The organism is Rhodococcus sp. 1163, from assembly GCF_002091985.1.
GTDB lineage: Bacteria > Actinomycetota > Actinomycetes > Mycobacteriales > Mycobacteriaceae > Rhodococcoides.
On record NZ_MKKX01000035.1, the window covers coordinates 57,672 to 237,637 of the forward strand.

The 179,966-nt window shown below is 62.6% G+C and carries 156 protein-coding genes, 3 tRNA genes and 2 pseudogenes (1 of these 161 only partly in view); 88 read left to right on the plus strand and 73 right to left on the minus strand.

Going from position 1 to position 179,966, the window contains the following annotated elements; all coding sequences use genetic code 11:
* The 4 genes from BJD99_RS16030 to BJD99_RS16045 all read left to right on the plus strand — a co-directional run.
* Positions 1-354, plus strand: partial view of a histidine phosphatase family protein gene (locus tag BJD99_RS16030; protein ID WP_084348168.1) — the 3' portion only. Its footprint begins 213 nt before the window's first position; only the last 354 of its 567 coding nucleotides appear in the window; its start codon lies beyond the left edge, outside the window; its stop codon occupies positions 352-354.
* Between the two features lie 92 nt (positions 355-446).
* Complete coding sequence (locus tag BJD99_RS16035) at positions 447-749, plus strand: PE family protein (protein WP_084348169.1); 303 nt, start codon at positions 447-449, stop codon at positions 747-749.
* A 72-nt stretch (positions 750-821) separates the two neighbouring features.
* Positions 822-2,087 (plus strand): PPE domain-containing protein, encoded by a 1,266-nt coding sequence (locus BJD99_RS16040; protein WP_256895796.1) that lies wholly within the window; start codon positions 822-824, stop codon positions 2,085-2,087.
* The gene (locus BJD99_RS16045) at positions 2,072-2,899 is read left to right on the plus strand and encodes an ESX secretion-associated protein EspG (RefSeq protein WP_256895797.1); all 828 of its coding nucleotides are present in this window, start codon (positions 2,072-2,074) and stop codon (positions 2,897-2,899) included. The genes BJD99_RS16040 and BJD99_RS16045 overlap by 16 nt, the downstream gene beginning before the upstream one ends.
* A 22-nt stretch (positions 2,900-2,921) precedes the next feature.
* Here the strand turns inward: BJD99_RS16045 and BJD99_RS16050 are convergent, their stop codons facing one another.
* Genes BJD99_RS16050 through BJD99_RS16060 form a run of 3 tightly spaced genes read right to left on the minus strand, consistent with a single transcriptional unit; the run spans position 2,922 to position 5,261 of the window.
* Positions 2,922-3,587, minus strand: coding sequence for a histidine phosphatase family protein (locus BJD99_RS16050; protein WP_084348170.1), 666 nt, complete (start codon positions 3,585-3,587; stop codon positions 2,922-2,924).
* A complete protein-coding gene (gene pheA / locus BJD99_RS16055) occupies positions 3,584-4,513 on the minus strand; it encodes a prephenate dehydratase (protein WP_084348171.1) in 930 nt (309 codons plus the stop codon). Before pheA ends, BJD99_RS16050 begins: the two co-directional genes overlap by 4 nt.
* A 31-nt stretch (positions 4,514-4,544) precedes the next feature.
* On the minus strand, positions 4,545-5,261 hold the full coding sequence (locus BJD99_RS16060) for a hypothetical protein (protein ID WP_084348172.1): 717 nt from the start codon (positions 5,259-5,261) through the stop codon (positions 4,545-4,547).
* Between the two features lie 106 nt (positions 5,262-5,367).
* Here BJD99_RS16060 and BJD99_RS16065 point away from each other — a divergent pair, with 106 nt between their 5' ends.
* From BJD99_RS16065 to BJD99_RS16080, 4 genes are all read left to right on the plus strand, one after another.
* Positions 5,368-6,135 carry a DUF2470 domain-containing protein gene (locus tag BJD99_RS16065; protein WP_084348173.1) on the plus strand — a complete coding sequence of 256 codons (768 nt, stop codon included), beginning with the start codon at positions 5,368-5,370 and terminating at the stop codon, positions 6,133-6,135.
* 31 nt (positions 6,136-6,166) lie between these two features.
* The gene (locus tag BJD99_RS16070) at positions 6,167-6,973 is read left to right on the plus strand and encodes a CPBP family intramembrane glutamic endopeptidase (protein ID WP_084348174.1); all 807 of its coding nucleotides are present in this window, start codon (positions 6,167-6,169) and stop codon (positions 6,971-6,973) included.
* A 166-nt stretch (positions 6,974-7,139) separates the two neighbouring features.
* On the plus strand, positions 7,140-8,330 hold the full coding sequence (locus tag BJD99_RS16075; protein WP_256895877.1) for an LCP family protein: 1,191 nt from the start codon (positions 7,140-7,142) through the stop codon (positions 8,328-8,330).
* A 163-nt stretch (positions 8,331-8,493) separates the two neighbouring features.
* Positions 8,494-9,048 (plus strand): ferritin, encoded by a 555-nt coding sequence (locus BJD99_RS16080; RefSeq protein WP_084348176.1) that lies wholly within the window; start codon positions 8,494-8,496, stop codon positions 9,046-9,048.
* Between the two features lie 88 nt (positions 9,049-9,136).
* Here BJD99_RS16080 and BJD99_RS16085 read toward each other — a convergent pair whose 3' ends face one another.
* From BJD99_RS16085 to BJD99_RS16105, 4 genes are all read right to left on the minus strand, one after another.
* Entirely contained in the window at positions 9,137-10,048 is a 912-nt protein-coding gene (locus tag BJD99_RS16085; protein WP_179142370.1) for a DUF5926 family protein, read from the minus strand.
* Positions 10,049-10,200: 152 nt separating this feature from the next.
* Complete coding sequence (locus BJD99_RS16095; protein ID WP_084348178.1) at positions 10,201-10,968, minus strand: glycerophosphodiester phosphodiesterase family protein; 768 nt, start codon at positions 10,966-10,968, stop codon at positions 10,201-10,203.
* Entirely contained in the window at positions 10,965-11,807 is an 843-nt protein-coding gene (locus BJD99_RS16100) for a DUF4328 domain-containing protein (protein WP_256895798.1), read from the minus strand. The genes BJD99_RS16095 and BJD99_RS16100 overlap by 4 nt, the downstream gene beginning before the upstream one ends.
* A gap of 179 nt (positions 11,808-11,986) precedes the next feature.
* Positions 11,987-12,331, minus strand: coding sequence for a rhodanese-like domain-containing protein (locus BJD99_RS16105; protein ID WP_256895799.1), 345 nt, complete (start codon positions 12,329-12,331; stop codon positions 11,987-11,989).
* A 187-nt stretch (positions 12,332-12,518) separates the two neighbouring features.
* Between BJD99_RS16105 and BJD99_RS16110 the strand changes: the two genes are divergently transcribed.
* A complete protein-coding gene (locus tag BJD99_RS16110; RefSeq protein ID WP_084348180.1) occupies positions 12,519-13,460 on the plus strand; it encodes an LLM class F420-dependent oxidoreductase in 942 nt (313 codons plus the stop codon).
* Here the strand turns inward: BJD99_RS16110 and BJD99_RS16115 are convergent.
* On the minus strand, positions 13,444-14,505 hold the full coding sequence (locus BJD99_RS16115; protein WP_256895878.1) for an acyltransferase: 1,062 nt from the start codon (positions 14,503-14,505) through the stop codon (positions 13,444-13,446). The two genes, BJD99_RS16110 and BJD99_RS16115, sit on opposite strands and share 17 nt — an antisense overlap.
* Before the next feature lie 330 nt (positions 14,506-14,835).
* On the opposite strand from BJD99_RS16115, the gene BJD99_RS16120 reads away from it, so the two are divergent.
* From BJD99_RS16120 to BJD99_RS16145, 6 genes are all read left to right on the plus strand, one after another.
* Entirely contained in the window at positions 14,836-15,459 is a 624-nt protein-coding gene (locus BJD99_RS16120) for a superoxide dismutase (protein WP_084348182.1), read from the plus strand.
* A 219-nt stretch (positions 15,460-15,678) separates the two neighbouring features.
* The gene (locus BJD99_RS16125) at positions 15,679-16,206 is read left to right on the plus strand and encodes a peptidase (protein WP_084348183.1); all 528 of its coding nucleotides are present in this window, start codon (positions 15,679-15,681) and stop codon (positions 16,204-16,206) included.
* 224 nt (positions 16,207-16,430) lie between these two features.
* Positions 16,431-17,141, plus strand: coding sequence for a TMEM165/GDT1 family protein (locus tag BJD99_RS16130; protein WP_084348307.1), 711 nt, complete (start codon positions 16,431-16,433; stop codon positions 17,139-17,141).
* Positions 17,142-17,262: 121 nt separating this feature from the next.
* The gene (locus tag BJD99_RS16135; RefSeq protein ID WP_256895801.1) at positions 17,263-18,423 is read left to right on the plus strand and encodes a sensor histidine kinase; all 1,161 of its coding nucleotides are present in this window, start codon (positions 17,263-17,265) and stop codon (positions 18,421-18,423) included.
* Positions 18,420-19,481 carry a hypothetical protein gene (locus BJD99_RS16140; RefSeq protein WP_084348185.1) on the plus strand — a complete coding sequence of 354 codons (1,062 nt, stop codon included), beginning with the start codon at positions 18,420-18,422 and terminating at the stop codon, positions 19,479-19,481. Before BJD99_RS16135 ends, BJD99_RS16140 begins: the two co-directional genes overlap by 4 nt.
* A 98-nt stretch (positions 19,482-19,579) precedes the next feature.
* Positions 19,580-20,347: an SDR family NAD(P)-dependent oxidoreductase gene (locus BJD99_RS16145; RefSeq protein ID WP_084348186.1), complete on the plus strand. Its 768-nt coding sequence runs from the start codon at positions 19,580-19,582 to the stop codon at positions 20,345-20,347.
* Between the two features lie 187 nt (positions 20,348-20,534).
* Here the strand turns inward: BJD99_RS16145 and BJD99_RS16150 are convergent, their stop codons facing one another.
* On the minus strand, positions 20,535-22,142 hold the full coding sequence (locus BJD99_RS16150; protein WP_256895802.1) for a TM0106 family RecB-like putative nuclease: 1,608 nt from the start codon (positions 22,140-22,142) through the stop codon (positions 20,535-20,537).
* 168 nt (positions 22,143-22,310) lie between these two features.
* On the opposite strand from BJD99_RS16150, the gene BJD99_RS16155 reads away from it, so the two are divergent.
* From BJD99_RS16155 to BJD99_RS16180, 6 genes are all read left to right on the plus strand, one after another.
* A complete protein-coding gene (locus tag BJD99_RS16155; protein ID WP_084348187.1) occupies positions 22,311-22,961 on the plus strand; it encodes a DUF6474 family protein in 651 nt (216 codons plus the stop codon).
* 21 nt (positions 22,962-22,982) lie between these two features.
* Entirely contained in the window at positions 22,983-23,501 is a 519-nt protein-coding gene (locus BJD99_RS16160; protein ID WP_084348188.1) for a hypothetical protein, read from the plus strand.
* 48 nt (positions 23,502-23,549) lie between these two features.
* On the plus strand, positions 23,550-24,224 hold the full coding sequence (locus BJD99_RS16165; RefSeq protein WP_084348189.1) for a YcnI family protein: 675 nt from the start codon (positions 23,550-23,552) through the stop codon (positions 24,222-24,224).
* Entirely contained in the window at positions 24,221-24,757 is a 537-nt protein-coding gene (locus BJD99_RS16170; protein ID WP_084348190.1) for a copper resistance CopC family protein, read from the plus strand. The genes BJD99_RS16165 and BJD99_RS16170 overlap by 4 nt, the downstream gene beginning before the upstream one ends.
* 5 nt (positions 24,758-24,762) lie before the next feature.
* Positions 24,763-25,689 carry a CopD family protein gene (locus tag BJD99_RS16175; RefSeq protein WP_256895805.1) on the plus strand — a complete coding sequence of 309 codons (927 nt, stop codon included), beginning with the start codon at positions 24,763-24,765 and terminating at the stop codon, positions 25,687-25,689.
* 278 nt (positions 25,690-25,967) lie between these two features.
* On the plus strand, positions 25,968-26,840 hold the full coding sequence (locus BJD99_RS16180) for a universal stress protein (protein WP_084348191.1): 873 nt from the start codon (positions 25,968-25,970) through the stop codon (positions 26,838-26,840).
* Here the strand turns inward: BJD99_RS16180 and BJD99_RS16185 are convergent, their stop codons facing one another.
* Complete coding sequence (locus tag BJD99_RS16185; protein ID WP_084348192.1) at positions 26,841-27,437, minus strand: hypothetical protein; 597 nt, start codon at positions 27,435-27,437, stop codon at positions 26,841-26,843. It lies immediately after the preceding gene.
* 28 nt (positions 27,438-27,465) lie between these two features.
* A complete protein-coding gene (locus BJD99_RS16190; protein WP_084348193.1) occupies positions 27,466-28,578 on the minus strand; it encodes a GGDEF domain-containing protein in 1,113 nt (370 codons plus the stop codon).
* A gap of 259 nt (positions 28,579-28,837) precedes the next feature.
* Between BJD99_RS16190 and BJD99_RS16195 the strand changes: the two genes are divergently transcribed.
* Entirely contained in the window at positions 28,838-29,320 is a 483-nt protein-coding gene (locus tag BJD99_RS16195; protein WP_084348194.1) for a MarR family winged helix-turn-helix transcriptional regulator, read from the plus strand.
* A gap of 58 nt (positions 29,321-29,378) precedes the next feature.
* The gene (locus BJD99_RS16200) at positions 29,379-31,295 is read left to right on the plus strand and encodes an MDR family MFS transporter (RefSeq protein WP_179142383.1); all 1,917 of its coding nucleotides are present in this window, start codon (positions 29,379-29,381) and stop codon (positions 31,293-31,295) included.
* Positions 31,296-31,351: 56 nt separating this feature from the next.
* Here the strand turns inward: BJD99_RS16200 and BJD99_RS16205 are convergent, their stop codons facing one another.
* Positions 31,352-32,905 (minus strand): succinic semialdehyde dehydrogenase, encoded by a 1,554-nt coding sequence (locus BJD99_RS16205; RefSeq protein WP_084348196.1) that lies wholly within the window; start codon positions 32,903-32,905, stop codon positions 31,352-31,354.
* 245 nt (positions 32,906-33,150) lie between these two features.
* On the opposite strand from BJD99_RS16205, the gene BJD99_RS16210 reads away from it, so the two are divergent.
* Together BJD99_RS16210 and BJD99_RS16215 are read left to right on the plus strand one after the other, a co-directional pair.
* A complete protein-coding gene (locus BJD99_RS16210; RefSeq protein WP_084348197.1) occupies positions 33,151-34,356 on the plus strand; it encodes a lipase family protein in 1,206 nt (401 codons plus the stop codon).
* A 57-nt stretch (positions 34,357-34,413) separates the two neighbouring features.
* Positions 34,414-35,163: a MerR family transcriptional regulator gene (locus BJD99_RS16215; RefSeq protein ID WP_084348312.1), complete on the plus strand. Its 750-nt coding sequence runs from the start codon at positions 34,414-34,416 to the stop codon at positions 35,161-35,163.
* A gap of 16 nt (positions 35,164-35,179) precedes the next feature.
* Here the strand turns inward: BJD99_RS16215 and BJD99_RS16220 are convergent, their stop codons facing one another.
* Genes BJD99_RS16220 through BJD99_RS21350 form a run of 3 tightly spaced genes read right to left on the minus strand, consistent with a single transcriptional unit; the run spans position 35,180 to position 37,545 of the window.
* Positions 35,180-35,545, minus strand: coding sequence for a hypothetical protein (locus tag BJD99_RS16220; RefSeq protein WP_084348314.1), 366 nt, complete (start codon positions 35,543-35,545; stop codon positions 35,180-35,182).
* Positions 35,542-36,753: a hypothetical protein gene (locus BJD99_RS16225; protein ID WP_084348198.1), complete on the minus strand. Its 1,212-nt coding sequence runs from the start codon at positions 36,751-36,753 to the stop codon at positions 35,542-35,544. The genes BJD99_RS16220 and BJD99_RS16225 overlap by 4 nt, the downstream gene beginning before the upstream one ends.
* Positions 36,754-36,771: 18 nt before the next feature.
* On the minus strand, positions 36,772-37,545 hold the full coding sequence (locus tag BJD99_RS21350) for a hypothetical protein (RefSeq protein ID WP_256895811.1): 774 nt from the start codon (positions 37,543-37,545) through the stop codon (positions 36,772-36,774).
* Between the two features lie 88 nt (positions 37,546-37,633).
* Between BJD99_RS21350 and BJD99_RS16240 the strand changes: the two genes are divergently transcribed.
* From BJD99_RS16240 to rraA, 3 genes are read left to right on the plus strand one after another with little or no spacing between them, the layout of a single operon-like run.
* Positions 37,634-38,083 carry a hypothetical protein gene (locus BJD99_RS16240; protein ID WP_084348317.1) on the plus strand — a complete coding sequence of 150 codons (450 nt, stop codon included), beginning with the start codon at positions 37,634-37,636 and terminating at the stop codon, positions 38,081-38,083.
* 11 nt (positions 38,084-38,094) lie between these two features.
* On the plus strand, positions 38,095-38,466 hold the full coding sequence (locus tag BJD99_RS16245; protein ID WP_084348199.1) for a DUF5313 family protein: 372 nt from the start codon (positions 38,095-38,097) through the stop codon (positions 38,464-38,466).
* Positions 38,467-38,476: 10 nt separating this feature from the next.
* Positions 38,477-38,953 (plus strand): ribonuclease E activity regulator RraA, encoded by a 477-nt coding sequence (rraA, locus tag BJD99_RS16250; protein WP_084348200.1) that lies wholly within the window; start codon positions 38,477-38,479, stop codon positions 38,951-38,953.
* A gap of 90 nt (positions 38,954-39,043) precedes the next feature.
* On the opposite strand, the gene BJD99_RS16255 is transcribed toward rraA, so the two are convergent.
* Complete coding sequence (locus tag BJD99_RS16255) at positions 39,044-39,751, minus strand: YoaK family protein (protein WP_143542196.1); 708 nt, start codon at positions 39,749-39,751, stop codon at positions 39,044-39,046.
* 175 nt (positions 39,752-39,926) lie between these two features.
* Here BJD99_RS16255 and BJD99_RS16260 point away from each other — a divergent pair, with 175 nt between their 5' ends.
* Complete coding sequence (locus tag BJD99_RS16260) at positions 39,927-40,487, plus strand: TetR/AcrR family transcriptional regulator (protein ID WP_143542197.1); 561 nt, start codon at positions 39,927-39,929, stop codon at positions 40,485-40,487.
* Positions 40,488-40,495: 8 nt separating this feature from the next.
* Here the strand turns inward: BJD99_RS16260 and BJD99_RS16265 are convergent, their stop codons facing one another.
* Complete coding sequence (locus BJD99_RS16265; protein ID WP_084348201.1) at positions 40,496-41,158, minus strand: GAP family protein; 663 nt, start codon at positions 41,156-41,158, stop codon at positions 40,496-40,498.
* A 115-nt stretch (positions 41,159-41,273) separates the two neighbouring features.
* Positions 41,274-42,188 carry an aminotransferase class IV gene (locus tag BJD99_RS16270; protein WP_179142371.1) on the minus strand — a complete coding sequence of 305 codons (915 nt, stop codon included), beginning with the start codon at positions 42,186-42,188 and terminating at the stop codon, positions 41,274-41,276.
* 133 nt (positions 42,189-42,321) lie between these two features.
* Here BJD99_RS16270 and BJD99_RS16275 point away from each other — a divergent pair, with 133 nt between their 5' ends.
* The 3 genes from BJD99_RS16275 to BJD99_RS16290 all read left to right on the plus strand — a co-directional run bounded on the left by BJD99_RS16275 (position 42,322) and on the right by BJD99_RS16290 (position 45,096).
* Complete coding sequence (locus BJD99_RS16275; RefSeq protein WP_084348202.1) at positions 42,322-42,519, plus strand: hypothetical protein; 198 nt, start codon at positions 42,322-42,324, stop codon at positions 42,517-42,519.
* A gap of 213 nt (positions 42,520-42,732) precedes the next feature.
* Complete coding sequence (locus tag BJD99_RS16280) at positions 42,733-44,334, plus strand: FMN-binding glutamate synthase family protein (protein WP_084348203.1); 1,602 nt, start codon at positions 42,733-42,735, stop codon at positions 44,332-44,334.
* 180 nt (positions 44,335-44,514) lie between these two features.
* Positions 44,515-45,096 carry a TetR/AcrR family transcriptional regulator gene (locus tag BJD99_RS16290; RefSeq protein WP_256895879.1) on the plus strand — a complete coding sequence of 194 codons (582 nt, stop codon included), beginning with the start codon at positions 44,515-44,517 and terminating at the stop codon, positions 45,094-45,096.
* Here the strand turns inward: BJD99_RS16290 and BJD99_RS16295 are convergent.
* Complete coding sequence (locus BJD99_RS16295) at positions 45,093-45,650, minus strand: XRE family transcriptional regulator (protein WP_084348206.1); 558 nt, start codon at positions 45,648-45,650, stop codon at positions 45,093-45,095. The genes BJD99_RS16290 and BJD99_RS16295 overlap by 4 nt on opposite strands.
* 68 nt (positions 45,651-45,718) lie before the next feature.
* Here BJD99_RS16295 and BJD99_RS16300 point away from each other — a divergent pair, with 68 nt between their 5' ends.
* The 3 genes from BJD99_RS16300 to BJD99_RS16310 all read left to right on the plus strand — a co-directional run bounded on the left by BJD99_RS16300 (position 45,719) and on the right by BJD99_RS16310 (position 48,963).
* Positions 45,719-46,393: an AzlC family ABC transporter permease gene (locus BJD99_RS16300; RefSeq protein ID WP_084348207.1), complete on the plus strand. Its 675-nt coding sequence runs from the start codon at positions 45,719-45,721 to the stop codon at positions 46,391-46,393.
* Entirely contained in the window at positions 46,390-46,701 is a 312-nt protein-coding gene (locus BJD99_RS16305; RefSeq protein WP_084348208.1) for an AzlD domain-containing protein, read from the plus strand. The genes BJD99_RS16300 and BJD99_RS16305 overlap by 4 nt, the downstream gene beginning before the upstream one ends.
* Before the next feature lie 141 nt (positions 46,702-46,842).
* A complete protein-coding gene (locus BJD99_RS16310; protein WP_373270553.1) occupies positions 46,843-48,963 on the plus strand; it encodes a heavy metal translocating P-type ATPase in 2,121 nt (706 codons plus the stop codon).
* A gap of 71 nt (positions 48,964-49,034) precedes the next feature.
* On the opposite strand, the gene BJD99_RS16315 is transcribed toward BJD99_RS16310, so the two are convergent.
* Positions 49,035-49,667 (minus strand): DUF305 domain-containing protein, encoded by a 633-nt coding sequence (locus tag BJD99_RS16315; RefSeq protein WP_084348209.1) that lies wholly within the window; start codon positions 49,665-49,667, stop codon positions 49,035-49,037.
* 87 nt (positions 49,668-49,754) lie between these two features.
* Positions 49,755-50,168, minus strand: a complete 414-nt coding sequence (locus BJD99_RS16320) for a DUF6153 family protein (protein WP_084348326.1) — start codon at positions 50,166-50,168, stop codon at positions 49,755-49,757.
* A 156-nt stretch (positions 50,169-50,324) separates the two neighbouring features.
* Between BJD99_RS16320 and BJD99_RS16325 the strand changes: the two genes are divergently transcribed.
* Complete coding sequence (locus BJD99_RS16325; protein ID WP_084348210.1) at positions 50,325-51,341, plus strand: DUF5914 domain-containing protein; 1,017 nt, start codon at positions 50,325-50,327, stop codon at positions 51,339-51,341.
* Positions 51,342-51,390: 49 nt separating this feature from the next.
* Here BJD99_RS16325 and BJD99_RS16330 read toward each other — a convergent pair whose 3' ends face one another.
* From BJD99_RS16330 to BJD99_RS21030, 5 genes are all read right to left on the minus strand, one after another.
* Positions 51,391-52,902 carry an NAD(P)/FAD-dependent oxidoreductase gene (locus BJD99_RS16330; RefSeq protein ID WP_084348211.1) on the minus strand — a complete coding sequence of 504 codons (1,512 nt, stop codon included), beginning with the start codon at positions 52,900-52,902 and terminating at the stop codon, positions 51,391-51,393.
* The gene (locus BJD99_RS16335; RefSeq protein WP_084348327.1) at positions 52,899-53,618 is read right to left on the minus strand and encodes a class I SAM-dependent methyltransferase; all 720 of its coding nucleotides are present in this window, start codon (positions 53,616-53,618) and stop codon (positions 52,899-52,901) included. Before BJD99_RS16335 ends, BJD99_RS16330 begins: the two co-directional genes overlap by 4 nt.
* Positions 53,619-53,659: 41 nt before the next feature.
* A complete protein-coding gene (locus BJD99_RS16340; RefSeq protein WP_084348329.1) occupies positions 53,660-53,893 on the minus strand; it encodes an RNA-binding S4 domain-containing protein in 234 nt (77 codons plus the stop codon).
* A gap of 189 nt (positions 53,894-54,082) precedes the next feature.
* Positions 54,083-56,284: a cation-translocating P-type ATPase gene (locus BJD99_RS16345; protein ID WP_084348331.1), complete on the minus strand. Its 2,202-nt coding sequence runs from the start codon at positions 56,282-56,284 to the stop codon at positions 54,083-54,085.
* Positions 56,285-56,313: 29 nt separating this feature from the next.
* A complete protein-coding gene (locus tag BJD99_RS21030; RefSeq protein ID WP_218775728.1) occupies positions 56,314-56,451 on the minus strand; it encodes a hypothetical protein in 138 nt (45 codons plus the stop codon).
* A gap of 214 nt (positions 56,452-56,665) precedes the next feature.
* Here BJD99_RS21030 and BJD99_RS16350 point away from each other — a divergent pair, with 214 nt between their 5' ends.
* Positions 56,666-58,357, plus strand: coding sequence for a cutinase family protein (locus tag BJD99_RS16350; protein WP_084348212.1), 1,692 nt, complete (start codon positions 56,666-56,668; stop codon positions 58,355-58,357).
* Between the two features lie 53 nt (positions 58,358-58,410).
* Here BJD99_RS16350 and BJD99_RS16355 read toward each other — a convergent pair whose 3' ends face one another.
* Positions 58,411-58,677 (minus strand): helix-turn-helix domain-containing protein, encoded by a 267-nt coding sequence (locus BJD99_RS16355; RefSeq protein WP_084348213.1) that lies wholly within the window; start codon positions 58,675-58,677, stop codon positions 58,411-58,413.
* A gap of 99 nt (positions 58,678-58,776) precedes the next feature.
* Here BJD99_RS16355 and map point away from each other — a divergent pair, with 99 nt between their 5' ends.
* Positions 58,777-59,547, plus strand: coding sequence for a type I methionyl aminopeptidase (gene map / locus BJD99_RS16360; RefSeq protein WP_084348332.1), 771 nt, complete (start codon positions 58,777-58,779; stop codon positions 59,545-59,547).
* A 121-nt stretch (positions 59,548-59,668) separates the two neighbouring features.
* Here map and BJD99_RS16365 read toward each other — a convergent pair whose 3' ends face one another.
* Positions 59,669-61,216: an aldehyde dehydrogenase family protein gene (locus BJD99_RS16365; protein WP_084348214.1), complete on the minus strand. Its 1,548-nt coding sequence runs from the start codon at positions 61,214-61,216 to the stop codon at positions 59,669-59,671.
* Positions 61,217-61,333: 117 nt separating this feature from the next.
* Between BJD99_RS16365 and lat the strand changes: the two genes are divergently transcribed.
* The 9 genes from lat (at position 61,334) to BJD99_RS16410 (ending at position 73,462) form a co-directional block, all read left to right on the plus strand.
* Positions 61,334-62,677 carry an L-lysine 6-transaminase gene (gene lat / locus BJD99_RS16370; protein WP_084348215.1) on the plus strand — a complete coding sequence of 448 codons (1,344 nt, stop codon included), beginning with the start codon at positions 61,334-61,336 and terminating at the stop codon, positions 62,675-62,677.
* A 191-nt stretch (positions 62,678-62,868) separates the two neighbouring features.
* Positions 62,869-64,719 carry an anthranilate synthase family protein gene (locus BJD99_RS16375; RefSeq protein ID WP_084348216.1) on the plus strand — a complete coding sequence of 617 codons (1,851 nt, stop codon included), beginning with the start codon at positions 62,869-62,871 and terminating at the stop codon, positions 64,717-64,719.
* A gap of 132 nt (positions 64,720-64,851) precedes the next feature.
* Positions 64,852-66,933, plus strand: coding sequence for a bifunctional diguanylate cyclase/phosphodiesterase (locus tag BJD99_RS16380; RefSeq protein ID WP_256895824.1), 2,082 nt, complete (start codon positions 64,852-64,854; stop codon positions 66,931-66,933).
* A gap of 23 nt (positions 66,934-66,956) precedes the next feature.
* Entirely contained in the window at positions 66,957-67,370 is a 414-nt protein-coding gene (locus tag BJD99_RS16385; RefSeq protein ID WP_084348335.1) for a TIGR03668 family PPOX class F420-dependent oxidoreductase, read from the plus strand.
* A gap of 197 nt (positions 67,371-67,567) precedes the next feature.
* Positions 67,568-70,807, plus strand: a complete 3,240-nt coding sequence (gene lysX / locus BJD99_RS16390; RefSeq protein WP_256895882.1) for a bifunctional lysylphosphatidylglycerol synthetase/lysine--tRNA ligase LysX — start codon at positions 67,568-67,570, stop codon at positions 70,805-70,807.
* 13 nt (positions 70,808-70,820) lie between these two features.
* Positions 70,821-71,690, plus strand: coding sequence for an alpha/beta fold hydrolase (locus BJD99_RS16395; RefSeq protein ID WP_084348218.1), 870 nt, complete (start codon positions 70,821-70,823; stop codon positions 71,688-71,690).
* Between the two features lie 98 nt (positions 71,691-71,788).
* A complete protein-coding gene (locus BJD99_RS16400) occupies positions 71,789-72,796 on the plus strand; it encodes a beta-ketoacyl-ACP synthase III (RefSeq protein ID WP_084348219.1) in 1,008 nt (335 codons plus the stop codon).
* 76 nt (positions 72,797-72,872) lie between these two features.
* Positions 72,873-73,277 (plus strand): PPOX class F420-dependent oxidoreductase, encoded by a 405-nt coding sequence (locus BJD99_RS16405; protein ID WP_084348220.1) that lies wholly within the window; start codon positions 72,873-72,875, stop codon positions 73,275-73,277.
* A gap of 2 nt (positions 73,278-73,279) precedes the next feature.
* Positions 73,280-73,462, plus strand: coding sequence for a hypothetical protein (locus BJD99_RS16410; protein ID WP_084348221.1), 183 nt, complete (start codon positions 73,280-73,282; stop codon positions 73,460-73,462).
* On the opposite strand, the gene BJD99_RS16415 is transcribed toward BJD99_RS16410, so the two are convergent.
* A complete protein-coding gene (locus BJD99_RS16415) occupies positions 73,446-74,708 on the minus strand; it encodes an MFS transporter (protein WP_084348222.1) in 1,263 nt (420 codons plus the stop codon). The genes BJD99_RS16410 and BJD99_RS16415 overlap by 17 nt on opposite strands.
* A gap of 83 nt (positions 74,709-74,791) precedes the next feature.
* Here BJD99_RS16415 and BJD99_RS16420 point away from each other — a divergent pair, with 83 nt between their 5' ends.
* The 3 genes from BJD99_RS16420 (at position 74,792) to BJD99_RS16430 (ending at position 77,911) form a co-directional block, all read left to right on the plus strand.
* Positions 74,792-75,694 carry a LysR family transcriptional regulator gene (locus BJD99_RS16420; RefSeq protein WP_256895828.1) on the plus strand — a complete coding sequence of 301 codons (903 nt, stop codon included), beginning with the start codon at positions 74,792-74,794 and terminating at the stop codon, positions 75,692-75,694.
* Positions 75,695-75,715: 21 nt separating this feature from the next.
* Positions 75,716-76,342 carry a histidine phosphatase family protein gene (locus BJD99_RS16425; RefSeq protein ID WP_084348223.1) on the plus strand — a complete coding sequence of 209 codons (627 nt, stop codon included), beginning with the start codon at positions 75,716-75,718 and terminating at the stop codon, positions 76,340-76,342.
* 87 nt (positions 76,343-76,429) lie between these two features.
* Complete coding sequence (locus BJD99_RS16430; RefSeq protein WP_084348224.1) at positions 76,430-77,911, plus strand: phage infection protein; 1,482 nt, start codon at positions 76,430-76,432, stop codon at positions 77,909-77,911.
* On the opposite strand, the gene BJD99_RS16435 is transcribed toward BJD99_RS16430, so the two are convergent.
* Positions 77,894-78,190, minus strand: a complete 297-nt coding sequence (locus BJD99_RS16435; protein WP_084348225.1) for a putative quinol monooxygenase — start codon at positions 78,188-78,190, stop codon at positions 77,894-77,896. The genes BJD99_RS16430 and BJD99_RS16435 overlap by 18 nt on opposite strands.
* A 121-nt stretch (positions 78,191-78,311) precedes the next feature.
* Here BJD99_RS16435 and BJD99_RS16440 point away from each other — a divergent pair, with 121 nt between their 5' ends.
* A complete protein-coding gene (locus tag BJD99_RS16440; RefSeq protein ID WP_084348226.1) occupies positions 78,312-79,850 on the plus strand; it encodes an MFS transporter in 1,539 nt (512 codons plus the stop codon).
* Here BJD99_RS16440 and BJD99_RS16445 read toward each other — a convergent pair.
* From BJD99_RS16445 to gltB, 3 genes are all read right to left on the minus strand, one after another.
* Positions 79,841-80,752, minus strand: a complete 912-nt coding sequence (locus BJD99_RS16445) for a cutinase family protein (protein ID WP_084348227.1) — start codon at positions 80,750-80,752, stop codon at positions 79,841-79,843. The genes BJD99_RS16440 and BJD99_RS16445 overlap by 10 nt on opposite strands.
* A 191-nt stretch (positions 80,753-80,943) precedes the next feature.
* Positions 80,944-82,395: a glutamate synthase subunit beta gene (locus tag BJD99_RS16450; RefSeq protein WP_084348228.1), complete on the minus strand. Its 1,452-nt coding sequence runs from the start codon at positions 82,393-82,395 to the stop codon at positions 80,944-80,946.
* Positions 82,388-86,977, minus strand: a complete 4,590-nt coding sequence (gene gltB, locus BJD99_RS16455) for a glutamate synthase large subunit (RefSeq protein WP_084348229.1) — start codon at positions 86,975-86,977, stop codon at positions 82,388-82,390. Before gltB ends, BJD99_RS16450 begins: the two co-directional genes overlap by 8 nt.
* A gap of 784 nt (positions 86,978-87,761) precedes the next feature.
* On the opposite strand from gltB, the gene betT reads away from it, so the two are divergent.
* From betT to BJD99_RS16470, 3 genes are read left to right on the plus strand one after another with little or no spacing between them, the layout of a single operon-like run.
* Positions 87,762-89,807 (plus strand): choline BCCT transporter BetT, encoded by a 2,046-nt coding sequence (gene betT / locus BJD99_RS16460; RefSeq protein ID WP_084348230.1) that lies wholly within the window; start codon positions 87,762-87,764, stop codon positions 89,805-89,807.
* A gap of 60 nt (positions 89,808-89,867) precedes the next feature.
* Positions 89,868-91,340 (plus strand): aldehyde dehydrogenase family protein, encoded by a 1,473-nt coding sequence (locus BJD99_RS16465; RefSeq protein WP_084348231.1) that lies wholly within the window; start codon positions 89,868-89,870, stop codon positions 91,338-91,340.
* A gap of 50 nt (positions 91,341-91,390) precedes the next feature.
* Positions 91,391-92,944, plus strand: a complete 1,554-nt coding sequence (locus BJD99_RS16470) for a GMC family oxidoreductase (RefSeq protein WP_084348232.1) — start codon at positions 91,391-91,393, stop codon at positions 92,942-92,944.
* A 124-nt stretch (positions 92,945-93,068) separates the two neighbouring features.
* Here BJD99_RS16470 and BJD99_RS16475 read toward each other — a convergent pair.
* Positions 93,069-93,151 (minus strand) — tRNA-Leu (locus BJD99_RS16475).
* A 219-nt stretch (positions 93,152-93,370) separates the two neighbouring features.
* Here BJD99_RS16475 and BJD99_RS16480 point away from each other — a divergent pair.
* The 7 genes from BJD99_RS16480 (at position 93,371) to pknB (ending at position 103,154) form a co-directional block, all read left to right on the plus strand.
* Positions 93,371-94,780 carry an FhaA domain-containing protein gene (locus tag BJD99_RS16480; RefSeq protein ID WP_084348337.1) on the plus strand — a complete coding sequence of 470 codons (1,410 nt, stop codon included), beginning with the start codon at positions 93,371-93,373 and terminating at the stop codon, positions 94,778-94,780.
* Between the two features lie 149 nt (positions 94,781-94,929).
* Positions 94,930-95,394, plus strand: a complete 465-nt coding sequence (locus BJD99_RS16485) for an FHA domain-containing protein (protein WP_084348233.1) — start codon at positions 94,930-94,932, stop codon at positions 95,392-95,394.
* The gene (locus BJD99_RS16490; protein WP_084348234.1) at positions 95,391-96,827 is read left to right on the plus strand and encodes a PP2C family serine/threonine-protein phosphatase; all 1,437 of its coding nucleotides are present in this window, start codon (positions 95,391-95,393) and stop codon (positions 96,825-96,827) included. The genes BJD99_RS16485 and BJD99_RS16490 overlap by 4 nt, the downstream gene beginning before the upstream one ends.
* Positions 96,827-98,284 carry an FtsW/RodA/SpoVE family cell cycle protein gene (locus BJD99_RS16495; protein WP_084348235.1) on the plus strand — a complete coding sequence of 486 codons (1,458 nt, stop codon included), beginning with the start codon at positions 96,827-96,829 and terminating at the stop codon, positions 98,282-98,284. Before BJD99_RS16490 ends, BJD99_RS16495 begins: the two co-directional genes overlap by 1 nt.
* On the plus strand, positions 98,281-99,768 hold the full coding sequence (locus BJD99_RS16500; protein WP_084348236.1) for a penicillin-binding protein 2: 1,488 nt from the start codon (positions 98,281-98,283) through the stop codon (positions 99,766-99,768). The genes BJD99_RS16495 and BJD99_RS16500 overlap by 4 nt, the downstream gene beginning before the upstream one ends.
* Positions 99,769-99,777: 9 nt before the next feature.
* Entirely contained in the window at positions 99,778-101,232 is a 1,455-nt protein-coding gene (locus BJD99_RS16505) for a protein kinase (RefSeq protein WP_084348237.1), read from the plus strand.
* Entirely contained in the window at positions 101,229-103,154 is a 1,926-nt protein-coding gene (pknB, locus tag BJD99_RS16510; RefSeq protein ID WP_084348238.1) for a Stk1 family PASTA domain-containing Ser/Thr kinase, read from the plus strand. Before BJD99_RS16505 ends, pknB begins: the two co-directional genes overlap by 4 nt.
* Positions 103,155-103,167: 13 nt before the next feature.
* Here the strand turns inward: pknB and BJD99_RS16515 are convergent, their stop codons facing one another.
* The 3 genes from BJD99_RS16515 to BJD99_RS16525 all read right to left on the minus strand — a co-directional run bounded on the left by BJD99_RS16515 (position 103,168) and on the right by BJD99_RS16525 (position 105,915).
* On the minus strand, positions 103,168-103,809 hold the full coding sequence (locus BJD99_RS16515) for an aminodeoxychorismate/anthranilate synthase component II (RefSeq protein WP_084348239.1): 642 nt from the start codon (positions 103,807-103,809) through the stop codon (positions 103,168-103,170).
* A 63-nt stretch (positions 103,810-103,872) separates the two neighbouring features.
* Positions 103,873-104,928 (minus strand): zinc-dependent alcohol dehydrogenase family protein, encoded by a 1,056-nt coding sequence (locus BJD99_RS16520; RefSeq protein ID WP_084348240.1) that lies wholly within the window; start codon positions 104,926-104,928, stop codon positions 103,873-103,875.
* A gap of 228 nt (positions 104,929-105,156) precedes the next feature.
* Complete coding sequence (locus tag BJD99_RS16525; RefSeq protein ID WP_084348241.1) at positions 105,157-105,915, minus strand: DUF881 domain-containing protein; 759 nt, start codon at positions 105,913-105,915, stop codon at positions 105,157-105,159.
* 250 nt (positions 105,916-106,165) lie between these two features.
* Here BJD99_RS16525 and crgA point away from each other — a divergent pair, with 250 nt between their 5' ends.
* Both crgA and BJD99_RS16535 read left to right on the plus strand, forming a co-directional pair.
* A complete protein-coding gene (gene crgA, locus BJD99_RS16530) occupies positions 106,166-106,429 on the plus strand; it encodes a cell division protein CrgA (RefSeq protein WP_084348242.1) in 264 nt (87 codons plus the stop codon).
* Positions 106,430-106,474: 45 nt separating this feature from the next.
* Positions 106,475-106,954 carry a PH domain-containing protein gene (locus tag BJD99_RS16535; RefSeq protein ID WP_179142376.1) on the plus strand — a complete coding sequence of 160 codons (480 nt, stop codon included), beginning with the start codon at positions 106,475-106,477 and terminating at the stop codon, positions 106,952-106,954.
* Positions 106,955-106,992: 38 nt separating this feature from the next.
* On the opposite strand, the gene BJD99_RS16540 is transcribed toward BJD99_RS16535, so the two are convergent.
* Both BJD99_RS16540 and BJD99_RS16545 read right to left on the minus strand, forming a co-directional pair.
* Positions 106,993-107,892, minus strand: a complete 900-nt coding sequence (locus BJD99_RS16540; RefSeq protein WP_084348244.1) for a rhomboid family intramembrane serine protease — start codon at positions 107,890-107,892, stop codon at positions 106,993-106,995.
* A 73-nt stretch (positions 107,893-107,965) separates the two neighbouring features.
* A complete protein-coding gene (locus tag BJD99_RS16545; protein ID WP_084348245.1) occupies positions 107,966-108,493 on the minus strand; it encodes a peptidylprolyl isomerase in 528 nt (175 codons plus the stop codon).
* A 97-nt stretch (positions 108,494-108,590) separates the two neighbouring features.
* On the opposite strand from BJD99_RS16545, the gene BJD99_RS16550 reads away from it, so the two are divergent.
* On the plus strand, positions 108,591-108,980 hold the full coding sequence (locus tag BJD99_RS16550) for a hypothetical protein (protein ID WP_084348246.1): 390 nt from the start codon (positions 108,591-108,593) through the stop codon (positions 108,978-108,980).
* A gap of 23 nt (positions 108,981-109,003) precedes the next feature.
* Here BJD99_RS16550 and BJD99_RS16555 read toward each other — a convergent pair whose 3' ends face one another.
* The 15 genes from BJD99_RS16555 to dnaA form a co-directional block, all read right to left on the minus strand.
* Positions 109,004-110,644, minus strand: coding sequence for an alpha/beta hydrolase (locus BJD99_RS16555; protein WP_084348247.1), 1,641 nt, complete (start codon positions 110,642-110,644; stop codon positions 109,004-109,006).
* Positions 110,645-110,771: 127 nt separating this feature from the next.
* Complete coding sequence (locus tag BJD99_RS16560) at positions 110,772-111,773, minus strand: diguanylate cyclase (RefSeq protein ID WP_256895843.1); 1,002 nt, start codon at positions 111,771-111,773, stop codon at positions 110,772-110,774.
* A gap of 296 nt (positions 111,774-112,069) precedes the next feature.
* Positions 112,070-112,142 (minus strand) — tRNA-Ala (locus BJD99_RS16565).
* A 94-nt stretch (positions 112,143-112,236) separates the two neighbouring features.
* Positions 112,237-112,356: a DLW-39 family protein gene (locus BJD99_RS21120; protein ID WP_218775725.1), complete on the minus strand. Its 120-nt coding sequence runs from the start codon at positions 112,354-112,356 to the stop codon at positions 112,237-112,239.
* 19 nt (positions 112,357-112,375) lie between these two features.
* Positions 112,376-112,449 (minus strand) — tRNA-Ile (locus BJD99_RS16570).
* 124 nt (positions 112,450-112,573) lie between these two features.
* Complete coding sequence (locus BJD99_RS16575) at positions 112,574-113,485, minus strand: DUF3566 domain-containing protein (protein WP_143542199.1); 912 nt, start codon at positions 113,483-113,485, stop codon at positions 112,574-112,576.
* A gap of 485 nt (positions 113,486-113,970) precedes the next feature.
* Positions 113,971-116,514 carry a DNA gyrase subunit A gene (gene gyrA, locus BJD99_RS16580; protein WP_084348249.1) on the minus strand — a complete coding sequence of 848 codons (2,544 nt, stop codon included), beginning with the start codon at positions 116,512-116,514 and terminating at the stop codon, positions 113,971-113,973.
* A gap of 69 nt (positions 116,515-116,583) precedes the next feature.
* Entirely contained in the window at positions 116,584-118,623 is a 2,040-nt protein-coding gene (gene gyrB, locus BJD99_RS16585; protein ID WP_084348250.1) for a DNA topoisomerase (ATP-hydrolyzing) subunit B, read from the minus strand.
* Positions 118,624-118,932: 309 nt separating this feature from the next.
* A complete protein-coding gene (locus BJD99_RS16590; protein ID WP_084348251.1) occupies positions 118,933-120,030 on the minus strand; it encodes a PDR/VanB family oxidoreductase in 1,098 nt (365 codons plus the stop codon).
* Positions 120,031-120,062: 32 nt separating this feature from the next.
* On the minus strand, positions 120,063-121,007 hold the full coding sequence (locus tag BJD99_RS16595; RefSeq protein ID WP_373270554.1) for a metal-dependent hydrolase: 945 nt from the start codon (positions 121,005-121,007) through the stop codon (positions 120,063-120,065).
* Positions 121,008-121,163: 156 nt separating this feature from the next.
* Complete coding sequence (locus BJD99_RS16600; RefSeq protein ID WP_084348340.1) at positions 121,164-121,718, minus strand: DUF721 family protein; 555 nt, start codon at positions 121,716-121,718, stop codon at positions 121,164-121,166.
* Positions 121,718-122,929 (minus strand): DNA replication/repair protein RecF, encoded by a 1,212-nt coding sequence (recF, locus tag BJD99_RS16605; RefSeq protein ID WP_084348253.1) that lies wholly within the window; start codon positions 122,927-122,929, stop codon positions 121,718-121,720. The genes BJD99_RS16600 and recF overlap by 1 nt, the downstream gene beginning before the upstream one ends.
* Before the next feature lie 2 nt (positions 122,930-122,931).
* On the minus strand, positions 122,932-123,852 hold the full coding sequence (gene gnd / locus BJD99_RS16610; protein ID WP_084348254.1) for a phosphogluconate dehydrogenase (NAD(+)-dependent, decarboxylating): 921 nt from the start codon (positions 123,850-123,852) through the stop codon (positions 122,932-122,934).
* A 76-nt stretch (positions 123,853-123,928) separates the two neighbouring features.
* Complete coding sequence (gene dnaN, locus BJD99_RS16615) at positions 123,929-125,113, minus strand: DNA polymerase III subunit beta (RefSeq protein WP_084348255.1); 1,185 nt, start codon at positions 125,111-125,113, stop codon at positions 123,929-123,931.
* Positions 125,114-125,751: 638 nt separating this feature from the next.
* Positions 125,752-127,284: a chromosomal replication initiator protein DnaA gene (dnaA, locus tag BJD99_RS16620; protein ID WP_084348341.1), complete on the minus strand. Its 1,533-nt coding sequence runs from the start codon at positions 127,282-127,284 to the stop codon at positions 125,752-125,754.
* Positions 127,285-127,943: 659 nt separating this feature from the next.
* Between dnaA and rpmH the strand changes: the two genes are divergently transcribed.
* From rpmH to BJD99_RS16670, 9 genes are all read left to right on the plus strand, one after another.
* Entirely contained in the window at positions 127,944-128,087 is a 144-nt protein-coding gene (rpmH, locus tag BJD99_RS16625) for a 50S ribosomal protein L34 (RefSeq protein ID WP_026347786.1), read from the plus strand.
* A gap of 31 nt (positions 128,088-128,118) precedes the next feature.
* Positions 128,119-128,499, plus strand: coding sequence for a ribonuclease P protein component (gene rnpA / locus BJD99_RS16630; RefSeq protein ID WP_084348256.1), 381 nt, complete (start codon positions 128,119-128,121; stop codon positions 128,497-128,499).
* Positions 128,496-128,819, plus strand: a complete 324-nt coding sequence (gene yidD / locus BJD99_RS16635) for a membrane protein insertion efficiency factor YidD (RefSeq protein WP_084348257.1) — start codon at positions 128,496-128,498, stop codon at positions 128,817-128,819. Before rnpA ends, yidD begins: the two co-directional genes overlap by 4 nt.
* 4 nt (positions 128,820-128,823) lie before the next feature.
* Positions 128,824-129,930, plus strand: a complete 1,107-nt coding sequence (gene yidC / locus BJD99_RS16640; protein WP_084348258.1) for a membrane protein insertase YidC — start codon at positions 128,824-128,826, stop codon at positions 129,928-129,930.
* Positions 129,931-129,959: 29 nt separating this feature from the next.
* Entirely contained in the window at positions 129,960-130,604 is a 645-nt protein-coding gene (locus BJD99_RS16645) for a R3H domain-containing nucleic acid-binding protein (protein ID WP_084348259.1), read from the plus strand.
* Between the two features lie 4,446 nt (positions 130,605-135,050).
* Positions 135,051-135,728: a 16S rRNA (guanine(527)-N(7))-methyltransferase RsmG gene (rsmG, locus tag BJD99_RS16655; protein ID WP_084348343.1), complete on the plus strand. Its 678-nt coding sequence runs from the start codon at positions 135,051-135,053 to the stop codon at positions 135,726-135,728.
* 64 nt (positions 135,729-135,792) lie between these two features.
* Positions 135,793-136,794: a ParA family protein gene (locus tag BJD99_RS16660; RefSeq protein ID WP_084348261.1), complete on the plus strand. Its 1,002-nt coding sequence runs from the start codon at positions 135,793-135,795 to the stop codon at positions 136,792-136,794.
* Between the two features lie 4 nt (positions 136,795-136,798).
* Positions 136,799-137,833, plus strand: a complete 1,035-nt coding sequence (locus BJD99_RS16665) for a ParB/RepB/Spo0J family partition protein (RefSeq protein ID WP_084348262.1) — start codon at positions 136,799-136,801, stop codon at positions 137,831-137,833.
* A gap of 221 nt (positions 137,834-138,054) precedes the next feature.
* On the plus strand, positions 138,055-138,741 hold the full coding sequence (locus tag BJD99_RS16670; protein WP_084348345.1) for a hypothetical protein: 687 nt from the start codon (positions 138,055-138,057) through the stop codon (positions 138,739-138,741).
* Positions 138,742-138,767: 26 nt separating this feature from the next.
* On the opposite strand, the gene BJD99_RS16675 is transcribed toward BJD99_RS16670, so the two are convergent.
* From BJD99_RS16675 to BJD99_RS16710, 8 genes are all read right to left on the minus strand, one after another.
* Positions 138,768-139,961: an N-acetylmuramoyl-L-alanine amidase gene (locus BJD99_RS16675; RefSeq protein ID WP_084348263.1), complete on the minus strand. Its 1,194-nt coding sequence runs from the start codon at positions 139,959-139,961 to the stop codon at positions 138,768-138,770.
* Positions 139,962-140,187: 226 nt separating this feature from the next.
* Positions 140,188-140,520, minus strand: coding sequence for a thioredoxin (trxA, locus tag BJD99_RS16680; protein WP_084348264.1), 333 nt, complete (start codon positions 140,518-140,520; stop codon positions 140,188-140,190).
* Between the two features lie 38 nt (positions 140,521-140,558).
* A complete protein-coding gene (gene trxB, locus BJD99_RS16685; protein WP_084348265.1) occupies positions 140,559-141,548 on the minus strand; it encodes a thioredoxin-disulfide reductase in 990 nt (329 codons plus the stop codon).
* 140 nt (positions 141,549-141,688) lie between these two features.
* Positions 141,689-142,411: a hypothetical protein gene (locus tag BJD99_RS16690; protein WP_084348266.1), complete on the minus strand. Its 723-nt coding sequence runs from the start codon at positions 142,409-142,411 to the stop codon at positions 141,689-141,691.
* 89 nt (positions 142,412-142,500) lie between these two features.
* A complete protein-coding gene (gene sigM, locus BJD99_RS16695; RefSeq protein ID WP_084348267.1) occupies positions 142,501-143,094 on the minus strand; it encodes an RNA polymerase sigma factor SigM in 594 nt (197 codons plus the stop codon).
* Between the two features lie 125 nt (positions 143,095-143,219).
* Positions 143,220-147,371: a lipid II flippase MurJ gene (locus tag BJD99_RS16700; RefSeq protein ID WP_084348269.1), complete on the minus strand. Its 4,152-nt coding sequence runs from the start codon at positions 147,369-147,371 to the stop codon at positions 143,220-143,222.
* Complete coding sequence (locus BJD99_RS16705) at positions 147,368-149,752, minus strand: DUF6049 family protein (RefSeq protein ID WP_084348347.1); 2,385 nt, start codon at positions 149,750-149,752, stop codon at positions 147,368-147,370. Before BJD99_RS16705 ends, BJD99_RS16700 begins: the two co-directional genes overlap by 4 nt.
* On the minus strand, positions 149,752-150,339 hold the full coding sequence (locus tag BJD99_RS16710) for an NUDIX hydrolase (RefSeq protein ID WP_143542201.1): 588 nt from the start codon (positions 150,337-150,339) through the stop codon (positions 149,752-149,754). Before BJD99_RS16710 ends, BJD99_RS16705 begins: the two co-directional genes overlap by 1 nt.
* 181 nt (positions 150,340-150,520) lie before the next feature.
* On the opposite strand from BJD99_RS16710, the gene BJD99_RS16715 reads away from it, so the two are divergent.
* Positions 150,521-151,933, plus strand: a complete 1,413-nt coding sequence (locus tag BJD99_RS16715; protein WP_256895884.1) for a CCA tRNA nucleotidyltransferase — start codon at positions 150,521-150,523, stop codon at positions 151,931-151,933.
* Here the strand turns inward: BJD99_RS16715 and BJD99_RS16720 are convergent.
* The 3 genes and pseudogenes from BJD99_RS16720 to BJD99_RS16730 form a co-directional block, all read right to left on the minus strand.
* Positions 151,926-153,425: a DUF4185 domain-containing protein gene (locus tag BJD99_RS16720; protein ID WP_084348273.1), complete on the minus strand. Its 1,500-nt coding sequence runs from the start codon at positions 153,423-153,425 to the stop codon at positions 151,926-151,928. The genes BJD99_RS16715 and BJD99_RS16720 overlap by 8 nt on opposite strands.
* Before the next feature lie 56 nt (positions 153,426-153,481).
* The gene (locus tag BJD99_RS16725; RefSeq protein WP_179142377.1) at positions 153,482-154,801 is read right to left on the minus strand and encodes an MFS transporter; all 1,320 of its coding nucleotides are present in this window, start codon (positions 154,799-154,801) and stop codon (positions 153,482-153,484) included.
* Positions 154,802-154,839: 38 nt separating this feature from the next.
* Positions 154,840-155,770, minus strand: a pseudogene (locus BJD99_RS16730) (NAD-dependent epimerase/dehydratase family protein).
* Positions 155,771-155,889: 119 nt separating this feature from the next.
* On the opposite strand from BJD99_RS16730, the gene BJD99_RS16735 reads away from it, so the two are divergent.
* Both BJD99_RS16735 and BJD99_RS16740 read left to right on the plus strand, forming a co-directional pair.
* Positions 155,890-156,576, plus strand: a complete 687-nt coding sequence (locus BJD99_RS16735) for a TetR/AcrR family transcriptional regulator (RefSeq protein ID WP_084348351.1) — start codon at positions 155,890-155,892, stop codon at positions 156,574-156,576.
* 63 nt (positions 156,577-156,639) lie between these two features.
* Positions 156,640-157,248, plus strand: a complete 609-nt coding sequence (locus BJD99_RS16740; protein ID WP_084348275.1) for a YqgE/AlgH family protein — start codon at positions 156,640-156,642, stop codon at positions 157,246-157,248.
* Positions 157,249-157,532: 284 nt separating this feature from the next.
* Here BJD99_RS16740 and BJD99_RS16745 read toward each other — a convergent pair whose 3' ends face one another.
* Positions 157,533-158,450 carry a VOC family protein gene (locus tag BJD99_RS16745; RefSeq protein ID WP_256895867.1) on the minus strand — a complete coding sequence of 306 codons (918 nt, stop codon included), beginning with the start codon at positions 158,448-158,450 and terminating at the stop codon, positions 157,533-157,535.
* Between the two features lie 329 nt (positions 158,451-158,779).
* On the opposite strand from BJD99_RS16745, the gene BJD99_RS21530 reads away from it, so the two are divergent.
* Positions 158,780-159,220, plus strand: coding sequence for a MarR family winged helix-turn-helix transcriptional regulator (locus tag BJD99_RS21530; protein ID WP_168708327.1), 441 nt, complete (start codon positions 158,780-158,782; stop codon positions 159,218-159,220).
* Positions 159,221-159,391: 171 nt separating this feature from the next.
* On the opposite strand, the gene BJD99_RS16755 is transcribed toward BJD99_RS21530, so the two are convergent.
* The 3 genes from BJD99_RS16755 to BJD99_RS16765 form a co-directional block, all read right to left on the minus strand.
* A complete protein-coding gene (locus tag BJD99_RS16755) occupies positions 159,392-160,333 on the minus strand; it encodes a GGDEF domain-containing protein (protein WP_256895868.1) in 942 nt (313 codons plus the stop codon).
* Between the two features lie 299 nt (positions 160,334-160,632).
* Positions 160,633-161,616: a DUF1648 domain-containing protein gene (locus tag BJD99_RS16760; protein ID WP_084348279.1), complete on the minus strand. Its 984-nt coding sequence runs from the start codon at positions 161,614-161,616 to the stop codon at positions 160,633-160,635.
* 7 nt (positions 161,617-161,623) lie between these two features.
* Complete coding sequence (locus BJD99_RS16765; RefSeq protein WP_084348354.1) at positions 161,624-162,028, minus strand: SdpI family protein; 405 nt, start codon at positions 162,026-162,028, stop codon at positions 161,624-161,626.
* Between the two features lie 69 nt (positions 162,029-162,097).
* On the opposite strand from BJD99_RS16765, the gene leuS reads away from it, so the two are divergent.
* Complete coding sequence (gene leuS, locus BJD99_RS16770; RefSeq protein ID WP_084348280.1) at positions 162,098-164,932, plus strand: leucine--tRNA ligase; 2,835 nt, start codon at positions 162,098-162,100, stop codon at positions 164,930-164,932.
* A gap of 103 nt (positions 164,933-165,035) precedes the next feature.
* Positions 165,036-165,407, plus strand: a complete 372-nt coding sequence (locus tag BJD99_RS16775; RefSeq protein WP_084348355.1) for a hypothetical protein — start codon at positions 165,036-165,038, stop codon at positions 165,405-165,407.
* A gap of 363 nt (positions 165,408-165,770) precedes the next feature.
* Here BJD99_RS16775 and BJD99_RS16780 read toward each other — a convergent pair whose 3' ends face one another.
* Positions 165,771-166,109 carry a cupin domain-containing protein gene (locus tag BJD99_RS16780; RefSeq protein WP_084348282.1) on the minus strand — a complete coding sequence of 113 codons (339 nt, stop codon included), beginning with the start codon at positions 166,107-166,109 and terminating at the stop codon, positions 165,771-165,773.
* A gap of 76 nt (positions 166,110-166,185) precedes the next feature.
* Between BJD99_RS16780 and BJD99_RS16785 the strand changes: the two genes are divergently transcribed.
* The 5 genes and pseudogenes from BJD99_RS16785 (at position 166,186) to BJD99_RS16805 (ending at position 171,072) form a co-directional block, all read left to right on the plus strand.
* Positions 166,186-166,953, plus strand: coding sequence for an AraC family transcriptional regulator (locus BJD99_RS16785; protein WP_084348357.1), 768 nt, complete (start codon positions 166,186-166,188; stop codon positions 166,951-166,953).
* Between the two features lie 199 nt (positions 166,954-167,152).
* Positions 167,153-168,181, plus strand: coding sequence for an iron-siderophore ABC transporter substrate-binding protein (locus tag BJD99_RS16790; protein ID WP_084348358.1), 1,029 nt, complete (start codon positions 167,153-167,155; stop codon positions 168,179-168,181).
* Positions 168,182-168,225: 44 nt separating this feature from the next.
* Positions 168,226-169,212: an iron ABC transporter permease gene (locus tag BJD99_RS16795; RefSeq protein WP_218775727.1), complete on the plus strand. Its 987-nt coding sequence runs from the start codon at positions 168,226-168,228 to the stop codon at positions 169,210-169,212.
* A gap of 26 nt (positions 169,213-169,238) precedes the next feature.
* Positions 169,239-170,251 (plus strand): annotated as a pseudogene (locus tag BJD99_RS16800) (FecCD family ABC transporter permease).
* Positions 170,248-171,072, plus strand: coding sequence for an ABC transporter ATP-binding protein (locus BJD99_RS16805; RefSeq protein WP_084348286.1), 825 nt, complete (start codon positions 170,248-170,250; stop codon positions 171,070-171,072). Before BJD99_RS16800 ends, BJD99_RS16805 begins: the two are co-directional and overlap by 4 nt.
* A gap of 22 nt (positions 171,073-171,094) precedes the next feature.
* Here BJD99_RS16805 and BJD99_RS16810 read toward each other — a convergent pair whose 3' ends face one another.
* Positions 171,095-174,298, minus strand: a complete 3,204-nt coding sequence (locus tag BJD99_RS16810) for a type I restriction endonuclease subunit R (RefSeq protein WP_084348288.1) — start codon at positions 174,296-174,298, stop codon at positions 171,095-171,097.
* Positions 174,299-174,480: 182 nt separating this feature from the next.
* Here BJD99_RS16810 and BJD99_RS16815 point away from each other — a divergent pair, with 182 nt between their 5' ends.
* The 4 genes from BJD99_RS16815 to BJD99_RS16830 all read left to right on the plus strand — a co-directional run bounded on the left by BJD99_RS16815 (position 174,481) and on the right by BJD99_RS16830 (position 177,440).
* A complete protein-coding gene (locus BJD99_RS16815) occupies positions 174,481-174,987 on the plus strand; it encodes a hypothetical protein (protein ID WP_084348289.1) in 507 nt (168 codons plus the stop codon).
* A 42-nt stretch (positions 174,988-175,029) separates the two neighbouring features.
* Positions 175,030-175,608 carry a DUF4352 domain-containing protein gene (locus tag BJD99_RS16820; RefSeq protein ID WP_256895874.1) on the plus strand — a complete coding sequence of 193 codons (579 nt, stop codon included), beginning with the start codon at positions 175,030-175,032 and terminating at the stop codon, positions 175,606-175,608.
* Positions 175,609-175,766: 158 nt separating this feature from the next.
* Positions 175,767-176,315, plus strand: coding sequence for a hypothetical protein (locus tag BJD99_RS16825; protein ID WP_143542202.1), 549 nt, complete (start codon positions 175,767-175,769; stop codon positions 176,313-176,315).
* A gap of 105 nt (positions 176,316-176,420) precedes the next feature.
* Positions 176,421-177,440 carry a Fic family protein gene (locus BJD99_RS16830; RefSeq protein ID WP_084348293.1) on the plus strand — a complete coding sequence of 340 codons (1,020 nt, stop codon included), beginning with the start codon at positions 176,421-176,423 and terminating at the stop codon, positions 177,438-177,440.
* Between the two features lie 690 nt (positions 177,441-178,130).
* On the opposite strand, the gene BJD99_RS21535 is transcribed toward BJD99_RS16830, so the two are convergent.
* Both BJD99_RS21535 and BJD99_RS16840 read right to left on the minus strand, forming a co-directional pair.
* Positions 178,131-178,352 (minus strand): DUF6508 domain-containing protein, encoded by a 222-nt coding sequence (locus BJD99_RS21535; RefSeq protein WP_373270555.1) that lies wholly within the window; start codon positions 178,350-178,352, stop codon positions 178,131-178,133.
* 99 nt (positions 178,353-178,451) lie between these two features.
* Positions 178,452-179,846: an IS1380 family transposase gene (locus tag BJD99_RS16840; RefSeq protein WP_084345178.1), complete on the minus strand. Its 1,395-nt coding sequence runs from the start codon at positions 179,844-179,846 to the stop codon at positions 178,452-178,454.
* Positions 179,847-179,966: the final 120 nt, after the last annotated feature.

Below are 179,966 nucleotides of genomic sequence, written 5' to 3' on the forward strand. Positions count from 1 at the left end.
GTCGCCGACCTCGCCGACCTCGATTTCGGCGAGTGGACCGGCCGAACGATGGATGACCTCGACGCGTCCGAGCTGCTGGGGTGGCTCACCGATACCTCCACCGTCCCACCGGGTGGTGAATCGATCGACGCACTGTTCGACCGCGTCGGGCAGTGGATGAGCAGGGTGGCGACCGAGCGGCGTCGGCTGCTGGCGGTCACGCATCCTGCTGTCGTTCGCGCCGTCGTCGTCAGAGCACTCGACGCGCCGTCGTCCTCGTTCTGGCGGGTGGACATCCCTCCTGCGACGGTGACGAATCTGAACTTCCGAGGTGGGCGATGGACCCTTCGCTCCGCGGCAGAAAAAATCACCTGAGCTTTTTTGCGCGGAGTGGAACCGATTACGCAGTGCCGTCGTCAAAGTTCTACGAGAGCGAAATTTTCGCTGCGTGACGAAGGAGTGGGGTTATGCCAGTAAATGTGCGCGTCGACCCGGTTGCCCTCGAGGCGGCCGCTGCCGAGTTGGACGGCTTGGCAGCTCGGCTCCAGACGAGTCTGACGGCCGTGGCGATGCCCATCGAGATCACACCCGCCGGCAGCGAGGAAGTCTCACTGCTCGCCAATCGCTACTTTCTTCGCGCTGCGGGTTCGTTCACTCCCGCAGCCACCGACGCGATCAGCGAACTGATCGAGGCCGCTGCTGCACTCCGAGTACAGGCGTCCGCGTACCGAGATGTCGACTTCGAACACGGTCGGGCACTGACCATCTGAAGACCTGACCATCTTTACGCACTGACTATCCACAAGCACTGACGGGGCTGGGTAAATGACGGGGGAGATGTTGTGACACTGGGAGTAACGGGGGTCGTGTGGCTACCACGCACCGCGACAGTCAATTCAGGGGCGTTGCTACTCGGAACCGGTCCGGCCCCGCTGGTCGGTGCCGCGGGCGCGTGGGGGTCGGTTGCGGCCGCCTATACCGACGCATCGATCACAGTGGGTCGGGTCATGTCTGTTCTCGCGGCCGGCTGGGAAGGTGAGGCGGCCAATGCGGCTCAGGCTCGCTTCGGCGGATTTTTGGCGTGGACGCAGGGTGTGGCAATGCGTGCCACCGAGATCAGCGGACACGCTCTCGCCGAGGCTGCGGCCTATACGACTGCGGTCGCTGCGATGCCGAATCCGGTCGCGATAGCTGCTGTGAAATCCGCCAAAGTTGCCGCGTACAGCTCTGGTGGCGCACTGAACGGCAGCGCCGAAGCGCTCGAAGTTGCAGACCACACACTCGACGTTCAGGCTGCGATCGTCATGGACGCCTACGAAGCTGCGACGACGCCGCTGGCCATGACGGTCTCGTTCGATCGGCCGCCCGAGATCGTCAACGACACGTCCGGTGGCACCTCCGGGCCCGACGGCAGTATCGCCAGGGGCACCTCCTACGAGGAAACGAAAGCCTTCGGGCTCAGCGCTCACACCTCACCCGCGCAAGCGGTCATCGCCGCAGCAACGGCAGCGGTTCAGAATCCTGCGTTGGTGGCTGCCGCGGGGCAGGTGGCCGGCTCTGCGGGTTCGATCGCCGGCTCCAGCGTCACCACGGTTGCTTCTGCGGCCACCAATGTCGGAGGATCCGCGGTATCGACGCTGATGAACTCACAGAACTCTTCACAGGGCTCGGCGGGATCACCGCTCGCGGGTGCAGGCAGAGCCGATGCTGGACCACCGGGTTCGGCGGCAACGCGAGCAATGGCCTTCGGGTCCACCGGTTCCACCGGGTCAGCGGGCACCGGCGGGGTCGGCTTCGGCCGGGTGTCGGGCGGTCTCGGAAGCGCCGCGTTCGGGGCTCCCAACGGACCGGGGGGTGCATCCTCGACGGCAGGCAGTGAGCGCGTTCTGGCAGGCGCCAACGGCTCGGGTGTGTTCGGGGCGGGTGCGAACGATGCTGCAGCCACGGCCCGTGGTGCCGGTGGGCCGGCGTCGGCAGCCGGGGCTCAGGGTGACGAAGACGAAGAGCATCGGACGCCTGGTTATCTGAAGCAATTCGAGCACTTCGGTGACGGCCGCACGGTTGCACCGTCGGTCATCGGCGCGGAACCGACATGGAACGATCGTTGATCGACTTGGGGACTCGACCTCTCGGCCACACCGTTCCTTCCGCCGAGCTCGACGCCGATCGGATGGACTACCTCGTCGAGGCCCTAGGAATCGTCGAGCTACCGGTAGTGCTGGACGTGTTCCCGCGGTTCGATGGGGCTGCCGAGCGAGCGGCAGCACTTCGGCGTGGGTACGACGGTCTCGATCACGACGGATTGTTGCCCGACGGGCGCGTCCATCCCGACCTCGAGATGTGGTTGCGTGTTCTGGATCGACCGCGGTGGTTCATCGCTGCGCGATTGATCAGCAGACCGTTCACCAGCGATTCTTCGATGACCCGGATCGCTTTGGCGTCCAACGAGAGCGGTTCGGTTCTCGCTGTGGCTTCGGGTGGGTGGCTCCGCCTACGCGCTTCGGTGGGGGATCCGGCGCAGGAACTGCTCGATGCACTCGGTGTGAGAAGGCCGTTCGAGTTTCACGGAATCGCCGCGGAGACGGATCTTCTGGCGGAGGCGCTCGACGGCGCACCGACCGATCGCGTCGCCACCTCGGCGAGACTCTCCCACATCGGAATCGAGGACTCGGCAGCTGCCGACGTCGCCGCAGCCATGAGCACGTGCTCGGCCCACGCCGAGATCACCTCGGTCACAGTCGGTTCCGGAGTCCGGACCGTCGGGAAAAATCCGGTCGCGTTCTTCGACACTCGGCGTGGCCGGATCGTGGCAACATCGTCGATGGCGGCAGATGGTCGACAGTGGACATCGTTGTCGCCTGGTTCGGATGGACGCGTGCGATCTGCGATCGAGGAGCTCATCGCGGGCGCGGGCGGCTGACGCGGGCGGCTGATCAGAGCGGTCAGCTGATCGGATCGTCGAGCGTGTGGCTGCCTTTACCTTGAAACGGCAGAACGAAGGTCCCCCAGCGGACACATGCCCAGCCGCCGCCGGCAAGTGGTGCGAGCTCGACGGTCCCGGTGTTGTCGAGGTGGTTGTCCGCGGCGAATGCTCCGTCCACGCCGCCCAAGACGCCACCGACCAGTCTGATGGCGGCACCGTGCCCGACCACCACCACATCGCGTGGATCATCCTCGAACAGGTATTGCTCGCGTAGTTGCTCGAGGACCGGCACGTAGCGGTCGAGAACGCTGCGACCAGTCTCGCCTCCCGGCACCTGTGCGTCGAGATCACCACGGTGCCATGCGCCGTAAACGGCGGTGAATCCGTCGTGCGCTTCCTTGTCGGTGCGATCTTCCCAATCGCCTGCGGAGGCTTCCTGCAGGCCATCACGCTCGAGCATCATCGAGGACGTCGCCAGCGCTATGTGTTCGGCGGTTTGCCGTGCGCGCAGAGCAATAGAGGACACGAGCACCGACGGCGGTTTCCCTGCTATGGACTGCCCGTATTTCCGCGCCTGCTCATGGCCGAAATCAGTGAGGGCGGCCCCGGGCGGCCGCGTGTCCAACCTTTTGGATACGTTGCCGAACGTCTGGCCATGTCGGACGAGGATCAGCCTGCCAGTCATCTATCCCCTTTTCCGGCGCGCAATCCCGCCAACCACTCGATCTCCTTGTCCAACGACGGGGGCGTCCGTCCTGTTCCCGTGGCGACAGGCCAAGATCCGAGGTATCGAAGTTCCATCTTGCGATGCAGCGCTCCGAGAGCTTCGGACACGGCTGGATCGTCGATGTGTCCGACGCAATCTACGTAGAACCGGTAGGTCCCGAATTCGGTTCGGGTGGGCCGTGATTCGATTCTGGTGAGATCGATGTCGCGGATCCCGAACTCGGACAGTGCACCGAGCAGAGCACCGGGCTGATTGTCCGGCATCAACACCACGGCGGTGCGATCCGCTCCGGTGGGGGCGAGCGCGGGCCGCGGAGCTCCGACGAGGACGAACCGAGTGCGCGCATTGGCGACGTCGGCGACACCGTTGGCCAATGCCGGAAGTCCGAGGCGTTCACCCGCAAGCGTCGTCGATACTGCGGCATCTGCAAGCCCTGCAGCGACGTCCTCGGCGGCGCCGGCGTTGGACGAGGCGAACTGCACCTCCACGCGGGGAAGGTTCACGTCGAGCCATTGCCGAATCTGGTTTGCAGCAATGGGATACGCGCGGATCGTTCGAACCTCGGCCAGCGTCATGCCGGGGGCACCGAGGATCGAGAAGGCTACCTCGATCTCGGTCTCGGCGAGAATCTGCAATCTCGTTCCGATGGCGAGGGCGTCCAGAGTCGGCGGAACCGAACCCTCGACCGAGCTCTCGATCGGCACGACGGCTGCCACCACATCGCCGTCGCGAACTGCCTGCAACGTCGCCGGAGGGCTCGACAGCGGGACTCGCTGGACGTCTCCGGTGAGCCCGAGTTCGTCGAGAACGCCGAGTGAAGTGAACTGACCGAGGGCCATCTCGGTGAATGTTCCCGATGGACCGAAATACGCGATTGCAGGCACGATCCGAGGTTACTGGGTCCGCTGAAACGCGTCAGACCGATCCGACACCAAGAAGGCCGGCGGCGAGAAGGACTGCGTGCGCGCCGACCGCGTCGTCCACTTCGATGCCGAGTAACACCGTTCGCACTGCTTCGGCCGCCTCCGGCCGTAGCGCGATCAGCGCACCGACGTCGGGTGCGGCCAGAGCTCGCAGGATGTCGTCGCCCCGAAGTGCAGCGACGGTGGCCGCGAGGATCGCGAGTACCTCTTCGCCCGATCGCGCGCGAGCGGAAAATCCGACTTCGGCGTGCGCGACCACCGCGAGGACGTCGGCGATCCGACGCGGAGATTCCCATGCTCCGAAACCAGGCGTGCGATGCGCGTCGACGATCGCTGTCACCGTCTCCATGACGTCGCCTTCGGTCAGATCAGGAAAAATCACCAGTGGCGAAGGCAGCCGCAGTGACGTGGCTTCCGCGAGCGTGTCCTCGCGCACGTTCACGTGGTACCTGACCACCTCGTATGACGCATGTCGATCCTTCCGAAGATCGTCCGGATCGATGTCGAGTTCGACGACGATCCGACCGAAGTTCTGCTCGGTTCGCACCGAAGCCAGGACCGAGGCGTCGATGACCGGGGGGCCGGTGGTGACGGCGTCGGGACAGCTGGAGGCTTCAGCGGCGGTGTGGCAACGCTGCTGCAGCAGCCCGGCGACGAGGGCCTGCGGATCGGGTCGGTGGGGCGCACCCAGGGTGAGTGGAATGGACACCGTTACACGGTAGACCGGGGAAATTCGCGCCTGACACTTGCGATCAAGGCAAGCGTCAACTAACTTAGGTTTGCCTCACCTACTAGGCACCGCATCGGAGGAACTCATGATCGGCGCAACCACCACCGGACCGTCTACCGCTGAACGAGTCCGCAGCGCCTGCGCGCGTGCGGAAGGTGCAAGGCTGGCGATCGAGGGAAGCGAACCTGTCGTCACCCTGCTTCATCACCTGCGACCGAACGGCGAAGTGATAGTTGCGGTGCCGGAGGATTCGGAAGTAGCTATCCTCGCGCGCCAACTTTCCGGCACCGGGGTACCCGCGGTCCTCGAGCTGACCGACCATGCACCGCTGGAGCTGCGCGAATCGGTCCGATCGCTGGTGTGGCTGCGCGGAGAGCTTCGACCCGTGCCCGCCTCACTCATGCGGCCGATGGCCGGCGCCGTAGCTGCCGAACATCCGCACCCGGCCTTGCTCGACATCGGCCACGGAACGATCCTTCTCCGACTGATCCTGTCGTCTTCGGTGGTTGCCGACGGCACCGGCGCCGAACCCGTCGCCGTCGAGGACCTCCTCGCCGCCGAGCCCGACCCCTTCTGGGAGATGGAGACGAGCTGGCTGCAGCACCTCGACGTCGACCATCCCGAGCTCATCGATCAGCTGGCCAGAAGACTGCCGCCATCGCTCCGTAGGGGTCGAATCCGGCCGCTGGGAATCGATCGATACGGGATCAGCCTGCGCATCGAAGGCGACCACGGCGACAACGACGTACGGTTGCCTTTCCCTCGGCCCGTCGACGACAGCATGGGGTTGAGCCGTGCTCTCCGCGTACTCGCCGGGTGCCCGTTTCTGAACGGACTGCGAGCTCGCGGCTGACAGCACCGGCCGACAGGGCACACTCGCTTATGTGATCGCCCTCAAAGGCTGGCTGTCGCCACCCACGCCTGACACCGGCCCACCACCGGACCCGACCGAGCGACGAGCAATCAAGATCGAGATTGCGATCGTTCTGCTGGTCACGTTCGGGCTCAGCGGACTGAGCAGCATCCTCTCGCTCGTCGAGGACGCACTGGTCGCGGGCAGCCTGTCGGAACAAACCGTCGCGTTGAACACCTCGAGTTCGAGCCTCGGGATCATCGATCTGCTCTACCAGCTTCTACGTATCCTCCGGCTCTGCGCCTGGGGCGCTCTCGGGATGTATCTGCTGTGGCGGGCGGGCCTGGGGCCTCGTCTCATCGGCCTTGCGAAACCGAGGTGGAAAAGCGACGCCGTACCCGGCCTGGGTCTGGCCGCGCTGATCGGTATCCCCGGACTGCTGCTCTACCTCGTCGCCAACGCCCTCGGCCTCAATCTCACTGTCGTGCCGAGCACGATCGACGATCACTGGTGGCGAATCCCAGCTCTCGTCGCGTACGCCTTCGCCAACTCTGCCGCCGAAGAAATCATCGTTGTCGCGTATCTGATCTCCCGGCTGCGACGCCTCGGATTCAGCGAGAATTCATCACTGCTCGCATCAGCGCTACTACGCGGGTCCTATCACCTCTACCAGGGTCTCGGCGGCGGCATCGGCAACCTGGCCATGGGACTCGTCTTCGGAAGGTACTGGCAGAAGACCAGCCGACTATGGCCACTACTGATCGCACATGCGCTCATCGACATCGTTGCTTTCGTCGGTTACACCGCCTTGCGTGACCATCTCTCGTGGCTGCCGTAGGTAGAGTCGATCCGTGAACGACGACCAGCGGAACAGAGGGAACCCTCGACAAGGTCCCCCTCCCGGCCAGCGGCCGCCTCCCGGCCAGCGGCCGCCTCCCGGTTATCGGCCACCACCCCCGAACCGACGCACCCCACCCCCACCGCCTCCCGAGGGAACTCAAGTCATCCGCCGCGACGGTCGTCCACAGCAGCAGGCCTGGTCCCAGGCGCCCGAGCCCGGCTCGGTGTCACGCCCACCGAATTCGACCCAGCATTACCCGCGCGAACCCGACTGGGCCCCTCGCCAAACCCCACAGCCCTATCGCGAGCAGGGGTACGGCGGGGAACCACCACGACGCAGGACCCCGCCTCCCCCGCAACGCTCACCCAGGCGTCCGGAGCCGGCAAAACCTCCGCGTGTGCGCAAGAAGCGACACTGGGGTCGACGGCTCGGCCTTGTCTTTCTCGTGTTGGCACTGCTTCTCGGCGGACTCGTCTACTTCGTCGACAGCTCACTGACGCGCGTGGACGCACTGAGCAGCTACGACGGCCGCGTCGCCGATACCCCGGGCACCAATTGGCTACTCGTCGGGTCCGACAGCCGCGCCGGCATGACGCCCGAGCAGGAAGCTGCGTTGGCGACGGGCGGTGAAGTAGGCCCGAGTCGCACCGACACGATCATTCTGATTCATATTCCCGAAGGCAGCGGCGCCACCACGATGGTCAGCCTGCCCCGTGACTCCTACGTCTCGGTGCCGGGCAATGGGCAGGACAAGCTCAACGCATCGTTCGCGTTAGGGGGTCCTCCGCTGCTGGTAGAGACCGTCGAGGGTGCCACCGGGGTACGCATCGACCACTACGCGGAAATCGGGTTCGGCGGTTTCGCCGGGATCGTCGACGCGCTCGGCGGTGTCGACGTCTGCCTCCAGTCCGCCATCGACGATCCACTGGCCGGCATCAGCTTGCCTGCAGGCTGCCAGGAGTTGGCCGGATCCGATGCTCTGGGCTTCGTGCGTTCACGTGCAACCGCTCTCGCCGACCTCGATCGAATGAACAATCAGCGTCAGTTCATGTCGGCGCTGCTCGCGAAGGCGACAAGTCCGGCTACCTATCTCAATCCGCTGCGCATCTGGCCCTTGATGAAGGACACCGCCTCCTCGCTCAGCGTGGACGAGGGCGACCACTTCTGGAATCTGGCATCGCTGGCGTGGGCCATGCGTGGCGACCTCGTCACGACGACAGTGCCCGTCGCCGGCTTCGAGGACTCCGACGTGGGCAACGTCCTACTGTGGGACAACGATCGCGCATCCCAATTCTTCGATGCACTGGCACAGGACCGCCAAATTCCACAGGATCTGCTCACCAGCGGTCCCTGACCACCGGAATCGATGTAGTACGCGCCGCCGACAAACCCTCGAAATATTTCGACAATTATGCAGTCGAGAATAAAGAGTTAGGTAAATCTAATGTAGGCAACCGTGGCCTCAATAAGGCTGAGCTTGCATGACAATGCCCTCTGACCAGCCTATTCTCTACGACATGAGCGCTGACATCAAAGACACCACACATTCGAAATTCCACGCGCTTCTGCGTGATCAGATCCGCAACGAATTCAACGCCTCGCACCAATACATTGCCACGGCAGTGTATTTCGACAATGCCGATCTCCCGCAGTTGGCCAAGCACTTTTACGCACAGGCCGTAGAAGAGCGCAACCACGCGATGATGATCGTCCAGTACTTCCTCGATCGCGACATCACCGTCGAGCTCACCGGCGTCGATCCGTCGAAGTCCGTCTTCACCGACGCACGCGAGCCCATCGCATTGGCCCTCGCGCAGGAGGAGACCGTCACCGAGCAGATCATCCAGCTCGCGAGCACGGCCCGCGAAGAGGGCGACTACGTGGGCGAGCAGTTCATGCAGTGGTTCCTCAAGGAGCAGGTCGAAGAGGTTGCGAGCATGACGACGCTGCTCAACATCGCTGACCGCGCAGGCCACAACCTGTTCGATCTGGAAGACTTCGTCGCCCGCGAGATGAGCAGTCCCGCAGGACCGGACACCAGCGCACCGCGATCTGCAGGCGGCTCCCTGTAGAAACCTTCGACGCGCTCTACCGAATGTGGAAGCTATGCCGGCGGCATAGCTTCCACATTCGGTTTCAGCGCAATGGTTCAGCGCAACGTCAGCGCAGAGTCACCTGACGGCCACGAAGCCCGTCGCGCGAGCGCAGCTGCTCGGACGTCAGAGGGCCGTCCACAGTAAGCGCCTCGTTCAACTTCTCACCGAATGTCACGGCCGGCGAAGACCACTCGGTCGGATGCATTTCGGGATCGAGATCGAACACCGGGACCAACAGGCCGTGCGCACGGAACGAACCGGCGTACCGCGAGCCTTCACCCAACGTGAGATCCCCTGCCGCATGCAGGCGAGCGAGCGCCAGCATCAAGTCGTCCTCGCTCTCCGGACGAACCCACCGCAGATGCGCCTTGGCTCCCGCATCGACCCACCACGCAGCGACGAGACCGTCACCTTCCAGACGCGCAGACGGCATGATCGCCTGGTTGGCGCGCTCCACCGTCGCAGCCACATCAGGCGCGGGCTCGAGCCCCTCCGGCAGCCACCAGTTGAAATCCTGGTACACGGTGATGTCCAGCTGCGCCGACGGGTCGAGGACCTCGGCCAATGCAGGGGTGTTGCCGTCCGGAATCGACGCATCCAGCGACTCGCCCGGTGCGGCCTGCCGTGCCCACTCCAGAGCGCTCGCCAAATCGGCCGCAATATTCGGCGAATGCGCCTGTACCTGCAAACCGACGAAGCCGTTCACCGCCGAATCCGATTCCCGGACCAACGCGGCAACCGCACCGGGGAGCACGGTCGCAATGGTGATCGTCCGACCGGACGCATCCACCGGCGTCACCGCCGTCGCCGACGGAACGAACTCACGCATCGCGACGAGATCGCACTCCGCAGCCACACCCTGGAACGGCCGAACCGGCGCCGCCTCCATATTTGCGCGCTCGGCTTCGCGTGCAGCTATCAGCGCTGCACGATTACTGCCCTGTTTCGGGCCACTGTTTCTTTTGCTCTTACCCACGCCCGAAACCTACACGCCGCACCACTCTCGAGGTCACTCCGCAGGCTCCGCTCCTGATCCATCGAGTCACTCCGCAGGCTCCGCTCCTGATCCATCGAGTCACTCCGCAGGCTCCGCTCCTGATCCATCGAGTCACTCCGCAGGCTCCGCTCCTAGCAGCCGTCGAGCCAAGCCCTCGTACGGCCCGGATTGTTCGTCGCAATCCAGCTGACACCCAGATCGCGGCACAGTTCGACGTCTGCCTTCTCCTCGACGGTCCAGCAGTATGTCGCACGGCCGGATGCTGCAGCTCGATCGACGATCCACGGGCGCTCGCGCAAGCTCCTGATCGACGGCCCGATAGCCGTGGCACCGACCGTCGTCGCTGCGCCGCCGCCGAGATAGTACGAGGACTCACCCAGCAGGACCGTGGGCAACAACGGCGCGAATCTGCGCACTCGCCAGACCGCGGTAGGGGCGAACGACATGATGACCGCCCGCGAGAAGTCCGCGGACGCCGGTTGTGCCAATCCGTAGCGATGCAACTCGGCGAGGACCTTGTTCTCGATGAGGCTGCCGTATCGCACTGGATGCTTCGTCTCGATGAACAGCTTGGTCGGCTTGCTAGTCCAGTCGAGGACCAGTTCGATCAGGTCGCTGAGAGTGAGCAGTTCTGCCGGCTCCGCGTCGTCGCCGTAGTCGAACGCTTTGAGTGCCTCGAGGTGTAGTTCGCTGACGCGGCCGGACCCGGTGGATGTTCGGTCGACGCGGCGATCGTGGACGCAGACGATGTGGCCGTCGCGAGTGAGCCTGACGTCGCATTCGAGGCCGTCGGCGCCTTCACGCAGGGCGAGGTCGTAGGCGGCCAGCGTGTGCTCTTTCTTCTCCGCCGACGCACCGCGATGCGCGACGACGAACGGGTCTCGACGGCTCGGACTCACCCGGCCGTCACTTTCTCATCACTTGCCGCAGCTTCGGATTCGGATGCGGATGCGGATGCGGATTCGGAGGAACTCACAGCAGGTTCCGAGCGGTCGACGGAGATGACCCAGCGGGTAGGGGCTGCGCGGTCGGTCCCGCGGAGCCCTTGGCCGTCGATCCCGCGGATGAGAAGGAGGGTCGAGAACGCCACGGCTGCAGCGACGACTGCCCCCACCGCGGACAGCAGCACTCCGTCGGCCTCGGCTTGCAGGGAGTCCCGAAACCGCCACAATGTCACGGTGAGTACGAGGACCCAATCGAGGACCCAGACTGCCCACCAGATTCGAACGAGCGTCAGAAGTTTCGTCCGTTCGATGCCGCCTCGAATGTCGACCAATTCGGTCAGGTAGACCCCCGGCATCGCCAGGGACAGAACGGGGACGAGCGATCCCAGATACATCGTCGTAGCTCTTCGGGGGTCGCGGCTGCCTGCGCGGGCGAAGTGTTCTCCACGACGCACCACCAGCCAGGACACAGCGGCCACGGCGGCCGAGACTCCGATGATGATCGAGGCGACTTCGGCGAACACCACCAGTGCGTCCGAGGCCATGAGGACTCTGGGGTTCACCAACCGTGTTCGGTTGTAGAGCAGGATTCCGTATCGAAACAGTTCGGCGACGCATGCCAGTGCCAACAGGGCCATCGTCAGCGTCAGCAATCCGGGCGCCGATTCGGCCCAGCGCTCGCGCCGGGAGGGATCGTCCGACTTCTTCGGCACCGGATTGTCGATCAGCCCCCACCGGGGAATCTGCTCGTACCGGGGGGTGGCGGAAGCCGGAGACGCGACGGGATTCTGCACGCGAGGGGATTTACTTCTCGGCGGGCGCGCTACCCAGCGAAAGTTTCGAACACCCTGGGCGGGGGCCTGCGTCGACACCGGGGAGAGCAGGACTCCGTGGCACCGAGGACACCACACCGCAGGTAGCGTCCCGACGGGCCAGCGAGTGGCACATCGCGCGCAGACCTGGAATGCGGACACTAGAGGATTCTCGCCTCGGCGCCATCGTCGCGTACGACTGGGCGACCCGCGGCGTGCCACGCGTCCATTCCGCCATCGACGTTGGTCGCCTCGTAGCCGATCCGCGCGAGGTATTGGACCACCTGCATGGAGCGTCCACCTACCTTGCAGACGACGTACAGTTCGGCGTCCTGATCGATCTCACCGAGCCGAGACGGGACTTCATTCATGGGAATGTGCAGCGCTCCCGGTGCGTGACCGTGTTGCCATTCATCGTCTTCGCGGACGTCGAGGAGCACGACCGAACCGGTCGTTTCCACTGGAAGTTCGGCGGCGGGCACAGAGGACAGATCCGAGGCTGACACTCCCCGATCTTGTCACGGGTCCGGCGAACACTGCCACCCCCGTGGATACTCACGGTCCTCAGCGCAGGTTATCCACAGTTTCCACAGGCTCATCCACAGAAAAAGACTCCGTGCCGGTTTTTATCCACAGGCGCCGACCCTCGGTCCGTATCCGTCACTATGCGCCCGAGCCTTCTAGCATTAGGGCATGGCCACACCGACAGTCGAACTCCGCGTCTTCACCGAGCCACAGCAAGGTGCGTCGTACGACGACCTTCTCCGTGTGGCGCAAGCTGCAGAGCGGGCAGGATTCGGTGCCTTCTTCCGCTCGGATCACTACTTGGCGATGAACTCCGACGGTCTTCCCGGACCGACGGATGCGTGGATCACGTTGGCGGGCATAGCTCGCGAAACGTCGACTATCAGGCTCGGGACACTGGTGACGTCGGCGACATTTCGCTACCCAGGTCCATTGGCGATCAGCGTCGCTCAAGTAGATGCCATGAGCGGCGGACGCGTCGACTTCGGTTTGGGTGCTGGGTGGTTCGAGGAGGAACACAAGGCATACGGCATTCCGTTTCCCTCACTAGGTGAGCGTTTCGACAAGCTCGAGGAGTCCCTGGCCGTCATCACCGGGTTGTGGGAAACGCCGTCGGGAGAGACGTTCTCGCACGACGGAAAGTACTACCCGATAGTCGATTCGCCTGCGCTACCGAAGCCGGTGCAGTCCCCCCGTCCGCCCATTCTCATCGGCGGCGGCGGCAAGAAGCGGACCCCCGCTCTTGCGGTGAAGTATGCCGACGAGTTCAACATTCCGTTCGCCTCCCTCGCGGACACGGACGCACAGTTCGGCCGGGTACGCGATGCAGCGTCGACCGCGGGTCGGGACCCGAGTTCGCTGATCTATTCCACCGCTCTCGTCCTGTGCTGCGGACGGACCGAAGAAGAGATCGCACGACGTGCAGGGGTCATCGGACGCGAGGTACCGGAGCTGCGAGAGAACGGCCTGGCTGGCAGCCCTGCCGAACTTGTCGACAAGATCGGTCGGTACAGCGAGCTCGGCGCCGAACGGGTGTATCTCCAGATGCTCGACCTGAGCGATATCGATCATCTGGAGCTGGTGGCGTCGGAGGTCATTCCGCAGCTTTGACCGCGGCTCCACTTTTACTGCCGCTGCGGAAGCGCATGTTCAGCCATCGCGCCGCAGGAACCTCGACCCACCGGTAGACCACTTCCGACACGACGGCCGTCACGCCCAAGAACACGAGGACTGCGCCGGTGGGTCCGGTCAGCGGGACAACGTTCTCGTACACGCGGTACAGGATCAGCGTGTGCACCAGATAGATGGCGTAACTGCGCGTGCTCGTCCACCGCACGAGCTCCCAATGTGCGATTCGGCCGTCGTAGCGCCCGAGGAGAAGGACCGTTCCTGCCACCACGACTATGGTCCAGAGGTATTGGTCCCCTGCCCAGTAAGCGTGAATATCGGTCGCCAATCGCACCACCTCGACCTGCGCGAAAACGGCCACGACGACCCATCTCCACCCGATGATCTTCGCCCACCCCAAATAGATGATCTGCCCGAGGAACAGCGTCGGCAGAGTGGCCGCAATCTTGGACAACATCGGTACCGACCATGGCTGCGGGATGTAGAGGTTGTAGATCAGAACCACCGCGCACAGCACGGCTCCGGCAATCGGAACGACGACCGGCCGCGCCCGCAGGACATCCCTGGCCAGGACGCAATAGAGGTAGAACAGCAACTGGACCGTCAGCGTCCAGGTGACGCCCAGCACCGCGACCTCGGGCTTCAGAAAGAACCCACCGAGAAGGAAGCTGAGCGCGGCTTCACTGTTGGTGATGCCGTCCTGGCCGCTGAACATTCCGTTGATTCCGAGCCGGACCAGAACGATCGCCGCAGCGACGGCCAACCACAACGCCGGGACCAGGCGCGCGAGCCTGCTGACCATGAAGTCCCGACGGGTTTGACGCATGGCCGACCGAGTGACCAGCAGACCAGTCAACATCATGAAGACTGCGACGCCCACGAAGGACAGGTGCTGGTTGAGCCCGGCCTCGTCGATTGCGACGCGAGTGACGACGTCGATGACCCACCAGCCCTCGCCGCGGTCGTCGATCAGATAGAACGAGATGTGGGAGTACAGCACCGCCAGAACGGCAAGGAACCGAAGCAGGTTTGCGCCGGTGAGTTCGACGCGCGGTGCACGTACCTGCTCGGCGGCAGTGAGGGTGTCGGCATGCTTGCTCGACCTACGCAAGGAGACCACGCGGGCAATCTTAGGTTCTCGTTCATCTGCCGGACGAATCGTAGCGCAAACCCGTGACCTCGCCGTGACCTGGAGGCACTGGCACACACACCGGAATTTATTCCGAAAAGGGGTCCAAGATTACAACGGTTGCACTAGGGGTACTAATGAGATTGGGTTGAAGCCTACGAATGATCCGAAGTAGGACGAGCGCGCCTGAACCACGGAAGGCGCGGCGTCGTTAGAGAAGGGAAACACGTGTCCGAGTACACACTGCCCGACCTTGATTTCGATTACTCCGCCCTCGAGCCCCACATCTCGGGCGAGATCAACGAATTGCACCACTCCAAGCACCACGCCGCATACGTCGCAGGCGCCAACACCGCGATGGAGAAGTTGGCCGCGGCTCGTGAAGCCGAAGACCACGGCTCCATCTTCTTGTTCGAGAAGAACCTCGCGTTCCACCTCGGTGGCCACGTCAACCACTCCATCTGGTGGAAGAACCTGTCCCCTAACGGTGGCGACAAGCCCGAGGGCGAACTGGCCGCAGCACTGGACGACAAGTTCGGTTCGTTCGACAAGTTCCGCGCACAGTTCACCGCGGCAGCCAACGGCCTGCAGGGCTCCGGTTGGGCCGTCCTGGGGTACGACTCCCTCGGGAAGAACCTGCTCACCTTCCAGCTGTACGACCAGCAGGCCAACGTCCCGCTGGGCATCATCCCGCTGCTGCAGGTCGATATGTGGGAGCACGCCTTCTACTTGCAGTACAAGAACGTCAAGGCCGACTACGTCAAGGCCTTCTGGAACGTCGTGAACTGGGCCGACGTCCAGGCACGCTTCGAGGCAGCTACGTCGAAGACTCCGGGGCTCATTTTCCCGTAGTTCTCGTCTGCACAGAATTTCCGCACGATTGGGCCATTCTTACCGCGGTAGCGGCAAGGGTGGCCCAGTCGTGTTTCCGGTATTCACCAAAAAATTGTTAGCACTCACACCGTCTTGTGTGCCAGTGCATTGCTGATCCATGCTTGCCCAACCCAACGTGGTGTACCTGAGCCTGCTCTGCCGAGTCGGGCGCCTGGAACGACCTTAGGGAGCTACGTCATGGACGATCGAGTACTCATCGGTGTATCCCCCTTCCATACCGGCGGAGAGCTCCGCGGTTTCGTCGTCTCGGGCCGGTGGCCGAACACGACGAAGGAATGGGCTCAGTTTCTCGTACTTGCCGTTCGTGTCGCGTCCATGCCCGGCCTACTCGGAACGTCCACGGTGTTCGGCGTCCGCGAAGAGCTTCCCGACGACCCCGAACCGGGAAGCATAGGTCTCGTCGTCGCCGAGGGACCGGTCATCGGCGAGATGGCCGTCACACCCGGCAGGTTTGCGCTGCACCAGCCGTCAGCGCTGTTCATGCTGCATCCGCCGGCGGAAACCACTCCGACGCTTCCCGAATGTGCTGGAGCCGCGTCGGGTTGCGTGCTTCTTCCCGGCCTCCCGCATCTCGGCCTCGAACATCGCGCGGCCTGGGTCGAAGCAGAGTCCGACGGGACCGTCACCTCGTTGGTCAGCAGGATCGGTCTCGACCCGATCAGCGATCCCGACACTGCAGTTTTGGCAATGCTTCTCGCCTCCTGACTACACCCGCACAGAAGTCTTCGGGCGCCCAAACTCAGTGCAGCAATGGACATTTGACGTTCACTCTCCTAACCTTGGCGCAGCGAAGGGGAGTAGCCCCCAATTACTGTGTCGACATACTGGCTTCACGCTCCGGTGGCGTGGCCCGGCACGGTGAACCGCCTCGGACAACCCGGCGGTGGGCGAGACCTTCGGTCATGCAACCGACCGAGGAGTCCTGCTACGTGCTATCCGCCCTGCTTCTCAGTTTTGTGGTGATATTCATCGCCGAGCTCGGTGACAAGTCCCAGCTCATGGCCATGACATTCGCGCTGCGCTACCGCTGGTACGTCGTCATCGGTGGAATCACCGTCGCCACTACCGTCGTCCATCTCCTCTCCGTAGCCGTCGGCCACTTCCTGGGCCTGTCCATCCCGACGAATCTCATCGCGGTGATCGGTGGCATCGCATTCGTGATCTTCGGACTCTGGACGTTGCGCGGCGACTCGTTGTCCGACGACGAAGGCCAGAAAGCCGGTCGCGTCACGCGTTCCGCATTCATGGCCATTGCGTCGGCATTCCTTCTTGCCGAATTAGGCGACAAGACCATGCTCGCGACGGTCACACTTGCCACGGACCACAATTGGATCGGCGTCTGGATCGGGTCGACCGTGGGCATGGTTGCCGCCGATGCGCTTGCAATCGTCCTCGGTGCCGTACTCGGCAAACACTTGCCCGAGAACGTCATTCGGATCGGCGCATCGGTGCTGTTCTTCGTCTTCGGGGTGTCCCTGATGCTCGACGGGTTGTTCCCCGGTACCGCTGCCGCATCGATCGGTGCAGTAACCGTCATCGCGATATCCGCAGCGGTCATTACCGGTGTGATTCTGACGCGTCGACGTCGGGCAAAGGCGTCGCTGACACCAGATCAAGTAACTGGCGTGCACGAGAGGTGAATCGCCCCATACACTCCCGAATGGAGGGTGTATGGAAAACACAGGTTCAGCAGGAGTGGAGCCGGCGGAACGACCCAAGGGGTCAGGAGTGGAGCCGGCGGAACGACCCAAGGGGTCAGGAGTGGAGCATCGGTCGCTGGATCGGTTGCTGCGCATGTTCGGACGGTTCGTCGGCACGGGATACGTCATCTATTTTGTCCTGTTGTTCTCCGAGTCGGTGCGGACGGCGGATCTGACGGCGTGGTGGTGGTCTCCGTTCGCCGGTGTCACGGTGTTCGGTTCCGGTGTCCTATTGGGTCTGGCGACGTTTTTGACCGATATTCGTTGGACTCGGTTCGCGGCGGGTGTGGCTGCGGTTTTGTACCTGGTCGCTGTCTGTACGTGGGTAGTGGCGTGGGATGGGATGTCGTTCGATGTGGCCGGGCTTTATCTGTCTGCATTTCCTGGGCTTGCTGCTCTCGCTGCTTCACTTGTGTGGCGCCCGGGTGTGGTGGCTGTCTATCTGGTTACCGTGGTGTTGGTCATTCAGTGGTCCAATGCACGTGTGCGGCAACCGTTCGTCGAACCGACCTTGTTCGCCGACATCGCTTTCGCCATCATGTTCTGCACCATTTTTGTTGCCGCTTTGCTCGGGGCTTTGCGCACGGCACGGATTCTCGATGCGACCATCGTTGCGACTCAGGCCAATGCTGCGAGTGCCGCTGCTGCGGCGGCCCGTGACGTCGAACGGGAGCGGTTCGACGCGCTCATTCACGACGGAGTGATGTCTTCGCTGCTGTCGGTGGCACGCCAGGGTCGCACCGAGTCCGTGGCGAGGCAGGCCAGGTCGACACTCGACCAGTTGGATGCGCTGCGTAGCTACTCCGTGGACAGGCGGTTCGACAGGGTGAACGCGGTCGCGCATCTGCGCGCGGCAGCTACCGACGCCGACGAGTCTGCGTCGATCGAGGTCGTAGGGGCGGCCAACTTGGGCACGACGTATCCGGCCGAGGCGGTTCGCGCCACTGGGGCAGCGCTGGCCGAGGCAGTCCGCAACAGCGTCAGGCATGCTGGTGAGGGGGCTATTCGGATGGTGACGGTGACTGCTGAGCCCGGTCGACTCGCAGTGTCGGTGTCCGATGATGGCGTCGGGTTCGATCCCGATTCCATCCCACCGCATCGGCTGGGTGTCGCGGTGAGCATTCACGGTCGGATGCGGCAGCTCGACGGCGGCTCGGCCGTGGTCTCCAGCGCGGCCGGTGCTGGGACGACGGTGCATCTCCAGTGGGAAGAGCTTGCGTGAAGTTTCTTCGATGGCCTTCTCACGGTGCGGAACGTCAGGACGTTCGCGACCTACTCGGAATGCGTACGCGCACTGCATATTTCATTGTCGTACTATTCTCTACAGCGTGCCTGATCAGCGCCGTGACGACGGCACCACCGGGGGCGAATTTCATTCCGCTGGCGTTGGCTGTTCTGATCAATGTGACCAGTTCACTGGTCTTGCTTACCGCACCGGGAGATCCACTCCCACTACGCTATTCGTATCCACTGATGCTTACCGGACCGGTCGCGTTATGGCTGGTCTTCGCGGTGATACCCATCCCGACGACCAATCCCCTGCAGACGTGGCCGCTCGGCGCATCGGTGGCAATTTATACATTCATGTGTGTTCGGGGCAGGACATTGTTAGCCTGGGTCGGTCTCGCCTCGCTCATCGGGTCCTCGGTGCTGTGGGCCGTGGTCCGTGGTCAGGGCGCGGCGTACGGGTTGTCGTTCAGCCTGATCAACGCGGCACCGCTGCTGATGTCGACGTTCTTCGCGTTCACCATTCGTCCGCTCGCACGGTCGATTTTCGAACTACGACGCCAATCCACGATGAGGATCGCGACCGAGGCCGCTGCGTCGGCGGTCCTCGAGGAACGTGACGCACAGCTGGAACGTCTGGACGAGCTTGCTCGGCCTCTGCTCGAGCGGACGGCGGCTGGTCCAGACCTCGAGCCCGATGAAGAATTGGCCTGCATTTTGCTCGAGGCCGATCTGCGAGATTCTCTTCGCGCTCGCGGGCTCCTCGACTCTCGGCTTCAGGAGTCTGTTCGAGCGGCGCGTATCCGTGGCGTCACGGTGGTACTCCTCGACGATCGGTCCGACGCTTTCCTCGCGTCGGAAATTCGCACTGCCATGATGACGTCGGCGGTGGAGCATATCGACCGAATCGAGAGTGGCACTGCGACAGTGCGATTGCTTCCTGCCGGCCGTGAGGTCTTGGCGACCATCCTCGTCGACGCCGAGCAGACGTATCGAGTCGAGTATGCGCCTGATGGTTCGTCGACGACACCTGACGAGGATGCGCTTCGCTGACTCGGGTACCTCCTATCTCCGCGGCACGAACCCCCGCCGGTTATGGTGCTCACGAGGCACGGGCCACATCGGGCCGCCAACAGCGAAGGGATTCGTCAGTGGAGATTTCGGGAACAGCAGCGCTGGTCACAGGAGGCGCGTCGGGGCTCGGGGCTGCGACGGCCAAGCGTCTCGCCGATGCGGGCGCCACGGTATTCGGCCTCGATCTGGCACAGTCCATCGAGCGCGCAGGCGACAGCGTGCCGGCCGGGGTGACGTTGATCCCCGCCGACGTCACGAGCGAGGCCGAGGTCGAGGCGGCTCTGGACAAGATCGCCGAAGCGGGCGTACCGCTCCGTATCGTGGTGAACTGTGCCGGCGTCGGCTGGGCAGGACGCATTCTGTCGAAGAAGGGTCCGCACGACCTGGAACTCTTCCGCACGGTCATCACCATCAACCTGCTCGGCACGTTCAACGTCATGCGTCTGGCCGCCAATCGGATCCAGTCGCTGTCTACAGTCGACGATTCAGGTCAGCGTGGTGTGATCGTCAACACTGCGTCGGTGGCAGCATTCGAAGGCCAGATCGGACAGATTGCGTACACCGCTTCCAAGGGTGGCGTACACGCGATGACGATCACCGCCGCACGCGACCTGGCTCAGTTCGGTATTCGCGTCAACACGATTGCACCGGGCATCGTCGACACTCCGATGCTCGCAGGCGTCACCGAGGAATACCGCAAGGGCCTCGAGGCGAGCGTTCCGTTCCCGTCCCGCCTCGCTCAGCCGTCCGAATACGCACAGTTGGTGCAGATGATCGCCGAGCACGATTACCTCAACGGCGAGACCATCCGCATGGATGGCGCAATTCGAATGGCTCCGCGCTAATTCGATCGCTTCAATGGTCCACTCATACGATTAGATAGCTACAGGGCGCCATTCAAGCGGTGGGCGGAATTGTCCCCCATCGCTTGAATGGTCCACTCATACGATCAGATAGCTACAGGGCGCCATTCAAGCGTCCGAGCCCGCGGTCAGACCCCGCGCGCAATCATTCAAGCCTCAGAGCCCGCGGTCAGACCGCCGAACGCAACGATTCGAGTGTCGGAATCTCGATCTCCGCTCGATCGCTCATCCATTCGCGGAGCACCTTCGTAGCCCGGACGTCGTCCTCGTTGTAGACCAACAGGCGTTCGCGCTGTGTCGTATCGGGTTCGGCGTCGTAACCGACGGCCTCGCGGTACCACCCCATCGATGCCTCACCGCCGGCCTCGGCGTCACGCCATTCGAAGCCTGCTACCGGTGCAATCTTCTTCAGTCCCTTGCCATTCGGGCAGATGAACTGATCGCTGACGGCCTGATAGATATCGACCCACTGCTCGCTGTCGATGAACTCGCGAATCTCCGCCTCGGTCGGTACTCCGCTGATGTCGCCGAAGCGTCGAGCCGAATCCAGTAGCCACTTGTCCTCGGCCGCCCGCGAATAGCAGTACGCCGCGAATGTCTTCCCGCGCGCAGCAGCGTCGGCCCGTTTACCCATGAGCCAGGCCCAGAATTCGGCGAAGGAACGACCCTCGTCCACGGTCGGAAGGGGATCCCACGTGACGAAGCCGCGGTACTGAGCCGGCGGCCCGCCCTTCTCGGTCAGCAAGGTGCCCCACATGTACGCACCGTGTTCCTGGTAGCTCTCCATATCGACGTCGACCTCGACGTCGGCGCGGTGGACTGTCACCTCGTCCGTGCGACGCAACAGGGGCACTCCGGCTCGCCAGGCCGTCGCGGCTGCTACGGCATCGGTGAAACTGCCGAACGGCCAGTTGTCGGGTTCGGGGCCGGAGAAGTCGGCCAGTTCGTCGATTGTGGACACACCCTGCTCACGCAGGGCATCTGCCCGCATGCCCGACGCCACCAGGCTGACGTCTCGATTGGCGACCAGTTGCGGACGGCAGTCCGTCCACCATGGGCACGATCGGCACTCGCTGACTTGCGAAGGCACGGTGAAGCTCTCTCCCCGAGCTACGGAGAGCCGGTCGAGGAATCGGGCGTCGTATTCGTCGAACACGGTGGTCAGGTCATGGACGAGGATGCATTCTGCGCGGTAGCCGATTGCACCACCGTGGGCGTTCGGGCTGGCGATGCCCTCGAAGTCGAGCATGCGGTAGAGGTGCGCCAGACGCAGTTGATCGCGGAGTTGGCTACGGACCTTCCGCGTCTCGTCCACCGCGGGTGCCCATTCGGTCAACCGTGACGTGCGCGCCCCGCGACCAGGGTCGGTGACCTTGTGATTGACCACGATGATCGGGATGTATCCGCCGTCGACGGGATCGAGCATCAGAATCTCGCTACGCCCGCGTCGTCCGGTCGTTCGTTCGATCGGTAGGACGGCATTCCAGATCCATGGCACGCGGCGGCGGCACGCGGCCATCGTCAGTTCCGATGCGGTGCGGGCATCGGGCGCCTCGATCTCGGTCCACCCGTCCAAGGTCTCCGACAATCTGGATCTGATGTCCTCACGCTGCGCGCGGGCTGCTTCACGGCGTTGACGAACCCCTGGATTCTCCGGTTCCTGCCGCAGCAACGCCGAGTAGGCCGTGTCCAGATACAACCGGTGTCTGCATCGCGTCAGCGACCCGGCATCGATGAGCACCGATGCCCCTCGTTCCACTGCGCGTTGGCTCGTCACGACCCGAGCCTATGTCCCCGTACCGACAGCAATGACACCGAGCGACGACGAAGCTGCACGAAGTGCAGGGCGCAGATGTTCTCGCAGCCATCCGTACCGATAGGCTGTGTCAAGCAATTGTGCGCGCGCCGCGCCGAACCGCCGAAGTTGACGTAAGGGGCCTTGTCGATGGGTTTGTTCCGTAAGCGCAAGGGTCGTGCCACTCGTAAGGCCGAAGCCAAGGCGCTCAAGCACAAAGCGACGTTGGAAGCGAAGTTCGGCGCCAAGAACGAACGCAAGCAGCTGAAGTCGATCGCGAAGGCACAGGGCAAGCTGAGCGCGGTGGAGGCCAAGTCTTCGAAGAACGTCGAGAAGGCTCAGGTTGCGGCCCTGAAGGCGCAGCAGAAAGCTGCGATGCAGGGCAAGTTCTCGGCGGCTCAGGTCCGCAAGTACATCGGTATTGCGCGGGTACTGATTCCGGTACTGACGCCCATCGTCTATCGAGGTGCAGCGCTGGTACGCGGCAAGCTCGACGAACGCAAAGCCTCGCAGCTCGGCATCGATCCAGCCGAGCTCGGCCAGTACACCGGTTACGGTGCCAAGCTCAGCGCCCGTATCGCCGGTGCCGAGAAGTCGCTGGAGAAGGTCACCTCCGGCTCCGGTGATGCCGAGACGACCAAGTTCGCCGACGCCATCTCCCAGCGGCTCACCGATCTCGGCACCGCTGTGCGCACGTCCGAGCAGATGCCGGCACCGCGTCGCAAAGCTGCCCACAACGCGATCTCGGCCGAACTCGACGGCATCGAAGCGGACCTGCTCGCCCGCCTCGGCGTCCGCTAGCGCCCGAACTCACCGATCCTGATGACCGCACCGGCAGCCTCACTTCGCGGCGGAGCTGTCGGTGCGCTGACGGTCACACTCGCCGTCGCGGCCCACGGCAGCGCGGGCGGCGGTTATCCGAGCGGGTCGGCATTGATGTTCCTGTTGGTCGTCGGTGTCGGAGTGGGTGCGCTCGCGACGATGCCCGCGCCGGGAATGGTCCGCCTTCTCGGTGGGCTGATGATCGGGCAGTTTGCCGCTCACCTGGCGCTCGCGGCCGGAAGCCCGCAGGAGATGACGCACAGCCACTCGGTGCTCCCGAGTGCGTCGATGCTTGCCTTCCACCTCGCGGCATCGACTGTTGCGGCAGTTCTCGTCTGCACTGCCGAGCGGTTGTACGGGCCGATCACCTCGATCGTGCGAGCAGTTCTCGACCCACCGCTACCCCTTCCCGACGCGTCAGCCGGCGGGCACGTCGGGGCGGTCGGGTTCACGCTGTCTCCGCAACACCGATTCACGACGTCGATCTCGAGGCGTGGGCCACCCGATTCGCAGCGGTAAGCGAGTCGAAGAGATAGGCCCACACACACTTTCGAGAAGGAATCCTCCATGAACAGCTTCATTCGTCGTGCCTCGATCATTGCAGGCGCCGCTTCGTTGGCACTGGTAGTCGGGACAGGCGCGGCTTCGGCGCACGTCTCGGTTGTTGCGCCGGGCGCCGAGCAGGGCGGGTACACCGTTCTGACGTTCCGTGTACCGACCGAATCCGACACTGCTGCAACGACGTCGGTGAAGGTGGAACTGCCGGGCCTGAAATCGGCACGCACACAGCCCATTCCGGGGTGGACGTCGACGGTCGACAAGAGCCCTGAAGGTCTCGCTACTGCCGTGACGTGGACGGCAAGCCCGGGATCCGAGGTCGGGCCGGGACAGTTCCAGCAGTTCCTACTCTCGGCGGGCCCACTGCCGGAGAAGGAGACGGTGAGTTTCCCGGCGACGCAGACCTACACCGACGGCAAGGTCGTCGCCTGGAACGAGGAGCCTGCTGCCGACGGCAGTGAGCCCGAGTACCCGGCGCCGTCGGTGACTCTCGCGGCCGCAGATGCTTCCGGCGACGGGCACGGGCAGACAAACGCGGCGGGGACCAGCTCGGACACCGCGGAAGCGAGCACCGAGTCGGGGTCGGACAACACGGCCCGTTGGCTGGCAGGTGTCGCGCTCGTTCTCGGTGCGCTCGGTGCAGCACTCGGAATCGGTGCAGCAGTGCGGGGCCGACGGTCATGAGGAAGCTCGTCGTGGCCGTACTCGCAGTTTCGGCACTGATTCTCGGTGCTCCGATCGCGTCAGCGCATTCGATCGTCACCGGGTCGAGCCCGGAGGAAGGTGCCGATATCGCAGCAGGACCTGCTCAGGTGTCCGTCACCTTCAACGAGGCGCCGCAGTCCCAGTTCGCGACGCTCAATGTGGTGGGACCCGACGGCAACTTGTGGTCCAAGGGCGATCCGAGGATCGAGGGACAGAGCATCGTCGTCGACGTCGGCGAGCTCGGTCCGGTAGGGCAGTACACAGTGGCCTACCGGGTGACCTCGGCCGATGGCCATCCAATCAGTGGGACGCGTACGTTCACCCTCACTCAGCAGGGATCGGGCACGCCTGGTGCGGCCGCGGACGCCGATGCGGGTGCCGACGCGTCCTCGGAGTCCGGCGGGGTTCCGTTGTGGCCGTTCTTGATTGTCGGTGGGCTGGTGTTCGGCGGTGCTCTCGCTTACACCCTGCGTAAGCCGAAAGACGAGCGGAAGCCGAAGGAAGACAGCTGAGGGTAGTGCGCGAGTTCCACCGGAGGTGGATGTTCGCGGCGGCAGTGTCGGGGATCCTCGGGGTGGGTGCGGCCTGGTTGCTGGCCCATCCCGAGGGCCCGGATCCGTCGGCGGTGGTTCGGGTGCTCGCCGATTGCCTCGGAGCCACTGCGTTGGGCCTTGCGCTGCTGCGCACCGAACTGTTCCCGGTGCGCAGCAGGCCGACGGTATGGCGGCAGGTCGCTGCCGTCGGAGGTGTGTGGACCGTCGCCGAAGTCGCACTATTGGTCGATGCCGCTGCCGAGTCCTTCGGCGGCGGCGTCACCAGGCTTCCGATGGCGCAGTTCGGTACTTATCTCACCGACATCACCGTCGGTCGTCTTGGGGTCGTGACGGTGTTGTGCACCGCGATCGTGTCCGGTTACGCACTGCTCTCCTATCGGCGCGGGAGTGAAGTGTCCCCGATACCTGTCGTGGTGTTCACCGTGATCGCACTCGTTGCGCGGCCGATCACCGGTCATATGTCGCAGCAGTTGTTCGGCGGATTGTTCGCCGCGGTGCACACGGTTGCAGCTGCGGTGTGGCTCGGGGTCCTGGCAGCAATGGCGTCGACTCTTCGGGCGAAGGGCGCGTGGGCGACGGCGCTTCCCGTCTACTCGCGGCTCGCCTGGTGGTCGGTGTGGGTATTGGCGGTGAGTGGCACGGTGAATGCAGCGGTCAGGATCGGCGGGTTCGGCGCCCTGTTGGACACCGGTTACGGGCGAATCGTGTTGGCGAAGACCGTGGTCCTGATTCTTCTCGTAGTGCTCGCGCGCCGGCTTCGGTTGACCTGGCTCGTTTCTGCCACAGCGCATCGAACGAAGGCAGATGAGTCGGTCGTCCGCGCGGCAGTGCACGTATGCGTCATCACGGTTGCGTTCGGTCTCGCGGCGGCACTCGCCACGACAGCATGACCAGGGCCTCGGGATCGGATGCGCGCCGAGATGACCGAGCGACGCCGCCTACGTTCGACAGTTAGGAAAGTGCCAAAAGTTTTACAGCACCGGCATTCTCGCCGGTTCCGTTGCTCACATAGCTGCTTGATCGCGACCCTGGAGTGCAACTGACGGGCTAGGCTCGAAGTGTCCGAAAGCCCATATATCGGGGTCGAGGAACAGCGGTGTCGGTGACTCCCGGTCCAGTCGGGGGCTGGGACACGGCACCGAGTGAAGCTATGAAGGAGCGAAACCTTATGAGCACTGTGTTGCCTGTGGTTGCTGGAGTCGACGGGTCGCCTGCCTCGCTGGACGCGGCGGTGTGGGCAGCGAACGCCGCGAAGCGCCGTGGCTTGCCGCTACTTCTGGTGTCGGTCACGCCTGTCTCACCCGGTGTTCTCAGTGTCCTGGTGCCGTTGCCGCAGGGGTTCTACGACGACCAGCGCCAGTTGACGACAAACGTGTTGCACGAGGCTCTCACGCGGGTACGCGCAGAACTCGGTGACGACGCGCTGGTGATCGAAACGAAGGCCGTCACCGGAATGCCGGCGGCGGAGTTGCTGGCGTGCTCGAAGCAGGCCGCAATGATCGTCACGGGTACACGTGGGCTCGGGGAGCTGACCGCGGGGTTGGCCGGCTCGGTGAGTTCGGCGCTGATCGGGCATGCAGGGTGTCCGGTCGTGGTCATCCACGGCGGCAAGCCACAGTCGAACGCTAGTGCAGGCCCGGTAGTGGTCGGAGTCGATGGCACCGACAACAGTGTCCCGGCAGTGGCGGCAGCGTTCGAGGAAGCGTCACTGCGTTCGGTGGACTTGATTGCGGTGCATGCCTTTTCGGACGTGCTGTTGGCGTCGTGGTTCGAGGACGATTGGGTCTCGATCGAAGAGGCAGAGCGCGCGGTGCTGTCCGAGCAGCTCGCCGGCTACGCCGATCGGTATCCGGATGTGAAGGTACGTTCGGTGGTGTCGAAGGACCGTCCGGTGAACTCTCTGCTCGAGCACGCCGACCAAGCGTCGCTGATCGTGGTCGGCAGCCGCGGGCGGGGTGGATACATGGGCATGTTGTTGGGTTCGACCAGCCGCGCGATCGTGCATACCGCCGAAGTGCCGGTCATGATCATCCGGCACTGACTACAAGTGTTGGCTACGAAGGTGTTCGAGAAACTCTTGACGGGAGTCCCGGCCGGCCTGTCGTTGTCGAGCAGAGGCGTCGAGGTTGGCGCGTAATTCGATGTGCCAGCGGCGGGTTGCAGTGTTGATGCGATCGGCCACTGTCGTCAGTTGCGTCAGGGTCGCGGTGATGGCGGCGTCGACGTCGTCACCGCGAAGACGATCGCCCGAGATCGTCAGGACGAACAGCGGCCCAGCACGGAACAGATGGTGCGAGATTACGCCGTGAACACTCGCATGAAAGGGCGGTGAGTCCGCGGGACGATAGTTCCACAGAAAGTGCGGGCCGGTGAGAGCGATGTCGACGACCACCCGGGGTCGGTGGTGGGATTCCCCGTCGGCAGTCTGGACGAGGGCGTCGCCCGGTCGGGATTCGGAGAGTTCACCGCGACGGGGCACACCCAGGGGTTCGAGGGCGAACTCGGCGCACACATGGTCGATGGCGGCGGTGGGGTCGGCCATGAAGCGTGCCTCGTCGATGTTCTCCAAGGCCGCGTGCGCAGATGCGAGGCGTTCCCTCAGAAACTGCTCGAGATCGTTGTTTTGAAGTCCGCCCACGCACTGATCATGCCTCGAGTTCGCGCCATCACTCCTCGGGGCTCCGCGCTTCGGTCGTCCGCCTCCCGGCATCCGACGCGTACTCACAGTCGTGGGGGTAGTAGAGGGTGTCGCCACCTGCGTGTTTGGCTGCATACATCGCGGTGTCCGCGCGGGTGTAGACCGTGTCGAACTCGGCGACGAGATCAGACGCGTCGGTGTGCGCAACTCCAATACTCACGGTAACTCCCGGATGCAATTCCGGGGCCAAGCGTGCCTGCAACTCGTCGGCCTGCGCGATGGCGTCGGCCGGGTCGATGTGAGTGACCACCGCGAATTCCTCACCGCCGGTGCGGGCCGTGACGGCCGGAGGACCGAACGCCGCGTAAATCGCATTCGCGACGGTGCGCAGCACGGCGTCACCGTGAGCATGACCATGTCGATCGTTGACGGCTTTGAAGTCGTCGAGATCGATGACCATCACCGTCACCAGCCCCACCCGATCGCCGATCTCGGAGATCGCAGCGGCAAGCCCTCGCCTGTTGCGGAGTCCGGTCAAAGGATCGAAGAGCGCTTTCGAAGCGTCCCGGCGCAGCACCAGCAACAGGACGTAAGAGAACGTGGGCGCAGAGAACAACAACAAGATCAACAGAACGAGATATGCGCACGCGACGACGGCGTCCCCACCGGGCTCGGCCAGTGCCCGCGCGAACAGGACACCTACTACTACTGCGGACCCAGCCTGGTGGGCGACGATCATCTTGGGTCCGTGGAACGCTGCGATGTAACCGCCGTTCACGGCGAGTCCAGCAGCGCACGGTAACGCAACGAACGGGTCGGCGAGCATCAGCAGGGCTGCGGCAATTCCCGCTTCGATCACGGCGACGAACAGACGTGAGTAGTTTTGGGTAGGCCACGGTCCGCGGACCCACAATGCGCCGAGCACGATCCCGATGGCTGCAAGACAGTAGGCCAGGCCCTGCCCGAACCCGTCGGGAACTCCGGCCGGAGTGAAAGTCGCCAAGATGCACAACACCGTGTAGAGCCAGCACCAGGTTCCCAACGCGACGCGAGCGTGCCGCAGAAGCGGATTGGAGCGCCGGTATTCCACGGACCAGGCGTTGTCGGTGGGTTCAGACCACCATCTTGCAAACGAGGACATACTCGGGAGAGCCTTCCGTACGAGAGGGTTCCGCTACTACAGCCCGAAATGTGTGGGCCGACCCCCTCGTCCGCAGCAACGTACCCCATTGTGACAGAGACAAGGACGATCAGTCCGATAAAGGGCACTCGGCCGGGTGCGCAACCAGACATGACTGCGGCACTGTGACGAACAAAATTGGTAAACCAGTTGTTTACCTCAGCTATGTATCTATATGGTTGCGTACAGCAAGTAAATGACATTGACCGTTGGAGCCCTCATGGCAGTAGAAACCACCACAGCAGAATCGCTTGTCGAAGAGGTTTTCCGCTTCGCTCGCTCTCTGCGACGAGCCGTGATCGCCGGTGACGACAGCTCGCCACTGCCACAAGCATTGACTGGTGTATTGACAATTCTCGCGACCGAGGGTGAGTGCCGACAGACCGACCTCGCCAACCGGGTGTGCGTCAGCCAGTCGGCCCTCAGCCGGCAGATCGCAGACCTGGTCGAACTCGGCTTGGTCGACAGGAAGCCCGACCCCGACGACAAACGCGCTTCTCGCGTGTGTGTTTCGGCAGCAGGTCGGCAGAAGTTGACGGCGATCTGGGACCGCCGGGCCCAGCGGCTACGAGAGTTGCTGTGCGACTGGACTGAGGACCAAGCTCTCGACGCACTCCAATCGGTCCGCCGACTCAACAACACATTTACCGAAGACGCGCTCGCTCAGCATGACGTAGCGCACTCGAACTTGATTGCGAGATGACCCTATGACCACAGGTACCGACGCTCCGCCAACCAAGGCAGTGGCCGATCCGGACGCGATGACCCACCGGCAGATCCTCGAAGCCCTCACCGGACTTCTCGCCGCGCTGTTCACCGCACTGCTGAGCACGACAATCGTCGCCACTGCACTGCCCACCATCATCGGTGACCTCGAAGGATCGCAGACCGCGTACGCGTGGGTCATCACTACCGCACTACTGGCCAACGCCGCGTCGACCCCAATTTGGGGCAAGCTCGCCGACCTGTTCAACAAGAAGGTGCTCGTCCAATCGGCGATCATCATCTTCGTCCTCGGCTCGATCATGGCCGGCTTCTCGCACAACGTACCGATCCTGTTGGCTGCCCGCGTAGTTCAGGGCATCGGCATGGGCGGGTTGACGGCACTCGTCATCGCCATCATCGGAACCATCGTCTCCCCGCGTGACCGTGGCCGGTATTCCGGCTACACGGGCGCTGTCATGGCAGTGGCCATGTCCGGCGGCCCGATCCTGGGCGGCATCATCGTCGACAGCCCCCTCGGTTGGCGCTGGTGCTTCTTCGTCTGCGTACCTTTGGCCGTCGTTGCCCTCGTCTTGGTGCAGAGGACCCTGCACATCCAGACCGTCCGCAAACAGAACGTCTCCATCGACTGGCTCGGCGCACTCCTTCTCACCGCAGGTGTATCCGTTCTGCTGGTGTGGGTTTCGTTCGCAGGCAAGGCCGACTACTACGCATGGTTCTCGCGTGAGACCGCAATCCTCGTCGGTGGCGGCCTGTTACTCCTCGTTCTGACCGTCATCGTCGAAGCACGACACTCGTCGCCGATCATCCCGCTCAAGATCGTCACCGAGCGCACAACCGGGCTGGCCATCATCGCGTCCATCGCGGTCGGCGTCGGCCTCTTCGGGGCGACCACGTTCCTCGGACAGTACTTCCAGACCGCACGCGGCTACTCCCCTACCGATGCCGGATTGCTGTCCATCCCGATGGTGTTCGGCATGCTTGTCGCCTCCGTCGGATCCGGGCAGTTGATCACCAAGTTCGGGAAGTGGAAGCCGTTCATCATCTCCGGTTCGGTACTGCTGGTCATCGGGTTCTTTCTCCTCGGCACCATCGACCATCAAACCAGTTTGTGGACGGTCGGTATCTTCACCACCATCGTCGGCCTCGGTACCGGCATGCTGATGCAGAACCTCGTTCTCGCCGTCCAGAACACGGTCAGCGTGCAGAATATCGGGGCTGCCTCGTCGACCGTGGCGTTCTTCCGAACCTTCGGTGGCGCAATCGGCGTCTCCGTTCTCGGATCGCTCCTGGCGACCCGCGTCGCCGAGAAGTCCGCTTCCGGTCTGACCCAGCTGGGGATCGACACCTCGGGTAGCAGCGGCGGATCTTCGTTGGATCTCGACGTACTGCCACCGCCGGTCGCGTTGGTCATCCGTACCGCCTACGGTGACGCGACAGGACGCATCTTCCTCATCGCCGGATTCGTTGCACTCATCACGTTGATCGCAGTGCTGCTGATCCCGAATCGTCCGCTACGTCAGACGATCGACATCGCACAGGCTCCTGAGCCCGGTGAGCAGATCGCCGAGATCCCGTCGTTCGGTACGGCTCGCGAATACGTGGCACCGGAGGTCGACGAGCACGACGTCACCGGCCGCCACGAGGCGCCGGCGGGGTCGGTACCGTTCGCAGGTCTGAGCGTCGATGCCCGCGACCGTCTGCTCAACCTGCTGCTCCCCGAGCCCAAAGGCACTCTCGAAGCGCTCGACGAAGCCGAGGTTATCCGCGCTCAGGTCGTTACCCTGCAACAGGAACTCGATGCCAAAATGCTCGATTTCGATGCAGTGTGCGAGCGGCTCCGGCGCCTCGGGCTCAGCGAGGACCAGATCGCACGGGTACTCGGAGACAATCACATCCCCGACCCTCACCAGAATTACGTGAGTTCGGACCTGAACGGCCACCGCGTCAACTAATTCACCAAAAGGAAGGGCCCCACACCAAATGGTGTGGGGCCCTTTCTTGTTCCTGATCAGCGGCCGGGAAGGTACTGCAGAGCCTTCACGAACGGAGGCATGATCTTCGCCCAGAGCTTCGGTGAAATTCCGCGCGGCCCACCGAGGTTGAGCAGTCGCGTCGTCGCGACCGTCTGAGACTCGGTGTACTTGAGCAGCCCGTCCGGTCCGTGCCGACGTCCCATGCCGGAGACTCCCATGCCACCCATCGGGGCAGCGGTCGATCCCCAAGACGGAGCGTAACCCTCGTCGACGTTGACAGTCCCCGAGTGCAGACGCACGGCGATCGCCTCACCCTGCGCTTTGGTCTTGGCCCACACACTGCCGTTCAAACCGTAATCGGTGTCGTTGGCCTTGGCGATGGCTTCCTCGACGTCCGCGACGGGGTAGATGGACACGAGCGGACCGAAAGTTTCGTTCGCGGCGCACTCCATCTCCTCGGTGACGCCGGTGAGTACGGTCGGCTCGTAGAACAGCGGTCCGACATCGGGCCGTGCCTTACCGCCGGCAATCACTGTGGCGCCCTTCGCTTTGGCATCGTCGACGTGCGCCGAGACGGTCTTGATCTGGTCCTCGGAGACGAGGCTCCCCATTTCGATACCGAACTCGTAGTCGGCGCCGAGTGACATGTTGCGGACCCGCTCACCGAATGTGGCGGTGAATTCCTCGGCGATCGACTTCTCGACGTAGATCCGCTCGATCGCGATACACAGCTGGCCCGAGTTGGAGAAGCAGGCGCGCACTGCCGCGTCGGATACGGTCCGAAGGTTGGCGCCCTGGGCGACGATCATGGCGTTCTTGCCGCCGAGTTCGGCTGAGAAACCGATGAGTCGACGCCCCGCCTGCTCGGCAAGCAATTTGCCCGTCGCAGTGGATCCGGTGAACATGAGGTACTCGGTGTTCTCGACGAGAGCGGTACCGACGACGGAGCCGGGCCCGGGAACAACGGCGAGCAGGTCACGCGGCAGGCCGGCCTTGTAGAGCAGTTCGACGACGGCAAGAGCGCAGTACGGCGTCTGGGAATCAGGCTTGAGTACGACGCCGTTGCCTGCCAGCAGGGCCGCGATGGCATCGGACACCGCAAGAGTCATCGGGTAGTTCCACGGCGAGATCACGCCGACGATGCCCTTGGGCTGGTAATGGACGGTGGTCTTCGTCAGCACCGGGAGCATGCCGGTGACGCGCTTGGGCGCGAGGAGCTTGGCTGCCACACGGGCATAGTGCCGCGAGGTCATCGCGATGTCCAGCACTTCTTCTTGAGCGGCTGCGCGGGACTTACCGGTCTCGGCCTGAGCCATGTCCATCAGCTCGTCACGATGCGCCAACACCAGGTCGCGGTACCTGTGGAAGATTTCGGCACGCTCGGACACCGGGCGTTTCGCCCACGCCTTCTGTGCGATGCGAGCCCGCGCGATGGCATCGGTGGCGTCGGCGGCGGTACCGACCGGGATGGTCGCCAGTTCCTTACCCGTGAACACCTCGGTGATCGACTTCGTCGGGCGGTCGGCGGCGTTGGGAATTGCAATGAGTTCAGCGAGCCTGGAGAAGGTCGCAGTGGACGGAGCTGGCATATCGTTACCCCTACTGGTGAGTAGTTCTTGGAGTTACACCTAACGTACCTGGTCGGTGGCTTGCAATACCCAGGGCAGTGGGCACGGTGTACCAGTTGTTGCCTGCTCGGATGGGATCCCGCTCACAATGCATGCAAGTGGAACACCATGCTCACCGTCGGGGGTTGCTCCGCGATGTATGGCAACATGGGGATCGGTCTTTCCTAGGCGTCGGGGCGCTCGAAGACGATCAGGGTGGGGACTTCATGCGTAGGACATTCGTTCTGGCAGGCGCAGCAGCACTGATGCTCGCTTTCACACCGATGGCAACAGCCGATCCGCTCGGAGACATCATCGCTCCCCCTGCCGATCCGTCCGCATACTTGCCGACGCCGCTCGAAGATCCATGGTTCGCCCCGCCCGCCGGTTACGAAACCAGCGAGCCCGGGACAGCCCTGAGGACCAGAAGTGTTGCAGTGCAACCAGGCACGACGTCAACGCAAGTACTGTTCCGATCCACCGACTCGAAGAACAATCCCATCGCAGCTACGACGACGGTCATCGTCCCGGACGGCCCGTGGACCGGCGACGGCCCGCGTCCGGTCGTCGCATACAACGAGGCGACAGATTCACTCGGCAATGCGTGCGCGCCTTCCCACACGCTCCCGCGGGGTACGAACAAGGAGCTCGATCGAATTCAAGAGCTGCTCGCGCGCAATTACGCCGTCGCGGTCACCGACTATCAGGGTCCGCGGCAGGCCTACTCCGCCGGTCTCGTCGCCGGCCACACGGTGCTCGACGGCCTCCGTGCCTCACACAGTGTGGGCGTCGACGCCGATGCTCCGGTGGCCATCACCGGCTACTCGGGTGGGGCAATAGCGTCCGGCTGGGCAGCTCAGTTGGCGCCGAAGTACGCGCCGGAGCTCGATATCGTCGGCGTCGCATTCGGTGGACCGCCGACCGACTACAAGATTCTGCAGCGTTCGCTCAACGGCGGGATCGGGTCCGGCCTGTTCACCGCAGCGACGATCGGCTTGTCCAGGGAGTACCCGGAGATGCGCACGCTGGCCAACGACAACGGCAAGCGATTGGCACTGATACAGAAAGACCAGTGCGTCGATGTGCTGTCCTACAGCGGCTTGCTGCTGTTCGACCAGCAGAACCTGTCCAACGTCCCCGACGTGTTCAACCATCCGATCACTCGCACAGTGATCGAGGAGAATCGCATGGGCCAGATCGCGCCCGAGGCGCCCACGTACATCTACCAGGGCCTGCAGGACGATTTGATCCCCAAGGAGGGCGCGGAAGCCGTCCAGGACCAGTGGTGCGCAGCAGATGCGTCGGTACATCTCGAGGAGATCCCCGGCGATCACTCGGCAGCCGAGGGTGCCGGACGGCCAGGCGCATTCGAGTGGATCTCGCAACGTTTGGCCGGCGTTCCGACCGGTGGATGCGAACGCGTAGTTCGATAGCTTGACCCTCACGTCACGGGAGGCTGCACAGTGTCCTTTGTGAGCGATTCAGAAACAATGAAGGTGGGCGAGGTCGCCCGCCTCGTCGGGATCAGCGTCCGAACACTGCATCACTACGACGAGATCGGACTCGTGGTGCCGTCCGGGCGCACTCCCAAGGGCTATCGCAGCTACTCGGCGGTCGACGTCGAGCGGTTGCATCAGGTGTTGACCTACCGCGAACTCGGGTTCGTGCTCGACGACATCTCCGCCCTTCTGGACGATCCGTCGGTCGACGCGATGGCACATCTACGCCGTCAACGCACATTGTTGGACCAGCGGATCGAACGCTTGCACGAGATGGCTGCGGCCGTGGACAAAATGATGGAGGCGAAGAAAGTGGGAATTCAATTGACACCGCAGGAACAGCGCGAGGTCTTCGGCGATGACTGGCTCGGCGACGAATACGCCGCCGAAGCCGAGGAGCGCTGGGGAGAAACGGAGCAGTGGAAGCAGTCCCAGTCACGAACCGCGCAGTTCACCAAGGACGATTGGAAACTGATCAAGGACGAGACCGACGCGATGGAACTCGATCTTGCAGCGGCCCTCGCCGCCGGGACCGCACCGGGATCGGCCGACGCCAATGTGCTGGCAGAGCGGCACCGCGCGAGCATCGCGCGCTACTACGACTGCGGCTACGAAATGCAGGTCAATCTTGCCGAAATGTACTTGGCGGACGAAAGATTCACCAAGCATTACGACGACATCGCACCGGGGTTGGCTCGGTATCTGCGTGAGGTGATCGTCGCCAACGCCGAGGGACAATAAGCGAACACCACCGAAGTCATTGCCACGGAATCGTATACGGCTTTTCGTCGTCGGCTGGCAGTGTGGGTGGAGGCGCGAACCAGATCGACAGCGGATCGCGTTTCAACTCTTCGACTTCCGGAGGTACGGGGCGGGACAGGGTTTCGATCTCGTCCCATCTACACTCGCCCGCCCCGACGCGCGCCGCGTACGCCCTCAATTCCGCGGAGGCTCCAGGAAGGGATGCAATGTCGTACATCATCGAACCGGTGACCGTTCGCGGTTGGTCGAACGACGGCAGCGGAGTGGATTCGACCTGGGCGCGCGTCTGAGCCATTCGATCCAATGCGTCGGACATCTTCCGCAGTGCCTGTCGCAGAACAGCATCATCGGGTTCGGTCATGCGTCTGCCCACGGTTCCTCACCTGTACCGAGCGAATACGGATCCTTCGGTACTTCGTACACCGGGCTCGCATCGGCAGTGTTCTTGATGTCCAGCAATAGCTTTGCATCTTCGATTTTTTCCGTGATGGGCGCCAGCTTCTGTTCGAACTGCTCGTTCATGTACCCGGTCGGACTGGCCACGAGCGATAGAAACTCCTTGAACGCGTCAGTGATCGTACGGATGGAGTCGACGAGTTTCATGCCCAGGTCGAAACCGGTCCGCAGAATCTCCCAGATTCTCCACAACTGATACGCGGCACCGGCAAAGGGAATCTTCTTCGACAGGAAATCCACCACTCTAGCCCCGCTGGTCAGGTCGAATTCCTTCTCGATCATCTCGCGGACCTTTGTCACCAGTACGCGGATCGAGTTGCTGATTTCATCCGCCGCACGTTCGGCGACCGCTTGAATGACACGGCCACACGCCCCCTCCCACTGCATCGCGGCCACTTGCTTTATCGCGTATTCACTGTAAGCAGCGGCCGCCATTCCGTCCCAGAACTCATCGACACGTGCGGTTCCCTGGGCGAGTGCGTCGCCACCCTTTTCCATCGCTTCACCCGCGATTCGATAGGTCCAGCCCAATCGCAACAAATCGTTCCAGTTGCCGCCGATGGGCTCGACGAGCTGCCGAAGCGGACTTTGCCCGATCATCGCTTCGATTGCGTCATCGATGTCACCGAGCCATCCAGCAGCATCAGCGATTACCGCGGCCAGATCGTCCGGAAGGCTCTCGGGCGGCGGGTAATCGATTCCTTCAGGGTGTCCGTAGTCCGCGGGATCGCCGAAAAGCTCCGCGGTACCGACCGCAGGCCGTTTCGAATCACCTGGGTCCCGCTCAGGATGGGGAAATGGGGGGAGTTGCGTGTGCGCATTCAGCGCCTCGTAGTTCTTCTTCTCCTGATCTGAATACAACCAGGCCGCGATGTTCAGCTTGTCGCCCAACTCGGTGCAATTCACCGCCAGATGAACGTGTCTGGTACGCCACGCGTTCCGAATATCGTCCAGCGGATCGAGAAGGGACCCGAAAATCTCGCCCTGATACGCACCGACTGGACCCGCGTGCTCGTTGAAATACTTGTACGACGTCAGCGTCTGAAGCCCAATTTCGGACACCGACCGGCCGAGTCCTGAGACCTCACCTGAAAATGCTTTGAACGTCTCCACTGAAAGACTCCTCGTTGCTCACGTGCGACGTAGGGTGGCCACAATCTGGTCGATCGTGTCCCGTGAGAGCGATCCGTCGAGCTGCTCATAAGAAACGATCATGAACACGGCAACTGTCGCATTCGAATACCCCTGAGTTGCAACAATATCGAACGATGCCGCGATCGGATCGCAGTCGAACTCCCGAGCGAGCTTCGATGCCTTCGCCGTGTAGCGAACCGCGGGTGCACCGTCGACCTCGAATTCGATTGGAGCCGAGTATTCGATCGTCACTGCATCATTCGGTTCGTTTCGAAAAATCAGCTCGGCTGAACGGCTGACATCGAATGCAGCTGCCGGAACGTCGACTCCGTGGCGGCCGGTGATTCCGGTGTCCGCCTTTGTTGCCCCGTCGCGGTGTTCTGGACAGTAGTCGTAATCGTAATCGGCGATATCTCCGAACCTGACCGACTCTTCCCCACTCGCCCATCCCATCACTCCACCGCGATGGAACCGCCAATCTCCCGGCACCGTGTAGCTGAGGCCGTATTTGGTGTCGATCGGGATCGGATCACCGTCGGGAACCTCGATCTCCGGTGGCGCATATTCCATCGACGGGAACCCCGGTGGCGGACCTGCGACCGTACTGGTTGGCACTGAATCCGATTGTGGCACAGCAAGACTGGTGACCGGCGCAGCGACACCTTCGTACCTACCAGGGGTATCAGGTCCCATCTTGGGCAACAAGATACCCGCCAGAACGAACAGCCCCAGCAACACCGCGACACGAAAAAGCCGCATTTTCAAGCTCACGAACAACTCCCCCCGAAGACGTCACAAACTAACACGATCTACGGTCGTTCCCTGGTTGCAGTGGCGTTCCGGGGTGGATACTCCAGTGATGACACTGACGGTTCGCTCGGCGATGCTGTCCGCCGCCATCGGCAAGGCGAGTGGTTTCCGCAGCTCGGTAGGAATCAGCGCCGGTCTGCTGGCCTTGTTCGGCGGGACCGAGTACAGACGCCTGGCCGTCGGCGCGTCCGTCTTCGCGATTGCCGGTGAGATCGTGATGGACAAGTTGCCGTCGACGCCGTCGAGACTGAGCCCACCCGCTCTCGGGGGGCGGATCGTTGCCGGTGGTGGGGCGGCATTCGCGATCGCACGACGTCGAGACGAGGACACGATTCCAGCAGCGATCATCGGCGGGTTGTCGGCTATCGCCGGTTCGTATGCAGGTCACGCGTATCGCGGGTGGGCATCGACGCGGATTCCGCCGCTGGCTGCGGCCGTTGTCGAGGACCTGGTTGCATTGGCCGTCGGGGCCGCGGTTGCCAAACAAGTGCTGGCGTAAGGTCGAGAATTGTGAAGCCGAATCTCTGGCAGTACCTGGGTTACCAGCTGGGCCGAGTGCTTCCGCCGCCGATGCACGATTGGGTTCGCGAGGATCTCGTCGGTAGTGGCGCTCAGGCCCGCTACCTGATCCGATTCTCGCTCCCGATCATTCCGTTGCTGTGTCTGTTTCTGCTCTTGCCCGGCCCGTTGTGGATCGGCCTTGCGATGATGGCTTTGCTCTTCATTCCGCTGGTCTATTTCGCGATAGCGTTGATGAACGTCTACCGGCGCCACCGGTTGTTGGTGCACGGTCTGGATCCAGAGCTTCTCAACGCAAACACTCAACGTAAAATCGATCACACCCGAGAGGACTACGAAAGGCGTCACGGCCGACTGGACTAGGCTATCGGCCATGACTTCCGTCGAATTCAAGGCAACTGCAGACCTGGCCGACGAGATCGGGCCCGAAATCCGTAGCTGCGACACGCAATTCATCCAGTTCGGCAAGCATTCCGAGTTCGCTGGTCCCATCACCACCATCAAGTGCTTCCAGGACAATCTGCTCGTCAAACAAACCCTCGGTGAGCCCGGTAACGGCGGTGTACTAGTGGTCGACGGCGACGCCGGCATTCACACCGCCCTCGTCGGCGACATCATCGCTGGTCGAGGTGTCACCAACGGGTGGGCAGGGATAATCGTCAACGGGGCGATCCGCGATTCGGCGATCCTCCGCACCCTCGACATCGGCGTCAAAGCTCTGGGCACCAACCCGCGCAAAAGCACTCAAACCGGATCCGGGGAGAAGAACGTACCCGTGGAAATCGGCGGCATCACCTTCAATCCGGGTGAAATTGTGTACAGCGACTCCGACGGCGTGGTCGTCGTCTAGCGTCGCGCCGATTCAGCGTGGATATACTCCCCGATTTGGGATTCGAACCTCCTGCAGGGGGTTCGGATCCCTACAAGGGGAGTAAATCGCTCAGCCTGAATGCTCGACCCTCGGTATGCGCCATTCGTCGATCACGAACAGCAGCAACGCCACCAATAGCATTCCTGCGGCCACCCAGACTGCTCTGTTTTCCAGTATTTCAGACATCCCGGCACCGAGAATTGCACCGGCGACGAAGCCTAGGATCACCGAGCCGAAGTTGGTGGCTCTCTTCCCGGCTACTTTGTCGCCGTTGGCAATTCGATGGAATAAGGCCTGCGACAGGCTGCGGAGATTTCCGGTTGTCATCGTGGTGTTGTAAGCAGAATCGACAAGCACCCGAAATGTTGTCACCTGCACCGCGGCGACGAATGAAATCGCCACTGTGACAAAAGCATTCGGTACAGTATCGGGTAGAAAGCCGATGATCGTGATGACCAGGATCTCGATGATGAGGACGGCCCGGACGGGGCGCCGAACTATCCGTGCGACGACCGGCCTGGAAATGAACTCGGCGGTGAACACCCCGAGCACGAACGCCACCAGAGGCGGAAGGTACCCGAGCGCGGATCGCCACTGCCCCGACGCCATGTCGATCCCGGAGAGGATGACGTTGGCCGTCTGCGCATTGGCGAACACGCCCTCACGGGTGACGAACGTGTAGGCGTCCAGAAATCCCCCGACTGCGGCGAGCAGCACACCGAGGCGCACCGACTCGGAGGTCACCACGGTCGCCTTCGGCACCTCGGAGTCGGTCATCTAAGGGCCTTCCACTGTTCGCTTCGCACGGACTCGGTCAGGCTACGTTGTGCTTGTGAACCGGGTTCGCGCGCGGATGCTCGCCTCGCCGATCGGCCCACACGAGAGAACGGTCGTTCTCCAATCGTCGACTACTGTAGAGAACGTTGGTTCTCAGCGCAAGGAGTTGGTCACGATGGAACCGGACAGTGGACGGACCGCCGTCCTGCACGCAGCCGACGAGCTCTTTTACGCACGAGGTGTCAACGCCGTCGGCATGGACGAACTGCGAGCCGCGGCCGGTATCTCCCTCAAGCGCATGTATGCACTGTTTCCTTCGAAAGCCGAGATCGTCGCTCAGGTACTCGAGGGCCGAACCCGCATGTGGAATACGGGAATCGCTGCCGAGGCAGCCACGCACGAATCTGCGCGGGCCAAGGTTCTTTCCATCTTCGATTTCCTCGACGCCTGGTTCCGTGAGGACAACTTTCGAGGCTGCGCGTTCATCAATTCGTTCGGCGAGCTGGGGACCGTCATGCCCGCTGTCGCCGATGCGGCGCACCGTCACAAGCGTGAATTCGTCGAGTACGTCACCGACTTGGTCGTCGAAGCTGGAGGCCCGAAGACCCTCGGTCTACAGATCGCACTGCTCGCCGAAGGTGCACAGACGACCGCAGCCATCTCGGAGTCGCCCGAATCTGCCCTTGCCGCGAAGGCAGCCGCCACAGTGCTCCTCGATTCGGGGACGCGCCCGTAGGTGAGCGTTCAGAACAACCCGCCCAGCCCCTTGCCGATCAGTACCGCCGAGATCACCAGAATCAGCACACTCATGACGGCCGAGTTGTTCGTTTGCAGCCACTCTTTGAGGGAGGCGAGCGGTGTCTCGAGTCGTTGTCCCGCAACCTGGTAGGCGATCACCGGAACCGCGACTGTCGAGGCCGCCAGGATCGAGAAGACTGCCACAGCCACGACGGTCTGACCCGCACTGATGCCGACGCCTCCGATGGTGACGCCCGCGGCCGCACACATCAGCAAGTTCTTCGGATTGATCGCGGCCAGTGCGAAGCCGACCCCGAGTGCTTTGACTGCAGTCATGTCGTCGATGGCCGACATCCACTTCGGAGTCGCGTGTTCCTCCCCACGAGCGCGCCATTGACGGATGCCGACCCCGAGCAACAGCACACCGATGACCAGCTTGATCCACGACGACGTAGTGGACGGCTCGCCCTCGGATCCTGTCGCCGCGCCGCCCAGGAGGACGAAGATCGTGGTTGCCAGGACGATTCCGGCGATCCACCCGACCGCGAAGCTGATGCTGGCGCTCCCCGCGCGTTTACCCAGCAGCATCAGGATCGCGGCGATGATGGGGACTGGGGAGACGGCAACACCGATCGCCAGTGGCAGTAGGTCTCCGAGCACTGTTCCCATAGTCGATTCCGTAGAAGTAGAAGCAGTAAATGTTCGCTTCGACGCTATGGGTGGACGGGACCCACCGCATCATCTGTTACGGGTGAGGCGTGGTCGCCACACTGATGAGTCACCGTCAGAGAACAGTGACCCAGCCATGAACCTCGTCGCCGACGAGCGCGTCGTGGTGCCGTTTGCGCAACATCGCCGAGAGCGGCCCGATGTCCGTCGACTCTCCCACCGCACGGCCGTCGATCTGAAAGACGGGTGCAACCCCAGCGGAGGTACCGCAGACGAATACTTCGTCGGCGATGTAGAGCTCGGTAAGATCGACGACCCTCTCCTGCACCGGAAGTCCCTCCTCGCGAGCGAGAGTCAGAATCGTACGACGGTTGATCCCGTCGAGAATGTCCGAAGTCACGTCCGGGGTGATCAGCGTGCCACCGCGGACCAGGAAGATGTTCGCGGCACTGAGCTCACACACGTGTCCGTTGATGTCGAGGAAGATGCAATCGTCGAAGCCACTGTCGATCGCATCCTGTTTGGCCATAACCGAATTGACATAGGCGCCGTTGACTTTTGCGCGCGAGGGAATCGCATTGTCCGGAATGCGACGCCACACACTCGTTTTCAGACGCATACCGTCCTGCGGGACGATCGGGATCGCGTCGTACAAGAAGATGGACACCGTGGTGTGCAAGCCGCGCACCCGTGTTCCCGGAATCTGCTCGTCGACGTGGACCGTTGCGCGCACGTAGACTTCACGGTCCGGCGCGTTCGCGGCGATCAGCTCACGCGTGACGGCCAGGAAACGGTCGAAATCCCATTCGTCCGCGAACCGATCGATACCGATGATCTTGCACGATTCGAGGAGCCGCTGGAAGTGATCGCGCAGCCGAAAAGCTGTCCTCGTTTCGCCGTCGACCTGGACCGGGAAGACGGTGTAGACGCTCAATCCGTACAGAACCGCCGAGGTGGCCACTCCGAGGGTCGCGTCCTGCGCGTCGATGATGCGGTCACCGAAATACACCTTGGAATGTGGAGTTGCCATGGGCTGATGTTAGTGCGTGACAAGTTCACCGGTCCACGCGTTTACGGGCGACATCGAAACACACCCCACTTCTCCCGGCCGTGTCGTAGGCCGGTGATATCAATAGAGGACACCGACGAAAGGAGCACCGACCATGTCCTGCAGAGACTGCACAGCAGCTGTCGACCATTGCCACGGCACACTGGTGATCCACTCGTCGAGCACCGCGGAGTGCACCGAGCCCGGCTGCGTCGATCTCGAGTACGTGCGTCACTACCTGGTGCTGGACTGCTCCGAGATCACCGGCGGATGTCAGTGCGTCGCGCAGATCGAGCTGCGTCAAGCATCCTGATCGGAATGTCCGCGCCATCGTGGATCCGCCGGCTCGGAACGACCGCCGGTGAATCAATCGGGACGCATCGCCAGGAGCGCGGAGTAACGTCGCGTGCAGCGGTAGTCAGAATCAACGCAGCGGAGTTTCTCGAATAAGGCCGCGCCGGCGACGATGGGCCGAACCGGTGACCGCCATGAAGGTAGATGCGGCCCGAGTGCGGAGCGCTGCGCGATGATGCGAATTCTGTTGGTGGGCGTACCGATCCTGCTTACCGTCGCGTCGGTGGTTGCGGCAGCGTTCGGTTCGCTCTGGTGGATTGTTGCGGTGGTCTTCTTCACCGTGCTTGCCGCGATCGGTGTCTACGATCTGATCCAGAAACGCCACTCGGTGCTGCGTAACTACCCGATCCTCGGCCACCTGCGATACCTGCTCGAGATAGTCCGCCCAGAGCTTCAGCAATACTTCATCGAACGCAACTTCGACGGGCGTCCTTTCGATCGTGACAAGAGGTCACTGATTTACGAGCGCGCCAAGGGAACTGCCGCCGAACTCTCCTTCGGAACCGAGCGTGATATCGACGCTGCCGGATACGAGCACCTCGTCCACTCCACCGCTCCCGTCGAGGTTCCGGACACTCCACCGCGCGTACGCATCGGCGGTCCGGACTGCACACACCCCTACGACATGGCGTTGTTGAACGTCTCGGCGATGAGCTTCGGTGCACTGTCCGCGAATGCACTGAAGGCGCTCAATGCCGGTGCAGAACGAGGTGGATTCGCTCACGACACCGGCGAAGGTGGCCTCACGCCCTACCATCTCGGAGGCGCCGATGTCGTCTGGGAGATCGGTTCGGGCTACTTCGGTTGCCGGACCGAGGAGGGCCGCTTCGATCCCGACGAGTTCGCCCGAAAGGCAGCCGACGATCGGGTGAAGTGTTTGTCGCTCAAGCTGAGTCAAGGTGCGAAGCCGGGGATCGGTGGCGTGCTGCCCGCGGCGAAGGTCAGCACCGAAATTGCCGAGTATCGCGGTGTCCCACAGGGGGAGAAATGCGTCAGTCCAGCTGCGCACAGAGAGTTCTCCACCCCGCGCGGTCTGATCCGGTTCATCGGGCGCATGCGTGAGCTCGCCGGCGGTAAGCCTGTCGGATTCAAGCTCTGCGTGGGCTCGCGAGTAGATGTTCTGGCAATCTGCAAAGCGATGCTCGAGGAGGGCATCGCCCCGGATTTCATCATTGTCGACGGCGCCGAGGGAGGTACTGCCGCGGCCCCGCTCGAGTACGAGGATCACGTCGGTCTTCCGCTGACCGACGGGTTGATGACACTGCACAATGCATTGGTGGGTTGCGGCCTGCGTCAGCAGATTCGGGTCGGGGCAAGCGGCAAGGTCGCCACCGGAGCCGACATCGTCAAGCGGCTCGTCCAAGGCGCCGATTACACCAACTCTGCCCGCGCGATGATGATGGCTGTCGGCTGCATTCAGTCGCAACGGTGTCACACCAACAAATGTCCAGTGGGAGTTGCCACTCAGGACCCCAAGCGCGCCCGTGCACTCGACGTCGAAGACAAAAGCACACGCGTGTTCCGATACCAGCAGGCCACCGTCGCGCAATCGATGAAGATCATGGCATCGATGGGCGTCAGCGAGCCCTCCGGTCTCACGCCGTACATGTTGCGCAAGCGAATTGGTCCGATCAGCCAGCAGTCGTACGCGGAGATCTATGAGTGGCTCGCACCAGCGGTGCTGCTGCATGACCCGCCGGCCTCTTGGGCAGCGGACTGGAAGATCGCCGATCCCGACAGCTTCACCCCTGCCCCCTGGCATCAGTCCGCCTGAGAACCCCGTGTGCATCTTGAAAACTGCGCGGGCTGAAGTCGCCGACGGCGGGGACCCTCGCCAAGGATTCGAGCTCGACGTGGACGGTGATCAGGTCTGCGATTGCGGTCGCGGCCAGAGTCCCGGACACAATCCCGCGCGGGCTACTCATACACATGTATGATCCTCGGTGTGGTGAAGATGTCAAGTGGTGGGCAGACATATGCGGCCATCGTCGAGGCGATTCTGAAAATCGTCGGCGAACAGGGCCTTCCTCACGCCACGGTCCGTGAGGTCGCTACTGCTGCCGGCGTATCGATAGGCACTGTGCAGCACCACTTCCCGAGCAAGGAAGTCATGCTGGCCTCAGCGTTCACCGAGGTCGTCCATCGGGTTCGCGCACGACTGGAAGCGACCGACTTCACCAACGATGCGCGTCGCACCGTCTCGTCGGTGCTCAGCGAGGTACTCCCGTTGGATCGACAACGAAAGCACGAAGCCCGCATCCAACTGGAGTTCGCCGTCCACGCGATCCACAACCCAGACTTGGCCGAAACCCAACGCACAGTGCTCGCCGAACTGCATCAGGCGTTGTGCAACGCCTTCGACACGAGGGCGGACCAAGACCCCGAACGTTCCCGACTTGCCGCGCACGCTGCGATCGCCCTGGCCGACGGGTTGGCCCTGCACACCGTCAGCACGGAACGCTGGCTCTCTGCCTCCCAGCTGAACGCGACAGTCGAACTCGTCCTCGACGCGCTCCTACCTCGAGAGCGGCACTAGAGGTGCTCGGAAACCAGGACCGCCACTGTGTTCGGCTCCAACGCTTCGAAGGTGTGCGGCTGATCCCCCGGGTAGGAAATGTAGTCACCGGGATGTAGCTCGACAGGGTCTTCGGTGGGTCCGACGAGTGCGCGACCCACTGACATGACGACGTGTTCGACGACGCCTGGTGAGTGGGGATCTGCCTGCCGCGCGTCTCCGACCTGGGCGTTGATGATGTAGAGGTCCCGACGCGCGTGCGGTGGGCACGAGGCGAGCAGCGTCGCTACGTAGTCGGCGTGTTCGGATCCGATGCGCGGTCCGTCACCGGCCCTGATCAGGTGTACTCGCGGTCGGGCGGGCTCGACCAGCTGCGCGAACGGTACGTCGAGGGTGACACTGAGCGCCCACAGGGTCTCCACACTCGGGTTGCCGGTGCCCGATTCGAGTTGCGAGAGAGTCGATTTGGCGATCCCGGCTCGGCGCGCGACCTCCGCGGAGGACAGGCCGGCCCGTTTGCGTTCACGTTGCAGTGCTGCGGCGATCGCCGCGATGGGTGCACCCGACTCGGCCATGTTCGTTCACTCCATCGGTTGTATCGTTCGGTTTGACGAACACTCTAACATCGTCCACTATTACGGACATGCGTTCGATATGGCGAACACCCGCGCTGCGAGACATCGCCCTCGTCTGCCTTGCCGACGGCCTCGTCGGTGCATCCTTCGGCGCAATCGCCGTAGCGACTGGACTCCCACTCTGGGTTCCGGTCGCGATGTCGTTGTTCGTCTTCGCCGGTGCCTCCCAGTTCATTCTCGTGGGAGTGCTTGCCGCAGGCGGCAATCCGGTCGCCGCAGTCGCCAGCGCGATGCTCGTCAACACCAGACTCGTCCCCCTCGGCTTCTCGGTCGGCGACGCTTTGGCCGGCTCGAGCTGGCCCAGAAAGCTCCTCGGGATGCACCTGATCACCGACGAATCCGTTGCTTTCGCCGTCGCCGAGAAAGAACCGGTTGCGCGTCGAAGATCGTTCTGGCTCTGCGGAATCGGACTGTTCGTGAGTTGGAACATCGGCGTGCTCGGTGGTGCGGCGCTCGGTAGCGCGATCACCGATACCGCCGCCCTCGGCCTCGATGCCGCTTTTCCGGCGGTGCTCATCGCTCTGGTCATGCCTGCCCTGCGCGAGGCGAGGACGCGGAACGCCGCAGTGATCGGTGCAGTCATCGCCGTCGCCGCTGCCACCGTGCTCCCCCCGGGAATCCCGGTCCTCCTTGCACTCGCCGGAGTTGCGATCGCCCCACTCCTGTCGAAGGTGAACACGTGAATCTCGTCGCTCCGATGCTCGCGCTCACCGTCGGAACCATGCTGCTCCGCATCGTCGGCCCGCTGCTCCGTAGTCGCGTCACATTGTCCCCGCGGATCGAGATGCTGAGCTCGACGGCCGTAGCCGTTCTCTTCGTCGCGCTCGTCGCAACCCAGGCCCTGGTCGTCGCGAACGAATTCGCAGGGTTCGCTCTTCCCGCAGGAGTTGTCGTTGCCGCCGTGCTGGCCTGGCGCAAAGCACCGTTCGTTGCCATCGTCGTGGCTGCTTCGGCGACGACTGCCGCCCTGCGGTTCGTCGGCGTTGTGTGATCGGAGTAACCAAGGCTTTTGTGAGCGAAGACCCCTTCCCGAGACCGGCGACAAGGCGTACAGTTCGTACTGACCCCATACCCCCTGGGGGTATCAACCACGAACTCGATCAGTGGGAGTACATGCATGATGAGCAACCACATGAACCCCGACACGGCACATCCACCTCAGCCGGATTCGGCACACTCCGGCCACGATGACATGACCGGGCACGACATGGCAGGACACGCGGGACATGCCGGACACGGCGATCACGCCGGCCAGTTCCGTCGTCTGTTCGTCATCATGGTCTTCTTCGCCGTTCCGGTCGTGTTCGCCTCGAACATGTTCGCGATGATCGTCGGCTATTCGCTACCCGATGCAGCGTGGATAGCCTGGATCTCACCGGTACTGGGTACGGTCATGTACTTCTGGGGTGGATCACCGTTCCTGACCGGCGCGGTCAGCGAAATACGTTCGCGGAAACCAGGAATGATGCTTCTCATCGCCCTGGCGATCACAGTCGCATTTCTCGCATCGATGGGTTCGAGCATCGGCATACTCGACCACCAGCTGGACTTCTGGTGGGAACTGGCGCTGCTGATCGTGATCATGCTGCTCGGGCATTGGATCGAGATGCGGTCACTTGCGCAGACCACCTCGGCATTGGACTCACTGGCAGCGCTTCTCCCCGACACCGCCGAACGCGTCGAGGACGGCGAGGTCGTCTCGGTGACGCCGGACGACTTGTGGGTCGGCGACATCGTCGTCGTCCGCCCAGGTGGGCGGGTGCCTGCCGATGGCACCATCGTCTCCGGGACCGCGAGCATGGACGAATCGATGGTCACCGGCGAATCGCGCACTGTCCGCCGCAGCGACGGTGACCACGTCGTCGCCGGGACCGTCGCCACCGATTCCGGCGTCCGCATCCAGGTCACCGCCATCGGCGAGGACACCGCTCTCGCCGGCATCGGACGTCTGGTCGCCGACGCGCAGAACTCGTCGTCGCGGGCCCAACGCATTGCCGATACCGCGTCGGGCTGGTTGTTCTGGTTCGCGCTGGGAGCCGCGGCCATCACGGCGGGAGTGTGGACACTGTTCGGGCTGCCCGACGACGCCGTCATCCGCACGATCACCGTTCTGGTCATCGCCTGTCCACACGCCCTTGGGTTGGCGATCCCCCTGGTGGTGTCCATCGCCACCGAACGAGCCGCCCGCAGCGGTGTCCTGATCAAGGACCGGCTGGCGCTGGAAACCATGCGGACAGTGAACACCGTGGTTTTCGACAAAACAGGAACGCTGACCAAAGGTGAGCCCACCGTCATCGCGATCGAGGTAACCGGGGGCCACACCGCCGGCGAAGTCCTGGCATCGGCCGCGGCCACCGAAACCGATTCCGAGCATCCTCTCGCCCGTGCCATCGTCGAAGCCGCACTTCACCGCGGACTGACGGTACCGACCGCTACCGACTTTCAGTCGTCCCCGGCGATCGGGGTGTCCGCCGACATCGACGGAACTCGCATCCGCGTCGGTGGCCCGGGCCTGCTCGAACAGGAGCACGCCCGCGAACTTCCCATCGCCGACCGCTGGGGTGACGACGGCGCGATCATCCTGCACGTCCTCGCCGAAAGCGAGGTCATCGGGGCATTGAAGCTCGCCGACGAGATCCGACCGGAATCACGCTCGGCGATCGACGAACTTCATAGCCGCAACATCGAGGTCGTCATGATCACCGGTGACGCCGATGCCGTCGCGAAGTCCGTCGCCACCGAACTCGGTATCGACCGCTATTTCGCCGGAGTGAAACCGGAAGACAAGTCCCATCACGTCGCCGACTTACAACGAGAAGGGCGCACCGTGGCAATGGTCGGCGACGGCGTAAACGACGCTCCGGCGCTTGCGCAGGCCGACGTCGGGATCGCGATCGGCGCGGGCACCGACGTCGCCATCGCGTCGGCGGGAGTGATCCTGGCCAGCGACGACCCCCGATCGGTGCTCTCGGTGATCGAGCTTTCGCGTGCCTCCTATCGAAAGATGAAGCAAAACCTTTGGTGGGCAGCGGGATACAACCTCATTTCCGTGCCGCTTGCGGCAGGAGTACTGGCACCGATCGGGTTCGTGCTGCCGATGTCGGTCGGGGCGATCTTGATGTCGTTGTCGACGGTCATCGTCGCGGCCAATGCGCAGTTGTTGCGTCGACTCGATCTCACCCCTGACAGCATCGCCGGCGGCGAGCATTCGAATGATGTAGCCGAAGAGCATCGACCGGTGCCGACGAGCTGAGCTCGAGGCAGACAGTAGAACGACCGAAGGCCGCACCCCATGCAGGGGTGCGGCCTTCGGTGTAGAACAGGTCAGCCGAGGAGACTGCGCATCGTGTCGATCTCCTCTTGCTGCGAAGTGACGATCATGCGCGACATCGCCAGAGCCTCAGGATTGGAACCCTGTTCGATCTCGACATTCGCCATGTCGATAGCACCGGTGTGGTGGTCGATCATCATCGTCAACCATTGGCGGTCGAACTCGGCGCCCGAGGACGCCATCAACGAGTCCATTTCCTGATCGGTCATCATGCCGCTGCCGGAGCCGTGATTCATACCGCCCATACCGCCCATCTCCCCCAGGTCAGCGGAAGGGGCAGGCTGGCCCCACTCGGAGAGCCACGCGGTCATCTGGTCCATCTCCGGCTGCTGCGCGGCTTCGATCGCCGACGCCAATGCCAGGACATCTGGATTCTCGGTCCGCCCGGTTGCCATCTCGGACATCTCGACGGCTTGTGCGTGGTGCGGGTACATCATCTGCGCGAACATCACGTCGGCATTGTTGAACTGCGCCGATGCATCCGATGTGGACTGTGACGAGTTCATCGAGTGCCCGTCCATCATCTGCCCGTTCATCGGAGTGTTGGGAGAATTTTCGCTGCAGCCGGCGAGGAAAATAACGCCTGCCGAGGCAGCCGCGAGTGCCGCAAGTACTGGAGTACGCATGTGAAATTCCTTACGAGAGTGATCTTTTACGGAGTTCGGATACGAAAAAGCGATCCGCCGAGATGCATGTGCATTTCGGGCTCCCCGTCACACTCGCAAGGTCACCGATTCGTCCAACTCCCAGAGAACCCACGGCGGCGCACGTTCCAGCGCGGAGGCAGTGCGCCCGCCGACGATGTCCACCGCTCGTGGTGAAAGATCGAAGTCGATGCTGGTGGTCGGCACCGTCAGAGCAGGCCACGACGTCGTGGTTCCCGCACACGGATGCATCATCTGATGTGTCGACGGGCAATCGTGCTCGGCGAACGCGACAGGCCCAGAAGCGTCGAGTCGAGACTCGGACGCCATCGCAGAATTGCCGCTGCCCATCGAGGACATGGACGACATCGAGGACATCGGTGTCACCGAGTGCATGAGCAGCACCCCGAAGATAGTGAATGCAATCAACAACCCGGTAGCCGAGGCGGTACCTCGCAAACCGCCGCGGATCACTGAATACATACAACCGACGGTACCAGCCATACCCCCGGGGGGTAAAAGCGTCGTCTCGCCCGGCGGATTACTCGATCGGGCCGAGCCAGGCACACCAAGTGTGATGTCGCCGGAATTGGGCACAATAGAGTCGAGACACAAAACCAGCACGGAAAGCGGGTACCCATGGCAGCCCTCGATGCACTACGCGGCCGGTGGCCGAAAAGCTTGCCCCTTCAGCCATTGCCTGCAGAAGCGTGGGCCAAACAGGAGCCGACCTGGAAGGGTGCGAATCCGCAGGTCATCGAGTCCGCGCTCAAACGCGCAAAAATGCGGCCGTCGGGAAACTGGTTCGTCTTCGCCGCAAGCCGCGACATCCCGAAGGACAAGCCGTTCGGACGGCACATCGGCGGCACCGAACTGGTTGCCTGGCGCGATGAGAAGCAAGGAATCCACATCGCCCCCGGGGTCTGCCCACACCTCGGTGCACCGCTCGACAAGGCGAAGATCGAATGCGACACCCTCATCTGCCTGTGGCACGGCATGCCGCTCGGCCCCAAGGGACGCCCCGGGTGGAAGCCGCTACCCGCATTCGACGACGGCATCCTCGTCTGGGTCCGGATGGACGAACTCGGTGGTGAGGAGCCGACCGAAGTACCGATCGTCCCGATCCGCCCGCCCGCCGCGAACTCCGTCGATGCCGTCGTGACGGTGACCGGCATTTGTGAACCGGACGATATCGTCGCCAACCGCCTCGATCCGTGGCACGGCGCCTGGTTCCATCCCTACTCGTTCGCACGACTGAAGGTGGTCGACGCACCCACCGACGTCGATGTCCCCGAAAAAGACGATCGGTTCCTCGTCGACGTGACATTCCGCGTCAGCCGAGGAATCGGCGTACCGGTCCGTGTCGAATTCGTCTGCCCAGGTCCGCGCACCATCGTGATGCGCATTCTCGAAGGCGAGGGCATCGGAAGCGTCGTCGAGACGCATGCGACGCCACTGGGCCCCGGGCCGGACGGCAAGCCACGCACAGCCGTCATCGAGGTCACCGTCGCCAGCTCCGAGCGTCCGGGATTCAAGATGGCCCGCAAGGTCGCCCCGCTGCTTCGTCCCGCCATGGGTTGGACTGCTGAGCGGCTGTGGAAAGACGACCTCGACTACGCCGAGCGAAGGTACGAATTGCGCTCACGCGGCATGTGAGAAAACCAACCTGTCGATCCCCCCCCGATGCGCGGGGGGATCGACGCGGTCAGCGCTTGGTGAGCCGAGCCAGCTTGTCGAAGACTCGAAAGCGTCCGCGCGTCGGGACCGTATAGATCGGGTGCCCGGCAATTCCCCAGCCCGAGAGCAGGGTGTTCGCCGCATGCAACCCGGTTGTCGCGGCACGTTCCATCAGTGCGACCGGCAGATCGATCCTGATGCCGTCCCCCGCGAGCACGACGCCCGGTTCCGGGGTGCGCACGGTGGGACGGTTGGCAAACTGACCGAGGCCGAACAACGGGCAATCATTGCGCCATTCGGTACGCTCGGATACCACTGTGGCCGAAGCGGTTTCAGGATAAATCTCGTGCATCCGCGCCATCAACTGCGCGCGCGTCTCCTCTTCGGAATCGACGGCGGCGTACGCATGCAGTTCGACGACCGATCCGCCGGTGCGCGCGGCCCACTCCGCCGCCTCGTCCTCGAACCGCTCGAGCACACTGATGTTGTCGATCGGCGGCATACCGCCGGTTCCGATGAAGGCCGGGCGATCGGCATTCACCGGCTTGTCGAGCCACACACGATGCACCAGGAACGGCGGCGTATTCTCCAACGCCGCAATGCGTTTGCGCCATTCCGATGTGCCGAGCTCCGGCGAGCTCTCCACCACGTTCTGCAAACCGGCGATATCGGCCGCAAGCACCACGGCGTCGACCTCACCCACGCCGACTACGTCGTATGCGCGTTCGCGGCCCCGGGCAATACCCTCACACGCAGTACCCACCCTGATATCGACGCCCAAGCCTAGTAAGTACTCTCCCAACGGATTCCACAGCGCCTGCGGATATGGGCCGCGAGGCACGTCGAAGATCAGCCCCTCCGACGAACCGAGGAAGTAGATGTGGAACATCATGGCCAACTCGGCCGCGGACATGTTCTCGGGGTCGGCGAAGAAACTCCGCGAGAAAACCCCGAACGCCAAGTGTCTGGCAGCCTCCGGGAAGTTGATATTGCGCAGAAACTCCGCCGCCGGGGTCGTGTCGAGCTCCTCGAACGTCTCCGGAACGCTGACATTCATCAGCGGCAGAGCCGCTACACCCTTGAGCGAGAACAACTCTCGCATTCGGAAGGTAGGACTCCGAGCGACGAACGCGAACGCATTCAGCGGAGGCGTCTGCGGCAGACCCTTGAACCCGTCGATTCGGCCATCGCCGTCGATCAGCGGGTAGTCCTCGACAGGCCGTAGCCGTCGCAGACCCGGATCGCTGCGCTCCATCAGGTTCCGAAGGTTGTAGTACTGCCGGAAGAACGCATGGAAACCGCGACTCATCGTCGCCGGAGTGCCGTCGTCGAGCGTGGTATCCCACCCCCCGACGCGACCGCCCAGGTAGTTCTCACGTTCGAGCACGGTCACCTCGATACCGCGCTCCGCCAATGCCGTTGCCGCACTGAGGCCGGCGATCCCGCCACCGACAACGACGACGCGCGGCACACGGGTCAGCGAACCGGCATCCGGAAACCCAGCTGGAGCAGGATGTTCGACGCGTCGAGAATCGGTCACAATGTCTCCATCGGACGGGCGCCCAGAAAGGTGTGTACGACACCGTTCTGCCAGCCCGTCATAGTCTCGGTAGCCAAGGAAGTGAAACCTGCACGCTGCATACGCCTGGCGAAGTCTCCAGCACCGTCGAACGTCACCACACTGCGCCAGAGATGCTGATACAAGGTCGTGTTACGCGTCGCCAAGTAACCGAGCGGAATGATGACCGCCCAACACACGAACGTCCACAGCACCTGTGCACGAATGGAATCCTTCACCGAATACTCGTGAAAAGCGATGCTCCCGCCCGGCTCGAGCAACGACATCAGCGACTTCAACTCCGTATCCGGATCGTCGACGTTCCTGATCAGATACGCGGCGAGAATGCCGTCGAACGGGCCATCGACCCCGTTGACATTGAGATCCTCCACGCGGCTGTGCACGAACGTCACGTTCGACGGCCACGACTTCGAGCGCGCCACCTCGAGCATCTCTGCCGACGCATCGGCAGCAACGATCTGCGCATGCGGAGCCGCCTTCAGCAATGCCGCCGTCGACGCACCCGTCCCGCAGCCGATATCGAGCAAACGAAGCCCATCACCGAGGCCAGGAAGGCGCAGCCGCTCCGCCGATTTCGACAGATGATCGTGATAGCCGGGGTTCGCACCGACCAACCGATCGTATGCCCGTGCCCCGACGTCGAAAGCCCCAGGCACCTCGTCTCGCGGCAAGCCCATACCCGTCACCCGTTTGCCACCCCATTCGCGCCCGCCAACCTTCACAGCGTCGACTCACTCACGACGCGAGCCGACGGACCACCGTCGATCGAAACGACATCACCCGGATGAAGTTGGCGACCACGTCGCAGATCCACCTCATCATTGACGCTGACCTGCCCATCGGCGATGAAAGTCTTCGCCTCCGCCCCCGACTCGATGAGGTTCGCCAACTTGAGAAACTGCCCGAGCCTGATGGACTCGTCACGGATCGGAACATCTTGGGAGTCAGCCATGACTCCATCTTGGACTACACCGGGCAGATGGTCACTCCGCAGGCCGAACAAGGTCACTCCGCAGGCTCCGCTCCCGACCGAACAAGGTCACTCCGCAGGCTCCGCTCCCGACCGAACAAGGTCACTCCGCAGGCTCCGCTCCCGACCGAACAAGGTCACTCCGCAGGCTCCGCTCCCGACCGAACAAGGTCACTCCGCAGGCTCCGCTCCCGCCGCCTGGAAGCGCCGCAAACGCAGGCTATTGGTCACCACGAACACCGAGGAGAACGCCATCGCCGCGCCCGCCAGCATCGGGTTGAGCAGGCCCGCCGCCGCAAGTGGGATAGCCGCGACGTTGTACGCGAACGCCCAGAACAAGTTGCCCTTGATGGTCGCGAGCGTCTTGCGGGAGAGCCGAATCGCGTCGCCGACGGCACGAAGATCCCCGCGAACGAGCGTCAAGTCGCTGGCCTCGATCGCGACATCGGTGCCGGTCCCCATGGACAATCCGAGATCTGCCGTGGCCAATGCTGCCGCGTCGTTGACGCCGTCGCCGACCATCGCGACGACCCTGCCCTCGGCCTGAAGCCGCGCGATGACGTCGACCTTGCCCTGCGGGAGCACGCCGGCGAAGACCTCGGTGATGCCGACTTCGGCGGCGATCTTGCGCGCTGCGGCCTCGTTGTCACCGGTCAGCATGACCGGAGTCAGACCGAGTTCACGCAATTCGGCGATGGCCTGCTTGGACGTCGGCTTGAGCGCATCGGCGACGACGAGAATTCCCCGTGCTCGCCCGTCCCAACCGACGGCGACGGCGGTTCGGCCATCGGCCTCCGCGTCGTGCAGCGCGCTTTCGAGCTCTCGAGGCAGCGGGAGTGACTTCTCGGCCAGCAAAGCGGCGCGTCCCAACACCACCGTCCGGCCATCGACAGTTCCGCTGACCCCCAGGCCTGCAATGTTCGCGAAATCGATCACCTCGGGCAGTGAGGTCTCTTGCCTGGCGGCTGCAGTGATGGCCGCTGCGATGGGGTGTTCGGAGCCGGACTCGATGGCACCCGCCACCGTCAAGATCTCATCGCGGTCTTCGCCGTCGGCGCCATGGACCGCGAGCAGCGTCATCTCACCGGTGGTGACGGTGCCGGTCTTGTCGAGAACGACGGTGTCGATACGACGCGTCGACTCGAGCATCTCCGGGCCCTTGATCAAGATGCCGAGCTGGGCAGCTCGACCGGTGCCGACCATCAATGCCGTCGGAGTCGCCAGTCCGAGCGCACACGGACAGGCGATGATCAGAACAGCAACGGACGCGGTGAATGCCGCAGCGACCGAACCGCCGGTTCCGAGCCAGAAGCCCAGGGTCGCAACGGCGATGGCGATGACGATGGGAACGAAGATCCCAGAGATCCGGTCGGCCAGGCGCTGCACCTGAGCCTTACCGGTCTGTGCTTCCTCGACGAGGGTCGCCATCTGCGCGAGCTGCGTATCCGCACCGACCCGCGTGGCTTTCACCACGAGCCTGCCACCGACGTTGACGGTCGCGCCGACCACATCGTCGCCGGTGGAGACTTCGACGGGCACGGACTCACCGGTCAGCATCGACTTGTCGACGGCGGAGGCACCGGACTCGACGATGCCGTCCGTCGCGATCTTCTCCCCGGGCTTGACGACGAACCGATCTCCGACGGCCAGTTCTGCGACCGGCACCTGCTTTTCGACACCGTCCTTCAGGACCGTGACGTCCTTGGCACCGAGGTCCAGCAGTGCCCGGAGCGCGGACCCAGCCCGCCGTTTGGCGCGCGCCTCGAAGTAGCGGCCGGCAAGAATGAACGTGGTCACTCCGGCGGCGGCCTCGAGGTAGATGTTGGACATGCCGTCCATGCGGGCGATGGTCAGCTCGAACGGGTGCTTCATTCCCGTCACACCCGCGGTTCCGAAGAACAGCGCGTACAACGACCAGCCCAGCGCCGCGAGCGTGCCCATCGACACGAGCGTGTCCATCGTGGACGTGCCGTGACGCAAGTTCTTCGCCGCCGCGACATGGAAAGGCCACGCGCCCCAGACGACGACGGGTGCCGCAAGAGTCAGTGACAGCCACTGCCAGTTGTCGAACTGCAACGCAGGCACCATCGCCATGGCGATGACGGGCACGGACAATACGAGGGAGATCAGCAGGCGCTGCTTCAACGGATCTGTCGTGTCGGCCTCGGCAGTAGCGTCGCCGTCAGCCGGATCTTCGGTGCGAGGCAGGGTCGCGGTGTACCCCGCCTGCTCGACAGCCTTGATCAGATCGGCCGTCAAGACGCCGTCACTGACGACTTTCGCCTTCTCGGTGGCGTAGTTGACCGTGGCCGTCACGCCGTCGAGTTTGTTCAGTTTGCGCTCGATGCGGTTGGCGCACGACGCGCACGTCATGCCGCCGAGGATCAGTTCGGTGTTGGTAGTCACGACTCGTTCACTTCTGCATGCTCATGGCTGACGGGAACCTGTTCTCCGACTGGGCCCACCAACGAGCCGAGGAAGTAGGCGGCGAAGAACACCACTGTAATTCCGAGCACGAACATCGAGAGTTTTGCCAGCACGTCCATCTCCTTCATCTCTCAGTTCTACCATACCCCCTGGGGGTATGAATTCGGCGAGTCTGGAATCCCGGTGTAACGCGACGGGTACCCCGTGCGAAATCCAGGTAGCCCGCCACGCAGACCGGCGCGGGTCGAAGTTCATGGTGAACCTGCGCGAGCGACTGCAGGTTCACATCGGTTCGGGGTCGAGTCGACCAACTGATGGGGATATTTGATGCCTTTACGACATTCGGCCCGCGGGCCCGCACATCGCCGACGTCTCGCCACGAGCGCAGTGGCGTTCCTCTCACTGGGCGCACTGGCCGTCGGTGGCGTCGCACTGACCGATTTCGGTGGGTTCACCTCATCTGACGCAGAAGTCGAACTCGCCTCGACGGCAACCTGCTACGACATGGTCAGCATCGCCGTCGGCGGACGTGGTGACAGCCCGAAGAACGGTGTCACCAAGATGCTGACGACACCCGACGGAACACCGCTCCCCGCCGCTCTTGCAGGCGATTTCGAAAGCGACTGGATCGACCAGATGGTCGGCGCGCCCAACGACAAGGTCGCGGAAGGCTCGTACGCAGCCGTCTACGTCGAGTACCCCGCCAACATGGCGTCCTACGACGAAGCCGTCAACACCGGCGTAGAGAACTCACAGAAGGTCATGCGCGCCATCGCCGCATCCTGCCCTGATACCCGCTTCGCGATTGTCGGCTACAGCGAAGGCGCCGACGTCACGCGTCGAGCAGCCATGGAGATCGGTAGCCAGACCGCAGGCCCGGACGGCAAGTGGGGCATCGTCGATCCGGCCAACGTCGTCGGCGTCGTCATTCTCGCCGACGCCGGACGCAAGGCGGGCGAAGGAGCATTCCCCGGATCGACATCCGGAACAGGCCCCGATGGATTCGACACGGTCTACCAGAACGGTTCCGGTCCTGCGGGCGCCGGCGCACTGCCAGGCACCGCCGGCAGCTTCGGTGCACTCGAGGGCAAGGTAGCGTCATTCTGCTCCGAGGGCGACCTGACCTGCGCAATGCCGGAGAACACCTCGCTACTGCACCTCGCCGCCAACGTGGGACGTCAGCTCGACGTCGACGCTCTCCAGCGCGACAACCTCACCCCTGCCACCGGCGCCGACCTCGCGGTCGTACTCGGCCGAATCGCTGTCGCAGCGTTCAGCGACATCGCGGCCCAGGACAACTGGCTTGCCGGCGACGAGACGTTCCTCGACGTTCTTCTCAAGGTGTCCGAGCCTGGCTACAAGCCGGGCGTCGTGACCAAGCCGGTCGCAAAGGTCGACGAAGCCGGCGAACCGCTTCCTGCCTCGGAGGCCGTCAATCTCGCCTACCTGCCGTCGAAGATCGCCAAGGAGATCATCGGCTTCATCGGCTCGAACACGAACACCGTCCAGGTAGTGATGAACGATCCGTACGGGCAGACGCTCGGACCGGGATCGGGACACCACTTCGACTACTGGCGCGACGCGGACCCGGCCAAGGGCAAGCCGCTCACCTCGGCTCAGTACGCCGCAGCGTGGCTGACTCAGCTGGCCAAGGACGCCGAGGCAGGCAAACCGATCAAGACCGCCGCCGTGCAGGAAAACGCCCGCCTCGCGGTCTTGGCAGATCCGACCACAGCCACGACCACCTCGGCCGCTCCGACGACGACCTCGGTCGTCACGGCACCTCCCGCGGTACCGGCTGAGCCGGCTCCGATCGCACCTGCGGTCGTCGCTCCGCCCGTCGACCCAGCACTACCGGTCGATCCAGCTCTGCCCGCCGACCCGGCATTGCCCGTCGATCCGGCTCAGCCCGTAGACGGCACGCAGGCAGTGGAAGGAACCCAGCCTGTCGAGGGGACGGTCACTACTACCACTGCCGTCCCGACGACGGTGGCTCCCACCACGACGCCGGCTCCGTAAGTTCTGCTCCTCTCAGCGCCTATCCGAGATTGTTCGGGTGGGCGCTGAGTCGTCTATCCAGTGTTCTGGAGATTTGCCTCGGGAAGACAGATACGGGCGAGGAGCTCGAGCGGGACGTCCAAGACAGCTGCAAGTGCAGCGACCGTCGTAAAGGCTGGAGTGGCCAGACGGCCGGTCTCGATCTTGCGCAAGGTCTCGGGTGAGATCGACGCGGCAAGCGCCACTTCGGCGGGCTTGCGGTCGCCTCGCGCTTGTCGGAGGTAAGCGCCGAGACGTTTGCCGGCATCGAGCTGCTGCGGCGTCAAAGGGGATCGCACCATACGAGTAGGTTACGCCACCCCGGTATGAAAATACCTAGCCGTCGTTTACTGTGGTATTTCTATACCGATTTGGTCAGCGACGAAATGGAGAGCAAACGCGTGCTGGAACTCAAGACACACCAGGAGATCGAGGCGATGCGCACCACCGGCGCCTTCATCGCCCAGCTACTCGACGAACTGCAGGCGCGCGCCCTGGTGGGAGTCAATCTTCTCGATCTCGAACAACACGCTCGAAAGATGATCACCGAACGTGGCGCGGTGTCCTGCTATTGGGACTACGCGCCCTCGTTCGGCCGCGGCCCGTTCCGCAATGTCATCTGCCTGTCCGTCAACGACGCAGTGCTCCACGGCCTCCCCCACGACTACACCCTGCTCGACGGGGATCTGTTGACCATGGACATCGCGGTCTCGATCGACGGCTGGGTAGCAGACTCGGCGCGCAGCCTGATCGTCGGCACGCCCCGAACCGAAGACCAGAGACTGATCGAGGCCACCGAGAACGCCCTCGCCGCCGGTATCGATGCCGCACGTTCCGGCCGACGCCTGGGCGATATCTCCGCAGCGATCGGGGCCGTCGCCGCCGACTACGGCTATCCGGTCAACACCGAATTCGGCGGGCACGGGCTCGGTCGAACCATGCACGAGGACCCACACATCCCCAACCAGGGGCGCGCCGGCCGCGGCCTGGTACTTCGGCCCGGACTGACCCTCGCCCTCGAGCCGTGGTTCGCTCACGGAACCGACAAGATCGTCTACGACCCCGACGGCTGGACCATCCGATCCGCCGACGGCTCACGAACCGCCCACAGCGAACACACAATCGCGATCACCGACGGTGATCCACTGGTACTGACCAGCCGCGTGGGGTGATGGAATCGTCTACCTTTGGGGAGCGCGCACCCTTTGTGTAAACCTCACACCGGTGTTCTCGTCCGAGCGCGTGTGCGCGGTTCCCAAAAAGGGTGCGCGGTTCGACCGCCCGACGGCCTGCTCAGGTGAATTTCACTCCCTGAGCCAAAGGCAGATCGTTGGAGTAATTCACGGTGTTGGTTGCCCGGCGCATGTAGGCCTTCCACGCATCCGATCCGGATTCGCGGCCTCCACCGGTTTCCTTCTCGCCTCCGAATGCTCCGCCGATTTCGGCACCGGATGGCCCGATGTTGACGTTGGCGATACCGCAGTCCGAGCCTGCCGCGGACAGGAACATCTCCGCCTCGCGTAGGTCCGTAGTGAAGATCGACGACGAAAGCCCTTGTGGCACGTCATTGTGCAGGGCAACAGCTTCGTCGAGCGTGTCGTAGATGAGCACGTAGAGGATCGGTGCGAACGTCTCGTGCTTGACGATGTCCGTCTGGGTGGGCATCGAGATGACGGTCGGCTCGACGTAGTACGCGTACTCATCGAAGATCTCGACGCGGTTGCCGCCGGCACGCACGATGCCGCCGTCGGACGCTGCCGCGTCGAGCGCCTTCTGAAAACCGGCGAACGCGGGTGCGTCGATCAGGGGTCCAACCAGAGTGCCTGGGTCCAGGGGCGACCCGATCGACAATGTGGCGTACGCCCGCGCGATCCTTTCCACGAGCGCCTCGGCGATGGACGAGTGCACGATAACGCGTCGCAACGACGTACACCGTTGTCCTGCAGTGCCTGCCGCGGAAAACACGATGCCACGGGTGGTCAGATCGAGATCTGCCGACGGTGTCACGATCGCCGCGTTGTTGCCGCCGAGCTCGAGCAGTGCCCGCCCGAACCGCTCGGCCACCCGGGGTGCGACGGCCCGTCCCATTCGCGTCGAGCCCGTCGCCGACACGAGCGCCACCCGCGGGTCGTCGACGAGGGCTTCACCGGCGACCCGATCGCCGACTATGAGCTGCGCAACCTTCGGATCCACGCCTGCTTTTTCGGCGGCGCGCTCGAACAATGCCTGTACGCCGAGGGCGGTCAGCGGCGTCTTCTCCGAGGGCTTCCACACCACCGTGTCACCGGCAACCAACGCCAGCACGGCATTCCACGACCACACCGCTACCGGGAAGTTGAACGCGGTGATGACGGCGACGACGCCGAGGGGGTGCCACTGCTCCATCATTCGGTGGCCGGGCCGTTCGGTAGCAATCGTCTTTCCGTAGAGCTGACGCGACAATCCGACGCCGAAGTCGCAGATGTCGATCATTTCCTGCACCTCGCCGAGGCCCTCGGACACGATCTTGCCCGCCTCGATCGACACGAGCGCACCGAGATCGTCTTTGTATTCACGCAGGAGTTGACCGAGTTCACGAATGAGGCCGCCGCGGACGGGCGCCGGCACGCTCGACCACTGGGCATAGGCCGTCTTGGCGTCGGCGATGACGGCGTCGACGTCGGAGACCGTGGCCGAACCGAGGGATGCCAGATTGCCACCGGTGATCGGTGAGCGCGCGACGATCGGCATGGTCGAGGTGGTCGCTGTGGTCGAGGCATCGAGATCGACGCGAACGCCGAGCCGCCCGAGAATGGCGCGGGTCTCGACACTCAACGCATCGTGGGTGACGGGTGAGGGCATAGTGCGCACCTTTCGAAGACGGAGAGTGTCACTTCAATCTAGCCGAATGCCCGAACACAGGAAAATATACTGTTCAAAGGGCTTGCTAACGGAATCTTTACGCGTATGTTGGGCACTATGACGCAGGTATTGCAGCGCGCGGCAGCGGCTACATCGACTGTCGACGCCCACGACGTCCATGCCATCATCGGCCGCCACATGCTCGCCGACGGATTCGAGATGGTTCTCGATCTCGACAAGAGCCAGGGATCGACGCTCGTCGATGCCAGGGACGGCACGTCGTACCTGGATCTGTTCACGTTCTTCGCCTCTTCGGCGCTCGGGATGAACCATCCCGGTCTGGTGTCGGACGAGGCCTTCCGCGCCGATGTGCTGCAGGCCGCGATGAACAAGCCGAGCAACTCCGATGTCTACACCGTGGCCATGGCGCGGTTCGTCGATACCTTCGCCCGAGTCCTGGGAGACCCGCGTCTGCCGCACTTGTTCTTCGTCGAAGGGGGCGCGCTCGCCGTCGAGAACGCACTCAAGGTCGCGTTCGATTGGAAGAGCCGTTGGAACGGCAAGCACGGCGTCGACCCCGCACTGGGTACGCAGGTACTGCATTTCGAGCATGCGTTCCACGGCCGCACGGGGTACACGATGTCGCTGACCAACACCGACCCCGACAAGGTCGCCCGGTTTCCGAAATTCGATTGGCCCCGCATCCCGTCGCCGTACATCCGCAGTGGGGTGGACATGGACGCACTCGAAGCCGACGCACTTGCCGCGGCCAAGATCGCCTTCGAGGCGAATCCCCACGACATCGCCTGTGCGATAATCGAACCCATTCAGGGTGAAGGCGGCGACAACCATTTCCGCCCGCAGTTCCTGGCACAGCTTCGCGATCTCTGCCACGAGTACGACGCGTTGTTCGTTCTCGACGAGGTACAGACGGGCGCCGGAATGACCGGCACCGCATGGGCTTTCCAGCAGCTCGACGTCGTCCCCGACGTGCTCGCGTTCGGCAAGAAGGTTCAGGTCTGCGGCGTCATGGCGGGTGGACGCGTCGACGATCTCGACGATCACGTATTCGCCGTCTCCTCACGCATCAATTCCACGTGGGGTGGCAACCTCACCGACATGGTGCGTTCTCGCCGGATTCTCGAGATCGTCGAATCCGAGGGGCTCATCGAGGGCGCGGCCACACTGGGGCTTCATCTGCGTAGCCGCCTCGACGACATGGCTACGCGGCACGAGATTGTCACCGAGGTCCGCGGTCGCGGGTTGATGTGCGCTTTCACGATGCCCGACGCCGGGAGCCGGGACCGCTTGATCGGGGACCTCCGCACCGAGGAGCATGTTCTCGCGCTCGGATGCGGTGATAGTGCGATCCGCTTCCGGCCTGCTTTGACGATCAGCGAAGAAGACTTGGACCGTGCCGTCGACGCGATCGAGCGAGTACTGACGCGGATGGCGAGCTAGCTCGGGCGCGAGAGTGTGTACAGTCACTCGACATGTACGCACCTCTACTCGTTGCAGGATCATGGTGGTGGCGCTCTTAGGCGCCCACACCTTTGCGTACTTCCAACCGTGGCCGCCTTTCGAGGTGGCCATTTTTTGTTGTCTCGGCCCCTCGGCGGGCAGCCTTTTGCGATTCCGAAAGGCTGATCGACGTGCATGAAGCTCCGACCTCGAAAGTTTTGAACAAGGCTCTCACCGGTTCCGCGCCGTTCGCGATTCTGAGCCGCGAACATGGTGTCGACGTTCTGATCGGCGATGTCACCGATGCGCCGTCCCTCGCCGACATTGCGTTGAATCCGCATGCCGACGGCCCCGACGTGTTGGCGCTGGTCCCATTTCGGCAGGTCACCGAACGAGGTTTCGTATGCCACGACGACGAATCGCCGCTGCAGTGCCTGCAGGTCCGCGAGCACGCCCTGCTGAGTATCGACGAGGTGCTCGGCGCACTTCCGAGCTCCGAACTGAACCTTCTCGACGGCCGATTCGAGCCCGAAGACGACGCGTACGCTGCGGTCGTCGAGCGGGTGCTCACCGACGAGATCGGTCGGGGCGCGGGCGCGAACTTCGTCATCCGCCGCGACTTTCGGGCACAGCTGGACGATCCGATCGCCAGTGGACTCGAGATCTTCCGAAGACTGTTGGTCGGTGAATCGGGTTCGTACTGGACATTTTTCGTTCACACACCGCAGATAACGCTCGTGGGTGCGACCCCGGAGCGGCACGTCGGATTCGATGGCACGACAGCGATCATGAATCCGATCAGCGGTACCTATCGGCACCCCGTCGAAGGCCCCTCGGGCGCAGGTGTTCTCGACTTTCTCGGTGATGCGAAAGAGAACGACGAGCTGTTCATGGTCGTCGACGAGGAACTGAAGATGATGAGCCGTATCTGCGAAAACGGTGGCCGCGTCATCGGTCCGCGCCTCAAACAGATGGGCCATCTGACGCACACCGAGTACGTCCTGGTAGGAGACAGTGAGCTGGATCCACGCGAGATCCTGCGGGAGACTATGTTCGCACCCACTGTCACCGGTTCACCGATCGAGAATGCCGCACGTGTCATCGAGCGTTACGAGAACACCGGGCGCGGTTACTATTCCGGCGTGTTGGCACTGTTCGAAGGCACCGACGGGGTGAGCACACTCGACGCGCCGATCCTGATCCGCACGTGTGAGATCTCGCCTGCCGGTGAGCTGAAGATCTCGGCAGGCGCCACCCTCGTACGCAACTCCGTACCCGAACACGAAGTGGCCGAGACACGTTCGAAGCTCGGCGGCGTACTCGCCGCCCTCGGTGTCGAACCGCCACGCCCACGTGGAACGGACGCCGTCCGTCTCGGCACCTACCCTGGCGTCGCCGACGCGTTGGCGTTGCGCAACGACAAGCTGGCGTCGTTCTGGATCGACCAGCAGCCGCTCGTCGTACTGCCCGAGCTGCTGGGCCGTACTGCAGTCGTCGTCGATTTCGAGGATCAGTGGACGGCGATGATCGCCCATCAGCTCCGCCACCTCGGCATGGACGTGTCGGTTCTTCGGTGGGAAGAGTACTCCGGCACGGACGCCGACCTGCTGGTGTGCGGACCCGGTCCCGGAGATCCGAACCTTGTTCTCGACAACCGAATTCGTGCTGTCGAGCGGGCCGTCCGCGCTCGACTCGACGCCGGCGCACCGCTACTCGCGATCTGCCTGAGCCACCAGGTTCTCGCACGGATTCTCGGGTTGGACGTCGTCGCGCTTTCTCGTCCGCAGCAGGGAGTCCAGCGAGAGGTCGAGCTCTTCGGAGAGCGTCGGACACTCGGTTTCTACAATGCATTCGCCGCGCTGCCGGGAGAGATTTCAGGGGTGGGCGTGTCGGTGGATTCTCAGGGCGTCAACGCGCTGCGGGGCGCCGGATTCGCGTCGGTTCAGTTCCATCCGGAGTCCGTGCTGTCGACCGACGGGCTCGATGTCCTCCGCTGCATGGTTCAGCGGTTGTTGGAGCCGGTCGGCGTCGTATCGGCATGAGCGCCTTTCGGACCTAGGTCAGCAGAAATCGTTCAAGCGTACACCAAAACAAGGTAAACATCCTGTTTCTAGCGCGAAAGCAGACTTTCGGGCTATTCTTGCTTTTGGCCGACCGGTCACAGGGGGGGGAAGATGAACCGAGATCCTTCCATGCCCCTACCCCGAATCGACGATCCTCATTCAGCGCCACGCGACGCGCTGGAGTCGATCCCCGAAGCCCTCCTGCTGATCAACGCCTCACTTGTCATCACCTACGCCAACCCTGCCGCTGCGCAACTGCTCGGCACGACGCGCGATCGCCTCCTTGGACGCGAACTCGAAGCGTGGTTCAACGAAGCCGCTCGGGCAGAGTTCCTTGCCAAGTGCAGCGTCCCCGGCTGGTCCGGCGTAGTCGAAGATTTCTCGTACACACTGCAGAAGTGGCTGTCGTACAAGGTCAACCCAGGCTCGGGTGGCTACGCAATCTGGGCCCTGGATGTCACGACCGAGCGGCTCGGCAACGGTCGAAACGAATGGACCGACGAGCTCGCCCAAACCATGCTCGACGCAGTCCCCGCTGGGACCGTTGTACTCGACACCAACGGCACCATTGTGCTGGTCAACCAACAGTGGGATCAGTTCTGGGGCAGTTGGCCGGGTGGTTCGCGCTACGTTCCGGGTGAAAACTACTTCGATATGTGGCGTACTGAGGCCGAGTCCGGCAATCAGGACGCCGCGATCGTCCTGACCGGACTCCAGGGGCTCGTGGGCGGTGACTCGGCGATGCACACCTTCGACTTCCGATGGTCCACACTCGAAAACAACTACTGGTACCGCATGCGAGCCGCGCTACTCACCGACGGTAACGGCCTCTACATCACCCACACCGATATCACCGCGCTTGCGGCGGAGCTGGGTGAGCCCTCGCGGCAGGACCCGCTGACGGGCCTGGCCAGCCGGGACGAGATCGAAACGCTGTTGCGCGGTGAACTGCAGCGGCGCACCGACGACAACGAGGTCAGCGTCCTGCTCGTCGACATCGACGGATTCAAAGAGTTCAACGACGCCCTCGGGCCCACGCAGGGTGACCAACTGCTCCGGCTCGTCGCGCACCGAATCGATGCGTCGACGCGTCCCAGTGACACTCTCGGCCGACTCACCGGCGACGAGTTCGTGGTCATCGCCCGCGGATGTCAATCCATCGCGGCACGCGCACTCGCCGCCGGGTTCGTGAGCGTCCTCGAGCCGTCGTTCGAGCTCGGCACTCGCCAGCTGACCATCACTGCCAGTGTGGGCGTAGCCACCTCCGACGCGAAGAACACCGACGCGGTCCAACTCATTCACGACGCAACCACGGCGATGCACGCAGCCAAATCACTAGGACGCAGCAGCCACCAGGTGTTCTCGACCGACCTGCGCGACAGCAACCGCACTCGGCTGGAAGTTCTCGAACGCTTGCGTGGGGTGGCCATGGCCGAACACGAACTGGAGATGCTCTACCAGCCCATCGTCGAAATATCCTCCGGCATCGTCATCGGCGCCGAAGCACTCATTCGATGGAATCACCCCGACCTGGGTCTACTGATGCCCGACAGCTTCATCCCCCTCGCCGAAGACGCCGGCCTCATCATCCCGCTCAGCAACTGGATTCTCAACGAGGTCGGCCGGACCATCGCCTCCTGGCAGAATCGTGGCATCGCGGCGCAGATCGGCATCAACGTCAGCCCGCTGCACTTCGCCGCAGGAACACTCGCCACCGACGTCATCGACGTCATCGACTCACTCGGCATCGAGCCCGGACGCGTCGTACTCGAACTGGCAGAATCGAAATCGCTGCACGACGTCGACGCCGTGCAGTACCAACTACTCGACGTGCGCCGGCACGGGGTTCTCGTCGCGATCGACGACTTCGGCTCCGGCTTCTCCTCGCTCGAACGCCTCGCAACCCTGCCCGTCGACATCCTCAAGATCGACAGATCACTCACCCAGCACCTCGACAGCAAGAACCTTCAACGCAGGCGCGCCATCTCCGCGCTGTGCAAAGCTGTCGTCGACGTCTCGCACGACCTGGGCAAGGACACTGTTGTCGAAGGAATCGAAACGCCCGAGCAAATGGCTTCCTGCGCTGACATGGGAGTGACCTTCGGACAAGGCCACCTTCTCGGTCGTCCGATGTCAGCCGTCCAGCTCGAGAGCGTCCTATGTCAAGACGGCGCGCACAGCGCCTCTGCATGACCGCGCGTCAGAAGGAATCAACTGTGAAGATCGCCGACGACACCATCCGCTTTTCCGCCGCGCGCCGAGCAATCCTGTCGACGATCAATCCCGACGGCACACCACATCTCGTGCCTGTCGTCTTCGCCGTCGTCGACGATCGCATCGTCACCGCCATCGATTGGAAACCGAAATCCACCCGTAAACTCCAGCGGCTGGACAACATCCGCGCCGACCCGGCTGTCGGCCTCATCGTCGACAATTACGAAGACGAGTGGGACAACCTCTGGTGGGTTCGCGCCAGTGGATCGGCCCGTGTCGTCGACGCTCACTCCGACGAGGGCAGAACTGCAATCGACGCTCTCGTGGAGAAGTACGAGCAATACGCTTCTGCCCGGCCGGAGGGTCCGGCAATCATCGTCGAAAAGTTGACCTGGCGGTCCTGGAAAGCCTCCTAACCAGCGCCCACAGACCCTCGACTGTGGAATGATCCCCCTTGAACCTGTCGTCGGCGTTACCGTTGGCCCTGGGTAGTTGGTAACGCCGACGGCAGGAGTGGGCATTGACGAGCACATCGGTGTCACCGGAGAAGTCCGCTCGCGGGGGCGGCGAGGAGAGGCCAGCGCGGGCCTTCGCTCCACCCGAACATGGCCGGCTGGCGAAGGTTCCACACATCGCCGGGCTGATTCTCGGCACTTTTGCTGTGCTGGTGTTTCTGTGGAGTATCTCCCCGGCGCTGCGAGAAGCCGTGCGAGTACCGCGAGAGTACGTCGACAACTTCTACATCGATGCCCCGGATACCTCACTGGCATGGGCGCTCGTAGTCGGTCTCACTGCGGCAGCCTTGGCAAGCCGTAAGCGCATCGCCTGGTGGTTCCTGACGCTCTATCTCGCGCTGTTCGCGCTCACCAATCTCGCTGAGGGGATCCAGGAGAAGAACGCCAGTGCCTGGGTCGCCCTTGGCGTCCACGTCGTCGTCATCGGCATTCTGGTGGCGGCGCGTAAGGAGTTCTACACCCGCGTACGACGCGGCGCGGTGTGGAAAGCTCTCGGAGTTCTGGTCCTGGGCGCGATCATCGGCACCCTGCTCGGATGGGCTCTGGTCGCACTGTTCCCCGGCACTCTCCCGGAGAACGAAACGTTCCTGTGGGCCTTCAACCGCGTCACGGCATTGGCGACGGTGGACAACGAGCAATTCAGCGGTCGCCCACACGGTTTCGTCAACACTCTGCTCGGTCTGTTCGGCGCACTCGCATTGCTCGCGGCCGTCGTCACCCTGTTCCGGTCGCAGCGCTCGACCAATGCCCTGACGGGCAGCGACGAGTCGGCACTGCGCGGCCTCCTCGACAAATGGGGAGCGGACGACTCCCTCGGTTATTTCGCCACCCGGCGTGACAAGGGTGTCGTGTTCGCCCCGAGCGGTAAGGCTGCGGTCACCTATCGCGTCGAGGTCGGGGTGTGTTTGGCCAGCGGAGATCCCATCGGCAATCCCGAGGCGTGGCCGCACGCCATCGACGCGTGGCTCGAGTTGGCCGCAAAGTACGGCTGGTCGCCTGCGGTGATGGGGGCCAGCGAAATCGGTGCCACGGCGTACAAGCGGGCCGGCCTGAACGTCCTCGAACTCGGCGACGAGGCCATCCTGTACACCAAGACGTTCAACCTCAACGGCCGTGAGATGCGTCCGGTCCGCCAAGCTGTCACCCGTGCACGCAAGGCGGGCGTGACGGTGGAAATACGTCGTCACCGCAACATTCCAGCACCCGAGATGGCCGAGATCATCGACTGCGCCGACGCGTGGCGCGACACCGAGACCGAACGTGGATTCTCGATGGCTCTCGGACGCCTCGGCGATCCGCTCGACGGCGATTGCATGCTGGTTCAAGCCAGAGCGGGCGAGAAGACCGTCGGCATTCTGTCGTTGGCGCCGTGGGGTCGTACTGGCGTTTCGCTGGATCTGATGCGACGCGATCCCCAGTCCCCCAACGGGGTGATCGAACTTCTGGTCACCGAACTGGCAACCGGTGCAGACCAATTCGGGGTCAGCAAGATTTCGTTGAACTTTGCGGTGTTCCGAGCCGTGTTCGAGGAGGGCAGCCGAATCGGAGCTGGGCCGGTGCTGCGGATCTGGCGTTCGATGCTCGTGTTCTTCTCGCGGTGGTGGCAACTCGAGGCGCTGTACCGCTCGAATCTGAAGTATCAACCCGACTGGGAACCGCGCTATCTGTGCTTCGCCGACAGTCGCGTACTACCGAAGGTCGGCATCGCATCTGCGATCGCCGAGGGCTTCTTGACGCTCCCGAGTTTCCGGCGCGCACGCAAGCACACCGGTAGCCACGTGTCCGTGCCGGCAGCTCTCGCCGACAATACCGATATCCACAGTGACGGAAGCGGACCGGAAAATGTAGCGGAGGAGGTCGAGCAGCCGCAGGGGCCTCGGCGCCCCGACCAGGTTCGCGTCCGGATCTCCAAGCTCGAGCGCCTCGAGAGCGAGGGAACCGAGGGCTACCCCGTCGCACATCCACCGACGCATTCCGTCGCCGAGGCATTGGCGGCGCCCCAGGGAACGACGGTTCGGATTGCCGGTCGTCTACTACGAATTCGAGACTACGGCGGGGTCGCCTTCGCGATCGTGCGGGACTGGACCGACGACATCCAGGTGTTGTTCGACCGGGCCCGCGTCGGGGACAAGCTGGACGAATTCGATGCCGACTTCGACCTGGGCGATCTCATCGAGGTCAGCGGAGTGATCGGACGAAGCAACAAGGGCGAGTTCTCACTGCTCGCCGGCGACTGGCGGATGAATGCCAAATGCCTGCACCCACTGCCGGACAAGTGGAAGGGCCTCAAGGACCCCGAATCTCGGGTGCGTCAACGCTACGTCGATCTTGCGATCAACCGCAGCACAAGGGATTTGATGATCGCTCGCAGCAACGTGGTCAAATCGATGCGGGATTCACTGTCCGGCCGCGGATACATGGAGGTGGAGACGCCGATCCTGCAGCAGGTTCACGGCGGAGCGAACGCGGCCCCGTTCATCACCCACATCAACGCCTACAACCTCGATCTGTATCTGCGGATCGCACCCGAGCTGTACTTGAAGCGGCTGTGCGTCGGCGGGATGGACAAGGTGTTCGAGATCGGCCGAGTGTTCCGCAACGAAGGCGCCGACTTCAAGCACAACCCGGAGTTCACCATCCTCGAGGCGTACGAGGCACACAGTGACTACGAGCAGGCGATGGTGTTGTGCCGCGAGCTCATTCAGCAGGCCGCTATCGCCGCACACGGTCGCGAAATCGTCCTTCGACCCGACGGCCCGAACGGCGAAATGATCGAAATCGACATCTCCGGTGAATGGCCCGTCAAAACACTGCACGGGGCCGTCGCAGAGAAGCTCGGCGTCCCGGTCGCCCCCGACACCTCACTCGCCGAACTTCGAAGACTCTGCGAGGAGAACGACGTTCCATACGAAAAGAGTTGGGATGCAGGCGCCGTCGCACAGGGCATGTACGAGCATCTGGTCGAGGACTACACCGAGTTCCCCACCTTCTACACAGACTTCCCGACGTCGATGTCGCCGTTGACCCGTCCGCATCGGTCGATTCCGGGTGTTGCCGAGAAGTGGGATCTCGTCGCGTGGGGTGTCGAACTGGGCACTGCGTACAGCGAGCTCACCGACCCCGTCGATCAGCGTCGCCGACTGACCGAACAATCTCTTCTCGCGGCGGGTGGTGACGAGGAAGCGATGTCGCTCGACGAGGACTTCCTGCAGGCACTCGAGTACGGCATGCCGCCGACAGGCGGTCTCGGCATGGGTGTCGATCGCGTCGTCATGTTGATCACCGGTGGCAGCATCCGCGAGACCTTGGCCTTCCCCCTCGCGAAGCCGCGACAGTAACGAAAAATTTGCAATGTTTCACATGAAACAATCACCTCCCGGCAGGTTCGTCGTAGTCGACGGACTGCGCACACACGTCGTGGTGACCGGTGGTGGTCCGCCGATCGTCCTGTGCGGCGGACTCGGAGGCAATTGGTTCGACTGGGACGACGCGGCCGCGATTTTGTCGGCATTTCATACCGTCGTCGTGTTCGACCGACCCGGGTTCGGGCTCAGCGAATCGTTTCCGCGCGGCCACACCCCCACCGTCGAGGCCGAGGCAGCTCGCATCGTCGGCGTTCTCGACGCCCTCGAGCTGCCAGACCCTGCCGTGGTCGTCGGGCACTCGATCGCAGGGTTCTACGCGGAGGCGTTCGCTCGGCTGTACCCGTCGCGCACCGCGGGAGTGCTGCTGCTCGACTCGAGCGCGGAGCGAGATCCGTGGCATCTGATTCCGAGGCGTTGTCGTATTTCCGCGGCATATGCCCTCTCGCGGACACTGACAACACTCGGACTGCAGCGACTACTGGGAACTACGGTCCGACGCATTCTCAATCAGTCCATCCCTCCCGACGGCATTCCGATCGAGACCTACGACTGGATCGCACAGATCTATCGGACGCCGTCGTACCTCGAGGCGGCGCTGGTGGAGGACTTCGTCTACCCGGACCTGGCACTCGAACTCAACCGAATCAGACGCAGCCATCCGATGCCGGATGTGCCGGCGACCGTCGTCGCCGCCCACACCGGTCGACCTACACCGTGGGGACGTCACTGGATTGCCAAACAGCGGCGACTGGCGCAGTGTCTGGACGCGAAGTTCTCCGTCGTCACGAACGCCCATCATCACGCGATGATCGACCAACCCGCCGAGGTGGCGGGCCTGATTGCCGAACTGGTGTGACGTACCGAACTCCGCGCACGTAACGTGTCCTCTCGAGCCCGTAGCCCAAGACCCGATCCACAGTTCGGCGATGGCGCGGTAGCACGAGAGGAACACAGATGGGTGCATCGATAAGCACAACTTCCGGCCGACAGTCCAAGCTTCTCGGCTTGGGTGTCCACCGCCCCGAGCGGGTGGTGACCAACGACGAAATCTGCGAAACCATCGACTCGAGCGACGAGTGGATCCAGACGCGGACGGGCATCAAGAATCGTCGCTTCACCAAGCCCGAAGAAAATGTCGTATTCATGGCCACCGAGGCCGGCAAGAAGGCTCTCGCGGCAAGCGGCGTCTCGGCCGAGGACATCGATACCGTCATCGTCGCGACGTCGACGCACCTCGAGCAGACCCCGCAGGCTGCCGCCAAGGTTGCGCACGCACTCGGCACCAAGGGCCCTGCCGCATTCGACATCGGCGCCGGCTGCGCAGGATTCTGCTACGCCCTCGCCGTCGCGTCCGATCTGGTCAAAGCCGGAACCTGCAAGTACGTCCTCGTCATCGGCGCAGAACAGCTGAGCGAGACCACCGACCCGTACGACCGCACGACGCGATTCATCTTCGCCGACGGCGCGGGCGCGGTAGTGGTCGGCCAGAGTGACGAAACCGAGATCGGGCCCGTCGTCTGGGGCTCCGACGGTTCGCAGGCGGACGCCATCTACCAGACGATCGACTGGTACGACTACATCACGACCGAGGGCGCCGAGCGTCCCTGGATCAAGATGAACGGCATCTCGGTGTTCCGCTGGGCCGCGTTCGAGATGGGTAAGGCAGCACAGAGAGTGATCGACGCGGCGGGTATCCAGACCGAAGAGCTGCACGCGTTCATCCCGCATCAGGCCAACAGCCGCATCACCGAATTGCTCGCCAAGAGCCTGCACCTCGGCGACGACACCGTCGTCGCCAACGATATCGAGGAGACCGGCAATACTTCGGCCGCGTCGATTCCGTTGGCGATGGAGGAATTGCTCCGCACCGACAAGGCCAAGGCGGGCGACACCGCCCTGCTCCTCGCGTTCGGAGCCGGCTTGTCCTACGCCGGGCAGGTCGTCAAGCTCCCCACGCTGTAGTTTTTCTCTTCCTGTAGTTCATCTCTTCCGGCCGAGACCGACCTCGCTCGTTCTCGGCCGGAAGTAGAGTGGCGTCATGCCGAAACCACCGTTGCCGCCGGAAGCCGTCGAGCTGCTGAAGAAGCCGAACCCCGCAGTCATGGCGGTGGTACGAGCAGATGGCACACCCATCACCGCCCCCACCTGGTACCTGTGGGAGGACGGTCGGATCGTCTTGAACTTCGAGGCCGGACGTAAGCGCCTCGAGCACATCCGCGGCAACCCCAGGGTGTCGATCTCGGTGCTCGACGAGGCCAGCTGGTACACCCACATCACCATTCACGGCACCATCACGCTGGCTGACGATCCTGATCTGGTCGACATCGACCGCATCTCGACCCACTACACCGGCGACAAGTACCCGGTGCGCGACCAGCCCCGGGTCACCGGTTACCTCTCGGTCGATGCGTATGTCGGCTGGGGCAGCATGAAGACCAGCTAGTCGTGCTGTCCACTCCCGTCGCCATCACCATCGGTTCGGTCTGCATCGGATTCGTCCTCTTCGTTTCGGCGGCCGCTGGAGCTCAGCAGAAATGGGATCGCCGAGGCGTCATCGCGATGTTGATACTGGCGATTTGCTGTCTGAGCGTCGTCCCGCTCACGGTCGCCCTCAGCGCTGCGGTGTGACCTGGGGCGTCGGGGCTGGAAGCGTGGTTTTCAGTCGTGTGCCCTGCAGCAGTGCCCATCCACCGGCGGTCACGGTCAGACCTATGACGAACAGCGCCATCGCGGTCCAGCCATACGTCTGAAATACCACTCCTCCTAGCCAGCCGAGAACGCTGGATCCGCCGTAGTAGAAGAGGTTGTACAGCGACGTCGCTTGGGTGCGTCCGACCACCGCACGCTGACCCGTCCACCCCGACGCGATGGCGTGGGCGGCGAAGAATCCGATGGTCAGTACGACCAATCCAGTCAGGATGACGATCAGGTTCGTGCTGATTGTCAGTGCGACACCGACGGCCATGGTGGCCGTCGAACCGGCGAGGACGACGCTTCTGCCGTGGCGGACCGCCAGTTGTCCGGCGATGCGCGAGGACACGGTCCCGCTGAGATACGCCACGAAGATGAGGCTGATGAGGGACTGAGGGAGCCCGAACGGGCCGGCTTCGAGGCGGAAGCCGAGGTAGTTGTAAATTGCGACGAATCCGCCCATGAGCAGGAAGCCTTGGCCGTACAGGGTCAGCATGCCGGGCTCGCGGAGGTTCGCCCACAGACGTCTCGGCAGTGAGGGACCGTCGCGGGAGATGGTGGGAGATCTGCGCGGCGTCGGTGCCAGCCACACGAAAAGGGCCGCCGCTGCCGCGGCGAGTACCGACACCGTCAAGGTCCCGACGCGCCAGTTGGTGTACTCCGCAACAGGTCCGGCGACGATCCGACCCAGCAGACCGCCCATGGAGGTACCGGAGACGTACGTTGCTGCGGCGAGCGCGGTGTGTTTGCCGTGCACTTCCTCGCTCAGGTAGGCGATGGCAATCGCGGGGAGTCCGCCGAGGGCTGCACCTTCGAAGAAGCGAATCGACAGCAGCATCGGTAGTGAAGAGGACAGTGGAACCATCAGTCCCAGAATCGTTGCGGCGATCACCGAGATGGCCATCGCGCGTACTCGTCCGATGCGATCGGCGACCACCGACCAGGGCAGGACCGCGGCGGCGACCCCAACCGTGGCCGCTCCGACCGCAAGAGAGGACTGCGACGGCGTGATGTCGAGGCCGGCCGCGATGAGCGGGAGAATTCCCTGCACCGAGTAGAGCTGTGCGAAAGTCGCGATACCCGCGAACAACAAGGCCGCAACCAGGCGCTTGTATTCGCGCGACCCGCGAGGATGACCCTCCCAGAGGCGGTCGGCGTCCGCATCGGTCATCGATGAACTCATTTCCTCGACGCTATCTTTGCGGTGTACATGCGTCCAATGCATACGCACCCGACAACCGATACTCCAGCGATATCATTGCGTAGGTGCGCGCGGAATCGAAAGAACTACTCCCCCTCATCCCGACGCTCGTCGCCGTCGCGGAAACCGAACACATCACCGAAGCCGCCCACCTGCTCGGGATCCCACAACCGACCGTGAGCCGACAGATCGCGCGGGCAACAGCAATCCTCGGGGTTGCGGTCGTCGAACGTCACGGACGCAGTATCGCGATGACAGCCGCGGGCCGAATCCTGATTCCCTATTTGCAACGGGCCCTGGTCGATCTGGAGGCCGGCCTCGACGCGATGAGCGAGCATGACGCGAAGGCCCGCGGCAGAATTTCCATCGCATTCCAGAACACGCTCGGTGAAGACATCGTGCCGGCGCTGATCAAGGCGTTCGGAACCGGTCACCCGGCCGTGACCTTCGATCTCGATCAGGGTGCACGCTCGCGCTGCCTCGACCGCCTCGACGACGGCTCCGCGGACCTCGCCTTCGTCTCGCTCAGCACCGAGCACACCGACGCCAATTCCTTCCAGCTCTACGACGAGCGACTGGTCCTGGTCGTACCCACCGGACATCGTCTGACCGGTCGCCGCGCCGTGCACGTCATCGACACTGCCGAGGAGCGCTATATCGCCATGGGCCACGGGTTCGGCATGCGCTCGATCTGTGAAGGCCTGTGGGCCGAGGCAGGCATGTCCCCGCACATTGCGTTCGAAGGACAGGACATCCACACGATCCGAGGACTGGTCGGAGCCGGTCTGGGCGTCAGTATTCTTCCCAAAATTCGCGGGCCACAATACGAAACCGTGGAAGTACCCCTGGCCGATCCGACCGCCCGGCGACGCATCGGCATGGTCTGGTCCGAGCGCATGCCGGCGAGCCACGTGCAGGCCTTCCGCGCACTGACGATCCGCAACGGCCGCAGTCTCGTGGTCAGATAGGCACGATGGTTAAGTAGGCACGTGCAGCTCATACTGGTTCGCCATGCGCTACCGCAGCGCTCCGAAGACACCGCCGATCCCCCGCTTGCCGAACTCGGCCACGAACAAGCCTCCCGCGTACCTGCCGCGCTGGCTCGATTTGCGATAGCCAAGACCGTCGCGAGCACTCAACTCCGCGCCCAGCAGACCGGATCGGTGTTGGCCGCCGAACTGGGGTCGACGCTGGAGTCCGACGAGCGCCTCACCGAATACGACCGAGATTTCGGCGGTTACGTTCCGATCGAACTTGCGCGGACCGAGTTCCGCGATGCGTTCGACCGGATCAAGGCCGGACAGCTACCCGAGGAGGTCGACGAGGACGCGTTTCGTGCGCGAGTACTCGCCGGCGTCGACGCAGCGGTCTCGGGAGTCGAACACACCGACACGGTGGTGGTGTTCGCGCATGGCGGGGTCGTCAACATGCTGCTGCAGGACATCCTGCACACCCCCACGGTACTCGGATTCCCGATCGACTACTGTTCGATCACTCGAATCCTCTACTCCCGCAACGGTAGTCGATCGGTCGCGGCGGTGAACGAGACGCAGCACGTGTGGGATCTGCTGCCACGCAACAGGGACCGATCCACCAACTCCACAGAGAGCTCTTAAAGTGCCTGCTCAGGGCGGTGTTTCAGTCCACATCACGGCTTCGCGTGGTCATAGTGCCGTCAGGGGCCGGTTAGCCTCGAAACCACTATGGGTAAATTTCGAATCCTCCGGCAACCGACCGCCGCTCTCGTTGCTCTCGCCTTTCCGCTGGTAGCAGCCGGAGCGTTCGCGCTCGGTGCGGGCTACGACCTGAGCCCCGAAGACACGGCGCCGGCCACCGCGGACACGGTAGCGGGCTCACCCAGCGCCTCCACCGGCGATCCCCTGGCCACCTCGAGGAAGAGCCTGCAGCAAGCGGGGTTACCCATCAGCTTCCTGTCCGGGGGCGTCTCCCAGCTGACCGACGGCGGTAAGCAACTCAACGACGGCGTCATCGTCCTCGCCGACGGAATAACCCAAGCTCACGACGGCACGATCCAGCTCGCCGACGGATTCGGCCAATACCGTGACGGCATCGGGCAACTCGGTGACGGTGCCGCCCAGATCAGTGGCGGAGTCGATCAACTCGTCGACCAGCTCGCTGGATTCGGCACTCAGCAGGGTGAGTTCACGGCGAAGCTCGAAGCCACTGCACAACAAATCGACAGCTTCCCGCACCCTGGATCCGACGCCATCTCCGGCCAGATTCGCTCGGTGATCGACACCCTGAACACCCAGGGATTCGGCCCATCGACGCTCGATCAGCTGCAGACCCTCAAAGGCGGTGCGCGGCAACTGTCCGGTGAGCTGAACGATCCGTCCGGCCAATTCCTCACTGCCACCGGACAGCTCGGTGACGCTACCGTCCAACTTCGAGACGGACTGGGCCAGCTCGACGCCGGCGGCGAACAACTCCGAGCCGGAACCGACCAGTTGGTGACGGCCGTCGGCCCGGTCTCCGGAATCGTCAGCGGTATCGCGACCAACGTCCAAGAAGCAACCACCGGACTCCCGACGGCCAAGGAGCTGAACGCCGGCTCACCTACCCCAGCTTCGGAGGCCGAGGTGACGCAGGCCGCCGCGTCGAGCACGCCGGTGGCGCCGTATCTAATCGCAGCATTGGTGGCGGTCGGTGCTATCGGCGCGGTGAGCCTGGTAAGGGTCCTGAGAGGCGATTCTCGCCTCGGTTGGAGCGTCGCCGCCGTCGCCACCCTTGCCATCGGCGTATGCGCGGCCTGTGCGTTCGCGTTCACCGCCCCAGGGGCCGACATCGGTGCACTTGTCGGGGCCGGTTTCTTTCTCGTCGTCTCCGCAGCTGCATATCTGGCTGCGGGCGGCGCGCTCCAGCGTCTGCTCGGCGCCGCCGTCGGCCAAGCGGTCAACGTCGGCTTGCTCCTCGTCCAGGTCGTGGTGTGCGGAGCTGCCTACGCGAGCAGTGCCGCGATCTGGGGCCACCTGTCGGCGTTCATGCCGATGAGTTACACCGCGGCGGGCGCCCGCGAGATCGGATACGGGCAGATGACCGCGACGGGATGGTTGGCAATCGGTCTGACCGTCGTTCTCCTCGCTGTCTCCGGGATCGTCTACAGAACTCTCGATACCGAACCCGGCGACAGCGAAGCGAACAGAGAACTAGCCGACTACGCGTAGCGGGTGAATCGACGGTGCACTGGCGAGGTGTGCACCGAACTCGCCCAGCGCCTTCTGCAGGTGGGGTGTCTGCATGTGCGCGTCGAGGTCCTCTTGCGATCCCCACACCTCGATGGTGACGAAAGTACCCGGCTCGGAAGCTGACTCGAACAGTTCATAGGAGACGTTTCCGCTCTCCTTCGCCGACTCCGCGGCCAGCGTCGCCAGACCTGTCCGTATGGCATCGACCGACTCCGGCTTGGCGGTGATGGTGGCGACAACCTTCAGCTCACTGGGCATACTGCGTCCTCTCGTATGTGGCCACCTGAGAGGCAACCACCGAATTCGACGGTACCGTCATGTGGGTCATCCGCATCGGCGTTGGCGAACAAAAGAGTAATTGCGGCGGAAGAAGAGATCCATGACCGGCGACCCCCCGAAGGCAACCCGCAAGGATTGGCTCGGACTGAGTATTCTCGTGATCCCGATCCTGCTGGTCTCGATGGACATGTCGGTGCTCTACCTGGCGCTTCCTTTCATGACCGCGGACCTGGAACCGAGCAGCAATCAAACACTGTGGATTCTCGACCTGTACGGCTTCCTTCTGGCTGGTCTGCTCATCACGATGGGTTCTGTCGGTGACCGGATCGGCCGTCGCAGACTTCTGATGATCGGCGCCGTCGTGTTCGGCGCCGCATCGTTGCTCGCAGCCTTCTCGACGTCCTCCGAGATGCTCCTTCTCGCGCGAGCACTTCTGGGCATCGGCGGAGCCACCATCGCGCCGAGCACATTGTCTCTGATACGCAACATGTTTCACGATCCGGGCCAACGTAAGGAAGCGATCGGACTGTGGACCGCCGGGTTCGCCGGAGGCGGCGCCCTCGGTCCCGTCATCGGTGGGGCGTTGCTCGAGCACTTCTGGTGGGGCTCGGTGTTTCTGATCAACATTCCGATCATGGTCGTCCTGCTCATCTCGGCGCCGCTGCTGGTGTCGGAGTTCAAGGATCCCGACCCGGGCCGCTTCGACCCGCTCAGCGTCGTACTGTCGATCGCGTCGATGCTCGGGATCGTCTACGCAATCAAGCACGGCGCACAGGACGGGGTCGACGCCACGACTACCGCCACGGCTACCGCCGGACTTGTTCTGGGCTTGTTGTTCCTGCGAAGGCAAAGGCGAGGGCGCGACCCACTCATCGACATCACCCTGTTCGCCGAACGTGCCTTCAGCGCAGCAGTACTCGCTCAATTCCTGGTGATCTTCGCGCTCACCGGATTCAGTCTGTTCGCCTCGCAGTATCTGCAGCTGATCGTGGGACTCGGTCCACTGGAGGCGGGTCTGTGGCTGCTGATCCCCGCGATCGCAGCCGGGACCGGGGCGGTACTCGCACCGAGCCTGAGCAAGATCGTCTCGACCGGAGCGATCATCGCCGGCGGACTTGCCCTGATTGCCGTCGGCGCCACTGCGATGGCGTTCATCCAACCCGATTCCGGACTGCCGCTACTGGTGGTGGGCATGTCCCTGCTGGCGCTCGGAGTCGGTGCATCTTCGACGCTCAACTCCGACATCGTGCTCACAGCTGCGGCACCGGAGAAAGCAGGTGCCGCCTCGGCACTGTCGGAGACCGGCGCCGAACTCGGTGGCGCCGTCGGCATCGCCATCCTCGGAACAATCGGATCGACCGTCTACCGCCACCGACTCGAGGACGCCCTGCCACCGAATACCCCGCCGGACATAGCCGGGCCGGCATCCGAGACCGTCGGCGGCGGCATGACCGTTGCCGACTACCTTCCGCCACCGCTGGATTCGGCACTGCGAGAGATCGCGGCAGCCGCGTTCGTCGACGGGCTCACTCTCGCCGCCACATGGAGCGCACTAGGGATGGGTGCAGCGGCGATCGTGGTCTATCTCCTATTACGGACCCGACAGACCGGTGTCGAAGTCGGACCTTCTCAGGCCTGATCGAGCAGGTAGTTCGCCAACCACGACGTGGCACTCGTTCCACTGCTGTCGACCGCGTAGCTGCCGTATTCCTGATGAATCCCGGAACGATAGAACGCCTCGATTTCACGACGACGCTGCTCGTTCGCCTGATCGGTCAGCTGACCTTGTAGGACCGGAAGCCCACCAGCTGCCGACAGATCGCCGATGAGAATCTGCGCTTCCTGCTGCGCCTTCGCGACCACATCGGGGTTCGGATCGGAAGAGACCGCGAGGAAGCCGGCCAACCGTGAAATGTAGTCGTCCTTGGGCGTCGAGCAGTACAGATCGCCGATCGCGCAGAAGGTCTTCACCACCGGGCTGACGAAACCGAACCCGCCGACGCGCGGGCCACCGACACCGGTACCGACGACCTCGGGGCCGACCAATGCATCGGCGTCCGAACGCTTCGGATCGGAGATGAGGCCGACCGCGACGACCCGATTCGCGGGCACGACGCCGAGACCCGTTCCGATCGACGCAGCGAGATCGCCCGCAGCATCGGCACCCTGGCTGTAACCGATGATGCCGAACTTCGTTGCACCGCACTGCGCGGCCATCGCTTCGAGCATTCCGCCCGCATTCGCCGTGGCGATCGCGCGAGACTCCCCGTAGATCCCACCCTCCCAAGGAAACGCCGTGGCCGGGTACGACACGTAATCGGTGCGAACGGAGGAACTCGCGATGCGGTCGGTGACGGCAGTGAGCATGCCAGGCTTGGGCGCAGCGCCCGAACTCGTCTCCCACGTCCCCGGGATCGCGACCACATACAGATCCGGGCAACCACCTGGATCGGCCGCCGCGGGCGCCGTCGACAGGACCGACGTCCCAGCAGCGACGGCAATGACTGCTCCGACGGTGGCGACAAGTTTCTTCACGCGCATGGTTGCGGCCTCACTGCAGTAGCGGACTTTCGACTTCGAGGGTGAGGATGCCAGTCCCTGATGTCGAATTGATGCCCAATCGGTAAACGGAGGTTACCTAAAACCAGGACATCTCACCATCGGTAACGAAAACGAGGTTATGGAGCGGAAAAACCTGCTTTCCGTCCATAACCTCGTTCTGGTGCAACCGATCAGCGTTGCGGCGCCTGAGTGGGGACGATAGGCGACGGGAGGGCCGTCACACCCTCGAGGAACGTATCGACGGCAGCCGCACACGAACGGCCTTCGGCGATGGCCCACACGATGAGCGACTGGCCACGACCCATGTCACCGGCAACGAACACACCGGGCACGTTGGTGACCCACTCGTTCGAGCGCTTGACGTTGCCGCGCTCGTTCAGGTCCACGCCGAGATCGGTCAGCAACCCCGGCTTCTCGGGACCGACGAAGCCCATGGCAAGAAGCACCAGATCGGCCTCGAGGGTGAACTCACTGCCCTCGACCTTCTCGAACTTGCCTGCCTTGAACTCGACCTCGTGCGCTTCGAGTCCGGTGACCTTGCCGTCGGCACCGACGAAACGCTCGGTGTTGACCGAGAACACTCGCTCGCCACCCTCTTCGTGAGCCGACGCGACGCGGAACATCAACGGGTACAACGGCCAAGGAGTGGACGTCGCACGCTCCTCCGGCGGGCGAGCCATGATCTCGAACTGGTGAACGCTCTCGGCGCCCTGACGATGCGAGGTGCCGAGGCAGTCTGCACCGGTGTCACCGCCACCGATGATCACGACCTTCTTGCCCTTCGCTGTGACGGGCGGAGCGTCGTAATCGCCCTGCTGCACATGATTTGCTCCGGGAAGGAATTCCATCGCCTGATAGATGCCCTCGAGTTCGCGTCCCTCGATCGGCAGATCGCGCCACGCGGTAGCACCACCGGACAGAACGACGGCGTCGAACTCTGTGCGCAGTTCCTCGGCCGAGATGTCCACTCCGACATCGACACCTGTACGGAACACCGTGCCCTCGGCCTCCATCTGTGCCAGACGACGGTCGATGTGGCGCTTCTCCATCTTGAACTCGGGGATGCCGTAGCGCAGCAGTCCGCCGATGCGGTCTGCCCGCTCGAACACGGTGACGGTGTGGCCGGCACGCGTGAGCTGTTGGGCGGCAGCCAATCCCGCAGGCCCCGAACCGACGACGGCGATGCTCTTGCCCGTCAGGAACGTCGGGTAGACGGGAGTGACCCAGCCCTCTTCGAAGGCCTTGTCGATGATCTCGACCTCGACCTGCTTGATCGTCACGGGGTCCTGGTTGATTCCCAGTACGCACGACGCCTCGCACGGAGCAGGGCACAGTCGTCCGGTGAACTCCGGGAAGTTGTTCGTGGCATGCAAGCGGTCGATACTCTCGCGCCAGCGATCCTTGAACACCAGGTCGTTCCACTCGGGAATCAGGTTCCCCAGCGGGCAGCCGTTGTGGCAGAACGGAACACCACAGTCCATGCAACGACTCGCCTGCGTCTGCAAGGCTTCCTTGGGGAAGTCCTCGTAGACCTCTTTCCAGTCCATCAGCCGCAGGTCGACGGGTCGACGCTTCGGCAGTTCACGAACCGTGTGCTTCAAAAATCCTTGTGGGTCACCCACGAGCTGCCTCCATGATCGCTTCGTCCACGTCCGCGCCGTTCTTCTCGGCTTCGGAGATGGCCAGCAGTACCTTCTTGTAATCGCGCGGCATGACCTTCACGAAATGGTTCACCTGCTGTGACCAATCGTTGAGGATTCGCTCTGCAACTTCGGATCCCGTTTCCTCGTGGTGACGGGTGACGATGTCTTTCAACCAGACGAACTCGTCGCCTTCGATGTCCTCGATATCGACGAGCTCGGTATTCAGGTTCGCCTCGAACGTCTTGGCCGGGTCGAAGATGAATGCGACGCCGCCGGACATGCCGGCACCGAAGTTCCGCCCCGTCTCGCCGAGGACGACGACCTTGCCACCGGTCATGTACTCGCAACCGTGGTCGCCGACACCTTCGACGACGGCCACCGCACCGGAGTTACGCACTGCGAAACGCTCACCGACGACGCCTCGGATGAGGGCCTGACCGTTGGTGGCACCGAACAGGAAGACGTTGCCGCCGATGATGTTGTCCTCGGCGACGAAGCCCTTGGGGGCATCGAGCGAGGGCCGCATGACGATGCGTCCACCGGAAAGACCCTTGCCGACGAAGTCGTTGGCGTCACCGTGGAGGCGAAGTGTCATGCCGGCAGGCACGAAGGCGCCGAAGCTGTTACCCGCCGAGCCGGTGAAAGTGATGTCGATGGTGTTCTCGGGCAGGCCGACGCCGCCGTACGCCTTGGTCACCTCATGGCCCAGCATGGTGCCGACCGTGCGGTTGACGTTGGTGATCTTCGAGGCGAACGACACCTTCTCGCCCCTGTCCAGCGCATTTCGACTCTGCACGATGAGCTGCTGGTCGAGTGCCTTGTCGAGGCCATGATCCTGGGTACCGGTGTTGTAGAGGTCCTGGTTCATGAACGCCGACTCGACCTCGTCGAGAATCGGGGACAAATCGAGCTTGGATGCCTTCCACGCGTCCTTGGCTGCGGTGGTGTCCAGCAGCGCCACCTGGCCGACGGCCTCGTTGAGGGTGCGGAATCCGAGCTCGGCCATCAGCTCGCGAACCTCTTCGGCGATGAACATGAAGAAGTTTTCCACGAACTCCGGCTGGCCGGCAAAACGCTTGCGCAACAGCGGGTTCTGCGTGGCAACACCGACCGGGCACGTATCGAGGTGGCACACGCGCATCATGATGCATCCCGTCACGACGAGAGGCGCGGTTGCGAAACCGAATTCCTCGCCACCGAGCAGAGCTGCAACCATCACATCGCGCCCGGTCTTGAGCTGTCCGTCGACCTGAACGACGATGCGATCACGAAGACCGTTGAGCAGCAACGTCTGCTGTGTCTCGGCCAAACCGAGTTCCCACGGCCCGCCTGCGTGCTTGACCGATGTCAGCGGCGTTGCGCCGGTACCGCCGTCGTGACCCGAGATGAGGACCACATCGGCGTGCGCCTTGGAGACACCCGCTGCGACCGTGCCGACGCCGAGTTCAGAGACGAGCTTGACGTGAATGCGCGCCTGCGGGTTGGCGTTCTTCAGATCATGGATCAGCTGCGCCAGGTCCTCGATCGAATAGATATCGTGGTGCGGCGGAGGCGAAATCAAGCCGACACCCGGCGTCGAGTGCCGAACCTCGGCAACCCACGGATACACCTTGTGTGCCGGAAGCTGGCCACCCTCACCAGGTTTGGCGCCCTGGGCCATTTTGATCTGGATGTCGGTGCAGTTGGTCAAGTAGTGCGAGGTGACACCGAAGCGTCCCGACGCGACCTGCTTGATCGCACTGCGTCGCCAGTCACCGTTCTCGTCGGGCTCGAAACGCGAGACGTCTTCTCCGCCTTCACCCGAATTGGAGCGGGCACCGAGGCGGTTCATCGCGATCGCCAGCGTTTCGTGCGCCTCGGCGGAGATGGAGCCGTAGCTCATCGCGCCCGTCGAGAAGCGCTTGACGATCTCCGAGGCCGGTTCGACCTCGTCGATCGAAATGGACTGCCGGTCTTCGGTTTTGAAGCGGAAGAGTCCACGCAGCGAGGCCAGGCGCTCCGACTGGTCGTCGACCATCTTCGTGTATTCCTTGAAGACGTCGTACTGGCCGGTGCGAGTGGAGTGCTGCAACTTGAACACGGTGTCCGGGTTGAAGAGGTGGTACTCCCCTTCACGACGCCACTGGTACTCGCCGCCCGTCTCGAGCTCACGATGCGCGCGCTCGTGCCGGTTGGTGAGATAAGCGATGCCGTGACGCGTCTGCACATCAGCGGCGATCTGGTCGAGATCGATACCACCGAGCTGGCTGTTCAGTCCGGTGAAGTACTCGTCCACCACGGCCTGCGAAAGGCCGATCACCTGGAACAGTTGCGCACCGGTGTACGACGCCAACGTCGAGATGCCCATCTTGGACATCACCTTCAGGACACCTTTGCCTGCCGCCTTGATGTAGTTGGCGACGGCCTTGTCGAGCTCGATATCGGCGAGAGCACCGCGCTCGATCATGTCCTCGATGGACTCGAACGCCATGTACGGATTGACCGCTGCCGCACCGAAACCGACGAGAAGCGCCATGTGGTGCACCTCGCGGGCATCACCGGACTCGATGATCAGGCCGACCTTAGTGCGGGTCTTCTCGCGGACCAAGTGCTGATGAACCGCGGAGGTCAGTAGCAGCGACGGGATCGGCGCGAGCTTCTCGCTGGATTCACGATCGGAGAGCACGACGATGCGCGCTCCACCGGAAATCGCCGCAGACACCTGCGCCCGAATGGCCTCGAGCGACTGCCGAAGCCCCTCGCCGCCCTCGGCCACCGGATACAGACCGCGCACGACCACCGAACGCAGGCCTTCCTGCGTCCCGTCGTCGTTGATGTGGATCAGCTTGGACAGGTCGTCGTTGTGCAGGATCGGCGTCGGGAGCACGATCTGCTTACACGCGTCGGCGCCCGGGTCGAGCAGGTCGCCCTCGGGTCCGATGGTGCCGCCGAGGCTCGTGACGATTTCTTCACGGATCGCGTCGAGCGGCGGGTTGGTGACCTGCGCGAACAGCTGCGAGAAGTAGTCGAACAGCATCCGCGGGCGGGCAGAGAGAACCGCAATCGGAGTATCGGTACCCATCGAGCCGATCGCCTCGGCTCCGGTCTTCGCCATCGGCGAGAGAAGAACGCTCAGCTCCTCGGTGGTGTACCCGAAGATCTGCTGACGGATCAGCACGCGATCGTGCGGCATGTGCACATGCGGGCGGTCGGGCAGATCGTCGATCTCGGTGAGACCGTCGTCGAGCCATTGCTGGTACGGGTGCTCGGCAGCGAGCTCGTCCTTGATCTCGTCGTCGGAGACGATGCGACCCTGAGCGGTGTCCACGAGGAACATCCGTCCGGGCTGGAGCCGAACCTTGCTGATGACCTTCGCCGGATCGATGTCGAGCACGCCGACCTCGGACGCCATGATGACGAGGCCGTCGTCGGTGACCCACAGCCGGCTCGGGCGCAGACCGTTGCGGTCCAGCACTGCACCGATGAGGGTGCCGTCGGTGAAGCACACCGAGGCCGGTCCGTCCCAGGGCTCCATCAGCGAAGAGTGGTACTGGTAGAACGCACGACGGGCGGGGTCCATGCTCTCGTGACGCTCCCATGCCTCCGGGATCATCATGAGCACAGCATGCGGAAGACTGCGGCCGCCGAGGTGCAACAGTTCGAGTACTTCGTCGAAACGAGCGGTGTCACTTGCGCCGTGGGTGACGACGGGGAAGATCTTCTTCAGCGCGTCGGGACCACCGAAGACGTCGGAGGTGATGAGAGCCTCGCGGGCACGCATCCAGTTCTCGTTGCCGGTCGCGGTGTTGATCTCGCCGTTGTGCGCGACGCGACGGAACGGGTGCGCCAGCGGCCACGACGGGAACGTGTTGGTCGAGAATCGTGAGTGCACGAGCCCGAGTGCGCTTTCGACACGTTCATCCTGCAGATCGATGTAGAAGCCCTTGAGCTGAGGGGTCGTCAACATGCCCTTGTAGACGAAAGTCTGCGAGGAAAGGGACGGGAAGTACACGGTCTCGCGGCCGGGGCCGCCCTTGCCGGGTCCCTGTTCGCCGAGCTCGTGCTCGACGCGCTTGCGGATGACGAATGCGCGGCGCTCGAGATCCATATCCGTAACGGAGGAATCGGAAGAGCCGAAGAACAACTGACGGAACGTGGGCATCGCATCCCGCGCGAGCGCCCCGAGAGAGGAGTCGTCGGTGGGAACATCACGCCAGCCCAGGACGGTCAGGCCCTCGTCCTCGACGATCTTCTCGACGTCCTCGCACGCACGAGCGGCATCGACTTTGCCTTGCGGCAGAAAAGCGATTCCGGTGGCATACGCGCCCGCGGCGGGCAGTTCGAAATCGACAACGGCTCGGAAGAATGCGTCCGGTACCTGGATGAGAATTCCAGCGCCGTCACCGGTGTTGGGTTCGGAGCCGGCGGCGCCCCGATGCTCGAGATTGACCAGCGCAGTGATGGCCTTTTCGACGATGTCACGGCTACGGCGACCGTGAATGTCCACCACGAACGCCACTCCACAGGAGTCATGCTCGTTACGGGGATCGTAGAGGCCTTGCGGGCCCGGAGTGTGCTTCATACCTAGCCTTCGGATAAGTCCAGCTTTCAAATACGCCAGAGCGGCTCGGCACAGATCGCCGGCCGTCGCGGACGGCTGTTGGGTGCCGTTCGCCGTTGAAGCAGCACCCCCGAGCGTCGGGCCTTGCCTACCGTCGAGCAGATCAGCTCGGGGGCACACGCAAGCCTCGTTCGGGTGGATCGGCCGTTTGTACGCCGGTCCAATGACAAACGATAAATCAGTACCCAGGTAACACTGCAAATAAGGTTAACCTATTAACGCCCTCGAGCTGGGGGTTCACAAAAATTTTTACGAGACCATATCGACCCCTGCGCTCCGCTTTTGCACGCGAGAAGCAACTCGAGAGAGGCAATGCCCAGAATTCACGTCGGGCTCACAATCCGGGTGTCACCGAAGGACATCGGGAAACAACATCGGCGTAATTCGCCACCTGCGCTTGCCGGACGTGCGCCCGCTAAGCGCAAGACGGTTGATCACAGTCCGGTCGAAAGCCGGATTGCACTCGGCGAACAGTGCATTGGGCATCGACGGTCCGACCCGACAGCGGCGGATCCGTCCCTCGCAGTGAGTCGACCGCGATGCTGCAGTCGACCGAAACCGTGCGCCTCGAACAGGACCGACCAACTCTGCCAAGTCGAATTTTCGCAGCTCGAAGGGCCCAAAGCCAGGCGTCTGCGGGACTAGGGTGAGGACGACGGAAGCGTCACCTCCAGTGTCTTGCTGTGTTTGTGAGCACAGTGCTGACGCCGCCATCCGGGTGCAAGTAACAGAAGGGAACAGATTTGTGAGTTCTTCGGTCGAGGAATCCAAGCCTGATGTGGCCGACGAACCGGAGGCTCGATCGCGGGTGAACTGGCGGGTCTTCGTACCCGCTGCGCTGTTCACTCTTGCGATTACGATCTGGGCGCTGATCGCACCGGAGAACGCGGAGAGTGTGCTCGGCAGCGCAGTGATGTGGACGTCGGACTGGTTCGGGTGGTTCTACGTTGCGCTGGTCGCGATCGTGCTCGTGTTCGTTGTTTACCTGGCATTCTCGGGATTCGGCAATATCAAGCTCGGGCCGGCTCACTCACAACCCGAGTTCGGGTTGCTGTCATGGGCGTCCATGCTCTTCGCCGCCGGAATCAGCACCGACCTGATGTACTTCGCCGTCTCCGAGCCGGTGACGCAGTACCTCCAACCGCCTAGCACCGAAGCCGGTTCGGTGGAAGCTGCCCGTGAGGCGACCGTATGGACGCTCTTCCACTACGGAATCAGTGGATGGGGCCTCTACGCCCTGATGGGGATTGCGTTGGCGTACTTCGCATATCGGAAGAACCAGCCGTTGGCGATCCGCTCGGCACTCGCGCCCATCTTCGGCAAACGCGTCAAGGGTGTGCTGGGCGACACAGTCGACTTCGCTGCACTACTCGGGACGATCTTCGGCGTAGCAACCTCGCTGGGAATCGGCGTGGTGATGATCAACGTGGGACTGAACATAGTTTTCGGGCTGGAGGTCAGCACCGGTGTCGAAATCGGCATCGTCGCCGTCGGTGTTGCCATTGCCACACTTTCGGCCACCTCGGGCGTGGACAAGGGAATCAAAATTCTCTCGCTTCTCAACGTGTTTCTGGCGTTCGCACTGTCGATCTGGGTGCTCGTCATGGGCCAAACCCAGTTCCTACTCGACGCCCTCGTTCTGAATGTCAGCGACTTCGTTCGACTGTTCCCCAACATGGTCGGTCAGACCTTCGCGTTCGAGGACACCGGCACGTGGATGACCGACTGGACACTGTTCTTCTGGGCCTGGTGGATCGCGTGGGCCTCGTTCGTCGGCCTGTTCCTCGCGCGGATATCCCGAGGCCGCACCATCCGCCAGTTCGTACTCGGGACCTTGACGATCCCCTTTCTCTACATACTCATGTGGGCCTCGGTCTACGGAAACTCTGCCCTCCAGCGGGTTCGCGGCGGTGACAACGAATTCGGCGAACAAGCAATCCTCAACCCGGAGGGCGCGTTCTACGAACTCCTGAGGGACTACCCGGCATTCATCTTCATCGCCGCCCTCGCCACCTTCACCGCTCTTCTCTTCTACGTCACGTCCGCGGACTCGGCCGCGCTGGTGATGGCCAACCTCTCCTCGCACCTGCCGAGCCCGCAACACGACGGGAACGCGCCGCTTCGCATCTTCTGGGCGCTGGCGACAGGCGGTCTGACCGTGGCCATGCTCGTCGTAGGCGGCGTCGGAGCTTTGCAGAATGCTGCGGTCATCATGGGCTTGCCCTTCGCCTTCGTCATCATCCTCGTCATGATCGGGCTCTACCGGTCGCTGAGAGTGGAGACGTTCCGAATCGAAAGCGTCGAGCAGAGTTTGCCGGGCTCGCTCTCGGTCCGCACCGGAGGAAACCGCGGAGTCGACTGGTCCTGGCGCCACCGACTCAGTCGGGTTCTCAGATTCCCCGGCGAGGACCGAGTGCGAGAGTTCGGACGCGAGGTGGTGTTGCCGAGTTTCAACGAGGTCGTCGAAGAAATGCGGGCGCAAGGGATCGATGCCCGATGCGGTCCCGTCGACGATACCGAGGACATGTACGAACTCGAGGTCGGTGCAGACCACGCTCATCCGTTCCGATATCAGGTGTGGCGACGCAAGGTCGCCGTCCCGTCCTTCGGGCTGACACTGCCTCGCACCGAGGACGAGTACTACCGGATGGAGGTCTATCTGGACGGTGGTTCCGGTCAGGGATACGACATCATGGGATATACGAAAGACCAGGTCATCGAAGATATCCTGGACCATTACGAAGGGCACCTGACTTTCCTCCAGCTCGAGGAGAACAGCGGCGGTTCCTGACCGCTCCACCCGCACGGACAGCCCAAACAGCACAACCCACGCAGCTAGGAGACCAGCCTCATGCCCAAGACGTTGTTTATCGATGGTGAGTGGACCTCCGCGGTCAACGGCGGAACTCGAGAGATCCACTGCCCGGCGAACGGCGAGCTCGTCGGCACCGTCGACGAGGCAGATGGTGCCGATACCGCAGCGGCCATCGCCGCCGCCCGACGTGCATTCGACGCAGGAGTATGGAGTTCCACTCCGGCGACCGAACGGGGCGCGTTGTTGTTACGGGTCGCTGATGCGATCCAACAACGTAAGGACGAGTTCGCCCGCGCCGAGTCACTCGATACGGGCAAGCGCCTCGTGGAGAGCGAAATCGACATGGACGACATCACTGCCAGCTTCCGCTATTTCGGCGTGCTCGCCGGGCAGCAGGCAGGTCGGGTGGTGGACCCGGGCATGCCCGACGTCGTGAGCAAGGTCGTCTACGAGCCCATCGGTGTCTGCGGAATGATCACCCCCTGGAACTACCCGCTGCTGCAGGTGGCGTGGAAGGTGGCGCCTGCTCTCGCAGCGGGCAACACCTTCGTGCTCAAGCCCAGCGAACTCACCCCGCACACTGCGATGCTTCTGATGGATGTACTCGATGGGCTCGGACTACCGGCGGGCGTGGCGAACCTCGTGCTCGGCGCCGGTGCCACCGCGGGCGCGCCGCTGTCGGAACATCCCGATGTCGACATGGTCTCGTTCACCGGCGGACTCGCGACGGGCCGCGTGGTCGCCGCAGCGGCAGTGCAGACGGTCAAGAAGGTGGCACTCGAACTCGGCGGGAAGAACCCCAACGTCGTCTTCGCCGACGCCGACTTCGATGCGGCCGTCGACAATGCCCTCAACGCAGCCTTCGTACACAGCGGCCAGGTGTGCTCGGCAGGAGCGCGTCTCATCGTCGAGGAGTCCATCCATGACCGCTTCGTTCAGGAGTTGATCCGTCGCGCCAAGCAGATTCGCTTGGGCGGGCCGTTCGACGAAGCGGCCGAGACAGGTCCGCTCATCTCCGCCGACCATCGTGACAAGGTCACCGCCTACGTCGACGCAGGCATCGCGGAAGGGGCCGTCGTCGGCTGCGGCGCCGAATGGGGCACCGGTGAACTCGAGGCGGGCTTCTACTATCTGCCGACGGTCCTCGACGGCTGCAACACCGCAATGTCGGTGGTGCAGGAAGAGGGCTTCGGTCCCGTCGTCACCGTGGAGACCTTCCGCACGGAAGAAGAGGCCGTCGCCATCGGCAACGACACTCGGTACGGGCTCGCCGCGGGCGTTTGGAGCCAGGACGCCGGAAAGACCGAGCGCGTGGCTGCGCGGTTGCGCCACGGCACCGTCTGGATCAACGACTTCCACCCCTACCTGCCACAGGCCGAGTGGGGTGGATTCGGCATGTCGGGCAACGGCCGCGAACTGGGTCCGACCGGTCTGGCCGAATACCAGGAGATCAAGCACATCTACCAGAACCTCCGGCCCGCAGTCACCGGCTGGTTCCCGCAGCACTGAACACACCACCGATTGTCTGTTCGGTTCGGTTCGAGGAGAGGCGCAAGAACATGTCCGAAAAGCGATTCGATTACGTGGTCGTCGGCGGCGGCAGCGCCGGCGCTGCCGTGGCGGCACGTCTCAGTGAGGACTCGTCCGTCACCGTCGCGTTGATCGAGGCCGGCCCGAGCGACGTCGGCGTCGACGCCGTCCTCCAGCTCACCCGCTGGCCTGCACTGCTCGGATCAGGTTTCGACTGGGATTATCTGATCGAACCGCAGGAGCACGGTAACTCGTTCATGCGCCAGTCTCGGGCGAAGGTGCTGGGCGGTTGTTCCTCACACAACTCGTGCATCGCTTTCTGGCCGCCTGCCGAGGATCTCGACGAGTGGGCCGGCAAGTACGGCGCCGTCGGCTGGGATTCCGAGCAGATGCTGCCGCTGCTTCGAAAGCTCGAGAACAACGACCAGCCGGGCACGCACCACGGTCACGACGGGCCGGTACGCATCCGGAACATCGAAGCTGTGGACCCGGCAGGGGTGGCGATTCTCGAAGCGTGTGAGCAAGCCGGTATCCCTACCGTGCAGTTCAACAACGGCACGGTTGTCGAGGGCGCAGGGTTCTTCCAGGTGAACGCCCTGGAGGACGGCGTTCGGTCCTCGTCGTCGGTGTCCTATCTACACCCGATCATGAATACGCGCACCAACCTCGAGGTCCTCACCGGACTCTGGGTCAAGAAGCTGATCATCGACGCGGACAAACGATGCACGGGCGTACAGGTTTTGAACCCGGACTTGGTACACACCGACACCATCCACGCCGATCGCGAGGTCATCGTCTCGGCCGGCGCGATCGACTCCCCCAAGTTGCTCATGCTCTCCGGTATCGGGCCCGCCGACCACCTGCGCGACATCGGCGTCGAGGTAGTGGTGGACTCACCCGGCGTCGGCTCGCACATGCAGGATCACCCAGAGGGCGTCATCTCCTGGGACGCGAAGAAGCCGATGGTCACCGAGTCGTTGCAGTGGTGGGAAATCGGAATCTTCACTCGCATCGACAAGGGACGCGACCGACCGGACCTGATGTTCCACTTCGGCAACACCCCGTTCGACATGCACACGTTGCGCCAGGGCTATCCCACCTCGGAGAACGCGTTCTGTCTGACCCCGAATGTCACGGACGCACGTTCGCGCGGCACGGTCCGTCTGCGCAGCCGAGACTTCCGCGACAAGCCGCGTGTCGATCCGAAGTACTTCTCGGACCCGTACGACATGCAGATCATGACCTACGGGATCAAGCTGGCCCGCGAGATCGTCGGGAAACCGGCTATGGCCGAATGGGCGGGAATGGAGTTGTTCCCCGGTGAGCAAGTGCGCACCGACGACGAGATCGCCGACTACATCACCCGCACCCACAACACCGTTTACCACCCCACGGGCTCGGTATCGATGGGCGCGGCCGATAACCCCGACGCACCCCTGGATCCGCAATTACGAGTCAAGGGCGTCCGCAACTTGCGCGTGGCAGACGCGTCCATCATGCCGAAGATCGTGGCCGTCAACCCCAACATCACCACGATGATGATCGGTGAAAAGTGCGCGGAGATGATCAAGAAGGGGATCTGAGCAGGCCCACAAAAGAAGGCCCGGCCGAATTCATTCGGCCGGGCCTTCTTTTGTGCTCATCGCGACATCTCGGTCGTAAATAAACCACTGGCCGCAGCGAACGAATCAGCTGCGACCAGTGTTGTGGGCGGAGGGGGACTTGAACCCCCACGTCCCGAAGGACACTGGCACCTGAAGCCAGCGCGTCTGCCATTCCGCCACCCGCCCGGGTGACCGGTGAACGTTAACATGCACATCCGGCGACGAAGAAATCGAGATGTCGACCCTTCAGCGCACGGGTGCTTACCGACCCGCAACGTATATCATGCATGGACGAAGACCTCGAGCCGACACGCGCTCGCGGTCACGCGTTCGGTTCCTACTCGAAGTTCGTTCCTCGAGCAGGAACAATGCAGACCCGAGCACTAGATGGGAGGAGAGGTCACCATGGGAATTGTCCAGCGTTTCGAGCGAAAGCTGCAAGGCGCGGTCGGTGACGTATTCGCCCGCGTATTCGGTGGCGGAGTGGTTCCGCAGGAAGTCGAGGCAGCGCTTCAGCAGGAAGCGTCGGATCTGGTCCGTCCGCTCGACGGGGGCCACTACCTCGCACCGAACAGCTATGTGATCACCATCAACAGTTCCGACCATGACGGACTCGCCGCAGATCACGATCTGACCGTGAAGGCTTTTTCGCGCCACCTCGGTGACTACATTCGTGATCAGGGCTGGCAGACGTACGGGGATGTCGTGGTTCGATTCGAACCGTCGCCCACCTTGCACACCGGTCAGTTCCGGGCCAGTGGTTCGGTCGATCCCGATGTGGGACGATCGTCGACTGCAACCGGAAACGCCTCGGCGGCCGGCCAACGCCCCCCGCGACCGTCAGCCCCACCTAAGTCGACATCAGGAGCCGGCCCCATGACGCAGAACCCAGGCTACGACCCGCAACGCGAACCCGCCGACGGCTCTCGCCCCGATCCGCGCGCCCGCAACGGGTATCCGGCTCCCGGCCAAGATCCGCGTTACGCGCAGGCCCGCGACCAGAACGGATATGACGCGCGTAGCAACGGCGCTCCATATGCGAACGGCGCTTACGGTGCCGATTCCGATGCTCCCCAGCAGCAGGGTCAGCCCCGAGGCGATCAGTACAACCAGGGCTACGAACAGCAGGCCTACAGCGATCAAGGGTACGACCAGCAAGCGTATTCGGATCAGGGTTACGAGCAGGGTGGTTACGCGCAGGGGTACTCGGCTCAGCCGCCACCCGAACAGGCCTACTCGGACCAGCAGGGCTATCGGGATCAGCAGGGCTACTCGGACCAGCAGTCGTATGGCCAGCAGGCGTACGCCGAGCCCGCTTACGGCGAACAGCAGGCCTACGGGGAGCCCCAGCAGGCCTACGGGGACCAGCGCTACGCCGAGCCCGCCCAACAGCCTGCGTCGTATCAGCAGCCTGCGTCCTATCAGCAGCCGGCCTACGACTATCAGTCCCAGCAGGGCGGCTACCAGCAAGCCGGGTATCAACAGCCCGACTACGGCTACGCCGAGCCCGCGTACAACGACGCTCAGAGTCTGGCCGCGACATTGCAGCTCGAGGACGGCAGCGGCCGCTACTTCCAGCTTCGCGAAGGCCAGAACATCATCGGCCGTGGCCAAGATGCCCAGTTCCGGCTCCCGGACACCGGAGTATCGAGGCGACACGTCGAAATTCGGTGGGATGGACGCGTCGCGATGTTGTCTGATCTAGGTTCGACCAACGGCACCACCGTCAACGGCGCATCCGTTCAGGATTGGCAGTTGGCAGACGGCGACGTCATCCGCGCAGGACACTCCGAAATATTGGTCCGCATCGTTTAGCGCACCCCGCCAGTATGGTGATCGACACACACAGCTTCTATCTAGGATGCTGTGTGTGAAAACGTCTGCACGTGGTGCGTGCATGGGGGAAGTAACCGGCGTGTTCTCCACGCTGGTCGACACAGATGTGGCAAAGGAGGTGGACGGCTGTGCAGGGATTGATTCTGCAGCTGACCCGAGCGGGTTTTCTACTCTTGCTCTGGTTCTTCGTCTGGGCCGTCCTGCGAACCCTACGTAGCGACATATATGCCGCGTCCGGCATGCGTATGCCTGCACGCTATTCCCGAGGCTCGAAGGTTCTTCCCTCGTTCAACAAACAGAAGGTTGCCAAGAATCTAGTGGTAACACAGGGCGGTCTCGCCGGAACTCGCATCTCCCTCGGCACGCAACCGGTTCTCATCGGCCGCGCCGACGACTCGACACTCGTGCTGACCGACGACTACGCGTCGACCAGGCATGCACGGATCTCCCCACGCGGGGGTGACTGGTACGTCGAAGATCTCGGTTCGACCAATGGCACCTACCTCGACCGGGCCAAGGTGACCACTGCCGTCCGCGTCCCGCTCGGCACTCCGGTGCGTGTGGGCAAAACCGTGATCGAGTTGCGCCCGTGACTCTTGTACTGCGTTATGCGGCCCGCAGTGACCGCGGACTCGTGCGATCGAACAACGAAGACTCCGTCTACGCAGGAGCGCGACTCCTCGCGCTCGCCGACGGGATGGGCGGACATGCCGCGGGCGAGGTCGCTTCGCAGTTGATGATCGCCGCCCTGGCGCACCTCGATGACGACGAGCCCGGTGACGACCTGCTCGGCAAGCTGGAAGCTGCGACCCGCGAGGGCAATGCTTCCATCGCCGATCAGGTCGAAGACGAACCCGAACTCGACGGGATGGGCACGACGCTCACCGCAATTCTCTTCGCAGGCAAGAAGATCGGCCTCGTTCACATCGGCGATTCGCGGGCATACATGCTTCGCGACACCAAGCTCTCGCAGATCACTCGCGACGACACCTTCGTTCAGTCGCTCGTAGACGAAGGCCGGATCACACCCGAACAGGCGCACACCCACCCCCAGCGCTCTCTCATCATGCGGGCATTGACCGGTAACGAGATCGAACCGACGCTGACCGTCCGCGAGGTTCGTGCGGGTGATCGTTACCTGCTCTGCTCGGACGGTCTGTCCGACGTCGTGAGCGACGAAACCATCGAGAACACCATGAACGAGGGCGACTGCGCAGAGAGCGCCGACCGCCTCATCGAGCTTGCTCTGCGAAGCGGCGGACCGGACAACGTCACCGTCGTCGTCGCGGACGTCATCGACCTCGACTACGGCCAGAGTCACCCGATTGTCGGGGGCGCGGCAAGTACCGAGGAAGAAGAGTACTCACCGCCGCTCAACACCGCCGCCGGTCGTGCTGCGGCAATGCGGCCGCCGAGGTCGACACCGAAGCGAATCGCTACTCCCGCACCGGAACCCGAGAAGAAGTCGCACAAGCTGCGCTGGTCGCTGGTCGCGCTGACGCTCATCGCATTGCTGGTCGGCGGCGCCTTCGTTGCCAACGCGGCGATCCGCAACAACTACTACGTCGGCGAGGAGAACAACCGCGTCGCCGTCATGCGCGGAGTTCCGGGTTCGATCCTGGGTTACTCGCTTCAGACGGTCCACTCCGTCGGCTGCCTCGACGCAGACGGCACGCTCACCCTGCGCGGCCCGGATTCCGCCTCGAGCACGTGTGACGTCTTCGAGGTCGACGATCTGGTGCCCGCCGCTCGAGAACAGGTACGGGCCGGACTTCCGTCGGGCAAGCTCGACGACGCGAACGGACAGATGAAGCAGCTCGCCTCCGGTGATCTGTTGCCGCTGTGCGAACCCGAGCCTGCGACCCCGGCTATCACGACGCCGGTGCCACCGGTGCCACCGCCACCAGGTGCCCCGGCATTGCCTCCGGCGCCCGATGCCCCGCCACCGGTCCTGCCCGAATCAACGCCCACCCCAGCACCGTCAGCACCGCAAGTAGCAGGTCAGAACTGTAGGGCCGGTATTTGATGAGCTCCAATTCGTCTGCGGGGGCATCCTTTCCGAGTCCGCCGGAAGGATTTGCTCCGGCACCCGTTCAGTCGAACCGACGTAACGTCGAGTTGTTGTTGCTCGGGATAGCGGTGGTGATCACCACGATGTCCTTGGTGTTGGTAGAGGCCAGCCAAGAACAAACCATCACCCTCGATCTCGTCAAGTACTCGCTGGCGTATCTGGCATTGGTCACGGTGGCGCATCTCGCGGTCCGCAGGTTCGCCCCGCACGCGGACCCGCTGCTGCTGCCGATCGTGGCGCTGTTGAACGGTCTCGGCCTCGTGCTGATCCATCGTCTCGATCTCGCCGACCAACAGTCGGCCGCATACCTGGGTCAGGAAATCCCGTCGCCGGACGCCAATCAGCAGGTGCTCTGGACGACCCTTGCGATCGCCGGATTCATTGCAGTGCTGGTCCTGTTGCGGGATTACCGCACGCTGGCGCGCTACAGCTACACCGTCGGTCTTGCAGGTCTGGTGCTGCTCGCCATTCCCGCACTGCTGCCGTCGGCGTTCTCCGAGGTCAACGGATCGAAGATCTGGATTCGGCTGCCCGGCTTCAGCCTTCAGCCCGGCGAGTTCGCGAAGATCCTGTTGCTGATCTTCTTCGCCTCACTCCTTGTCGCCAAGCGTGAACTGTTCACCACTGCCGGCAAACATGTACTCGGGATGGACTTCCCCCGTGCGCGCGATCTCGGTCCGATTCTGCTGGTGTGGATCGTCTCGGTCGCTGTTCTCGTGTTCGAGAAGGACCTCGGTACTTCGCTGCTGATCTTCGGCACCGTGCTAGTGATGATCTACATCGCCACCGAACGCGTCGGCTGGCTCATCATCGGATTCGCGCTGCTGTTGATCGGCTTCCTGTTCGCCTATCAAGTCTTCGGACACGTCAAGATTCGCACCGATACCTGGCTGCATCCGTTCGAGGACTACAACGACACCGGTTACCAGATCGTCCAGTCGATGTTCAGTTTCGCCACAGGCGGCCTCGCGGGGACCGGGCTGGGCAGTGGGCGTCCGTCGCAGGTCCCGTTCGCAAAGACCGACTTCATCATTGCGACGGTCGGTGAGGAGCTCGGACTCATCGGACTCACCGCAGTCCTGGTCCTATACCTGGTCTTCATCATCCGAGGCCTGCGCACCGCGCTCGCCGTTCGTGACAGCTTCGGCAAACTTCTCGCCGCCGGGCTCGCGTTCACCATCGCCATTCAGTTGTTCGTCGTGGTGGGTGGGGTAACCAAGCTGATTCCTCTCACTGGACTCACCACCCCGTACATGTCGTACGGCGGGTCCTCGCTGCTAGCGAACTATCTACTGCTGGCGTTGTTGATCAAGATCTCCGACGCCGCGCGTGAACCCGCCGTTCCGAACAAGAAGCCTGTGGTGGCGACGCCGATCGCGGAAGCGCCGACCGAAATGGTGAAACGCCCGTGAACACTCCACTTCGACGGGTCTCCATCGCCGTCATGGTCATGATCGTGGCCCTTCTCGCCAATGCGACCTACCTGCAGGTGATCAAGGCGGACGATCTGCGGACCGACCCGCGTAACTCGCGTGTACTACTCGACGAGTACTCCCGCCAGCGCGGACAGATTTCGGCAGGGGGCCAGGTTCTTGCCGCATCACTCGCCACCGACGACCGATACAAGTACCTACGCACCTACCCGTCGAATCCGGCGGCGACGTCGAGCCCGTTGGCGAATGCGCCGGTCACCGGGTTCTACTCGATGCTCTACTCGAGCAGTGGCCTCGAGCGCACCGAAGATCAGGTGCTCAACGGTTCGGACGATCGCCTGTTCGGTCGTCGCCTCTTCGATCTGATTTCCGGACGCGACCCGCGCGGGGGCAACGTGGTGACCACCATCGACCCCGTCGTTCAGCAGGTGGCATACGACCAGCTCACGTCCAAGGGCTACACCGGATCCGTCGTCGCGATCGAACCCTCGACGGGCAATATCCTGGCGATGGCGAGTACACCGAGCTACGACCCCAATTCGTTGGCGAGCCACGACGGACAACAGACCACCGAGGCGTGGGATGCACTGAACGCCGATCCCGACAAGCCGTTGCTGAATCGCGCGATATCGGCGACCTACCCGCCGGGATCGACCTTCAAGGTCCTCGACACGGCAGCGGCCCTCGAGAACGGTGCCACACCCGACGATCAGCTGACGGCAGCGTCGAACATCACCCTTCCCGGCACCCAGACCACCCTCGAGAACTACAACGGCAGCACGTGCGGTGGCGGGGCGACGGCGTCGTTACGTGAGGCGTTCGCTCGATCCTGTAACACCGCCTTCGTCGAACTCGGCATCAAGACCGGTGCCGATGCGCTCCGAGATACCGCGAGCGCGTTCGGCATCGGGGAAGACACGACGTCCTTGCAGCTCCCCGTCGCCGACAGCACGATCGGATCCATCCCCGATGACGCCGCGCTGGGCCAGACGAGCATCGGTCAGCGAGATGTTGCGCTGACGCCGCTACAGAATGCCGTGATCGCAGCAACAGTGGCGAACAACGGAGTTCGGATGGCGCCGCACTTGATCAGTCAGCTGCAGGCACCGGATCTGTCGGACCTGTCGACCACCAAGCCACAATCGGAAGGCCAGGCCATCAGCACGGAGGTCGCTTCGACTCTGACCGATTTGATGATCGGTGCCGAGAACAATGCCGGATCACAGGGCAAGATTCCCGGCGTGCAGATCGCGTCGAAGACCGGCACGGCCGAACACGGGACCGATCCTCGAAACACACCACCGCACGCGTGGTACATCGCTTTCGCACCGGCCGAGGCACCGAAGATTGCCATCGCCGTACTCGTCGAGGACGGTGGCGACCGTGCACTTGCAGCCACCGGTGGTTCGGTGGCCGCACCGATCGGGCGCGCGGTCATCGCTGCCGGATTGCAAGGGAGGTGACCTGAGAACATGCCACTGAAAAATGGTGCCGTCATCGCACAGCGCTATCGCCTCCTACGGCTGATCGCCACGGGCGGTATGGGCCAGGTGTGGGAGGCGATGGACAATCGCCTCGACCGCAAGGTTGCCGTCAAGGTTCTCAAAGCCGAGTTCTCCGAGGATCCGGAGTTCTTGGCGCGCTTCCGTTTCGAGGCGCGAACAACAGCGCAGCTCAACCACCCCGGTATCGCCGGGGTCTACGACTACGGCGAGACGCGCGACGAAGCAGGCGAGTCCCTGGCCTATCTCGTCATGGAACTCGTCAACGGTGAACCGCTCAACGCTGTGCTCGGACGGATCGGGAAGCTGCCACTCGGGCATGCCCTCGACATGCTCGAGCAGACCGGCCGATCGCTACAGATCGCGCACACGGCAGGTGTCGTTCACCGCGACGTCAAGCCGGGCAACATTCTGATCACCCCCGCAGGTCAGGTGAAGATCACCGACTTCGGCATCGCCAAAGCCGTCGACGCCTCCCCGGTAACCAAGACCGGCATGGTCATGGGGACCGCACAGTACATCGCTCCCGAGCAGGCTCTCGGCGACGAAGCTACCTCGGCGAGCGACGTCTACTCCCTCGGTGTCGTGGGCTACGAAGTGCTCTCGGGCACGCGGCCGTTCGTCGGCGACGGTGCGCTCACCGTCGCGATGAAACACGTCCGCGAGATGCCTGCACCGTTGCCCGCAGATTTGCCGCCATCGGTGCGCGAGCTCATCGAGATCACGATGGCCAAGGATCCCGCGGCCCGGTACGCGAACGGCGGTGAGTTCGCGGACGCTGTTGCCGCAGTGCGTGCCGGTCGACGACCACCAGCTCCCGGCAACGGTCGGGGTCCGGGTACCGGCCGCGTTCTGATGCCTGGTGTCGTAGCTGCTGCCGGCACCAATCCCAACAGCACTCAAATGATGCCGACGTCCCAGAACCGATACACCGGGCCGTCCACGGGCGCTGCGGTTCCCGCCACGCCGGAACCGACGGGGATGACTTCTGCCCAGAAGGCCCTTGCTTGGGGTGGCGCTGGTCTTCTGGTGCTGGCGGTCATCATCGGTGGCTACGTGCTGCTGACGGGAGGACAGGGGTCACAGGCGCCGTTCACGCCGCCGACGACGAAGCCTGCCCCGACCACGACGACCACCACCACCACGGAACCGACCACCACGGAACCGACCACCACCCGAGAAACGACCACCACAACCACGCCGCCACCGACGACCACCACGACGGAACCGCCGACCACGACCACCGCGCCGCCGACGACCACGACGACGGCCCCAGCGGCGACGACGACGAGCAGCGGGTTCACCTTGCCGCAGTTGACTCTCCCGTCGCTGCCCGGTGCCGGTGACGAAGAAGATTCCGGTGACACCGCGCCCGGCGGCGCCTCCAAACCTCAACTCGGACCTGATCGACAAGGACAACCATGACGACTCCCCGCAATCTCTCCTCCCGCTACGAGTTGGGTGAGATTCTCGGCTTCGGTGGCATGTCCGAGGTCCACCTTGCGCGCGACAGTCGACTCGACCGTGATGTAGCCATCAAGGTGTTGCGAGCGGATCTCGCTCGCGATCCCACGTTCTATCTTCGGTTCCGACGCGAGGCGCAGAACGCCGCAGCTCTCAACCATCCAGCGATCGTGGCGGTCTACGACACCGGTGAGGCCGAGACCGAAGCCGGTCCGCTCCCGTTCATCGTCATGGAGTACGTCGACGGCAATACCTTGCGTGACATCGTCCGCGCCGACGGTCCGATGACACCGCGCCACGCGATGGAGGTCATCGCCGACGTCTGCGCGGCTCTCGACTTCAGTCATCGCAACGGAATCGTGCATCGCGACGTCAAACCAGCGAACGTCATGATCAACAACGCCGGTGCAGTCAAGGTGATGGACTTCGGTATCGCCCGCGCGATTGCCGACAGCTCGAGTCCGATGACGCAGACCGCCGCAGTGATCGGCACAGCTCAATACCTGTCCCCCGAACAGGCCAGAGGCGAGCAGGTGGACGCCCGCTCGGACGTGTATTCGCTCGGTTGCGTTCTGTTCGAGGTCCTGACCGGTGAACCCCCGTTCAAGGGTGACTCACCCGTGGCCGTCGCGTATCAGCATGTGCGGGAAGATCCGCAACTACCGTCCTCGGTCAATTCTGCGATCCCGCGGGAACTCGACTCGATCATTCTCAAGGCCATGGCCAAGAACCCGGCCAACCGCTACCAGTCGGCCGCAGACATGCGCACCGATTTGGTGCGAGTGCTCGGTGGGCAGCGCCCCTCGGCGCCCACCGTCATGAACGACGAGGACCGCACCACGATCCTCGGCTCGATGGATTCGCGGGAACCGCAGTACCGATCAGGCGACGCCGACCGCCCGGCCGAGCAGGCCCCGGCCGGGCGCGGTGAAGACAGCACCTCGAAGCGGCGAGGACTGCGGATAGCAGTGATCGCGCTGGCAGCGGTAGTCGTGGTCGGCATCATCACCGCGTTCCTGTTGTCTCTCGGCAGCGATTCCTCACCGGAACGAGTCGCCATCCCCACCGTCGCAAATCTCACGACCGCGGAGGCTACTTCCGCTCTTGCAGACCTCGGACTTCGAGTCCAGACCCGCGAGAAGCCCGATCCCACGATCGCCGCGGGCAGAGTCATCGCGTCGCAGCCGCCCGCCGGAACGCAGGTCGATTCGCCGAGCACGGTCGACCTCGATATCTCGACCGGTCCGGAGCAGGTGCAGGTTCCGGCGTTGGCCGGCAAGACTGCTCAACAGGCAACTCAGGCATTGTCCGCGATCGGTCTCGAACTCGACACTTCCGTGGCACGAGCGGCTTCGACACCGGAGAATCTCGACAAGGTGGTCGAACAGAATCCGTCGACCGGTGTCGGCATCACCGTCGGCTCGGCCGTCAAGATCACGTTGGGTAGTGGCCCGTCGCAGATCCGTGTTCCCGACGTCACTGGCCAGCAGGTCGACGTTGCGCGTCTCAACATCGAGGCGGCCGGATTCAAGGTTCAGATCGAGAACATCGACTCGGGCCAGACCGTAGGTGAGGTTGTCTCGACGAGCCCGGCAGGTGGATCGAACGCCGCCGAAGGTGACACCGTGACACTGCGCGTCTCGAACGGCGACAAGATCCCCATGCCCGATCTTGTCGGGATGACGCCTGCGCAAGCGCTCTCGGCACTCGAGGCAGCCGGATGGACGGGTACGTCAGCCAACATCACCTCGACCCCGCAGAGCCAGCTCGACCCGACCCTGGTGGGGCGGATCGTCAATCAGGCCGAACCCGCCGGATCGGAAATCACCAAGTCCCAGTCGCTCAACGTGAACGTGGGGACGTTGGGAATTCCGCCCCGGTAAGCAGAGCGTCGCGTCAGCTGAACGCGAGTGCGACCTGCGCCTCGAGCTCGACCACGAGGCGCTCGTCCTGCTCGTGTCCGCAGACGGCGAGCCAGTTGGACAGCATCCGGTGCCCACCCTGAGTGAGAATCGATTCGGGGTGGAACTGGACGCCGTGTATCGGCAACGTCCGGTGGCGCATGCTCATCACGAGGCCGGAGTCGGTGCGTCCGGTCACCTCGAGTTCATCGGGAATGGTGTCCTCGACGACGGTGAGCGAGTGGTATCGAGTGGCAGTGAACGGCTCGGGTAGTCCCTCGAGGACGCCGACGCCCGTGTGATGGATACTGCTGGTCTTTCCGTGCAGCAGTTCGGGCGCGCGGTCGACGGTCGCACCGAAGGCCGCACCGATGGCCTGGTGTCCCAAACACACCCCGAGCAGTGGAGTACCGGACGCAGCGGCTGCGGTCACGAGATCCATCGTGGCTCCCGCTCGGTGCGGTGTCCCCGGCCCTGGGCTGAGCAGAATGCCGTCGAAGTCCGCAACGACGGCGGCCCGGTCGGTCAACCTGTCGTCGTCGTTACGCCAGACGGTCGCGTCCACTCCCAGTTGGCCCAGGTACTGGACGAGGTTGAAAACGAAGCTGTCGTAGTTGTCGACGACCAGAATACGCATGGGACAAGGATAGGTGAGCGCCCGCGAGCTTCGGACGCCCGATGTCGTGCTTATGACGTGCGCTCAGCGGCTGATAGCGATCTTCATCGCCTTGGTCTCCGCGGCATGCTCGAATGTGTCGTATGCAGCCATGATGTCATCGAGCTCGAACCGGTGCGTGACGAAGTGCTCGGGCTCGAGTTTGCCCTGCGCGACAAGCTTGAGCAACATCGGTGTGGTCGTCGCCGAGACCAGGCCTGTAGTGATCGTGATGTCTTTGATCCACAGGTCCTGGAGGGCCAGTTCGACCGAGGCGCCGTGCACGCCGATGTTCGCGATCGTGCCGCCGGGACGCACGATGTCGAGAGCAGCCGTGAACGTCGCCGGAATGCCGACAGCCTCCATCGAGGTGTCCACACCCAGCCCGTCGGTCATCGCCATGACTTGCTCCTTCCAGTCTGCCGCGCCGTTGTTGACGGAGTCCGTCGCGCCGAAGCGTTTGGCCTGCTCGAGGCGGTTGTCGTCCAAGTCGATGGCGATAACCCGGGAAGCGCCGTACAGGCCGGCGGTCATTATCGCTGCCAGGCCCACGGGGCCTGCGCCGATGACTGCAACGACGTCACCAGGTTTCACGCGACCGTTGCGCACCCCGATTTCAAAACCGGTGGGGAGGATGTCGGACAGCATGATGCCCGCCTCATCGCTCACACTCTCAGGCAATGGGTGCAGCGAGTTCTCGGCGAAAGGAACACGCACGTACTCAGCTTGAGTGCCGTTGATCAGGTGCCCGAAAATCCAGCCCACACCCTCTGCACCCTCTGCGGCCAAACAGTGCGAAGGCAACCTTTGACGGCAGTACGAGCAGGAGCCACAAGACGAGACGCAGGAGATGACGACCCGATCGCCGACGGCGAGTCTGCTTACAGCAGAGCCGATCTCAGTGATGGTGCCGACCCCTTCGTGCCCGAGGATTCGGCCTTCTGTCACCGCTGGGACGTCCCCCGCGAGAATGTGAAGGTCGGTACCGCAAATGGTGGTCGTATCGATCTGGACTATGACATCGGTGGCGTTGATGATCTGCGGATTCGGGACCTCTTCCCACACCTTCTTGCCGGGACCGTGGTAAACGAGTGCCTTCACTGTAGGACTCCTGGTGTCAATGGCGCGTTGTCGATCGACAACCCACGCAAATAGGCCGGGACCAGCACCTTGTGTCCGTGGTAGCCGTGGTCCGAACCACCCTGTCACATTCCGGCCGGGCGTGAATGCCCTATTGTCAGGTGCTGTCCTTCGGCTCGGAGGGCGCGAGCTGGAGGCATTCGTGAAGCCGGGACGATGGGGCTCGGTTCCCTTGCTGTGCCGAGGCGCTCACCGAGCAGGCTGTGCGAATCCAATCCGTATCGGTCCGGTGTAGCCGGGCACGGTCAGGGAGTCGGAACGTGTTTCTTCGAAACCCAGCCCGTAACGAAGCGCATACTGCCGAAACACTCGAACCCCCGGATTGTTGGCGAGGGCCGCAGAGAGTCGCTCGGGGTCTCCCAAGGCCGTCACCACATAGGGCGGACTGTACGTACGCCCACCCAGCAGAAGCGTGTTACCGATACACCGCGGCGCGACCTGGCTCGTGATCCGTTGATCCTGCATGGCCATTGCCGACGCGCCGCCGGTCCACAGTGCATTGAGAACACTTTGCACGTCCTGTTGATGCACGACGAGGTCGTCCGGCGACGCGTCCGATGCGTACCGCCCGTCCGGACCCCGGGCCGCATCGGTCAACGAAACGACCACACCTGATCCCGATGCCGGCTCGACCCCCGCCTGGGCGGCGAGCGGATCAGCCGCGGCAAGCGCACGTCCCACTTCGACGTCGGAGGAACCCGCGGTGCGCTGCAGGTCGTCGACCTGGCGGGCCAGGTCGTTTCTGATCGACTCGGCGTCGTCACTGCTGCTCTGGGCAGCTCCGACCAGATCCGACAACCTGGTGGTGTCGCTTCGACGGATTTCGTCACCTTGCGATACGACCCTGGTGGTCGCCAGGAGGACCCCGACGACAAGGCACACGACGAGAACCAGGATCTGCCAGCCACGCGCCGCGACGCGCTCTCTGGTGGTCGATTCCTCGATCATGGTTTCATCCGATGCTCTCTCGTGAGATTGCGCTGAGCTAGCGTGTATGGGCATATGGTGACCGGTCCGAAAAAAACCGGGCCTGTGGATAACAACGCCAGGCAAAGCAGTGTTGGGGCGATAACAGTGCGAAACTCTACTAGCGAGGACGCTACCTGTTGCGGTTGTCCACAACCGTTATCCACAGGTCGACGGGTCGTGTACCGGTAAGTCGCCTGTACGAGCGTCAGCACACTACGAAGGGTTGAACATGCCGAAATCGAAGGTTCGGAAGAAGAAGGACTACACCATCGCACCCGGCACCAGATCCGCCGGAGCGCTGAAGGCCGGCCCGTCGAGCCCACTTTTCGTGGCGGTGATGCTCGGGTTCATGCTGGTAGGGCTGCTATGGCTCATCGTGTACTACTTGGCTGCCGACAATATCTCGTGGATGAACAACCTCGGTGCGTGGAACTTTCTGATCGGTTTCGGCTTCATGGTTGTCGGTCTCGTCATGACCATGAAGTGGCGATGACAAGGTCCCGTAGGCACCTAGTTACACGCGTGTTATTCATCCCCAATGTGGATAAAGCCTGTGGATAACTTTTCCGAGTCTCCACAGCCTGTGGATAGATTGAGCTGGGCGACGCCTCTTTCGGCTGTCATCGCCATGATCTTGGGCGGATTCGCACTGTTCGGAGCGGCATTGTTGACCGGTACAGACGCCACGGGCCGACTTCTCATCTCGATCGCGGCTATCGGCCTGTGGACGATCGCGGGACTCGCTGCCCTGCAGCGGCCGAGACTGGCGATCGTCGACGGAACACTGTCGATGAAGCGCCTGTCGGGAGTGCAGGCATACGCCCCGAGCGAGATCGTGCGAATCAAGCTCGCTCGATACCCCCGACTCGGGCGGCGAGTGCCGATGATCGAAATCGACGTCCAACGCGCGGGTGACACCGAGGATCGGCTGATCATCTTCGGTCGCTGGGATCTAGGAACCAGCCCGGAGACAGTGTTCGAGCAGCTCGAGCTCCAAGGGTTCGTACCCGCGGGCTGACGAGCCGGGCGGTAAGTTCCTACGGTGCTGGAGGGTTCTTACAGACCCATCATCGAGCGGAGCGACAGTACGCGAACTGCGATGACTGCCACGCATACGGCTGCGACGGCACCGACGGCGATCCACCCGATGTGCGGTGTCCGCAGTCGGCTGGGCAGAAACACGATGCCGGCGGTCGCGGCGGCACCGGCGACGAGGCCACCCATGTGTCCCCAGAGCGAAATTCCGGGGATCGAGATACTGATGAAGATATTGAGGCCGATCACCACGAGAATCGGAGTCGGGCTACGGCGAAGCTTCAGCAGAATGACCGCTTGCGCACCCAACAGTCCGAAGATCGCGCCGGAAGCTCCTGCGGTGACGGTGATCGGGGCCTCGAGGACCATCACCGAGGCACTGCCGCCAAGTAGCGAGACGAAGTAGACCGCCAGGTAACGGCTTCGACCGAGAATCATCTCGACGTCGCGGCCGATGATGTACAACGCGAACATGTTGACGAGCAGGTGGATCGGCCCGATGTGAAGGAATCCGCTGCCGATGAGTCGCTCGAGGTCACCGGTGGCTACCGATGGTGGAAACAGCGCCCAGGCGTTGAACAGTGGCGATGCGTCGGTATTGCCCATCACATCGCGCGATTGCATCGCCGTCACCGCGAAGACGAGGACGTTGAGGGCCATGAGGATGTACGTGACGAGTCCGTACGTCGAGCCCGCCCGTGCACCGGCGACGGTCCGGATCGGCCGTACCGAAGCATTGGCGTCACGCACGCAGTCGACGCAGTGCTGTCCGACTGCTGCGGGTCGTAGACATTCGGGGCACGCGGGGCGTCCGCATCGCGAGCACGCCAATCCGGTAGCTCGGTCGGGATGCCGGACGCACCTCGACTGGGGTGGGGTTGGCTGATCGCCGGGCGCGCCACCCCAGCCGGGGTCGGTCATGGTGTAGTTCCTCTACGGTGAATTTTTTCGAGCACTGAAATTGGTGATGTGAACGATTCTCAGGAGAGAGCGATCACGCAATGGTGACGCTGGTGATGACGACATCCTCGACGGGACGATCGCCGCGGCCGACAGCAGTTCCGGAGATGGAATCGACTACCTTCTTCGACGCCTCGTCCGTCACTTCACCGAAGATGGAGTGCTTGCGGTTCAGGTGCGGGGTCTTGCCGGTGGTGATGAAGAACTGCGATCCGTTCGTTCCGGGACCCGCGTTGGCCATGGCCAGCAGGTAGGGGCGGTCGAACGAGAGCTCGGGGTGGAACTCGTCGCCGAACTTGTAGCCCGGTCCACCCGAACCCGTTCCGGTCGGGTCTCCGCCCTGGATCATGAAGCCGTCGATGACACGGTGGAAGACGGCGCCGTCGTAGAACGGTCCGGTCTTTCCGCCGGACGCGTTCGTCGAGGTGTAGTCCTTCGATCCGTCCGCGAGCCCGACGAAATTCTCGACCGTCTTCGGCGCATGGTTGCCGAAAAGATCGATGATGATGTCGCCGTGGTTGGTGTGCAACGTGGCAGTGGAGGTCTTGTTTGGTGAAGTCACCCCTCCATCGTGCCATTGACGCGCTACCGAGCGGTCGGCAACGGTCCTTCGATGTGTTCATTCCTGGCTCTACGCCTGCATATGGAACAGTGAAGGCATGACGAGCACATCGAAATCCGGTCGGATTCGTGGAATTGCGGTGACCACTGGTGGCTCTGCCGTGCAGGCTGCGAAAGTTTTCGGTGGCGGTGCAGCGGGCGTCGGACTCCAGCTCTCCACCCGGGGACTGAAGCTTGCGCGACGCGAAATTGCCCGACGTAAGCAGAGCGGAGCCCAGCGAAAAGGCGGGCCTCGCGTCTCACCTCGTACGAAGCGGATCTTGGTATTCGGAGCGTTGTTCGGGGCAGTCGCCGGCGTCACAGTTCTCGCCACTCGACGTCGCAACACCTTCCAGCCGCCCGCGGACGCGCCGCCCAGTCTCGCCGACTACGAGTCGGAGGTCTCCCACGCTGCCGACGGGCAGCCCGGCGCCCCCGAGCACCCCTAGCGAGGACCGTCGGTCGATGCCGGTCAGCCTCCGCCTGATTCGGAGGCGCGCCCGGCAACGACCAGCGCGCTGTTGTGCTGCGCTGTGGTGCCCTCGGTGAAATACCCACCATGTCCCTCGGCCGGTAGGTATCCCGAACCTTCGGTATGGAGCTTTTCCGTGCCGTCGAGATGGCTCGGATCGGTGCCGAAGGCCCCGAGGTCCGCGACCTTGTCGTCGGCCGCTTCACCGACGAATACGTGACCTGGCGGTATGGACAGCTCCGCGACGGTCCCGGTTCCCAGTCCTGGCGACCCGAGAACAACCAAGTCGTCGACGCCCGTGTCGTCGGCACCGCGGACCGCATACGCGGCGGTGAGCGAACCGTAGGAATGACCGAGCAAAGACAGATGTGGGTCCTCGGCACGCGCGGCATCGAGTCCGTCGAGAAATGTCGACAACCGCTCTCCGCCGGCGATCGCCGCTGAGCCGGAGACGACGGAGCGGTCCGGGTTCAACAGGTTCCACCCGAGGTGCGGAGCCTCGTAGTTCATCCATGTCACGCACGCGGCGGTCTCCGGCGGATTCTTTGGAAGTAGTTGTTCGACAGTCATTTTCAATGAATCCATATCACCGTCGTATCGTCCCAAGTCCCCTTGGACATCCGAGTCGAGGCCGGGCACGAACACCGCCACGTGAGTAGCGGTGTCGACATTGCCCACCGCGATCGCAGCCAGGGTGTCCTCGCCACTCCGATTGTCCAGGACCAGCAATTGGCGATCCCCCTGATCGAGGGTGGCCGTGATCGCATCGAGCGCGGCCAAACGCTTGCGTGTCTGTGCCAACCCAGCATCGGCATTGTCCAACATCCCACCGAAGATGTTGTTGTTCAAGCGATTCTGAAGGTCGGCGGCAACTTTATCGAGGCGGGTTCTTTCGCGGACGAGCATCCGACGGTTTGCCGAATCCCGGACCATCGCCGGAATCCCGTCCAGGTTTCCGATCAGATCGGGTCGATCTACCAGTAGTCGGGTCCGCTCAGCCATCGTGAGCGAATCCCAGAATGCGGCGTTTGCGGGCGCACTCCTTCCCATAGATACTGCTGTCTCGGTCGGAACTGCTGTTCTGAATTCTGTTGCAGCAGCGGGGATCGTGGAGACGTCCGCTCCTGTCGCCGATACCGAATCTGAGAGTGTCCGCAGAGTCGCGGCGCCCTCCGAGTCGAGGTATCGAGCACGCGTCAGAAGTTCGGTAGCTCGTTCCCGCAGGTCGCGTATTCGCCTGAGCCGATCGCGACCGAGGCTCCATGCATCTTCGGACGCGCTGGAGTACAGCGGCATTCGATCCACAACCCCGCCGTCGTCGGTGATGTCGACATCACTGTCCTGGGCTTCGCGGTCGCAGTCGCGAACCGAAGCCACGAGCGGGTACATCGCATACGCAAGATCCTCGACACAGGTTCCGATCGACATCAGCTGATCGGCGCCGCGCACATACCCGTCACGAAGGCTGTGAATTTCTGTGCGCGCTGCATCTGCGGCTACCCCTGTCCACTCGAGGGTCTCGGACAATCGCTCGAGCGTGGCCATATCGTCCATCAACCCGTCCGACGTGCGGACCAGTGCGCGCGCAAGCAGCCCAATCTTTTCCGGGTCCCATTGCCGAACGTCACTCCAGGTAACCATGCAACCATCCCCCGTCGACTACCCGATCGCCGTCCGGTCAGTCGACGTGAGAACACAGTCAACACTTTTTTCAGCTCGCCGGGCCGAATCTATCCACAGGCTGTGGATGAATGCGGGGGGCGAGAACTCAGCGCTGTATTCTCCAGTCCGGTTCACCGGTGGAGTCGGTGTCAGCAGCGCCAGGCTGCCTTTGCGCTATCGGTCTGCTGCGCTTGGCGCGATACAGATCGGCGTCGGCCGCCCGGTATATCTCCGCCCAGCGACACGTAGCGGGCATGCAGACCAGTCCGACACTCCACTCGGCACGATGTGCGCGCCGAAGCCGCTCGATGATGTGCCAGGCCTCTGCCTCGTGAACGCCCGGCATGAACAGGACGAACTCGTCGCCCCCGAGTCGGCCGAGCACGTCTCGCCGCGTGAGTTCGGCTTTCCACGCCTTCGACAGGCGTGAGAGCAACACGTCGCCTGCGATGTGCCCGTACTCATCGTTGATCTGCTTGAAGTTGTCCAGATCGAGCACCGCCACGCTGACCGACAGCCCGCGAGCAGCACAGGCCGGGAGCACCTTGTCTATCTTGGATTCGAATCCGAAGCGGTTGAGGAGCCCCGTCAGGACGTCGTGTGTCGCCGAATAGCGCATACGTCGGGCGAAGGTACCGAATACTTCGGTGGAGCCGACTACTCCGAGCGCAATGAGGATGTACGCGATGAACGGCGCGTCGTATGGCGCCACAGCGGTACCCGCTACCGTCGAAAGCGCGACGAACGCAGCCCATATGCCCGCATTACGCTCGGACCAGAACGCGCCGACGTGCATGCCCAGGAACATCGCGGACTGCACGCTGACGAGAAGGGTCGGCAGGGCGGTACTGACAGACGACGTCAACGCCAGAGCGAGGGTAGCCATGAACGTGACACTGCCGATGGTGCGCTTCGGGCTCGGCTGCTTCGATCTCAGAAGCGCTACCGCAGACGCGATACCGAGAGCCGACGCCGCGAGAACTGCGAGCCGACCCGTCACCCCCAGTTGGCCCCACGATGCGCTTCCACCAGCGATGGAAAGAAGCGTCGTTCCCACGACGAAAACCAGCAGTGTCAGGGCCGCTTCATCGAGCTCGAGTTTTCTCACTCGCGAATGGCCCCGCACGGGTACACGCGGAGGCGTCCCAGATGCCTGTTCCATCGACTTCGATTCGGCATGGCCCACCTCCCATGGTCGCGTCATGTGAACGTAGGCAGACGCGCTCTACGTGCCGGACCCTAACACTTACAGACGACACTCGATCCGGTAGAGGAGTCGCCGGAGAAATCACTCTCGAGATCGGTGCGCCGAGGCGATCAGCTCGAATATCCACCGGAACCGGCAGACAAAAAAAGATGACGCCCAGCTGATGCTGGGCGTCATCCTGTGTCTTCGTGAAACTGTGGAGCCTAGGAGATTCGAACTCCTGACATCTGCCTTGCAAAGGCAGCGCTCTACCAACTGAGCTAAGGCCCCGGGTCTATCCGGCGAGCGAACAACACGTTACATGTTCACTTACCTTTTGCAACAACCGGTCTCTGACAACCGGTTTCACCTCACCATAGGACGTTCAGGCAGTGGTGACTTCGTGCCAGACACCGTCTCCGCTACGCACTGCTCGCAGCTTCATCACTGTCAGGATCACTGTCACAACCGCACCGGCGAGGACGAGAATCTTCACGAATCTCATCCTCTCCGCCTTCTGGTTGTGGGCCTAGGAGGACTTGAACCTCCGACCTCTTCCTTATCAGGGAAGCGCTCTAACCGCCTGAGCTATAGGCCCTCGAACCTCGGTCACAGGGACCATTTAATTCGAGGAAATTATTCTCCTCGAACCGAGGAGTGAGGTTACCGCATCGAGCCGCTGTACTCCAAAACGGCTCGACGCGGTGCCGTCTTACGCCGTGTCAGTCCCGATCCGCGAGCGTCACTTCGACGCCCCCGACCAGGTCCGACGACAAGTTGTAGATGAACGATCCGATCGTCGTCAGTGCAGTGAACAACACCACATTGAGGATTCCGATGACAGCTGCGTAGCCGAACACCTGACCTGCACTCACCAGTCCGCCACCGCCGTCCTCGTTGACGATCTCGGTGAAGGCGCTGTTCAGTCGGTCCCACACACCCATGCCGTCCAGAACGGCATACAGAAGCCCGACTGCCACCATCCAGACGAAGAACAAGGACACCGCGATCACCAACGAGATCTTCAGCGTCGACCACGGATCGATCTTCCGGATCTGAATCGTGGCCCGGAGCGGCTCGCCCTCTACCCGCGCAGCAACCGCAACCGGGGCAGGAGCCTTCTGTGCCTCGTTACTGGGCGCCGGATGTCGAACCGAGGACAAGTCCGGCATGTCCTTCGCCAGATCCTTGCGTTCGATATGACGAGTCGGACCGTCTATGACGGCGGCTTTCGACTTGGCATCTTCCCGCCGCTGAGCTTTCGCCCCCTGACTTTCGCCACGAGGACTTTCGCCACGAGCTTGCGCGGTGGGAGTGACTGGCCCATCGGCAGGCGATCCGGCCGGCAACGCGCCAGTTCGAGTCGACAGATTGGTCTGCGGCTGGTTCTGCGCACGATTCGCGGTCTCGTGCTGACCCTGAACCTGACCCCGTTGCCACGGTGGCGATCCCTGCGCAGACCGGTTGGCCCCAGCACCGTCCGGCGCACCCGCAGAATCGGTGCGCTCTTTCGGCAAAGCAGTCGTCGGAGGTTGCTGACTTCCGGCCCTCAGCGGATCCAGTGGAGCCGACGCCGATTCCGACGCTGCAGCAGGCGTCGCCGCCGAAGGCTTCTCACGCGGACGCTCGGGCACACCTTTCACCGTAGGTGAAGCCTGAGTGGGCGGTGGCTCCGCCGCGGTCGGTCGAGGTGCAGGCTGCACCCCTGACGGAGGCTGGACACCCGGTGAAGTTGGGGCCCCCGGTGGATTCTGCGGCCGCTGCGGGGCGGGCTGCTGTGCACGCTGTTCGGTTGGAGCCGAAGCTGCAGGGTCGGTTCGTTGACCGGGAGCTCCCTGCTGTGGGGGTCCCTGCTGTGGGGCGCTCTGAGCCGGCGGCCCTTGCGGTGGGCGGCCTGGCGCCTGGGTCTGTGGCCCCTGCGTCGGCCGTGCCGGAGGGCGTGTACCGCCCTGCGGCGTCGGCGATCCTGCCGCGGCCGGCCTCAGTGGTGCCTGCTGCGGCGGGGTACGTCCGGGCTCCGGTGCGGAAGGAGGCCGTGCGGCCGGTTGCGGTCGCGCGGCAGCATCGCCTTGTTCGCCCTGCGGGGCCGGCCTGCTACCGGGCCTGTTGGGAGTACTCACTACGACTCCTTCGGTGCATCTTCTTCGGTGCCCTCAGCGCCCAACTCGGGCTCATCGGCATTGCGGGCAATAGCGAGCAGTGTGTCGCCTTCACCGAGATTCATCAACCGAACGCCCTTCGTCTGTCGGCCGGCTTTCCGGACCTGCTTAGCCGCGGTACGAATGACGCCGCCCCCGGATGTGATGGCATACAGCTCGTCATCATCGTCGACGATAAGAGCCCCCACCAGCGTGCCACGCTTCGGATCGTACTGAATCGTCAGCACGCCCTTTCCGCCTCGGCCCTGCTGCGGGTAGTCCTCCATCGCAGTCCGCTTCGAGTAGCCACCCGAAGTTGCGACCAAAAGGTACTTGCCTTCGCGGACGACATTGAGGGACAGTAGCCGATCTTCACCGTTGAATCGCATGCCCTGTACACCGGATGTCGCCCGACCCATCGGACGCAGCACTTCGTCCGTAGCCGAGAAACGGATGGACTGGCCCTGCGCGGAGACGAGAAGCAGGTCGTCGTCCGAGGACGCCAACACTGCGCCGACCAATTCGTCTTCACCACGAAGGTTGACCGCCACGATGCCGCCGCTTCGGTTGGAGTCGAAGTCGGTGAGCTTGGACTTCTTGACCAGACCACCCTTGGTCGCGAGGACCAGGTAGGGCGCATCTTCGTAGGTCTGGATCTGAATGACCTGAGCTATCCGCTCGTCCGGCTGGAAGGCGAGCAGATTGGCAACGTGCTGACCACGCGCGGTGCGGTTGGCTTCCGGCAGCTCGTAAGCCTTCGCGCGGTAGACGCGGCCCTTGGTGGTGAAAAACAGAATCCAGTCGTGCGTCGAGCAGACGAAGAACTTGCTGACGATGTCGTCCTGCTTGAGCCCCGCACCCTGAACACCCTTGCCGCCGCGCTTCTGCGAACGGTAGAGATCGGTCCTGGTGCGTTTCGCGTAGCCCGTCTCGGTGATGGTGACCACGACGTTCTCACGGGCGATCAGATCCTCGTCGTTGACGTCTCCGTCGGAAGCGATGATCCGGGTGCGCCGGTCGTCGCCGAATTTCTCGACGATCTCGGCGAGTTCGTCGCGCACGATCTGGCGTTGACGCTCGGGCTTGGCAAGGATGTCCTCGAGCTCGGCGATCTCGATTTCGATCTCTGCCAACTCGTCGATGATCTTCTGACGCTCGAGGGCAGCAAGCCGCCGGAGCTGCATCGCGAGGATCGCGTCGGCCTGAATCGTGTCGACCTCGAGCAAGTCGATGAGGCCCGTGCGGGCGGAATCGACGTCGGGAGAGCGGCGGATCAAAGCAATGACCTCGTCGAGCGCGTCGAGCGCCTTGACCAGTCCACGCAAGATGTGTGCGCGCTCCTCCGCCTTACGCAGTCGGTATCGCGTACGGCGGACGATCACTTCGAGCTGGTGAGCCACGTAATAGCGGATCATCTGGTCGAGACGCAACGTACGCGGGACGCCGTCGACGATCGAGAGCATGTTCGCCCCGAAGCTCGTCTGGAGCTGGGAGTGCTTGTAAAGGTTGTTCAGCACCACCTTCGCGACGGCATCGCGCTTGATGGTGACGACGATGCGCAGGCCGACGCGGTCCGAAGACTCGTCGTCGATCTTCGAGATGCCACCGAGCTTGCCGTCGCGGACCTGCTCGGCGATCGAAGTGATCATGTTGTCCGGGTTGACCTGATAGGGCAGCTCGGTGATCACGATCGTCGCGCGACCGTTGGTATCTTCTTCGATCTCCACGACGCCGCGCATCCGGATGGATCCGCGGCCGGTGGAGTAAGCATCCTGGATGCCCTGGCCACCGACGATGAGTCCGTGTGTCGGGAAGTCCGGGCCCTTGACGCGTTCCATGCACGCGGCCAAGGTGGCTTCCTCGTCCGCCTCGAAATTGTCGAGGGCCCAGAACACTGCTTCACCGAGCTCGCGCAGGTTGTGCGGCGGAATGTTGGTGGCCATACCGACGGCGATTCCGTTGGATCCGTTCATCAACAAGTTGGGCACCCGCGACGGAAGTACCGTCGGCTCTTGGGTTTTGCCGTCGTAGTTGGGAATGAAATCGACGGTTTCCTCGTCGATGTCGCGCAGCATCTCCATCGCGAGCGGGGTCAGACGTGCCTCGGTGTAACGCATTGCGGCGGCACCGTCGTTGCCGCGTGATCCGAAGTTGCCCTGACCGTCGACCAACGGGTATCGCATCGACCATGGCTGAGCCAAACGGACCAACGCGTCGTAGATCGAGCTGTCGCCGTGCGGATGGTAGTTACCCATCGTTTCGGCAACGGGGCGTGCGGATTTGACGTAGCTGCGGTCGGGACGGAAACCCGAGTCGTACATGGCGTAGAGCACCCGGCGGTGGACCGGCTTCAAGCCGTCTCTGACCTCGGGTAGCGCACGGCCGACGATGACGCTCATCGCGTAGTCGATGTAACTACGCTGCATTTCCTCTTGAATGTCGACCGGATCGATCCGGTCTCCACCCTCGGCGTTGGTGGTCGAACCCGGAGGCGGTCCTACTGGTGGTTCGGTGATATCGGACATAAGGCTTTTCTCCTAGAGAAAGTCACCGTAGGTCAGCACGACAGAGCCGGGCTGACCTACGGACATCAACTAAACGTCAAGAAAGCGAACATCTTTGGCGTTGCGGGCGATGAAACTGCGACGAGCGGGCACGTCCTCGCCCATCAAAACGCTGAAGAGTTCGTCTGCAGCTGCAGCGTCGTCGAGAGTGATCAAACGCAAGACGCGCACCGACGGATCCATCGTCGTTTCCCACAGTTCCTTGGGATTCATCTCACCGAGACCTTTGTAGCGCTGCACACCGTCCTCGACGTTGATCTTGCGCTTGTTGGCCAGACCGGCCTCGAGCAAACCGTCTCGCTCGAGGTCGGAGTACGCGAAATCGGGTTCGCCGCGGCTCCACTTGAGTTTGTACAGCGGCGGCATCGCGAGGTAGACGTGGCCATGCTCGATCAAGGGTCGCATGAAACGGAACAGCAAAGTCATCAGCAGCGTGGAGATGTGCTGGCCGTCGACGTCGGCGTCGGCCATCAGCACGATCTTGTGGTAACGCAGCTTGGTGATGTCGAACTCGTCGTGAATACCGGTACCGAATGCGGTGATGATCGCCTGGACTTCGTTGTTCTTGAGCACGCGGTCGATGCGGGCTTTTTCGACGTTGATGATCTTTCCGCGAAGCGGCAGGATCGCCTGGAACATCGAGTCTCGGCCGGATTTGGCCGAGCCGCCGGCGGAGTCGCCCTCCACGATGTAGATCTCGGACTTGCTGGGGTCGTTGGAACGGCAGTCGGCTAGCTTGCCCGGCAGTCCACCGATATCGGTTGCGCTCTTGCGCCGCACCATTTCTCGCGCCTTGCGCGCAGCCATACGAGCCTGCGCCGAAGACACAGCCTTGTTGATGATGGTTTTGGCGTCGGCCGGGTTCGACTCGAACCAGTGCGAGAGATGCTCGTTGCAGGCCTTGAGAACGAACGAGCGAACCTCGGTGTTGCCGAGTTTTGTCTTCGTCTGGCCCTCGAACTGCGGCTCGGCCACGCGAACCGAGAGAACAGCGGCCAATCCCTCACGGATGTCGTCGCCGGTGAGATTCCCGTCCTTCTCCTTGACGAGCTTCTTTTCTTTGGCGTACTTGTTCACCGTCGCCGTCAACGCCGTGCGAAAACCTTCTTCGTGGGTTCCACCCTCATGGGTGTTGATGGTGTTGGCGAAAGTGTGAACCGACTCTGAGTAACCGGCGTTCCACTGCATCGCGACCTCGACCTCGTGGCCCGTGCCCTTACCGGTGAATCCGACGACAGAGGTATGGATCGGGGTCTTCTTCGCATTGATGTGCTTGACGAAGTCGACCAGGCCATCCGGGTAGTGATACGTCCGCTTCCGTGCCTTCGGGGGCTTGGCAACGGCGGCTTCGGCCTGTTCCTCGGTAGCAGACTTCGGGGCAAGCGCAGTTTCGCCCAACTCGTCTTCGGTTACTTCGGCGACGGCAATGCGCTCGTCTGCGAAGTTGATGGTCAGACCCTTGTTGAGGAAGGCCATTTCCTGCAGACGGCGATGCACGGTCTCGAAGTTGAAATCGAGGGTCTCGAATATTTTGCCGTCCGGCCAGAAGCGCGTCCTGGTGCCGGTGTCGCTGGTATCGCCGACGGTCTCGAGCGGACCGGGTTTGGCGTAATCGTACGTCTGGGTGTAGCGATGCCCGTCGCGGGAGATCGTGAGCTCGACCTTCGTGGACAGTGCGTTGACCACGGAAATACCGACGCCGTGCAGACCACCGGAGACCGCGTACGAGTCCGAATCGAATTTTCCGCCTGCATGCAGCTGGGTCATGACGACCTCGACGGCGGGAACACCGGAGGAGTGGGTGTCGACGGGCATTCCTCGACCGTCGTCAGCGACCTCGACGCTGCCGTCATCGTGGATCGTGACGTCGACAGTCGATGCGTATCCGGCCATCGCTTCATCGACGGAGTTGTCCACAACCTCCCAAATCAGGTGGTGCAGGCCTCGCTCACCGGTCGAACCGATATACATACCGGGTCTCTTACGGACTGCTTCGAGCCCCTCGAGAACCGTGATCGACGAAGCGCCGTAATCCTTGTTATCGCTCTTACCTGACTTTTGGGCAGTCACGGTTGGGTTGTTCTCCTTCTACGTATCTTCGACTCCCCCTCGCACCACACGGTGCTGCCGCATCGAAAACACACTCGTGGTGCTCCGGCACGGAAGCGACACACCGTCATGGACGTCTGCCGCTTTCGCGGTGGACGTCCTTGTTCGGCAGAGTCGATCCGAAGGGCTTCTTTACGTTACCGCCCTATACTACTGGCACACCCTGCCGGCATGGGGCCAATGACACCCCAAACTAGCCCCTGAATGGCTCACAGACGCATTTTCTCGGAGTGCGACGACAAAGATGGACGGTAGATCCACCCTCGAGGGTCAGAGATCCAACACGATCCGGTCGCCGCTCGAGCGGGACACGCAGATCAGCATTTCCTGCTCCTGCTCGTCCGAGGTCAGCCTGTGTTCGCGGTGTTCGGGCTTCCCACTGAGAACCCGCACGCGGCACGTCCCACAGAATCCCTGCTGGCAGGAGTAGCTGACATCGGGCCGAATCTCCCGAATCGCCTCCAGCACAGTCTTGTCCGCCGGGACGGTGACCACTGTTCCGGAATTCACCAGCTGAATCTCGAACTCCACTCCGCCGCGCACCGGTGGCGCAGAGAACCGTTCGAAATAAAGGTGTGTGGCAGGGAACGCGTCGAACGCCGTCCGCACACCCTCGATCATCGGCGGTGGACCGCAGCAATAGACAGCACCGCCGACAACGGGCTCGAGCAGTGTCGGGCCGGACGGCACACCTTCGACATCGTCGGTGCGTACCGTCACGCGGTCGGAATCCCACGTCACTATCTCGTCGAGAAACGGCATCGATTCGCGGGAACGCCCGCAGTAGACGAGATGCCAATCCATACCCACTTCGCGAGCGGCACGCACCATCGGAATGATCGCAGTGATCCCGATTCCACCGGCAACGAACACCGCCTGCCCGCTCGGTACGAAAGGAAACCCGTTGCGTGGTCCGCGAACCACAAGTTCAGCTCCCTCCTCGAGGGCATGCATTTCCTGTGAGCCACCGCCGCCGTCCGGGATGTACCGCACCGCAACGGTGTAACTGTCGAGGTCGCCAGGATCACCGCACAACGAGTACTGCCTACGACGTCCCGAAGGCAAGTGGAAGTCCAGGTGCATTCCCGGCGCCCAGGCCGGCAACGGCGCCCCGTCGGAAGACCGGAAAGTCAGCTGAGCCACGCACTGATCGACGCAGAGGATCTCTCTTCGGTCGAGAGTGAGTGAAACGGTACGCACCACTTCCGGCGCAGCGTACTCACCGGAATACGATCCGTCGTCGAGAAGGGCGAACCACTTGTCCAGGGCATCGGTGACGATGGACACCGTCTGGTCCGACGCGGTCCGCCCGTACAGATCACCCGGAATGACTCGGCCTACGCGGAAGGCCTCGACCGATCGCGTCATTTTTGCCCACTTGCGCCGAAAACCCAAGGCACTCACCGTGCAGCTGCGCGTGCAGCAGGGGAAGTGGCGAGATATTGCACCGCCTGCGCGGTGGATCCTTCCTGTGACGGGTGGTAGTCGGACCGCAGATAGCGCAGCGATGCTTTCCATAACGACTTCGGACTCGGAAAGAGCCCTCGAGCAGCAACCCGGCGATAGTCACGCAAGGAGGGGCGGCGTTTTTTCGGTGGCAAAGCTGCCAACGTCGGGTCCTGATCCATCAAGAACCGCACCCCGCGCGTCCAAAACCACACCATGGTCGGCGCGATGGCAATGTAAGTTCGCAGCCGTCGTGCCGGTCGTACGTCGAAGTACTGCATGACCTCGAAAGCCACCGATCGGTGCTCGACTTCTTCAGCCCCGTGCCACCTCAACAGGTCCAACATGGTCGGGTCGAACTCGACGACGTCGAGCTGCCGGGCATTGAGAACCCAGTCCCCGAGAAAAGCCGTCAAATGCTCGACCGCTGCGATCAGCGCAATGCGCTCCACCAGGCTGTTGCGCGTATGTCCGGACCTGTTTCCCAGCACACGGCCGAACAGAAATCGCATTTGCTCGACGTACGGCTCGACATCGATCCCGTAGGCGGTGAGCTGTTCGAGGACCTGTGTGTGGGCCTGAGCGTGCATTGCTTCCTGCCCGATGAATCCGATGACGTCCTCTTTGAGCTGCTCGTCATGGATCAAAGGCAGAGCTTCTTTGAAAGTACGGACGAACCACTCTTCGCCCTCGGGCAGAAGAAGATGCATCACGTTGAACAGATGGGTCGCCAGCGGGTCGGCGTCCACATAATGCAGCGGCAACGAGCCCCAGTCGAACGAGACATTCCTGGCCTGCAGAATGACCCTGTCATCCAGCGTAGGCGCGTCGACATTGTGCGTAACCGCGACGGTCGAGTGCCCGTTACGGTCCGAAGATCGAAAATTCTTGGGTAACACTGCATCCCTTCGTCGACTGCGTCGGCTGCCCCGAGCCAACAGCCTTGGTGGAACCGAGTGGATACGCATCCGAAAACGGCCAATCACCCACAATACCCTTGAATCACCGGCGAAGTTGTGATAATCCCACTCTAGAAATATCACGAATAGGAGGATTTACCCATACGTGTCTCGGGGACCCCTACCCTTGACGTGGCGATCACCCTTGCGCCAGCTTTTCGTGGTGGGTCCGGTGATCTTCAGCGACTTCACGATCCCGTGGCCGACTGCGGCGGCGATCTTGGCCAGAATCTGTGCCTGCATCAACCGAAGTTGAGTAGCCCACGCCGTCGACTCCGCCGATATGCTCAAAACGCTGTCCTCGAGCTTGACAGGGACAGCGTGTGCCGCAATGTCCTCGCCGACGACGGTGGGCCAACGCCCCATCACCGTGCCCTCTGCCACTTTGTCGGACCATCCACGGTTCTTTGCAATCGAACCGGCCACCGAACCGAGTGTCTGTGGGTCGCGATCGTCTGGTCCGGCCCCGGACCATCCACGCTTGCGTCGGCCTCGAAGCGCGCGAACTCCACCGCTGGGCGACGACCGTCCCTGCCCCACAGACTTACCACTCGCCTTCGCCGCCGCACGTGCGTCCTCGAGGGCACGTCGAGCAAGATCCACTCCGCGTGGTTCGTTCTCCGGATCTTTACTTCCGGCATCATCGGTCATCAGCACACATTTTCATCGAGGGGAGTGATGGTGGAGATTCGACCCGAATCTCCCTGAACAGCTTCGACGCCGAAGCGCCTGGCATCAATTTCGGCCGGAATGTCCTCGGCGACCGCAGCTGTAATGATGACCTGCTCCGCCCCGGAAGCCACTCGCGCAAGTGCACTTCGACGTTTGCGATCCAGTTCTGCGAATACGTCGTCGAGCATCAAGACCGGGTCGCTGCCCTCGGCACGGAGCAGCCCGAACGACGCCAACCGCAATGACAACGCAAAGGACCACGATTCGCCATGGCTCGCATAGCCTTTCGCCGGCTGATCACCGAGCCCAAGTTCGAGATCGTCCCGGTGAGGTCCGACCAAGCAGACTCCACGTTCGATCTCACGCGTACGCATCGTCGAAAGTTGATGCAAGAAAGCAGCTTCCAGTACCTCGACATCATCGGATTCGGGCTCGCGATTCGGATCCGAGAACTCCGGTGGCAGCGCTTCGGCGAGACTGCTGCGGTACTTGATCGTTGCGGGGCGTGACTCCGGGGCAATCGACGAGTAGGACTCGGCTACATGAGGTGTCAGCTCGTGTACCAAACCTATTCTTGCGGAAAGCAACTCCGCACCATGCGCAGCAAGATGCCCATCCCAAACATCCAGAGTCGCCAATGCGCCCACCCCGTCGCTCGAGCTCGAGCCGCGTCGCAAGGATCCACCTGCCGTCTTGAGCAATGCCGATCGCTGACGGAGTACCTTGTCATAATCTGCTCTGACAGCCGCCATTCGGGGACGACGCGTCGTCAACAGTTCGTCGAGGTACCTACGACGCTCGCCTGGGTCTCCGCGCACCAACGCGAGATCCTCGGGTGCGAACAACACACTGCGCAGTACCCCCAGGATTTCACGAGGCCGTCGCACCGGAGATCTATTCATTCTTGCTTTGTTCGCCCGGCCCTCGAGGATCTCGACATCGATCGTCAATTCTCGACCCTGATTTATCACCGATGCACCCGCAAAGGCCCGCTCCGCACCTGCTCTGATCAGCGGCGCATCCGAAGACACACGGTGAGAGGACAACGTCGAGAGGTATCCGAGCGACTCGAGCAGATTCGTCTTCCCATGCCCGTTGGGACCGACGAACACCACCGAGCCAGGACCGAGATCAGTGGTGACGTCATCCCACGAACGAAAATCGCGAAGAGTGAACGAACGAACGAACAAGGCTATTTCTTGGGGTCGGGTGCTCGAAGTAATTCATCAGCACCTGCCCGCTTGACGGCGTGGCCGCCGAACTGGTTACGAAGAGCCGACACAGCCTTCATAGCGGGCGAATCGTCCTGCCGCGAAGCAAATCTCGCGAACAGTGCGGCCGCGATAACCGGCACTGGGACCGCATGTCTGATCGCTTCTTCCACCGTCCACCGACCTTCACCCGAATCTTCCGTGTAACCGGAGATCTCGCTGAACTCGGGGTCCTGGGCCAAGGCTTGAACCAGCAGATCGAGCAGCCACGAACGAACGACGGTCCCTTTGCTCCACGCACGTAGCACCCCGTGGACGTCCTGAACGAGCTCTTCCGCCTCGAGCAGCTCGTATCCCTCGGCATAGGCCTGCATGAGCCCGTACTCGATACCGTTGTGGACCATTTTCGAGTAGTGACCTGCGCCGACCGGGCCAGCGTGGACGAACCCGTCGGCACGCTCACCCTCTGGGCGTAAGGCGTCGAAGATCGGAAGGGCGCGTGAAACGTCCTCCTCGGAACCGCCCACCATGAGGCCATATCCGTTTTCGAGTCCCCAGACGCCACCGGACACGCCGGCATCGATGTAACCGATGCCTTTCCCTGCAAGTCGTTCGGCGTTCGCGGCATCGTCGGTGAACCGGGAGTTGCCACCGTCGATGACCAGATCACCCTTGTCGAGTACCTCGCTCAACGACGCGATCGTGCTTCGGGTGATGTCACCGGACGGAACCATGACCCACACGACCCGCGGCGCCACCAACGTCTTGGCCAACTCCTCGAGGGACGGGGCGTCGGTAACCTCTGGTCTTGGGTCGTATCCGATCACTTCGTGTCCGTGCGCACGCAGACGCTCGCGCATGTTGAAGCCCATTTTCCCGAGGCCGACCAGTCCCAGCTGCATGAGGAGATGTCCTTCTCTAGTGTGCGGATGCCCCTTGGCGTCGAGTAAACCGCATCCGGACGTGTTCCGTATCCGATCAGCCAGGTAGTCGAACCGGCATCAGCAGATACGTGTACGCGCTCTGCGGTGCTGGAAACTTGCCCGAAGAATCCGGAACGAGCTCATCGTCGGAAGTCGGACGCAGAACTGCCGGCCGACTGGGAGTGGTGAACCCGAACGTGACTTTTTCACTGTGCAGCGACGACAATCCGTCGATCAGGTACCCCGGATTGAAGGCGATCGTCAATGCCTCACCTTGGAAGTCTGCAAGCAGGCCTTCTTCGGCACGCCCGGCATCGTCACCGCCCGCGGAGAGAAGCACACCTTCGGCCGAGAACTCGAGGCGCACCTGGGCACCGCGCTCGGCAACCAACGCGACGCGTTTGATGGCTTCGACGAGCGGAGCGATCTCCACGACCGCGACGGCCGTGTGTTCCGGTGGCAACAGCTGGCGGAACTTGGGAAAGTCTGCATCCAGGAGTCGGGTCGTGGTGCGACGGCCTTCGCTGATAATTCCCAGCAAGCCGTCGGCGCCGATGGTCGACCCCGAACCCAGTGCGAGTTCGACGGGTGAGCTCGCGTTTCCGACCAAGGTCTTCGCGGACTCGGACAGAGTCTTCGCAGGTATGAGAACTTCGGTCGTGACGTCTTCGCCGACGGGTGTCCACTCGAGTTCGCGAACGGCCAGGCGGAATCGGTCTGTAGCTGCGAGCACGACCTTGGTGCCCGCAATCTCGACTCGGACGCCGGTCAGCATCGGAAGGGTGTCGTCTTTGCCTGCCGCAACTGCAACCTGCGCGATGGCTTCGGAGAACACCTCGACCGGAATCGATCCGGTCTGCGTCGGCAGCTCGGGAAGCTGAGGGTAGTCCTCGACGGGCATCGTCGGCAGCGAGAACTTCGCACTGCCGCAGGTGATGAGCACTCGAGTTCCCTCGACACCGACGTCGACGGGTTTGTTCGGGAGAGACTTCGTGATATCGGCCAGAAGCTTGCCGGAGACGAGGACTCGACCGGCAGTTGCGACCTCAGCAGATACCCGGACCTGGGCTGATACCTCGTAGTCGAACCCAGAAACAGTCAGACCCTGCTCGTCGACGGCGAGAAGAACTCCACCGAGAACGGGAACGGGCGGCCTGGACGGGAGGCTTCGAGCAACCCAGGCAACGGAATCGGAAAAATCTTCGCGAGCAACGCGAAACTTCAGACTTCCAAGCTCCATCGCTAAAGTCTTTCCTCTCGTTCGGCAGCAGTTCGTTCCCACAATGTCTGCGGTGAGCGCAGCGTGCGCTCATGACCGGTGCATCGAAGAGTCTGACACAACCGAGCAGAAGCACACCGTATGCCCTTCCCGACCAACTTGAAAGCCGAACGACGACGTCGACCAAGCAGGCCCACGGCTGCTGGGTGGGGCCTGTGAACGAATCGTTCCCCAGCACCTGTTTTAGAAGAAGGTCTTTTCAAGAGAAATTCTTAGTATTAATAGGTCCTGTGGAATCTGTGCACCGAGGTATGTACTCCCTGGTCGCCAAGCGTGGTGTCGTGGGGATGAATTCGGGACCGATCACCGGTGGTGTGCCAACAGCCTGTGGATGAATCACATCGGTTCACAGGCTCCCACAATCCATCCCCAGATCCAGCCGGTTATCCACATGGTTATCCACAGGTGTGAATCATTCGAATGGAGTCCTGAAAGCACGTTTTTTTGGCATCCAGAGGCGAAAAATTTCTTGCGAAGAGTGGCGGACGTCGCTCGAGGGGCACGGTTGAGTGATGTGGAATGCACTCAACCGTGCCAGCGCGGGTAGCCGCGGGGAAAGTGGATGTGAAACCCGCTCAGCGATGAGACGGGGCTGTTCGTCAGCGCTTGGAACGCTGCTTCACTCGAGCGGTCAGCTCTTGGACCTGGTCGTACACCTTGCGTCGCTCGGTCATCTCTTTACGGATCTTTTTATCCGCGTACATGACCGTTGTGTGGTCTCTGCCGAATGTCTGCCCGATCTTGGGCAGTGACAAGTCGGTGAGTTCACGGCAGAGATACATGGCAATCTGCCTGGCCATCGCCAGCGCACGCGCTTTACCGGGTCCACAGAGATCGTCGATCGAGGTGTCGAAGTATTCCGCCGTGACGGCCATGATCGTCGCGGCATTGATCTCGAGGCTCGACGAGTCGGGCATCAAGTCTCGAAGGACCACCTCTGCCAGAGTGAGATCCAGCGCCTGACCGTTCAGCGACGCAAATGCCGTAACACGGATCAACGCGCCTTCCAGTTCACGAATATTGCGCTCGATCCGACTGGCGATCAGCTCGAGGACATCGTGCGGAACATCGAGGCGATCCATCCGAGCCTTCTTGCTGAGGATGGCGATACGAGTCTCGAGCTCCGGGGGTTGAACGTCGGTGATCAGGCCCCACTCGAATCGAGTGCGTAGACGCTCCTCGAGGGTTGCCAGCTGTTTAGGGGGGCGATCGGAGGAAACGACGATCTGCTTGTTCGCGTTGTGCAAAGTGTTGAAGGTGTGGAAAAACTCTTCCTGGATGCCTTCTTTACCTTCGATGAACTGAATGTCGTCGACCAGGAGTACGTCCGTCTCCCGGTATCGGCGTTTGAACGCAACCTTGCGGTCGTCACGAAGACTGTTGATGAAGTCGTTGGTGAACTCTTCGGTCGAGACGTACTTCACGCGCATGCCTGGGAAGAGGCGCTGCGCATAGTGGCCGGCAGCGTGGAGCAAGTGCGTCTTCCCTAGCCCGGACGCGCCCCATATGAACAAAGGGTTGTAAGCGCGAGCAGGTGCTTCAGCAATGGCGACTGCCGCCGCGTGGGCAAATCGATTCGATGCGCCGATCACGAAGGTGTCGAAGGTGTACTTCGAGTTGAGGCTTTGTGCCCCGGACGTCGACGACGTGGTTGCCGGCGGCTTGGTGAAGTAGGTAGGCCACGAGTTCTGCACACTTGCCAGTGCTTCCCGCTCGTCGTCCACTTCCTCGTAGTCGGCAGTTTCCGAGTCGGAGGGATCGTCATCGGTGCTGGTGAGGAAACGTCTCCGGTAGGTTGGGGTGCTCGTTGCCTCCGTATACCGCGTCTGTTCGGGCTCGTGTTTCTCTTCTTCGGGTGCTGAAATTCGCACCCCGAGGCCTTCGACGCCCTGGCCGAGGTGACGGCCGAGCGCGTTGAGTATAGGTTCACGCAGGTCTCGCTCTATCGCTTCCTGCGCGAAAGACGAAGGAACCGCCAGCAGTGCGAAGCCTTGAGTCAGGGTAAGGGGCTCTACGAGAGCGAGCCATGCCTTTTGCCCTTTGGTCAGAGGTTGACCACTGTGGCGGTCGGACGTCAATTCCGTGACTACCTCTGGCCAGATACGCGCCAGCGCATCCGGATCCTCGTTCACGGTGCCTCCCCATTCGGACGTGCCATTGAAGCGAACGTGCATGTCGTCGACAGCACGTGCCGCGGACAGTGCCTTCGAAAGATGCTGTTGTTTCACGCTCGCACCGCATCGAAGTCCGATATCGTCGTCGTCGATCGCGAGTTCATCGGGGAACCACAGCCGGAAGTGCAACGTATCGGGTACGGACCTGCCGTGTACGAATATGCCATTGGTTCGTGTTTCCACACAATTATCCACAGGTGTGGATGAACGACATCGGTGTCACCCCGATCGGCGAGATTTTCCTGAATTTGTCATTCGCAGAGTCTTGACCAGGACTTTTGGTAAATGCGAAATCCTCGAGCTACGGGTTTCCTACGAAGACCCGACAGAGAACGGCTCTGAGAGTGGTTATCAACACCCCTTGCTCCCCAGGTCTGGGGACGAATTACACAGATGTGATGCAGAGTCGTAGGATCGGACGGGTTTGACCACCGCTAAGTCGATCAGTACTGTCGAACAGTCACCCAAGGCGAGGTGGCCGATGCTTGCTGGCTGCTTACAGTCTGTGTTCACTCGGATTTCTCGCTGTTGGGGTGTAAACGAGTTCGACCGAACTCGCTACCAACCGTTTCGGACGCTTCAGAGTAAGTGTCTTTGATTTTCGAGGAGTGTTCACCGTGGCCAAGGGCAAGCGGACGTTCCAGCCGAACAACCGACGCCGCGCGCGTGTTCACGGCTTCCGTCTTCGTATGCGTACGCGTGCAGGTCGTGCAATCGTGTCGGCACGTCGCGGCAAGGGCCGCAAGGAACTAACCGCCTAATCCATGTTCGTCTGAGTTTACGGAGCTCGGGGTGTTACCTGAGCCGCACAGACTGCACCGAAGCGCTGATTTCACACGCGCGGTGCGTCGAGGCCGCCGAATGGGTAGACAAGACTTGGTCGTCCACGCCTACACGCGTGGCGATGCAAGTTCTGTTTTCAGTGTCGGCGAACCTAGATTCGGATTGATCGTGAGCAAAGCTGTCGGGCCGGCGGTAACTCGTCATCGAGTTGCGCGCCGGCTTCGGCATATCTGTTCGGAGATACTCCTGGAAGTACCCGAGAGTTGCGACGTCGTTATTCGAGCACTGCCTGGTTCTGCGACCTTGTCGTCGAAAGATCTGCAACGACAGGTTCGTTCCGGGCTCAAGAAGCTGGGATATCTCGGAGCGGTTAGAGATACGCGCTCATGAAATTTCTACGCCTCGTCAGGTCGTTCCCCGCGCGGATTCTGATCTTCTGTATCGAGCTCTACCGCACCTATGTGTCTCCGCTCAGACTCCCCACCTGCCGTTTCTCCCCCACGTGCAGTGAGTACGCAGTCGAAGCGTTGAAGACGCACGGTGCCATCAAAGGAACCTTGTTAGCTATCGCGCGGCTACTGAAGTGCGCTCCCTGGCACTCTGGAGGCTGGGACCCGGTGCCCGATCACGGGTCATGGCGGGTACGCAAGCAGACTTCGACCGAAGAAGGCCACGATCTCGCGAGAGTGGACGAACAGAGGAGTACATAGAGCCGTGCTGGATTTCATCTATTATCCGGTCTCCTGGATTCTCTGGGTATGGCACAAGGTGTTCGGTGCCGTTCTCGGAGCGGACAACGGCTTCGCATGGGCCTTGTCCGTAGTGTTTCTCGTGTTCACATTGCGATTGATTCTGTACAAGCCGTTCGTCAAACAGGTTCGTACCACGCGTCAGATGCAGGAACTGCAGCCACAGATCAAGGCTTTGCAAAAGAAGTACGGCAAAGACAAGCAGCGTTTGGCAGTGGAGATGCAGAAGCTCCAAAAGGAACATGGATTCAACCCCATCATGGGTTGTTTGCCGGTCCTTGCGCAGGCACCGGTATTCATCGGTCTGTTCCACGTTCTGCGCTCGTTCAACCGTACGGGTACTGGGGTCGGTCAGCTGGGCCTTGATCCAGCCGTCAACCGAACGATTCCGAACTATGCGTTCGATGTCGCCGACGTGAACTCGTTCCTGGACGCCCGCCTCTTCGGTGCACCCATTTCGGCCTGGATCACGATGCCGAAGGCACAGCTGGACGCCTTCGCGAACCCAGAACTCGGCCTCGGAATCCCGTCTATCTGGACTATCGTCGCTGTTGCCGTGCCGCTGATGATCATTGCCAGCATCGCAACACACTTCAACTCCCGCGCCTCGGTTGCTCGACAGAGCGCAGCGGCTGCAGCAAATCCGCAGTCCGCGATCATGAACAAGCTTGCTTTGTACGTGTTCCCCTTGGGTGTTCTCGTCGGTGGACCCTTCCTCCCTATCGCCATCCTGCTGTACTGGGTCTCCAATAACGGCTGGACCTACGCCCAGCAGCACATCGTGTTCGCGAAAATCGACAAAGAAGAAGCAGAGAAGAAGCAGCAGGCCATCGAGAAGCGGACCGAGAATGCGCCCAAGCCCGGTGTGAAGCCGCCGGCCAAGCCGAAGCCCGGTGCACGCCCCAAGCTCTCGAAGCTCCCGCCCGCCACTCTTGATGCTTCCGATGCGGTCACCACATCAGATGACGTATCTTCTGCTAGTTCGACTGCCCCCGACGGCTCACAGCCACAGAAGCCCACCCAGCCGAAATCTCAGGCGAACCGTAGTAAAGCCAAGCGCAAGCGACGCTGAGACGCATCGAAGACAAGGACACAAAGCACATGTCTGCAGATACCGACGAAGTGACCAACCCCGACGAAGCAGTGAACGCTGGGGACGGACCGAGTGAAATCGTGGCAGTCGATGCCGAAACGGATCCGAGCGAGGCCGAAGCAGCCAAGGTGAATACCGTCGGCTCCGTGTCTGGTGAAGACTCGGATTCGGACTCGGACGATGAGGATTCCGAAGACTATCTGGTCGAAGAGGGCGAGATTGCCGGCGATTACCTCGAGCAGCTTCTCGATGTTCTCGATTTCGATGGAGATATCGACCTCGATGTGGAAGGTGATCGCGCGATCGTCAGCATCGACGGTGGAGATGACCTGACGAAGCTCGTGGGACGTAAGGGCGAGATTCTCGATGCCCTGCAAGAATTGACTCGACTCGCCGTGCAGCAATCGACGGGCGAGCGAAGCAAGCTGATGCTCGACGTAGCAGGCTGGCGCGCGAACCGCCGGAACGTATTGAGCGCTTTGGGTATCGAGGCCTCGAAGCGAGTTCTCGAAAGTGGCGAGCGTGAAGAGCTGGACCCCATGACTCCATTCGAGCGCAAGATCGTGCACGACGCGGTTGCCAAGGTCGACGGTGTCGAAAGTGAAAGTACCGGTGTCGAACCGTCACGACGAGTAGTCGTCGTCAAGTCCTGAACTGATGAACTTGAAAGGCCCCCGGCTTCGGCCGGGGGCCTTTCTTGTTCTGTGAATGGGGCTGAGTCAGGTGAACTACAGCGCTGTTATTAGTTCGGAGGGCTCGGTTTCACGTGAAACAGGGTGTGCACTCGAAACGTCACTGTGACGGACGCGTTCGAGGGAGGCTCCGTTTGATGTTTCACGTGAAACCGTGATTGACGGCTACGTCTATGGGGGCGAGCTTGGCATTGGAACGGTCCTTCCGGTCCCGGATTCACCGGCGGAACCGCTTACCTTCTCTCGATCCTCGAGGCGCGCTACGTAGTTGCGACACGCGTTTTCAGTCGGCGTGGAGAACGCCGGATAGTCGAACTGGGACGTTTCCACTTTGCGTCCGGGATTGACACGTATCGGTGAGGGACAGATGGGGCTGCTGCGCCCGTCGAAGCGCAGTCAATCGACAAGTCTCGCTCCGTTACTGCCTAGACGATCTCCGCTCTTCTGTTGGGTTCCGCATGAATAACTGGGGCCGCGATCTCGACAGAACATGGGCATCAGGATCCGGGCACCCTACCAATCGGGGTTCTACCGACCGGGCGACGAAGTAGTTGACGCTCTCACGCACACGATATGCCCGCGTACAGCGCTGATTCTGCTGTATCCGTCGGGCTGCTAATTGCGCACAAGTAATCGATGCAAAAGTGAGTGCTCGAGCGCGAATTGAAGTCGGGAATCATGGAGTCAACTTGCTGCCGGGTGTAACAAGAAGTGGTCGCCTGCGGGGCGGGACATGTTCACTCTCCGTGTCGCCTGCGAGGCGGAAGGGTCGGTTTGGATTTCGAACCACTCCACCCGACTACAACGTCAAAGAGGCCCTGCCATATTAGTCAGCACATCGGTCGCAACCAACTCCACACATGGTCGCTGAGGCTTGCGGAAGCAATCCACTCACCCTGCAAACGAACCCAACGATCGTCCACCTTAGTCCGTCCAGCCGGCTTGTCGGCCCAGCCCGCTCCTCGCACAAACAGCGCCACGACGACCGACGGCACACCGCAGCGAAAAGGTCAGTTCGAATGGTCGGGCTGCGACTCACAGAAGCGCCATCACCGGTATTCACCCGACGGAGCCAAAAAGGTGTCAGTGCTCTCGCTGGGGGCTGGAGGCACGTGGTGGGTTAGAGCGTTTCGTGTCGACCCGGCTTTCGGTTGGACTGTCCGTTAGCGCTCGAGCGAGTCGTGTTCAGGGGTTGGCGAGTCCATCGGAGCAATGCTCAGAACTAGCGCATCGTTGCGGTAACAGCCCTCGCGACGAGCATGATGGACCGGCATCAGTGAGCTGAATGTTTGTGGCAGTCGCGACGCCGATAGTAGTGGGGCTGATCCACTACGGTCGAACCGATGCACTCACGTGCGTGTGGGATTTGCTCGTTGTGTCGTAGGCGCTCTGCGATCGAGTGTCGTCGTGTCTGTTCGCCTGTCCCCTCGCAGCACTCGGTCTATTCGGTTGCGGATGCACGTTCTTCGATGAGGCGTCCGTCCGTTACTTGGCGTAGACAATCGCGTCCAGACCGGGCCGACTGTCCCCGATTCAGATTGTGGGTTCGCGAGGCGGACCGGTCGATAGCATCGACCACGATCTGTCCGTTTGGGATCCGCAAGCTCGAGTAGTCGCGCTTACTTCGTCTGCGCATGTTTCACGTGAAACCTCTCTGCCGTCTTTGCGTAAGTTCTAGCTCCGGCTTCACGTCAGCCACTGCGCTGTGATTGGACGTTCGAATGATTGGTGCATCGACAAGTCCTGTTGTCGATGAGTTGTCTAGCCGTCCGCCTCTGGCCGTCCGCCTCTGGCCGTCCGCCTCTGGCCGTCCGCCTCTGGCCGTCCGCCTCTGGCCGTGGTTCCTCCCCCAGGCGAACTCGCCAAGAAGTTGGCCGGAGGTGTTTCACGTGAAACACCACTCAGGCGGGTGTTTCGCACACCGTGATTCACAGACCAGCTCGGAAAGTCCGGGTTCCATCTACATAATTCGACCGTGGGGTGAGTCGGCATTCCGAAACAACCAGGACGGCACCGTCGGCAGGATTCGTTTCAGCCCTTCGAGAGGTTGCCGATCGGTTCGATCGTTGGGTGGACCGCACCGGCACATGATCGCTCGGCTTTCGCCTCGATCCGATTGTTGAACCGACCAGCCTTGGCGTGAAGTAGAGAAACGTTGAATCGATCAGTGGACCCACTTTCGAGGCGAACAGCGATGTTGCCTGCCAGTGCAATTGCTTCGTGCCGAGAGTGAACGGGGAGCCCGTGTCGCAGATGGAATTTGTGACGGCTTCCGTTCGGTACGCGTAGGTGCGAGGTCGAGCGCACTGTACGGGGTACCTCACCTGTCGAAGGAGAACACTGCGAGGTCGTCATCCGTTGAGCGTGGATTGGATGTTCGGGCGCGTTCGGCTACCGACGGAGCGCGCCACAATGTCGTCATTCGTCGGGCGTGTCATGACTGGCGGGAGGACTTCATATTGGTGGCATTTCCGGTCGGCCCTCGAGCGACGAGGCGTGGAGTTGGTTCGACCAATGTGCTGACTCACGCGGCACCTGAGACGTTCTCGTTGGGCGAAGTCAGTGCGGCTTTGGGTCCGTCGGGACGAGCTGAGTGTTCGAGAAAGTGTGCGTGTCGATCAGATGGTGAGTTGGCGCTCGAGGGGGTCGGCGGTGAATGGATCGTCGTCTGGGCGTTCGTGGGCGCGGGGTTCAACGCGGAATCATCGGTCCTGTCTGTGTTACTCGAACCTTGAAAGGCAGCTTGAAAGGCAACTTGGGTTGGGGGCCGCTCGAGGGTGAAAGTTCGGCTCGAGGGGGTGCGCCCGGATATATGGTGTCGCGGCCGTAGCGCGGCTTGGGTTGGGAGCCGCCGCTTTAAAGGGGCGGCTCGGCTCGAGGGGCGGTTCGGCTCGAGGGGCGGTTCGGCTCGAGGGGCCGGCTCGGCTCGAGGGGCCGGCTCGGCTCGAGGGGCCGGCTCGGCTGGAGGGGCCGGCTCGGCTCGAAGGTGTTGTGGCCGCGGCGACCGCGAGGATCGACCGTCGCAACTCCGGAGTTGCGACCGGTTTCGAGCACCGGACGATCGACGGGCCTTGCCTAGGTAGCCGCCGACAGGTTGCGCGAATATTGGTCCAGGGCTACTCCGCGAGTGTTGACGAGCTTCCTCCTTCGCCAGAAGGACTTCTCGACCCGTCTCGTGAGTAGTTCGCAAATTGCTTGTGGATGTCGTCGTCCGATAGTCCAGAGAAGCTGTGTCGAGAGGAATGTCCATATCCGGGCGCAAGAGCCGGCCGACACGTGGTTGCATACCGCGTCGTCCGTGGAATGCAGCAGCACGGGTTCGGTGTCGAGGAGTGACTGTTCGGTTCACTGCGATCGCACGAAGTCGCTATGCCGAATCGGTACCAGGTTAGGTCGGATCAGCTGCTTCGGCGTGGGTACCCCTGCGGGATAGATGGTGGATAAAGGTCTCGCGTGAACCCATCTCTACGCAAATACTCCCCCAGTTGGGATTCGAACCCCCTGCACGTTCATTGCCAGGAGGTTCGAATCCCAACACGGAGAGTAAATTCGCCGAGTGGCTCTCAACCTGAGCTGTGCCGCCCCCTCGAGCTGTGCCGCCCCCTCGAGCTGTGCCGCCCCTAACCCCGCGCCGCCCCTAACCCCGCGCCGACCCCAGGACCCGCTCCAAAGCTGTGCAGACCCCAGTCCATATTGGTTCCTCCGCGTCAGTGTGGACAGGGGTCATGTGGATTGCCTGAGTTTGCGGACTCTCTAGAGGGCGCCGCGGAGGAAGTCACCGGGTACGCAGGCGCGCCCTTCCTCGAGAGGCCTGTTTGATCGTGACAGATATTTGTGGGCCTTTGGTGTGGAGTTTCGTCTGCGCCCGATAACTTGGGTCGAACTTCGAACTGAGTGTGCTGCCCTATCCGGTCTTTCGATCGGAAGTCTAACTTGACTTCAGATGTGTGGGACGAGACTGAACTGAGATGAAGGAACTCCACATCAGTTTCACGTGAAACTTTCCTGAAGCCGAAGGGAAGGACCGGATGCTATTTCCGCCCGGCACGGTGACGACCTCGATTGGCCTAGGACGGTTGGATAGGCCCCACCACAAGGATCGACAGGGTCGAACAAGGTTGGGCGTGAAGCGGGATGGTCGCCCATTCGTCGCTTTACTCGACCGCCTCCTCGGTACGCGTCGCGCGGTGGCTCCGTGCTCAGTTTGCCGAGCACCAGTGCGAGGAGCGACCGTTGCGTACCTGTCGTCGGCCCTTCGATGCCGGGTGCACTAGCAAGCTGGGGGCATCAGATGTTTCACGTGAAACTGCAACCGTTGGGCTACTGCGCAGAAAGAACAGGAGCCGTGGCACGACACGGCTACGGAATGTGCAGATGGTTTGGCGAACAGTGCTCGGAAGCGAGACAATGTTTCACGTGGAACCAGAAGCGTTGGATGACGATCAGTTGATGGCAACCGCAGAACGCGTGTTTGGTCCGCGCCTGAATTTGGCTCAGCAATACTACGAATCCCTTGCAACTGCGGGAGTCGAGCGTGGACTGATAGGTCCACGCGAGGTTCCTCGGTTGTGGGAGCGCCACTTGCTCAATTGCGCGGTCGTCGGTGAGTTGATCGACGAGGGAGAACGCGTCGTGGATGTCGGGAGCGGAGCTGGATTGCCGGGAATACCTCTGGCGATTGCTCGCCCGGATCTACACATCACTCTCATCGAGCCACTCCTTCGTCGAACTGTGTACTTGGCCGAGTTCATCGACAAGCACGAGCTGAACGTCCTGGTGGTGCGAGGGCGTGCAGAGCAGCCCGGGGTCAAGAAGGAAGCCGGAGGAGCTGATGTCGTCACCTCGAGAGCTGTTGCCCCTCTGGAAAAGCTCGCTAAGTGGTCGCTGCCGCTCATTCACGAGCGTGGTCGGATGCTTGCGTTGAAGGGAACGAGCGTCGAAGACGAGATAGAACGCGATCGGGCTTCCCTTACTCGCATGGGTGCTGGCAAGCTAGAGGTTGTGAAGTGTGGCGTCGACATATTGCCGACACCGACAATCGTAATTCGAGCCGAAAGAGCACCTCGGCGTTCCCTCCGCACATGATGTGCGCTCACTTCATTCCTGCTCGTTCGTAAGCAACAAACCAGTTCCGCAATAAGGAGCACCTATGTCGGGTGGATTTGATCCCGCTGTTTCACGTGAAACAAGTACCGCGAATAACGATGCACAACCCGCTTCCAAGCCGAAGGGTGGATCTGGGTTCGACGCATTCAGCGGCATCTCCGCCAATGACACCCCGATCGGTGCTGCCGCGCAGCGGGCAAGCCAGGTTCTACATCCGAAAAGCGTGACCTTGCCGAAGCTTGCGCATCGCCGAATGTTGACGATCGCAAATCAGAAGGGTGGGGTCGGAAAAACCACGACTGCCGTGAATCTCGCGGCTGCTTTGGCTCTCCAGGGCCTCACCGTCCTGGTGGTCGATCTGGATCCTCAAGGCAACGCCAGCACCGCTTTGGGCGTCGAGCATCACTCGGGTGTGCCCTCGAGCTACGAGGTGCTCATAGGCGAAGTGACCGCCCGAGAGGCGATCCAGCAGAGCCCACACAGTGAGCGTCTGTTCTGCATTCCGGCCACGATCGACCTTGCCGGCGCGGAGATCGAACTGGTGTCCATGGTCGCCCGCGAAGGACGCCTGAAGACTGCGCTGAGGGATCTCGCGGACATCGACGCAGACTTCGTGTTGATCGATTGCCCTCCGTCGCTCGGACTGCTCACGGTCAATGCCATGGTTGCCGCCACCGAGGTTCTGATCCCGATTCAGTGCGAGTATTACGCCCTCGAGGGCGTCGGCCAGCTCCTGCGAAACATCGAACTGGTGCAGGCCCATCTGAATCCCCAACTGCATGTTTCGACGGTCATCCTCACGATGTACGACGGCAGAACAAAGCTCGCAGACCAGGTTGCGGAGGAAGTGCGAAAGCACTTCGGCGACGCAGTGCTGCGTGCGGTGATTCCGCGCAGCGTCAAGGTCTCGGAGGCACCCGGCTACGGAATGACGGTCTTGGATTACGACCCAGGCTCCCGTGGCGCGATGAGCTATTTGGATGCTGGTCGTGAACTCGCAGCACGGTCGTCCTTTGCGACGACCGATGGAACTCAGGAGCAATAGGGTTATGGTTCAAGCACGCAAGGGTGGACTGGGACGCGGACTAGCTGCCCTCATCCCCACAGGACCCGAGGCAGGTCCTCGACTCGGGAGTGCCGCCGCGGATGTAGTGATCGGTACTGCGGCGGACGGAAAGATCAGTCGGAACGCGGCGGAAAAGGCAGCGCGGGAGGCATCCGCACCGACTCCGACGCCACCCGTTCGGAGTAGTGAAGAGGACCTCTCCCCCACCGGCGCGGTGTACAGGGAGATCGATCCGAAGCTGATTCAACCCAACGCCAAGCAGCCGCGGTCGGTGTTCGACGAGGAAGCTTTGACCGAACTCGTCCACTCGATCCGCGAGTTCGGGTTGATGCAGCCGATCGTCGTGCGACCGGTTGCCGATGGTCGATACGAACTGGTGATGGGCGAACGCCGCTGGCGTGCGAGCCAGGAAGCGGGCCTCGAGTCGATTCCTGCCATCGTTCGTGAAACCAACGATGACGCGATGTTGCGTGATGCGTTGCTCGAGAACATCCACCGGGTTCAGCTGAATCCCCTCGAGGAGGCCGCCGCTTATCAGCAGTTGCTCGAGGAATTCGACGTAACACATGAAGAATTAGCGACGAAAATCGGTCGCTCGCGCCCCGTTGTGACCAACATGATTCGACTGTTGAAGCTGCCGATTCCCGTTCAGCGACGAGTTGCAGCCGGTGTCTTGTCCGCCGGACACGCGCGCGCTCTCCTGTCGTTGGATGCGGGTTCGGATGCGCAGGAGTCTTTGGCTGCGCGAATCATCGCGGAGGGCCTGTCGGTTCGTGCAACAGAAGAAGCAGTTACGTTGGCGAATCGTAACGACAACATCAGTCCGAATCCCGCTCCTCGTCGTAAGCCGATTCAAATGCCGGGCCTTCAGGACGTCGCTAATAGGCTCTCGGATTCCTTCGATACCCGCGTGACAGTGAGCTTGGGTAAGCGAAAAGGCAAGATTGTCGTCGAATTCGGCTCGGTCGACGACCTCGAAAGGATTGTCGAGATGATGGAAAGTCAGAAGAAAAAGTAGCGTCGAAATCTCAGGTACAAACACCCGCGGCAGTTATGTCACTGTGACGTAAGTTCCCTATCGAAAACCGAAAGGACACGAATGATGTTGCTATACAGCATTATTCACCTATCGCGCTTTCGGGAGGCTCAAGGTTGTGACCATCGCTCACTGTTGATGCACATACCGGTGCGTCATCGCGGTCGAACGACAAAATTCGGTGCATGGAGGTTGAGGTAGCAGTGTCGACGCTCGTCACAGGAGTCACATTGGACTCCTTCGATCAACTACCGAAGCACACGCGGCGGTGTCGTTTCTGGGTGCTCGATCCAGCGAGGACCCGAGCCGACGGTGAGTCACTCGATTTGGAGTTCGAGAACGAGGCGTGGCTTTCGATGGTCATGCTCGAGTGGGGATCCTGCGGACAAATGCTGTCGGTCGGATCGGAGATCGTGGGATGCGCGTTATATGCGCCTCCGGGCGCAGTACCTCGGTCCACCACTTTTCCGACGTCACCTGTCAGCGCTGATGCCGTGTTGCTGACAACGTTGAGAATCGAATCGGATGTCGATCGGGAGGGACACTCGGCCTCGCTGATTCAGGCGGTAGTCGCCGATCTCGTCAATCGTGGCGTCCGTGCGCTCGAGGCATTCGGGATTCGTCGAACTGCGGAGGACGAGGCGGTCGGTCCGCGGGCGACGATGTCGTTGACGTGTTCGGACACGGAATGCATGATCGACGCCGACTTCTTGGAGCAGGCCGGATTCGAAGTGGTCGCACCACATCATCGATATCCGAGACTTCGACTCGAATTACATCGCGATCATGGATGGAAGGAAGACGTCGAGTCGGCCCTTGAGCGATTGCTGATTGCGGCCAGTTTGACCGCGGTTGAGATCGAGCACAAGGAAACCGTCGGCGTCAGATGAGCGGAGGTCGCTGAGCGCGACCTCCGTCAGCTCCGATCTGCAGCAGCTAGCTCCTCGGCGAGGAGTTCAGCGAAGGTGAATGTTCCGGTGGGCTGATCGTCTTGACCCAACAAGTACAAACGCTTTACCGAGATGAGAATTGCCTCGGCGATGATATCCCGGGATCGGGGATCACTGAGAACATCGACGTCGGAAGTGTTTGTCAGATAACCCATGTCGACTTGCACCGTCGGCATGTTGGTAAGCCGCAACAGATCCCAAGTTCGCCCATGGCTGCGGCAATCGAGTAGCGGAGTACGGGCGACGATTTCGCGTTGTATGTAGCCGGTGAGGATCTGGCCGATCAAGGACGCCGAACCGTGTGAGTTGCCGAAATGGAAACTTGCCACTCCGTTCGCGGCTGGATTCGGGCTCGACGCACAGCGAAGTGAAATCATCAGGTCCGCATTGAAGCCATTGGACGTCTCGGCACGCTCGGCAACACTTGGATTGGTTCCACGTGCACGGGACAGAAACGTCTCCATCCCGGTGGCGGCCATTCGACCCTCGAGGCGACTGGCGACATCCCAGAGAATTTCTGCTTCGGAGATTCGGCCGAACATGCCGTGGACTATGCGTCCGGTATCGGCGCCACCGAGATCGGGGTCGATCACGATGCGTTTGCCAGTCAATTGTGGGCCGGCCGCTCGGACGAGTTCTTGTTCACTGATGGCGTGTGGTGATCCGCCCGTGACACGTGTACCGAGCAGTTCGAGCGAACGCAGTGTTGCCGGACCGCAAATGCCATCTGGGGACAAACCGATTTCCCGTTGGAAAGAGGAGAGCCCTTCGTGAGTTTTAGGCCCGAAGTATCCGTCGACGCGCTCGCTATAGAAACCCAAGTCCTGCAGCCGAGTCTGGAGGGTCGCAATATCGTCCCCGTACAGAGGAGCCGAGAGCTGGTAGATGAGAGTCCGAGCTCCGAGCCGGTACGAAGCTTCCTTCAGAGATCGGTAGGTAGCTGGTCCTACGACACCGTCGACCAGTAAGCCTCGATATTGCTGAAAGGCGCGGACGGCGCCACCCAAGGATTCATCGAAGTCGGATGCGGGTGGAGTCCAGTGCGTCGAATCGTTCGCGGAAGATCGATCTGTTTCCTCCACCAGAAATCCGAGCGAGACAAGCGTGCTCCGAACCTCCGCGACGGCGGGTCCAGAATCGCCGTGACTGAGTCGGTGCATACAGTTGACCTTCCGATCTCGAGATTGATTGCTGCAACGACTGTATCCGCAACCCCGGAACGGGGAGTTCCGATTCGGGGTTGGGTCTATACAAAAGTCGATGTGCCGAGCTTGTCGGCACATCGACCAATTGTCGCAGAAAGTGACCGTCAAGCCCCAATCCGCCAGGTAGAGCCGACGGATCGCGGCGGTGGTGACGGCTACTGCTCAGGCGTTGTCTGCCTGATCACAGGACCGCTTCGAGGTCCTTGAGAAGTGCTGCTTTGCCCTTGGCGCCGACGATTTGCTTGATCGGCTTGCCACCCTGGAAAAGGATCAGGGTCGGAATCGACATGACCTTGAAGTCACGAGCCGCCTGTGGGTTCGCATCGATGTCGAGCTTCGCGATCGTCAGCTTGTCCGAGTGTTCGGCCGCGATCTCCTCGAGTACCGGGGCCACCATCTTGCAAGGCCCGCACCATGTGGCCCAGAAGTCGACGAGAACGGGCTTCTCGCTGCTGAGCACGTCGTCGACGAACGACGCATCCGTGATGGTGACGGTCTTCTTGTCGTCGGACATGTATGTCTCCTGGTTGTGTAGTAGTTCGGGAACGAAATTCAGGCGTTGACGACGTCTACCGGCTGGTCGGCGTGCTCGAGCGTGTTCGAGGAGATGTCGCCCTGCTCGGCGAGCCAGCGCTCAGCGTCGATGGACGCAGTGCAGCCGGTTCCGGCCGCGGTGATTGCCTGCTGGTAGACGTGATCGACCAAGTCACCGGCGGCGAACACTCCGGGTAGCGACGTGGTCGAGGATGGCGAGGCGACCTTGACGTAGCCTGCGTCGTCGAGTTCGACCTGGCCCTTGACCAGCTCGTTGCGCGGATCGTGACCAATAGCGACGAACATTCCCGTCACCTCGAGAGTGGTCTTCTCTCCGGTGATCGCATTCTCGAGTGCTACCCCGGTGACCGAGGTCTCGCCCAGGACTTCGAGAACGTTGGTGTCGGTGAGGAAGCGGATCTTGTCGTTGGCCTTTGCGCGCTCGAGCATGATGCGCGACGCACGGAATTCGCTGCGTCGATGGACGATGGTGACGCTGCGTGCGAATCGAGTGAGGAAGGTTGCCTCTTCCATGGCCGAGTCCCCGCCACCGATGACGGCAATGTCCTGATCGCGAAAGAAGAATCCATCACAGGTGGCGCAGGCGCTGACACCGCGTCCGAGCAGTTTTTCTTCACCCGGTATACCGAGGTATCGCGCAGCGGCGCCCATCGCCAGGATGACCGCGCGTGCCTGATAGGTCTCGCCGCCGGCGGATACGGTTTTGATCTCGCCGCTGAGGTTCATCTCTTCGACGTCTTCGGTACGAATATCCGCGCCGAACCGCTTGGCTTGCTCGCGCATCTGCTCCATCAGGTCCGGTCCCATGATGCCTTCGCGGAAACCTGGGAAGTTCTCGACGTCCGTGGTGGTCATCAAAGCGCCACCGAACTGAGTTCCCTCGAACAGAATCGGCTGGAGTTCAGCCCTGGCTGCGTATACACCGGCGGTGTATCCGGCCGGTCCCGAGCCGACGATGATGAGATCGTGAACCTGTGGGGTTGTCATGCGGACCTTCCGATCGAATGTGCTGTCTACCGATTGCGTTGAAACAAAAGTCGAGGGGCATAGTTCTGGTGCGCCCGCCGGTTATGTCAACACCAGCGTAAAGGGTGTTGTTCCCCGGTAGTTCTCCTGCGCATCCGAGATCAGTTCAGATCGCGACGGACCAGTGTCTGCGGGTTACCGTCTCCGCAATCCGCGCCCACCACGAGTACGGTCATGCCGTCCATCGGAAAACGCGGCACGACGAGCAGGGTTGCGGATCGTCCGTCGACCTGTACCGGAGTGGCTGCGAGCAGAATTGCTCGAGGGTCGAAGCCGTTGGCCGCCAGACACTCTGGAAGATTGCCGGCGTCCTTCAGTTCGGTTGGATCCTGTCGGCCGAGGAGGTCGCGGACATCGGCGGAGTTCAAGCCGCTCGAATCGAGAACCAGGCTGGGTGGATATGCCGGTGCGGCTACCGTGTCGGGGTCGGTCGGCCCACTCGGGCGGGCGAACAGCAAGGCGGAAAGCGAAGCGACGATCGCGGCCGCAGCAGCGATACCGATACCCGTATAGGCCCACCGGCGTGAATAACGACCGGGTCGGTCACCGAACGAGGATTCCTGCTCGGACATCAGCGCGCGATCGATCCTCTCGGCGACGTCCGGAGGCATCGGCTCACCGGAGTCGAAGTCGCTTCCGAGTGAGCCGAGACGGGCAGAAAGCGCGTCGAGAGCGGAGATGACCTCCATCGCTCTCGGATCTTGTCGAACGAGAGGCCAGAGCTTCGCACTGACCGACTCGTCGAGTACGCCTGCATGGAGATCCGCCAACAGGTCGGGTGAGTACGGAGCGACGGGTAGAGGCTCGGTTCCGTGCGATGCCACTTCGGTCTCCTCCCAGCGCAAGCTCTACCCACGGCCCGTCTTGTTTACGGGGCAATCGTGCCTACACATGGTAAGACGCGCCGAACCCGCTAACGGTTCCCTTCGTACCGCAAATACTCGAGTTGTATTACCAATTTCAACCGTCCGCGGGCGCATCGGCTCTTGATCGTGCCGGTGGGTACACCGAGCATGCGGGCGGCATCTGCAACCGAGTAGCCCTCCATGTCCACTGCCACGACGGCAGATCGTTGTTCGGGTGGCAACGACATCAGTGCTTTGTGGACCTCGATGGAGGTCTCGGCGGCAGACATCTGATCCCGACCGTCGACCGGTTCGATGTCGTCCTCGTTGGTGAGCGATACGGTCGGTCTCGAACGGTTACGCCGAATGCGGTCGAGGCATGCGTTGACAACGATCTTGTGTAGCCAACTGCGTACAGCAGCATCGGCCCGGAACGTGGCGGCGGTGCGGTGGGCCGACAGGAGTGCTTCTTGCAGTGCGTCGGCTGCGTCCTCGTTGGTATAGCTGGTTCGGCGTGCGGTCATCCAAAGGTGCTCATGATGTCGATGTACCAGCGAAGTGAACGCATCGGCCTCCCCGGCCACGTGCGCACTCAGCAATTCGACGTCGGAGCGTCCGCCGAGAAGACCCCCGACAGCCCAGTCCTTATGTAGATCCCCCATACGAAAACGGCTCCCCCCGTATTACCGCATTGTCGGAGAGCCTAAGGCATAGAGACCGTCGAGTACGAAACGTCCCCCGAACCGAGACGTTCGCAGGTCGACGGCGGGTGAATCAGGAGTCGTCGTCAGGGCTGCGCGGTGAAGCCGAAATCAGCGATCGTCGATTGGTTACGGCCGCCGTCGTTGCCGAGTCCGGTAATCCACAGCAGAACATGCGTCGTGGGCTCGGAAACGGTCAGCGGGATGTCGGTGACGCCGTTCCCGAGCGTCGCCTGCCCGATGACGGTGGTATCACTGAGACTTGCGGAATCGCTTGGGGCAGAACGGATTTCGACAACGGTACCCGGAGAGGGCGAGTTGACGAAGGCGCTGGTGAGGACCTGCGAAGACGGCAGGGTTGCGAGTAGTCCTACGCCTTCCTTGAGTGACGGGAAGGGCTGGAAGTACGCGTCCGTGGTCCAGGTGGAGCTGGGGTTTCCGTCGATCGCGTTGCCTGCTGAACCGGCGTTGTCGGCACTGCCCTGAGGTGAGAACACCTCGACCGAGTCGATCGCTGTCGGAGCAGCTGCTGCCGGCGGCGCGACGTCTTCTGCACCAGGTGTGGCAGGGGCGGTCGCGCTGGTGGTGAGACCGAAGTCCTGCTGCGTGAGCGGCTCGTCGGAGCTGTCACCTGCGAGGAATGTGAAGAGCCAGTAACCCGCGAAACCGAGGACGATGACAGTCAATGCGCCCAACACGACAAGCGCGATGTTGGTGCGCTTCGACCGCAATTGTTGAGCGGCTATTTCCGCAGGGTCGGCCAGCGAGTGGCCGGAGGCACCCGGCGCACGCTGACCGAGACGCAGTGCAGGCATCAGATCGGTCTTGTCGTTGATGACTGCAGCCTGATCCAGCACATGCTGGACGGTCGCAGCCGTACGAATCCCACTGTTCTGCTCGAGTGCACGGACGGCGACTGCCGAGATCTCGAAGGGCACGTCGGGTCGGATACGACGCGGCTCGATGGCGTTGCCGCTCTCGTCACGGTCCGCAGGACGCATGCCGCCTACCGCTCGTGGCGATGAATCCGAATCCGAACCGGGAGTCTTTCCAACAGCGTCGGCGAGAGGCCAACGCGCCGTGATCAGGGCGTACAGCATCGCGCCGAGCCCGCGAACATCGGAACCCGGGTCTGCATCGGCCAACGTCGCCGGGAATGCGAGAACTGCGTTTCCGCTGGTGCTGATCCGGACGCGGTCCGGATGGTCGATCGACAGTGCTCCGCCGCTTCGGTGTGCGGCTTCGGCGGCGGCAGCGAGGGCCTTGATGGCCCGAGCCGCGCCGGTCGGCGATGGAACGGTGTCGGCCATTTCACGTAGCGAACGACCAGGGGTCCATTCGGCGACGACGATGCCGCCGGAGCTGCCCCGGACGACGTCGAGAACGCGAGCAAGACCTGGGGAGTTGATCCGCCCCAGTCGCAGGGTGCGGGACAGGATTGCCTGAGGGCCCTCGGGACGGTCGGGCGAGAGCGAGGACGCTTGCTGGTCGGCGTCGACGAACGTCAAGGCCACTTCGCGATCCAACTTGACGTCGTGGGCCTGCCAGAACTTGAGGCCACGTGCTCCACCGTGCGGGGTGAGCAGACGGTAGCGACCGCCTGCCACGGAAGCACCCGGGATGAGCTTGGGGCCGCGAAGAGACCGTGCAGGTTCGGAACCCGGTCCGACGGGTGGCAACGCTGGTGATCCGACTGGAGCGGCACCGGAGTCGTGTGCGACGCCTCGGCTGGACTTCACCGGGGCGGTGGTGTTCTTTGCGTCCGAATCGACCTTCACGTCCGAAACAACCTTGTTGGCCGTCGGAGTTTCCTTGGAGTCGGCCTTGGCCTGCTCGGTCTTCTTCTCGGCAGATGCTTCCGACGTCGTGGCCTCGGTTGCATCGACTGCTGTGGAAGGTTCCGCTTCCTCGGGTGGTGACGACTTCTTGAACGGTGAGGGCATCTTGGTAGGCGTGGTGGCCTTGGTAGGGGTGGTGGGCTTGGAAGGCTCGAGCTTGCCCGACGCGTCTTTGGCGCGATCGTCCACCTCGACACCGCCGGCATTTCGCTGGGTGCCTTTCACTGTGGACTCGGCCGGCCCCCCAGCCATATCGTCGTCGGTCACTCTCACTCCTTCACGCGTCTCTGCCCCGAGTTGTCCTACATATCGTCCCGTCGCATGTCGCAGCGGCTGTTGTGCCGCCGGCGGACCTGAGGTGTACGGGGTCCCGGTCTGCCGCGGTCCAGCGTACGGGAGTGGTTGGGGAGAATTCTCCCATGCACGGCCCGAGCCGACGACCGCTATGTGTTCGGTCGCATCGAGGTCGGCCGTTTGCGTCGGATCGGGGGTCTCGATCGTCTTGCCGCGGAAACGTCGAACCAGTTTGCTGACGGCGACGGTCACTGCCAGGACCTCGGGAATCCGGCCGAACCAGAGGATTCCGAAGGTTATCGACAGCATCAGAACGGCGCAGAGGCCAACTCGGAGCATTGCACCGACGGGTCCCAGTGCGTCGGTGATGTTGCCGAGATCGGCGATCCGGTCGATGGCCAGCATGGCGGTGCCACCTGCGGCCGATGCGATCAGGACCATCCAGATGGTCTTACCGATATTGATCATCCGCAGGTTGCCGAGACTGCGATGGAGCAGGAAGCCACCGATGCATGCACCGACCACGAAACCGAGTCCGTTGGCGACACCGAGGATCAGCACCACCTGCTCGTCGTTGCTGGCCAGCATCGGTGCCAAGGCCGACAGCGCGATCTTGACACCCGTGATTCCGAGGATGATCCAGGTGGGAGTCCATGCCTGTTCTCTGGCGTAGAACACGCGCAGATGGATCAGGACGAGGGCGTACGGGATCAGCGTGAACGCCGACCAGCTGACGGCTTCGCCGAGCCGACTCGCATCGTCGGCGAAGTTTCCGAAGCCGAACAGTGCCTCGCCGACCCATGGGCCGGCGAAGGTCAAGAACACTACGATCGGCACCAACGCGACCAGTGTCAACCGGGTAGCCACCGACAGGTCGTCCACGACGGCCGGAGTGTCTCCGTCGGCTGCGTTACGACTGAGCCGCGGCATGATGGCGGTCAGAACGGTGACGCCGAGGATGCCGTAAGGAAGTTGAAGCAGGATCCATGCCTGGGAGTAGATTGCCGGACCTGCGGCGTCTGCTTCGGCGGAGATCCTGGTGGCGAACACGAGCCCCGCCTGGCTGATGACGACGTAGAGGATGATCGCGGCAGCCATCCCGCCGAAGGTCTTGAGTCGGGCGTCGATTCCCCACAGTGGTCGAAGGTCGACCTTTTCTCGACGTAGTGCCGGGATCAGCGCTACGACCTGGGTGATCACACCTGCGGTGACACCGAGTCCGAGGATGAGGACGTGGGGGTCACTGATCCGCACCGGATCGAGGGATATCTCGCCCGGCACGAAGAAGTAGAGGGAGAAGATCCCCAGCACAACCAGGTTGTTCCAGACCGGCGCCCACGCGCCGGGTCGGAAATTCTGGCGCGTGTTCAGGATGGCGGTAAGCAGGCCCGAGAGTCCGTAGAACAGGATGGCGGGCAACAGCAGGTACGACAGCGCGGTGGTCAGATCACTGCTGACCTTGGCATTCTCGTCGATCAACATGCGGCTGAGCAGGGGGGCGCTGATGGTGGCGATCAAGGCGACGATGGCCAGCATCGAGAAGGCGATGGTGAAAAGCCGTCGAACGAACGACGCTCCACCGTCGGAATCCTCCATCTCGGCGCGGACCAGAACTGGAACGACGATGGCGCTGAGCACGGCACCGAGAACCAGTTCGGAGATTATGTTCGGGAGGATCGTCGCCGAGGTGAACGAACTCGCGATCGCGCCGCCGAGAATCCCCAGCATGACGATCTGCTTGAAGAACCCGGTGATGCGGCTGACGAGCGTTGCGATCGCGATGGACCCCGTCGCGGCCAGCAGGGAACTCTGTTGCTTTTCGGTGACCGGCGGCTCGGCCGGACCGGGAGAGTGCGTCGGCTCTACGACAGGTGGGTAGTCCTCGTCACGGAAACGAGGAATCAACTGTGTGACGGAATTGTCCGGGGCAGGGCCACCATCCGGGGACGGCGGTGCTGGATAGCTCCGCATCTCCCGGAACGGACCGCGGGGAGCCGGCTCGCGTTCCCAGGGTGCCGCTGACGGCTCCAGGGTTCGGCGGAAGACCTGCGCTGCGGGCAGCCGCGTGCGTGGGACGTCCCCCTCGTACGGGATGTTCCCGGTCATGGTCGTTCGTACCCTTCGTCGGCCGGGTCTGGTTGATCCCTGAACCTGTGCCACAGTCGGCGTCCGGCAAGCAGTAGCAAAAGAACACCTGCGCAGACGGTAATGATGGCCAGCGCTTGCCCGTACGCATTCGACCGTACGGACACTGTCGACGCTTCGCCCAATTGCTGCCCGTCGAGGGTGGTCAACGAAAAGTCGACGGACAGGTTGCGGCTGTCGTCGACCTCTGCCGGAACGGTGATCGTACGGCTACCTCGAGGTGGAAGCGCGGTGGCGCCGACGTCGGTGATGCGCATCTCGGGAGGCGCATCGACATCCAACCGCACGTTGATGCCTACCGGCAGATCGTTCTGCGCGACCAGAAGCAGGGGACTCTGCTCCGACGCCAACGTGTAGACCCCGCCTGGGGCGAGGACCGTCACCGCGTCGAACAGCGCGTCGACGCCTTCCTCGGAACTGCTCGTTCGGATACTCGCCATCTCGGCTGCATCGGCGGGGTCGGTGTCCTTACCTGCCGAGGTGAGCGCGCGCAGCAGGTCCTCCTTCAGCGGCGCCGTGTACAGCCGCGGTGTCAACGGCAGTTGAGGGTCGTCGATCAGGGATCCGGCCAAGGATTCGATCCGGCCACTTTGGATGCGGACACGATCCTCGTTGTTGGTGTCCCTGCCTGCCTGCTGGACAGTTCTGGCTTCGACGGGCATCCCGGTAGGCGGCTCGGCCAGCAGTTCGGTGAACGGTCGCGGTGAAGCGAGGCCGGAGCGCAGCATCGAGGAGATCGACGACAGAATCGCGGCGGGCTCGTCACCGTCGGCGCTCCAGTTCTGCGGTGGTGCAATCGTCAAGTTCCGCGGGGTGCCGTTCGGCGGAGTGAGAGCGTGATAGACGACGGCTCCGACGGCGTCCTGCAGGCGGGCGGTTCGTGAATCCTGCTCGAGGTCGAAACGTTGATCTTCCGGAGTGAAGTCAGGGGTCGACGGCTCGGACCCGACAGCTGCGAGTGCGGTGGCGGTGGCTGCGTCGAATACGGCGGCCTTCAATTCGGCGTCGACGCTACTTCCGCCGGTGACCAGCGCAACTCCGCCTGCCGCTGCGGGGGCCACGCTGTTGTCGGCGACCAGGGCAGTCCGCGGCCCGACGGAGCGCACCGTTGCCGCGGCGCGGGCGCCGAGCTGGCCGGAAGAACTCCAGACGACGTCGGGGACCGAGGTCACTCCGAGGATCGAGTCCACGATGGTCGACGGAGAGTCGAGCGCACTCGATACCAGTGATGCGTCGCCGACATTGCCGAGTGCGTCGAGATCGACCTGGGCGAATGGAACGGTGGTGACGCACATCGAATCGGCCAGTGGCTCGAGCCGGGAAAGCCAACTCGCGGCGGCGTCTCTTCCGGTCCCGTCGCGGGCCGCGCCACGTGGATCGGCCGGATCGTCGACCACCAGATAGCCCCGAGCCATGTTGGCGACCGTGACCAGGAGGTCGGGATCGATGGCCAGGCACATGCTGTCGGCGAGGCGGTTCTCCGGATCGAGTTGGTCGCTCGTGGCGTACTCGACGGCCGCAAGTAGCTTGTCCAGCCGACCACCCGTCGCGAGTTCTTCGGCAAGCTCGTCGTCGACGAGTCGGACCTTGTCCTCGAGTGACCCCGGGATTCCCGCAGCGAGTCGGGGCTTGTCCGCCAGCGGCCACATCACGGTCGTCGCTATCGGGCTCGACGTGCTCGGTGGGAGCGCGATGGCGTCGGGGGCCGTCGGGTCCGGCGCGGTCGGATCTCGCGGAACTCCGGCTACGGGTAGCAGGAAACGGGCGTCGTCGAGTCGCGCGGTGCCGCCGTACTCGGGTGTGCCGTTGACGTTGAGTAGTAGCGGGTACACCCCTGGTGCATCGATGCCCAGCGACGGCCCCAGGGTGCTTCGCAGCGGTAACGACACCACGAATTGGGTGCTCGCACCGCGCTCGAGGCTCTCTGCGACGTCCTGGAACTCCCCGACCGCCCCGAACTGCTCTTGTTCGAGGGTCAGCGACGTACGAAGCTTCTCGGGCCGGTCGACGGCGTCAGCGCCCTGCATCCGGACGCTGATGTCGTCGACGCGTCGGTCGCCGGTGTTGGTGACGGTGGCGCGCACGGTCACGAACGGTTCACTGGTGGTTGTGACGGTGGCGGGTGCGACGGTGTCGATGGACAGCTGAAGGAACTGAGTGCCCCGGCGAGTCTCGGGGAGGTCGCTGTCCTCCGATTGGTAGGTGAGATCCGCCGACGTCGACGGGTCGCTGTTCCACGGCTCCTGCGCGATCGCCGTCGCCGGCGTCAAGGCAGCGGCCGGCGCGAGGACAAGCAGGAATGCGGTCAATGCCGCCGCAGTGACCCTGGTACGCCGCACGATCACTCCTTGCCGGCGGCGGTAGCGCCAGGTGTCTTGGGAGGGCTGGGTGTCTGCGAATCGGGTCGATGCATGTCCTCGATGAGCCGATGGGCGATGGCGGCCAATTTTCGTTCGTCGGCGTACGCGAGCCGCGACTGGAGTTCGCTGAGCGGGACCCAGGCCACTTCGGTGACCTCGATGTCTTCGTCGGACAGTTCGCCGCCGAGGAAACGCAGCAGGTAGTGGTGGACGGTCTTGTGGACGCGGCGACCTTCGGTGACGAACCAGTAGTCGATACTTCCCAACGTCGCCAGAACCGAACCCCGGATTCCGGTTTCTTCGGCAACTTCACGCATGGCGGTCTGCTCGGCCGTCTCGCCCTGTTCGATGTGGCCCTTCGGAAGCGACCACAGCAGCCGACCTCGGCGATCGGTGCGTCCGATGAGAGCGGCGCAGCGTTTTTCGGGCGGGCCGTCGAGACCGTCCACGACCAGGCCGCCGGCAGAAGTTTCGCGCACTGTGCGGAGTTTGGGCTTGTCGCTGTCGACGCGTGCGTTTCGCCGCCGCGGGTTGCGGCGGCTCCGGTTCGCACGTTCGCCAGCAGACACCCAATCCATACTAGTTGGAAAAATGAGGCGATCTCTCCTCCCGCACCGAGACGGGCGTACTCATGATCACTACCTCTCGCCTAGGCTCTGTCAACCCTCTCGCCTAGGCTCTGTCAACGTGGCCGAACAGTCTCCAACATCCCGACACTCCGACGCGAGCGACGACCGGCGGGAAAGACTGATGGCGGCGGCCGCGTCGACCCTCGGAGAGTTGTCCGGCATGCTGAGTCCGCTTGCCGATCGCTTCGCGGCTCACGGGCACGAGCTGTACTTGGTCGGTGGCAGTGTCCGCGACGCGGTCCTCGGTCGTTTGTCCGGCGATTTGGACTTCACCACCGACGCGCGCCCCGAGGTGGTGCAGCAGTTGCTGTCCGGTTGGGCCGACAATCAATGGGACACCGGCATCGCGTTCGGGACTATCAGTGCCGCGAAGGACGATCAGCTCATCGAGATCACCACCTTTCGCACCGACTCGTACGACCAGGTCTCGCGTAACCCGCAGGTTCAGTACGGAACCAGCCTCGAGGAAGACCTGATCCGACGCGATTTCACCGTCAATGCGATGGCGGTTCGGCTCGGCGCGGACGGGTTGCAGGAGTTCGTCGATCCGCTCGGTGGGATGGACGCAGTGCTCGAGGGGCTTCTCGATACGCCGTCCACTCCAGAGAAGTCGTTCAACGACGACCCGTTGCGGATGTTGCGCGGGGCGCGATTCGTTTCGCAGCTCGGCTTCACCTTGATGCCGCGCGTGCACGAGGCCATTTCGAACATGGCGGGTCAGATCGAACGGATCACCGCTGAACGCGTCCAGGCAGAGCTCGACAAGTTGCTGCTCGGTGACTACCCCATCGACGGCATCGACGTGATGTGCGAGACGGGTCTCGCGGCGTACGTGCTGCCGGAGGTGCCGGCGATGAAGCTCGAGATCGACGAGCACCACCAGCACAAAGATGTGTACTGGCATTCGTTGACGGTGTTGCAGCAGGCCATCGACCTCGAGGACGGTGACCCCGACCTGGTATTACGTTGGGCTGCACTACTTCACGACATCGGTAAGCCGGATACGCGAAAGCACGAGCCGGCCGGTGGTGTCAGCTTCCACCATCACGAGGTCGTCGGGTCGAAGATGGTGCGCAAACGTATGCGCGCGCTGAAGTACTCGAAGAGAATGATCGACGACGTCTCGCAGTTGGTATTTCTGCACCTTCGGTTCCACGGCTACGGCAAGGGACAGTGGACCGATTCCGCGGTCCGACGCTATGTCACGGATGCGGGAGAGCTACTTCCTCAGCTGCACAAGCTCGTTCGCGCCGACAGCACCACCAGGAACAAGCGTCGAGCGGCGGCGTTGCAGGCGACGTACGACGATCTGGAGGAGCGGATCGCGCGTCTCGCCGAACAGGAGGATCTGGCCAGAGTGCGCCCGGATCTCGACGGCAACGCCATCATGGACTTGCTCGGTATCGAGGCCGGCCCGGACGTCGGGAAGGCCTGGAAGTTCCTCAAGGAATTGCGGCTCGATCACGGGCCACTCCCCCGTGAGCAGGCCGAGGCCGCGTTACTCGAGTGGTGGAAGACGCAATCGGTCAGTTGAGGTCGGCTTTCATCAGGTACACGTTGTAGCTGTCCCATTCCGATATTGCGAAATACAGCTCTCCGTTTTTCGACCACGGGTGCATGAATCCACCGTAGGCTTTCGGATACTCCGCAGTCCGAATCAGAGTCGACGGCGCGGTCCACTCTCCCTGAGGTGAATTTGCTTCGCGGAGAACGATATTGCCGGCGATCGGGTCGAGATAGGTCATCTGCCACAGGCCGTCGTGGAAGCGGACCGATAGCTCGGCCGAGATGCCGTCGGCGATCGGGGTTGCCTCGTTGGAGTCCACCGGCGCCCAGGTGCCGTCGACCCAGTATTGGTAGGCGGTCTTGTCGAGGACGTCGCCCTTCGGCACTCGGGCCAAGCCGACTGTGCCGATCCGACCGTTGACGGTGCCGAACATGTAGACGAAGTCTCCGGCGGGAACCATGGTGGACACTTGGAACTTGGAGAAGCCGAACATGTTGTCCCACCTGGCATATGGATCCTTGACCCAGGTGGAGCCGTTGTCGTCGGAGTAGGCGATGCCACCGTAGTTGGTCCACCACATACCCGGGACGACGCTCCAGCGGCGGATGGACATGTACGACATGTACTGCCGATCCCCTAAGGCGAATCCGGACGTCGGAATGACCGTCGTCTCCCAGTTCTTGATCTTGCGACTGTTGAGCAACTCGGCTGCGTGGCAACGGGAATCCTGCACCATGCTGTCGAGAGTCAGGCCGTCGGACAGGTCCGTATCGGTGCTGTGGCCGAGGACGTTGCTGCGCCAGTCGTCGCCGCCGACGACTCCGTACTCCCAGCTCTTGCCGAAGGAGTCACCGAAGGCCACGGCCACCTCGCCTGGCTTCGATTCCCACATGATGCCGAGGTCGGTGCCGTCGACCTGCCAGCGCTTGTCCGTTCTGTTGACCGAACCCTGGCCGGTCATCTGTGAGATCACCGAAACGGTGCCCACCAGAGGCTGTTTCGGTGCTGGAGAAGTCGGGCCCGCCTCGGCTGGATTCACGACGGCGGGAGGTGCGGGTAGTTGCGGTACCTGCGGTGCTGCGGGCGGGCCGGGGATGGGAATGGGGATGGTCTCCGGTTGCGGGTCGATCTCGATGCGAGGGAACGGGAGATGTGCAGATCCGGTCGCGTCGGCCGGTTCTTCGGTGGTGTCGGTGAGATCGGGGCACGGGTCCATGCAGGGATCGGGCAGCGGGTCCGCGTCGACTCGGGTGTTGTCGGGTTCGGGATCGGGCACCGGGACCAGTTCGACGGAGGGATACGGCACCGGGATGACGAACTTGTCCGGCAACGACGGTACCGGCGGCAGCACGGGCGGAGAGTTGGGATCGACTGGCTCGGGTGGATAGTCCTTGGGATCGAAGCCGGTCTCTCCGCATTGATTGACCGGGGCGGGCGGGGCCGCGTTCGCCGGTGCCGCCAGCACGCTGCTCGACACGAGGGCGAGCGCGCATCCTACGACGATCGATCGGGTACGCATCTTCGTCCTTAGGGCCGGCGAGAAACGAACAGACCGTACGGTCCTGGAGAAAGGTATCACTGTGACGAGCGGCGAGCACGACGGTTGTTGAGGGTGACGGCGAGCAGGCCCAGCACGTAGACCGCTACCCCGGCGTAGACGACGGCGTGCGCCGACGCCTCTCCGGCCAGGTCGGTCGATCCGGCGCCCACCGCGAACGCGGCAGCGGCGAGCGAGACGACGAAGGCGATGTTGAAGACGGTGTCCTGCAGGGCGAAGACGCGTCCGCGATGGTCGTCGTCGATGTCGGTTTGCATCGACGCATCACCGGTGAGCTTGACAGTTTGTCCGGCGACGCCGAGCAGGAAGGCGCCGAGGAGCAAGCTCGTCTGGGTCATGGTGGCAATGAACGTCGCCTGGACGACTGCGGCGAGGATCAACGCCCCGACAATGGACCGCACTCGACCGAATCGTGGAAGGACGAACGGGGTCAGGACTGCGGCCAGGAGCATTCCAGCTGCTGTTGCTCCCACGGCGATTCCGAAGCCGGCAAGCCCGCCGGGGAGTGAACTCGAGCCTTGCTCGCGAAGGATGAGCACCATGATCAGGGTGTCGGCACCGAACACGATGCGGTGCGCGCCGATACCTGCCAGCGCCGCCGTGACCGTCGGAGATCGCCACACCGCTGCGGCACCGGAACCGAGACCTGCGGCAATGTCGGCGATTGCCCGTAGTGCGGCGTGCTCGGTCGGTTCGGCAACCGTGGCAGGCCCGAGTGACTGTGGTGCGAACCGAGCTGCGGCGATCGTTCCGACAATGGATCCGACTGCCGCTGCGCCGACGGCCACGCCGGATCCGAAGTCTCCGGCTCCGAAGAAGGCGATGATCCCGACGGCAGTGCCTGCTCCGGCAGCGGCGAATCCCGATCCGATGGTCGCGAGCAGTGAATTCATCGGAACCAGCCACGAGGTGCGCACCACGTGGGGCAGGGATGCCGATACTCCGGCGAGTACGAATCTGCTCAATCCGACCGTGGTGAGTGCCAGCAACAGCAGCGGGGTCTCGCCACCACCCGTGCACAGGAGAAGCGAGGTGGTCGCGATGAGGATCATGCGTAGGACGTTGGCCCACAGCAACACCGCGCGCCGATCCCATCGGTCGAGCATCGCGCCCGCGAAGGGACCGATGACCGAATACGGAACCAGCAGGACGGCGAATCCTGCGGCAATGGCTACTGGATTGGATTCGCGTTCCGGGTTGAACAGGATCGCTCCGCTGAGCGCGGCCTGGAACAGTCCGTCCCCGAACTGACCGGCAAAGCGGATCGCGGTGAGCTTGCCGACGCCGGGCGATGTGCGCAGCCGCATCCGCAATGTTTCTTCACTCACTTGCCGCATATTAGCCCCAGGGAAGGGTGCAGTTCAGCCGAGCATCGTCAGGACACCGGGGCTACGTGAATCGACTTCCACCACGCGAGAGTGCTCGCTGCCCCTTCTTCGAGTGGCGTGGGATGGAGGCCGAGGAGCGCTTCGCTTCGGGTGCTGTCGAGCCGGTAGGGGTGTTGGAATTGGTAGAGAGTGTCGCCGAGTTCGCGGATCTGCCCGGGGACGACGCCGAGAGTGCGGATCAGCCAGGCCGGCAGTGTGCCGACCCGAGGTGCGTCGACTCCGGCTGCGCGGGAGAGGAGTTCGATCATCTCGCTGGGAGACCGCGGGTGCGGTGGGAGCATGAAGGAATGTGTTCCATAGCGTGGGGTCTGCTGCGGCCGTGATCATTGCCGCGGCGAAGTCCGGCACGAAGGTGAAGGAATGCGGTATCTCGGCGTTCGCGAGAACTCGAATAGTTTTGTGGTCCAGGATGTTCGGCACGACACGTTCGCCCATGTGTGCGGTGCGTACCCGTGGACCGTAGAAGTCGGAGGCCGCGACGCTGATCGTCGGTGTCGAGTGGGCGTCACGGGCGGCGAGTAGTCCGGTTCGGACGCCGAGCTTGCGGTAGGTTGCGTTGCGCGGCAGGTCCTCTCGAATCGTTCCGTCGATCTTGCCGTAGGAGTAGAGGCTCTCCGGGAAGACGACGACGGTACCGGCGGCCGCGTCGAGGACTCGCTGTTCCATGGTTGGGAGTTGGGCGCGCCAGGCTTTGTCGCTGTAGGCGACGTGGGTGCAGTGATAGATGGCGGTGGCGCCGCGGAATGCGTCGCGGAGGTCTCCGGTCGTGATGTCGACCTGGCGTCGTTCGATCGAGGTGTGTTCGGGTCCGGATCCGGAACGAGTGAGAATGCGTACCGAATGTCCCTGGGCGGCAAGCTGTTGCGCGACGGTCCATCCGACGGGCCCGGCTCCGGTGACGACATGTAGTGGGTTCACGGTAACTCTTTCCATCGAAAGTGTGAGCGCTGCTCTCTGTTCTTTCGAGTGTGCGCCTGCTCGAATCGAAAAGCAAGAGCAGTGCTCTCCAAAACGCTCAGCGCTCTAGTATCGGGAGCATGACCACTCCCCGTGAACGAGCGCGCGCTCGGACGCTGGCCGACATCACTCGCATCGGACGCGAACACCTCGCAGTCGATGGGGCTGCGGCACTGTCACTACGGGCCGTCGCGCGGGACCTGGGTGTCGTGTCCTCGGCGGTGTATCGCTACGTCAAGAGCCGTGATGAACTGCTCACCCTCCTCGTCGTCGACGCGTACACCGAGCTCGGTGACGAGGTGGACGAGGCCGTGGATGCACTGGACTCGCCTATCGAGAAATTCTTGGTACTCGGGCGGACCGTGCGTGCATGGGGTCTGCGCGAGCCGGCCGGCTATGCGTTGCTGTTCGGAAGTCCGGTGCCCGGATATCACGCGCCTGCAGAGCACACGACCGGTCCCGGCACCCGGGTCATCGCCAAGCTCGTCGAAATTTTCGACGCGGCCTGGCGTTCCGGCAGGTTGGTCGAACGGCCGACCACGGTGTCGCTGACCGGATTGCACCAAAATTTTGTCGAGGTTCGTAACGAAATGGGCACGAATATGCCCGACGAAGCGCTGGCCCGAGGAGTGCTGGTGTGGGCGTCGCTGTTCGGTGCCGTGAGTTTCGACGTCTTCGACCAGTACGGATCGTCAACTTTCAGCGCCCGCGACCAGCTGTTCGAGCATCAGCTGGCACTCTTGGTCGAGCTTGCCGGGCTGACGTAGCGCCCGAAAACGCGTGGCATGCCATGCGTTACAACGGGTGGTCGGCGGTGCCACAATGACTCCATGGCGTCGCATGCAGAAGAACCCGAAGACCAGATGGCATCGGTCGATCAGGCGGTGCGCCCGGGGAGCTTGTTGGTATCTTCGATCGAACTTGTCGAGCCCACGTTTCGTCGAACCGTGGTGTACGTGATCGAACACAACGACGCGGGTAGCTTGGGCGTGGTCATCAACAGGCCGAGTGAGACTGCAGTACAGAATGTTCTGCCGCAGTGGACGGAATTGGCAGCTCGACCGAAAGCGCTGTACGTCGGCGGACCGGTCAAGCGTGATTCGGCCCTGTGTCTGGCCACGGTCCGAACCGGCGTCGCCATCGACGGTGTCCCCGGAATCAGACGCGTCGACGGCCGGGTGGTGATGGTCGATCTCGATTCCGATCCGGCAGAGATCGAATCCCTCGTCGAGGGCGTCCGAATCTTTGCGGGATATTCGGGTTGGACATTCGGCCAGTTGGCGAGCGAACTCGAGCGGGAAGACTGGATTGTCGTATCGGCCCTGGCATCCGACGTCATCGGAGCTCCGCGGCAGGATCTGTGGGCGCACGTCCTGCGCCGTCAGCCGATGCCGTTGGCGATGCTGGCCTCACACCCGATCGACGTTACGCGGAACTGAGTAGGATTTGCCGCTGATGATCGCATATCGGACCGAATGAGAATCAAACCCTTAGTCGCGCAATAATATTCAAAATAGATGAGACATCGAGATGGACATCCCCGCTGGTGTGTATCGGTAGTACAACGACCAGCGGGGACGCATCGCCGCCGCCGCTCGCAACGTCATCTCGGGCGATCGAGGTGCGAGCTGCCGACGACCGCACTGTCGACGGCACTGGGCATAGGGAGCGCTATGGCGCTGCCGAACGCGAGGATTCGAACCCTTCCTAGTTGCCCAGGGCATCACACGATGGACTCAGCCAGCGGTTTGATGATTCCAGGCAGCTGGGTCTTCGCGATCTCGGAGTGTTTGTGACCCCAGTAGCTAGGGCGGGTATACGTTCGTGCAACCCAGCTGAGATCGTCGACAGTGAGTCCTCCGTAGCCGTATTCGATCTGCAAGCCGGAGGGACTGCCGATGTAGACGGACGTCATCAGGTCATTGGTATGGCGACCGAGGGATTGCATGATTTCAACATCATGACTGTCCAGCAAGTCGATCAGCCGACCGAGATCGTCCATGTGCTCGACCTCGAGCATGAGGTGATTGAAGCCCACGTGGCCAGGGAATTCGGACAAAGCAAGGGAGTGGTGGCGCCCGTTGATGTGGTAAAAGCGCACATTGAAGTGCTTGGTAGTAATGCGATCGGACAGACGAAATCCGAGGACGTCGACATAGAACTCGTTGGCCTTCTCGATGTTGGGGACCTGGAAGACGATGTGGCCGAGCCCCTGGTCGCCAGTGACGAATCCGCCCCTCATGGTGCGCCCAGTCGAGAAGGATAGTGGCGTCGCTGCTTTTCCCCAGCTCAGTTCGTGGCGGGTCCCCCACGGATCCTCGAACCACGCCAGTTCCGCGACCTCGCGTTCACGTAACAACTGCTGATCACCCCAGTGCACTGTCACACCCTGGGATCGGAGATGTGCCGCGAAGGTGTGGAGATCGGTCTCGTTGGCGACACCCCAACCGGCATAGAGGAATTCGTCCTCGCATGCTGGATGGACGGCAATGCGATAGTTGACATCGTCGATGGCCAGACGGACAGCTCCGTCGGGCCCGTCCTGGGCAAGCATCGCCCCGAGGACTTGGGTGCCGTAGTTTCGCCATTCTTCGGCGCGCGGCGAGCCAATACCGATGTACGACAGTTCTTGAATCATCATGCTCTCCTTTTGGGTGGGACGATCGGGCGGGTTGATCGAAAGGTTCTTTCGCCAACCTCCATGCCGACCTGACCGAAGCTACACGTATGACCCAATCATTGGCAATGCCATGTATCGGAATCGACTCGTTCGAGATACGACATGGCTAGTTCTGTCTGAAGCGCTCGACAGCCGACCCCGACGGGTGACCCGTGGTAATCATGAACACCCACTCGCGGGCCGCAATCGGGATCTGCACCAGTGATGTGTCGGCCGGTCGGCCATTGATACCAACCAACATTTCGCTATCGTTGGCTACGTCAAATATTAGGGCAACCTATAATTGGGTGATGAGTACGCCAGAGCAATCTCCCCGTCTGTCACGACGGCCAGGATTTGTGTTCATTCGTGCTGCTCTGCGGATCAGGCAGATATATGCAGAAGCCCTCGCCGGAGTAGGGCTTCTGCCTAACCAGCACGCAATCTTGAGCACACTCGAGGAACTCGGGTCGTGCCATCAGAAAGAACTCGCGGAGCGCGTTGTCGTCGACCAAGGAGATATAGTCGCTTACCTAGACGGGCTACAAACCGCTGGACAAGTCGTCCGCGAACGTGATCCGAAGGACAGACGGCGTCAAATCGTCACAATTACAGATCTCGGTCGAGAAGTTCTTGCTGAAAGTGACCGAATCCTCGATCAAGTCGAAGCCGACACGTTCTCGGTGCTGAGCGAGAAGGATCGGGTCCACCTCGACCGAATCGCTACAAGCCTCACAAAGCAGCGGCTTTAACTATCGAATAGTGAGTGACCCACTGCGTCAGCGTGTCTGTCGCTCTACCGCGATTCCGCACTATCTCTACCCGGGCCTCTACCCGGGCGATGTCGCGAACACAGCGCGGCGCTGCGGACAATCCAAGACAAGCGACGCGTTCAGGGCGACAAGCGACGTCGAGGCTGGGAGTCAGAGTTTGGTTGTCGAGCTTCTGTTTCCACCGTCGAGTTTGGCCCGGTACATCATCGAGTCCGCGATCCGGCCGGCCTTGTTGATGACGGAGGGGCCGTCGACCCACAGGCTCGAGGGCGAGGCGAGGACGCACGCGCCGACGCTGACAGTGATGGGGATGGGGTCGCTGGAATTGTTCAAAGTGTTCACGACGTCGTCGATCCGTTCGTGAACCATGGCGTCCGGTGCGGCGAAGACGGCAATGAATTCTTCGCCACCGGTGCGCGCTACGACGCCGTCTTCCTGAAACAGCATCGACAGGCGGTCGGCGACGCGGACGATCACGGCGTCACCGCTGTCATGCCCGTAGTAGTCGTTGACGACTTTGAATCGATCGATATCGACCACGAGGACCGTCAGGCTGAACCCGCGACCGTGACCTCGATGCCACAGTGCTTCGGCTGCATCGTCGAGTCCGCGACGGTTGAGCAGGTTGGTCAAGGGGTCGAGCAGTGAGCGTCGAGCATCACGACCGATGGCGGTCCATGCGATGTGAGCGAGGAGCGGCACCACGGCGGTGGCTGCGAAAATTACCAACGACGTAGCCAGGACGGTAGGGGCGTCCTCGTCGCCGCCGAGAAGGTTGCGCACCGTCATGGCTGCGATGAAGCTGCAGCACAGTGCCAGATGAGCCAGCATCCATTTCTGGCTGACGAAAAAGATGCACAGGCCACCGGTCAATGCGAAGAGACTGCTTCCGACGAGCGCACCGAACGGTGAGTAGAGCATCAGCACCGAGGCGGTTCCGGCATCACCGAAGATGGCATACGCAATGAAGTCCCGCTTGACGGGCAGAGGACCGAAGAACCAACGTAGTGCGACGGCTACCTGCATGAGCAGCACAATCGAGATCCACGCTTGTGCGCCGAATCCGTGCGGGCCACGCGAACTGAACAGCATCAGAATAGATGCGACTGCGTAAAGCGTTGTTGCCGAACCGAAGACGTATTGCAGCGGCTGGTGGAGGCCACGTATGGATCTGTGCCTGCTCGTCCACTCGTAATCGAAGGGCTGGGTGTACCAATCGATCAGTGCGGCCCGGGCGCTGCGTATGGCCGGTCGGCGGTGACTGGTCGGTCGACTCGTTTCCGACTGTCGACCGCTGAACGGCGGTGTCGTGTCGTTCGTTCCGGCCTCCATCCCTAACCCAACCAGTTCGAGATTAGCCGACGAAACCGGCTTTCGGTCTGCTTCGGCGATCAGCGCCCCGAGGCGAGCGTGTTGAGGACTCCGACGATCTCTTCGGCACGGTCGCTCGTGATGGTCAGACGCTGGCCGTTGGCGAAGGTGATGAACGCGGCGGGCCCCTTCTGAACCGCGACGGCGTAGTTTCCTCGGCCCTTGACGCGTAGACCCCATCCGCCGAAGTCACCGAACGGATCGACCTCGCGAATGGACGCCCCGGTCACTTCGTCGATCGAGTAGTCGAAGGCGGCCATGCCGAAACTCCGCACGCCGATCCCTGACTCGTCGACGACCAACTGGTACCGCATCAGAGACAACGGAAGTATCGAGACCGGCACGAATATGGCAATCGGCCACCAGGAGTTCGATACCCAGCAGGTGAATGCGGCGGCTGCGCCGAGAATGACGAACAGGACGATCACGGCGACCGGACCTGCACCGAGGCGTTGGACGATCGGACCGTCGAAGTCGGCTCTCGGGAGGCTTGCCGGCGGCGGTGACGTCGCGGGCGTGCGTTCACGGTAATCGCGTAGGAGCGAGGCTCCCAGAATTCCCACCGCGAACCCGACCAGGGTCCCCAGGCCCAATGCCCAACTGGGCACCTCGGCATCCTCGACCGTGCTGACGTCGAGCTGCCCGGACAGAATGGCCAGCTGCAGAACTGTGATGAGTCCGACGACCGTCGAGCCGATCATCAGCATCGTGCGTCGCATGATCAGGAGCGCGTGGGCCAGTGCTGCGACGGCGCTACATCCGCCGCCGACCAGCACGATGACGATTGCGAGGGTCCAGGCGCTGGTGGTAGGGCTGGTGAAGGCGTCGGGCTCGGTACCGCTCCAGTGCGTCGCGATCTGCTGCGGGAGCCGCGACTTCCATAGGTACGCCGCTACGACGCCGAGTCCGGCGGCGAGTATCGGGACCAGTACGCCGAAGACGACTCCGGCGGGATCGAATGTCCGTACTTTGTCTGTTCGGGCATCCTGCGTTCGTGATGTCATCTCGCGCTCAGCTCGGTTGGCACGCGTCTTTCAGGGTGCACGAGATGCACGAATGTCCGCAGCCGTCTTCGGCGACAGGGACGGGCGCGGCGGCAGCGGCCCGCGCTCCGATGGAACCACCGATACCTGCTGTGACGAATGCTGCGAGCACGCACGCGACGACGGCGACGACGGCAAATGCGCCACTGAGCATCAGGCTGGCAGCGCCGCCGATGAGCAGGAGAAGCGCTGCTGCGGCGTTGGTCGGTCCGGCGACACGGTTGGCCATGACGAACGTCTCGTCGTCGCGCATCGACTCGGGGGTACGCACACCGGCCCAACGATTGCGCGGCAACCGGCCCAGAAGACTGGCGGTGGCGACTGCGCCGACGACGAGAGCGAGCACGAACATCACTACGGACACGATGAGCACAGTGGCCACGATACGTCTCCACGAGGCCGAAGTACCAGTCGGCCCAGCTCACGCCTTAGGCTGGTAGGTGTGACCGATCCAGTTGATACGCCCTCCGAGACCGCACCCGAGTACCGCTACACCGCGGATGTGGCCGGGCGTATCGAGCACCAGTGGCAAGACCTGTGGGATGAGCAGGGGATCTTCGACGCCCCCAACCCGGTCGGTGCGCTTGCCGGTGACGTACCGAAAGACAAGCTGTTCGTCCAGGACATGTTCCCGTACCCATCGGGCAGTGGGCTGCATGTCGGTCACCCACTCGGCTACATCGCCACGGATGTGTTCGCGCGGTTCCATCGGATGCACGGACGCAACGTTCTGCACGCCCTCGGTTACGACGCCTTCGGGTTGCCTGCCGAGCAGTACGCGGTGCAGACCGGCACGCATCCGCGGTCGACCACCGAAGCCAACATCGCGAACATGCGACGCCAACTGCGGCGCCTCGGCCTCGGCCACGACCGTCGCCGCTCGCTCGCGACGACCGACGTCGACTTCTACCACTGGACGCAGTGGATCTTCCTGCAGATTTTCAACGCCTGGTACGACGTCGATCAGGCGAAGGCGCGTCCGATTTCCGAGCTCGAAGCGTCGTTCGCCGACGGTTCACGCTCGTTGGACGACGGTCGAGACTGGTCCTCGCTGTCGGCGACCGAACGGGCAGGCGTTCTCGATTCGTACCGTCTGGTCTACGAGTCCAACTCGATGGTCAACTGGTGCCCCGGTCTCGGTACGGTGCTGGCCAACGAAGAGGTCACCGCCGACGGCCGAAGTGACCGCGGTAACTTCCCTGTCTTCCGTAAGAACCTGCGCCAGTGGATGATGCGCATCACCGCGTACTCGGATCGACTGATCGACGACCTCGAGTACCTGGATTGGCCCGAGAAGGTCAAGACGATGCAGCGCAACTGGATTGGACGTTCACGCGGAGCCCAGGTGGCATTCGGCACACCGGTCGGTGACGTCGAGGTGTTCACAACGCGTCCGGACACGCTGTTCGGTGCCAGCTACGTGGTGCTCGCGCCCGAACATGAACTGGTCGACGGTTTGACCGCCGCGCAGTGGCCCGCCGACCTCCCGACCTCGTGGACTGGCGGCGCCGGCACCCCGGCCGAGGCAGTTGCGTCCTACCGTGCCGCCATCGCCGCGAAGTCCGACCTGGAGCGCCAGGAGAACAAGCAGAAGACCGGTGTGTTCACCGGCTCCTACGCGGTCAACCCTGTTGACGGTCAGCAGGTTCCGGTGTTCATCGCCGACTACGTGCTCACCGGTTACGGCACCGGCGCAATCATGGCCGTTCCCGGTCACGATCAGCGGGACTGGGATTTCGCCACCGCGTTCGACCTGCCGATTCGTGAGGTCATTTCGGGTGGGGACGTCACCGAAGCTGCCTACACCGGCGAGGGTCCGCTGGTGAACTCCGAGTATCTCGACGGCCTCCCGGTCGACGAAGCCAAGGCCACCGTGATCGCCCGTCTGGAAGAAGAAGGCAAGGGCCGCGGCACTATTCAGTACAAGCTCCGTGACTGGCTCTTCGCCCGCCAGCGTTACTGGGGCGAGCCGTTCCCGATCGTCTACGACTCGAGCGGCAATGCGCACGCGCTACCGGAATCTGCACTGCCGGTTGAGCTTCCGGAGGTCGAGGACTACGCCCCCGTCTCGTTCGATCCGAACGATGCGGACTCCGAACCGTCGCCGCCGCTGGCCAAGGCCACCGACTGGGTCGAGATAGAACTCGATCTCGGTGACGGCCTGCAGACCTACAGCCGCGACACCAATGTCATGCCGCAGTGGGCAGGAAGCTCGTGGTATCAGCTCCGCTACATCGATCCGACGAACTCCGAGACCTTCGCCGACCCCGAGAACGAAAAGTACTGGGTAGGACCGCGTCCGGAGATCCACGGACCCAACGATCCGGGCGGTGTGGATCTCTACGTCGGTGGCGTCGAGCATGCGGTGCTGCATCTGCTGTACTCGCGCTTCTGGCACAAGGTCCTCTTCGACCTCGGTCATGTCAGTTCGAGCGAGCCGTATCGCCGCCTGTTCAACCAGGGCTACATCCAGGCATACGCATTCACCGACGCGCGCGGAGTCTACGTGCCCGCAGAAGAGGTGGAAGAGCGCGACGGCGGCTGGTTCTACCAGGGCGAACCCGTCAACCGTGAGTACGGGAAGATGGGCAAGAGCCTGAAGAACTCCGTCTCCCCCGACGACATCTTCGCCGAATACGGCGCCGACACCCTGCGTGTCTACGAGATGTCGATGGGCCCGCTGGATACATCACGGCCGTGGGCGACGAAGGACGTCGTCGGTGCGCAGCGATTCCTCCAGCGCGTCTGGCGACTGGTCCTCGACGAGGAAACCGGTGCTGTCCGCGTCACCGACGAGAAGCCGAGCGAGGACACCCTGCGCGTCCTCAACCGGGTGATCGAGGGTGTGGAGGCCGATTACATTGCGCTGCGCGACAATACGGCCGGGGCGAAGCTCATCGAGCTGACCAACCACCTGACCAAGGCGTATCCGGCCGGCGCACCACGCGGAGTGGTCGAGCCGTTGGTGCTGATGCTCGCCCCGATGGCACCGCACTTGTCCGAGGAGCTGTGGAAGCAGCTCGGGCACGATCGTTCTCTCGCGCATGGTCCGTTCCCGCGGGTGGAGAAGAAGTGGCTCGTCGCCGACACTGTCGACTATCCGATCCAGGTCAACGGCAAGGTGCGTAGCCGCATCAGCGTGCCCGCCGATTCCACCAACTCCGACGTCGAGAAGGCTGCCCTCGCGGACGAGAAGATTCTCGCGATCCTCGAGGGCAAAGCTCCGACCAAGGTCATCGTCATCCCGGGCCGGATGGTCAATATCGTCCTGAAGTAGGTCCGCGACCGGTACCTTCCCAGGTGAAGGCCGAGGGTAACAGGGGGCGGCGGTGGGTCTCGCGCGCGATATTCAACTGGTGGTGCCCATTTTTTGGCTGGGTATGGTGGTCGCGATTTCGTTCGTCGAAGCACCGCTCGAGTTCAGAGCACCAGGGGTGACATTGGCGATCGGTCTCGGTATCGGCCGCAAGGTGTTCGCGGCGTTGAATGTCTTCGAGGTCTTACTCGCCGTCGTCCTGTCGATCGCGTGGCTCTACGCGGACGTCGACGGTTGGCTTCTACTCGTGCTCGTCTCGACGATCCTTGTCGTCCAGGTCGTCGTGGTTCGTCCGCCGCTGACCAAGAGGTCGAATCGGGTTCTCGCAGGCGAGGATGTGCCGCGCTCGAAGACTCACTTGATCTACATCGTCCTCGAGGTAGCCAAAGTTCTTCTGCTCATTGCACTGACGGTCGATCTTGTGAGGCAGATCTAGTTTCTTACTCCGGGGTCTCCCCGTCATCGGCGTCGGGAACTAAGTGACACCGACGCCGATGACGTGATTTCGGGTGCGGTCGGAATTTGCTTATTCACCTGAAATGAATGGAAATTCGGTGCGACCGGCTTTATCTGCTGTTTCAGCGCTTACGCTTGGTCAGCAATTCCGTTGACTCTCTGCTCTTTTCGCGCTTCTCTGCGCGACGCTCTTTGATGCTCTGCGCGGGTTTTCGAAGATTTCGTCCCGTTTTCTCAGCCATTGACGCTCCCTTTTCGAAGTGGCAATCACGATCTGACACCGACCATACCCATAAAATAAAATAAAGCCAGTCGCGAGAGTGTTTCGAATTGATAAAACCAATTACGGCGCAGGGATTTTCGCAACGGTAAGCAATATCGTCGAGGTTTCGATCGCCTCGAGCGCATGACTCGAGTTCGGCACGATGATCAAATCTCCGGTCGATCCTTCCCAGGCGTCCTCGCCTGCGGTGAGGCGGACCCGGCCGTGCAGAACGTGGACCGTCGCCTCTCCTGGATTGTTGTGCTCGGCGAGTGTCTGACCGGCGACGAGCGCGATCACCGTTTGCCGGAGGACGTGCTCGTGGCCCCCGAACACGGTGTGAGCAGCGCGACCACTCGAGGCCCGCTCCGCGCTTGCGACCTGTTCGCGGGCCAATGCCGTCAAGGACATCTTCTTCATATCTTTCTCCTTCGTCGAGTGGTATCTCCCGGTTGAGGTTATCGCCGGCCATGGCATCCTCGTGAGCGTGACGACGATGGACACACGCACGCTCCCGATCTACGCGGCCGGTGAGATCGCGATGCCGTATGTCATCGACGGTTGGGACGAGGTAATCACAACCGACACCTGGTTCGAGGAGCATTCGCATCCCACTCACGAGCTGCTGTGGAACGAGTGGGGCGCATCCACCGCGACTATCGGCTCCCGCATCTGGACCATCACCACGACGGTGGGCCTGTGGATTCCGGCGGGGCTGCTGCATTCCGGGTGGTTTCCATCCGGAACTCGGATGCGTACGGCCCAATTTCGAGTGCAGGATGCACCGGCGATCGCACCCGATCCCGTCGGCGTCGATATCACCCCGATGCTTCGGTTGCTGCTCGATCGTCTCAATACCGAGCCGCTGTCGGATTCCTCGCGTGTCACGACGGAGGCGATGGTGCTCGATGTTCTCGCCCCCACAGCCCGGGAACTGCTCATCCGCATACCGGAGTCCGAGCTGCTGGCACCGATCGTGAGCACTGTTCGAGATCGCCCCGACGATTCGACGACGCTCGAGCAGTGGGCCCTTCGACTGAACGTGAGCACTCGAACCATCACACGCGTTTTTCACGCCGAGACCGGCTCGAGCTTCAGGGAGTGGGTCGCGGGTGTCCGGACCCAGCACGCGATGTCCATGCTGGCTCGAGGCGATGCGATCGAGGAAATAGCCGTCGCGGTGGGCTTCCGGTCCGTGAGCGCGTTCGGTGCGTCCTTCCGGAGAGTCAGCGGTATGAGCCCTGGACAGTTTCGAGCCCAGTGATACGGCCACGGTGTGTCCGTTCGGCTACAACGACTGTCCATTTGGCGCGATTGCGTACTTACTGAGGGTGCACTATCTTAGGTGAGGGAATCCTTGCTTAGCCGAGTCGCTGCATAAGCGCTCGGTGTCCGCAGGTTTCCGAAACCTGCACTGCCGCAGGACTATGCGCGACGCCCTGCGTCAGAACCCGAAGGAACTCATGTCCCACGCCTCCCGCTTTTTCGTTCTGTCCGCGGCTGCCGCGCTCACAGTCGGTCTGGCCTCTTGCTCATCCAGCAGCTCCGACGAAACCTCGCCGCCGACCAGCGCGGACTGGACGCCCGTCACCATCGAGCATGCTCTCGGCACGACGAAGATCGAGAGCAAGCCCGAGCGCGTCGCCACCGTCAACTGGGCCAACCAAGAGGTGCCGCTGGCTCTCGGGATCGTGCCGGTCGGCATGGCCGCGGCGAACTTCGGTGACGACGACGGTGACGGCATCCTCCCCTGGGTCAGCATGAAGCTCGACGAACTCGGCGGCGACGCACCGGTCCTCTTCGACGAGACCGACGGCGTCGACTTCGAAGCAGTTGCCGACACCGAACCCGACGTCATCCTGGCAGCGTATTCCGGTCTGACGCAGGAAGTTTACGATCAGCTCAGCGATATCGCGCCGGTCGTCGCGTACCCGGAAACCGCGTGGGGCACGCCGTGGCGCGACATGATCTCGGTCAGCAGTAAGGCGCTCGGGATGGCAGAGGAAGGCCAGCAGCTGATTGCGGACCTCGACACACAGATCGACGACGCCGTGGCACAGCATCCGGCGATTGCCGGCAAGTCGGCAATGTTCCTCACCCACGTCGATACGACGAATTTGAGCGAGGTCAGCTTCTACACCACGCACGACACGCGCACGAAGTTCTTCGAGGACCTGGGGATGGTGACACCGCCGAGCGTCGCCGCGGCGTCGGCGTCGACCGACAAATTCAGCCTGAAGCAGAGCGCCGAGCAGGCCGATGCGTTCAGCGACGTGGAGATCATCATCACCTACGGCGGCGACGAGCTGGTCAGTGCGCTCGAGGCCGACCCGCTGCTCTCGCAGATGCCTGCAGTGAAGAACGACGCGATCGTCGCACTTCCCAGTGACGGCCCGATCGGCACCGCATCGAATCCGACTCCTCTGTCGATCTCCTGGGTTCTCGAGGATTACCTGGATCTTCTGGATCGAGCAGCTGACTCCGCGCAGTGACGCAGACCCTGACGTCGGAAACAGCACCCGTTCGAAAGCCGGCACTGCTGAAGTCGACCGGACTGATCGTGCTCACCGCAGTGCTCGTGGCGTTGGTTTTCGCCTCGATCACGATCGGTTCACGTGAGGTCGGGTTCCACGACGTCATCGCGGCCCTGGGTGGATCCAAGGAAGGGTTCGACCAGGCCGCGGTGGCCACGAGACTTCCGCGCACGGTGCTGGCCCTCCTGGCCGGTGCAGCGTTGGGTGTCTCCGGTGCGGTCATGCAGGGAGTGACGCGTAATCCGTTGGCGGACCCCGGAATTCTCGGTGTGAATATGGGCGCTTCCCTTGCGGTTGTCAGTGGCATCACGTTCTTCGGTCTCGCTGCGGCGACGAGTTTCGTCTGGGTGGCCATCCTCGGCGCAGCCGTGACTGCGGCGTTCGTCTACGCCATCGGTTCGCTCGGTCGCGGCGGTGCGACGCCGTTGAAGTTGGCATTGGCCGGTGCCGTCACCTCGGCTGCGCTCATTTCCTTCGTCAGTGCAATTGCGTTGCCGCGCAGCGACTTGGCAGGCGGCATCCGGTCGTGGCAGATCGGCGGCGTCGGCGGTGCGGTCTTCGACAGAATCTGGATGATCCTGCCGTTTCTGCTCGTCGGGTTCGCGATCTCCCTCGCTTCGGCTCGTGGCCTCAACTCGCTGGCACTGGGCGACGAGCTCGCTGCCGGTCTCGGCGAACGCGTCGCCCTCACACGTGGGGCCGCGGCAGCAGGCGCGGTCATTCTGTGTGGGGCAGTCACCGCCGTCACGGGTCCGATCGGTTTTGTGGGGCTGGTGGTTCCGCACGTATGCCGGTTGATCGTTGGCGTCAACCATCGGTGGTTGTTGCCGTATTCGGCTCTCGGCGGGGCGGTGCTTCTGACTGCTGGGGACATCGTCGGACGCATCGTCGCCCGGCCGGCCGAGATCGACGTCGGCATCATCACCGCGCTCGTCGGAGCACCGTTCTTCATCTACATCGTTCGACGCCAGAAGGTATCCGCATTGTGAGCCTCGTAGATCAGACCACCGTAGAGATGGTGGCCCGCGGCCGCAGCAGCCGCTCGACACGTCGCAGAACGACGATGGCAGTGTTGGCACTGTTCATCGTTTTCGGTTTCGCGGTCACCCTGATGGTGGGTCGGACCTTCTATCCACCGGGCGAGGTAGTCCGCGTTCTTTTCGGTCAGGACGTGGCCGGCGCAAGCTATACCGTCGGCCGTCTTCGCCTTCCCCGCGCGGTCCTCGCGATCACTGCCGGCTTGTGCTTCGGCATCGCGGGCGTGACCTTCCAGACGATGCTGCGCAATCCACTCGCCAGTCCCGACATCATCGGAATCAGCGCCGGATCCAGTGCCGCAGCCGCATTCGCGATCGTCACCCTCGGACTCGGTGCGACGCAGGTATCGATTTTCGCCATCGTCAGTGGATTGGCGGTGGCGCTGATGGTCTACGTGCTCTCTTTCAAGGACGGGATCGTTGGTACCCGCTTGATTCTCATCGGTATCGGCATCGCCGCGATGCTCGGCAGCGTCACCGCTTACATCCTCTCCCGCGCAGGTCAATGGGATCTGCAGGAGGCGACACGGTGGTTGACGGGCAGTCTCAACGGAACAACGTGGTCTTCCGTCGTACCCGTCTCGTGGCCATGGCCGTCCTGACGCCAGTGCTGTTGATGCAGAGCCGGAACCTCGCCGTCACGCAGCTCGGTGACGACATGGCTCCTGCGCTCGGCGTGCGGGTCAGTCGAACACGGCTGATCGTCATCGTGGCGGCCGTCGGCCTCATCGCGTTTGCGACGGCGGCGACGGGCCCGATTGCCTTCGTGGCCTTCCTGTCCGGTCCCATAGCCGCGCGGATCGTCGGAGCGGCCGGGTCTCTGTTGATTCCCGCTGCACTCGTCGGTGCGCTGCTTGTTCTCGTGGCAGATTTCGTCGGTCAGTACGGCCTGGGCACCCGCTATCCGGTGGGGATCGTCACCGGTGTCCTCGGTGCGCCGTACCTCATCTACCTCATCATCCGTAGCAACCGCGTCGGAGGCACACTGTGACCACCACCCATTCACTCGAGATCGAGCACCTGACCCTCGGTTACGGGGACCGAACCGTGATCGGCGACCTCGATCTGTCGGTGTCGCCGGGGAAAATCACCTCGATCGTCGGCGCGAACGCCTGCGGCAAATCGACTCTGCTGCGGTCGATGTCGCGGCTGCTGAAGCCGCAGGAAGGGCATGTCCTGCTCGACGGCCGTGACGTGCATCGACTGCCGGCGAAGGCATTGGCCCGCGTCCTCGGTCTGCTCCCACAGTCACCGATCGCTCCCGAGGGCATCACCGTCAGCGATCTCGTCGGCCGTGGACGCCATCCACACCAGGGAATGTTCGCGCGGTGGTCCCATGACGACGACGTCGCAGTCGCTGACGCGCTCGACCTCACCCAGACCGCTGCGTTGGCCGACCGTGCCGTCGACGAGCTGTCCGGTGGTCAGCGCCAACGAGTGTGGATCGCGATGGCCCTCGCGCAACACACGGATCTACTGCTGCTCGACGAGCCGACGACGTTCCTCGACGTCAGCCACCAGGTGGAAGTGCTCGATCTGCTCACCGACCTCAACCGCAGACGTGGCACGACGATCGTGATGGTGCTGCACGATCTGAATCTCGCTGCTCGCTACTCGGATTATCTGATTGCATTGGCGGACGGACACATTCATGCCTCGGGTAGCCCGAATGAAGTGTTGACAGAGGAGTGCGTGCGCACTGTCTTCGGGTTGGACAATCGCATCATCGTCGACCCGACCTCCGGAAAGCCGCTCATGCTTCCCCTGGGTCGGCACCATGTGCAGGTGTCCGCCCAGTCCGTCGGCGCCTAGGTCCTGGGAACGAGGGCACCTCTCAAGCCGATGCCACGAAGACAGGGGCGATCAACTCCATCTGCTCGATGACGAGCTTGATCGCTTCTGGCTGCTTGTCCGGCGGATATCCGTGCCGGGTGAGCAACCTTTTGATCTGTGAGCGGAGTTTGGCTTTGACGTCTGCGCGGATGGTCCAGTCGGTCTTCGCATCTCGACGCATAACCCCCACGAGGTCGCGGGCGATATCGGCGAGCTTTCCCTCACCTTGGATATCCACCGCCGATTGGTTCTGCGATACCGCGTCGTAGAAGGACAGTTCGTCGCTCGTCAGCGGGGGTGTGAACTTCGCTCCACGATCTGCCTCGGCAGCAACCTCTTTGGCCATTTCGACGAGCGCAGCGATCACCTCTGCGGAGGTCAGTTGGCTGTTGGTGTATTTGAGCATCAGTTCCGACAGGCGATCAGAGAATGCCCGCTGGCGGACGACGTTGTGCTTGGTCGCCGCCTTCGACTCGTCGTTGATGAGTTTCCGAAGCGCTTCGATGGCGAGGTTGGGGTTCCTGGCCTCTTGGGTCTTCCTGATGAACTCGACGTTGATGTCGCTCAGTGACGGCTTCGGCATGCCGGCCGCGTCGTAGATGTCGAGAACTTCACCGGATTCGACCGACGCGGCGATCAACTGGCGAAGTGCCCGCTGGACATCCTCGGGAACGGCTTCACCTCGGGCCTGGCGTTCTTCGGCGTCGAACTTCGCCATGTAGACGCGAACTTCCTCGAAGAATCGCGCGACGGGAGCGATCTCCCTCAGTTCGTCGGTGCTGCCGCAGAGCGCCCAGACACGTGACAGCTGGGAGGAGAATTTGCGGTAGCGAGCAGCGAGTGTTTCCTCACCCTCCCCTACCTGGTTCTCGGGCAAGCGTGGGTCGCGTAGGTAGTTCACCGTGGCCGTCGCGGCTTCGTAGTAGGCGCGGCCCGTTGTGGCGGTTTTCAGCGCGGTGCGCCAGTCGAAACCGTGCAAGATCCCCTCGAGGATGGTGACCAAGTCCTTGGCCGTATCGATTGCTGCGGTGATATCGCGGCCGATAGGCTTCGACTTCTGGTCTTGCGCAGTGTATTCCGCCAGTGCCTTCGCAAGGTTGTCCGCGACGGGTGCGTACGCCACGAGAAGTCCGTCTTGCTTGCCGCGGAAGGTGCGGTTGACTCGTGCCAGGGCCTGCATGAGTAGTGCCCCCTTGAGGGGGCGGTCGAGGTACATCGTGTGCAGTGGCGGCGAATCGAACCCGGTCAGCATCATGTCCTTGACGATGACGAGTTCCAGTTCGTCGTCGGGATTCTTGATGCGCTTCTTGACGGTCGCGTTGGCCGAATCGCGCCGCACGTGGGTGCTGATCGGTTCCTCGTCGGTCGCGTTGCCTGAGTAGACGACCTTGATCTTGCCTTTGGCGAGGTCGTCGGAATGCCAGTCAGGGCGTAGGGCGACGATCTGCGCGTACAGGTTTGCGCAAATCTCCCGGGTAGCGCCGACAATCATCGCCTTTCCGGGTGTGTCGGGGTGCTCGTCGGTGCTGAGGAACGGACTCATTGCCTTGCGGCGGTTCTCCCAGTGTTCGACGAGGTCGGATGCGAGCTTCTTCAGTCGGTCGGGATTGCCGTAGACAGCATTGATGACGGCGACGCTGTCTTCGATACGTTTGCGTTCGGTGTCGTCCAGGCCGACCGTTGCCTCGTCGGCAGACGCGTCGAGGTCGGCTTCGCTGATGCCGTCGACGAATGCAACTTTGACCAGTCTGCTCTCGAAGTAGACCGGAACTGTCGCGCCGTCCTCGACGGCGCGGGTGAGGTCGTAGATGTCGATGTAGTCGCCGAAGACGTCCTGCGTATTTCGGTCGTCGAAGGAGATCGGGGTGCCGGTGAACGCAATCAGGGTGGCGTGCGGGAGTGCATCCCGCAGGTGTCGCGCGTATCCGTCGAGGTTGTCGTAGTGGCTGCGGTGCGCCTCGTCGACTACGACGATGATGTTTCGACGTGAGGACAGCAGCGGATGACTCTCGCCGGAATCACGCTCGCCCTTGGTCTTTCCGAACTTTTGCAGCGTGGTGAAGTAAATGCCGCCGGTGTTACGTCCGGATAGTTCTTGTCGGAGTTCCTCGCGCTTGCGGATCTGTGTCGGTGCTTCGGGCAGGAGCTGAGAACACGCGAAAGTCTCGTAGAGCTGTCCGTCGAGCTCGTTGCGGTCGGTGATGACGACGATTGTGGGGTTCGCCAATTTGGGGTGGCGGACCACCTGGTTGACGTACAGCTCCATCTCCATGGACTTGCCCGATCCCTGCGTGTGCCACACCACGCCGGCCTTGCCGTTGCTCTCGACCGCCAACACCGTCGAACCGACTGCTTTGTTCACGGCGAAGTACTGGTGCGGCTTGGCAATTCGCTTGAGTAGGCCGGTGTCTCCCTTGTCGAAGGCAGTGAAGTCTCGCATCAGCTGCAAGAAGCGTTCTTGGTTGTAGAGACCGTAGAGCGCCACGCCGAGAGGTGTGTATTCGGAATCGTCGTAGGTAACCGGTTTTCCGTCGTCGTCGACATTCCACGGAGAGAAATGGTTGAAGGCGGTGAACGGAGTTCCGTACCGGGCCGTAATGCCATCGGACACCAGGCTGAAGACGGAGAATCTGAACGCCAGAGGGAATTCCCGCACATAAGTTCGTAGTTGGGCGTGGGCCTGCGCGAGGCTTGTGTGCGCGTTGCCGGCCTTCTTCAGTTCGACGATGCTGACAGGCATTCCGTTGAGATAGAGCACGATGTCGAATCGGCGCTTGTAGTCGCCTCGGGACACTGTGACTTGATTGACGGCGAGCCAGTCGTTTTCGTCGGGGTCCATCGACAGCAGTCGGACGGTGGGGGTCACCGAGACGCCATCTTCGTTGATATAGCGCACCTTCCGCAGACCTTGGGTCAGGTAGCCGTGCACCACTTCGTTTTCGGAGATGGCATCGGTGGACCCGGCCGTCGCGATTATCGCTACTGCATCGTCGACGGCCGAAGACGGAAGATGCGGGTTGAACTTGGCGATAGCGGCGCGCAGTCGAGGCCGAATGAGCAACTCGTCCCATCCGGCCCGTTCACCGGTGCCCGGCGCAATATCGGCTCCATCTATGTGACGCCAGCCGAGTTCGCCGAGGTCGTCTAGTGCCATCTGCTCCCAGTCGTCCTCCGACGGTCCGTGCGAGTTCATTCGTGCTCCCATGCTGTCCAACTTAAACGGTAACGGTTGGTCGGTGACGTAACTGGTTCGACTGTCGAAGGATATGTGGAATCCAGAAACGCAATCCGTGCCGCTCGATAAGGGGCGTTATCACGTGACGATGCGGCTCGTGGACGGGTGGGCCACAAGATTGTGGTCAGACACCCGCTATCAAGGAGCACTGGATGACAGTCCCGGATTTACAAGAGCCGCAACCGGATCCGCAACCGGGACCACTGCCGGCCACCAACTCGAGGTCACGTCGCCCGATAATTCTGGCAGCTGTCGTCGGCGCAGGTGCGGTCGCGATCATCGCTTCGATCATCGGTGTGGCCGTCGTGGCATTCACAGCTGATCGGGCGCCGGACACCTTCGAAATCCAGGGCGCCATCACCCTCGAGGACAACATCACGACCTCCGGGCTGCCCGACGGCTACGAGTGTGCAGGCAAGGGCGGCTACAAGGACATCGGTCCGGGCGTTGCGGTGACGGTGATGGACGAGGCCGGCACTTTGCTCGCCAAGGGCGCCATCGGCACGAGCTCCGGCGGTGCCAGCGGGTGTTCGTTGGCCTTCACCGTGCCGTCCGTTCCCCGCGGAAGTCAGTTCTACAAGGTCGAAGTCAGCCACCGCGGCGAGCTCACCTATACCGAAGCCGAAGCCGAAGCGGGCCTTGCCTTTTCGCTCGGCTGACACCACATCTATCCCATGAAAGAGAGAAGCATCATGACCAACATGCCAGTAGCACCAACGGAGAAGAAGTCGAAGAAGTGGCCTTGGGTCGGTATCCCCGCGGTTCTGGTCGCCTTCGGAGTCCTTGCCAACCTCTCGGATCCCGAACCGAAGACCGAAGCACCTGCCCAAGCCGTCGTCGTCGAGGACGCCTCTGACAGTGCAGGCACCCCGCCGGCCGCCCTGCCGGGTCTCGGTGCCCCGGTGCGTGATGGCAAGTTCGAGTTCACTGTCACCGACGTGGAGACCGGGCTCAGCGAAGTTGGCGACAACCCGTACCTGGTGGAGAAAGCTCAGGGCCAGTTCACCATTGTCACCGTTTCTGTCCACAACACATCGGCCGAGCCGAAGGGGCTCAGCCCCGATTCGCAGGAGTTGTACGACGCCGAGGGACGAAAGTTCAGTGCGGATACTTCTGCTGCGATCGGCCTCGACAGTGATGTCGCGATCTGGGACGAGATCAACCCGGGCAACAGCGTCACCATGAAGGTCGTGTTCGACATGCCGGTGGGCGCGGTTCCGGCGGAGATCGAGCTGCACGATTCGATGTTCTCTGGCGGGACTCGCGTCGCGCTGAGATGATCCGATGACGCGGTCTCTCGAAGATCGGATTCGGATTGTCAACCACGAGTGTCGGGCCTAGCTCCAAGCTGGGCCCGCCACTCGTGAAACGTGCATGGTCGTACCCGTTTAGACCTTTTCGGTCAGATCCGGTGTGGGAGGAATTCAGTATGGGCCGCGTGCAGTTGCATACCGGTAGCCCGTCGGGCATCGGTCCACGAGAAACGAGAGCATCCCGTAACCGAACATTGGATCCCCGGGTACGGGCACTCCCGTGCACCTGGTGTGGTGGAAAGAGCACGTCGAAGACGGCCGCTCGTCGGTGTAAGCGTTGCCGCAAGCTCGAATTGATCATCGAGAGCGCGTCACGCTTCATGTCTGCGAACGGCTTGCGTGCATTGGACAGATCGGCGTCCGGCGGTTCCAGCCTCGAGACGAAGTACCGGTCTGATGCCGCGAGGGCGAAGAAGGAACTGAACGCAATCAAGCGGGACCGATCGTCGAAGAAGGCCGCGGCGAAATCCAGGCGGAGTGCTCCCCAAGATCCGACGTTGAAGATTGCGAAGCAGCTTTCCGAACTGCTAACCGCGTTGGCCCGGGTGGACCGGAAGATCGATGATGTGGAGGCCTCGGATGTTGGAGGTGATCGTGATCGCCAACTCGCCGTTCTGCGCGCCCGGCGTGTGGGATTCGAGCTCGGCATCGCTCGGAGGCGAGCGAAGCAGTAGAAGTTGTTTTGTTCATTTAACCAGCTCGTCGGTGTATCAACTTCCGAATTTGTTCTGTACATTTAGCTGACACGCGGATGCTACAACTTCTGGAAGAAGGTCGTAATGCCACGTGGCAGGCCCAGCCGCAAGTCGATCTATAACCAGTTCGCCGAGGCTTTGAGTGAGCTGCAACGTTTCGGAGGCATGCCGACTCATGCCGAATCCACTGCCATTTGGGACGACATCTGGCACCTCGAAGCGCACAATTCGACGGCGATCGAAGGCAACACTCTTGTCCTTCGTGAGGTCGAGGCGCTGTTGGACCGACGAAAGGCCGTGGGAGCTAAAGACCTCAAGGACTACATGGAAGTCCTCGGGTACGGCGAAGCCGCACAGTGGGTTTACGCCCAGGCGACTGCGCCGGACGGCTATGCCGGTGAGGGGTTGGTCACCCTCACTGAGGTTCGGTCGGTACATCAGCAGGTCATGCAGAGGGTCTGGGACGTTGCGCCGCACCCGGACGCCATGCGGGAGGAAGGTCCTGGAAGTTTCCGACGGCACGACATCCGTGCATTCGACCGTGGAATGAGGCCTCCTCCGTGGGTCGAGGTGCCTGAGCGACTGTCTACATGGGTAGACGACGTGAACCTGTTCGCTGCGCAACTGTCGTCCTTGGCCGCGGGTGCCCTGGATCCAAGAGATATTCCGGTCCGACTCGCCGCGATCCACTGCGAATTCGAGCGGATCCACCCTTTCCTCGATGGCAATGGCCGTACAGGGAGGCTTCTTCTCAACCTCATTCTCGTTCGTCTCGGGTTTCCACCAGCAATCGTCTTCAAGCGTGACCGTGTGAAGTACCTCGATGCCTTGGACCACGCGGACAAAGACGAGTATGGTCCGCTCGCCGAACTCATCGCCCGATCTGTGATCGACAATCTGCACAGGTTTGTGGTGCCATCAATCGCTGGGCCGGCTCGACTTGTTCCGTTACAGGCCTTGGTTACCCCGGAGATCAGCTATAACGCGTTGAGGCAGGCAGCACGGCGTGGGCGGCTCGACGCGCATCAAGGATCCGACGGAGCCTGGAGATCCAGTAGGAAGTCCGTTGATACCTATCTGCAGCAACGGTATTGGCGGGGCTGAGTGTTCCGTCGATGAGGGTGCTGATCAATGGTGTGTACCCCATCTACGCGGTTTTCTGAGGCGCGGCCGGTCCACTCAAGGTGCCGGGCTCGCTCGCTGTAACGATCAGCGGTCGCCGGACGGTAGAAGGACCATGAGGTTGCCATTTGGAGCAGTTGCCGCATTCGCTGCACTAATCGTTCTCTCAGGATGCTCCAGCAACGAGGAGCACGTCGCAGATACGCCCGCAGCATCGGCGAACTCTTCAGCGGCCACGGCGACCCCAACATCGGTGCTTCCAACGATGGTGGTCGCACCGCCACCGGAAACTATCGCGGTCGAATCTGCGGAGACTTACGCTGAGCCGGTTCCGGTATACGAAGACCCGTATATCGTCGAGTGCCAACACGGCGGCGGGTTGGGCCCAATCGCCACTACCTGGTCGGATGGATCAGAGACGGGATGGTCGTCGTACTGCCAGTCCGTTCACGACCAGACGTTGCAAGGCGAAGTCGACGCAAATACCCCCACATGCGAAACCGATGTCTGCGTCTACCCGAACGGTGCTACCGTCCCGAACCCGAATTACCGGGTGGTGCAGACACCCTCACCGTGGGTTCAAGGACAGATCGACTGGCAAAACTGCATCGACGCTGGGAACACACAGGAATTCTGCCGGGCAACTTTGAACTAGCCGTTTGGGTCGCAGCATTATCGGAGAACGGAATTCCAACACAGCTTACGACTAGCCGGGTGAGTGGGAACTCGATGAAGGCTGGTCGAGACCAAACCGCTCTCGAATGCGTTGAGCAATGCGCCTTCGCTGAAGCGATCGGCGCGGATTATGACGGTAAAGTACCTTAGCCTCGATCTTTCTTCGTGCTGTCGTGGTGACCTGATCGGATCGAGATTGTCGTTTGCGGCCGAGTGCACGTCGATCGGGCGCGATGTGTCGGCCGATGTCGATCGGTTGAACGCTCGGTTCCACCGCCCGAGAGGTTTACTTCCATGTTGATGGGATGGTGGTCCGGGTCAGGCGGGTGCGCGTAACGCCGCCAATCGTGTCAGGGCGGAAACGATCGCATCGGACCAGGACGCGTTCTTCGACAGTTTCAGTCTGATGCGACGGGCATGGGACGAGATGCGGCCAGCGATCGAAAAGATCCGTAGACGAATACGTTTGGGCTCCCAGCGCAGGGCATCGTGATCGGGGAAGCCGAGCATCTGTGTCCATGCGGTGAGTTCGAGAGCGAGTTCGACGAGTGCGAGCCAAATACGGTTCTGGTCGAAACCGTGCAATGGAAAGTTACTGAGCCCGGTGTCCTTGGCGGTGCGGATACGGTCCTCGCATCGCGCGCGGCGCCGGTGCCGTAGTTCGAGGTCCTGGACTTGACCACCGACGGTGTTGGTGGCAAAAGCGGTCAACCGCAGACCGTCGCTGTCGGTGAACCGCAGTTGGGCACCTGGATGTGGCCTTTCCTTCCGGATGATCACCCGCATCCCCGGCGGCCACGCGGTGACATCAATGATTCCGGTGGCGTCGATGACCCATGCGCCGTCTCGGACCTTCTCCTCCGAGTCAACGGCGACAGACCATGCATTCTCCGGAACAGCAGCGAGAGCGTGGACCATGGCGTCGGTGAGCGCGAAGCCGATCGAATACGACACCCGCTGCCTGTGCAGCCAGGTAAGGAATGCGTGGCTCGCCCCAGCGCCGTCTGTCCGTACCAACACTTTCCTCCCAGGTCGCTGTCCGGTAGTGAACGGCAACTGCGCCAATGCTTTCCGAGTGACCTCGATGTGGTCGACGGCGGTGTTCGAGCCTGCGTTTCCTGGACGTAGAAGCGCTGCGACGGGTTCGCCGGTACCGGACTTGCCGTGGTCGACGAAGGCCAGCAGTGGGTGGAATCCGAATCCGCGTTTGTAGGTCGGTGCCGCTTTCTCCTTCTCCGAATGGGCGGTGACCAGGGTGGCATCGAGGTCGATGACGATCGGGTTCTGCGCAGAAATGTCGTGATCAGGCGCGTGATGGCCGGCGTGTGCCCACGCAGCAGCGCGAGCCTGTGCGCGGGCGTTGTCGATCGCTGCGAGTACACGCGGAGCATCGCAGGCCAGGACGGAGACCAGTCGGGACACCGTCGGATCCGAAGGCACCTGCCCGAAGACGCCCGCGTGTTCTCGCAGGGTAGCGATGTCGGCGAGGCAGTCGCCGCCGAGTGCCAGTGACACTGCCAGATCGACGACAATCTTGCCGGGGTCGAAGCGCGCCAACGGTTTACGCCATGGTGCGAGCTGCTCGGACAGGGCTGCGGTGAGTCCTGTGACCTCGGCGGTGCGCAGGACGGTGACGGCACCTGCGTGCGACACGATCCCGTTTCCGGTCGCATCGACGGATAGGGCGGGGTAGGGCGACGTAGACTTACTCACCGGAATGGTGCCTCTCGAACTCGCTGGATTGTTACCTTCGCAAGTTCAATCTTCCCAGTTCAGGGCACCATTCCTCTGAACTGACACTCGGTCGAGCTCAATTCGCGTGAAAGCCCGAGG

Excerpts from the sequence above, each read along its gene's own strand:
- BJD99_RS16035 (WP_084348169.1), top strand. The coding sequence starts at position 447 with ATGCCAGTAAATGTGCGCGTCGACCCGGTTGCCCTCGAGGCGGCCGCT.
- BJD99_RS16045 (WP_256895797.1), top strand. The coding sequence starts at position 2,072 with ATGGAACGATCGTTGATCGACTTGGGGACTCGACCTCTCGGCCACACC.
- BJD99_RS16050 (WP_084348170.1), bottom strand. The coding sequence starts at position 3,587 with ATGACTGGCAGGCTGATCCTCGTCCGACATGGCCAGACGTTCGGCAAC.
- BJD99_RS16065 (WP_084348173.1), top strand. The coding sequence starts at position 5,368 with ATGATCGGCGCAACCACCACCGGACCGTCTACCGCTGAACGAGTCCGC.
- BJD99_RS16080 (WP_084348176.1), top strand. The coding sequence starts at position 8,494 with ATGAGCGCTGACATCAAAGACACCACACATTCGAAATTCCACGCGCTT.
- BJD99_RS16110 (WP_084348180.1), top strand. The coding sequence starts at position 12,519 with ATGGCCACACCGACAGTCGAACTCCGCGTCTTCACCGAGCCACAGCAA.
- BJD99_RS16125 (WP_084348183.1), top strand. The coding sequence starts at position 15,679 with ATGGACGATCGAGTACTCATCGGTGTATCCCCCTTCCATACCGGCGGA.
- BJD99_RS16155 (WP_084348187.1), top strand. The coding sequence starts at position 22,311 with ATGGGTTTGTTCCGTAAGCGCAAGGGTCGTGCCACTCGTAAGGCCGAA.
- BJD99_RS16160 (WP_084348188.1), top strand. The coding sequence starts at position 22,983 with ATGACCGCACCGGCAGCCTCACTTCGCGGCGGAGCTGTCGGTGCGCTG.
- BJD99_RS16165 (WP_084348189.1), top strand. The coding sequence starts at position 23,550 with ATGAACAGCTTCATTCGTCGTGCCTCGATCATTGCAGGCGCCGCTTCG.
- BJD99_RS16170 (WP_084348190.1), top strand. The coding sequence starts at position 24,221 with ATGAGGAAGCTCGTCGTGGCCGTACTCGCAGTTTCGGCACTGATTCTC.
- BJD99_RS16180 (WP_084348191.1), top strand. The coding sequence starts at position 25,968 with ATGAGCACTGTGTTGCCTGTGGTTGCTGGAGTCGACGGGTCGCCTGCC.
- BJD99_RS16190 (WP_084348193.1), bottom strand. The coding sequence starts at position 28,578 with ATGTCCTCGTTTGCAAGATGGTGGTCTGAACCCACCGACAACGCCTGG.
- BJD99_RS16195 (WP_084348194.1), top strand. The coding sequence starts at position 28,838 with ATGGCAGTAGAAACCACCACAGCAGAATCGCTTGTCGAAGAGGTTTTC.
- BJD99_RS16200 (WP_179142383.1), top strand. The coding sequence starts at position 29,379 with ATGACCCACCGGCAGATCCTCGAAGCCCTCACCGGACTTCTCGCCGCG.
- BJD99_RS16205 (WP_084348196.1), bottom strand. The coding sequence starts at position 32,905 with ATGCCAGCTCCGTCCACTGCGACCTTCTCCAGGCTCGCTGAACTCATT.
- BJD99_RS16210 (WP_084348197.1), top strand. The coding sequence starts at position 33,151 with ATGCGTAGGACATTCGTTCTGGCAGGCGCAGCAGCACTGATGCTCGCT.
- BJD99_RS16215 (WP_084348312.1), top strand. The coding sequence starts at position 34,414 with ATGAAGGTGGGCGAGGTCGCCCGCCTCGTCGGGATCAGCGTCCGAACA.
- BJD99_RS16220 (WP_084348314.1), bottom strand. The coding sequence starts at position 35,545 with ATGACCGAACCCGATGATGCTGTTCTGCGACAGGCACTGCGGAAGATG.
- BJD99_RS16240 (WP_084348317.1), top strand. The coding sequence starts at position 37,634 with ATGACACTGACGGTTCGCTCGGCGATGCTGTCCGCCGCCATCGGCAAG.
- rraA (WP_084348200.1), top strand. The coding sequence starts at position 38,477 with ATGACTTCCGTCGAATTCAAGGCAACTGCAGACCTGGCCGACGAGATC.
- BJD99_RS16255 (WP_143542196.1), bottom strand. The coding sequence starts at position 39,751 with ATGACCGACTCCGAGGTGCCGAAGGCGACCGTGGTGACCTCCGAGTCG.
- BJD99_RS16260 (WP_143542197.1), top strand. The coding sequence starts at position 39,927 with ATGGAACCGGACAGTGGACGGACCGCCGTCCTGCACGCAGCCGACGAG.
- BJD99_RS16265 (WP_084348201.1), bottom strand. The coding sequence starts at position 41,158 with ATGGGAACAGTGCTCGGAGACCTACTGCCACTGGCGATCGGTGTTGCC.
- BJD99_RS16270 (WP_179142371.1), bottom strand. The coding sequence starts at position 42,188 with ATGGCAACTCCACATTCCAAGGTGTATTTCGGTGACCGCATCATCGAC.
- BJD99_RS16275 (WP_084348202.1), top strand. The coding sequence starts at position 42,322 with ATGTCCTGCAGAGACTGCACAGCAGCTGTCGACCATTGCCACGGCACA.
- BJD99_RS16280 (WP_084348203.1), top strand. The coding sequence starts at position 42,733 with ATGATGCGAATTCTGTTGGTGGGCGTACCGATCCTGCTTACCGTCGCG.
- BJD99_RS16290 (WP_256895879.1), top strand. The coding sequence starts at position 44,515 with ATGTCAAGTGGTGGGCAGACATATGCGGCCATCGTCGAGGCGATTCTG.
- BJD99_RS16295 (WP_084348206.1), bottom strand. The coding sequence starts at position 45,650 with ATGGCCGAGTCGGGTGCACCCATCGCGGCGATCGCCGCAGCACTGCAA.
- BJD99_RS16300 (WP_084348207.1), top strand. The coding sequence starts at position 45,719 with ATGCGTTCGATATGGCGAACACCCGCGCTGCGAGACATCGCCCTCGTC.
- BJD99_RS16310 (WP_373270553.1), top strand. The coding sequence starts at position 46,843 with ATGAACCCCGACACGGCACATCCACCTCAGCCGGATTCGGCACACTCC.
- BJD99_RS16315 (WP_084348209.1), bottom strand. The coding sequence starts at position 49,667 with ATGCGTACTCCAGTACTTGCGGCACTCGCGGCTGCCTCGGCAGGCGTT.
- BJD99_RS16320 (WP_084348326.1), bottom strand. The coding sequence starts at position 50,168 with ATGTATTCAGTGATCCGCGGCGGTTTGCGAGGTACCGCCTCGGCTACC.
- BJD99_RS16325 (WP_084348210.1), top strand. The coding sequence starts at position 50,325 with ATGGCAGCCCTCGATGCACTACGCGGCCGGTGGCCGAAAAGCTTGCCC.
- BJD99_RS16335 (WP_084348327.1), bottom strand. The coding sequence starts at position 53,618 with ATGGGCTTGCCGCGAGACGAGGTGCCTGGGGCTTTCGACGTCGGGGCA.
- BJD99_RS16340 (WP_084348329.1), bottom strand. The coding sequence starts at position 53,893 with ATGGCTGACTCCCAAGATGTTCCGATCCGTGACGAGTCCATCAGGCTC.
- BJD99_RS16345 (WP_084348331.1), bottom strand. The coding sequence starts at position 56,284 with ATGACGTGCGCGTCGTGCGCCAACCGCATCGAGCGCAAACTGAACAAA.
- BJD99_RS16350 (WP_084348212.1), top strand. The coding sequence starts at position 56,666 with ATGCCTTTACGACATTCGGCCCGCGGGCCCGCACATCGCCGACGTCTC.
- BJD99_RS16355 (WP_084348213.1), bottom strand. The coding sequence starts at position 58,677 with ATGGTGCGATCCCCTTTGACGCCGCAGCAGCTCGATGCCGGCAAACGT.
- BJD99_RS16365 (WP_084348214.1), bottom strand. The coding sequence starts at position 61,216 with ATGCCCTCACCCGTCACCCACGATGCGTTGAGTGTCGAGACCCGCGCC.
- lat (WP_084348215.1), top strand. The coding sequence starts at position 61,334 with ATGACGCAGGTATTGCAGCGCGCGGCAGCGGCTACATCGACTGTCGAC.
- BJD99_RS16380 (WP_256895824.1), top strand. The coding sequence starts at position 64,852 with ATGAACCGAGATCCTTCCATGCCCCTACCCCGAATCGACGATCCTCAT.
- BJD99_RS16395 (WP_084348218.1), top strand. The coding sequence starts at position 70,821 with ATGTTTCACATGAAACAATCACCTCCCGGCAGGTTCGTCGTAGTCGAC.
- BJD99_RS16400 (WP_084348219.1), top strand. The coding sequence starts at position 71,789 with ATGGGTGCATCGATAAGCACAACTTCCGGCCGACAGTCCAAGCTTCTC.
- BJD99_RS16405 (WP_084348220.1), top strand. The coding sequence starts at position 72,873 with ATGCCGAAACCACCGTTGCCGCCGGAAGCCGTCGAGCTGCTGAAGAAG.
- BJD99_RS16415 (WP_084348222.1), bottom strand. The coding sequence starts at position 74,708 with ATGAGTTCATCGATGACCGATGCGGACGCCGACCGCCTCTGGGAGGGT.
- BJD99_RS16430 (WP_084348224.1), top strand. The coding sequence starts at position 76,430 with ATGGGTAAATTTCGAATCCTCCGGCAACCGACCGCCGCTCTCGTTGCT.
- BJD99_RS16435 (WP_084348225.1), bottom strand. The coding sequence starts at position 78,190 with ATGCCCAGTGAGCTGAAGGTTGTCGCCACCATCACCGCCAAGCCGGAG.
- BJD99_RS16440 (WP_084348226.1), top strand. The coding sequence starts at position 78,312 with ATGACCGGCGACCCCCCGAAGGCAACCCGCAAGGATTGGCTCGGACTG.
- BJD99_RS16445 (WP_084348227.1), bottom strand. The coding sequence starts at position 80,752 with ATGCGCGTGAAGAAACTTGTCGCCACCGTCGGAGCAGTCATTGCCGTC.
- gltB (WP_084348229.1), bottom strand. The coding sequence starts at position 86,977 with ATGAAGCACACTCCGGGCCCGCAAGGCCTCTACGATCCCCGTAACGAG.
- BJD99_RS16465 (WP_084348231.1), top strand. The coding sequence starts at position 89,868 with ATGCCCAAGACGTTGTTTATCGATGGTGAGTGGACCTCCGCGGTCAAC.
- BJD99_RS16470 (WP_084348232.1), top strand. The coding sequence starts at position 91,391 with ATGTCCGAAAAGCGATTCGATTACGTGGTCGTCGGCGGCGGCAGCGCC.
- BJD99_RS16480 (WP_084348337.1), top strand. The coding sequence starts at position 93,371 with ATGGGAATTGTCCAGCGTTTCGAGCGAAAGCTGCAAGGCGCGGTCGGT.
- BJD99_RS16495 (WP_084348235.1), top strand. The coding sequence starts at position 96,827 with ATGAGCTCCAATTCGTCTGCGGGGGCATCCTTTCCGAGTCCGCCGGAA.
- BJD99_RS16505 (WP_084348237.1), top strand. The coding sequence starts at position 99,778 with ATGCCACTGAAAAATGGTGCCGTCATCGCACAGCGCTATCGCCTCCTA.
- pknB (WP_084348238.1), top strand. The coding sequence starts at position 101,229 with ATGACGACTCCCCGCAATCTCTCCTCCCGCTACGAGTTGGGTGAGATT.
- BJD99_RS16515 (WP_084348239.1), bottom strand. The coding sequence starts at position 103,809 with ATGCGTATTCTGGTCGTCGACAACTACGACAGCTTCGTTTTCAACCTC.
- BJD99_RS16525 (WP_084348241.1), bottom strand. The coding sequence starts at position 105,915 with ATGATCGAGGAATCGACCACCAGAGAGCGCGTCGCGGCGCGTGGCTGG.
- crgA (WP_084348242.1), top strand. The coding sequence starts at position 106,166 with ATGCCGAAATCGAAGGTTCGGAAGAAGAAGGACTACACCATCGCACCC.
- BJD99_RS16535 (WP_179142376.1), top strand. The coding sequence starts at position 106,475 with ATGTGGATAAAGCCTGTGGATAACTTTTCCGAGTCTCCACAGCCTGTG.
- BJD99_RS16540 (WP_084348244.1), bottom strand. The coding sequence starts at position 107,892 with ATGACCGACCCCGGCTGGGGTGGCGCGCCCGGCGATCAGCCAACCCCA.
- BJD99_RS16550 (WP_084348246.1), top strand. The coding sequence starts at position 108,591 with ATGACGAGCACATCGAAATCCGGTCGGATTCGTGGAATTGCGGTGACC.
- BJD99_RS16555 (WP_084348247.1), bottom strand. The coding sequence starts at position 110,644 with ATGGTTACCTGGAGTGACGTTCGGCAATGGGACCCGGAAAAGATTGGG.
- BJD99_RS21120 (WP_218775725.1), bottom strand. The coding sequence starts at position 112,356 with ATGAGATTCGTGAAGATTCTCGTCCTCGCCGGTGCGGTTGTGACAGTG.
- gyrA (WP_084348249.1), bottom strand. The coding sequence starts at position 116,514 with ATGTCCGATATCACCGAACCACCAGTAGGACCGCCTCCGGGTTCGACC.
- BJD99_RS16590 (WP_084348251.1), bottom strand. The coding sequence starts at position 120,030 with ATGACGCGATCGGTCGAGGCCTTCCGCGTAGGCCGAGTCATTCCGGGT.
- BJD99_RS16600 (WP_084348340.1), bottom strand. The coding sequence starts at position 121,718 with ATGACCGATGATGCCGGAAGTAAAGATCCGGAGAACGAACCACGCGGA.
- gnd (WP_084348254.1), bottom strand. The coding sequence starts at position 123,852 with ATGCAGCTGGGACTGGTCGGCCTCGGGAAAATGGGCTTCAACATGCGC.
- dnaN (WP_084348255.1), bottom strand. The coding sequence starts at position 125,113 with ATGGAGCTTGGAAGTCTGAAGTTTCGCGTTGCTCGCGAAGATTTTTCC.
- yidD (WP_084348257.1), top strand. The coding sequence starts at position 128,496 with ATGAAATTTCTACGCCTCGTCAGGTCGTTCCCCGCGCGGATTCTGATC.
- BJD99_RS16645 (WP_084348259.1), top strand. The coding sequence starts at position 129,960 with ATGTCTGCAGATACCGACGAAGTGACCAACCCCGACGAAGCAGTGAAC.
- rsmG (WP_084348343.1), top strand. The coding sequence starts at position 135,051 with ATGTTTCACGTGGAACCAGAAGCGTTGGATGACGATCAGTTGATGGCA.
- BJD99_RS16660 (WP_084348261.1), top strand. The coding sequence starts at position 135,793 with ATGTCGGGTGGATTTGATCCCGCTGTTTCACGTGAAACAAGTACCGCG.
- BJD99_RS16665 (WP_084348262.1), top strand. The coding sequence starts at position 136,799 with ATGGTTCAAGCACGCAAGGGTGGACTGGGACGCGGACTAGCTGCCCTC.
- BJD99_RS16675 (WP_084348263.1), bottom strand. The coding sequence starts at position 139,961 with ATGCACCGACTCAGTCACGGCGATTCTGGACCCGCCGTCGCGGAGGTT.
- trxA (WP_084348264.1), bottom strand. The coding sequence starts at position 140,520 with ATGTCCGACGACAAGAAGACCGTCACCATCACGGATGCGTCGTTCGTC.
- trxB (WP_084348265.1), bottom strand. The coding sequence starts at position 141,548 with ATGACAACCCCACAGGTTCACGATCTCATCATCGTCGGCTCGGGACCG.
- sigM (WP_084348267.1), bottom strand. The coding sequence starts at position 143,094 with ATGGGGGATCTACATAAGGACTGGGCTGTCGGGGGTCTTCTCGGCGGA.
- BJD99_RS16700 (WP_084348269.1), bottom strand. The coding sequence starts at position 147,371 with ATGACCGGGAACATCCCGTACGAGGGGGACGTCCCACGCACGCGGCTG.
- BJD99_RS16715 (WP_256895884.1), top strand. The coding sequence starts at position 150,521 with ATGGCGGCGGCCGCGTCGACCCTCGGAGAGTTGTCCGGCATGCTGAGT.
- BJD99_RS16720 (WP_084348273.1), bottom strand. The coding sequence starts at position 153,425 with ATGCGTACCCGATCGATCGTCGTAGGATGCGCGCTCGCCCTCGTGTCG.
- BJD99_RS16725 (WP_179142377.1), bottom strand. The coding sequence starts at position 154,801 with ATGCGGCAAGTGAGTGAAGAAACATTGCGGATGCGGCTGCGCACATCG.
- BJD99_RS16735 (WP_084348351.1), top strand. The coding sequence starts at position 155,890 with ATGACCACTCCCCGTGAACGAGCGCGCGCTCGGACGCTGGCCGACATC.
- BJD99_RS16740 (WP_084348275.1), top strand. The coding sequence starts at position 156,640 with ATGGCGTCGCATGCAGAAGAACCCGAAGACCAGATGGCATCGGTCGAT.
- BJD99_RS16745 (WP_256895867.1), bottom strand. The coding sequence starts at position 158,450 with ATGATGATTCAAGAACTGTCGTACATCGGTATTGGCTCGCCGCGCGCC.
- BJD99_RS21530 (WP_168708327.1), top strand. The coding sequence starts at position 158,780 with ATGAGTACGCCAGAGCAATCTCCCCGTCTGTCACGACGGCCAGGATTT.
- BJD99_RS16755 (WP_256895868.1), bottom strand. The coding sequence starts at position 160,333 with ATGCTGTTCAGTTCGCGTGGCCCGCACGGATTCGGCGCACAAGCGTGG.
- BJD99_RS16760 (WP_084348279.1), bottom strand. The coding sequence starts at position 161,616 with ATGACATCACGAACGCAGGATGCCCGAACAGACAAAGTACGGACATTC.
- BJD99_RS16775 (WP_084348355.1), top strand. The coding sequence starts at position 165,036 with ATGGTGGTCGCGATTTCGTTCGTCGAAGCACCGCTCGAGTTCAGAGCA.
- BJD99_RS16780 (WP_084348282.1), bottom strand. The coding sequence starts at position 166,109 with ATGAAGAAGATGTCCTTGACGGCATTGGCCCGCGAACAGGTCGCAAGC.
- BJD99_RS16785 (WP_084348357.1), top strand. The coding sequence starts at position 166,186 with ATGGACACACGCACGCTCCCGATCTACGCGGCCGGTGAGATCGCGATG.
- BJD99_RS16790 (WP_084348358.1), top strand. The coding sequence starts at position 167,153 with ATGTCCCACGCCTCCCGCTTTTTCGTTCTGTCCGCGGCTGCCGCGCTC.
- BJD99_RS16810 (WP_084348288.1), bottom strand. The coding sequence starts at position 174,298 with ATGGGAGCACGAATGAACTCGCACGGACCGTCGGAGGACGACTGGGAG.
- BJD99_RS16815 (WP_084348289.1), top strand. The coding sequence starts at position 174,481 with ATGACAGTCCCGGATTTACAAGAGCCGCAACCGGATCCGCAACCGGGA.
- BJD99_RS16820 (WP_256895874.1), top strand. The coding sequence starts at position 175,030 with ATGCCAGTAGCACCAACGGAGAAGAAGTCGAAGAAGTGGCCTTGGGTC.
- BJD99_RS16830 (WP_084348293.1), top strand. The coding sequence starts at position 176,421 with ATGCCACGTGGCAGGCCCAGCCGCAAGTCGATCTATAACCAGTTCGCC.